The following is a 176,437-nucleotide window of genomic DNA, read 5'->3' as shown; positions in this document are numbered from 1 at the left end:
ACGGCGGCATAAACTCCCAGCCGCCTATCAGCAGACTCGGTTTAACCGAGGACAACCTCCTGAGGCTCCACAGCTAGCCTCGTCCCACGAACGGCATCTTGGTCGCCATCACCGTGATGAACAGGACGTTGGCGTCGAGCGGCAGGCCGGCCATGTAGGCGACGGCGTCGCCGACGGCCTTCACGTCCATGCGCGGCTCCGGCATCATGCGGCCGTCGGGCTGCAGTACGCCGCCGACCATGCGCTCGGTCATCGGCGTTTCGGCGTTGCCGATATCGATCTGGCCGACCGCGATGTCATAGGCGCGGCCGTCGAGATTCGACGCTTTCGTCAGACCCGTGATCGCGTGCTTGGTCGAGGTGTAGGGCGAGGAGAACGGCCGCGGTGCATGCGCCGAGATCGAGCCGTTGTTGATGATGCGGCCGCCACGCGGCGACTGATCCTTCATGATGCGGAAGGCGTGCTGCGTGCACAGGAACGGCGCGGTGAGGTTGGTTGCCACCACCGACTGCCACTGCTGCAAAGTGAGGTCCTCGAACGGCACCGGCGGCGCACCCATGCCGGCGTTGTTGAACAGCACGTCGAGTCGGCCGTAGGTCGACTTCACGGTGTCGAACAGTGCCGCGATCGAGGCGGGATCGGTCATGTCGGCGGGGACGGGCAGGCTCATGCCCGGCTCGCCGAGCTTCGCGGTTTCCTCCAGCATCTCCTTGCGGCGGCCGACCAGCACCACGGTGAAGCCGCCCTTCATCAGCGCCAGCGATGCGGCGCGGCCGACCCCCGTGCCTGCGCCCGTCACCAGGGCGATCTTCTTTGCCGCTTCAGCCATGTTTCCTCACCTTCAATTCAAGTGTCTTGCAGTGTTCTGCAGTTTCAGTGTTTCGACTCGCTCTGAGTCTTGTAGGGCGGCCTTGGAATGTTGTTGTGCGCCGCGCGCAGGGCCGCCGACCAGCGCGAGCGGAGATCGTGGAAATAGGGCTCGCCGGCCTCGATGCGGTGGTTGAGGTCGGCCTCGCAGGCCTCCGCGCGCACCACCAGCACGTCGATCGGAAGGCCGACGCCGAGATTGGAGCGCATCGTCGAGTCCATCGAGATCAGGCCCGTCTTCAACGCCTCGTAGAGCTCGACGTCGTAATGCATGGCGCGGTCCAGCACCGGCTTGCCGTATTTGTGCTCGCCGATCTGCAGATAGGGCGTGTCGGTGGTGCATTCGATGAAGTTGCCGGCGGTGTAGACCATGAACAGCCGCATCCGCGAGCCCTTGATCTGGCCGCCGAACAGGAAGGAGACATCGAACGAGATGTCTTCGGCCTTCAGCGCCGGGCCTTCGGTGGCGTGCACCATGCGGATCGCCTTGCCGATGCGCTGCGCGGCCTGAAACATGGTCGGCGCGTTCATCAGGGTCTCGACCTCGCCGGTCTCTGGATCCTCCATGCCTTCGGTGAGCGTCGACAGCACGGACTGGCTGACGGCGAGATTGCCGGCGCTGGCGATCGCGAGAATGCGCTCGCCCGGATTGGAGAAGATGTGCAGCTTGCGGAAGGTCGAGACGTTGTCGAGACCGGCGTTGGTTCGGGTGTCCGCGATCATGACCAAGCCGTCACGCACCAGAATTCCGCAGCAATAGGTCATCTCAGTCCCCTCGAGCCATTGCGCGAATTACTAGCGAAAATCGCCCCTTCGTCCAACCCCGCACTTCCGTAGCCCGGATGAGCGGAGCGACATCCGGGATCTCACGCGCTGTCTCGGTGAACCCGGATGTCGCTTCCGCCTTCGCCCTTGCGGGCTTCGGCGGACAAGTCGCTCATGCGGGCTACGGGAAGGCCGGCGGTTCCGGAATTCAGGACTGCCGCTGCGACTGCGATTGCGACGGACCGCCGCGGCCGACCTGCTCGACCTTCACCTTCACGGTGAGCGTCTCGGTGCCGCCGCCATAGCGAGTGCCGCGCACCGGGGCGGCGCCGAGATAATCGAGCCCGATGGCGACCCGGACATGGGCGTCGGTGGTGCAGATGCAGTTGGCGGCGTCGAAACCGACCCAGCCGAGATTCGGCACATAGGCTTCCGCCCAGGCATGGCCGGCTTCCTGGTGCACTGCACCATCGGAGCGCAGGAAGTGGCCGGACACGAAACGCGCGGGGATGCCGGCGGCGCGCGCACAGGCGATGAAGATGTGCGCATAGTCCTGGCAGACGCCGCGCTTCAGCACGAAGGCTTCCGCCGCCGAGGTGCCGCTGTGGGTCGGATCCTCGTCGAAGGTCATGTGCTCGTAGACCTGCACCATCAGGGTGTGCAGAAGACCGAGCACGTCGCTGTCCGATTCCGCGCGCAGATCGCGCACGACGGCGGCCATGGCGGCATTGGCGGCTGTGAGGGGTGTCTGCCGGAGGAAGAAGCTGGGCGGGAAGCGCTCGTCCGCTCCCTTCAACACGCCGCCGGTGTCGTGCGTCTCGACCAGGCCTTCGGCCGTGATCGTGAGGTCCTCGAGTGCGCCATGGGTGATCACATGGGTGACGTTGCCGAATGCGTCTTCATGCATGTCGAGGCGGGCATCGGTCGACACGTCGATCTGCCACTCCGCCACATATTGGCCGTCATTGCTGCCGGGCGTCATGCGAATGATCTGGATGGCGCCGGTCGCCGCCGGCTCGTAGCGGTAGGTGGTGGAATGGGAGATACGCAGGCGCATGGCGGTCGACCAGTCTTCGTCAGATGTGCTGTCCGCGGTAGCTCGTTTCACCTCCCCCTGAAAGGGGGAAGGAGGACCCCTCGGGCGAAGGGGAGGGCGCCCGGCGCCGGACGTGGTCTCGCAGACACAGTCCGACGGCCGCCCATCGCTGTTTCCGCTGCGCTCCGGCGCTCAGATCAGATACTGCTTGGTGATGATCTCTCCAAGTCGCGAATTGTCGGCGATGAACTCCTGGATGAACTCGTGCACGCCGCGCTGGAAGATATCGTCCATGTTGGAGTGGTCGAGCCGATTGCGGACGCCGCGGGCATGGCGCTGCGCCGCCCCCTGGCGGCCATAGGCGACGCCAATCTGGTCGAGATTGCGGACGAGGTTGCCGTAGCAGCTCGCCAGCGAGCGCGGCAGCGTGTCGTTGAGGATCAGGAGGTCCGCGATCAGCCAGGGCTTCAGCGTCTCGCGATAGACCCAGTGATAGGCCGTGAGCGCCGACACCGAACGCAGGATCGAGGTCCATTGATAATAGTCCAGCGGGCCGCCGACATGCTCGTCCTCGGGCAGCAGCACGTGATATTTGACGTCGAGAATACGCGCGGTGTTGTCGGCGCGCTCCAGATGCAGGCCGAGCCGCGAGAACCAGTAGGCGTCGTTGCGCAACATCGTCCGGTAGGCCGAGCCGTCGAAGCGCAGCGAGGTCTCCTGCACGAAGCGCAGAAAGCGCGCGAGATCCTCGCGGGTCTTGGTGCCCTTGCTCCAGACTTCCTGCAGCTCGATCCAGGAACCGTTGAGCGTGTCCCACATCTCCGAGGTCAGCGCCGTGCGCACCGAGCGGGCATTGAGACGGGCGGCCTCGATGCAGTTCTTGATCGAGGACGGGTTCGACGGATTGAACGAGAGATACTCGACGACGTTCTGCTCGTTGGCCTCGGAGTAGTGCTCGTAGAAGCTGGCATTGACGCCGGCGGTCATCAGCGCCGACTCCCACTCGTTGGTCTTGCCGATATAGGCCGCGGGAAGAGCGGTGACGCGCAAGGTGGCGTCGATGGTGCGGGCGAGATATTCGGCGCGCTCGACGTAGCGGGCCAGCCAGTACAGGTTTTCGGCGGTGCGCGACAGCATGGGCAATCTACAAGCTGCGGAGTGATCCCGCCTCGGTGGCGGGAAAGGCAAGTATGGATCGAAGGTTTGTGAGGCGAGGCTTACTCATCCAGCACCCATGTATCCTTGGTGCCGCCGCCCTGGCTGGAATTGACCACCAGCGAGCCTTCCTTCAGTGCCACGCGGGTGAGGCCGCCCGGCACGATGGTGGTGCGGTCGCGTCCGGTGAGCACGAACGGGCGCAAATCGACATGGCGCGGCGCCAGCCCTGACGTGACGCAGGTCGGGCAGGTCGACAGCGCCAAGGTCGGCTGGGCGATGAAGCCCTCCGGCTCGCGCTTCAGCTTGTCGCGGAACGCCTCGATGGTCGCCTTGGTGGCGGCCGGGCCGATCAGCATGCCGTAGCCACCCGAGCCGTGCACCTCCTTGACCACGAGTTCGCCGAGATGGTCGAGCACGTAGGACAGATCCTGCGGCTCGCGGCAGCGCCAGGTCTGCACGTTCTTCAGGATCGGCTCCTCGCCGAGATAGAACTTCACGACGTCCGGCATGTAGGAGTAGATCGCCTTGTCGTCGGCGATGCCGGTGCCGACCGCGTTGGCGAGCGTGACATTGCCGGCGACGTAGGCCGACATCAGGCCGGGCACGCCGAGCGCCGAGTCGGGGCGGAAGGTGAGGGGGTCGAGGAAGTCGTCGTCGACGCGGCGGTAGATCACGTCGACCCGCTTCAGCCCCTCGGTGGTGCGCATGAACACCTCATCGTTCTTGACGATGAGGTCGCGGCCCTCGACCAGCTCGATGCCGAGCTTGTCGGCGAGAAAGGAGTGCTCGTAGTAGGCGGAGTTGTAGATGCCGGGCGTCATCAGCGCCACCGTCGGCTCGGCCGAGGCGCTGAGCGGCGCGACCGAGCGCAGCGCCGACAGCAACTCGTCCGGATATCGCTCGACCGGCGCGACGCGGTGGCGCGCGAACAGGTCTGGAAACAGCCGCATCATGATCTCGCGGTTTTCCAGCATGTAGGACACGCCGGACGGCGTGCGCGCGTTGTCCTCGAGCACGATGAAGTCGTTGGCGTCGACGCGGACGATGTCGATGCCGGCAATGTGGACGTAGACGTCGTGCGGCACGTCCTGCCCGTTCATCTCCGGGCGGAACACGGGATTCTGAAAGATCAGGTCATCCGGCACGACGTTGGCGCGCAGGATGTCCCGGCCGTGATAGATGTCGCGCAGGAACATGTTCAGCGCCTTGACGCGCTGCTTCAGCCCCTTTTCCAGTAGCGCCCATTCCTTGCCCGACAGGATGCGCGGAATGACGTCGAACGGGATCAGCCGCTCCTGCGCCTCCGCCTCGCCATAGACCGCGAAGGTGATGCCGATTCGCCGGAACAGCAGCTCCGCCTCGTGGCGGCGATACTCCAGCGCCTCCGGCGGCGTTTCCTTCAGCCACCGCGACAGCTCCTGATAAGCCTGACGGACCTCGCCGCCCGGCTCGTTCATTTCGTCGAACGCAACTGCCATAGATGCCCGTGTGTCCCAGCCTCGCCATACACTGCATGACTCTGCATGACGGTAGCAAGGGCCGGGCCAGCGCGATATGCATTCTCCTGCGGCATTTCGTGGGGGTTGCTGAAGCCGTGCCCGAAAAACCGGCTGCGTCGTGCTCAAATCCGCGGCATAGACTGCGACGTTCCGGATGACATTGGCGCCGTGGCGGGCCAAAAGAGACGGCAGATGCGAGGAGAAACCATGAGCGAGATCGTCACCGCGGGGTTGCTGGTCATCGGCGACGAGATCCTGTCCGGCCGGACCAAGGACAAGAACATCGGCTTCATCGCCGAATACCTCACCAATCTCGGCATCGACCTCAAGGAGGTCCGGGTGGTCTCGGACGACGAGCCGGACATCATCGCGGCGCTCGACGCGCTGCGGCATCGCTACACCTATGTGTTCACCACCGGCGGCATCGGTCCGACCCATGACGATATCACCGCGGATGCGATCGCGAAGGCGTTCGGCGTCGGCATCGACCATCACCCCGAGGTGGTGGCGCGCTTCCGAGAGCGCTGGAGCGAGCAGGAGCTCAACGAGGCGCGGCTGCGCATGGCGCGCATCCCCGACGGCGCCGAGCTGATCCAGAGCGCGACCATCCTGGCGCCGGGCTTCAAGCTCGGCAACGTCATCGTCATGGCCGGCGTGCCCTCGATCATGCAGGCGATGATGGACATCGTGGCGCCGAAGCTGAAATCGGGCGTGCGGATGCTGTCCGAAACGGTGCGCGCCAATGCGCGCGAGGGCGACATCGGCGGTCCCTTGCGCGAGATCGCCAAGGCGCACCCGGACACCATCATCGGCAGCTATCCCTTCATCGACGAGGACCAGAAGCCGAATACGCATCTGGTGGTGCGCTCGCGCGACCAGGACAAGCTGTCGGCCGCGATGGCAGCCGTGAAGGAGATGCTCGCCGGGCTCAACGTGACGCGCTAAAGCAGGTGCAGCTTTCGAGAACTCACGGACGAGATGAGATGCCAGACAAGACTTTGAGTGCAGAGGAGCGCGCGGGCCGGGCCTTCCCGGTGTCCTGGGACCAGTTTCATCGCGATTGCCGGGCGCTGACCTGGCGGCTGAACGAGATCGGGCCGTTTCATGCCGTGGTGGCCATCACCCGCGGCGGACTGGTGCCGGCGGCGATCGTGGCGCGCGAGCTTGGCGTGCGGGTCATCGATACGATCTGCATCGCGAGCTACGACCACACCAAGCAGGGCGAGCTCCAGGTCCTCAAGGGGATTTCAAACGACACCGCGGAGCTCGGCGGCGGCACCGGCAAGGGGCTCTTGATCGTCGACGACCTCGTCGACACCGGCAAGACCGGACGCATGGTCCGCGAGATTCTCCCCGACGCGCATTTCGCCACCGTCTACGCCAAGCCGAAGGGCCGGCCGCTGGTCGACACCTTCATCACCGAGGTGTCGCAGGACACCTGGATCTTCTTCCCCTGGGACACCGCGCTGTCCTTCGCGCCACCGCTGCGCGACGGGGCAGCGTGAGGAGGGCGCGAATGGCGGATAAGGGAGTAGCGAATAGGGAATAGGGGCTGGTGGTTGCCCTATTCGCTATTCGCCACGCGCTATTCGCCTGCTCCGGAGCCGAAGGCGGAGGAGACGGATGCCTCTGCAGAATCGCGTCACGCCGACCGGCGACATCGTCGCCACGCCGCATCGCGGCCTGTTCACCGGCAATCGCGGCATCATCCATGATCCCGCGACGAAGACGCTGCTGCGGAAGCGCTGGTCGAGCCCCGCTTGGCTGGTCTGCCTGTGCGACTTCCGCGGCCGCCGCCGGGAGGTGATGGCACGGCGCAGCTGGACCGAGCTGTTCTTTCTCGACGAGGCCACCGCCTTCGCCGCCGGCCATCGCCCCTGCTTCTACTGCCGCCGCGACGACGCCAACCGGTTTCGCGCGGCGTGGCAGCGGGGGAATGGCGTTAGCGATGTTCGTGCGTCCGACATCGACGCGGTGCTGCATCGTGAGCGGCTGGACCGCGGTAGGAAGCGGCTGCATCCGCTGCCGATGCCGTGGAGCGAGCTGCCCGACGGCGCGATGGTGCAGGTCGACGAAGAATGCTTCCTGGTCGTGCAGGGCAGGGCGCTGCCCTGGTGCTTTACCGGCTACGGTGCTGCGCGCGACGATCTCACGGCGCCGCGGCTGCTGACGCCACCGTCCACATTGCGCACGTTGGAGGCCGGCTTTCGGCCCGTGCTGCATCCGAGCGCACAAGCCTCGTAGCCCGGATGGGCGAAGCGATATCCGGGGTCTCGTGCGGTGCTGCGTTGAACCCGCATGTCGCTGCGCTCATGCGGGCTACGAATTACGCAAACCTTTGCCGTGCCAGCTTGGCTCCGGTGCCGAGCGCCATCAGCTTGGCCTCGGCGATCTCGCGCCGCATCGGCGCCATGCCGCAATTGGTGGTGGCGATGATGTTCTCCTTCGGCACCACCTTCATGACGTCCTCGAGGGTCTTGCAGACGTCCTCGGCGGTCTCGATCGCGTCACTGGCGACGTCGATGACGCCGGCCTGCACGATCTTGTTCTTGAGCAGGCCGAGCAGCTCGATCGGCACCTTCGAATTGCGGCATTCGACCGCGACCTGCTGGATGGTGCTGGCGTCGATGACCGGGAACGTCTCCTCATACTGCCGCCACTCGCCGCCGAGCGTCTCCTTCCAGTCGGTGTTGGCCTTGATGCCGTAGCCGTAGCAGATGTGCACGGCCGTCGGGCAGGTCAGCCCCTCGGCGGCGCGCTCCAGCGCCTTGATGCCCCAATCGCGCACCTCGTCCATGTAGACGTTGAAGGCGGGCTCGTCGAATTGGATCATGTCGATGCCGTCGTCGTGCAGCGCCTTCGCTTCCTGGTTCAACAGCTCGGCAAACGCGAATGCCATCTTGACGCGGTCGCCATAGTAGTTGTCGGCGATGGTGTCGATGATCGTCATCGGCCCCGGCAGGGTGAACTTAACGGCGCGCGTGGTGTGCGTGCGCGCGATCCGCGCCTCGTCACCGTGGACGCGGCCCTTCAGCGCCAACGGCGCCACGACCTGCGGCACCATCGCCTTGTAGCGGTCCTTGCGGATGCCCATCTCGACCTTGTGCGCGAAGTCGATGCCCTCGACCCGCTCGAGGAAGCCGTGCACGAAATGCTGGCGCGACTGCTCGCCCTCGGTGAGGATGTCGATGCCGGAATCCTCCTGCAGCTTCAGCGCGAGAATGGTCGCGTCGCGCTTGGCGCGCGCAAGCTCATCGCCCTTCGACTTCCACGGGGCCCACAGCACGTTCGGCTCGGCCAGCCATTCCGGCTTCGGCAGCGAGCCTGCGATGGTCGATGGAAACAGCATGGTCGAACTCTCCGTCGGCGTATGGGGCGGTCAGGCTTGAGCGCCTGTCTGCCATGGCTTACCCTTCAGGTACAGAAGAACGAAGTCGCCTCGCGTGTTCCGCAGCGCGGCATAATGGTCCGGGGAAGGAATCGGGGAAGGATGATCGATCTCCATTATGCGCCGACGCCGAACGGCTGGAAGATCTCGATCATGCTCGAGGAACTCGGGCTGCCCTATACCGTCATTCCCGTCGACATCCGCGCCGGCGACCAGTTCAAGCCGGAGTTCCTGGCGATCAGCCCGAACAACCGGATTCCCGCGATCGTCGATCACGCGCCGGCCGACGGCGGCGCGCCGTTCCCGGTGTTCGAGACCGGCGCCATCCTGATCTATCTCGCCGAGAAGACCGGCCGTTTTCTCTCCTCGGAGATGCGGGCGCGCTCGCGCGTGATCCAATGGGTGATGTGGCAGATGGCGGGGCTCGGGCCGATGATGGGCCAGCACGGCCATTTCGCGCTGTATGCTGCCGAGACGATTCCCTATGCGATCCAGCGCTACCGCGACGAGGTCGCACGGTTGTTCCACGTGCTCGACGTGCAGCTCGGCAAGACCGGCGCCTATGTCGCCGGCGACGACTATTCGATCGCCGACATCGCCTGCTTTCCCTGGATGATGACGCACAAGGCCCAGGGCTTCACGCTCGACGACTATCCCGACATCAAGCGCTGGTACGCGACGTTGCGCGCGCGGCCGCAGCTGCAGGCCGGGCTTGCGATCGGCAAGTTCGTCAAGGAGCCGTTCAACGAGCAGTCGCGTCATGTGATGTTCGGCGCGCGCGCAAAGGAGATGACGGGGAGAGGCTGAAGACGACCCTCATGGTGAGGAGCGCCGTAGGCGCGTCTCGAACCATGAGGCCGCCGCACAGGCCTCATCCTTCGAGACGCGCGCGATGCGCGCTCCTCAGGATGAGGAGTGACAGCAAGAACGGGACCACTCAATGATCGAATTCTTCTTCGACTGCTCCAGCCCCTGGACCTATCTCGCCTTCCACAACATCCAGCCGCTCGCGAAAGAATTCGGCGTCGACATCGTCTGGCGGCCCATTCTCGTCGGCGGCATCTTCAACACCGTCAATCCCAGCGTCTATGCGCAACGCGAGAAGCCGGTGCCGGCCAAAGCGGCCTACATGCTGAAGGACCTCGACGACTGGGCGCGCTCGGCCGGGCTCAGGATCAAGATGCCGCCGACGGTGTTCCCGGTGAACAGCGTCAAGGCGATGCGCGGCTGCATCTGGCTTGGGCAGGACATGGTGCCGTTCGCGCGGACCGTGTTCGAGATCTACTGGGGCGAGGACCAGGACATCTCGCAGGATGCGGTGCTGACGGAGGTGTGCCGGCGTGTCGGCATCGACCCGAAGGATTTCTTCGCGGGCATCGCCCAGCAGGGCATCAAGGACCAGCTGCGCATCAACACCGAGGAGGTCGTCAAGCGCGGCGGCTTCGGCTCGCCGACCATCTTCGTCAATGCAACCGACATGTATTTCGGCAACGATCGGCTGCCGCTGATCCGCGAAGCGCTGGCAAGGGCGAAGGGGCGCGACGGCTGATGGCGCGGGCGATCGTTTGCCGCGAGCTCGGCCCGCCGGAGAAGCTGAGGCTCGAAAGCTTGCCGTCTCGTGTGCTGGCTGACGGCGAGGTGCGGGTGAGGATCCGCGCCGCCGGCATCAATTTCCCGGACATCCTGATGGCGGCGGGTGAGTATCAGCTCAAGCCGGAGCTGCCGTTCACGCCCGGCGTGGAGGCGGCCGGCGATGTCATCGCGATCGGCGCCGCCGTGACCGGCCATGCCGTCGGCGACAAGGTCATCGTCCGCATGCGCTTCGGTGCTTACGCCGAGGAGGCGGTGGTGGCGGGGAGCCAGCTCACGCCGCTGCCGTCGACCTTCGACTACGCGGAAGGCGCGACCTATCTCGCCGGCCATGGCACCGCCCATCACGCGCTGGTCGATCGCGGCCAGCTCAAGCCCGGCGAGACTCTGCTGGTGCACGGCGCCGGTGGCGGCGTCGGCCTCGCCGCCGTCGAGATCGGCAAGCTCTTGGGCGCGACGGTCATTGCAGCAGCGTCCTCGGAGGAGAAACTCGCGGTGGCACGCGCGCGTGGCGCCGATCATCTCGTGCTGTATGCGCGCGAGCCGTTCCGCGACGCCGTCAAGCGCATCACGAACGGGCGGGGCGTCGACGTCGTGTTCGACCCGGTCGGCGGCGAGGTGTTCGAGCACAGCGTCCGCTGCATCGCCTGGGGCGCGCGGCTGCTGGTGATCGGCTTCACCGGCGGCATCGGGCTCGCACGCACCAATTTGATCCTGATGAAAGGCGCCAGCGTGCTCGGCGTCCGCGCCGGCGAGGCGGTGCGGAAGGATCCTGAACTGGGCGAGCGACGCATGGCGGCACTGCTCGCGTTCGCCGAGCAAGGCAAGCTGCGGCCCAACGTCTCCCACCGCGTTCCGTTCGCGGACTACGCGCGGGGCATGCGGCTTCTGATCGAGCGCAAGGCGATCGGACGGGTCGCGCTGGTGATGGATTAGTTGGCAGGCGAATGCCCAAAAATGGGGCGGACCGGGCTGTGTATTTTTTTACCACTGGATTCATAGAGTGATCGGACAGGTCGAGGCCGATCATGTTGAAGACGTCGAAAATACTTCACCGCATAGCCCTGTCTGCATTGCTGCCCATCGTCACACTGGCTGCGTTGGCGGCCTACGAGATCTCCACGAAATGGGCGGTGCGCGTCGAGATGACGCGCATCCAGCCGGCGGCGGACGCCGTCGGCAGGCTCAGCCGCTTCGTTCATGAGCTGCAGCGTGAGCGCGGCATGTCGTCGGCATTTCTCAGCAGCAAGGGCACGCAGATGCGTACCGAGCTGGATCAGCAGCGCAAGCTGACCGATGGCGAGCGCGCGCACGCGGTTGCTGCGCTGGATAGGCTGCGCCGGAGCGCCGCACTGGCCGAGGCGGCGCAGGCGAGCGAACAGGCGTTGACGCAGCTCGATCGCCGCCGCGGCGACATCGATGCGCAAGCCGTCACGCCGGTGGTGGCGGTCAGCTCGCTCACCGAGATCGTCAGCCGGCTGATCAGCCTGATCAACGGCATATCGGCGCTGAGCGATGACGACGACATCTCCAAGGCGATCATTGCCTATGGCAATCTGACCGAGGGCAAGGAGCGCGCCGGCCTGGAGCGCGCGGTCGTGGCGGGAGGCCTTGCCGCCGGTCGCTTCGAGCAAGCCGCCTATGCGCGTGCCATAGGGCTGGCTGCAGCACAGGACAGTTATTTCGCGGCATTTCGCGCCGCCGCCTCGGCGAGAGGGCGCGCGGCGTTCGATGCGGCGATGACCGGACCGGCGATCGACGGCGTCGTTGCCATGCGCAAGGTGGTGGAGCAGGGCGGCGTCAGCGGTGATTTCAAAGGGCTCGCGAGCAAGGCCTGGTTCGATGCGGCCACGCTGCGGATCGATCTCCTGAAGCAGGTCGAAGACGCTCTGGCCGTCGAGCTGTCCGAGCTGATGGCCGGCAAGCAGGCCGCGGCCACGGCCAGCCTCGCCGCCGTCGGCGCGCTGCTGCTGCTCGCCTTGGCGCTGAGCCTCGCGATCGTCGTTGCGTTGGCGCGCAGCATCACCGGGCCGATCAACGCGCTTGCCGATACGATGACGCGGCTGGCGAAGGGCGATGTGAGCACCGCGATCGACGCGGTCGATGGGCGCGACGAGGTCGGTCTGATGGCGAGGGCAGTGCAGGTCTTCAAGGAGAACATGATCCATGGCGCCGAGCTCGCCGCCAGGGATGCGGAAGCGATGAGCCAGCGCGCCGAAAAAGCCAAGCGCGTCGGCGAGCTGACCGACCGTTTCAGCGGCGATATCGCGGCCGTGATCGACAGCGTGATCTCAGCCTCGGCACAGCTTGAATCGACGGCCGCCGTGATGAATCGGACGGCGAGCCGGACCTGCAGTGAAGCGAGCAGCGTCGCGCAGGCGACCGAGGCCGCATCGAGCAACATGCAGACGATGGCCGCGGCGACGGACCAACTGTCGAGCTCGGTCGCGGGCATCGGCGGTCAGGTGACGCAGTCGGCCGACATCGCGCAGAAGGCGGCTGCGGAGGGGCAGCGGACCAACGAGACCGTGCAGGGCCTTTCCAGCATGGCCGAGCGGATCGGCGACATCGTGCGGCTGATCAGCGACATTGCCGGCCAGACCAACCTTCTCGCGCTCAATGCGACCATCGAGGCCGCGCGGGCGGGAGAAGCCGGCCGCGGCTTTGCCGTCGTCGCCGGCGAGGTGAAGCTGCTCGCGGAGCAGACCGCCAAGGCGACGGGCGAGATCCGCGCGCAGATCTCCGGAATGCAGGAGGTATCGAGCGAGGCCGTCCGGGCCATCCGCGGCATCACCACCACCATCGGCGAGCTGAACGAGATCGCGTCGTCGATCGCGAATGCCGTCGAGGAGCAGGGCGCGGCCACGCGCGAGATGGCGCGCAACGTCCAGCACGCGGCCAAGGGGACCGACGAGATTTCGCAGAACATCCAGCAGGTCACGGCCGCCGCAAACGAGTCCGGCGTCACCGCCAGCCAGGTGCTCGGGGCGTCGGCGGAACTGCTCCGCCAGTCCGAGAGCATGCGCCGCCATGTCGATGAATTCATTCGCGGCATCAAGGCGGCGTGAGCGATCGCCCGCGATGGGATTGGCTGCTCATCGAACGAAAGCGGCCGGGCGCGTGGCGCTGATGATCGCGGCGCTGATGATGGAGTGACGCGGGGGCGCCACTCGCTGTCGTCCCGGCCTCTGCGCCGGCACCCATACCGCGTGATCCATCGTGCGGCACCCTGGACGTCGTTCTTCGCCAAACGGCATCCGGTGGCTATGGATCCCGGATCGGCGCGCGCGTGCCGTGCGCTTGTCCGGGATGACAGCGTTCTATTTATACTCCCGCTCGTCCCACCACGGGAAATAGTCCGGCATGTCGGCGGTGACGGTGTTCTTGAACTGCGCCGGGCGCTTCTCCAGGAACGACACCACGCCCTCCTTGACGTCGTCGGAGCGGCCGCGCGCGTAGATGCCGCGGCTGTCGACCTTGTGCGCCTCCATCGGATCGTCGGCGCCCATCATGCGCCACATCATCTGGCGGATCAGCGCGATCGACACCGGCGCGGTCTTGTCGGCGATCTCGCGCGCCAGGGCGCGGGCGGTGGGCAATAGTTCCTCCGGCGGCACCACCTTGCTGACGAGACGGCCGGCGAGCGCTTCCTGCGCCGGAAACACGCGGCCGGTGTAGCACCATTCCAGCGCCTGCGAGATGCCGACGATGCGCGGCAGGAACCAGCTCGACGCCGCCTCCGGCACGATGCCGCGCTGGGAGAACACGAAGCCGAACCGCGCGCCCTCCGAGGCGATGCGGATGTCCATCGCGAGTTGCATGGTGACACCGATGCCGACGGCCGGGCCGTTCACCGCGGCGATGACCGGCTTCAGCGACTTGAAGATGCGCAACGTCACCTGGCCGCCGCCGTCGCGCACCTGCGGATCAGAATAGTCGACGCGGCCATCGGCGTGGCGCTTCACCGGCCCGCGCTTGGCATCGCGATCGAAGGTGTCGGCGCCGGAGGAGAGGTCGGCTCCGGCGCAGAAGGCGCGGCCCGCTCCGGTCACGATGATCGCCCTGATGCCGTCATCCTTGTCGGCGCGATCGAAGGCGTCGATCAGCTCCTCCATCATGGTGCCGGTGAAGGCGTTGAGCTTCTCTGGCCGGTTCAGCGTGATGGTGAGGATCTTGTCGGCGACGTCGTAGAGAATGGTCTGGTAGGCCATGGGCGTTTCCTGATGTGTTGTTGTTCTCGTTGTTAGAAACGTCATTCCGGACCGATGCGCAAGCATCAGGCCATGCGGCAAGTGCGTATGGTATTCCGTAGGGTGGGCAAAGGCGCGGCGCGCATCGCGCGCGGCGACGTGCCTACCATTTTCACCGATGGTCCGGCGGTGGGCACGGCGCCCGTCAGCAGCGGTGAGCGTGGATAGCGCCGTGTACGCGCCTTTGCCCACCCTACGAATCCGTCAGGGCGCCACCGGCCACGGCCACGGCCGCTGCTCGCTGCGCAATCCTTCGAACGTCTTCGCCATCCCGAGCACGCCGACGTCGTCGAAGCGGCGGCCGATGATCTGCAGGCCGATCGGGAAGCCGTCGGCGTCATAGCCGGCATTGACTGAGATCGCCGGGTTCTCCGACATGTTCCACGGCACGGTGTAGGTGATGTGCTCGAACGGCTTCCGAGGATCGTTGAGCGGCGAGGCGAACTCGGCGGGAAATTTCACGCCGGGCGAGACCGGCGAGATGATGTAGTCGTAGTCGCAGAAGAGTCTTGCTGCGGCGGCGCGCAAGGTCATCGTGACGTTGAAGCCCCTGATGACCTCGACGCCCGATAGTGCCGCGCCGCGCTCGGCCCATTGCAGGATGTAGGGCAGGGTCTTCGCACGCACCTCGGGCGCCAGCCGCGCCAGATCGTCCCACAGCCGCGCACGCCAGAAATTGTCGAGACCATCGAGCATCTCGCGCGTGAGGAAGCCCTTGACCTCGCTGATGACGGCGCCGGCGTCCTCGAACGCTTCGGCTGCCGCCAGCGTCGTCGTACGCACCGGCTCCTCGAGCGCCTGGCCGACGTCGCCGAGATCGAGCATCAGGCCGATGCGCAGCTTGCGCACCGGCTTCTCCGCGACCTTCCAGTGCAGGTCCGAGGGCGGCAGGCTGGTGCCGTCGCGCCTGTCCGGCTTCGACAGCACGCTCATCATCAGCGCAGCGTCGTCGACGATGCGCGTCATCGGCCCGGCGACGCGGCCGACATAGGGCGGATCGATCGGCACGCGGCCGAAACTCGGCTTGAGGCCGACGAGACCGCACCACGACGCGGGCAGTCGGATCGAGCCGCCGATGTCGGTGCCGACATGCAGCGGGCCATAGCCGGCTGCGGCCGCGGCACCCGCGCCGGCGCTGGAGCCGCCGGGGTTCATCCGCTGGTCCCACGGATTGCGCGTCAGCGGATGGAAGCTCGACAGGCCCGACGACAGCATGCCGTAGTCGGGCATCGTGGTCTTGGCGAAGATGATCGCACCGGCCTCGCGCAGCCGCGCCACCGGAGGCGCATCGGCGGCGAGCGGCGTGCGCGTGACGCTGGCTGCGCCGAGCGGCATCGGCTGGCCCTTGGTGGCGATGTTGTCCTTCACCGTCGCCGGCACGCCGTCGAGGACGCCTGCCGGCTCGTCCTTGGCCCAACGCTCGGTCGAGGCCTTCGCTTCCGCCCGCGCCCCGTCGACATCGAGCAGATACAGCGCCTTGATATGCGGCTCCCACACTGCGACATGCGCCAGCACGTCGTCCATCACCTCGGACGGCGAGAACTGGCGCGCGCGATAGCCCGCGATCAGGTCGACCGCAGAGAGATCGTGCAGCGACGTGATGTCGTCAGAGGCGGGCTTGTGCATGCTGGTGCTCCGTTGCCGAAGTTCATATCAATTCGCGCCCGCTCATTGACGTAGATCAGCGCTAAGCTGCCGGCAGACGAGTCTCGATGATGCGGGCGAACATGCTGGCGCCGATCGGCAGGATCTTGTCGTCGAGCACGTAGCCGGGATTGTGCACCGGCACCGAGCCGTTATGGCCGACCCAGAAATAGGCGCCCGGAATCGTCTGCAGCATGTCGGCGAAATCCTCGCTGCCCATCTTCGGCGTCGAGCGGGTCAGCACCTTGGACGGCTCGACCACGGTGCGCGCGACCTGCTCGACGACCTTGGACTGCTCCTCCTGGTTCACCAGCACGCTGAACGTGTCGCGGATGTCGACATCGATCTCGCAATTGAACGCCGCCGCCATGCCGGCGCAGATCGCGCGCATGCGCTCGCGCACCAGCGCGCGCACGGGGTCCGAGAACGCGCGCACGGTGCCGCACAGCCAGGCATCGCCGGGAATGACGTTGTAGGCCGAGCCGGCATGGATCTGCGTGATCGAGACAACGGCCGCCTGCAGCGGTTCGACATTGCGGCTGACGATGGTCTGGATCGCCTGCGCCACGCTGGTCGCGATCACCACCGCGTCCTTGGAGCGCTCGGGCATCGCGCCATGGGCGCCGTAACCGGAGATGCGGATGTCGAAGAAATCGGCGCCGGCCATGGCCGGACCGGGCAGGATCGCGATCTCGCCATGCTCCAGGTCGGGCGCGTTGTGCAGGCCGTATAGTTCGTCGCACGGGAACTTCTGGAACAGGCCGTCCTTGATCATCGCCCGCGCGCCGCCGAGGCCTTCCTCTGCCGGCTGGAAGATGAAGTGCACGGTGCCGTCGAAATTGCGGGTCTCGGCGAGATAGCGCGCGGTGCCGAGCAGCATCGTGGTGTGGCCGTCATGGCCGCAGCCGTGGAAACGGCCGGGGATGGTCGAGCGCCACGGCAGGTTCGTGTTCTCCTCCATCGGCAGCGCATCCATGTCGGCGCGCAAGCCGATCCTCTTGCCGCTATCGCCTTTGCCCTTGAGCACGCCGATCACGCCGGTGCCGCCGAGGCCGCGATGCACCTCGATGCCCCATTGCGCAAGCTTCTCGGCGACGATGCCGGAGGTCCGCGTCTCCTCGAAGCCGATCTCGGGATGGGCGTGCAGGTCGCGGCGGATGGCGGTGAGTTCGTCGGCGTAAGCCTGGATGCGATCGATGGTGGGCATGGGTGCGTTTCCCTGGAGAGGTTTAAGCCTTGAACGCCGGGCCGTTCGGCTTGAGGCGGACGCCCGGACGCAGGCTGGTCCAGGGCAAAGTGGAGGGATCGGCGGGCATCGCGCCGGGCGCGGCGCAGATCAGGAGATGTTCCGCGATCGGCTCGAAATCGGCGCGGAAATGCACTGAGCTCTTGTTGACCAGAATCGCCTGCGCGGTCGGCTCGATGCCGACGAAGCGATACATTTCCTGGTCGGCGAGCTGGGCCTTGTGCGAGCAGACCACGACTCTCACGTCGCCGATGCGGAGTGCGGCCGAGAGGCCCATCTCCATCCTGCGGCCGCCGTAGAACGGACCCGGTGCGACGAAGCGGCCATCGGACAGCTTCTCGACGATGAAGCTCTCCTCGAACGGTGCATCGCCGGGAATGCCGCTCTTGCCGCCGAGCGACAGCGTCACGGTGGCCTTTTCGCCGGCCGCATGCGCGGCGAGCGCCGCTTGCGGATCGTAGATCATGCCGATCGCGGCGCGGCTGGCGCGGTTGCGCACCAGCGCGCGCAGCATGCCGGTCGTATCGGAATCGCCGCCCGCGCCGGGATTGTCCTGGGTGTCGGCGATCACGATCGGGCGTGTCGCCGTCTGCGCCAGCGTCATCGCATGGCGCACGCCGTCATCGGGCGTGTAGATGCGGCCGTCGAAATCATCCTCGTGGCCCGCGACGATCGCCGCGATCGCATCCGTCGCGGCGTCCGCGTCGGCCTGCGTCCGGCCATAGGCGAACACGCTCGGGCCGCAATGCGCGAAATCGGCGGCGGGAAAGCCGGGCGCGAACGACAGCGTCGGCACGGCCTCGCTCTGCAGCGCCGCAAGCTTCTCGTAGATGCCCTTGGTCGGCTGGTCGTTGGTGCACTGCCAGCTGATCGGGATCAGGAAAGGCAATTGCCGGAATGCCTTCGCGAGCGGCTCCTTCGCGCGCAGCAGCAGCGCGAGGTGCTCCGCGCAGGCGCGGCCGGTGTCGGCCATGTCGGTGTGCGGATATTTCCGGTAGGCGATCAGCGCATCGGCATGTGCCATCATCTCGGGCGTGACGTTGGCATGCAGATCGAGGCTCGCGACCAGCGGCACGTTCGGGCCGATCACCTTGCGCACGCGCGCCAGGATCTCGCCTTCGCCGTCGTCAAGATGCTCGGCCACCATCGCGCCGTGCAGATCGAGATAGACGCCGTCGAGCGGGCCGGCGGCCTTGATGCGCTCGACCATCACGGTCGTGATGCGCTCGAACGCGTCCCTGGTGACATGCGCCGAGGGACTCGCCGCGCAGGCGATGGTGGGCACGACGTCCCAGCCGTAGGATTCCGCGACTGCCATGAAGCCGGCCTGACCGGCATTGATGCCGCGCATCGTCGTGAGCACGGAGGCCGCATCGGCGATCGAGGCGCGGCCGCCGCCATGCATGAACGCGTCGTAGTCCGCTTTCGTCGGTGCGAATGTATTGGTCTCGTGCAGAAAGCCGCCGATCGCGACGCGCGTCATCACTCCGCCTCAGGCTGTTGGTGGTGCGATGACGTTAGACCGCGTATCGCGGCCCACGCAAGCGATCGAGCGATGCCGTTTTGCATGCGGGCCACGATGACGGCGCGTTGGCGCGGTGGCGTCTCGTCGTGGGTCCTTGCCGGCTCAGCGACGCAGTTCAGAGTCCCCGGGCCGCCTGGATTGCCTCGCTGCGAAGCAATCCAGGATCCGTCTAGATATCCAGTCTGGATTGCTTCACCGCTTGCAGCGACGGCGGTGGTGGCGTTGCTACGCCACTGCTTCCGACACCGGCCGGAAGTTGGCGAAGTCCCAGTTCCGTCCCGGCGCCGCTTCGAGCAGCGCGCGCGTGTAGGCTTCCTTCGGATGCGTCAGGATCTCGCCGGCCGGACCCTGTTCGACGATGCGCCCCTTCTGCATCACGACGACGTCGTCGCAGATCTGCGCGGCAACGCGCAGGTCATGCGTGATGAACAGGATGGCGATGCCGAGCCGGCGCTGGATCTCGTCGAGCAGCTCCAGCACCTGCGCCTGTACCGAGACGTCGAGCGCAGACACCGCTTCATCCGCGACCAGCACGTCGGGATCGAGCGCGAGCGCGCGGGCGATGGCGATGCGCTGGCGCTGGCCGCCGGAGAACTGGTGCGGGTAGCGTGAGATCGCGTCCGCAGGCAGGCCGACCAGCTCGAGCAGCTCGCGCGCCCGCGCCATCGCCTTGTCATGCGAGGTGCCGTAGTTGACCGGTCCCTCGGCGATGCTCTCGCCGACGGTCAGCCGCGGGTTGAGCGAGCGGTAGGGATCCTGGAACACGATCTGGATCCGCTTGCGGTGCGGCTGCAGCAGCCGGCGGGTCAGGATCGAGATCTCGTGGCCGGCGAGGCGGACGCCGCCGGAGGTCGGATCGATCAGCCGGACGATGCAGCGGGCCACCGTCGACTTGCCGGAGCCACTTTCGCCGACGATGCCGAGCGTGCGGCCCTTGCGCAGGGTGAGCGTGACGTTCTGCGCGGCGACGACTTCGCGCGCCTTGCCGAGGAACGAACGCTCGCGATAGACCTTGCCGAGCTCGTTGGTCTCCAGCACCACCGGCTCGGTGCTGTCCGGCCGCGGCGGACGCGGGATCAGGCTGGGCACGGAAGCGAGCAGGTTGCGCGTGTAGTCCATCTCGGGCGCCCGCAGGATCTTGTCGAGCGGCCCGGTCTCGACCAGGCGGCCCTGGCGCATCACCGAGACGCGGTCGGCGATCTCCGCGACGACGCCCATGTCGTGGGTGATGAACAGCACGGCGGTGCCGTGATCGCGCTGCAACTCGCGGATCAGCGAGAGGATCTGCTTTTGCGTGGTGACATCGAGTGCGGTGGTCGGCTCGTCGGCGATCAGGAGTTTCGGCTCGAGCACCAGCGCCATCGCGATCATGATGCGCTGGCGCTGGCCGCCGGACAGGCGATGGGGATAGGAGCCGAAAATGCGCTCGACGTCGGGCAGGTGGACCTGCTCCATCATGTCGAGGATGCGCTTGCGCCGCGTCCGCGCGTCCAGCGAGGTATGGGCGCGCAGCACCTCGTCGATCTGGCGGCCCACCGGCACGACTGGATTGAGCGCGGTCATCGGCTCCTGGAAGATCATCGCCATCCGGGTGGCGCGCAGCTCGCGCAGCCGGCGATCGCTGGCGGTGAGCAGCTCTTCGCCGACCAGCTTGACGCTGCCGCCGACGGCATGCAGCGCGTTCTTCGGCAACAGGCCCATGGTGGTCAGCGACGTCACCGATTTGCCGGAGCCGCTTTCGCCGACGACGCAGAGCGTCTCGCCCTTTTCGACCTTGATCGAGACGCCGTCGATGATGCGCGGGCCGTTCGGGTTCTTCGTCTTGCCGACGGTGACGACGAGATTGTCGATGTCGAGGATGGTGTCGGTCATTTCAAAGCTCTCTGTGTCGTCGTTCCGGGATGGTCCGAAGGACCAGACCCGGAACCTCGAGATTCCGGGTTCGCGTCTCCGACGCGCCCCGGAATGACGTCGTCGTTTTTCGGTTCGCCCCAGGCATAGCCGTCACTTGCCGGCCTCGCGCTGCTTCATGCGCGGGTCGAGCGCGTCGCGCGCGGCATCGCCGATCAGGTTGATCGAGAGGATGGCGATCGACAGCAACAGGCCGGGCCAGAAGATCAGCGATGGCTTGATCTGGAAGTAGGAGCGGCCCTCGGCCATGATGTTGCCCCAGGTCGGCGTCTCCGGGCTGATGCCGGCGCCGAGGAACGACAGGATCGCCTCGGTGAGAATGGCGGCGGCGCAGATGTAGGTGCCCTGGACGATCAGCGGGGCGATCGTGTTCGGCATCAGATGCCGCCACATGATCTTGGGCATCGACGTGCCCAATGAAATCGCAGCTTCGACATAGGGCTCCTCGCGTGCCGTCAGCACGACCGAGCGAACCAGGCGCGCGACGCGCGGGATCTCGACGATGGTGATCGCGATCATCACGGTGCCGACGCTGGCGCCCGACAGCGAGACGACGGCGATGGCGAGCAGGATGCTCGGGATCGCCATCAGGCCGTCCATCACGCGCATCAGGATGGCGTCGACCCAGCGGAAGAAGCCGGAGACGAGGCCGATCACGAGTCCGATCGCGATCGAGATGATCGCGGCGCCGACGCCGACCAGAAGCGAGATGCGGCCGCCATAGATCGTGCGCGACAACAGGTCGCGGCCGTAAGCGTCGGTGCCGAGCAGGTGTTGCGCGCTCGACGGCTTGAGCCGCTGCGCCGGAGCGAGCAGCACGGGATCGTGCGGCGCCAGCAGCGGTGCCAGGATCGAGATCAACACGATGAGCGACAGGCAGACGGTCGCCACGGCGATGATCGGGGTCGAGGTGAGAAAGCCGAACCGGGGACCCAGTCGCGTGGTGACCGGGATCGACGGCTCAGGGGTGGTAACGATCGCCATCGGATGAGGGCCTCAGTAGCGGATGCGTGGATCGAGCAGGGTGTAGGCGAGGTCGATCAGGAGATTGACCGCGAGATAGATGAACGAGGTGAGAAGGATCATGCCCTGGATGACCGGATAGTCGCGCGCCAGCACGGCGTCGACGGTGAGGCGGCCGATGCCGGGCAGGTTGAACACGCTCTCGGTGACCACGACGCCGGAGATCAACAGCGCGAAGCCGGAGCCGATCACGGTGATGACGGGCACGGCCGCATTTCGCAACGCGTGGCGCAACAGCACCGCGGTCTCGCTGACGCCCTTGGCGCGCGCGGTGCGCACGAAGTCCTCGCCGAGCACGTCGAGCATCGCGGCGCGCGTCATGCGCGCGATTAGCGCGACGTAGATGAAGGACAATGCGCAGGTCGGCAGGATGATGCGCTCGAAGAACGGGCCGAAGCCGGCGCTGAGACTCTTGAAGCCCTGGACAGGGACCCAGCGCAGGTTGATCGCGAACAACTGGATCAGGATGTAGCCGATGACGAATACCGGCACCGAGAAGCCGATCACCGAAAGCGCCATCACGAAACGGTCGATCCAGGTGCCGTGCTTCCAGGCCGCGATGACGCCGAGCGGGACGGCGACGAGGATCGACAGGATGATGGTCGAGATCGCGACCGAGATCGACGGCTCGATGCGCTGGCCGATCATCTGCAGCACCGGCACCTTCGAGATCAGCGATACGCCGAGATCGCCATGCAGCAGCTGATTGATCCAGGTGAAGAACTGGATGTAGAGCGGCTCGTTCAGTCCGAGCGTGGTGCGGATGCGCTCGAGCTGCTCAGGGGTCGCGTTGTCGCCGGCGAGAATCGCGGCGGGATCGCCCGGCGTCAGCCGCAGCAGGAGAAAGACGAACAGCGCCACCACGCCCATCACGGGGATGGATGCGAGGATGCGGCGAAGCAGATAACCGATCATCTCGAGAGAACCGCCTTCATGGTGCTGGGGCGACGCGCGCAACGTCGTGAGAGAGTGTGCATGTCACCGATATCCATCGCTTTCAAGGTCTCCGGTGTTCGCTGGTCTGCTCGTGCGCGCAGGATGACACGGTGTTCGTGATCCGCGCGAACCGTCGCATTTGCGAACAAAGTCGCAGCACTTTGCGGCGAACCTTCGCGCGGAAACTTTGCAAGCCGCATGCCATCATGCGCGCGCCGTGGAGCCGTTGTCTACTCACCGTCATGGTCCCGGAAAATGAAACCGTGCTGCTGCGCAGCAGGCGGTGCGTAGCCGGGAGAGCGAAGCGACCCCGGGGTCTCGCGCGCTGCGGCGATGACCCCGCATGTCGCTGCGCTCATGCGGGCTACGAGATCTTGCCCGGAGGCAGTCCTACGCCAGGGTCGCGAGCAGCCCCGCCATCAGGCGGCCACGCTCGGCAAGGCTGTCGATCTCGATGTGCTCGTTCAGGGTGTGCATGTCGGTGCCGCGCACCCCGAGGCCGTCGAGGGTCGGAATGCCGAGCGCGCCGGTAAAGTTGCCATCCGAGCCGCCGCCTGCCGAGCCGTGCGGCAGCGACAGGCCGAGCTGTTCGGCGATGCCGCGCGCCTTCTCGTACAGCGCCATGGTTCCGGAATCCGGCTCCCACACCGGCCGCGTCACGCCGCGCGTCACCTTGAAGGTCACGTCGTCGGTGGTGCCGGACAGGGACAGCATGCGCTCCACGCCGCGATCGAGGTCGGCCTGCCGTTTCGCCATGCTGAGCGCTTCGCCGGTGGCGGTGGTGGCGACGCAGTTGACCCACTGGCCACCATGAACGATGCCGACGGAGAAGGTGCAGTCCTCCGTTGTCATGCCGTCGATGGCGAGGATCTGTCGCGCCATTTCCCGGATGGCGGAACGACCCGCGCCGAGCCGCGCGCCGGCATGGCTCGGGCGCCCGATCGCCTCGAGATTGAAGCGGGCGATGGCGTAGCGGCCGGTCACCACGCCGTTGTCCTGACGGCCCGGCTCGGGCACCAGCACGTATTTGTTGCGCTGCGCCTCGGCTTCGATGATGTCGCGGGTCGAAGGCGTGCCGACCTCCTCGTCCGGCGTGAACAGGATGGTGATCGGCAGCGGCGTCGCAATGGAGGCCTTGATCAGCTGGCGGATCGCTTCCAGCGTGAGATAGTTGCCGCCCTTCATGTCGCAGATGCCGGGCCCATAGCATTTGTTGCCCTCGCGGCGCCAAGGCAGCTTGGCCAGCGTGCCGACGGGGTGAACGGTATCCATGTGGCCGGCGATCAGGATGCCGGGCTCACCCTGCCGCGGGTGGGGGAATCGGGCGCGCACGCAGCCGGCGAAACCCTGGCGCCCGGCGATGCGCTCGATCGTCGCACCCAGGATCGCCATGTCGCGCGCGGCAAGATCCAGCATGCGCTCCACCGCGGCGGCGTCCCAGGTCGGACTTTCGCACTCGACCCAGCCGCGCAAGCCCTGCAGCATGATTTCGGTATCAAAGGGAAGATGGGCTGGATTCATTGGTGCTCTCTCAAGGCATTGTCGCGATCTCATGACACGAGACGCAGGCGGGCGCGCTTTGTAAAGCGAAAGCTATGCAGACGTTAACGGCATTGTCAGCCACGGGCCGCATGCGCTGAATGCGGATTGACGCGAAAGGCGACCTCTGCAACTGTCGAAAGCTTGCGACTTACAGCATGTTAGTTCGCACAAGGATTGATCTGCACGCCCAACGAATGATCTGGATCTGATCAGTTTCAGGTCAAACCATCCACTCAGGAGACCTCGTAATGTTCCACAGCCCGCGCTGGAAACGTCTGACGCTCGCGACGAGCCTCGCCGTTTCCATGCTTTCGCTCTCGACGGCGCTGAGCACCCAGGCCATCGCAGCCGGCAAGAAGACGATCACGGCGGTGATGCATTCGGATCTGCGCGTCATCGATCCCGGATTCACGACGGCCTACATCACCCGTGACCATGGCTACATGGTTTACGACACGCTGCTGGCGACCGATTCGAATTTCAAGGTCCAGCCGCAGATGGCGGACTGGAAGGTCTCCGACGACAAGCTGACCTACACCTTCACCCTGCGCGACGGCCTGAAATGGCACGACGGCACGCCGGTGACCGCCGAGGACTGCGTCGCTTCGCTGAAGCGCTGGGGCCGCAACGACGGCATGGGCCAGAAGCTGATGGACTTCACGGCGAGCCTGGAGGCACCCGATGCTAAGACCATCGTGCTCAAGTTGAAGGAGCCCTATGGACTCGTCCTGGAGTCGATCGCCAAGCCGTCCTCGCTGGTGCCGTTCATGATGCCGAAGCGTCTCGCCGAGACGCCGCAGGGCCAGCAGATTCCTGAGCAGATCGGCTCGGGCCCGTTCAAATTCGTCAAGGCGGAATTCCAGCCGGGCGTGAAGGCGGTGTACGAGAAGAACACCGACTACGTGCCGCGCAAGGAGCCGGCGAGCTGGACGTCCGGCGGCAAGGTGGTGAAGGTCGACCGCGTCGAGTGGATCACGATGCCGGACGCACAGACCGCGGTGAACGCGCTGCAATCGGGCGACATCGACTTCATGGAGAACCTCCCCTACGACATGCTGCCGGTGCTGGAGTCGAACTCCGAGCTCAAGATCGACGTGCTGAACAAGTTCGGCTACCAGACGCTCGGCCGCATGAACTTCCTCAACCCGCCGTTCGACAACGTGAAGGTGCGCCGCGCGGCCTTCCTCGCGCTGAACCAGAAGGACGTGCTCGACGCGCTCGTCGGCAACGACAAGTATCAGAAGATCTGCGGCGCCGTGTTCGTGTGCGGCACGCCGCTCGAGACCGATGTCGGCGCCGAGACGCTGATCAAGGGCAACGGCATGGCGGAAGCCAAGAAGGCACTCGCCGAGTCCGGCTATGACGGCACGCCGATCGCGATCATGGCGCCGGGCGACGTCACCACCTTGAAGGCGCAGCCCGTGGTGGCGGCGCAGTTGTTGCGCGAGGCCGGCTTCAAGGTCGACCTGCAGGCCACCGACTGGCAGACGGTGGTGACACGGCGGGCCAGCCAGAAGCCCGTGAAGGAGGGCGGCTGGAACATGTTCTTCACCAACTGGGTCGGCGCTGATGTCGCCAATCCCGTGGCGAACGTGTCGATCGGCGGCCGCGGCACCAAGGGCGGCTGGTTCGGCTGGGCCGAGGATGCCGACATCGAGAAGCTGCGCGACGCCTATGCGCGGTCGTCCTCGCTCGACGAGCAGAAGAAGATCGCCACCGAAATCCAGAAGCAGAACTACGAGAAGGTGATCTACATCCCGCTCGGACAATATCTGCTGCCGAGTGGCTGGCGCAAATCGCTGACTGGCGTGCTCGACGGCCCGGCGACACCGGTGTTCTGGAATGTCGACAAGAGCGAGTAGGCGGCGGACGCACTCGTGACGCAAACAAAGACGCGGCGAAGTGGAAACTTCGCCGCGTCTCTTTTTTGTTCCTGCATTCGCCCGTGCGTTAGCGCCCTTCAGCAGTGCGGATCGCGCACCGCTTCGAGACCCTCGACCATCAAGGGTGGGCTGATCTGATCCTGGGACGGGTTCTTATCGGTGCGAATCGGCATGGCCGGATGTCGACCGTCCCGCGGTTTGGTGACTTCATTCGGCATCATCAGGCTCCTTGCTGCTGCGCATAACGGACCAGGCGCAGCCGAGTTCCAGATGGCGGGACGCCATCGTCGCAGCCGCGCTATGTGCATCCGTGCGATGCGGTGACCCATGCGCCCATGGCGATTGACCTGCGATGGAACTGCTGCAAATCTCCTTGCCGAGACTCTTTGCTCCGCGTTTGAGACGCGACGCAAGACGCCTCATCAGGCCTTGATCGGTATCAGGGCCCTCGGATGGAAGCCACGCCAAGAGAGATCGCATGTCACATACTCCGCGCCGGACCTCATCCGCGCTCGTTTCATGGTTCGTCGCCTCGGTCATGGCCGTGTCGATGGCGGGCGTGACGACCCAGGCCCTCGCCGCCGGCAAGAAGACGATCACGGCGGTGATGCATTCGGATCTGCGCGTCATCGATCCCGTGTTCACGCCGGCCTACATCACGCGCGATCACGGCTACATGGTGTACGACACCTTGCTCGGGACCGACGCCAAGTTTCAGGTCCAGCCGCAGATGGCGGAGTGGAAGGTCTCGGACGACAAGCTGACCTACACCTTCACCTTGCGCGACGGCCTGAAGTGGCACGACGGCGCGCCGGTCACCGCCGAGGACTGCGTCGCTTCGCTGAAGCGCTGGAGCCGCAACGACAGCATGGGCCAGAAGCTGATGGAGGCCACGGCCTCGCTGGAGGCCACCGATGCCAAGACCATCACCTTGAAGCTGAAGGAGCCTTACGGCCTGGTGCTGGAGTCGATCGGCAAGCCGTCCTCCTACGTGCCGTTCATGATGCCGAAGCGTCTCGCCGAGACGCCCCCGAACCAGCAGATTTCAGAGCAGATCGGCTCCGGACCGTTCAAGTTCGTGAAGGCTGAATTCCAGCCGGGCGTGAAGGCGGTCTATGAGAAGAACACCGACTACGTGCCGCGCAAGGAGCCGCCGAGCTGGACGGCCGGCGGCAAGGTGGTGAAGGTCGACCGCGTCGAGTGGGTCTCGATGCCCGATGCGCAGACGGCGGTCAACGCGCTGCAGGCGGGCGACATCGACTTCATGGAATTCCCGCCGCTCGACCTCGAGTCGGTGCTCGCCGCCAATGCCGATCTTTCGATGAACGTGCTGAACAAGTTCGGCTACCAGACCTTGGGACGCATGAACTTCCTGTTTCCGCCGTTCGACAATGTGAAGATCCGCCGTGCGGCGTTCCTGGCGCTGAACCAGAAGGATGTGCTCGACGCGCTCGTCGGCAACACCAAGTACTACACGATCTGCGGCGCCGTGTTCGGCTGCGGCACGCCGCTCGAATCCGACATCGGCTCGGAGACGCTGGTGAAGGGCAACGGCATGGAGCAGGCCAAGAAGCTGCTGGCCGAGGCCGGCTATGACGGCACGCCCGTCGTGATCCTCGCGCCGGGCGATGCGATCACCCTGAAGGCGCAGCCGGTGGTCGCCGCGCAGCTGTTGCGCGAGGCCGGCTTCAAGGTCGATCTGCAGACGACGGACTGGCAGACCGTGGTGACGCGGCGTGCCAGCCAGAAGCCGCCCAAGGAGGGCGGCTGGAACATGTTCTTCACCAACTCGGTGATCGCCGACTCCGGCAATCCGATCGGCAGCACCTTCGTCGGCGCGCGCGGCCAGAAGAGCCCGTTCGGCTGGCCCGACGATCCCAAGATGGAGGAGCTCCGCGACGCCTTCGCCAAGGCCACGAAGCCGGAGGACCAGAAGCGGATCGCCGCCCAGATTCAGCAGGAGGTCTACGACCAGGTGATCTACGTGCCGCTCGGCCAATGGTTCATGCCGAGCGCCTGGCGCAAATCGATCACCGGCGTCCTGGAAGGGCAGGCCGTGCCGGTGTTCTGGAACGTCGACAAGAGCGAGTGACGAGATGTAGCGCTTCGTAGCCCGCATGAGCGAAGCGACATGCGGGTTCACCGCCGCAGCGCGCGAGGCCCCGGATGTCGGTCCGCTCATCCGGGCTGCGCATCTCGCTCGGTTACGACCGCCCGGTCATGCCTTGATCTCGTCCAGCGCCGCCAACACCTCGCTGGAAGCGACCTCGACCTTGCCGATCTCGTTGAGTGCTTCATCGATGCGCCCTGAGCTGAACAGGCGCGCGGCTTCCTTGCCGTGGCGATGCACCGCCTCGTGAGGGCGTTCGAGGTTGCGAAATGCCGGATCGCCGGCCAGACGCTGGCCGCCTTCGCCATAGTACCATTTGCCGAGCCGGCACGTGTGATGATCGGAGAGCTCGTCGGCGCGAAGTTGCAGCCGGCCGACCGACATGTCCACCAGCCGCTTCTTCCAGATCACGTGATCGGCCTTGGCCAATCTCACCACCTGGTTGTCGAGCGAGAGCTTGGCGATCTCGCCCAGCATCTTGCCGACCTTCGCGTCCGTCTTGCCCATGGTGTCCGCGAGCGACATCACCTCGTTGGCATTGGCGGTCGCGAGATCGGCGATGATGGTGATGCCCTGCGCGACCTCGTCGGTCGCGGCGGACTGCTCGGCGAGAATGCCGGAGATCTCGTCCATCTTGGTGCTGACCACCGCGGTCCTGCTACCGGCCTGGTCGATCGCCTGCGCCAGATCGTTCATCTCGGACATGCCGACCTCGACCGCCTTGGCGCCGCCGGCCATGGCCTCGACGATGCCGCTCATCTCGGCCTGCAGCCGCTCGATGCGACCCTTGATGTCCTCCGTCGCCTTGGTGGTCTGCTGCGACAGGTTCTTGACCTCGGCTGCGACCACCGCGAAGCCCCTGCCGAATTCGCCGGCGCGCGCCGCCTCGATGGTGGCATTGAGTGCCAGCAGGTTGGTCTGATTGGCGATTGCGTCGATGGTGCCGACGATGGATCCGATCTCGGCGGAGGCGGCGCTGAGATCGGCGATCTTCGCCGAGGTGTCGCGGACGGAGCTTGCGATGCCGTTCATCGTCTGCAGCGTCCGCCGCACCGCAGTCACGCTGTTCTCGACGGCCTGGCGGGTCGCGGCGGCCTCGGCGGCGGCTTCGGTCGACGTCGACCGGATGGAGTGTACGGAGGCCTGCATCTCGACCGATGCGGAAGCGAGACTCTGACAGCGTTCGGACTGATTGTTGGAGGCGCCGATCAGGCGCGCCGCGCTGATCGAGGCTTCGTTGCTGTTGATGCAGAGGTCGACGATGGAATCGAGATCCTGGGACGCGCGGGCCGCGAGCGCGGTGCCGAGGCGATGGATGGCCTCGATCAGCTGCGGCTTGAGCTTGGCGCGCAGCGCGGCAGCATCGACACCTGCGACATCGCGATTGAGCTTGCCGTCCGCCCAGTCGCCGAGGCACTGCGCCAGCGCGTCCTGGAAGGCGTCGTGTGCGGCGCCCTCGGACGCGGGCGCGGCATCCGACGGGTCGTTCTTTCGGCGGAATCCCAGCATCGTGCCTCTCATTGATGGCGAGCCCGGCTGGCCTGAGCGACGTCACACGCAGTGACCGGCCCGGACGCCGGCGGCCGTTGGTTCCACCCTGGTTCGGTTGTGGTTAATGGCGGGTTTCTTCCTGCAACCGGTGGTGGCGAGATCTGCAGGGATCTGGGCTCTCGCGTTCCCCCGACCTGCTGCCCTTGACCTTTATGTAAGTTGTGGCTTACCGTAAGTTATGACTTACGTAACCACGCTGAACGTGTTGGCGGACCCCACGCGGCGGGAGGTGTTCGAGCGGCTGCGCGGCGGGCCGCGCCCGGTCCATGCGATTGCGGCCGGGATGCCGGTGTCGCGGCCGGCGGTATCGCAGCATCTGAAGGTGCTGAAGGATGCCGGGCTGGTCGAGGAGCGCAGCGAAGGCGTGCGGCGCATCTATTCGTTGCGCCGTGAGGGGCTGGCCGAGCTCCGCGACTGGCTCGACAGCTTCTGGGACGACGCACTGCTCGCCTTCAAGATCGAGGCGGAGCGCACGCATCGGCAGACGAAAGGGAGGATCGATGAGTGAGGGTGCCGTGGTCGCGCCGGTTCGGAAGCTCGTCCATGTCCGGGCGCCGATCGACCATGCGTTCGACGTTTTCACGCGCGGCCTGACGCGCTGGTGGCCGCATACGCATGGGGTCGGCCGCAAGCCGATCGAGAAGGTGCTGCTGGAGCCGAAGCTCGGCGGTCGCTGGCTCGAGATCGCCGAGGACGGCACGGCGACCACGGTCGCGACCATCACGCTATGGGAGCCGCCGCATCGCTTCGTCATGCTGTGGCAGATCGATGCGCAGTGGAAGCCGAACGCGGCGATGCGCTCGGAGGTCGATGTGCAATTCGTCGTCGAAGGCGCGGACGTGACCCGCGTCGAGCTGTTGCACCACAAGTTCGAAACCATGGGCAGCGAGGCGGGCGCATCGATGCGGCGGGACGTCGAAGGCGGCTGGCCGGGGCTGCTGCAGCGTTTCGTGGCCGAGGCCGAGCGGTCGCCGACGTCATCGTGAGCAAATCATCATAAGAGTGGGGAGACCGTGATGTCCGAGTTCGTGGTCCATTCCGTGCCGGGAAGCCCGTTCGGGCGCAGCATGCTGATCGCACTGGAGGAGAAGGGCGCCCCGTATCGGCTCGCCGCGCTGGCGCCGGGGGACTCCAAGGGAGAGGCGCATCTGGCGCGTCATCCCTTCGGGCGCGTGCCGGTGCTCGAGCATGACGGCTTCGTGTTGTACGAGACCCAGGCGATCCTGCGCTATCTCGACCGCATGCTGCCCGAGCCGGCTCTGACGCCCGCGGACGTCAGGCAGGCCGCGCGTATGGACCAGGTGATGAACATCAGCGACTGGTACCTGTTCCAGGGCGTCTGCAACGTCATCATCTTCCAGGGCATCGTCGGCCCGCAATTCTTCGGCACGACCACCGACGAAGCCGCGATCGCGCGCGCGATGCCGTAGGCGAGAACCGTCATCGCCGAGTTGTCGCGGCTGCTCGGCGAGCAGCCGTTCATGGTCGGCGATCATCTGTCGCTGGCGGATCTGCAGGCCGCGCCGCAGGCGAGCTTTCTGTCGTTGACGCCGGACTGGGCGGAGCTGACCGCCGGCCATCCCAATCTCGTCGCCTGGATCGACCGGCTGGAGACGCGGCCGAGCTTCAAATCCAGCACCATGGCGGAGCTGACGGCGCGAGCGCAGGCGGCGTAGGCGCCAGCCGCGTCGATCATTGCTTGGGCGTGAGATCCGCGTCCAAACGACTGATCGCGCCGTGAAGGCCGCTGGGGCGGACGAATGCGCGACTTTCAACCACGTCATTAATCCAAGTTATATCGCTGCGGACCGGTTCCATCTTAGCTGTCAGGCATGCCGGAGGCTTCGGCATCCGCTCACTCGGAGCGGCCGCCGCTGCGTGCCGACGGCCGCGCGACGAAGCCGGCCCTGCGGACAGATTGGACACAAGCACCCCCCTTGATGCTGCGATCAGACCCCGATCTAGCCGCCCGCTGCGCCTCCTGCACTCACCTCAATTCCGGATTCTGTGCCGCGCTGTTCAATGCCTGCGGCGAGCAGTCGGCGCTGCCGCGGCTCCATCAGCAGTTCTTCACCGTCCGGGCGGGCCAGCAGATCAAATGCCAGAGCGAGGCGCGCGACGATGTGCTCGTGCTCTGCACCGGCTGGGCATTCCGTTACATCCAGCTGTCGGATGGCGGCCGCCAGATCCTGCGCTTCCTGCTGCCGGGCGACATCTTCTCGCCGGCGGCGATCTTCGCCAAAGGCATGAGCTTCTCGGCCAAGGCATTGACCCAAGTCCAGGTCAGCCGGCTCGATGGCGAGGAGGTCCGCAAGCAGTGTCGCGCCGACGAGCTGGTCATGATGGAGGTGTTCCGCTCTCTCGGCGACAACGGCCGGGCTTCCTACGAGCTCATCACCGTTCTCGGCCAGCGTCCGGCCGAGCGTCGGATCGCGCATCTGCTGCTCAGCCTGATGCGGCGCGTCGCGGCGAACGGCGTGATGCAGAATCACCGCTATCCGTTTCCCTTGAAGCAGCAGCACATCGCCGACGCCGTCGGCCTGACATCGGTCCATGTCAGCCGCGTGCTGGCGCTGTTTCGCGATCGCAAGATCCTGACGATCTCGGAGGGCAGGCTGGAGGTCACCGATCTCGCTGAGCTCGAGCGGCTGGCGGCGTTGAACTGAGCCGGGCAGGGCGGTCAAGGAAGGCGCGCATAGCGTTGGTGCGGACGGTGGGACTCGAACCCACACGACGTTGCCATCGAGGGATTTTAAGTCCCTTGCGTCTACCGATTCCGCCACGTCCGCGCTTTGATTTCGCTACCGTTTTTCGTCTGTCGGGGCAAGCGCTAGAGGAATGGGCCTCCCTTGGACGAAACGCCGCCGTCTCTCGCCAGAGATGGCCGATGATTTCGGCTCGAAGCACCGATATCTGAACGGCCTTGGTTCAGCCCAATGGCAACCCCCGCAACGGCAGCCCGCCCACAGCTCGGATCCGGAACGGCTGGCTGTGGATGCACGAGGAGCGGGGACTGATGTGAAGATTGCGCCTGCTGGCGTCGAGCTGTTCGCATGAGAAACTGCCGCAGAGCGTTCAACTCTTGCGGGTGCGGCGCTATTTTGCAGCCTTGTTTACTAACAACGACTAATCGTCATCTTTGCGGCATATGATACCTCCAGCCCACGCAAGGGCGATCGTTCGATCAGGGAGGCTACTTTGCATCGCTCTTCTATTTTGGTCCTCGTCGGTATCACTGCAAGCGCGGCCGCGTTTGCTCATGATCGCCCCAGTCGGCTCCACGGGACCTATGCGATGACGGGCGCATCGGACTGCATCCAGAACTCGGCGTCGATCGGATTCGATTCGAATTTCTTGCCAAAGGGTCCGGTCGTGTTCTTCGCCACCACCGTCGACGGCGTCATGGTGTTTCGCGCCGATGGCACCGGCACGGTGAATAGCCGGTCCTTCACGGTCGACGTCGGCGAAGGGACGACCAGCGATATCTCCTACCAGATCAACTACACGATTGACCCCGGTGGCAAGCTGTCGGTCAAGGCCGTCCCGGGCACGTACAGCTCCACGACGCTGACCGGCCCGAACGCCGGGCTGACGCAGGTCGTCGACGTTCCCGACACCGGCGGATTCATCGGCGAGGGCGCGCTGGCCATCATCCTCTCGCCGCCGGCGCCGAGCGTCCTGACGGTCAGCCGTTCCAACGGAACCCAGTATGCGCGGATCTGCAACGGATCGCTCATCATGACCCGCATCAGCGACGACGATCGCTGAGAACACGGGCGAGCCATTGTTCTGACCAGGGGAGGTAGCTCATGCACCGCTTTTTCATTCCGGTCGTCGCCGCCGCGATGGCGAGCACGACCGCGTTTGCGGATGATCATGTCCGTCTACGCGGAACCTATGCGTTGACCGGCAAATCATTGTGCATCCGGGATCCGGCCGCTCTCGGATTCAACCCGAACTTTACGCCAAAGGGCGGCCCCCTGAAGCTCTTCTCCTTCACCGTCCAAGGCGTCATGGTGCTTCACGCCGATGGCACAGGGACGATGAACGTCCAGGACTTCACGGTTGACACCGGTGGAGGTGAGACGGGTGTGACCTCATACCAGTTCACCTACACGATCTCCGCCGATGAGAGAGTATCGCTTAAGCTGGTGCCGGGTACCTACAGCCACACGATCCTCACCGGTCCGATCGCGGGGCTGACGCAAGTGTCGGACGTCGCAGACGTGAGTGGATTGATCGGCGAGGGCGCGCGGACGATCACGGTCGCCCAGCCTGCGCCGGTCGTCCTGATGGTCAGCCGTTCGGATGGCAACCAGTACGCTCAGATCTGCAATGGATCGCGCACCTTCGTTCGTATCGGCGGCGCGGACCGTTGATCTCGTCCAAGGCGGCGCTCCGTGGCTGGCGCGCCGTCCCGGACAGACTCTGTCTCACTTGCTCCCCGCAAGCATCCCGCGATGGAGCACGGGGAGGCGCGGCCGACGAGGTCAGGTGCCCGAAGCACCCCTTGTGCGATCACCGAGCGAGGGAAGGGGCTCCTGCCTGCGACACGTCCGCCTTTGGGATCAGAGACCTAGCGCATCATCCGGTGATCGGGAATGAGGTTGCGCGCAGCCCCTCAGCTCATCCTTTGCTTAAGCCAGCCGAGCTGCCTTGGTAAAGCCTCAATCCGGCCGTCACCACCTGCTTGAGATGGTGTCCAAGCCGACGTGATCGGCCACGTCCTTGATGGCACGTCTGCAGTGACAGGTCGGCGACGGCATGATGCAAGACATGGACGAGGCGGTCGTTGTAAGGCACGCAGGCACCTGGAAAAAACGATTCTGGCGGAAACCCCGCGGCGGGGGTGAGGGTGACGAAATGGGCGGCGGCGCGCTCCGGCGGTCGGTCTGCCGGTCGGATGGCGGCCTTGCTGACCGGCCCGTCTCCGGTCATCAACGGCACAAGGCTCTAAGACGGCTGCAACATCGAGGCTTCATGACGACCGACTGCCATCGCCCAGCTTACCACTGTCTCGCGCTCGCCGCAGGACTGTTCGTGTTGGGAGGGCTGCTCTCAGGCTGCGCCGGCATGAGCGACAGCGTGTCGACGGCCTTCGCGGATCCGGCCAAATACGATCTCTACGACTGCAAGCAGCTCGAAGCCGAGCGCAAGGCGCTCGCGGCGCGCGCGGCCGAGCTGCAGGGCCTGATGGCCAAGGCGGAGACCGGAGCCGGCGGCGCCATCGTCGCCGAGGTCGCGTATCGCAACGATTACGTCGCCATCAGGGGCCAGTCGCAATTCGCCGAAGAGGCCTGGCGCCGCAACAAATGCGTGGAAACGCCGCCGGCGCCGGTGGCCGCGAAGGGTGGCAAGCCGGTCAAGCCGGCGCGCAATGCGCGGCCGATGGCCTCGAGCAATTCCGGCGCACCATCGATCTTGCCGCGCGACGGCTCGGTCTACTGACCGCAGCCGCAGCGGCAACCTACAGCCGCCAGTCGTAGATCCAGCTCTGCCGCGCCGACAGCCGCTGCGGTCCGAGCGCCTTGATGCTGAGATCGCGGGCCAGCGCCAGCGGCCCGGTCATGTGATAGAGGCGGCCCTGATTGCGCGCGGTGCGCTGCACCTGGCCGACGCGCGGACGGCGCAGCTTGGCGTAGCGTTTGAGCGCAGCCGGGATCGCGCCGGGACCGTCCGGGCGTGCCTCGCTCAGGCTCTTGGCGAGCACCACCGCATCCTCGATCGCCATTCCCGCGCCTTGCGCCGCAAAGGGCAGCATGGCATGCGCGGCATCGCCCAGCAGCGCGACGCTGCCGTCGGTCCATTCGATGCCTTCGGGGACGCCGAACAGCGCCCATTTGCGCCAGCCGTCGACCGCGTTGAGCAGCAGGCGCGCCGTCGCAGGCCAGCGCGGTGGGGCGAACGCCGCCTTCAGCTCGCTCGGATCACCCTCCGTACTCCAGCCCGGCCGGTTCCAGGTCCCCGGCACCACCGCGACCACGTTGACCTGCCGGCCGGCAGAAATCGGATAGGCGACGAGATGGGCCTCGGGACCCATCCACAGCTGCACCCGCGCTGCGGTCAATTCGCGCGGCAGTTGCCGGGCGTCGAGCGTGCCGCGCCAGGCGATCAGGCCGGAAAACGCGGCGCGGACCTGCGGAAACAGATGGTGCCGCACGGCCGACCACACGCCGTCGGCGCCGATCAGCGCCAGCGCCACGTCCTGGCGGCGCTCGTTGCCGCGGCGATGCACCACGGTCAGGCCCTTGGCGTGGGCGGCGACGTCCTCGAACTGGCAGCCGAGCCGCAGCTCGACGTCCGGATGCGCCATCGCCTCCGCGGCCAGCGCCGCCTGCAGGTCGGCGCGGTGGATAACCCAATAGGGCGCGCCAGCCGCCTGGCTCGCGGCCTCGCCGAGCGGCAGGCGGGCGATCTCGCCGCCGGCCCGCGCGCTCATGATGCTGACGGCGTCGGGCACGACGGCGCGCGCGGTCAGCCGCGGCCCCAGGCCGAGATCGAGCAGGATGCGGCTGGCATTGGGCGACAGCTGCAGGCCGGCGCCGACCTCCTCGAGCCGTTCGGCCTTCTCCAGCACGACAACGCGGAAGCCCTTGGTGGCGAGCGCGAGCGCAGCCGTCAGGCCGCCAATCCCGGCTCCAGCCACATAGACGGTACGCGATGCCACGACACGCCGATCAGGCAACGTCCTTCAATACGCATTCCGGCGGCCGCGCTTCGCCCGCAGCGAGGTCCGGCGCATAGCGGTACAGGGTCGAGCAGTACGGGCAGATGATTTCCTTGTCGTTGCCGAGATCGAGGAACACGTGCGGATGATCGAACGGCGGATTGGCGCCCACGCACATGAACTCATGCGAGCCGATCTCGATGACGGGGACACCGGCATCATTGTGGAAATGCGGGACGATGTTATCGGCCATCGGTATCACCTCGCGTGGCAACGGGAGCGTATGCGGTCAGCACGACGGAGCAGGACGGGACTGAGGTCGCAGGGCCGCACGCGTCGAAAACGGCGCGACCATACTGAGCCTTAAGGCCAATTCCTAGTGTTGGGAACCCGCGTTTGGTGCAACGCACGCCGTTATGTTGTGGCCTGTGGATTCGACACAAACTCAGGCCCGCCGAGAAGCCCTTCTTTCGTCGGGGCCGTTGTGTCAGGCACGGGACATCCTATGTCTTTCGGCATCGTCCCCGCGAAAACGTGAAAGCGGCGTGATCTCGAAGCGAATCAAGCTGGGAATCAGTCTGGCGCTGGCCGGGCTTGCCGTCAGCGCCGCGGTCGGCGCTGCGATATGGCCGCACGCCTATGGGGCCGGAGCCATCATCGTGGCGCAGGATGATCCGGCGAGGCTGTCGGAGCTTCAGATCGCGTCCGTTCTGCAGAACGATCCGGCGCGGATTGCTCGCAACATCGAGGATGCGCTCGCGGCTGGCGATCCCGATCTCGCCGGGAGTTTCGTCGCGCTCGCACAGGATCATCGCGTTGCGCTCGACGAGGCGCTGATCCAGCGGGTGAGCGATGCCGTGGCCGCCGAGAAGGCGCCGGGGAGTGTCGCCAAGCGCTTCGCCAGCGGGCTCGTCACCGGCCAGGCCGATGACGTCGCGAGCCTGTCCGGCACCGTGGCCGGCGATCTCTTCGTGTTCGGCGACATCCGCGACGCGGTGCGCGAGGGCAAGCATCTGGTGATGGGCGAGGAGACCGACCGGCTGGTGCTGGGTCTCGCGACTGCGGGCCTTGCCGTCACGGCCGCGACCTATGCCTCGGCCGGCACCGCCGCGCCGGTGCGCGCCGGGCTGACGCTAGTCAAGGATGCGCGGAAAGTCGGCCGGCTCGGCGAAGGGTTGGCGGCCTGGGCCGGGCGCTCGGCGCGCGAGGTTGTCGATGCGCCGATGTTGCAGCAGGCGGTGGCCTCCGGCTCGGTGCTGCGGCCGGGCCAGACCGCGACCGCGATCCGGGCTGCGTTCCGCGCCGAGAAGGCCGGCGCGCTGGTGCGGCTCGCCAAGGATGTCGGCCGCATCACCGAAAAGGCCGGCACGCGTGGCGCGCTCGATTCGCTCAAGCTCGCCGAAGGGCCGAAGGATATTGCCCGTGCGGCCCGCCTGGCCGAGGCCAAGGGCGGGCAGACCCGCGCGATCCTGAAGCTGCTCGGCCGCGGCGCGCTGCTGCTGACCGCGGGCGCGTTCAATCTCGCGCTGTGGCTGTTCGGCGCGTTGATGACGCTGCTCAGCTTCGTTGCCTCGCTCAAGGCCATGACCGAGCGGGCCACCCAGGCCTGGCTCGACCGAAGCAAGCGGCGCCGCCTGCGCCTGATGCAGGCCGCTGCGGTCCGTCCCGAACTGGTCGCGGCCGCGCCCTGCGGTTAGACTACGGCTCCAAGATCAATCATTGCACATTCCGGGATACGCGACCGATGCCGAGCTTTCACAACGGCGCCGTTGAAATTGCCTTCATCGACGAGGGGGAGGGCGATCCGATCGTGCTCGTCCACGGCTTCGCCTCGACCAAGAACGTCAACTGGGTCTATCCGTCCTGGATCTCCGAACTGCGCAAGGACGGCCGCCGGGTGATCGCGCTCGACAATCGCGGTCATGGCGATTCGGCCAAGCTCTACGACCCCGCGCTGTATTCGATCGCGGAGATGGCGAGCGACGTCACGGCGCTGATGGATCATCTCGGCCTCGCCAGCGCCGACGTGATGGGCTACTCGCTCGGCGGCCGCATCGCCGCGCATATTGCCTTGAGCACGCCACAACGCCTGCGCTCGGCGATCTTCGGCGGCATCGGCATGGCGATGATCGAGGGCGGCGGACCCGGCGAGAACGTCGCCTCGGCACTCGAGGCGCCGTCGATCGACGACGTGACCGATCCGGTCGGACGCACCTTCCGCGCCTTCGCCGACCAGACCCGCTCGGACCGGCTGGCGCTGGCTGCCTGCATGCGCGGCTCGCGCGGCTTGATCTCGCGGGAGGAGGCGGGCCGCATCGCGGTGCCGGTGCTGGTCGCGGTCGGCACGACGGACGAAGTGTCGGGCTCGGGGCCCGCGCTCGGTGCGCTCATCCCGGGCGCAGAGGTGCTCGACATTCCCAACCGCGACCACATGCGCGCGGTCGGCGACAAGGTCTACAAGGCCGGCGTGGTGGATTTCCTGGCGCGGCGCTGAACGCGTAGCCCGGGTTCTCCGGAGCAGCGCGCGTGAACCCGCATCTCGCTTTCGCCGAAGCCTCGTGGCTTCGGCTGTCGCTCATGCGGGCTGCGGGGCCCTCATGCCGTCGGCACGTCCGCACGCTCGCCGCCGAACCAGCGCGCGGCTGCGATCAGCGCCGTGAAGGTGGCGATCCACACCAGCCGCGCGCCATAGCGGTCGTGCGGGCCGGAGATCACGCCGCAGATCACGGCGTTGCCGAGCAGCGCGAGCGTCACGGTGCTGGCGAGCAGGGCGACGTCGTCGCGCCGCCGCCGCCAGATCGCGTGAGCGGCGATCGCTGCTGCCGCGAGCATCGAGCCCAGCGCGACCGGCACGTGCAGCCAGTTCACGACGGCGAAATTGATCTCCCAATGCTGCTGGTGCGCCGCACGCATCTCCCGGACCTGCGAGGGGATGTAGCGCTCGATGATGCCATAGGTGTGCGGCACCCAGCCGCTGGTGCCTTCGCCGGTCGCGACATGAACCAGTTGCTCCGCCGTCGCGATCGCCGCCGCCTTGGCCTGCCACAGCGGGTAGGCCGTGAGCGACTGCTTCACGATGAAGCCCATCTCGTCGTTCATGCCCTCGAAGCGGCCGAGCTTGTTGAACATGCTGTTGCCCCACAGGAAGTCGTCGGCGGTGGGCGGCAGCTCGTTGCGATAGGGGCAGAGCTTCAGCTTCTGGCGGGCGCAATGGTCCTTCAGATATTGCGCCACGATACCGTCCTGGAGCATGCGGCCGAAGGCGACGCCGGTACCGCCCGGCGTCCACGCCAGCTGGCCAGACAGGGCAAAGTTGGCCGCGAGCAGCATCGCCGCCCCCGCGACGATGGTCATGCTGGCCTGGACGAGGCCCGAGAGCGCGATCTGCCGGCGCAGCCGGGGATAGGCGATCCAGCCGACGCAGCACAGGCCGAACAGGACGCCGAGCGTGGCGCTGTGGGTGGCGGAGGCGAAGGCCACGAAGCCGAACAGCGCGCATTTCTCCAGCACGGAGGTCCGGCGTGCCTGCGTGACCATGATGTACAGCGCCAGCACCGACAGCCCGGCGAAGATGTCGGTCAGCAGCATGCTGGCGAGCCAGGGCAGGGCGGTGGTCAGGACCAACAGCAGGCCGATCCAGAGCAGGCGCAGCGGCTGGGCCAGTCCCAACACGCGCAAGGTGAGCTGCAGGATCCAGAGCGTTGCCAGCGCCTGCAGACCAAGATTGAGCCAGAAGCTCGAGCCCTCGCCCCAATGCAGATAGAGCCCGAACACGGTCGAGCGGCTCGGCACCAGATAGCCTTCGTACCAGCGCGCGAGATAGCCCCCGGTGTCCCACTGCAGCAGCGGGTAGCCGTTCCACAGCGCCGGCGCGACCAGGAAGAGCGGGATGACGATGACGGGGAGCCAGGCCGATCCGGCCTCGGTCGTGCGTTCGTCCAGGATCTGAGTGTTACTGATACCCGTGTCCCCCCGATCAGGAGCACCATGGCCGAAATATGGTCAGGGCGATATTCACTAGTAGACGCAGAGCGATGGATGGTAAAGCCGATCCCGGGATTGAACGGGGGAATGGTCGGCCTTCTGTGCCCGGGTGGTTCCTTTTTGCCGCAGCCACGGTGTTCGCCGCTTCTTCCGCCACGATCGTCTTGATTTCGGGTTCCTGCTGCCCACCTTGAGCCGACGGCGGTGCCGAACCGTATGGCGGCGCAACCGGGACGTCACCGGCGGGGCGTAACGGAAATGTCTCAATCCCGTGTTCTCTGGGAGGCGGGCTGGCCGGGATGGATCGCCGGCCTCGCGCAGCCCGCGGAGGACATTGTTCCCTGCGCCGTGCTATAAGGCCCGCCCACTGAAACTGCGAGAAGCAGCCATGGCTATGCATCAGACCAATCCGCAGCAGGGCAGCAAGCTGGCGACGCTTGATCCGATCTGGGATCGGATCCGCCACGAGGCAGAAGAGATCGTGCGCCGCGAGCCTGAACTCGCGACCTTCATCTATTCAACCGTTCTGCACCACGGCCGGCTCGAGGATTCGGTCGTGCACCGGGTTGCCGATCGTCTCGATCATTCCGCGCTGTCGGGCGACCTGATCCGCCAGACCTTCGACGATGCGCTGCGCGACGAGCCGGACCTCGGCCATGCGTTTCGCGCCGATCTCGTCGCCGTCTACGATCGCGATCCCGCCACCTCGCGCTTCATCGATCCGTTGCTCTACTTCAAGGGCTTTCACGCGCTGCAGACGCACCGGCTGGCGCATTGGCTGTATCGCAAGAGTCGCAAGGATTTCGCGTTCTATCTGCAGAGCCGCTCCTCGGCCGTGTTCCAGACCGACATCAATCCGGCGGCGCGCATCGGCCGCGGCATCTTCCTCGATCACGCCACAGGCTTCGTCTGCGGCGAGACGGCCATCATCGAGGACAACGTCTCGATTCTGCATGGCGTGACGCTCGGCGGCACCGGCAAGGAGAATGAGGACCGGCATCCCAAGATTCGTCATGGTGTGCTGATCGGTGCCGGCGCCAAGGTGCTCGGCAACATCGAAGTCGGTCATTGCGCGCGCATCGCTGCCGGCTCCGTCGTCGTGAAGCCGGTACCGAACAACGTCACCGTCGCAGGCGTGCCGGCGAAGATCGTCGGCGAGGCCGGTTGTGCGGAGCCGTCGCGCACCATGGATCAGATGATCAACGCGATCGGGATCTGAGCCGCGAGCGCGTCGGCGACAGCGAAGTCAAGACCTTCTCATCCAGGGAAATTCGTGCCAACACATCAGCGTCTGTGGATTTGACGATCCGCCGTTTGTCTTGGCGGAGTGAATGTGAGATCCACGGCGTCCCTTTCAGGTCGTTCGACATCGCCGGCTCGTCTTGCCTCGATCGGTGGGCCGGAATGTCGAAATCACAATGCCGAAATCACAAGGACACGGACGTTCGCGCTGCAACGTCCTCATCATCCGCAAACCTCGCTGTCGATTGGAGATCACCGTGGACGTTCAGGAAGTCAGGAAGCTCGACGCGTATCTGAAGCGCGTGTTTGGCAATCCCAAGATCCGTGTAGTGCCGCGGCCGAAGAAGGAGGACTCCGCCGAAGTCTATATCGGCGAGGAGTTCATCGGCGTGCTGTTCGTCGACGACGAGGACGACGATCGCTCGTTCCAGTTCCAGATGGCGATCCTGGAAGACGATCTGGTGGAGTAAGTCCTAGAGCGCGTAGCCCGCATGAGCGCAAGCGACATGCGGGTTCAGCGCTGGGCGAAAGACCCCGGATATCGCTGCGCTCATCCGGGCTACGACTGACTACTTCGTCGCATGCATCTGCGCCGTCAGCCGCTCCATTGCGGCGGCGACGTCCTGCCACTGTGACAGCCAGCTGCGCGGAAACCGGAAGATCAGATCCGCGCCCTCGACGCGGTGTTCGCTGAGGCACATGCCGGGCGTGGCGGCGTCACGCGTGCAGCGGGCGACCAGCAAAGGCTGCTCGGCCGTGAACAGATCCTCCACGTCGTACGGTGTGCCCGCGCGGAAGCTTCGCAAGCTCAGCCCGTCCTGCACCGACACGGCAACTGGATTGAGGTAGCGCGGATAGATTGTCTTCAGTCGCGTCTCGGGCGACATCGCGTCGTGATGCGCCGATATCGAGACGAAGATGCGATCGATCGGGTGCGGCGCCTGATCGATCTGGTCGGCGCTGACGTGATGCGGCGCCTCGGGCGGCGTGAGCGAGGGATATTCGAAGCCGAGATCGACGCGCTCCTGCGGGCCGGTGTGGCGCTGGATCTTCACTCGGATGGCGGCCGCCGGCACGTTGAACACGGTGCTGCCGATGCTGACCGGCAGGCGCTCGGGCCCCTTGAAGGTGCTGGCGCGCCAGGTCGGCCAGAGCAGGTAGGCAACGAGGGCGATCGCCGCCGCCGCCAGCACGCAGCCCAGGATGATCGGCACGGCATGGCCATGTCCGTTCGAAGGGCGGGCACTGCGGACCGAAAACATCGTCATGATGGGTAGGGATCTCAAGGCCGAATCAGCGGCGACTATGCCACGGCGATGCGGCATTCTGCAGAAACTTACCTGCAGGGAGCCGCGCACCGGCTGCGGCCGCCGTTAACCGTTCCTTAAGGATAATGTGGCGGGCGCGAGCACTTTTTGCCAAACCAGCATCGGGCTGTTCTGCAAGTGTGTGAGTGCGTACGATGTCGGCAGAGGCGTTCAATTCCCTGTTCTCGCTCCTCATCGGTTTCGCCTTGGCCGGTGCCCTGGCGAGCGGCTATCAGGCGTATGCCGAACGTCCGCCGGGCTTCGAGCTGCTGCAGGAGGGCGTCACGCCCCGGCGCTTCGCCGCGGTGCCGTTCCTGGTGTTCGCCGCGCCCTTCATCATCATGCGCAACACGCTGCGCGGCGCCCGCATCGAGCGCCGTCGCTTCGAGTTCGTGATGCTGGCGACCGTGATCGCCGGCTTCTGGAGCATGATGTGCGGCACCTTCGTGGTGATGACGCTGCGCGCCGCGGGCGTGCTGGCCTAATTCCCGTGCCGGGCGCCGCCGCGGCGGTTGCTTGAAATCGCTCTGGCGGCTGTGCCAAGGTCACCTGCGAACGGGAGACCTCGATGGCCATCTACGAACTCGACGGGCAGGCGCCCGAGCTGCCGGCGGACGGCAACTACTACATCGCCGACAATGCCACCGTGATCGGCCGGGTGAAGCTCGCCAAGGAGGTCACCGTCTGGTTCGGCGCGGTGATCCGCGGCGACAATGACTCGATCGAGATCGGCGAAGGCTCCAACATCCAGGACAACGCCACCTGTCACGTCGATCCCGGCTTCCCGCTGCGCGTCGGCCGTAATGTCACTGTCGGCCACAACGTGATCCTGCACGGCTGCACGGTCGAGGACGACGCCCTGATCGGCATGGGCTCGATCATCATGAATGGCGCGCACATCCGCCGCGGCAGCGTCGTCGGCGCCGGCGCCATCATCACCGAGGGCAAGGATTATCCGGAATACTCGCTGATCATCGGCGCGCCCGCGCGTGTCGTGCGCACGCTGGAGCCGGTGCAGGTCGAGCGCATGGGTATCGCGGCCAAGGCCTATGTCGCCAAGGGACCGCGCTATACCAAGGGTCTGAAGAAGATCGGCTGACCTCGCCGCCGATCGAACTGTCGGGCTATCGGAGATCGCTCACGTCCCTTCCGTCCCTTCGGACTCGCCAGCCTCGGCTGCGCTGGCGACACGTTCGTGGCCGCTCGCCCACAGCGCATGCTGCTCGCTGCCGTCGTGATAGGGATTGGCCTCGGCCGGAATGTTCTCGCGCGCGGCGCGCTCGCCCTGCTCGAACGGATCGGGGTCGGTGCTCATGCTGATGTCCTGCTGCTCTGCTTCGGTTTGTGCTTCGACTGGTTTCTGGACTTGTCGTCGGTCTCGCTTTTCCGTTTGCGCGCAGGCTTGCCTGCGCCATCGCCATCCTCCGCAGCGCTCTTGCGCAGCGCGTCCTTCAGATCCGCCGGTACGCCGTGCTTTTCCAACAGGTCCATGAACGCCTCGTCGGCGAGATCCTGCAGACTCAGCATCTGATCGCGGCCCAGCTGCTTGAGCTTGCCGAACGTGTCCTCGTCGAAGGCGATCAGCTTGCGCACGGCTCCTCGGTCTCCTCGCCCCATCAATCCTCTCCGATCAACATTCGTTCCGGAACGCGGTCCGCCCGGTCGGGTTGAAGCGTAAAGGGAGACGGTCACATGGCCAGATTTTCGTTGGGCACTTTGATCGTGATTGCAGGCCTCAGCACGGCCACAGCGGTGTTCGCGCAAGGCGGTGCGGGCGGTGGAGGAGGCGCTGGCGGCGGCGCGCCGGGTGCGGGGGCCGCCGGCATCGGCACGACCGGTATCGCCGCGGGATCAGGGAGCGCCGCCGGTCTCGGCAACGCGCAGAACGAAGCCGGAAGCGGCAACAATCCCTCGCGGCTGTCGCAACCGGGGGCGGCAGGCACCAACGGGACTAACAGCCTCGGCACGGCGCAGTCGTCCGGCTCCGGCGCGAGCGGGTCGGGGTCGAGCAATTCCGGCGTCACGACCGGCACGGGTCGCGGAGCGGCGGGAGGCACCGCGGCAACGGGACCGAACCACGCCGGTGATGCGACCGATGAGCAGATTCAGCAGGAGAACAAGACGGTCGACCGGAAGGTCAAGAGCATCTGCCGCGGTTGCTGAATATTGCCCGCGGCTCCGGACGTCACGCAACGACATCGAGATCGCGCAGATGTGAGCGGGGTTGCCCCCGCGCCGTTCCAAATTCGGCTTACAGACATCCGGCTGAGAGTACCGAGTGCAATGACATTGTCATGCCGGTTGAATTTGGAGACGGATCGATGCGCAAGAGATTGATGGGATTGCTGGCGGGTGCCGTGATCGCGGCGGCGATGGTGCCCGGCATGGCATCGGCGCGCGGGCCGGGCGGCTTTCATGGCGGCGGTTTCCATCATGGATTCGGTTATCATCATGGCTTTGGTCCCGGCTTCGGAATCGGGTTCGGCTTCGGCTATCCCGGCTACTACGGTTACGGAGGCTATCCTTACTACTACCCGTACACCTACGAAGATCTCGGCGGCTGCTACGTCGCCCGCAAGCGCGTGCGCACGGCGCACGGCTGGCGCTATCGGAACGTCGAGGTGTGTGAATGAACCTTGGGCGAGGTGACCGGCCGATCCGGTCACTTCGCCTTAACGACATCTCGTCACCTTTTGTTGTCGCTCCGATCGGCAGCGCGCAACGGAGAAGTAGCTGGCGCAACGCTTGCATGGGATCCAGGCATGATGAACACACTCACATCCCCTGAACTCACGTTGGTCTTCATGGGCGTCGTCGTCAGCCTGGGCGCAGCGCTGGTCTGGATGGCCTGGGAGCTCGAGCAGGGCGGCAGGCAGCTGGCGAAGATCCGTCGCGACGATCATCGCCTGCGCTAACCGCCGACAGCCCGGAGCCCGCATGAGCGCAAGCGACATGCGGGACGTCTCGCGGGGGGGGAAGGGCAGTCTGCCCCGGTTCGCTCGCCCGGGCGGCGGCCGTCAGCTCAGCACGCCATATTTCTTGAACCACGCCTGCATCTGCACCCAGCCGTCCTCGGCGGCGTCCTTGCGATAGCTGGGGCGATAATCGGCGTGGAAGCCATGCGGCGCGCCGGGATAGATCTTGAACTCCGCGGTTTTCTTGTTGTCGGCGAGCGCGGCCTTCATGGCCTCGACGCTGGCGACGGGAATGCCGGTGTCGGCCTCGCCGTAGAGGCCGAGGACGGGCGCCTTCATCTCGGGTGCAAGCTGCGTCGGACTCTTCGGCCAGGCCGGATTGGGCGGGTCGATCAGCGGGCCGTAGAACGCGACGCCCGCCTTCAGCGCCGAACTATGCGCCGCATATTCCCATACGTTGCGGCCGCCGCGGCAGAAGCCGACGATGCCGAGGCGCGAGGTGTCGCCGCCCTGCGACTTGGCCCAGGCCACGGTCGCGTCGAGGTCCGACATCAGCTCCGCGTCGGGCTTGGTATTCACGATCGGCAGCAGGTCCTTGATCTCGGTGATCTTGGTGAGGTCGGTCCCGCTGCCGAAGTAGTAGTCCGGCGCCACGGCCAACGCGCCGAGCTTGGCGAGACGGCGGGTCACGTCCTTGATGTACTGATGCAGGCCGAAGATCTCCATCGCGACCAGCACGACGGGCGGGTTGCTGGCGCTGGCGGGGCGGGCGAAATAGGCCGGCATGTCGCGGTCGCCGACCTTGATCTTCGCATCTCCGGCATTCAGGCCATTGCTGTCGGTGGTGATGACCTCGGCCCGCACCGGGCCGGCAGCCAGTGTGTAGCCGGCCGTCACGGCAGCGGACGCGGTCATGAAGCCGCGGCGTGAGAAGGGGGCGACCGTGGTCAGCCCGATGACATCGGAGGTCAGTGCTGGATCGGCGGACATGGGGGCTCCTCTGCGTCTTGCGGGCGCATTGAGCCGAGAATTGGCTGCGAAATGCAAGTCACCAGCCGGAGAGCCGCGGCAGTCGGGTCTGTTCCGGGCGGTCGAACGCGATCCCACAAAGAACAAGGCCGTCGGCGCAGTATGGCGCCAACGACCTTGCCAGCCCCGGATATTGAAATTGGCCCTGTGCCATCCTGAAATTGGCTCGCCATCCGGTGAAGGCAGGATGGCGTGACTCCCGGTTTCAATCTGTGAAGCACTTCACAGGGGCCCGGGAAAATTCGGCGGGAAATTCTACGAGCAAGGTGTCAGGACCGGCCATATCAGGACCGGTTGCGGCGATGCCGATGGCCGCTGCGGCTGGCATGGGCGCGGGTGCGGATGCTGCGGTTGCGCGGGGCCGGCGCGGCCTGCTCCGAGCTCTGGGTGCTGGCGAAGGACTGGCGCAGGCCGTCGATGGAGTCCTTCAAGGTCGAGACCTGGTCCGAGAGCCGCTTGGTGTCGGCCTGCTGGGCGGCGAGCAGGCGGCGCATGCTCTGCATCTGCTCCTGCATCATCTGCAGCTGATCGATCGATTCCTGTTGGGTGGCTTCCAGGCCCTTGGTCTTCTCCACCAATTGCTCAGACGCCTGTACCGTGCGCGCCTGCAATTGCCGCGTCACCGCGCCGCGCTCGGCTTCCGGCGCCCCCCCATGGGCACGCCACAACATGATGCCGCCGATGCCCGCGACCAGCACCACGAGCGTCGCGGCTGCGAGCGCGATCGGCTGGGCGCCCTTGACGGGGCTCGGGCTGAGCTTCTCGGGGTAGCGTCTGGTGTCGCGCGTCACCGGATTCATCACGAAACCACCCAAATTGAAAAAGCTTCGGATGCTCCTCCCGAAAACTGGAAGAGGCGAAAACTCGAGCAGAGAACGCTGTTCGCCCAGCCCGCAAATCGAGCGTCTGACGGACGAACCAAGTCGTCAAGGTTTGATTAGGAAATCCGACAAAAGCGAGGCCTGCAAGTCCGAAAGGGCGCGGCCGCGCCATGCACCATGCCGGTTCCCTGCGGCGGCCGCGACCAGCCGAAAAATGCGGCGGGACAGATGCTTACTGCGTTGCGCTGCAGTTCCGGCAGATCGTGAGCTTCTGCTTGAGGCGGGCCTCGTCGGCGAGGTCGGCCGCCTGTTCCTCCTCCCAGCTCATCCGGCCCCGATAGCCGGAGCTCGACTGCGCGGACATCACGTCGACCCGCGAGTCGCCACGGCGCTTGGCGCCTTTGCGCGGCGTGCCGATGTCCGGCTCCGTCACCATCTCGGTGTCGGCGTCGGAGGTCGCGACACGGCCGTCCCAGTCGGCCGCAGCGCTCGTCGGCTGCGCGGCAATCACGGCGGGCGCAGCGGCCATCGCCGGCGTGGCTGCAGGTGCGCCGGCCGAGGCCAGCGGCCCCGAGCAGCCGGTGCCGGACATGCAGCAGTTCGCCAGGGTCAGGGCCGCGGCCAGCAGGGTCGCGCTTCGCAGGATCATCATCATGCCGACAACCTAAACCCGACGGTCGAGGGAAAACAAGGTTGGCCGGCCATTGCCGCGCCCCGCCTGCGACATATCGTCAAAGCAAGGCCAAAAAAAGTTGCGCATCGAGACGGCCTTACGCGAGGCGATGACGTGCCTCCCACCGTCCGCGACCCACGGCAAGACGCCGAACTACGAAGTCCGCGCCCCCCGCGCCGCGGGGCTTTTTTTTGTTCCGGCAGCTCACCACGGCTTGTCGGAAACTCGGCTTAGATGAGTATAAAAATACCGTTATTGATTGCGTAAGACTCTGAACTCAATCTTAAGTCGATTTTTTTGCGCGTGATGGCCAGCCATGTGGTATTTACTAACCGTTGTTCCGGCCGGCAGGGGGCGCGTGCGTGCGTGATGGGCACAAACTTTGGCTGTTGATCTATATTGCCATGGTCATTGTATCGGGCTGCCTGGCGGCTTCGATCGCATATAGCGGCAGGGGGATCTCGATCGCCGGATGCAAGCCGGCGCCGGAGCCTGATCAGTTCATCAGCTACTGCAGTGCGCGCCGATTTGGAGACTTCGAGCATGCTGCGTTTTGGTTCGGGATCGAGCGCAGGGCGCTTGCCAACCTCAAGGCAGCCGATGTGGTCTTTACTGGGTCGAGCCGCACGATGTTTGCTTTCAGCACGGCCGAAGTGCGGTCGTATTTTGCCGCACGCGGTCTACGGCAGTTTAATCTCGGATTCGGCTATGAGGACCAGCAGACGTTCTTCTCTGCGCTTGCGGTGAAGCACCATCTGCGTCCGCGTGTGCTGGTGATTGGCGTCGATCCCTATTTCAACGATCGGGTAAGCGAGCCCGCCTTGGCCGCGCTGCATGATGGATGGGAGCTCGGGCGGGCTCTGGTCAAGAAGGGGGAGATGTGGGCCCAGCCAGCCCTATGCAATTTACGGTTTGTCGACTGCGGAATTGCGCCGACGGCCTTCAGATCCTCAGTGGATGGCTATTTTCGTTGGCGGGATGTGCTGATGGCGGATCGCCAGCGCCCGCGAGTTCGTCGGAGCCAGTTGCGGGACTTTCAGGTCAATGTGCCGCTCTCGGCGATCGAGGCAAACAACTTCTTGAAGCGAATTGGCATGCCTGCCGACTGTGTCGTCCTGGTCCCGATGCCGACGACCGAAATCTGGCCAAAGCCGGATCCGACCAAGCAACTCGCCGAGACGATCGGGGCGATGTATATCGATGCTGATACCGGCGACGATCTCACCTTCGTCGACGAGGCTCATCTGTCATTTGACAGCTCGAAGCGGTTCTCGTCGGAGTTTGTTCGCGCGTTCGACCGACTGCCGCAGACGTGCTTGAACAATGGTCCATTGCCGGCCCAAGCCTCCGCGCTTCCTGGCGGGTGATGAAGCTAGGACGGTCGAGATCGCCGCTGGCCTCTAACGGCGGGCGCTTGCATCTCGGCCTGCTCTCAGCACGGCGTCGTGGAGAGATTCACGGTGACAGTCGATCGTGCCCGACGCGCGAGAGATCCTGGCCGCAGCCTTTGCCACGGCCTGGTCGATTGAAGGCGCGGCTGCGCCCGATGGCAGATACTGATGCAGCTACGCTTCTCTGGCATCACAATTCGAGAAACGGTAGGCCACCTTTCGCTATGGCAGCCGGACGGGCGCGCGCCCGCTCCCACGCAGCAGAGCGTAGTTCTTCTGCAGCCAGCGGGTAAGGCGGGGGCTCACCGTTCTGCCGAGTTCCGACTCAAGTGCCTCGATGCGATCCTGCAACTGGAGGAGGTCGCTGTAGCGAGCTCGCATCCTTTCGCTCAGTTGGCTGTGGGTCGTAGCGATCTCGAGCGAGGGGCGGAACGCCTGGTCGATCGTCTTCCGCAGGACGACGTGAAGATTGAGCTGGGGGACGCGATTGTTTTCGGCGAGATGGGCCGGCTCATTCAACATCGTATCGCCGCCTAGACAAGTGATGCCGAGAGCGTCGATCCGGTTTTCGCCCGCATGGGTGACTGCGAGGCACTCGATCTCGTAGCCGTTGGCCTGGGCAAGCTCCCGGAAGAACAGCGGCGTGTAGCAGAAGTATCCGTGGTCGAGATAGCCGCTCGCTGGCAGCTGATGGTAGATCACGCCGCCGACCTTCATGGCGTCATGCATCACTTCGAAACAGTTCCACTGATTGACGATGTGCTCGGTGGTGCCGAAGTTGAGAACCACGTCGAAATGGCCACGGAGCTGCGAAGGGAGTTCGTCGAAGTTGAGATCCAGGATGTTGGTGTTCTTCAGCCCGGGACAAACATCGATCGCCTCATATTCGATGTTTGCGAGATCCGTGATCTCGGAAAGCATCGTCGTTCTCTCGTCCGCTCTTGGCGTCGAGAAGTGGACGAGCCGATCAACCGTTATTGCGTCAGGACGCGGCTGTCCCAGGCGCTCGACGATTTCCGTGATCTGCTCGGCGCGCGCGAAATAGATGGTCTGCGGCCCGATATCGAGAATTCTGTTTTTGCTGCCGGTCAGATGTCCGTTCCGCTGCAAGTAGATCACGGCATCGAGGTTCATCCCCATAGCAATGCCCCGCGCTAAAGTGGAAGCACTCTAGCACCACAGTCTCAGCGTGATCAATCTTCGCGTGTTGATGCGGAACATAACTGATCTTGGATTGTATGGCGGGGCTGCAGCGGCCGCCAGTTCCTCAAAAAAACGAGTATACCGATGGACTTGCGCCTCGCGTGCGGACTGCGCGATCAGGTCAGTCGGGCCTGGCCCGAGCGGCCGAAGTGACGGGTGGATCGGCGAGCGGGACCGGAACGGTGCTGCCAAGCCGTGGAATTCAAGCGGTCTTCGTGAATTTCGGCTGGCTCAAAAAAGTTGCGGCCAGGCCTTGGGGGAGGCCTGGCCGCGCGCGAACCGGTCTGGGACGGGGAGGGGTGGGGATGTGACCGGGTCGCGTAACTCGAATTCGTGTCTCGCCTCTCTGATCAGCGTTCGCGGACGCCTTAGCGTTCTCTTGCGCTGGCGGTGGCCACTGCCGGGCGACCGTCGCCGAGCGAGACCCAGACGTTGGGATCGCCCTGCGACTGCCGCTTGACGAAGCGGTAGCCGGTCTCGGTCCAGGCGACGACGCTCTCGTTCTGATTGTCGAGCACGTATTCGCCCTTGTCGGTCTTCACGGTGAGGACGGCGTGTCCTTCACCCTTCTTGTCGCGCACCACCGTGATCAGCAGCGCCTCGCGGGGCCAGCCGGCATCGATCAGCAGCTTGCGCTTCAGCAGCACGTAATCCTCGCAGTCGCCGTAGCCGTCCGTCGGCAACGACCATTTCTCGACCACGCCCCAATGGTCCATGTCGGTGATGGGCTTGACGTTCTCGTTGACCCAGCGATTGACCTTTAGCAGATCGCGCCAGGCGGTCTGGGACAGCACGATGTCGCGGGGCTGCGACGCGCCGCCGCGGCATTCCTCGGGCGTCTCGGTGCAGAACTCGACCCAGCCGATCGGCGCCCGTGCGGTGTCGCCAAGGCTCGCATAGAGCACCCGGTCATCGCCGGCATGCGCCATCCCGCCCATCGCCATCAGGAAGGCTGCGACCGCCCACCCTTTTGCCTGTCCCGTCCGCTTGACCATTTTTGGCCCCCCGTTTTCGTTGGGACCATGTGTCTCACAAAGATTTTTCGCTGCCGCTAAATCGCCACGATGGATTTGACGCAAATCCAAGTAAAACAAAGGGCTTATTCGACTTTCACTTGAATCAAACTTAGCTAAAATTTGAATCGTTCGGGGTTGAATCGAATGCGCGGCATTAAGCCGGGAACCGCTGCCGTTGCAGGGTCTGCCGCGCTTTGCCCGCCAGCCATTAACCGCGCCGGACCACCTGTGCGCTGGCCGAACGCCACACGGCACCCGCGGTGGCGGACGCCGTGTGCTCCGTGAAGTTGCGGGATTTCAGAGGCTTGCGGCTTTACCGCGCGGTAACGCTGTCTTCGAGCGTTTCGGCGAGCTGGGCGTGCAGGAACTCGATCGCGAAGCCGCCTTCGAGATTTCGCACCACGCGCGCCTGCACGCGGCCGAGCATGACCTGCGATTTCAGCGGCGGCCGGGTCTCGGCCGCGATCGCCGCGCCCGACAGGGACATGTCGATGATGCGGCAGGTCATCTTGGTGCCGTCCTCGAGCGTCAGCACCGCGATCGGGTTGCGCGGAATGATACGGTCGTGGCGGCGATCCTCCGGCAGGTTGAGGATGTCGCGGTTGGCGAGCCAGGTCAGCTGCGCGGCGAGCTTGTCGCGCTTGCGCGCGGTGGCGCCGATCGTCATCGCAAAACCGTTGTCGATGATGCGGGTGATCTTGCCTTCGACACGGCCGATATGGTCGAGATAGGCGATCACGCGGTCGCCGACATTGCCGATGCCCGGCGCGAGCAGCGCGAGGCCGCCCGGCGACATGTTGATCACCTGGCAGGGAAACTCACGGCGGTCCGGCAGCATGTAGCGGCCGAGCAGGTGGACCTTGACCCGCTGGAAACGGCGGCGCTCCTCGGCGGCCGGAAGAGAGAGTTTTTTGTTCGGCAACGCCATGTTTCGCCACTCAAAGCCGGCTCTTAGCGTGCCGGATGATCCAGTGTTGAAACTAAGTCCTGCACGGTTAATTCAGCGTTACGTTGTGCTCCTGCCGCACGCTGCCACGGCCTTTGACGAGCTGATAGAGTGGGCAGGCGCTGCATCGCGCCAATGACACCAGTGAAGACGGGAGAGACGTTCATGCGGAGTTGGTTGGGAGCCGTGGCAGTCGTGGTCTGCGCAGCGGTTGGATCGTCGCCGGCCGCGGCGGCCGAGATGAAGGTGACCCTGCTCGGGACGGGCACGCCGACGCCGCGCCTGTCGAGCTTCAGCGCCTCCACCCTGATCGAGGCCGGGCCGGAGCGGCTGCTGTTCGACCTCGGACGCGGCTCCACGATCCGCCTGTTCCAGAAGAACATCCCACTCGGCAGCATCACCGCGCATTTCCTCACCCATCTGCATTCCGATCACGTGGTGGGGCTGCCGGACATGTGGCTGAGCGGATGGATCGGCACGCCCTGGGCCTCGCGCAAGGGGCCGATGGTCGTGTTCGGACCGAAGGGAACAGTGGCGATGACGGAGAATCTCACCAAAGCCTTCTCCGAGGACATCCGCATCCGCATCGATGACGAGCACTATCCGCCCGAAGGCGTCGCCTTCGCCGCGACCGATATCGGGCCGGGCATCGTCTACGAGCGTAACGGCGTCAGGGTCAGCGCCATCGAGGTCAATCACGGCGAGAAGATCAAGCCGGCGCTCGGCTATGTCGTCGAGTTCGACGGCAAGAAGGTCGTGCTGTCCGGAGACACCAAGCCCGATCCGCGGGTGGAGAAGGCGGCGGAGGGTGCCGATCTTCTGATCCATGAGGTCGCTGTGATCGACCCGGAGCTGCTCACATCCTATCCGAACTACCGTGCCATCCAGGACCACCACACCTCGCCCGAGGAGGCCGGCAGGATCTTCAGCGAGGCGAAGCCGAAGCTCGCAGTCTACTCGCACATCGTGTTTGCGACCGTGAAGCCGGTCCAGGACGTGCCGGAGGATGCGCTGGTCGCGCGCACGCGCACGGCCTATCAGGGCCCGCTTGTCGTCGGACGCGATCTTACTTCGTTCGTCATCTCGGATCACGTCGCCGCGTTCGCTCCCGACGGCAGTCTGCTCACCCCGCTGACCGGCTCGCGGTGAGGCGCGGGACGTAGCCCCGATCGCGTGGCCCGCATGCGATGCGACCAGAGGTCGTCGCGACAAGATCCACACTCTCCAGACCGGATCTGGCGGCCTCCGGTCCCTCCGGTGAGTTCAGCGGGAGGTTACATACCGTAAACAACGCTCTTGAAAGTAGAGCTTGAGCGCAGCACATTGTTCTATGGAGCAATGAGGGGCACCGAGACGACGAGCCCATCGGCTTCAACGAGACGTCGCGTGCCGGTCGTCGGCGGGCGGCACCTCACTTCGCGCAGGAGTTGGTGCGATGATACCGGGCATCGATTTCGGCGAGTTCCAGGAAGCGCTTGTCGCAGCGTTCAATCCTAGAGAATTGGAAATGATGGTCCGCGTTCGGTTAAACGAACGTCTGGAAGACATTGTTACACCCGGTCCGAACAACTACGTGGCGTTTCAACTGATCGACTGGGCGGAGCGAAAAGGCGCGACGATCGTCGTCGATTTGGCACGCGCTGCATATCTTACGAGGCCTGACCACGAGAAGATACGACGCCTCTACGAGAAATTCGGCATGGCGCCGACGATGTCGGTACAGAACGCGGGCAAGTCCGTCACCGCGGCACCCGAGCATGCCACCGCAAGCGGCCTCGAAGCGATCGTGCGTCCGCGACTTAAGACCTTCGATATGGGCGTGTGGCGGGGATGCATGGCACAGATCGAGGGCCAAGTCTGCCGCATTGAGTTCGACGGCAACGCGATGGGAACCGGGTTCTTGATCGGACCGGATCTCATCCTGACCAACTATCACGTGCTCGAGTCCGCGATCGAGGGGACGGCACGTCCGGCCGCGGTCGCCTGCCATTTTGACTACAAGGTTCTCACCGACGGCTCGCGCTCGGAAGGCGTTGTCGTGCCGCTACACGCTTCAGACTGGCGCATCGACTTCGCGCGTTACAGCCAGGCCGAGGCCGACGGTCAGCCGGATCGTGATCTTCCAGCGGCCGACGAACTCGATTTCGTACTCGCGCGCTTGGCGCGATCCATCGGCAACGAACCGATCGACAGGAACGCCGGCTCCGGTGCCCCGCGACGGCGCTGGATCGCAATGCCCAAGACACAGCCGCCACTTGAGACCGACATGCCGCTGCTGATAGCCCAGCATCCGGACGGGAGCCCTTTGAAGCTCGCCGTGGACACGCAAGCTGTGCTCGGCGTGAACGGCAACGGCACACGGGTTCGCTATGCCACCAACAGCGACCGAGGCTCATCGGGGTCCCCGTGCTTCAATATGGAATGGTCGCTGGTTGCGATGCATCACATGGGCGACCCTGCCTGGGGCTCGCCGAAATTCAATCAGGGCATTCCGATTGGAATGATCCGCCAGCGGCTTGCAGGCAAGATCGAGTTCGAGGCGCCATGATGCGCCGGGTCCGCTTCGCTTCGCTTCGAGTGAAAGGACGTAGAGGCCAATGGTCGAGACAGCCGCTGCCGGCTCCGCGAAAGGGTCGGAATCTCTCTTGGACAAGATGCTGCTCGATAGCATCTGCGACGCGTTCAACATGAACGATCTGAAGGTCCTGGTTCGCTTTACAATGGGTAAAGACGTTTCCGATCGACTGACCTGGGAGCAACCGAAGCAGAACGTTGTTCTCGATCTTCTGGACATGGTCGAGCGGGATGGACGGCTCCTCGACCTGCTCAATCGCATCAAGAACTGGAAGGATCAACAGTCCAACGATGCCCTTCAGAGGGTTGTCGGCGAACACCTACAGCGCATTTCTACGCTGGCCAGCGTCAAGACCCTCAACACCGGGATCAATAGCCTGCGTCGGGAAGTCGAGGAGGACGCCGGGATACGCTCCGTCGTCGCCGCCTCGCGCAAAACGCTCGACCAGGTCAGCAGCAGAATCGACGCCCTCTTTCACTACAAGGAGCTGCACGATTGCCTGCACGACATCCAATTGCGACATTACCGCGAGATCATCGATTGTGCCAAGGAACTGGGGCGCGATCCGCAAGCATCGTTCGGGCTCCAACAACACGTCATCGACCTCGCGAAAATCTGCAGCCGCGTGCGCGAGGCGGCCGAACTGCTCCCGGAGGTCGGCGCCGATCGGACGCACGTGCGGGGCTGGGTAGAGGAGCTTGAATCGGCGATTCCGAAATTGCGGAAGGCCGTTCGCGACGAGGATACGCACGATGTGATCACTGCGGTGTTCCCGTTTCGGAGCGTGATCGTCTCCGAACAGAGCAGGGTCAACGCTTCGCTCAACCGATATGCCGAAGAGCTCCCGTTGAGAGAGCTGAGCGAAATCCTCGCGAATGCTGTCGCCGCCAAGCCGGCAGGGGATGCGTCGGCTGCCGACCTTCAAGAGGCGATCGCATCTTTGAGGAACATCAAGTCGCAACTGAGTAGCCGGGTTGCGGAACACGACAAATGGCAGAGAATCGAGAAGGATTTCTGGGAGGCCGAAGACAACATCGAAAAGAACACACCGGAATCGCTCGACCTGTTCAAGGAATTCTGGCCGGCGATCAAGTCGCGCGTCGACGAGATCGCATCCACGCAGGCTGAAGCGGACTGGGCGAAGGATGCGAAGGAGTACGCCAGCCGGGTCGACGAGACGATCGCCAGTCACGTCACCAATTTCGGCACGCTGCGCAGAAATTTCAAACTATTCCGCGATACGGCGCTTCTTCACTTCTTCAATGTCGATCGAGATCTCAAGGCGCAGTGTGGAGACATCCTGAAGATCCGTGAGCCTTTGCGAGAACTGTCTGACAAGGTGTGAGCCATGTCGAAAGATCACCAAGTTGCGCCGGACGCCTCAGGATCGGTGCCGTCAACATTCACCTCGCTAACCGAATTGCGCGCCGAACACATCGCATTGATGCGCGCGGCCCGCGATCGAGAGAACGACCAAGATCTGCTTGCCGACGTCCATAAGTTCATCGATCGGGCGCAGGCGGCGGGACGATGGATAGATTCACCGGCCGACCGCGAGGCTGCCCAGAACATCATTACCTACTGGACGTCGTATCAGTTTTCGGCCGGCGATCGGGAGGCTCTCTCTGCCACGCTGCCCGCCCTCGCCCCCTTCGACCCATCGCACGCCCCGGACCTCACCAGCGCTGCCAATCCATATATTGGGTTGAATCCATTCGACGAAGACGACGCGGGACGCTTTTTCGGACGCGAGGAGGCAGTCAGAAAACTTCTGGAGCAGCTTCGCCAGCAGCGTGCCGTGCTCGTCGCCGGCCCGATGGGAAGCGGCAAGACATCGATCGTAATGGCCGGCGCCATCCCAAGGATGAAGTCGCAGCTTGCCGGGGAAGGCAAGAGCCCGCTCGTTCTGGTCGTAGTTCCGAGAGCGGATCCGTTCGCCGCGTTGCTCACGAGCATATATGAGGTCGCCGCCAATCCCGCATTACCCAAACGCGAAACATGGATCACCGAGCAGAAGCAGAAGCTCGAACGTTCGCCAGAGCTTCTTGGCGCCCTGCTCGACGGCGTATTTCCGGGGCGATCCGTTATCATGGTTGTCGACCAGCTCGAGCAGATCTTTACGATCTGCTCGGACGAGAAGACGAGGGAGGGCTTTGTTCAGGCACTGATCGGAACGCGTGGCCAGCCGGACCGGACCATCCTCATCATCGAGGAACGGTACCAGCAACCGGCGCTTCAGCTCGCTGCACTCAAGTCACTCGGGGAGAATCCGGCCGCGCGCTTCTCGCTTGCGCCGCCCAGCGCCGCCGAAGTGCAGCACATCATCGAGAGCGCGGCCACCACGGTCGGGCTCAAGTTCGACGAGGGAATCGTCGAAGACCTCGCCAAGAGCGTTGCCGGCGATGCGGGCGCGCTGGCCATGCTGCAATTTACCCTGGGAAGGCTGTGGGACCAGCGCGAGCGCAACCGCATCACCTGGGAAGCCTATCATAAGGTGGGTAAGCCGCGAGACGCTCTGATCCGTACAGCAGAAGGGATTTACGCCGGTCTAACGTCTGACGACCAGGCGGCGGCGAGGTGCGTCTTCCTGCAACTGGTGCAGCCCGACGTGGAGGGGTTCATCCGCCGCCGGGTGCGGCGGGACGTTCTGGTGCAGATCGCGCCTGCCGGTCGCGTCGACCATGTTCTGGAGCGATATGTGGATGCCGAGCTCATCCGGCGCAGCCCAGGCGTCGGCTGGGACGACGATCGTTTTGATCTGGCCCACAGCGCGCTCATCGATGGCTGGCCGCGATTGCGCGACTGGCTGCAGGACGAGCGGGACCGGTCCAAGGCGAAGCTGCAGCTCATCGCGACGGCGCAGCGCTGGCAGGCATCCGGCTTGGATGCCGGTTACCTGCTCTCTGGCGCCGCTCTGGACGACGCGGCGTCCTACATGGAGGGCGCGCCGGAGCTCAAGGAGCTCGTGGCGGCCAGTCGGACCCACAACGAGCTGCAGGCGCGACGATATTCCCGCGCCAGGAACGGCGCGCTGATTGTCATGGCGGCCTTGCTCGTTTTTGCGGTGTCGGGCTGGCTAAAGGCGTATTTGGAGGAGCAATCCGCGCTGCGGAGCGCGAAAAGTGCATTTTCCGTCGTCGGGAGCGTGCTCGATGTAATTCAGGATCAGCTCAATACCGGCGCAATCCAGGTTTCGAGTGCGGAACGGCTGCTGCACGGCGCCGAGAAGATCTTCGATGCCGTCGAGAATCGGCCGGAAGTCATGGAGTATCGCGCCAATCTGCTGACGAAGTTCTCGGATGTGTACCTACTGGTTGGAGCACATGACGCTGCCATAACACAAATCGAACAGGCGAAACACCTGGTTGACCGGCTCCTCGAGAACGACGCCGAGAACGACGAGTGGAAGAAGCTGCGTTATGCGGTTGCGTTCCGACTCGGAGATGCCTTCGAGGGCCGTGACCTGAAGCGATCCGCAGCGGAACTTGATTACGCGCTACGGATTGCGCAGCAGCTGGCTGACAAGAATCCCGTGGACAGCGCAGCGCGCCTAAGAATCGCATTCGTCGAGAACAAGATTGCGGACAGTCTCCTGAATACGGACTGGAGGGGTGCCCTGGATTGGTACCGGAAATCCCTTGCGATTGGCACCGTTCTCCTGGCTCAGGACCCGAACGATCCGGATGCGCAGAAGGCCGTGGCGGATGCTCGGACCCGGATCGGCGATGTCCTTGCTGCGCACGATCGTCTGAAGGAAGCTCTGGCCGAATACGAGCAGGCAATGACCATACGGGAGGCCCTGGTCGGCAGGGAGCCGAAAAACAACATCTATCGATCCAATTTGTCGAAGATCTACGAGCAGATCGGCCGTGTGCACAAGATGCAAGGCCAGCTCGAAGACGCGCTGAATTACTTTCAGAAGGCGCTCGACCTCTCAGCCGGCCTCGCCCGCGACGATCCCGACAAGGTCGACTGGAAAATTCGCCTCGCCCGGCAATACGTCATCATCGGCGATTCGGTGGCAGAACAGGACCCGGCGGGCGCGATCGAAAGATACCGCAGTGCTCTGGCAATTCGCGAGGAGATCACCGCAAAGGACCTCAATAAAGTGGCATGGACGCGCGACGTAGCCGACACGCACGATAGGCTTGGGAGCGTCTGGCGAAGGCAGCACGACTTCGTAAACGCGCTCAAGGAATATGATGCCGGTCTGCAAATCCGGCTGCAGCTCGCGGGAAGGTTTCCCGACGATAGCAAGCGTCAACTTGAGCTGGCGGAAGGCTACGAGCGCATCGGTGACGCCGCGCGCGAGCAGAGCGAGCCGGGAAAAGATGACCGCTCCCTGCAAGACGCCGTCGACGCCTATCGCAAGGGCCTCGTCGTCGTCAACGCACTCATAGCCAAAGACCCGAAGAGCGGGGCAGAGAAGGTGCGCGAAAGGTTCCAGGCGAAACTCTCGGCCCTTACAACAATCCGCTAGCGGTAACGCAATTGGAGTATTTGCGGTTGCTTCTGCACAGAAGTCCTAACTACGCGCGCCGCAGTCAGCGCAGGCCCTCATACACCATCAAGCCGCGGGCGAGCGCGAGCTTGCGCAGCGCGCGCGGCACGATCGGCTCGGCCGGCGGATGGATGTAGCGCCATGACACCATCTCCAGCGGTCCGAGCGCGCCTCGCGGCGTCTCGAATGGGGCAAGCAGGCCGGTCAGGCTGATCGGCTCATGCGCGCGGGGCGCGAACGGCAGCAGCAGCAGCTCGAAATGCGCCGTCGTGCGATCCGGTCCCTGCGCCTTGACGCCGGCGATCGCCGGCAGCGTCTCCTCGCACACGACCATCGTGATCTCTTCGATCTCGCGGCGGCTGGCGGGCGCGAACTGCGCCGGGAAGCTCCTGTCCTTGACGTCGCCGCCGAGCAGGGCGCACAGCCGCGTGCCGGCCATGCGGAACGGAAAGCCGCTGTCGGCGTCGCAGGACAAGACGAAGATGTCGCCGAGCAGCTCGCGCACGGCCGACGGCTCGAAGTCGCAGCGCTCCGGCGCCTTGGCATGGCCGCGCCTGTCGTTCCAATAGGCGAAGAGCTCGCGATTGGACGGATGTTTCATCTCGATGACCCCTCGCGCCCTCGACGTCACGGGGAACATTGCTGTCCCGCTTTCGTCCAGGCGCCTCCCTGGTTTGTTTTCGCAGGAGGGGCGGTGCAGCGTCCATGCCGATGGTGCGATCGTGCCGGCTTTCCCCCGGCCTTCCGCGCGTTAAGGTTAAATTAACGATGAGCTTGGCGGCCGCCGAGCGATCGTTAACAATGCGTTCATCAGATCGCGGCCGGACGGTGGAAGGTCCGCCGCGATACGGTGAGGTACACGCAGGCGGCGTCAAACAAGTCTGGTCGTCGCGACGGGGCGGGGTGGGGAAAACAACCCCGGGCGCTCCGGACGCGGCAAAGGCCGGCAAGTCTCGGAGGGAGGGTTTTCTCAGGACCCTCCCTCGTTCTTTTTGCGGATCCGCCGCCCTTTCGCCACCGCTGCCACCGCGCCGCACATCAACTCTGCCGCCGTGCGCTTGCACAGGCCGGCCAAGGCCGCCTATCTGACGGATCTGTTCCTCTCGTCGAAGGCGCGCGTTCCGTTGGATTCCTCCTCGTCAGACCTCACGCAGGATCCGCCGCTCCAGCAGGCGCGGGAGCCGATCCTCAATCTGCCGGGCGCACTGACCGCCTACATCCTGCTGATCGCGGTGATCCATCTGCGCGTCCTGTTGCCGGACGAGTGGAACGGCTGGATCATCGACCTGTTCGCCTTCGTCCCGAAACGATACGACCAGACCCTGATGGACGGGGCGTTTCCCGGCGGCACGCCGGCCAAGATCTGGACCTTCGTCAGCTATTCGCTGCTGCACGCCAATCTGGCGCATATCGGCTTCAACGTGCTGTGGCTGCTGCCATTCGGCAGCGCGCTCGCGCGCCGCTTCGGGGCGGCCCGGTTCTATCTGTTCATGGCGGTGACGGCGGCGGCCGGTGCGCTGGCGCATCTGCTCACCCATGAGCACGCGCTGGCGCCGATGATCGGCGCCTCGGCCTCGGTGTCCGGCACCATGGCGGCCGCGATGCGCTTTGCCTTCGTGAGCGGCAGCTTCCTGTCGTTCACTCGCGGCGATGCCGAGGCGGCGGCCAGGGTTCCGGCGTTGTCGCTGTCGCGTGCGCTGCGCAATCCGCGCGTCCTCGGCTTTCTGGCAGTGTGGTTCGGCGTCAACATCGTGTTCGGCATCGGCGGCATCACGCCCGGCGCCGAGGGCGCCGACGTCGCCTGGCAGGCTCATATCGGCGGCTTCATCGCCGGCCTGATCCTGTTTGCGCTGTTCGATCCCACCCCGCATGTGCGTGACGATGCTGCGCCTGCGTTACCGTCCGACGTGGTCGACCGTTAGTTGCCGCAATCCTGCGCTTGCGAGCGCAGGTGATTTCATTCATCATTTGCGTCCACTGCAACCGGAGCACGATTCCGGATGAACGAAAGCAGGCCATTTTGTGCCGCGCAGGCCAGCCTGCCGAGTGCAATGCAACCAAAGCGTGATCGGGAGGATTGGATCCGTTGCGTTGCCAGACTGTTGATTGAAGACTCGCTTGACTGACGATCGCTGGAAGCATCGGCCGCAACGACGCCTCGCTCAAGAAGGCACACCGGCCCCTGAAGGAGACGAGCAATGACAGTACGTGCGATCCTCGACATCAAGGGCCATCAGGTCGAGAGCGTCGAGTCCCAGACCACACTCGCCGAAGCCGCCAAGCGGCTCGCTGACCGCAAGATCGGCGCGGTGCTGGTGATGTCGGGCTCCCGGATGGAGGGCATCCTATCCGAGCGCGACATCGTCCGCGCGCTCGGCGAGCGCGGCGCCTCGGCGCTGACCGAGCCGGTGTCGAACGTGATGACGCGGCGGGTGGTGAGCTGCAAGCCGGCGGATACCGTCGCCTCGATCATGGAAGTGATGACGAACGGCAAGTTCCGCCATCTGCCGGTGATCGAGGGCGGCGTCGTCGTCGGCCTGATCTCGATCGGCGACGTCGTGAAGTGGCGCGTCCAGGAATACGAGACCGAGCAGGAAGCCCTGCGTCAGTACATCAAGACGGCGTAGTCGTCGCTCCGCCGCCGGTCGGCGTCACCGCGCCGGTCGCCTGGCCGATGGTCTCCTGGATCGAATCCAGCGCACGTTCGGCCGCCCTGGTGCCGAACGCGATGAGGTCGGCCGCGCGGTGGAAGTCGAACCAGCCGATCTGGCCGACGCGCGGCGAGATCAGAAGGTCCGGCGGATCGCCGGCGAGACGTGCGCGGGTGATGCGGTCCTGCATGATGTTGAAGGCATCGACCATCACCGACGAGATGCCCGGCCGGCCGCCGCCGCCGAAGAACTGCCGCTTCACCGCGCGCTCTGGCGAGAACAGCCTGCCGAAGCGGCGCTTGGGCGGCGCGCTCTCCATCACCGTCTCCGGCACCTCGACCGGCTGGCCATGCGAGTAGATCGTCGTCGAATGCGTGAACACGTCGCTGGACAGGTTGGCGGCGATCACGATCTCGGCGCCGAGCGCGCGCGCTGCCGACACCGGCACCGGGTTCACCATGGCGCCGTCGACCAGCCAGCGGTCGCCGATCAGGACCGGCGCGAAGATGCCGGGCAGGGCGTAGGAGGCGCGCATCGCATCGACCAGGCTGCCATGGGTCAGCCAGATCTCGTGACCGGTGCGGATTTCGGTCGCCACGGTTGCGACCTTCATCGGCAGCTCCTCGATGGTGACGCGGCCGAGCGAGGCTTCGAGCTGGGCGGCGAGCTTCTCGCCGCCGATCAGGCCGGAGCCATTGAGGCGAATGTCGAGATAGCCGAGGATGTTGCGCATCTGCAGGCTGCGCGCCCATTCCTCCAGGGTATCGAGCTGGCCGGCCGCATAGGCACCGCCGACCACGGCCCCGATCGAGGTGCCGACCACGACGTCGGGCACGATGCCGTGCGCCATCAGGGTTCGGAGCACGCCGATATGGGCAAAGCCGCGCGCCGCACCGCCGCCGAGTGCCAAGCCGATGACGGGCTTGCGGATCGTCCCAAGACCGACATCGGAACCTTCGGTTCCGCTCGCACGGCGTCCTTTCAGAATATCCAGCACCGAGATCTCCACGCCTACGCATACTGTGTGCAATGAGTCGGCAACGGACTCATGACGCATGACAGCCTAGCACCAGCCTACCAGAAGCATCCTTTATGCCGGGTCGACGGAAGCATCGGATGCCGCTGATGTGAACGCTCCCCTGGACGGAACTGCGCGCCCCGGCGGCTCACCGCCGGAGAATGCGACCAAGTCGCACGCCGCTCATGCGGTTCCTCGGGGACAGTTGAGTAGAGGCTTGAATTTGCCGCGTTTTCGGTCAAAAGCAGGACGATGACGACAGGTCGCGGGTTCACCAGATTCCGGCGCAGCGGGCGGCTATGGCTTGTGCTCGCCTTGTCGTGCCCGCTGGCCGGGCTCTCGATGTCGCCGGCCGCAGCGCAACTGTTCAGCGACCGGCCGCCGCCGGTTCCGCCGGCCTCGGTGCCCGATCCCGGGGCAGCGGTCAGCCTGGCACCACCTTCCGGCCCCATTCCGCCGCCGGCACCCCAGGCGCTGCCGGGACCGCCGGTCGCCGCGATTCCACCCGGCGCGCCGGCTGCGATCCCCCCGGTTGCCGCTCCGCCGGCCGCAGCCCCCAATCAGGGCGTGCTGTCGCTGTCGGCGCGGTTCGGCAAGGACCTGCCGAACATCAATGGCGGGCTGGTCTGGCGCGTGTTCGCCGACCGGCCGGACGAATCCGGCGCCTTCAAGATGCTGCGCGAGGATCGCGGCGCGACGCCGAACATCGTGCTGCCGCCCGGTACCTATGTCGTTCATGTCGCGCTCGGCCTCGTCAGCGCGGTCAGGTCCGTAAACCTGAAGACGGAGACCGATCGCGAATCCTTCGTGCTGCCGGCCGGGGGCCTGCGTCTCGAGGGCAGGGTCGGCACCAGCAAGATCCCGCAGAACCAGATCTCGTTTGCCATCTACAAGGGCAGCCAGTTCGACGGCCGCGAGCGGGCGCCGCTGGTGCCGAACGTCGCCGCCGGCGACATGCTGATGCTGCCGGAGGGGACCTATTACATCGTCTCCAACTATGGCGACGCCAACTCGGTGGTGCGCTCCGACATCCGCGTCCAGGCCGGCAAGCTCACCGATGTCACGGTGACGCATCGCGCCGCGGTCATCACCTTGAAGCTCGTCTCCGACAAGGGCGGCGAGGCGCTCGCCAACACGGCCTGGTCGGTCATCAACCCCGGCGGCGACGTGATCAAGGAATCGATCGGCGCCTTCCCCAAGGTCGTGCTGTCCGAAGGCGACTACCGCGCCATCGCCAAGAACGAAGGCAAGGTGTTCGAGCGCTCCTTCAGCGTCGTCAACGGCGTCGACGGCGAGGTCGAGGTGCTCGCGCGGTAGGACGCGCGAAAGTTCGCAGGGGCAAACCGACTCTCCCCACCATCCATGAGAGCCAATCTCCGGGGAGAGCCGCATGCAGACATCCGACATCATCCGCAATGCCATCGCCATCGGCGAGCGCAAGGGCTGGATCACGTTCGATGAACTCAACGCGCTTTGCGCGGGCAGCACGGTCGAGCCGGAGGACATTGAGCGGATCATGCGGGCGCTCAGCGACGCAGGCATCCGTCTGGAGGAGGACTGATGCAAGAACAGCGTTTTTGGCAGGAGCGCGCCTGACCACGGGTGTCGTCCCGGCGAACGCCGGGACCCATACCGCGGATGCTATCGGGGGACGTAGCTGTCAGTGGTCCGCATCACCGCGGCCGGTGGCTATGGGTCCCGGCTCAAGGCCGGGACGACAGCGGTGATTGTCGAAGCAGTGGTGCGCGACACGACTCGCTAAGTCGTGCCACATCTGCCTGTCGGGTTACTTTGTCGCAGTTATTCGTTCTTGTGTCGTCGGGCAAATCAGGTCGATCTTTCCGCGCATCCCGCCTCGAGATGAGGGGCGTATCGCGGTCGTCACGAGACGCGAGGCGGGGAGCGGTGGGCGTGGTGGATTGCAGCGCGGGTCTCTCGCGCCGACGAACAATTCGCTGCGCACGGTCAAGTCGCGCGGTCCTGATATCCCGATGCTGATATCAACTCACGTTGAGGCTTCGCTTCGCGTGGGGATGGTGGCCAGAAAGCCCGGCGCACCAGGGAGAACGCGAAGCAGCCGTTCAGCCATCGCGCAGGGAGGGCCGGGTTTCCGGCTGACCCGTGGTACCTGCCGCCTGCATTTTTTCGCAGGCGGGCCACGGACCTCAGTCGAGGTCCGGCCCTTCCTGCGCCCTCTGTTCGAAGAGGGCGGTTCGATCAGCAAAACTCGGGCAGAGATTGTCGCGAGATCGCAGGTTCACATCCGCATCTATGCCGTATCGGTATCGACCTCGCCGTTGCGACATAGGCGACGAACGTGAAGCGATGCTGTCACAGTCGCTAATGCGCGATAACCATGGAACCACTTAAAACTGTCACAATCGCTGCGCGCCACGCGCGAAGCCAATGCATTTACAGCTCGTTAAAGCCGCGTCTGCTTCAGATACCGCCGGGACCGACAGGGTGGCGATTGAGTGGGAATGATGAGTGCCGCGACGACCAAGGCGTTGACGACGATCAGCAGCGATCTGTTTGACGACATCCCGGTGCTCAGGCGCAAATGGCAGGCCGCGTTGAAGCCCGGCCAGCGCCTGCCGCGCTACGAGGACGTCATGCTGGGCAGCCTCGGCCGTCTCGCCGATCATATCGCGGTGCTCAACAACGAAGACGGCGGTCTGCAGATTTCGCGCAGCGGCCGCTACGTCCAACAATGGTTGCAGGACGAACGCTGGGGCGTCGCGGTCGAGGCCGTGTCGCCGGATTGCGCCACCGTGCTGGTGGAGGCCGCCAACTGCGCGCTCGCCAGCGGCCAGCCCTATCTCGCCCATGCGCATTGCGTGCGCGACGGCATGGTTCGCAGCTATGACGTCCTGGCGCTGCCGACCAACTCGCGGTGGGGCAGCACGCTGGTCGGGACCTATGTCAACGAGCGCGACGCGCAATATAATCTGCTCGATGCGATCTTCTCGACGACGGATGACGGCGTGGTCTCGCTCGCAACCATCCGCGACAGCGTCGGCATGCCCTGCGATTTTCAGGTCGTCCATCACAATCGCGCGGCGGCCGAGCTGCTCAGGCTGCCGTCGGCGACGCTGCAATGGCATCGGCTGAAGCAGGGCGGCAACATGCTGTGCACGCCCGAGGTGATGGCGCGGCTGTTCGACGTCGTCACGCAGGGGCGAAGCGACCAGTTCGAGCTCGACAGCGAGGCCCGCAGTCTCAGGCTCGGTGCCCACGCCTTCGGCGACATCATCTCATTGACCATTGCCGACGTGACCGCGCTGAAGCGGCGCGAGGCCTCGTTCCGGCTGCTGTTCGACGCCAATCCGGTGCCGATGTGCATTCTCGACGCGAAGACCGCGCAGATCCTCAATGTCAACGATGCGATGGTCGGCCACTACGGCTACGGCCGGGCGGACCTCCTTTGCATGAACGTCTGGGATCTCTGGCCGCCGGGCGAATGGGAAAGCCTGGATGACGCGCTGTTGCGGCTTGCCGACGGTGACTTGTTTCATCGCGACTGGCGCCATCGCAAGGCCGATGGCAGCGAGATCGAGGTGCTGACCTACGGCCGAGAGATCACCTTCGATGGCCGCGACGGCGTGCTGGTCGCGATCGTCGATATCACCGAGCGCCGTCGCGCCGAGGCGCGCATCGCCTACATGGCGCACCATGACGGGCTGACCGGCCTGCCGAACCGCGAGTTCTTCCAGCAGCGCCTCACGCAGGAGCTCGACGGCGCCGGCGCGACCGACCGGCGCATCGCGGTGATGTGCATCGACCTCGACCTGTTCAAGACCGTCAACGACTCCTTCGGTCATCCGATGGGCGACCGGCTGCTGCAGGCGGTCGCCGGCCGCCTGACGCAGCAGATGCATGGCGGCAAGCTGGCGGCGCGGCTCGGCGGCGACGAGTTCGCGGTGATCATCAGCCAGAGCAGCGGTGTTAACGACGCGAGCGAATGTGCCGCCCGCCTGATCGCGGCGCTCGGCGCGCCCTATGACATCGACGGCAATGAGCTCGTGATCGGCGCCTCCATCGGCATCGCGCTGTCGCCGGGCGACGGCGCGAGCTGCGAGGAGCTGATGAAGAACGCCGACATGGCGCTGTATCGCGCCAAGCAGGACGGCGGCCGCGTGCATCGCTTCTTCGAAAAGGAGATGGACCGCCAGGCGCAGAAGCGGCGCGACATGGAGCACGATCTGCGACGCGCCTTCGCGCATGGCGAGTTCGAGCTGCACTACCAGCCGCTGGTCGACGTCGCGACCAACGCCATCTCTGCCTTCGAATGCCTGCTGCGCTGGCGCCATCCCGACAAGGGCATGATTTCGCCGGCCGACTTCATCCCTGTGGCCGAGGACATTGGCCTGATCGTGCCGCTCGGCGAATGGGTGCTGCGCGAGGCCTGCCACGAGGCGGCACGATGGCCCGATGGCATCAAGGTGGCGGTGAACCTCTCCGCCGTGCAGTTCCGCAGCCGCAACCTGGTGCAGGTCGTGGTCCAGGCGCTGGCGCAGTCGGCGCTGGCGTCGGAGCGGCTCGAGCTGGAGATCACCGAGTCGATCCTGCTCGCGGAGACCGAGGCCAATCTGGCGACGCTGCATCAGCTGCGCCAGCTCGGCATCCGCATCTCGATGGACGATTTCGGCACCGGCTATTCCAGCCTGAGCTATCTGCGCAGCTTCCCGTTCGACAAGATCAAGATCGACCGCTCCTTCGTGAAGGATCTCGCGCAGCGCTCCGACTGCCTCGCCATCGTCCGGGCCATCTCCGGCCTCGGCAAGAGCCTCAACATCATCACCACCGCCGAGGGCGTCGAGACATCGGATCAGCTCGACTGGCTGCGCGCCGAAGGCTGCAACCAGGTCCAGGGCTTTCTGTTCAGCGCCGCAAAGCCGGCATCGGAGATCGCGGGGTTGCTGGCGCAGTTCGGCGCGCGGTCGTCGAAGGCAGCGTGATGGTTGACGAGTGCGCGGCGCGTAGCCCGGGCGAGCGGAGCGACCCCGGGAACACCGTCCCCGCATGTCGCTTCGCTCATGCGGGCTACGGACTGCGGGCTGCGTTGTCAGAACCGCGTCACGATCTCCGCCAGCGCCGGGCGTGGCCGGTCCTCGCTCGGCTTGGTCGGCTTGCCGATATGAATGAGCCCGGCGAGCTTCTCATGCGGCTTCAGGCCGAGCCCGTTCATCACATCGCGATCGAACATGAACCAGCCGGACAGCCAGCAGCCGCCATAGCCGAGCGCGGTGGCCGCGGTCAGGATGTTCATCGCGCTGGCGCCGGCGGAGAGCTCCTGCTCATAGGCCGGCACCTTGGGATGCGGCCGGGTGAAGCTGACGAGGCCGATCACCAGCGGCGCCTCCATCAGGCGGTTCTTCTCGACCTCAAGCTCGGCCGCGCTCGCCTGCGGGTTGTTCTTGGCGAAGACGGACGCGATGACCTCACCGGCGCGGCGGCGGCCGTCGCCCTCGAACACGATGAAGCGCCACGGCGCGAGCTTGCCATGGTCGGGCACGCGGGCGCCGATGGTCAGGATGGTGTCGAGCTCGGCGGGCGAGGGGCCGGGGCCGCTCATCTCGCGCGGCTTCACGGAGCGGCGGGTCTTCAGCAGTTCAATCGCATCGGTCACGTCGTGATGTCTCGTTGGTTGCACGCGGAACAGATAGCATGCGCCTTCGCCTGCAACGAGACCACGGAACGGCGTTTTGATCGGTTCTACTGCACCCGGTGCTGCAGCCTTTGCGGGTTTCGGCGAAGACTTCGCGCGGGACGATGCGGATCGGGGCACGTCCGATGCGGCCATCTGTCCGAAGCACGATATTCCCAACGAATTGTCGAACCTTGGGCGGGCCGGTAAAAACATAGTGCTAAGAGATCCGCCGGGAGTTGCCTCGAGTGCAAGATCTGACGTGCCGATGACCGCACTGATTCCGTCACCTGACGCCGTCGCGCGGCTGCGCGGGATGGCTGGTTTCGCACGGGCGATGCGGGCGTCGACGGCATCGGCGATCAGGCTGTATCGGGGCGACCGCATCCTCAATGCGCTGCTGAGCGACCGGGCGCGGGCGCTGTTTCCACATGTCGCGCTGTACCTGCACTTCGCCGAGCAGCGCGATGGCGAGCTCGGCCTCACCGTCGGCGCCATGAAGGAGATGTGCGTCAGGCTCGGCCTGTGCAGCCGCGGCCGCTGCGAGGCGATGCTGGCGCTGATGCGCGCGGCCGGGCTGGTCGCGTCCGCCTCCAATCTCGACCGACGCCGGCGTCCGCTGGTGCCGACCGACAAGCTCATCGCGCTGCATCGTGAGCGGTGGGGCGTGCAGTTCGACGCGATGAGCGCGGTGCTGCCGGCCGCCGTGGCTTATCGGGCGGCGCTGAACGATCCGGCCTTCGTGAAGACCTTCGTGCTCGAGCTCGGCCGTCGCTTCATCGCCGGTGTCCGGATCCTCGAGGGAGCGCCGGAGCTCGAGCCGTTTGCCGAACGGACCGCGGGCATGGTGATCCTGTTCAGCCTGGCCCAAGGCGCCGGGCCGGACCAGCGGTTCCCGCCCGCTGGTCCCGTGCCGCTCTCCATCAATGGACTGGCGACGCGTTTTTCGGTGTCGCGCAAGCACGTGCTGACCTTGCTGCGTGATGCGGAGGAGAAGGGCCTGCTCGTCCGCGGCACCGACGCCATCACCATCCTGCCAAGGGGACGCGAGGCGATCGAGCGGATGCTCGCGACGATGTTCCTCTACATGGCCGAATGCGCCGAGGTGGCGCGGCAGGCGGCGGGCCGGGATGGGAGTGCGACGGATGCAGCGGCCAGCCTATCGGCATAGCAGCGCCCGTAGCCCGGGTGAGCGCAAGCGACACCCGGGGAAACTGTTCCCGCATGTCGCTGTGCTCATGCGGGCTACGAACCGGGACAGCTCACGCCGCCTCGCGCTGACGGCGCCGCACGTCCGGCGGCGTCGCCTCGTCGACCAAAGCGGCGATCGCTTCCGCGGTCGGCATCACGGTCTGGCCGTCGCGCCCGAGCCGGCGGACGGAGACGGAATGCGTCTCGGCCTCCTTCTTGCCGACGACGAGCAGGGCAGGGATCTTCTGCAGCGAGTGCTCGCGGACCTTGTAGTTGATCTTCTCGTTGCGCAGATCGATCTCCGCCCGCAGACCCGCGCGCCGCAACGCCGCCAGCACCTGCTTGGCGTATTCGTCGCCTTCCGAGGTGATGGTGGTGACGACCACCTGTGTCGGCGCCAGCCACAGCGGGAAGCTGCCGGCATAGTGCTCGATCAGGATGCCGATGAAACGCTCCATCGAGCCGCAGATGGCGCGGTGGACCATGACCGGCGCCTTCTTGGCGCCGTCGGCGTCGATGTAGAACGCGCCGAACCGCTCCGGCAGGTTGAAGTCGACCTGCGTGGTGCCGCACTGCCAGTCGCGGCCGATGGCATCGCGCAGCACATATTCGAACTTCGGCCCGTAGAACGCGCCTTCGCCCGGATTGATCTCGGTGCGGATGTGGTTGCTCTGCGCCTTGATCTCGTTCAGCACGGTGGCCATCACGCGCTCGGCGTGATCCCACATCTCGTCGGTGCCGACGCGCTTGTCCGGCCGGGTCGAGAGCTTGACCGTCAATTCGCCCTCGAAGCCGAAGTCCGAGTAGGTCGACAGGATCAGGTCGTTGATCTTCAGGCACTCGTCCGCGAGCTGGTCCTCGGTGCAGAACACATGCGCATCGTCCTGGGTGAAACCGCGCACGCGCATCAGGCCGTGCATGGCGCCGGAGGCCTCATAGCGATGCACGACGCCGAACTCGGCGAGCCGCAGCGGCAGGTCGCGGTAGCTCTTCAGGCCGTGCTTGAAGATCTGCACGTGACCCGGGCAGTTCATCGGCTTGAGCGCGAACCAGCGCTTGTCCTCGGCCTCGTCGCCGGCGGACTGCGCTGCGAACATGTTCTCGCGATACCAGTTCCAGTGACCGGAGGTCTCCCACAGCGACTTGTCGAGGATCTGCGGCGCGTTGACCTCGTCATACTCGCCGGCGAGACGCCGGCGCATATAGGCGATCAGCGCCTGGAAGATGCTCCAGCCTTTGGGATGCCAGAACACGACGCCCGGACCTTCCTCCTGGAAGTGGAACAGGTCGAGCTCGCGGCCGAGCTTGCGGTGGTCGCGCTTCTCGGCCTCCTCGATCTGCTTGAGGTAGGCGTCGAGCTGCTCCTGCTTGGCGAAGGCGGTGCCGTAGATGCGGGTCAGCATCGGGTTGTCGGAATCGCCGCGCCAATACGCGCCCGCCACCTTCATCAGCTTGAAGGCGCCTCCGATCTTGCCGGTCGAGGTCATGTGCGGACCACGACAGAGGTCGAACCAGTCGCCCTGGTAGTAGATCTTGATCGGCTCGTTGCCGGGAATGGCGTCGACCAGCTCGACCTTGAAGGCCTCGCCCTTGTCGCGGAACACCTGCTTGGTCTTCTCGCGGTCCCACACCTCCTTGGTGAAGGGTTTGTCGCGGCCGATGATCTCGCGCATCTTCTTTTCGATCGCGGCGAAGTCTTCGGGCGTGAACGGCTCGTTGCGGAAGAAGTCGTAATAGAAGCCGTTCTCGATCACCGGACCGATCGTGACCTGGGTGCCCGGCCACAGCGATTGCACGGCCTCGGCGAGCACGTGCGCGCAATCGTGCCGGATCAATTCCAGCGCGCGCGGGTCGTCGCGGTCGACGAGCTCGAGCTTGGCGTCCTCGGTGATGGGATCGTCGAGGTCGACGAGGTCGCCGTTCAGCGCCATCGCGACGGTGCGCTTGGCGAGCGAGGGCGAGATGCCCTTGGCAATGTCGAGACCGGTGGTGCCCCTGGGAAATTCACGCCGGGCGCCGTCTGGGAAGCTGATGGTGATCTTCTCGACCGGGGTGGCGGGCTTCAGGTTGCTGAGGCTGTATTGGAAATTGGACTTTTGCTGGTCGGACTTGGAATCAGGCGATTTCGGATCGGACATGGGTCACTCCTTGAGCTCACTCCTGCGAACGAGCGCAGGTAAGCGGGAGCAAGGGGTATAGCAGGGGATTTTCAGGCTGCAACCGGGAGAGGGACGGGAAAACCGCCCAATTGCGGCTGGTGCGGCGATGCGGAGATTGCCGCCGCGGGCCGGTATGATACAACTTCAAGTGTTCGGGGCGTGGGGACACGTTTGGCGATGGAGTCTGCAGGGGAGGCGCCGCTCTCCGTTTGTCGGCGCGGCGGCATTCATGTTGGGGCCGCACTGATCATGTGCGTGCTGTCGAGCCTGTCGTCGCTCGCGGCCGTTCCGGCGGCAACAAGGCCCGCGGACCAGTCCAGATCCATGGTCCAGCCGAGACCTCTTTCGCAGCAAAAGGCTTTGCAGCCGAAGCCGGCGGCCCAGCCAAGGCCCCCGGCTAGGCCTGCAACGGAGTCCAGGCCGGCCGCGCGCCGCGCCCCGTCGCCGCGGATCGCAGATGGCTCGGCACCGATTGCGTTCGCGCTCGTCAAGGGCTCCTCGGACGCCTGTGGACATGGTTGTGACAGCTGGATCGCCGCCGAAGGCAAGATCGACGGCGGCGCCGCCGCACGCTTCCGCAAGTTCATGAAGCAGATCGGAGAGCGCAGATTGCCGATCTACTTCAATTCTCCAGGCGGCAATCTGCAGCAGGCGCTCGCCATCGGCGACATGCTGCGCGAGCGCAAGGCCACCGTGCGGGTGGGACGTACCACCTTGCGCGAGTGCGGCTTCGAGCCTCAGGAGGGCGAAGCTTGTAGCAAACTGAAGCTGTCCGGGCGCGAGCTGCATGGCGAGGTCTGGACGCGGGGGGCGATGTGCAATTCGGCCTGTCCCTACCTGCTGCTCGGCGCGCCCACGCGTGACATCGCAGCGGATGCGACGCTCGCGGTGCATTCGCCGCGCGTCATCCTGAACTTCACCGGCGGCGTGCCGACCCGCGAGATGCGGGCGCAGGCGATGCAGCAGGCGATGGCGCGGGCCGACAAGATGGTGCTCGACTACATCACCAAGCTCGGCGCGGATCCCGGTCTGCTGACGGTGGCGCGGTCTGTCCCGTTCGAGAGCATGCGCATCCTGACGCGGGAGGAGATCGCGCGGTTTGCGCTCGACAGGCGGCAGCGGGTCGAAAGTCCCTGGATGTTCGAGACCGCCAGCCGTGGGATTGCCTACAAGACCATTCTCGCCCGCAAGGACGGTGAGAGCACGTTCCAGACGACGCGCTTGCAGATGGTCTGCTTCGATCAGGACCGCTTCGAGCTCGACGTCGAGCGCATCGCGCCGTCCGGCTCGCCGCCAGGTCCGCTGGAGATGGCGAGCGGAGATCTGCGGCTCAATTTCCTCTCGCCGCCGCGGCGGTCGGGCGATCGCGAGACCTGGGGCGTGTTCCTCAATGCAAGCCAGGTGAAAACGCTGTCCTTGATGCCGTCGGCCGAGCTGAGCGATGCCCTGTTGAATGTCGCGCGTCGCAACGTCTCGACATTTCCGGTGAGCAGCGAAGGCCTGCAATCTGCTCTGAAGATGCTGACCGAGAGCTGCCCGCTGTCCAAGGCCATCGTCCGTCCGACGGGTACGCCGGTTCCGTGGACGCAGATTCCCTCGCCGCAGGCCTCGGCGGCGCAGCCCGTCCCCGCGCGCTGACGAGAATGGCGGCCAGGACGAAGGAGGCAGGACGAGAGAAAGTCATGGGCGGCATGAGACATTTTCATGCAAATGCATGAAATTCTCTGCTATTGAGGCGCGATGACATCCACATCCGCTCCCGGGCGCTTTGCGCCGACCGCGCTCATGCTCGGCAATCTCGTCACCGGCTGCTCGGTGCTCGCGCCCGCCGGCCTGCTGCCGGAGCTCGCCTCGGATCTTGCTGTCGGCGTTCAGACGGCGGGGCTCCTGATCACCTTCGGCGCGGTGGTGCTCTGCATCTGCTCGCCCTTGACCGCCTGGCTGACGAGCCGCTTCGATCGTCGCCGTCTGCTCGCAGCGACGCTCTTGGTGCTCACGCTCGGCAATCTCGGCTCGGCGTTTGCGCCCGACTATGCGAGCCTGCTCGCGCTGCGCCTCGTGATGCTCGCGGTCGGCGCTCTCTATACACCGCAGGCCGCCGGAACGGCGGCGCTGATCAGTCCGGTCGAGAGACGCGGCAGCACCATCGCCTATGTCTTCCTGGGCTGGTCGCTGGCGGCCGCCGTGGGGCTGCCGATGATCACCTTCATCGGCAGTCATTCCGGTTGGCGAGCCGCCTATCTCGTGGTCGGTGCGGCCGGCGCGGTCAGCTCCGTGCTGCTGACGTGGCGCCTGCCATCCGGCCTGAAGGGCGCGCCGGTCGCGTTGAAGACCTGGACCGAACTCGGCCGCAACCGCCTGGTGGTCCTGCTGCTCCTGGTCACGACCCTGCAGATGTCGGGACAGTTCGTGATCTTCACCTTCATGGGACCGCTGCTGAAGCGCCTGACTGGCGCCGACTCCAACCAGATCGGCCTGGTGTTCGCGATCTACGGCGCCTGCGGCTTTCTCGGCGTCGTCATCGCAACCCGGATCGTCGATGGCTGGGGAGCCTACCGGACGTCGCTCTTGTTCACCTGCCTGATGTTCGCCGGCGTGTCGGCCTGGACGCTGGCGGCAGGCACCTACGGCCTCATGGCGGTGGCGGTCGCAATCTGGGGGGTGGGGTTTGCGTCCACCAATTCGATGCAGCAGGTTCGGCTGGTGGCAGCCGCGCCGCCGCTCGCCTCGGCTTCGGTGTCGCTCAACACCTCGGTGCTCTATATCGGCCAGGCCATCGGCTCCGCGATCGGCGGCAGCCTGTTCGCGCGCGACCTGCTCGGCGCCACCGGCTACGTCGCACTGATGTTCCTGACCCTGGCATTGCTGGCAATCCTGGCCAGCCGCCAGCGCGCGCGGATCGCGGTTCCGGCCTGAGCAGCGGGTTGGCGCTTGGCAAAGCCGGCCCGACCGGATTAAAGGCCGATGTCGTGGGGGGCTGCTGGGGCGTGGATTCTGCCACGGCCGGCGAGTAGCATCGACGGACGTCCTCGCGTGCCCACGGGTCGGATGAGAGAGATATGGCATGAAGAAGATGATGTTGAGCCTGGCTGCAGTGCTGCTGTGCACCCCTGCGCTGGCCCAGAGCGCGCCGATGGTCGGTGACCGACCGCTGGTGCAGGTCAAGCCGAAGGGGACGAAGACCGCCGCCGCCGCGCCGGCCAAGCCGCAATCGGCGGCCGCCAAGCTCCAGGCCTGCCTGGAGATCGATGACGGAACCAAGGAGCGCCTGAACTGCTACGACGCCGTCATTCCGCCGGCCGCCAAGCCGAAGGCGATGAAGGCCAAGGCGGTCGGCGACTGCAAGTTCACCAAGGAAGAGGACGAGCGGCTCGCCTGCTTCAACGGCTTCGTCGAGAAGCTGCCGAAGTCCTGAGGCGTTGCGGCGGCCGCTCTCTCAGCGGCTCGACATGTCCTGGGCTCCGGCCGCAATCCGGATCGGCGGCTGGGCGGCCGCCATCTTGACCAGCACATCCTTGATCGGGTTGCGAGTCCAGGCCTGCGTGACGTAGTCGCGATGGGTGACGCCCTCCGCGGTCTCGATGAAAACGACGCTGCCCGGGCGCAGCGGCCGGTCCATGTCCTCGGAGACCTGGATGCCGCGATCGCGCAGCATCGTCATCAGCTCCTGATCATGCCGCGCGGTATAGCGCGTGTAGGAGCTGATGAAAAAGCCGGAGCGGTTGCGCTCGATCCAGTTGGCGAACTTGTCGAGCTGGCCGTAGACCGCATCGAGCAGCACGACGCCGCGCACGCGGTCGCTGATGCCGCCGACCTCGAGGCTCCATGCCGTGGGGAGGAAGCCGCCGCTGTAACCGACGATTACGATGGGCATGCCGGCGAAAGTCTTCGCGCTTGCTGGATCGCCGGTCAGGCGGGCGAGGCTGGCCGCGGCCTCGTCCATGAAGCGCTTGAAGCCGCCGGGCTGCCAGAACTTGCCGGCGCTCGAATCGGCGGCGTCGACGGCCATCTGCGGCGCGAGCATCACCGCGTTGACGCCGGCCGCGGTGATCTGCTGCGGCACCAACTGGCGGTCGCGCACGTCGCGCTCCAGCGTGGCGCCGTTGCCATGGAAGAACACGACGATCACGCCCGGCTTGCGCACATCGAATTGTTCGGGGACGTGCACCAGCACACGGCTGTCGTTGTAGGTCTGGTCCTGCCAGTAGACTCGGCCGGAGAAGCTGCGGTGGCCGCGGCGCTCACCGCTGCTGACGTTCAGGAACGGTGCGTCGGACGCCGGATTGTTGCCGAAATAAGGAAAGGCCGACGACTTCATGCTGACGAGGGTCGTCAGTTCCTCACGCTGCGGCCGTCCCGGCCGCTGCGGCTCCAGCGATGCGATCTGAGAGGGCGCCGGCTTCGGGGCGAAGTCGGAGGGCGTGTGAAGCCGAAAGCTCTCCTGCTCGGACGGGAAACGGTCGCTGAATTCAGGTGCCGGAAAACGATCGTCGAAGGTCAGCCCCTGGGCCGTCGACGCGTTGGCGGCCAACGCCTCGGGATTGGGGGCCTTGCCGCAATGCGTGAACGAAAGGCAGATCGTCAGCGCCAATGCCGCGCGCCACCAGAGGCACCAACCTCTGCGCACAGACCTCAAGACGTTATGGTCTTCCCCGATCATCCGTCCCCAAAGACGAGTTCGAGCCGCAACACGGCTCTTCAACCAGCGGATTTCGTTCAACCTGCGCCGCTGAAATTGAGGTCGCGTTAAGGATCGTGTCCGGCCAACCCCGGGCGCACCGGGACACACCACGCGAACGTGTCGCGATTGTGGGACGCCCGGCGGCCCAATGCAATGTCGCAGCCCAGCCTGTCCGAAATCGGTTCATAAATACCCTTGATGAAGGTCATATTTAACGCCCGTTAACGATGTTTGAATGCTTCGGCGGGAACCTGGGCTGAGGCAGAGGAAGGGGCGCCGGGCGTCCTTCGACGAGATGGCTGCATCCGAGGCGGACGATCCCGGCCGGGGCCGGACAGACGGCGACCGGGTTCCATCCGTGTCGCTTCCGGTCGCGACTGCTATCGTCATCGCCGACATGATCGGGGTGGGCGTCTTCACCAGCCTCGGCTTCCAGGTCCGGGACATCCCGTCGGGCTTCTCCATTCTGGTGCTGTGGGCGGTCGGGGGATTGGTGTCGATCTGCGGGGCACTGTCCTATGCCGAACTCGGCACGATGTTTCCGCGCTCGAGCGGCGAGTACAATTTTCTCACGCGGGCGTTCCACCCGGCGATCGGCTTCATGGCCGGGTGGGTCTCGGCGACGGTGGGCTTCGCGGCGCCGGTGGCGCTCGCGGCCATGGCGTTCGGAGAATATGGTCGTGCCGTCATCCCGGGCGCTCCGCCGCTGCTGCTCGCCAACGGCGCTGTCTGGCTCGTGACAGCAGTGCAACTCGGCGGCATCAGGCAGTCGAGCCGTTTCCAGCTGTTGTCGACCGTGCTGAAGCTCGGGCTCATCACCGCCTTCCTGATCGCCGGCTACACCATCGCCACCCCGCAACCGGTGACGTTCCTGCCAACCGCGACCGATGTCGGTCACGTGACGAGCGCGGCGTTCGCGACCGGACTGGTGTTCGTGATGTACGCGTTCTCCGGCTGGAACGCGGCGACTTACATCATCGGCGAGTTGCATGCGCCGGAGCGGACCTTGCCGCGCGCGCTGCTATTGGGCACGGTGATCGTTCTGGTGCTCTACATTGCGCTCAACGCGGTTTTCCTGCGGGCCGCACCGATGGACGCACTCGCGGGCCAACTCCAGGTCGCAAGCATCGCGGGCAGTCATATCTTCGGCGAGACCGGCGGGCGCTTCGTGGCCGCGATGATCTGCATCGGATTGGTTCCTTCCATTGCCGCGATGATGTGGATCGGCCCGCGCGTGCTGATGACAATGGGCGAGGACATTCCGGCGCTGTCGGTGTTCGCGCGGCGCTCGCGCAACGGGGCGCCGGCCTACGCCGTCCTGTTCCAGCTCACGGTGGCCACCCTGATGCTGTTCACGGAGAGCTTCGAGGCGGTGCTGGATCTCGTCCAGTTCTCGCTCTTGTCCTGCTCGTTTCTCGCTGTGCTCGGACTGTTCAAGCTGCGCATCGCGCAGCCCGAACTCACGCGACCCTACCGCGCCTGGGGCTATCCGGTCACGCCGTTGATCTTCCTCAGCGTGACCTTCTTCATGATGTACTATCTCGTCGCGACGCGGCCCTTGCAGGCAGGGCTCGGCGCAGGCGCAATGGCGTCGGGATTGCTGATCTATTGGCTGGCTCACGCGCGATCGCGCCGTATCACCGCAACGCTCGCATCGGGTTCGGATTGAAATGCTGTTGGCCTCGAGAGTCTGGTTCGCCGTCGCATGTCTGATCCTTGCCATGAGCTTCGAGGCTCGGGCTCAGACCATCACGCCGGACGATACGGCGCGGGTGCTGGCGGGCATGGCGCCAGCGGCGGGCTCGCCGCTCGTGCCCTTCGTGCAGGATCCGGCATGGCGGCGGCACGCGGCGTTCTTCGACAACGCCTTCAATCAGCTCGAGCAGCGACAATTGTCGAAGATCAGGGCCTGGGCGGATGCCAATCTGGCCGCGGCGCGGCCGGCGATGTTCTATTTCTTCTCGGGGCCGGATTTTCTCTATGCCGATGCCTTTCATCCGAAGGCAACGACCTATGTCCTGGTGGCGCTCGAGCCGACCGGCCCGATCCCGGACCTGACCAGATTGCCCCGAGGCAGCATCGGCCCGGCGCTGTCCTATGTCGAACGCTCGTTGCAATCGGTCCTGAGCTTCTCCTTCTTCATCACCAAGGACATGAAGGTCGACTTGCGCGAAGGCGAGCTCGAAGGGACCTTGCCGATCCTCTACGTGTTCCTGGCGCGCACCGGCAAGACGATCCGCGAGGTCAGTCTGGTCTGGCTGGACGAGAATGGCGGATTGCACGGCAACGACGAGGCGCCGACGCGCAATGCGACCAAGGGCGCGCGCATCCTGTTTGCCGGCGCCGACGGGGTCGCCAAGACGCTCTACTACTTCTCCAGCGATCTCTCCGATTCCGGCGTGAAGGCGAGTGGGTTGCTCAAATTCTGCGAGCCGCTGGGGCCGGGCGACAGTCTCCTGAAGAGCGCGTCCTATCTGTTGCATGAGAACGGCTTCGGGCGGGTCCGTAGCTGGCTGCTGAAGAACAGCGCCACCATCATCCAGGACGATTCCGGCATCCCGCTCGCTAGCTACGAAGCGCGGGCTTGGCGTTTCCTGCCGTTCGGACGCTACGCCGGGCCGATCGACAAGTTTCCGGACATGTATCAGAGGAGCTATGCGAAGCTGTTCGAGCGCGCACAGCCGCTGGAGTTCGGGATCGGCTATCGCTGGCGCACGCGTGAATCGAATGTCCTGCTCGCGGTGAGATCGCCTCCGGCCGACGCGACAGTCTCGGCCGAAGCGAGCGTCCTTCCAGAGACGGATTACCAGCCGCCGCCGCGTGCCCGGCGCGTGCCGCGGGCGCCGGAGCCGGTTCCTCTCTATCCGCCGCCGCGGCGCGACGATTTCATCTTCTGGCCGAGATGGTAGGGGTGAATCTCACCAGTGCACGCTCTGGCTGGGCACGATGTAGGACGTCGTCGGCGGGGGCAGGGTGGTGCTGTCGGCGAGATAGCGCCAGGCACCGACAATGACGATCAACAGGGCGATGATGCAGAGCAGGTCCACCTGGCGTGCGTCATGGTGGCCGGCATGATCGGGACCGACACTCTTGCGGGAACGGTGGCTTCTGGGGCTGATTGTCCAGCGCATCGTTGTTTCCTCCCGAAGGAAGCGTCACATCAATGCAAGTCGAGGCAGCGCGGTTCCTGATGGGAGCGCCGGCTCGTGACGTAAGAATAATTGTAGCCCGAGATTTCGCCAGGGCCATTTGCTGCAGATCAATTGACGAGCGCGACGTCTGTTGCGCTGCACATCAGCCCGGGCCGTTGACGCCGCGCCATCGCGCGTAGCGCCAAGGCAGGTACCAGCGGGCGCGCGCAGGAGCCGTCGTTGGGACGTTGTCGATGCCGGAGGTGCCAAAGGGCTGGCAGCGCAGCAGCCGGGCGAGCGTCATCCAGCCACCCGCCCAGAGCCCAAAGCGCTCGATGGCTTCATCGGCATAGACCGAGCACGTCGGCAGGTGCCGGCAATTGTAGCCGACCAGCGGCGACAATGTGTGGCGATAAAGCCAAATCAGCGCGTGAGCAGCGCGCCGCGGGAGTCGGGCCAGCAGCGACCCGATGTGCGCAGAATGGCAGCCGATGTCAGAGCATGAGTGCTTCATGAGCGCGATGCCAGATGGATGTGCGAGCTTTTGACCGGTTCCTCGGCAGGGAACCCGGCTCGCGTTCATTTGTGGTGATGTGATGCAACAATGGCCGGTTTTCAGCGGCGCCGCAGCACGCCGCAGCTGGACGGTCGGTGATTGCCCGGATACGTTTCCCGACAAGGATGTGACAGACTAATAACGGATTTGAGGCCAGGTTGTCAGGTCTTTCCGCGAGAAAACCGAGGAACTGCGTACCGAGCTTGACGAGGGGGACGGATTGCGCGTGAGATTGCTGCGGTCGCGTGAATTGCGCTGGATGCTACTTGGTGTTGCAGCGCTTGGTGCGGTGGTCGGTAGTGCGATCACCATCATGTCAAACACGGCGCGCGCCGGCGGCGCGCTCGAAGAGCGCAAACTCCCGATGCGGTTCGGTTGGGTCGCCTGCGAGCCGAATTGCGGCTGGGTCAGTGCAGTCGGGATCGTCACCGGCGATACGCCGAAGGATTTCGAGGATTTCGCGAGGGATCGCGACCTGACGGGGGCCGCCCTGGTGCTCGACTCCAGCGGCGGCTCGGTCAACGACGCCATCACCTTGGGCCGCCGGTTCCGTGGGCTGAAGATGCGCACCACCGTCGGCATGACCCAGCGTCCTAGCCGCGCGGGTGACCGGCCGCGCGTCATGCCCGAGGCCTATTGCGAGTCGATGTGTGTGTTCCTGCTGCTGGCTGGAACCACGCGTTATGTTCCGGATACGGCCCATGTCCGCGTTCACCAGATCTGGATGGGAGACCGCGCCGACGACGCCAAGGCGGCGAGCTATACGGCGCAGGACCTGATGATCGTCGAGCGCGACATCGGGCGTCTCGCCAAATACACCTTCGAGATGGGCGGAGCGGGCGATCTGCTGTCGCTGGCGCTGAACGTGCCGCCCTGGGAGGACCTGCATGAGCTGTCGCGCGCCGAGCTGCGGCTCACCAACGTCGTGACCACGGATCTGGTTGCCGAGGTGCTGCCGCCGAAGGGGGCCGTGCCAGTCGCCGAGCTCGCACCGAAGCCGCAGGCCAAGGACAAGCAGCAGGACCGCTTCTCCGTGGCGCTGGACCGCGACAAGGGGCAACTGTCGCGTACCGCCGAGGCTCTGCCGCCCGCGACGGTCGCCACGACGCCGCAGCAATAGGCATCGACGTCGCCGGGGCGAGCCGGACCTCCGCGTCCAATCATGAGCTTGCTGACGACCGCTCCCGCATGCCGGTGCGCTCATGCGGGCTATGGATGTGTCAGTCTGCACGCACGGGTGGGAAGCGGTGCAGCCTCAGCCCTGAGCCGTGGCCGGCTGCTCGCCGTTGGCCTTTGCCTCGATCTGGCCGATGGCATCCACCACGGCGTCGAACGTCAGCATCGTGGAGGCGTGGCGGGCCTTGTAGTCTCGCACCGGCTCGAGCAGGGCAATGTCGGCCCATTTGCCCTCCGGCGGCGCACCGTTCTCCTTCAGCATCCTCCGGACCGTCTCCCGCAGCTCGCGCAGCTCCGCGGCGCTGGAACCGACGACGTGGCGGGCCATGATCGAGGAGGAGGCCTGGCCGAGGGCGCAGGCCTTCACGTCATGGGCGAAGTCGGTCACCACGGGCCCGTCCATCTTGAGGTCGACCTTGACGGTCGAGCCGCACAGCTTGGAATGGGCGGTGGCAGTGGCGTCCGGGTGGTCCAGCCGTCCGAGCCGCGGAATGTTGCCGGCGAGCTCGATGATGCGCTTGTTGTAGATGTCGTTCAGCATGTGCCTGACGTCCCGGAATTACCGGCGTGGCGGCCTTGGCGGCCGGGTTTCATCGCCCTATATTGCGAGTATATGGAAACGATTGGCAGGAATTCCAGCCACATCCACAGGCGTCCGGCGCGAGAGGCGCCAAGCCTGCGTGTGGCACCTCTGCAGGTGACGCCCTCAAGGTGATGCTGTGCCGGTGACACTCCGGTCGGACCGCCGACCGGTCGAACGGAGTTGAGATGGACACTTTGATCAAGACGTTGCGTGCGAACAAGCCCGAGGGCAAGCCGTTAGACGCCAAGCTGACTGACGCTCGCGCTGCAGAGCTCGATCCCGCCGAGTTTCTCGCTGCCGCCGTGCGGCCCGACCGTGCCAGGCCGTCGCGGGCCGAGGCCGAGGCCGCGGTCTATACGCTGTTGAATTACATCGGCGAGGATCCGACCCGCGAGGGGCTGGTCGACACGCCGCGCCGGGTCGTCGAGGCCTATGACGAGCTGTACCAGGGCTATCACCAGTGCCCGGCCGAGGTGCTCGACCGCACCTTCGGCGAGACCGCCGGCTATGACGACTTCGTGCTGATTCGCGACATCGAGTTCACATCGCAATGCGAGCATCACATGATGCCCTTCTACGGCCGCGCGCATATTGCCTATACGCCGGTCGAGCGGGTGGTCGGTCTGTCCAAGCTGGCGCGCCTGACCGACATCTTCGCCCGCCGCCTGCAGACCCAGGAGCATCTCACCGCCCAGATCGCGGCTGCGATCGACGAGGTGCTGAAGCCGCGCGGCGTCGCCGTCATGATCGAGGCCGAGCACACCTGCATGTCGGTGCGGGGCGTCGCCAAGCACGGCGCCATCACCTTCACCAGCCGCTTCACCGGCATGTTCAGGGACAATCCGGCCGAGCAGTCGCGCTTCCTGTCCATGGTGCGGTCGCCGCAACGGTAAGCCTGCCAACCCGTTGAGCAGAGAGTTTCGTGTCTTCATCCTCAGTTGAGCGCGAGGAGGGCTTGGCCTTCCTGCCCAAGTTCGACGCGGCCGGCCTCGTCACCTGTGTGACGACCGATGCCGTGAGCGGCGACGTGCTGATGGTCGCCCACATGAACGAGGAGGCCCTGCGCAAGACGGTGGCGACCGGCGAAGCCTGGTATTTCAGCCGCTCGCGCAATGCGTTGTGGCGCAAGGGTGAGAGCTCGGGCCAGACCCAGCGCGTGGTCGAGATGCGCACCGATTGCGACCAGGATGCGGTCTGGTTGCGCGTCGAGCAGGCCGGCGCGGCGTGCCACACCGGCCGCCATTCCTGCTTCTATCGCAAGGTCGAGCGATCGGATGATGGCAGCGGTGCGCGGCTCGTGTTCGTCGATGCCGACCGGCTGTTCGATCCCGCCGAGGTCTATCGCAAGTAGGCCAGCGACCTGCGTCCTGACGTGCCCGGTCGTTCATTGGCCCGGTCGGGCCCCGCGAATTAACCCGCCATTAATCATACCCGCCGCATTTTGCCGGACGTTTCCGGCGCGTTCGTCTGCCAGCGAATCTGCAAACAGCGGGTCTTCCCATGTCGGTCGACGCATCCAACTCCTCGTCCACCGGTTTCCTCGATGGCGTCCGGGCGAAGGTCGCCGGCGCAATCAAGCAGGCCGCGGACAGCGTCGGCACCAGCTTCGAATATCTGCTGTCGACCGCCAAGATGGAGTCGGACTTCAATCCGACCGCCGGCGCCTCGACGTCATCAGCGCGCGGGCTCTACCAGTTCATCGACCAGACTTGGCTCGGCACCGTGAAGGAAGCCGGCTCCGATCTCGGCTATGGCCAATATGCCGACGCGATCACCCGGACATCGTCCGGCGACTACACGGTCAGCGATCCCGGAATGCGGCAGGCGATCATGAAGCTGCGCGACGACCCGCAGGCGTCGTCCGCGATGGCCGCTGCGCTCACGCAATCGAACAGCTTCCAGCTCGCCGGCAAGATCGGCCGTCGGCCGACCGATGCCGAGCTCTACATGGCGCACTTCATGGGTGTCGGCGGCGCCGCGAAGCTGATCACCAGCACCCAGGAGACGCCGAATGCGTCGGCCGCGCGGATGTTTCCCAGCGCCGCCGCGGCCAACCGGCCGATCTTCTACGATCGCGACGGACAAGCCCGCAGCGTGTCCCAGGTCTATGCGGTGCTGAACACGCGCTATGCCGGCGCCGCCAACTCCTCGGCGACACGGGGGGCGCTCGCCCTTTATGGAGGGGCATCGGCGAACGTCGCGGCCAATGCAGCCGGCGGCGGCGCGCTGCCGACGACGGACACCGCCACCTTCCTGTCGATGTTTCCGGATGCGCGCGGCTCGTCGCAAGCCGCATCTTCGACGACGGCCGACGCATCGGCCGCCAACCGGCCGGCGGACCCGATGTTTCGCTCGCTATTCCAGGTTGACGGCCAGTCGAGCCAGGCGGTCTCGCCGACAGTCCGCGAATTGTGGGGCCGCTCATCGGTCGCTAGCGCGGCCTCGCCGGAGGGCGGCGGTAACGATGGCGGCGGCAATGGCCAGCGCAGACTCGACCTGTTCAGCGATCCCCACGGCACCTTTTCGGGCTGATGTGCCGGCTAAGGCGGTCCGCACTCGTCGCTGAACCATTGATCAAAAAGAACTATTTTCGACCTCCCGCCACGGCTTGCGCTGCCGGCGGCGGCCGCATTTCGCCCGTTGGATTACGGCCAAATGAGACATTCAGAGGTAGCATAATATAGTTTTGATTTGCCTCCTTAACAAAACATCAACAAAACCAGCTACTTATGGTGAACGCTTTGTTAAGCGTCGTGGTTTATTTTCGGTGCTGTTGAGGCCCTCGTGGCCTTTGTCTGCAAGTTGCGTAAGCCGGAAAGACCATGATCGTTCGGCAGTTTCTCAGTTGGGTCAGAACCGCACCCGCCGGTGAGCGGGCAGAGGCCACCAGGGCGCTCGCGCGGGCGTGGTTGTTGTCGGATCTCTGCGATGAGGATCGCGGCGCCGCGGAGGGCGCGCTCCTCATGCTGCTGGACGATCCGTCGCCGTTGGTGCGTCAGGCCATGGCGGAGGTGTTCGCCCGCTCGGAGGAGGCGCCGGCCGCCATCGTCCAGGCGCTCGCCACGGACCAGGCTTCTGTCGCCGCCATCATCCTCGAACATTCGCCGCTGCTGATCGATGCCGACCTCGTCGACATCGTCGCGACCGGCAACTCCGACACACAATGCGCGATCGCGCGCCGCGTCGGCCTGCCGGCGCCGGTCTGCGCCGCGATCGCCGAGGTCGGCAGCGCCGCCGCCGCGCTCGAGCTGATCGAGAACGCCTATGCCGAGCTAGCGCCGTTCTCCTGGGACCGCATCGTCGAGCGCCACGGCCATCTCGCCGCCATCCGCGAAGCGATGCTGGTGCTGGACGACCTGCCGGCCGCGACGCGGGCGGCGCTGGTCGACAAGCTCTCCGAGACACTGGCGCAGTTCGTCGTCGCCAGGAATTGGCTCAGTGCCGACAAAGCAGGGCGCATCACCAATGAGGCGCGCGACCGCTCGACCATCACCATCGCGGCGCGGTCGCGCGGCGAGGAGCTGCGCGGGCTGGTCCAGCATCTGCGTGCAACTTCGCAACTCACCGCGGGCCTGATCCTGCGCGCACTTCTCTCCGGCAACGTCGAATTGTTCGAGATCGCGCTGTCGGAGCTCGCCGACATGCCGCGGGCCCGGGTGTCGGCGCTGCTCAACGATCGCGGCCGCGCCAGCCTGCAGGGGCTGCTGCGCAAGGCGGGCATTCCCGACACCACCTTCGAGGCCTTCAGCATCGCGCTCGAAGTCTGCCGCGAGAACGGATTTGCCGACACCTTGAGCGGAGCAGCGATCCTGCGCCGCAAGATGGTGGAGCGCGTGCTGACCCATTGCGCCACCGACCGTGATGCCGCCGAGCCGTTGCTGATCCTGCTGCGCCGCTTCGCCACCGAATCCGCCCGCGACGAGGCCCGCGAGTTCTGCGACGAGGTGATGGCGGAGGATTTCGTGGCCGGGCTGGAGTTCGGACTGATCGCGGCGTGAGGCGCGTCCGCTGCCGTAGGGTGGGCAAAGGCGCGTCGCAGATATCGCCACGTTCGAGCGCGCGGTGGCGCCGTGCCCACCGACTTGCCGCAGAGATTGCTGATCCATGGTGGGCACGCTGCCGCCCCTTTGCGGCGGCGGCTTTGCCCACCCTACGCGATCGCCGTCCGATTACGGCTGATCGCTCGGCACCAGGCTCGGCGCCAGGATCGCTTCGAGATGCTCCGGCCGGTTGCGGTTGACCTGGAGCAGGTAGTCGTCGGCGACGCGGCGCAGCCGGCGGCTCAATTCGGCAGCGACGGTCGGGCTGTGGTACTTCGTATGATCATGCACGATCGCCTGGATGGCGTTGACGTGATGCTCGAACAGCTCGACGGGGACCTTTTCGAGATCCGGCGCGTGCTCGATGATCCGGCACAGGCTGTCGGCAACCTCGGCAGCGGCGGGATAGCCGAAGGTTGCGGCATCGCCCTTGATGTCGTGGGCGGCGCGGAACATTTCCTCGCAGGCGTCGTCGTCGAAGCCATTGTTCAGAACGGCACCGTAAGCCTTCGTCAGGCGATCGGCCTCGGTGTCCATCCACGACTTGAACTCGCCGGACAGCCCGGCAAGCGCGGCTTCCGCGCGCGCGATCGGATCGTCGAGATCCTTCTCCTCGGCGCGGCGCAGCACCTGCTTCAGCGGATTGGGCTGGGTGATGACGTGATGCGAGGCGTAGGTCTTGACCTGGATCGCCGGGGCCTTGTCTTTCGCCATCTCGATATCCCCTGATGATGCCGACCAACGCAAATCGACTCATTGCCCCGATTCATAGCCGAGGAACTGGGCGCTCTGGGCGTCGATCCCCGGATTGCGTTAACGCGGGCTCACTGCCGCGCTCCTAAACCGCGGAGCGCGCCTTATCCAGAAGTGACGGCTGCTGGAAGATCTCGGCCTCGCCGCCGATCCGACGCTCTGGCCCGATATAAGCGGTGTTGGTGTTGCGGCGCCGGTCCGGACCGAAGTAGGTCTTGGTCTTGATGAACGGACGCGGATTGGCAACCACGTTGAGGATGCGCTGATACAGTCCCTTCGCCGAGATCGGCTTGGCGAGGAACTCCGTCACGCCGGCATCGCGTGCGACGGTGACGCGGCGCTTCTCCGAATGTCCCGTCAGCATGATGATCGGCGCGTAGGGGTTGCCCTTGGCTTCGGGCTGCCGGATCATCTGCGCAAGCTCGAGCCCGTCGAAGATCGGCATCGCCCAGTCGGTGATGACGATGTCCGGCGAGAAATGAGTATACATCTCGAGTGCGGTCGCGCCGTCCTCGGCCTCGTTGACCTCGCGGGCGCCGAACGAATGCAGCAGCGTGCGCAGGATGCGGCGCATGTGCGGATTGTCGTCGCAGACGAGAAAGCGCAGCTTGTTGAAGTCGATGCGGTACATTTGGCCGGCCTGAAAGGATCACCGGTGATGGCGGTATACCCGCATTAACCATACGGAGCCGCGGGTTAACAAAGCGTTGCCCAGGGCGGCGAAGGAGGAAAAAGGCGCGGAAAAGCGCCCGATGTCAGTAGCCGAACTGCTCGCTCAGGATCCGCTCTTCCAGGCTGTGGCCGGCGTCGAACAGCATCCGCATCGAGATCGTCTTGTCGGAGAGCACCTCGACTCGCTGGACATTGCGGACCTCGTCATGATCCGCCACCGCCGCGACTGGGCGCTTGTCGCCTTCGAGCACCTCGATGATCACATAGGCCGTGTTCGGAAGCAGGGCGCCGCGCCAGCGCCGCGGCCGGAAGGCGCTGATCGGCGTCAGCGCCAGCAGCGCGGCGTTGATCGGCAGGATCGGGCCCTGCACCGAGAGGTTATAGGCGGTGGAGCCTGCGGGCGTGGCAACGAGCACGCCGTCGGCGATCAGCTCCGGCATGCGCTCGCGCTCATCGATCAGGATGCGCAGCCGCGCCGTCTGCGCCGTCTGGCGAAACAGGTAGACCTCGTTGATGGCGTGGTGGATGTGAACGACGCCAGCGGCATCGGTCGCCCGCATCAGCAGCGGATGGATTACCGATTCCTGCGCCGCTTCGAGCCGCCCGTGCAGATCGATCGTGCTGAACTCGTTCATCAGGAAGCCGACCGTGCCGCGATGCATGCCGTAGATCGGCTTTCCCGAGCGCATGTGGTCGTGCAGCGTCTGCAGCATCAGGCCGTCGCCGCCGAGCGCGACCACGACGTCCGCCAGGTCCGGATCGGAGTTGCCGTACAGCGCGGAGAGCTGCGTCAGTGCGGCCTGGGCTTCGGCACTCGGACTCGCGACGAAGGCGATCCGCTCATATCGCTTGGACGTGGTCATGCGTCGCAGGGCTCGCTGGTCGGTTGGCCGGTGACAGGCGCCGTGTCGTCTAGCCGACCTTGCCCGTGCTTGTCCATCGCGGCCGGTATCCCGGGGCAATGGGGCCGGGATGAGGCTGATATGGCCCGGAAGTGCGCGCACGCGCGGCCGTCATCGCCGCGTCATTTTTCCTGCAGGCTGCGCACGGGGTCCCAGGCCAAGGAGCCGGTCCCAAAGGTTGCTTTCACGCGCTCCGCGAAGAAGTGGCTTGGAGCATCGCTCGGTGCGCCCCGCGCGAAGCAGTCGACCGCTTGCGGCAGTTCGCCGGCGCGCCAATGCGCGAGGCCTGCGGCGTAGCCGGTGAGGAGAGCCTGTTCCTCCGGCGTGAGCTCGGCTGCGCGGCCATGCAGCTCGTAGATCTTCAACGACTGCTCGCGCCCCTTGACCCGGATGGTGTCGAGCTCGCGCCAGGCAAACTCGCTTCCGGCGAGCGTCACCGTGCTCTCGGAGGCAATGATCGTGGTGCCGTAGAACTTGTTGGCGCCCTCGAGCCGCGAGGCCACGTTCACGGCGTCGCTCATGACGGAATAGTTGAAGCGGCGTTGGGAGCCGAAATTGCCGACCAGCGCGGCGCCGCTGTTGATGCCGATGCGCTGCGCCACCTTGATGCCCTGGAATGCCGTCGACATCAGGTTGAGCTCGGCGAGCTTCGCCTTGCAGTCGAGCGCCGCGCGCGCCGCGCTGCGCGCATGGTCGGGATCGTCGAGCGGAGCGCCGAACACGGCGACCACGGAGTCGCCGATGTATTTGTCGACATAGCCGTCGTGGCTTTCGATGACGTCGGTCATGGCCGAGAGATATTCATTGGTGAGCGCCATGAGCTGCTCCGGCGTCATCTGCTCGGCGAGGCGCGAGAAGCCCTCGATGTCGGAGAAGAATACGGTGACCTCGCGGGTCTCGCCGCCGAGCTGCGGCAGCCGGCGCGAGGCCAGCATGCGGTCGATCTCGTGCGGTGCGAGATAATAGGCAAAGCTCTTCTGCAGCAGCCTGCGGTCCTTGTCGGTGACCATGAAGCGATAGCCGGTGGTCGCAGCCAGCGCGAGCACGCCGGCCGCGAGCGGCTCCACCAAGGGCAGCGCGTAGGCATGGTCGAAGAAGGCGGTGGCGAGCGCGGTGTAGAGCAGCGCGAGCCCTGCCAGGATGGCCGCTGCAGAGGCGGGGCGCAGCAATCGCGCGAGCAGCGCAGCCAACAGGGCGATGGTTGCGGCAATGGCGAAGATCGCTGGGCGTCCGAGCTCGGTGGCTGCGTCCTGCCGCACCAGATTGTTCACCGCCGTGGCGTGGATGTAGACGCCGGCAATGGTGCTGCGGGCGAACGTCTCGGTGATCCTGCGCTCGTCCAGCACGCAGCGCGGCCGGCGCGCGCCCTCGGCGCGGGTCGCGAAGCGCTTCGAGGTGAGCCGCCGATCCTCGATCCCGACGGTGCCAAGCAGGACGACCTTGCCGGCGAACTCGCGGCGGAAATAGTCCTTGTCGCCCTTGAGCGCGCAGGCGCGCAAATCGGCGAACGAGTACGTCGGGATGTCCTGGGCGCCGCCGGCGAAATTCAGGGTCATGGTGCCCGGCACGCTGCCGGGCACCTTGTACTCACCGAGTGTGACGCCATCAGCGGCAATGACCGGCGCGGTGCCGGTTGCGCGCCCCGCCAATTCCAGCGCCATGCTCGGAACTGCCTTGCCATCGACCGACAGCGTCAGCGGATGGCGGCGGACGACATCATCGCTGTCGGTATAGGTGTTGAGCGGACGAAGGTTCTGTTGCTGGCGTATCGCGATGCGCTGGCCGGGCGCGGGCAGGATCGGCGAGTCGGCAAAAATCTCGCCCAGCACCACCTTGCCGCCGGCGGCCGCGGCGGCGAGCGCGCGCAGGAAGTCGCGATCGAAGCCACGCGTCTTCTCGCCAAGGGTGCTGTCGCCGAGCGGAATCTCCGACTGCTCGATCGATGTCTGGAACACGATGTCGAAGCCGACCACCTTGGCCCCGCCGTCGAGGACGGCCGTCAGCACGCGCCCGATCTCGCCGGTCCAGGTCAACAGCGGCGCGCCCTTGAAGGGGGGCGCTTGATAGCTCTCCTCGTCGACCGCGATCACCACGGCCGGGCTCGCTGCTGCATCGTGGCGATTGCCGAAGGTCTCGAAGTGCAGCCATGTCAGCGCGTCCAGCGACAGGCCGCGGCCGCGCTCGAAGGCCGGCGACACGAACAGGCCCGCGCACGCCAGCGCGATGGCGATGACGGCAAGCGCGTCGCGCGTCCGGCGTCCGATCGCCACCGACAAGAGCCTTCGGTCTCAGTTGAACCGGATCAATCGCCCGACCGCAGGGCCGGGGCCCGCCTTGGCCTGTGCGTCGACCTTGAACACGATGCGCAAGTTGCTGAAGCTCGCGACATAGGTGCCGCCGGGAGTGAGCGGGTGACTGGTGCCGGCGAAATCGTAGAATCGTCCCTTGTATTGCCGGCCCGAGAGCTCGACCTGCTGGCGCTCGCCGGGCTGGTCGAGGCGTTCGACGGTCAGCGTGCCGCGCCCTTTGGCCTCGAAGATGGGCGACGCGCTGTAGATGATCGCCTGCGCCACCGGCGCGCTGTCCGGTCCGACGCTGCGCACGATCGTGGCCGCGACCTCGCTGGTCTCGCGCGAGGTAGCCTGTGCATGGCTGGCGTCGCAATTGACGATGTCGCTCTTGAGCGTCGCGCCGTCGACCGTGCTTTCGCCGGGGCCGACGGTGACACTGCCGGCGCCGTTGACCGTCTCGCGCCGGCACGATTTGAGGTAGCTCATCACCACGGCGCCATCCGGGCCGAGCTTGATCACTTGGCCGGGCGCGACATAGTCCATCAGCTCGGCGCCGGCCACATCCCCCTGGACGTCCTCGACCAGCGCCGCCGGCGGACCGGCCCAGGCCGCCGGCGGTCCAATCATGGCCGGTCCGGCGAGCCCGATGAGGGCTGCGATGATGAGCGTCGGCAACTTCATGATGAACTCCGTGATCGCAATCGGCGGCGCGCCTCTTGGCCCAAACCTGGGTGTCCCAGTGGTGGGACGCCGGAGGCGATGGAGAGGTTCGAGCCCATAACACACCTGAGGGGAACAGGCACTGGTGCGGATGTGACCTGGATCACGGAAGAGTTGCTTGAGCTTGCTCCCAAGCCGCGGTTCATGCCCTTGCAGAGGTGGCGTGTTGCGCCAAGCGCCTAGGGGAGTGAGCTGATGGCAGGGATGAGATCATCCGTCGCGTGGCCGAGACTGATGGCTTTGGCCTTGACGGCACTGCTCGCCGGCCCGGCCCTGCACGCCGAGGATGCGCCACCGGCGGCGCACGACGCCGTAGCGCCGGGCTCGCATCGCACCGGCTCGTCCGGAAATCGCGCCGCGAGCCCGCCCGGCTCAGCATCGACCGCCGAGCAGCACAAGCTGCCGCCGGACTCCACCACGACACAGAGGCTCGAACTGCCCGGCCGCACGCTGTCGTTCACGGCGACTGCCGGTTCGATCCGCCTGTTTGACGACAAGAGCGAGCCGCAGGCCGACATCGCCTACACCTCCTATCAGCTCGATGGTGCCGATCGCGCCAGCCGCCCGGTAACCTTCTTCTTCAACGGCGGCCCAGGCGCCTCATCCGCCTATCTGCAACTCGGCAATGCCGGTCCGTGGCGGATCGGAATCGATGCGGCCAGCGTGACGCCCTCGTCGAAGCCGGAGCTGATGCCCAATGCCGACACCTGGCTCGACTTTACCGATCTCGTGTTCATCGATCCTGTCGGGACCGGCTACAGCCGTTTCGTCGCGACCGGCGACGAGGTGCGCAAACGGTTCTTCTCGGTCGACGGCGACGTGCGTTCGCTGTCGCTCGTGGTGCGTCGCTGGCTGGAGAAGCACGACCGGCTCGCCTCGCCCAAATTCATCACGGCCGAGAGCTATGGCGGCATTCGCGGTCCGAAGATCGTCAACAATCTTCAACATGACCAGGGGATCGGCGTCAGCGGCCTGATCCTGCTCTCACCACTGATGGACTTTCGCGATTATTCCGGCTCGAGCCTGATGCAATATGTCGCGAGCCTGCCAAGCTATGCCGCCGTCGCGAAGCAGATGAAGGGACCGGTCACCCGCGCCGATCTTGCCGATGTCGAGCGTTACGCCAGCGGCGACTTCCTGCTCGATCTCGTCAAGGGCGAGGCCGATACGGAAGCCACCAACCGGCTCGCCGACAGGGTCGCGAGCCTCACCGGCATCGACCAGGCGGTCAGCCGCAGGCTGGCCGGCCGGTTCGACGTCTCGGAGTTTCGCCGCGAGTTCGACCGCAAGAACGGCCGCATCGCCGGACGCTATGACGGCTCGGTGCTTGGCATCGATCCCTATCCGGATTCGAGTCGCTCGCGCAGCTCCGATCCATCCGGGGATGTGCTGACCGCGCCGCTGACCAGTGCCGCGGTCGAGCTGATGCGCAGGCTGAACTGGCACCCCGACGGCTCCTACGAGCTGCTGAGCGGGGCGGTGAACCGGTCATGGGATTTCGGAAAGGGCATCAGCCCGCCGGAGTCCACCGGCGAGCTCCGGCAGATCCTCGCGCTCGATCCGAAGCTCAAGCTCCTGGTCGGCCACGGCCTGTTCGATCTCGCAACGCCATATTACGGCTCCAAGATCCTGCTCGACCAATTGCCGGCCTTCGCGCGACCGCCGCGGGTCAAGCTCGTGGTCTATCCGGGCGGGCACATGTTCTATTCCCGCGACGATGCGCGGAAAGCGTTCCGCGGCGAGGCCGAGGCGTTGATGAAGGAGGGCAGGGAGGAGGCCCGATGAGTGCAGCAACACCCGGGCTATGAGTCCTTCTTGCGCCGGCCCTTCGGATACTTCCGCTCCATCTCGGCCTTCACCACGCTCTCGGGCCGTATCCGCGCGCCGGCGAGCCAGATCTCGCTCACGCCGGACTTGGTGCGCACGCGCGTGACCGCCTCGCCATGGCTGGCATAGCCGGCCGCCTGCACGATGTGCCCGATGTCGCGTCCGGTCACCTCGATGCGGGCGGCATCGAGGAACGGGTTGATGAACACCGGATTGGCGACCATGACCTGCTCGCCGAACGGGACGAGATCGACGGCGCCCCACAGCGTCCACCAGCGGCCGGTCCAATCGCGCGTCTTGCGCGACGGCGCGCCATGGGTGGCGAAGGCCTGCAGGATGAACTTGACGCCGTTGGCCCAGCCCGGCGCCCAGCCGTCGACGGCATTGGTCAGCACAGTGATCGTGATCTCGCGCGAGGGGATGACCGACGTCCGCGAGATGTAGCCCTGGAAGCCGCCGCCATGGCCGAACCAGTCGAAGCCGGCCGTCGTCCCGCTCATCAGGGCCAGGCCGTAATAGGCCTCTTCGATGTCCTGTGGGACGCGCCATTGCCTCCGGACCATCTCGCGGCGGCTCGCGACCGACAGCAGGCTCTTCTTTGCGTTCGGCGCGAGCTGGGCGAAGAAGCGGGCAGTGTCCGCGGCGGTCGCAACGATGCCGGCGGCCGCCATGATGGCGTGGGTCGGATTGTCGCCGGGAATCACGACCCGGCGGCCCACGGGCACGATGCGCGAATGCCCGCGCGCGAACGGGACACCCTTGCCGAGCAACGTCATGTCCGGCGCGCTCTCGCGCAAGGCCAGCGGCGTCATGATCTCGCGCTGCAGCCAGACCGGGTAGGGCTCGCCGGTGATCGCCTCGATGACCAGGCCGAGCAGGCCGTAGCCATGGTTGGAATATTTGAACCGGCTGTTGGGATCGATCGCCGGCGGCTGCTTCAGCTCGGCCAGCAGCTCGTCCTTGTCGAGATAGGATCGGCCGTCGGTGAACTGGCCGGAATCCTTGCCGTCGCGGATCAGGCCTGCCGTGTGCGACAGCAGCTGGTTCAATGTTGCTGCGGCGACATCCGGATGCAGATCCTTGACGTAGCCGCCGACCGGATCGTCCAGCTTCAACCGCTTCTGCTCGCGCAGGCGCATGATTCCGGCGGCGGTGAACGCCTTGGTGTGCGAGGCGATACGGAAGCGGTGCCGCGGCGTCAGCTTCTCGCCGCTGTCGAGATTGGCGTGGCCATAGGCCGCCTCCAGGACGATCTCACCGCGATGGGCAATCGCAAGGATGCAGCCGGGTTGCTCCGAAACGGCGACCTGAAAGGCCAGCCAATCCTTGATGTAATCGAGTGCTGCGCCCAGCCAGGACTCCACGAGGCAATCTCCCGTTCAAAAGACGTGATGAAAATGGACTGCACGACATCCCATCCATAGCGGACGAAGGGCAGCGGACAAAGAAAATGGCGCAACCCCTTCGGGTTGCGCCACTGTCGAGATCGGATCTGGTCCGATCGCGTCTTAGTAGACGAGGCCGGTGCCCGGCTGCTTCTCGAGCGCGTCGGCCAGCGAGCGATATTCTGCGCTGTTGGTGCCGGCGAGCTGCGCCACCTTGTCGAGGTGGTACTTGGCCTGCTCGCGGTTGCCCTGTTCGAGCTGCCACAGGCCGTAGTACTGCCAGGTGCGCACGTGGTTCGGATCATCCGCCAGGGCCTGCTCGTAGTACTGCTTGGAGGCCTGGTAGTTGCCGAGCTTGCGGTAGGAGTAGCCGATCAGATTGGCAACGTCGGCGACGTCCTCGCGGTTCAGCGCCTTGAGCTGCTGGATCGCGGTGGCGTAGTCGCCGCGATCGTAGATCGAGGTGTAGGCAGTGCGATAGGCCGCCAGGAACTTCGGATCTTCGATGCTCGAGCTCTTGTCCTTCTTCTTCTTGCCTGAATCCGACGCCGGCGGCGACGACGGGGTATCGCTGCCCGCGGCATAGGCCTTCGACAGAAGCAGCGGCCCGGAGGCCACGGCCATCGAGAACAGAGCCAGCGTGGCAATCCTGATCGCAGACTTTTTCATTCGTATCTCCCGAGTTGTCGATCCAACAGGTGACTGCGTACGGAGAAGAACTCCCGCAGCTGCGAAATATTCCCGGCCATTTGCGCGGATTTTGCGCCGCGATCGGTTCATTATACGGACGACATGATGACAGACCAGTCACCTCGATGACTATCCCTTCATGTCCATGAACTGAAAACACCGCTTTACTTCAGGGGCGGTTCAGTGCCGGTTCCCTATCGTCGCCTCCATGATCACGAGCCCATCCAGACTGGATGGTGCCTCCAGATCTTCACATCACGGAGACGACCATGCTGAAGTCAATGTCTGTTGCTCTGCTCGCCGCGTCGATCCTGGCTGCGCCCGCCTTCGCTGCTGGTCCTGCAAAAACCGATACGTCCGCGAAGTCCAGCCAGACCACTGGCACCGCGAAGACCGATGTGAGCAAGACCGATGCGGCCAAGACCGACGCCACCAAGCCGGGCGCGACGCAGGCCGGCGACAAGGCCAACGAGATGAAGCCCACCGTCGGCAAGACGAAGACCAAGCCGCATGCTTCGCTCGTCCGCCACAAGCATCGCCACGTGGCGCATCTCAGCCATCACAACAAGGTGAGCTTCAAGCGCGTGACGTCGGCGACCCGCCGCGGCTGATCCGGCCAAGGCCACGCAGAGCCGATCTGGTCGTTGACCGCCGGAGCGCGCCAGAGCGCTCCGGCGGCAGCGGCTTGACGAAGGCGTGAGCCGGGACGGATTTCCCGGCCTCTGGCTTTGAGCTAGAACGGCCGCGGGATTGGCTTTCAAGAGTTGGGCGCCTGGGGATGGGGAGAACGAGCTGGTGGCCGGCAATCGCGCTGGCGCTGCTGTTGGCGGGCTGCGCCAGCGGGGGTCCCGCCGCGTTCATGAGCGAGGACAATCGCGGCATCTCCTACACCGGCGATCGTGGCGTCGGCAGCCAGCCGTTTCCGGCCAACCACCGCAGCGAGATCCTGTCCTATCTCAGGACCTACCTGAACAATCCGGTCGGGGTGCGCGACGGCGTCATGGCGGAGCCGGTGCAACGGACGGTCGGTGGCCGGCTGCGCTATGTGAGTTGCCTCCGCTATGCGGCGCGCGAGTCCGACGGCAGCTACCGTCCGGCGCAGGAGCGCGCGGCGGTGTTCGTCGACGGCCGGTTCGATCGTCTGGTCGAGGATGCCGGCGAGCTCTGTGCCGGGTCGACCTACGCGCCATTCCCGGAGCTTGCCGGCCTCACGCGTTAGGCCGCGACGTCTTCGGCCGCCTGCCACGTCGTCGCAGCACCTTGCCAAGCGGCTTGCCCGATCACAAATCGGGGATGGCCCGAACGCTTTGCCGCCTCGCGGCGACCAAATATCGGGCGCGGCGTCAGCTTCACGAAATATTCGGGAAGCCTATGGAACAAAAGGCCTTTGTTGCCCTCTGGTGACACCGCAGCAGCAATCACAGCTGTGTCACCGCCGCCGGGCAACCCAAATGCGGCCATGATGTTCGATAGATGTCGCAGACGAATAACGGGGACGTCCCATGAAGCGGTTCTTATTCAGTGCAGTGGCTCTGACCACATTGGCTGCCCCGGCTTTCGCCGCCGACATGCCTCCGCGCACCTACACCAAGGCGCCCGTCTACACGCCGCCCCAGGCGATCTACAACTGGACCGGCTTCTATCTCGGTGGTCACCTTGGTGGCGCCTTCGCGGGCAATAACAGCCTGGAAGGCAGCAACGGCCGCTTCCTCGGCGGCGTGCAGGGCGGCTTCGACTACCAGTTTGCCCCGAACTGGGTGCTCGGCATCGAAGCCCAGTACAGCTGGATGGATCGCAATACGACCAATTTCGGCTTCCCGGGGGCTGCGGTCGTGACCTCGACCGGCGCCAACCAGCTCGGCTCGGTCACCGGCCGTCTCGGCTACACCTGGGGACCGGCCTTGCTCTATGCCAAGGGCGGCTACGCCTGGCGGGACGGCAACAATCTCGGGGTGAGCGTCGCCGGCGTGCCGACGGGCTTCACCACGTCCGGCAATACCAAGGACGGCTACACCGTCGGCGCCGGCCTCGAATACATGTTCGCACCGAACTGGTCGGCCAAGGCCGAATACCAATACTACAATTTCGGCAATACGACGTTCACGGCTGGACCGGCTCCAGTTGTGGGCAGCCGCTTCAACAGCGACGAGCACACGGTCAAGGTCGGCGTGAACTACCGCTTCGGCTGGGGCGGACCGGCCGCCAGCAAGTACTAAGCGAGGTCACCGAGCCCGCGGCCGGCGGCTTCCGGCGGGGACCGGATCACGCCTCACTTCCAACACGCCCGCGCCATCTGGTGCGGGTGTATTGCTGTCCGGCGGTTGGCCGTCGGTGGTTTCGGGATCGCTCACGCAGTGCAAAAAAATTTTCAAACCCTCGTGAAACTTTCGCCATCAGTTGATATTATCAGTCCGCTGGTTTGATGGATCATCCCACATGCGTATCTTGGTGTCCGTGCTGTTGTTGTCGGCGGCTGTTTTGCCGTGCTCCGCCCAGACCGTTCTGAAGTCCGAACCGTTGATGCTGGCCCCCTACGAGGTGGCGCTGGTGCAAACCGCGTCCTGCCCGTCGGGCAAGGTTCTGAAGGTGACCGGTGCGATCCGCGGTGTCAGCCGTAAGCGCGCCTGTGTCGCCCTTCCGGCCGAGACGGTATCGCTGGCGACGGCGACGCCCTGAGAACGGGCTTCATGGCGACCTTCCAGCGGCAGCTCCGGCTGCCCGCTGATCGCGGGTCTGTCTGTCGAAAAATCTTTGATGAAAGCAAGCCGTCCGCGGGAGCGGACGGGCATAACGGCGTGCATGTCTTCTGCCGCGTGTGACCCAAGGCGGGCTTCCGCCGCAGCCGGTCAGGATGCGAACGGGATGTTGAACTCCTGCTCGGCTTCGGCACGGTTCTGCCAGGGATCTTCCTCGGGCTCGGCGGCGCAGGGTCTGATCTCGTAATCATTGTCGAGCTGCAGATGCGCGGTCGATCGCGCATTGATCATCACGTCCACCACAAGCCCGCTCTGCCGCGCCAGCCGCCAGACATCCCCTTCGGTCGGATAGGCTTTGCTCAACTTGGCGTCGTTGCAAAATAGCGCGTAGGGCATTCCAAGCAGCTCCAGAGAAGCGAAGGATGAACCGAGAATGAACGGCACGTGTAGCGAGACACTGGCGCGCCCGGGGCAGGAAAGGGGCCTTTTCGGCGCGGCCGAGTCGTAAACGAGTCCTAAATTTTTGAAAAAAGAATCCGTGGGACTCCGGGGCTAGAATCGCCAGATGGTTAAGCCCATGGGAACCGATCTCCACATCTTTTGCGGGCGGATCCAGCTGACGCTCGCCTTTGGGCTGCTGCTCGCCTTCGTCGCCAATGTGGCGCTGCTGTGCGCCTGGCTGTGAGCGGGCGCGTCGATTGCGGGATCCGTTCTTTTGTGCACTCTCGGCCGTTGTGCACCTCTGGCGCGGCCGGCTTTAGTCCTCAGGGAGGGCGCTCCGTTCGGCCGATGCTTTCAGGCGCGCGAGTGTCGCGCTGAAATATTCCTGGCGCTCCCGGTTGAAGCGCTCTTGGTGGGCCCGGAAGCGAGCAACCCGAGCACGAATCTCTGCCTGCATGTCGCGCTGCAGATCGAGCTGCGAGGCGATGCTCGTGAAACGCTCCGGGGGGGCTGGGCTCAGGGCTGAGGACGAAGCCTCGGACGCGATGGAGTGGGGCGCACTCGGCCTTGCAGCCTCCGCGACCGCGCCGGGGATCTCGCCTTGCGCGTTGCCGCCGCGCCATGCCCCGATTTCGGCTCGGGCGGCGAGCACACGCTCCAAGGTGACATGCGTCGGTCGCTCGACCGCAGCCTGCTGCGGCGTAACGGGGGTGCCGGCTGGAACGGCAGGCAGCTCGAACTGGGCGAAGTCGGCCGGCTTTCCGGTGACCGACTGCACGAAGGCCATGGTCTGCGCGATCAGTGCATCACGCTCTTCCTTCCACGTCATGACGCTTGTCCCCCGATGCCTCAATTGCAACAAAAGCGGCTGACGAAATCAAGTTGAAGACCAGTGACTTCTGGGGATAAGCAGGAGTTCTAGATGAGATGTGACAACAATGTTGCCACAGTCTGAACTCGTTTCGTCCCTCACCCGCGGAAGGTGATAGCAGAAATTCAATCCCGCGCAGATGGTTCCTGAGGCGCGGCGGTTTTTTCCGGAGCTCTTCTTGACAGAGGAGGGTGGCTCGCCCCTATGACGGAGCCGCCTCAGTGTCGGGGCATCTTCCTGCTCGCAACCTTCGTGCGCCGCCCGGGCACTTCGCAGTCTTCGATGGACAACCCTTCACGCTCCGAGCGGTCGCGCAAGGCCGCGCTCACCGCCGCCCTTACCATCATCGCCCGCGATGGTCCGGGGCGGCTGACGCTCGACGCGATCGCCCGCGAGAGCGGGCTGAGCAAGGGCGGGCTGATGCACCAGTTCCCCAACAAGGAAGCGGTGCTCAAGGCTCTGCTGGAACAGCAATTCCTGCATTTCGACGAATTCGCCAGCAGGTACAGGGCTGAAGCCGGCAAAGCGGCTGATCAGCCCGAGCTCGCGACGCAGATCGCGATCTCGCGGGAGCTGATCGCCCAGCAATATTCGGTGGCGCAGGCCATGCTCGGCGCGCTCGCCCAGGAGCCGGGATTGCTGGCTGATGCCCGTGCCAAGGATGCCGAGAGAGTAGCTGAGATCCGCGGCGAGGCCGAGGACGCCGATCTCGCGGTCCTAAGATGGGCGGCGGCCCGTGGGCTTGCGTTGATGACGATGCTGCGCGTCTCGCCGCTGGAGCAGCCGGACCTGGACCGCCTGTTTGCCCGCCTGCTCGACGACCGCCAATGGATGGGGTTCGAGCACCGCGTCCCGTCCGACCGCTGATCTGCCTCGAAAGCCGCTTCTTCGGCAGGCGCGGGCCGCATCCCACCGAGACATTAACGCAATCTTCATCGAGCTTCTTTACAAACCGTCTAGTCGGTTTTAATGGTTGAGCGCTGGTTGTGCTTCGCAACAAGCCGCGCAGGTGAGGAGAAAGGGAATGACGGTTCGACTCCGGGTGTCCGGCTTTGCGGCGATTGCCGCGGCGGGTCTTTGCGCCGGCTGCAATACGGCGACGCCGGTGGCCTATTCCGAGGTGGCCTCGGCGCGTTATCTGGCGCCGAATTCCGCCGACCCGTCGGGGCGGGTGCCCTACCGCTACGCAGCTGCCGCGGACTGGCGCAGCTATGACAAGGTGATGCTCGATCCGGTCGTGATCTATCGCGGCAGGGATCACCAGTTCGGCGACATGTCCGAGCAGGACAAGGCGAGGCTCGCCGCCTACATGCGGTCGCGCTTCCTGGAAAGTCTGTCGGCGCGCTTCCGGGTCGTGAGCCAGCGAGGGCCGGCCACGTTGCGCGTGCGGCTCACCCTGACCGGCGCCGTCGCCAACACGCCGGTGCTCGGCACCGCCTCGCGCTTTGATCTCGCCGGCGCCGTCTACAACGGTGTGCAGAGCGCCCGCGACGGCGAGGGGCTGCTGACCGGCTCGGTGTTCTACTCGGCCGAGATCTTCGATGCCGCGAGCGGGCGGCTGCTGAACGCTTTCGTCAGCAAGCAATATCCCTCTCCCTATGACATCAAGGCCAGCGTCGGCGCGCTCGCGGCCGCAGAAGCCGGGATCGACAAGGGGGCCGATGCCCTGGTCGCGCAGCTCCAGTGAGCGGGCGGTGCAGACGCGCGGGCCGGCGCCCCAGAAGGCGGCCCGCCGCGCAGCCGTCTTTCTCGCGCCTTCGCATCGAGGGCACCGGCAAATGTCCGGCAGCCATTGGCGACGTCAATCTCGCCGCACGAGCGCGTGGCTCGAGGCCGTGGAGACAACGGGGTCCCTGGACATGACATTGAGATTCGTTCTGCGCGTCGGCCTGCGCATCGTCGTCAGCCTGCTGCTGTCGATGGCGGAGGGCCGCGGTCACGCCGCCCCCGTCAGCGATCCGCTCGGCACATGGTTGACCGAGGACGGCCGCGCCCGCGTCCGCGTCGAGCGTTGTGGCGCCATGGCCGATCGCGTCTGCGGCTACATCGTCTGGATGAAGGAGACGGCGGATGCCAAGGAGCAGCCGTTCCGCGACCGGCTGAATCCAGATCCGGCCAGGCGCGGCCGTCTGCTGCTCGGCCACCAGATGCTGCTCGGCCTGAAGCTGAACGCCGACGGCCGCCACAGCGGCGAGGTCTACAACGCCGAGGACGGCAAGACCTATGCCGTCTCGATCTGGCGCGAGGGCACGAAGATGCTGGCGGTCAAGGGCTGTCTGCTCGGGCTGTTCTGCGCGACGCAAGGCTGGGTGCTGGTGACGGATCAGGTGCCCGGCCAACTCATCGGAGCGACCGGCGAGGGCGGCGGGCCGTTGCCGGATCCAGAGTGGACTGCGCCCAAGCCGCCGTCGGCGACCGGTATCGCCAAGCCAGCGGTCAGGACGAGGGCGAATTGACGCCTAAGGCCGGTGATAGCGATTGCCGCAGCAAATCCCAACTTCACGGAAGCTGGTGCCGGCTGAGGGGATTGAACCCCCGACCTTCGGTTTACAAAACCGCTGCTCTACCGCTGAGCTAAGCCGGCGAATGCACATTGGTGGCGAAGATCTCGTCCTCAGATTGCGACGAGGTCTCGCGAAGCGCGGTGTTCCTACCAGAGTTGATGCAGTCCGGCTACTCCCCGCGTGAGGGCCGCCTCTCCCATCAACCCAGCAAAAAGGGCGGCCGTTGGGCCGCCCCTGTCGGAGCCGATCATCGAAGCCGCTCCGGCGCGATCTTTACTGGCAGATGTGCATCAGCCCGTCGCTGCCCTTGAACATGGTGCCGGGGCGGCAGACCAGGCCGTTGCGGGTCGCGTAGCTGTTCCAGTCGCCATAGTAGCCGTTCGGGCCGCGATCATAGCTCGGTTGGCCGTAAGAGGGGCCGGGACTGTAGGCATAGGCATCCGCGGTCCGGAACGGCGCCGTGGCGATGGCGCCGGCGGTTCCGATGGCTGCGCCTGCGATGCCAGCAGCGGTGCCGACCGCTCCAGCGGCGACGTCAGCCGGCCAGAAGCCGCTGTTGCGGCGATCCCAGCCGTTGTTGTTCCATCCGGTACTCCACCCGGCATCGGTGCGCTGCTGCATCATCGCCCCGTCCTGGCGGGCCATGTGCCGATGCTGCATCATTCCTTCCTGCTGGTGGTTCATATGCCGGTGGTGCATGTCGCGCGCCATGGCCGGGCCGGCGAGCGCCGTTGCGAGTACAGCAGCCCCAAGAATAGCAAATCGTGTCATGGAATACTCCGTCGTTGCGCCCCACCTGCTAAGCGCAAGCCGGCCCTGTCGTTCCCGCCGCGCCGGGAATGTTTTGGAACGACATGAGGCCATTGCTTTGCGAGGCCGGAGCAGCGGTTGCGGTCCGGCTTGCTCCGACCCGAAGGCTGTTAGTCCCGCGGACAGGGCAGGCGGGGTTGATGCTGGCAGTATTGTCGCTCTCGGCTGATGATCAGCCATTAACCCTCGCGCTCGAACCCCACCGGGGCTTTAACCCGGAATGGTGGCTCGCGCGTTAGTCTTACCAGCAGATTGATGTGCGCGTTTAACCCATCGGGGCGCGCGTTGCGGTATTGGTAGGATGGCAACCGGGGCGTGAATTCATGCGTATTACAACGGCTCTTGTGATTCTGATTGGAGCATCTTCCGCCGCGCTCGCCAGCGAAGGCTTCGAGATCGTCATTCCGCAGCGGCCCGGCGTGCCCGTCGTCATCAACGGCATCGATGCGTCCTACGCCGTCGTCGAAGGCCAGTACGGTCTTGGCAGGGGCAATTACATGCAGCCGACGATCTATGGCGGCCGGCCGGTCGAGCCCGAGCCCCATGTCGGCCATTACTATCCGACTCTCGGAGCGAGGCCTGGCTATGGCCGCATGGAGATCGAGCCGCCGGCCGATCGCAAGCTGCCGAAGCCGGCCGAGAGCTATTCGCGCTCATGGGGTGCCCAGTCGCAGATGCAGCCGCCGGAGCCGGCGGTGCCGATGTATCCGCCTGCCGTCATCCTGGCTCCGCCTGATGGCGGCCCGCGCGGCTATTCCGATTCACCGCCGGCCTACCGCCGCTAGCGAGCAGCTCGCCATCAACAGTCAAATCAAGCAAAAACAGATCAACAGGAGAGAGTTATGCGTGGAATAATTTCAGGAGTAGTCGCCATTGCCGGTCTGGCCGTCGCTGGCAGCGCGCCGGCCGCCGCCTGCGGCGCCTCCGCCTGCGCGCCGTGCGGCTACGCCACGCCGTGCGCGCCGCAGGTCGCGTATCAGCCGACGGTCACTTATCAGCCGACCGTGACCTACCAGCCCACGGTGACGTATCAGCCGCAATACTTCTATCAGCCCGGCTACACCTATGGTCACGGCTGCGGCGCCTGCGGCGCGAGCTATGAGCGGCTGCCCGAGCCGACGCGGCAGTACTACTATGTCAACCAGGGCCCGACCTACAGCGGTCCCGGCGCCTTCGCGCCGTATCCGGCCTATGAGGAGCAGGCGCTCCCGGTCTATCGCTATCACCACCGCCGGCATGCTTATGAGGCGACCCGCGTCGCCCCCGAAGTGGTATATGCCCAGCCCCGCCACGCCTATCGCTGGGGCGCCTCGCCTTATTATCACGGCCAGCGCGTGCTGCGCCGCTACTACTGACCAGCCGCACCTTCGTTCACGCCAGCGCCCGCGCGCCGCATGCGCGCGGGCGCTTCGTCATTTCGGCATCAATCCGATGCGGGTCGCGCCGACATAGAGTGCGAGCACGGCGGCATTGGAGACGTTGAGGCTCTTGATGGCGCCGGGCATGTCGAGCCGTGCCACGACGCTGCAGGTCTCGCGCGTCAACTGCCGCAGGCCCTTGCCCTCGGCGCCGAGCACCAGCGCGAGCGGCTCGCGCAAGGCGACCGCCGCGATGTCCTCCTCGCCCGCGCTGTCCAGCCCCACTGTCTGAAAGCCGCGTTCGTTCAGCCGCGTCAGCGCGCGGGCGAGGTTCTGGACCGTGACGATCGGCACCAGCTCCAGCGCGCCGGAGGCGGACTTGGCCAGCACGCCGGTGGCCTCGGGGCTGTGCCGCGCGGTGGTGACGACGGCCTTCACGCCGAACGCCGCCGCCGAGCGCAGGATGGCGCCGACATTGTGCGGATCGGTGATCTGGTCGAGCACCAGGATCAGCCCCTCGGCCGCGAGCGTGTCGATGTCCGGCGAGGGCAGGGGATCGGCCTCCGCCAACAGGCCCTGGTGCACGGCGTCCGGACCGAGTCGCTGGTCGATCTGGCTGGGACGCACGATCTCGGGCGTCACCCTTGTCTCGATCCGCTCGTCGGCGAGCCGACGGGCAGCGTTCTCGGTCAGGTAAAGCTTGCGAATCCTCCGCTTCGGATTGGCCAGCGCCAGGGTCACGGTGTGCCAGCCATAGAGAATGACGGGGCCATCCGAGTCCTGACCGCGCTCCCGCCACGGCTGGGGGCGCTCGAATCCGCGCGGTTTGCCGGAGAATTTACCGCCCGGACGGCGAAAAGGTGGCTTTCGGTCGCGTTCGCTCATGGCCCGAGCTTCTGTCACGGCCTGCGGATTCTGGCAATTTGGCACCGCTGAGACGGGAAAATTCGTCGTCCCTTGGTTGACTTCGAGGGGCGGGTTCGATCATAACGACCCCGGCCGCGCGCGCCCACTCATCCGGGCCCCGCGGTCTTACCGTCTCCATGGCGCTGATGGTCCCGACGCTGCTGTTCCGCGGCCGGCCCGAATTGCCGTCGATACGGGGGAGTGTCCCGAGTGGCAAAGGGAGCTGACTGTAAATCAGCCGCCTCATGGCTTCGCAGGTTCGAGTCCTGCCTCCCCCACCAATTTACTGCCTTTCAGCTCCATGAGATTTTTCAAGGATCGGGGACCCCCTGGGCATTCCCTGCAGACGGAGCGCCGAAATCAATGAGTCGCATTTGGGTCGTGGCGAGATCCGGAAATCCAACGACCGATCGTGACCTCCATTGTATCCTTGGTTGTTCCTCGATCTCTCCGCGGCAATCGCTCACGGCTGCCATGACGACGCGCCAGAACCCAGGCCCCGGACAAGCCGGCTTGGCAACGGTGGGCTACTGATCGCTTGTTGCCGGTCCACCCTCTCGGGTGAGGTTCCGGCTGCCACAGCCGAGTTAATGCCGCGAAAGCGATCGATATATTGAAGCAACCACGGAAAACGCGACATTCTCTGTCGCGAGATTTTCTTTATGAAAGAAAAATAGTTGGCTTTAAATCAACCGCGTCGGCTTCGCGTCATCGCCATCGCATTGATTTTGCTTCAGAATCCTGAATCCTTCGCCTCGAAGAATGTGGCGGAGCGTAGCTATTCTGCCACAACCGGGCGGTTTTTCGTCGCAACTGTGGCGAGTCGCGTTGCGAGCTGATCTCGCGTTTGTTATCGGTTCCATATGTTCAAGAGCATATATACACCGATTTTGATATGTGTTGTGGGAATGAGCTTTAGCCCGGCATTGGGCGCTGAGCCATTCACCATCCAGGACGCCATCAACCAGGCGGTGAAGACCAATCCCGGTGTCGGGGAGGCCGCCGCCAACCGGCGGGCCACCGAGGCCGAGCTTCGCCAGTCTCAGGGGACGCTGCTGCCGCAGGTCCGGCTCGATGCGAGCGCCGGGCCCGAGATGCTCAAGCAGTATGTTTCACCGGCGCCGGCCAACAATGGCCGCTACCTGCGCGGCCGCGAGGCCGGCGTGGTGGTCCGTCAGCTGCTGTTCGATGGCTTTTCCTCGATCAATGAAGTGTGGCGCCAGGCCGCGCGGGTCGATGCCGCCGCGTACCGCGTGCTGGAGCGAACCGAGCTGATCGGTCTCGATGCCGCCGAGGCCTATGTCGACGTGGTGCGCTACTCCAGGCTGGTCGCTCTGGCCGAGAAGAACCTCAAGGTTCATCTCGAGCTGCGTAGGAACGTGCTGGCCCGTTTCCAGGGCGGCCGGGCCGGCGAGGGCGACACCCAGCAGGCCGAGGAGCGGGTCGCTGCAGCGCAGGCCGTGCTCGAAGAATTCCGTCTCAGCCTGGAAGTGGCGCGGGCGAAGTACCGCAAGGTCGTCGGCGTCGAGCCCTATAACCTGCGTTTCCCCGGCCGGCTGTCCGACATGCCGAGAGACAAGGCGGAATCGCTCGACGTCGCCTACAAGTTCAATCCGACCCTGCGCGCCGCCGCGGCGGATGTGACGGCTGCCAAGCGGGGCTTCGATGCCACGACCGGCACCTTCCTGCCGACGCTTTCGCTCGAAGGCCGCGCGACGACCGGCAAGGAATCGATCACCTACAACAATCGCTACGACGAGGTCAGCGGCAAGGTCGTTGCGTCCTGGGATATCTTCAACGGCGGTCAGAACAGCTGGCGCCGTGAGGAAGCCGCGCAGCGGATGATCCAGGAGCAGCAGAAGCACGCTCGGCTGCAGCGCGATGCGCTGGAGTCGATCGACAAGGCCTGGGCGGCCCGGATCATCACCGCCGATCGCGTCGCCGCCCTCGTGCGCGATGTCGAAGCAGCCCGTCGCACCTTCGTCGCCTACAACAAGGAATACGAACTCGGCCAGCGCACACTGATCGATCTCCTGAACTCGCAGAACCAGTACTTCAATGCCAACGTGTCGCTGGTGTCGGCGCGCGGTGTGGTTGTGTTCGCTGACTATCAGCTGCTCGCCGCGATGGGCCAGATGCTCAACTACCTGAAGACCGGGCATCCTCCGGAGACCGAGCCGGTGGACACGCCGAGCGGCTTCATCGGCTATAGCCTGGCGCCTGTTCGGCTGAGCGCGCCTGCGCCCGGACCGCAGCCGCTGAGCTCCGCCGGTCCGGTGCCGATGTTCGGCCTGCATGATGGTACGCCGAAGCATCCTGCGCCGATTACCTTTGGCGATCGGTGGGCCTCGAGCGATCCTGAGGATACGACGCTGTTCGTCGCGTCCGGAAAGTACGGCGGATTCGCTCAGAGCCCCAACGGGCGCGCGCCGAAATAGGTGAGACTAACAAAGCCGGTGCATGTCGCGCCGGCTTTTCACCATACGCATTTACTTTGCGCTGAGATTGTCGAGAAGCACCTGTAAAAATCTTGAAAAAGCCAGGTGCGAGCCAAAGAATTGGGCTAAGGCAAATTATTAGCAAGAAGCAATGGGTGCAGGTCCGCGCTGCTCGGTGGGCCAGATGGGTTTTCGAGGCGTCGTTGAATATTCGTCCGACAAGGTTCGAGCTCGAAGAGACGGCCCACGTGATGCCGCAGATGAGCGCAGCCGCAGCAGCAACTGATCCTCTCAGCGACAGTCTGCTTTACCTCGCAGCTCATCATGGCCGCGCCTTGAGCCGCAGCGCGCTGCTATCCGGACTGCCGCTCGACAGCGGCGTGCTCAGCATCGCGCTCTACGAGCGCGCCGCGCAGCGGGCCGGGCTCGAGGCGCAACTGGTCGAACGGCCGCTGAGCGAGATCCCCGCGCTGGTGCTGCCTTGCGTGCTGATGTTTCACGACGGCACCACGCGCATCCTGCTGACGATCGACGAGGCCGCCGGCCGCCTCACCATCGTCGATCCCTCGCGTCGTGAACAGCCGGCGATCGAGCGCTTCGAGGCGGTCGCGGCGCGATATGTCGGCTTCGCCTATCTGGTGCGGCCCGCCACAGTCGCCGATCCGCGCGTGGCGGCAGCCGGCGAGGTGCCGAAGACGCACTGGTTCTGGTCGGTGGTCAGCCGCTTCGGCGCCAATTACGGCCATGTCGCGATCGCCGCGTTCATCGTCAACATCCTGGCGCTGGCCGCGCCGTTGTTCACGATGAGCGTCTACGACCGCGTGATCCCGAACGGCGCGATCCCCTCATTGGTCGCACTCGGCATCGGCCTTCTCCTCGCCATCGGATTCGACTTCCTGCTCAAGGTGGTGCGCAGCCGCATCATCGACATGACAGGCAAGAAGATCGACGTGGTGCTCGCCGCCAACATCTTCGAGCACGTGATGTCGCTGAAGATGGACAAGCGGCCGCCATCGGTCGGCATTCTCGCCAACCAGCTGCGCGACTTTGATTCGGTTCGCGAGTTCTTCACCTCCGGCACCGTGGTGTCGGCGACCGACATGCTGTTCGCGGTCGTGTTCATCATCGTGCTGTTCATCATCGCCGGTCCCATCGCATGGATTCCGCTGCTGATGCTGCCGGTGATGATCGCCGTCGGGCTGCTGATCCAGCGGCCGCTCGAACGCGCGATGCGGCAGATGCAGGCGCAGTCCGCCGCGCGTCACGGCATTCTGGTGGAATCGCTGAACGGAATGGAGACGGTCCGCGCGGTGGCCGGCGAGAGCCGGGTGCAGACGGTGTGGGAGCGCTCGGTGGCGGCGCAGGCGCGCTCCAGCGAGGACGTCCAGTTCTGGGCGTCGATGGCCATGACCGCGGCGAGCGTCGCCAGCCAGTTCTGCAGCCTGCTGCTGGTCGTGGTCGGCGTGTTCCTGATCCTCGACGGCAAGCTCTCGGTCGGCGCGCTGGTGGCGGCCAACATGCTGTCGGGTCGCGTGCTCGGTCCGATCGCAGGCATCGCCGGCCTGATGACGCGCTTCACCCAGACGACGTCGGCGCTGCGCTCGATCGACCGGCTGATGTCCCTGGACCGTGAGCGTCCGCCGGAAAAGATCTACGTCGCGCGTGAGATCAACCAGGGCCGCATCCAGTTCAAGAACGTCAGCTTCTCCTATCCGGGAAGCCAGACCAAGGCGCTCGACAACGTCTCCTTCGACATCAGGCCGGGCGAGAAGATCGGCATCATCGGTCGGGTCGGCTCGGGCAAGACCACCGTCGGCCGCCTCGCCACTGCGTTCTATCCGCCGACCGAAGGCAGCATCCTGATCGACGGGATCGACATCCAGCAGTACGACCCGGCCGATCTGCGCGCCGGCATCGGCTTCGTGCTGCAGGACACCGACCTGTTCTACGGCAAGCTGCGCGACAACATCACGCTCGGCCGTCCGGCGGCGACCGATGAGGAGGTGCTCGAGGCAGCGCGGCTCGCCGGCGTCGAAACCTTCATCGCCGGCCACCCGCAGGGCTATGAGATGATGATCGCCGAAGGCGGCCGCAGCCTGTCGGGCGGGCAGAAGCAGGCGATCGGGCTGGCGCGCGTCCTGATCCGCAAGCCGCGCGTGCTGTTCCTCGACGAGCCGACTGCGCATTTCGACGTCCGCAGCGAGGGCGAATTCCTCGAGCGCCTGAAGGTCCTGGCCAAGGGCGACAAGGCGGGCGAGATGTCCATCATCGTCTCGACCCACCGGCCTTCGTTGTTGTCGCTGGTCGACCGCATCCTGGTGTTCGACTCCGGCAAGATCGTCGCCGACGGTCCGACCGCGCAGATCCTCACCATGCTGCGTCCGCAGCAGCCCGCGGCGGCGCCGGCCGCGAGCCACGCGGTGAAGCCGGTCCAGGGGACGCGGTGACATGGCGCTCAGCGATTTCGCGTTCTCCAACGACATCAGGGCTGCCGTCGAACTGCGCACGCCGAAGACGGCGCGGATGCTGCTGCTGGCCTCGCTCGGCCTGTTCTTCACCTTCCTGATCTGGGCGCATTTCGCCGTGCTCGACGAGGTCAAGCGCGGCAATGGCAAGGTCGTGCCGTCGCGCCAGACCCAGGTGGTTCAATCGCTGGAAGGCGGCATCATCGCTGATCTCCTGGTGCAGGAAGGCGCGATCGTCGAAAAGGATCAGCCGCTGGCGCGGATCGAGGACACCAATTTTGCGTCGCAGTTCGGCGAGATCCGCGAGCGCCGCGGCGCGATGGCGGCGCGGGTGATCCGGCTGGCGGCGGAAACCGAGGGCCGCAGCCCGGTCGAGTTTCCCGAGGAGCTCGTCGCGGACGCCCCGCGCGCGGTGCAGAGCGAACGCGCCGTGTTCGACGCCCATGCGCGCAAGCTCGCGCAGGACATCGACGTCGTGCAGCAGCAGGAGCAGCAGAAGAGCAAGGAGATCGACGAGCTCAGGGCAACCGAGAAGCGCTTCTCGGAGACGTTGGCGCTGCTCAATCGCGAATTGGGGCTGACCCGCAAGCTGTTTGACCAGAAGGTGGTGCCGGAGATCGAGATGCTCCGCGCCGACCGCCAGGCCACCGACATGCGGGGGCAGCTCGCGGTGGTACAGGCGAGCATCGTGAAGACCGAGGCCGCAGTGCAGGAGGCGCGCGCGCGCCGGCTCAACATCGTCACGGCGTTTCGCGCCCAGGCCGAGGACGATCTCGCCAAGTCGCGCGGCGATCTCGCCGTGCTCGAAGAGAACATCAAGTCGGCCCAGGACCGGGTGCGGCGGACCGAGCTGCGCTCGCCCGTGCGCGGCATCGTCAACAGGCTCAACGTCACCACCATCGGCGCCGTGGTCGCGCCAGGCGCCAGCCTGATGGAGATCACGCCGCTCGATGACACGCTGCTGGTCGAAGGCCGCATCCGTCCGCAGGACATCGCCTTCATCCGTCCCAACCACGAGGCGGTGGTCAAGCTCAGCGCCTATGATTCCTCGGTGTACGGCTCCTTGTACGGGCGCGTCGAGCGCATCAGCGCCGATACCATCACCGACGAGAAGGGCGACAAGAACGAGCGTGGCGAGACCTTCTATCGGGTGATGGTGCGCACCGAGAAGAACCATCTCGGGACCGCCCAGCAGCCGCTTCCGATCATCCCGGGCATGGTCGCGACCGTCGAGATCCTGACGGGCAAGAAATCGGTGCTGGACTATCTGGTCAAGCCTGCCCGCATGCTGCGCGACGAGGCGCTGCGCGAGCGCTGAGCGCAGGCGCGGGCAGCTCGTGTGAGTGCAGCGATACCCGGTTCTCCGCGAAAAATATGTGAGATCCCAGAAGTCGCTGCGCTGATCCGCGGCTGAGCGAGCCGGCCTGCGTTACCAAATTCTGAATCGTTCAAATGCGACGCGATTTGGTCGGCCGCGATTAGTCGCGTTCGCAGCTTGGCCGCGAACATCACCGCGGTTTAACCGGCCCGAAGCCGCGCCGGCCCTATCCCTGATCCGACAACAACCGGGACAGGGATCGACGCGATGACGTCGGCCGATGCCCCGGAGCATACGGGGCGTCACTGATGTTGCGGATCGATCGGCCGCGGGCTCTCCCGCGCGCGCTGGAGCTTGCGCTTGTGTTGTCGGTCGTGGCCGGTTGTGCCGGCGCTGCGTTTGCCGAGACTTCAAATCGTAGATCTCCGCAGGGCACTGCGGATAGCGCGCTGCCGGTGCCGCCGCCCGTCCGTTTCTTCACCATCAATGCCGTGCTCGCCAAGCACGACGGCCTGCGTCGTGCGGCCTCCGGGCCTGTGGAAGTGGCATCGACCGACCCGGCCGGCCGCGCCGGATCAGTCAGCGACGCCTCGCAGGGGCCGGCGGTCGCTAATCCCAGCGACGAGCCGTTCGGCCTGATGACGTTCCGCGCACCCGAAGGCGTGCTGTGGGTGAAATGGCGCGGCATCCAGGCTGCGATGGCGAGCGAGTGGATGTCGACCGAGCGCTGCAACGGCGATGACGCGCGCTGCTCGGCGTCGGAGCGCTTCTTCGTCGCGCTGATGCGGTCGGCGGCTGCCGCCAGCGAAGGTCGTGCACGCGCGGAAATCATCAATCGCGGCGTCAACCAGGCGGTGCGCTACGTCAGCGACGATCAGCAACACGGCCTGCCGGACGTCTGGAGTTCGCCACTGCAGACCTTGCGCAGCGGCCTCGGTGACTGCGAGGACTACGCGATCGCGAAATACGCGTTGTTGCTGGCGGCGGGAACGCCGGAATCCGATCTCAAGCTGCTGCTGGTCCGGGACCTCGCCGTGCGGCAGGATCACGCCGTCGTCGCAGTCCGGCTCGAGGGCAAGTGGTTCGTGCTCGACAATCGGCGGGCCGCTCTGATGGAAGGACGAGATCTGCAGTCCTTCATGCCGCTGTTTGCAATCGATCACCGCGGCGTCAGCCTGTTCGCGGCGCCCTATGCCGAGCGGCCGCACCACGAAAGCGAGAGCGACGTGACGCCGGCGGCGGAGGCCGACATCGGCGGCGGCCGGGATCCGGGGCGGCCGTTGCTGCTCTGAATGTCGCAGCCGAACGACTTGTAGCCGGCGCCGTTTGCGGTCTTAATGCACGCTGGGAAGCTGGCGAGCAGGGGGCCGCGGTGAATATCAAGCAAGTCATGGTTTGCGGGGCAGTGGTCCTGTCGGCGATCGGTGGGATGATCGGCAGCGCGCGGGCCGACGCCGTGGTGCTGCCGGGCGCGGCGTTTGCGATCGCCTGCGAGAATGGCGGCAGTTACGTGCTGCGCTCTCGTCCCGTGCTCGCGCCGGGCGAGATCGTCACCGCGCAACTCTACCTCCATCCTCGCCACGCGATTCCGGTCCGTCTCGTTCCGATGGGCGACGGCTATCGCTACGCGGGCCGCGGCGTGTGGCTCGATGGCATCGGTGACCAGGCGCTGTTGTATTTTCGCAAATATGAACCGGTCGCCTGCGTGGTCAGCCGCATCTGAGGCATTCTGCCGCTGCACAACCTCTTTCAAGAATAGTTCCCACCTTTCGCAAATAATTCGCGAGAGGCGGAGTTCCATTTCGGCCATTTCATGGCGCTCAGCTCATATTCACGACAGCGTGCGTGCTGTTCCGCAAGTATTGCGCGCGGAACAACTGCAGATCAGTAGTAATTCTCCAGGCCAAAACCCGATTTAATCTTGTCTTTCCGGCTGCGCCATGCGTAGCGCGGAAGCATAGGCGCGGACTAATTTACCTTCATAAATGCCGCTGCACTTGACTGCATTTACCCAAAGTCCCTAAAGTCTGATTAACAAGAACCGGTAATATTGACCCGTATTCTCGTTTAATAATAGTTTAACGATAGAAATGGGAGCGCCACCAAAGCGCCCCATATTTGGAGGTTTTGGCGCATGAATGCTCCTGTCCTGCTGGCCCAGTTGACCGGCACGTCCTCGCAGCCATCCAGCGCCTCTGCAAAGCACCTCAAGATCGGCAAACCGCCGGGCAACCAAGCCATTACGGTTCATCTCGACGGTCAGAGCCAGATCGATTTCAGCGACATCGCCAGCGAGCGGCTGACCTTCGTCAAGATAGGCAACCGCCTCATCATCCTGTTCGACAATCAGTCGACGGTGTCCATCGACCCGGTTTTCGATACCAACGGCGCCCCGCTGAAGGACGTCAGCTTCGAGGTCGGCCCCGACCGAATCATCAATGGCGATCAGTTCGCCGAGCTGTTTCCCATCACCACCGACCAGTCGGTGCTGCCCGCCGCGGGAACGCCCGGTGCGCCGGGCGTGCCTGCCGGAGCGAACTTCGGGACTTTCAAGATCGATGCGCTGATCGGCGGCACGCCGCTTGGGCTGCTGGGAGCCGAGGACACCACCACCAAATTCGGCGACAATCCGGTCACGCCGAATCCGACGCCGATTGCCGGCGTCGCCGACAGCGTGGTGCTCAATGAGGACGGCCTGTCCGAAGGCCGGCCCGGCGGCAGCGGCGACATCGGCGGCGTGGCGACGAGCTTTACCGGTTCGCTGAACGTCGACTTCGGCACCGACGTGATCGGCCGCGCCTTTGCGTTTGCGGCGTCACAGCCTGGTCTTGCCGGGCTGACGTCCGGCGGCCAGGAGGTGCATTTTGCGATCACCACCGTCAACGGCCAGCCGGAGCTGATCGGCTATATCGGCAGTGATCCCTCGATCGTCGCCAACCAGGTCTTCACCGTCACGCTCGACGCCAACTCGACGATCGCGGGGACCTATACGGTCACGCTGCTGCAGCCGCTCGATCATCCGGTCTTCGGCACCGAAGACACGCTGAACCTCACCATCAACGTCATCGCCATCGACGGCAGCGGCGACACCGCGCCGGTGACGATCGTGATCGGCGTCAACGACGATTCGCCGGTCGCCGGCACCGTCGAGGCGATCAATGTCGCCGAGCACACCGGCGGCGCCAGTGAAGGCGGCGGCGAGAGCGAGCTCGTCGCCAAGGTCGTGGGCGGCGACGGCTTCGAGCCGACCACGGCGAGCGTGGATCTCCACATCGGCTGGGGCGCCGACAACGGCAACAGCAAGGTCGATGGCGGCTCCAACGGAACCGTGGTCGACGGCGACCGCTCGCTGGTGTTCGACGCGTCCGAGATCGCGACCTTGCAGGCGCTGGGCCTGACCTCGAACGGCGAGGCCATCTCCTACACGCTGTCGGCCAACGGCACCGAGATCATCGCGACCGCAGGTGAGGGTGAGGGCGCGCGCACCATCTTCACCGTGTCGCTGTCCGACACCGGCTCCGGCAGCGCCACCTTCACCCTGTCCGACAATATCGACCACAACGGCGCCAACGACGCGTCGCTGCCGCTGACCTTCAAGGTGGTCGCGACCGACGCCGACGGCGACCCCGTCAACAGCGCCTTCACCGTCAATGTCGCCGATGACGGCCCGAGCTTCGGCGAGAAGCCGAGCTATTCGGTGGTCGACGAAGACGGTCTCGGCAATGCCGGCAACAGCTACGCCGATGGCAGCGACGCCTATGGCGAAGACCTGACGGTCACCGATACGCTCGGAATCCGCTGGGGCTCCGACGACGCCAACAACAATGTCGACGGCGGCATCAACGCAACGCCGGTCAACGGCGACCGCGCCGTCACCTTCGCCGCAAACGTGGTGGCCTCGCTCGAGGCGCAGGATCTGACCTCCGACGGCTTTGCCCTGCGCTACGAAGTGTCGGGGAACGGCACCGTACTGACCGCCTATCGCTATGATGCCGCGCACGAGACCTATGTCGATGCCAACGGCAAGCCGCTGGAAGGCGAGGGGCTGTCGGGCGCCGTGGTGTTCACGGTGTCGCTGTCCGACCAGGGTCATGGCTCCTATACCTTCGCGCTGTCGGGCAACCTGGATCACCCGGTGCACGGCACCGAGGATGACATCACCCTCAACATCGGTTTCGTCGCCACCGATTCCGATGGCGATGCGATCACCGACACCTTCACGGTGAAGGTCAATGACGACGCCCCGAGCTTCGGCGAGAAGCCGAGCTATTCGGTGGTCGACGAGGACGGCCTCGGCAACGCCGGCAACAGCTACAAGGATGACGGCGACGCCTATGGCGAAGACCTGAAGGTCACCGATACGCTCGGCATTCGCTGGGGCGCCGACAGCGCCAACAGCCATGTCGATGGCGGCATCGATGGCACGCCGGTCAATGGCGACCGCGCCGTGACCTTCGCGGCCGACGTGGTCGCGACGCTCGACGCCCAGAATCTCACCTCGAACGGCTTCGGTCTCACCTACCTCGTGTCCGACAACGGAACGCTGCTCACGGCCTATCGCTACGACGCCGAGCATGAGACCTATGTCGGCGCCGACGGCAAGCCGGCGGACTCGGCCGGCGCGACGGTGTTCACGGTGTCGCTGTCCGATCAGGACCGCGGCTCATACACGTTCGAGCTGAAGGGCAATCTCGATCACCCGGTGCACGGCACCGAGGACGACATCACGCTCAACATCGGCTTCGTCGCCACGGATTCCGACGGTGACGCGGTGACCGACAGCTTCACCCTGAAAGTCAACGACGACGCGCCGGTGTTCGGCGATGCGCCGAGCGCCGGTGTGGTCGACGAGGACGGTCTCGGCAATGCCGGCGACAGCTACGTGGAAGGCAGCGACGTCGCCGGCGCCGATCTGACGGTGACCAAGACGCTCGCCATCCTGTGGGGCGCCGATAGCGCCAACAGCCATGTCGACGGCGGCATTGATGGCGCGTCGGTCAAGGGCGATCGCGCCGTCACTTTCGCCGCGGACACGGTTCCCTCGCTCGAGGAGCTGGGGCTGACGTCGAACGGGATTGCGCTGAGCTATCACGTCTCCGAGAACGGCACGCTGCTGACGGCCTATCGCTACGACGCCGCCCACGAGACCTATGTCGACGCGAACGGTAAGCCGACGGAGGACCTCGCCAGCGCCACGGTGTTCACCGTTTCGCTGTCGGATCAGGACAACGGCTCCTACACCTTCAACCTCACCGGCAATCTCGACCACTCGGTCCGCGGCAGCGAGGATAATCAAGGGCTGTATTTCGGCTTTGTCGCCACCGATTCCGACGGCGACGCAATCCACGGCAGCTTCAATGTCGAGGTCAACGACGACGCCCCGGTGTTTGGCGAGCGCGTCAGCTACTCCGTGGTCGACGAGGATGGTCTCGGCAATCCCGGCAATTCCTACGCGGATGGCAACGACGCTGCGGGCGCCAATCTGACGGTGACCGACTTCCTCGGCATCCGTTGGGGCGTCGACAGCGCCAACAGCCATGTCGACGGCGGCATCAACGGTGCGCCGGTCAACGGCGACCGCGCCGTCACCTTCGCCTCCGACGTGATCTCGACGCTCACCGGCCAGCATCTGACCTCGAACGGCGTCGCGCTGACCTACACCGTGTCCGCCGGCGGCACGATGCTGACCGCCTACCGCTACGATGAAGCGCATCAGACCTACGTCGACGGCGAGGGCCATGCCACCGGTGATCCGGCCACGGCTGCGGTGTTCACGGTGTCGCTGTCCGACCAGGGGCAGGGGTCCTACAGCTTCACGCTGATCGACAATATCGATCATCCGGCCCACAACACCGAGGACGACGTCACGCTCACCCTCGGCTTCGTCGCCACGGATTCGGATGGCGATGCGGTCTCCGACACCTTCAAGGTCAAGATCAACGACGACGCGCCGGTGCTGAACCGGGAGATTGCGACCGGCGTGGTCGATGAGGACGGGCTAGCCACCGGGCTCGCCGGCGGACCTAGCGACGTTCCCGGCCAGAATACGGTTGCAACGGGCGATCTCGGCATCTCCTGGGGCAGCGACAGCGCCAACAATCTCGGCAATGTTGGGATCACCGGTGCGTCATCGGTGAACGGCGACCGCGCCGTCACCTTCGCATCCGACGCCACCACCACGCTCGCCGCGCAGCACCTGACCTCGAACGGCGTCGCGTTGACCTACGGCGTCAGCGAAGGCGGCACGTTGATCACGGCCTACCGCTTCGACGGACAGCACTACATCGACGGCAACGGCAACTGGACCAGCAACAAGGCCAATGCCGCCGTGTTCACTGTGAAGCTGTCCGACCTCGATTCCGGTTCCTACAGCTTCACGCTGCTCGACAATCTCGATCACCCGGTGCCCAACACCGAGGACAGCATCGCCCTGACGCTGAAATACGTCGCCACCGATTCCGACGGCGATCAGGTCAGCGGCACGTTCAAGGTCAGCGTCAACGACGACAGCCCGGAGGCGCATACCGGGACGGCCAAGAGCATCAACGAAGCTAATCTCAACGCTGGCGGTGGCGATTGCGGCCCCGATTTCGGCGGTCACGATTTCGGCGGCCACGATGGCAGCAGCCGCGATCCTCAGGTGACCGGCGCGCTCAACATCAAATGGGGTGCCGACAACAACGACGGCGGCGCCGCCGATCGCTCGGTCCGCTTCGCCAACACGTCCAACGCTGCCGCCGACGTCCATGTGACCAACGGCAGCGATGTCGGCCTCAGCGGCCTGACCTCGGACGGTCAGCAGGTGAAATACGCCCTCGATCATGGCGTGCTGGTCGGCTACACCGGCAACAGCCTCAATTTCGGGCAGCGCGTGTTCGAAGTCTCGCTCGATGACGACGGCACCGGCACCTACACCTTCAAGCTGCTCGGCAATCTCGATCATCCGGCCGGGCAGGGCAGCAACGTCGTCAAGCTGACGTTCGACTACACCGCGACCGATTCCGACGGCGATTCGAGCAGCAGCACGTTCACCGTCACCGTGGTCGACGACGTCCCGACGATCGGGCACGCCGAGAGCGAGACCGTCAGCGAAGCCAACCTTCCGACCGATCTCTACGACGTCCTGTTCCCGGATTCGCCGTACTCCACCGTGCAGACCGGCCGCCTCGCGATTTCCTGGGGCGCCGACGACAATGATTCCGGCGCGACCAACAACCGCTCGGTGGCGTTCTTCGACACGACCGCACCGGAAGGGCTGACGTCCAACGGCTATACGGTGAGCTATGTGGTCTCGACCGACGGCACCACGCTGAGCGCGGTCACCACCGATCACCGCACCGTTTTCATCGTCACGCTGAGCGATGACGGCGACGGCAGCTACAAGTTCACGCTGCTCGACAACCTCGACCATGGCAAGTCGGGCACCGACAGCCTGGCGCTGAGCTTCGGCTTCAAGGCCACCGATTCCGACGGCGACAGCGCCGCGAGCAGCTTCACGGTGGCGGTGACGGACGACGTGCCGACCGTCGGCTGCGCCGAGGACGAGACCGTCAGCGAGGCCAACCTGCCGACCGACGGCTACGACACCAGCCATCCGGATGCATCGAACTCGACGGTCCAGACCGGCAGCCTCGACATCTCCTGGGGGGCCGACGACAACAATGCGGGTGTCGGGCACAACCGCGCGGTGGCCTTCACGACCGCCGCCGGCGCCACGGGCCTGACCTCCGACGGCTCGGCGATCAGCTACACCATCTCCGGCGACGGCACCTTGCTGACGGCGGTCACCGCGGATCACCGCACCGTCTTCACCATCCAGCTGTCCGACAGCGGCGATGGCAGCTACAAGTTCACGCTGTACGACAACATCGACCACCCGGCGTCCGGCCAGAACGACGACAGCCTGCCGCTGACGTTCGGCTTCAAGGCCACGGATTCCGACGGCGACAGCGTCACCAGCAGCTTCAAGGTCACGGTGCTCGACACCACGCCGGTCGCTGCGGCCGGCGACGCCAAGACCGTCGATGAGGACGATCTGCCGAGCGGTACCGATTCCTCCAAGGAGTCGACCGCGGTCAGCGGCGACCTCAACATCAGCTGGGGCTCCGACGACAACAACAAGACCTCGGGCGGCGGGCTCGGCGACCGCTCGGTCACCTTCCGCTACACGAGCGCAGGGGCGAATGTCGACGCCGAGGACAGCGCAGGCCGCAACCTGGCGCTGACGTCGGACGGCCAGACGGTGAAGTACAGCTTCGAGAATGGCGTGCTGGTCGGCTACACCGGCAGCGATCTCGCCCACGGCACCCGCGTGTTCGAAGTGTCGCTGAGCGACCAGAACGACGGCTCCTACAGCTTCAAGCTGCTCGGCACTCTGGACCATCCCGCCGGCAGCGGCGAGAACATCGTCAAGCTGTCGTTCAGCTTCACGGCGACCGATGGCGACGGCGACACGTCCAGCAACAGCTTCACCGTCTCGGTCAAGGACGACGTGCCGGTGCTCGGTTCGCCGACCACCGCGACGCTGACCGAGAACACCACCGGCTCTGCTGGCGCGGAGGTGTTTCAGACCCAGACCGCGGCCGATGTCGCGCTCAACATCAATTGGGGTGCCGACGACAACAATTCGGGCGCGGCCAATCGCAGCGTCGCATTCGATAGCGCGATCCATACCGGCGACGTGGTCAAGACCACCGGCGCAGGCAGCCCGACGCTGACGTCGAACGGCACGGCGGTGCAGTTCATCCGCGTGTCGGACACCGAGATCTGGGGCGTCGCCAACGACAATGGTGGCCAGCTCACGACGAATGACCGCAAGGTGTTCCACATCACGCTGTCCGACGACGGCTCCGGCAGCTACACCTTCGAGCTCCTGGACAATGTCGATCACGTCGGCTCGGGCCAGACCAATGCACTGTCGCTGAAGCTCGGCTTCACCGCGACCGATGCCGATGGCGATACCGCCTCCGGCGGCAACTTCACCGTCACCATCAATGACGACAACGGCCGGCCCGCCATCGGCACGGCTGATGCCGGGACCGTCGACGAGGATGGGCTTTCCGGCGGCAACACCGGAGCGGCCACCGGCGACGTCGCCGGTGCCAATGTCACGGCCAACGGCTCGCTGGCGATCTCCTGGGGCGCCGACGACAACAACAGCGGCAGCGTGAACCGCGCGGTCGCGTTCAGTGGCATCACCAACGGCCAGAACGCCACTTCGGACGCGGGCTCGCTGACGGTCGAGGGCGTCCAGGTCAAGCTCTGGGTCGTCGGCAATACGGTCTATGGCTACACCGGCAGCAATCCGACCAACGGCAACCCGCCGTCGGCGGCCAGCCAGGTGTTCAAGGTCTCGCTCGATGATTCCGGTGCAGGCAGCTACAGCTTCACGCTGCTGAAGCACGTCGATCATCCGGCCGGCCAGAACGAGAACGACGTCAAGCTGACCTTCGGCTTCACCGCCACCGATGCGGATGGCGACAGCGCCAGCTCGTCATTCGCCGTGACGATCGACGACGACACCCCCGTCGCGACCGCGACGGTGTTGAGAGCGGCAGTCTACGAGAGCGAGCTGCCAAACGGAACGGTGGTGACCGCGACCGGCAACCATGGCGGCGACCTCAACGGCGACGGCAACGGCAACGATTCCTACTTCACCGGCAATCTGAGCTCGCTGGTGTCGTTCGGCGCCGACAGGCCCGGCACCTATACGGTCGAGAAGACCAACCTCGCGCCCGAGCTGCTGTCGCTGACGTCGGGCGGCGTGGCGCTGACCTACAGCATGGGGGTCGACAACACGCTGATCGCCAAGGCGGGCAGCGTCACGATCTTCGAGTTCCAGGTCGATGCCAACACCGGCCAGTATTCGTTCCGTCTGAAGGGCGCGCTGGACCACGTCGGCACCGGCCATGACAACACGCTGACGCTCGACCTGTCGACGGCGGTGACCGCCACCGATTCCGACGGCGACTCCGTTGCGCTGCACGATCAGATCATCATCACCGTCAACGATGACAGCCCGCAGTCGCAGGACGTCGACACCGTCGCGATCTCGGAGGCAGCCGGCAGCGTCTCGACCGGCGCGGTCGATCTGCGCATCACCTATGGAGCCGATGGCGACAGCTCCGGTCCGTCGGTGACCTTCCTCGGCGCGTCGCCGGTGCGCGCCTACGATGCGGCCAACCACCAGCTCTCCGGGCTGACCTCGCTCGGCTTCGGTCTGACCTACGTCATGTCGGCCGATCACACCACGCTGACCGCCTATCGCATGAGCGGTGGCAGCTACATCGGCCAGAATGGCTTGGTGACCGGCAACGCGGCTGATGCCGCGGTCTTCACGGTGACGCTGTCGGAGGCCGGCACCGGTTCCTACAATTTCACCTTGCTGCAGCCGCTCGATCACCCCGCGCCGATCGGGACCTCGAGCGCCGCCGACCAGTATCTCGACATCAATTTCGCCTTCGCGGTCGAGGACCGCGACCATGACGTCTTCACCAACAATTTCACCGTCCGGGTCGATGCTGCCGGCACGGTGACGACGACTCGCTATGACGCGCCGAACTCGCCTGTGTTCATCAATCTCGGCGACAGCTCGGCGACGGTCCTCGGCGAGACGGTCGGGGCTCACAGCGTGACCGACCGCGCCGCGGTGACCGACAAGGTGGTCGGCACCGACAAGCTCGGCGGCGTGACCGAGGCCCACGGCTCAAATGCCGACGACATTCTGGTCGGCGGCAACGGCGTGGGCGGCGATGCCCTGTTTGGCGGCGCCGGCAACGACATCATCATCGGCGGAGGAGGTGGCGACCGGCTGTTCGGCGGCGCCGGCAACGACACCTTCCTCTACACGGTGGGCGACGGCAGCGACGTCATCGACGGCGGCTCGGAGTCTGGCACGACCTTTCCGAACTACGACGTGCTCGCGATCACGGGCGATGGAAATGCGCGCAATTTCACCATCGGCAAGACCTCGACCGGTACCGAGATCAATCCGACGCTGAACGATCCGTCCGCCAGCAACGCCACCGACATTCTGGTGCGCTATGACGGTCCGAACGGCGCGACCATCCGCGTCGACGAGATCGAGCGCATCACGATCACCGGCGGCACTGCCAGCGACACGGTGACGATCACCGATATCAGCGGCACCGCGATCGCGCCGTCGACCATCGTGTTCAACGGTGGCTCCGGCAACGACACGCTCGATCTCGCCCGGTTCGCGGGCAACACCAGCGTGGTGTCGGACGGCGGATCTGACACCGACACCGTGAAGTTCGGCTTCAAGTTCGCCGATGCGACCTACACCAAGGTGTTCGCGACGGACGGCGTGACGCTGATCGGCGTGCAGGTCACCCACAACGGCCTGACCGATACGTTCACGAATTACGAGAGCTTTGCCTTCACCGACGGCACCCGTTCGCTCACGGGCGTCTTCAACACGCCGCCGGTGGCTCGTGACGACGCGGTCCAGGCGAGTGAGGATAGCCCGCTCACCGTCAACGCGCTGCTCAGCCTGCTCAACAACGACACCGACGTCGACAACAATACCTTGACCGTCAGCGGCGTGTCGAACGCGACGCACGGCACCGTTTCGCTCTCCAACGGCAATCCGGTGTTCACGCCGGACAAGAACTTCTCGGGCGTTGCCGGCTTCGACTACACGGTCAGCGACGGCGATGGCGGCACTGCGACCGCGCATGTCACGGTCGACGTCGCACCGAAGGCGGACGCGCTGACGCTGGGCTTCATGGATCTCGGCCCGGCCTCGGGTGCCGAGGACACCACGATCAACCTGAAGCTCATCAGTGCCGCCGTCACCGACACCGACGGCTCCGAAAGCCTGCGGCTGCTTATTACAGGTTATCCGGCCGGCGCGACCTTCTCGGTCGGCCATGCCGGAACCGGCGCTGACGTCGGCAAGTGGGTGATCGATAGCGCCGCCGCGATCGCCGCGTTCGACAGCCATCCGCTGCAGGTCACGCCGCCCGCGAATTACAACGGCACGTTCTCGCTGTCGGTGGTCGCGGAGGTTACCGACCAGGCTACGTTGTCGGACGGCAACGTCCACACCGACGTCGTCAACACCGCACTGCAGACGATCGATGTCACGGTGACCCCGGTCAACGACGCGCCGCAGATCCATGCGCCGACGCACGTGACGACGAACGAGGATACGCCATTCGCCTTCACCGGCGCGAACGCGTTCTCCTTCTCCGATGCGGACGGCGATGTCGTCGAGTCCGTGAGGTTCGACATCTCCGGCGGCACGTTCGCGATCCCGTCTCTCGGCGTCTACAACGCCAGCCAGACGCTCTCGATGAGCGGATTCAAGATCAGCGACCTGAACACCTATCTGGCGTCGGCGGTGTTCACACCATCAGCCGACAACGACGCGACGGGATCGGTCACGATCACCATCAACGACAACGGCAATGTCGGCGGCGGCAATCTGAGCGCGACGCAGACGATCACGATCAACATCAACCCGATCGAGGATGCTCCCACGGCCGTGGATGACACGGCCAGTGTGAACGAGGACACGACGTTGACCGTGTCCGATCCGACGCAGGGCGTTCTGCACAACGACCGCGACCCGGACACCGGCGACACGCTGAGCGTGGTGGCGGGCGACTTCACGACGGCCAAGGGCGGCACGATTCACTTCAATGCCGACGGCACCTATGTCTACAAGCCCAAGGCCGACTTCTATGGCGCGGATACCGTGGATTACACGGTGCGTGATGCGGCCGGACAGACGGACATCGGCACGCTGACGATCAACGTGGTGCCGGTCAACGATGCACCGGAGATCCATGCCCCGACGCACGTGACCGCCGATGAAGGCGCGTCGTTCGCTTTCACTGGCGCGAACGCGATCACCTTCTCCGACGCGGACGGCAATGTCGTCGAGTCCCTGAGGTTCGACATCTCCGGCGGCACGCTGTCCATTCCGTCGCTCGGCGTCTTCAACGCCGAGCAGACGCTGGCGATGAGCGGGTTCAAGATCAACGATCTGAATACCTATCTGGCATCGGCGGTGTTCACGCCGAACAGCGACCACCCGGGGTCGGTCACGATCACCATCAACGACAACGGCAATGTCGGCGGCGGCAATCTGAGCGCCACCCAGACGGTCAGCGTCGAGGTCATCCCCGCCAACCACCCGCCGGTGGCGAACTCCGACACCCATGCGGTGCTCGAGGATGACACGCTCAACATCTCAGTTGCGAATGGCGTCATCCGCGGCTCGACCGGCGGCTCGGTGGCCGACAGCGACGTCGACAACCCCGTCAGCTCGCTCGTCGTGTCCGGCGTCGTGGCCGGCACCGGCAGCGTGACGCAGGGGGCGGGCGTCGGCACCTCGATCGAGGGCGCCTACGGCCATCTGACGTTGAATTCGGACGGCTCCTACACCTATGTCGCCGACAAGGCCGATGCGCTGGCGGCGGGCGTGCCCGCGGTGGACACCTTCACCTATACCGACAAGGATCCGTCGGGCGCGGTGTCGAACACGGCGACGCTCAAGATCACGGTCACCGGCGTCAACGACGCGGCCGTGATCAGCGGCGACGCCACCGGCACCATCGCCGAGGAGGGCGGCATCGCCAACAGCCAGAGCAGCCCGCTCTACGGCATCGCCCGCGGCGACCTCAATGCGACCGACGTCGACGGGCACAACGATGTGTGGCAGGCGACGTCCTCGAACACGGCCAACGGCTACGGCTGGTACGACATCGGCAGCGATGGCAGGTGGACCTACGGCATCTATAACAACGACCCGAGAATCCAGGCGCTGAAGGAAGGCGAGACCACGCTGACCGACAGCTTCACGGTCTACACGGAGGACGGCACCGCCAAGACGGTGACGATCCAGATCCTCGGCAACAATGACGCGCCGGTCCTGCAGAACGCGCTGACCGACCGCAGCTCGGCGGAAGATCAGCCGCTCAGCTTCACCATCCCGTCGAACACGTTTGCCGATGTCGATGGCCGCTTCGATGGCACCGCGAACCCGCTGACGCTGTCGGCGAACCTCAGCGACGGCAGCAACCTGCCGACGTGGTTGCACTTCGACGCCACGACCGGCACCTTCAGCGGCACCCCGCCGGCGAATTTCGCGGGCACGGTCAACGTCACGGTCTACGCCAGCGACGGCGAATATGCTGTCTCGGACGCCTTCACGCTGACCATCACGCCGGTCAATGACGGCGCTGCGAGCGTGACGGTGTCGGGCACGGCGACGCAGGGCCAGACGCTGACCGCCGATCTCGGCAGCGATCCGGATGGCGCCGCGTCGAACGTCGTCTATCACTGGCTGCGGGACGGCGCCGTTATCAACGGCGCAACGGGCTCGACCTACACGCTGGGGTCCAACGACGTCGGCCACAAGATCTCGGCCAACGTCAGCTATACCGACGGCCAGGGCTTTGCCGAGAACGTGACCAGCGGCCAGACCGGCTCGGTCACGGCGCCGAACCACGCGCCGACCTTCGGAGCCGGAACGACCACTGCAAGCGTCACCGAGGACGCCTCCTATGCGGCGCCGAGCGGCAACCTGATCCAGAACGGCTCGTTCGGCTACTACAACGGCAACTTCTACACGCTGGATGCGTGGACGGTCGGGGGCGCCCATGCCGTCACCGTCGTGGGCGGCCGCACCGACGGCGGCTCGGCCGACTTCTACGGCGCATCGAGCTCGATGAGTCAGACCATCAGCACCGTCGTCGGCATGACCTATACCGTCGACTTCTACGTGATGACCTACGGTACGGCCGTGACATCGGGTGTCGACGGAACGACCCTTCTGACGACGAGCGCCTGGAACTTTGGCTGGACGGAGCAGACCTACCAGTTCATGGCGACCTCGACGTCGACGACGATCAAGTTCGCGAGCGCAGGTGGTGCCGTCATCGACGACATCTCGGTGCAACCCAGCACGGTCGTGACACCGGGAGTGGAGCGGGCGTCCGGCGCGATCGCCTTCACCGACGTAGACGGCGATGCCCAGACCGTGACCTACACGACACCGGCCGGCAGCAACTACTACGGCTCGTTCAACGCCACGGTCGACAATACCGGCCACAAGGTGAACTGGACGTTCACCGTCAATGACGCCGACATCCAGTCGCTGCGCGCCAGCGACCATATCGATCAGACCTACACGGTGAAGATTGACGACGGTCACGGCGGGACGACGACGCAGACCGTCACCGTCACGGTGAACGGCGTCAACGATGCGGCGTCGATCGCGGGCGCGGCAAGCGGGGCGGTCAAGGAGGACGGCACGCTGACGGCCGGCGGGACCCTGACGGTTACCGACGTCGATAGCGGGGAAGCCCAGTTCCAGACGCCCGCTTCACTGGCGGGGACGTATGGCACCTTCACCTTCAACGCGGTGACCGGGGCCTGGGGCTATACGCTGAACAATTCGGCGGCCAACGTCCAGGCGCTCAACAATGGCGACGTCAAGCACGACACGCTGACCGTGAAGTCGGTCGACGGCACGGCCAGCCAGGTCATCGACGTGACCATCAACGGCACGAACGAGCCGGCGCCGTTGGCCGTCGTGGACACCACGAGCGCCGACGGACGCTACGCGCTGTCGCAGAACACCGACTCGCCGAACGTGATCAGCCTGAATGCGGCAACGCTGTTCTCAGGCGGAACGGGGACGGTCACCTACACCTACAGCCTCGTCTACAGCTCGACCGGCGACGACAGCTGGATCCATCGGACCGGAAACCAGTTCACCGGCGATCCGAGCAACAACGACGCGGGCCTGTACGTCTACAAGGTGACGGCGACCGATTCGGTGTCGTCTGTGTCGACCTATCTCGCCTTCAACGCGCTCGACAATGGTGCGCTCAATCTCACCATCAACTCGCTGTCGGACAAGTCGTGGGTGGTCGGCTCGGCCCCGTGGCTGTCCGGCTACAGTGCCAACGACGGCGACGCGATCACCGCCACTGTCGACAACCCGCTCGAGGCCAATGCCAACAACGGCTACGACGTGATGATCGGGTCGAGCGGCGGCAACAACTTCAACGGCGGCGCCGACGACGACGGCATCTACGGCCTCGGCGGCAACGACACGCTGCTCGGCGGCGCCGGCAACGACTATATCAACGGCGGCGCCGGCAATGACTCCATCCGGGGCGGCAGCGGCAACGACGTCGCCATCGGCGGCTCCGGCAACGACACCTTCTATTGGGGCGTCAACGACGGCGTCGACATCGTCGACGGCGGCATCGGCACCGACACGTTCGTCATCGAGGGGACGTCGTCGCAGGATCTGATCTATGTCACGGTTGCCGGCGGCGTGATCACCGACGTCAACGGAACCAAGCTCAGCAATATCGAGGCCGTGACCGCCGATCTCGGCAGCAGCAGCAGCGATACGCTGACCTACCTCACCAGCGAGGACGTGACGGTCAATCTCGGCGCCGGCACGGCCACCGGCTTCGGCTCGATCGCCAATATCGAGCGCGTGACCGGTGGCTCGGGCGACGACATCCTGATCGGCAGCAGTGCTGCCAACACGATCAATGGCGGCGACGGCGACGACATCATCCGCGGCGGTGGCGGCAACGACGCCATCGATGGCGGCGTCGGCATCGACCTGCTCGACTTCTCCGATGCGATGGCCGGCATCACCTTCACGCTGACGCAGAGCAGCAGCAACACCACCGGCCCGACCTTGTCCGGGATCGGCCAGGACACCTACAAGAACATGGAAGGCGTCATCGGCTCGGCCTATGACGACGTCATCAACGGTTCCTCGAGCAACGACGTCCTGATCGGCGGCGCCGGCTCGGATAAGCTGACCGGCAACGGCGGGTCCGACACGTTCAAGTGGAACGCCGGTGATCTCGCCGGCGGCGGGCTCGACACCATCCTGGATTTCCAGACCGGGACCTCCGGCGACGTCATCGACATCTCGGGCCTCTTGGCCAGCGTGTCCGGCAACCATGCCGACGCGGTGCGCTTCGTCGACAGCGGCGGGCACACCAGCCTGGCCTCGGCCAACGGCAGTGGCGTGCTGAACAACGGCGACCTGACGCTGCAGATCAACGCCGGCTCCGGCTGGACCAACGTCGCGACGATCAAGGACACCGGCGGCAACCTCACGGCCGGCGACGACGTGATCAAGATGATCATCGACAACAGCCACGCCCAGACGCAGGTCCACGTCTGATCCGGTCGGCTTGGGACAAGCAGAAGAAAAGGGCCGCCCATGAGGTGGCCCTTTTCTCATGGAGGCGGCGTCGCCGATGCGCTGCGGCTCAGATCTTCTGCCCCGCCGGCCCGACGCCGACGTTGATCATGATCCGCTGCACTTCGGTGCGGCCCTGCGGGAACTTGACCTCGAGCGTCACCGTGTCGGTGCCGGCGAAGTCGGCCTTCGACTGATAGAAGGCGATGAAGCCCGGCACTTCCAGGGCGAGGCACTGCTTGTAGTTGGTCGCGCTGACCTTGCCGCGCTTGATCGTGACGGTGCCGTTGCCGGGCGGCGACACCAGGCGGATGGCAGGAAGGGGCCCGGACGAGCAGTCGGGCTGGACGTTGAGATAGATCCCGACCTGGATCGGCTTGCCGGCGACGCCCTTGGCGTTGCGCTCGACCGTGGTCTGAGGGGGACCGGGCGCGGGAGCAGGCGCCTGGGCTTGCGCCGCGGCTGAGGTGGCCGCCACCAGCATCGCCGCGACAGCTATTCCCGCGAACGCTGCCCGCCATTCTCCTCGCAACAGTCCCGTCACCACCATCAGCCCCTGCATTGCCGCTCAGCGCCGCCAGATTGCCGCATTCGAGCAGGCGGTTCAACGGATTGCCGAACTTGCGGCCGACTTCAGCAATCCTTCTTCACGTCCGCCACGCCACCGCCGGCGCGACGTCATCGGATGGGTCCGATGACGTCATGACTGTTTCCCGCTGTTGCCATCCGTGTCTGCGCAACTCGTCCGCCTCGAGGGATGCGCGGAGTGGACGACATTGGAACGCAGTCATCGGGCTGACATCGATGCCCTCCGGGCGATCGCCGTCGTCATCGTCATTCTCTTCCATCTGAGGATCACCGGCTTCGAGGCCGGCTATGCCGGCGTCGACATCTTCTTCGTCATCTCCGGCTATCTCATCACCGGGCAGATCCTGCGCGACGTCGCCGCGCGGCGCTTCTCGCTGTCGGACTTCTATCTGCGGCGGGCACGGCGCATCCTGCCGGCGCTGGTTGTGACCATTGCGGCCACGTTCGCGGTCGGCTGGTTGTTCCTGTCGCCGGAGGCCCTGCGCCAGCTCGCCAAGGAGGCGACGCACGGGCTGCTCTCCATCGCCAACATCCAATATTGGCGCGAGGCCAGTGCCTATTTCGCGCCGAGCGCGGATCAGTTGCCGCTGCTGCATTTGTGGTCGCTGTCGGCGGAGGTTCAATTCTACGCGCTGGCGCCGCTGCTGCTGATGTGGCTCGGCACGCGCCGGCATGTGTTCCGTGCCATTGCGGCGATCGGGCTGTTGTCCCTTGCCGCGGCCGCACTCTTGTCATCGCGCGATCCGGACGCCGTGTTCTTCCTGACGCCGTTCCGGGTGTTCGAATTCGCGCTCGGCGCGCTCGCCATTCCGCTCGAGGCCCGCCTGGCAGCGTCGCCGCGCGCACGCGTCCTCGCCGCCGCCTGTGGCGACGTCGTCCTGGCCGGCAGCCTCCTCGTGATCGGCCGCTATCAGTCCCTTGCGGGCGTCGCCGCGCTGCTGCCATGCATCGCCACCGCCGTCATCATTGCGGCCAACGCGCCGACATCGCTGGTGATGGTCCGCCCGGTTCGCGTCGTCGGCGCCGCCTCCTATTCGCTCTATCTCGTGCACTGGCCCGTGATCTTCTTCGTCCGCTTCATCTTCGGCGATGCGGCGCAGACCGCGGCGGGACTGGCGGCGCAGCTCGCGCTGATGGCGGTGCTGACCACGCTGATGTTCGTCATCGTCGAGCGGCCGCTGCGGCGGCTGCCGTGGCCGAGGGTCGCGCAGGTGGCGAGCTTTGCGACCGTGCTCATCGTCGGTGCCGCGCTCACCCATGTGACGTTCCGCGCCAATGGCGTCGTGTCGCGGCTGCCCGACGACCAGCTCGCGCTGTTCCAGCTGCAGGGCTTCGGCCTCAACAAATGCGGCCGCACCTTCGGCCGTCTCTGCGCGTTCGGCGATCTCGACGGCACGCGCGGCGTCGAGCTGCTCGGCGATTCCTACGTCCAGCAATATGTCGCCGCGCTCGATGCGACGCTGAAGGCGCGCGGCATGATCGGGCACGTCTCCACCATGAGCGGATGTCCCACGCTCGCGGGGCTCACCGCGGAGGGACCTCGGGCCCAGGTGTGCGCAGAGTTGCGCGACAGCGAGCTGCCGCGGATCCGGCAGTCGCAGGCCGATTTCGTCGTGATCGGGCAGGCGTGGCAGCATTATCTCGATCTCGGCGATGGGCCGGCAGCGCAGGCCCGCAACGCCGCGGTCGCCGGTCATCTTGCCGAGACGATCCGTCTGCTCGACCGGCCGGGCCGGCATTTCCTCGTCGTCGGCGGCCAGGTCCGTCCGGTGAATTGCGCCTTCGATCAGTTGCGCATGCTGCCGGGGCCGCGCTGGCACGCGCCCGCCAAGCCGTGCGATGCCGTGCCGAAGAGCGAGGCGGTGGCGACCAACCGCATCATCGATGCCGTCCTGTCGGAGGCGATCAGGCCGTTGGCCAAGGTGACGCTGCTCAGGCCCTCGGAGGTCTATTGCGACCAGGATTGCCCGGTCGTGGAGGGTGGCGTGTGGCTGTTCCAGGATGCCGGCCATTTCACCGTGGCAGGGGCCCAGCGCATGGGCGAGCGCGCCGCGCCGGTGTTCGCGAGGTTCTTGTCGGACGATTAGGTGGCGCTATTCGCTATCGGTTGCGGCGCTTGCGGCCGCGGCCAATGCCGGCGACGCCGCGACGATCCGTGCGCCTGCGAGCTCCGAGCCCTGCGCCGTGAGGTGACCATCGTCCCAGGCGAGCGGTGCGCCGTCGGAGGTCTGGAGCACGCAATCTCCTGCCGGACACAGCAGCGCGAGCAGCGAAACGTATTCGGTCTGCGCCACGTCCGTCAGCAGCGTGCGCATGAAGTCGTCGACCTCGCCGAGCAGATCCAGCATGTGCCCGTCGGTACCGACGCCGAACCGCTTCGCCGCGATCAGCAGATGCGGCAGCGGACGATCGAATTGCGGGCTCGGCCCGACCACCACCACCTTGCTGCCGGTGTCCGCAATCGCCTTGATCGTGGCGAGCAGGCTCGCCTGTGCGGCCGGCGTCGTCGCGGTGCGCGTCCAATTGCCCGAGAGCACGACGATGTCGGGCGTGAGCTCGCGCACCAGCCGAGGCAGCCGGCGGTTGAAATTCGTGCAGGCGGCGGACTGGCCCGCTTCGGCGTGAGGGACGCATTGCGCAAGGCTGGCGCGCAGTAGCGAGGCCTGGGGCATGGCTCGCGTCAGGCCATGGATGAGGTGAGCGGCGTGACTGTCGCCCCACACCAGGATGCGCGGGCGCGGGCCTTTGGCAAGGCATGACGGCTGCAGCGCCTCGAACGTCTGGCCCGGATCGAGGAAGCAGGTGCCGCTCTCATAGACGGACTTATGATCGTAGCTGATGAATTCCGCTATCGCCCGCTCCCGCGGCGAGAAGCGGGCGGGAAAGCCGGCAAGTCCGATGATCGAGAGTGAGGCCAGCAGCACGACCGATGCGCTCGCGACCAGCGCGCGCGCCGTGATCGGCGACTGCGCGCGCCTCGCCGGCTGCTCGATCAGATAGAAGCTCGTCAGCGCCAGCACGGTGCAGGCTCCGAGCAGCGCCAGCTTGTCCGCGATCGAGCTCGGCGGACCCCAGACGGCCGTCGCCAGCGAGACGACGGGCCAGTGCCAGAGATAGAGCGAGTAGGACCACAGCCCGATCGCGATCATCGGTTTGACCGCGGTCAGCACGGCCTTGCTCGGGGTCGGATTGGCCCAGATCACGGCGGCGGCGCCGAGGCACGGCAGCAGCGCGGCCGTGCCGGGATAGGGCGTGTGCGGCGAGAACAGGTTGACGGCGGCGGCGAGTGCGGTCCAGCCCAGTGCTGCCACCGCAATCCTGAGCCGTTGGCTTTGCGGTGCCGGCAGGGCTTCCACGGCCAGCAGCGCGCCGAGCGCGAGCTCCCAGACCCGGGCCGGCAACAGAAAGAACGCGGCGGCGGGTTGCAGCCGGGTCTGGATCACACAGAGCAGGAACGAGGTCGCGCAGACCGCGGCGAAGCTCGCAAGCATCAGCGACCGCCGCAGCGCGAAGGCGGCGAGCGCCAGCGTGGGGAACAGCAGATAGTACTGCTCCTCGACCCCGAGCGACCAGGTGTGCAGCAGCGGCTTGGTGATGGCGGCGGCGTCGAAATAGCCCTGCTGCGACCACTGCAGGATGTTGGAGCAGAAGACGAGGACGGCCAGCGCTTGGTGCGCCACGGACACTGCATCTCGCGGCAACAGGATCACGCTGGCGCCGAGCAGGGTGACGCACAGCATCGCGAGGGCGGCGGGCAGGATGCGCCGGGCACGGCGCCGGTAGAACGCCGCGAACGAGAACGTTCCGGTCCGCACCTCCGCATGAATGATCCGCGTGATGAGGAAGCCCGAGATGACGAAGAAGATGTCGACGCCGACATAGCCGCTGCGAAACGGCGAGATGTCGTAGTGGAACGCGATCACCGAGATCACTGCGAAGCCGCGCAGGCAGTCGATGTCGGGACGATAGTCGGTTGCGCTCAATGGGTCTGTCCGGACGCTCGCATCTGGCGGCGGCCGTCAATGCCCAACGGTCGCCGCACGCGGGTGACCCTGTTAGGCTCCGATTGCAACCGCATTGAGGGATTCCTGCGGCACGGTTGATCGTGCAAACAGGACACAATGCCATCGAATTGACATCGCAGCGGGAATCCGCGGCTTGCCTTCACAGACTTGCCTCAATGGCGTGATGGCCTTGTCGGAGTTCATGCGTCGAGCGAGCGTGTCATGCGTACATTGGGGCGGAAGGCCGGCCGGGCCGGATTGTTGTGCGGCGTTGTTCTATTTCAGATTGCAGTTGGCGGTTCGCTTGCGCGAAGCGCCGAGCCGGGTGGCTCCTCACCATCCGCAGGCGAGGTGGCCAAGGATCAGGGCAAGGACAGCGGGCCGTTCGGCGGATGCGAGCCGATCGGGTTGACGGCGTCGGGCGAGCTGGTGTTCCCGCTGGAATGCAAGAAGCTGATCAAGAAGCCGGCCGAGGCGCCCGTTGCCGAGGACAAGATCCCTGCAGACGACAAGACCGCGTCGGTCAATCCCGGGCCGTCCGTTCCGAGCCAGGCTGCCAGCGCCGACATTTCGGCCGGTGCCGAGGTCAAGCCTGTCGCGGCTGCGGAGGCGGCTGCGACGACATCCGCCGCCTCGGCTGAGCCGAAGCAGGCCGCAGTTACGGACAAGCAGGATGCGGCTCCGAAGGCCGCCGCAGCAGAGCCAGTCGCCGGCAAGCCGTCCCTGACCAAGCCGTCCGTGAAATCGCCGTCGACGGCGGCGGCAGCGACCAAGCCGTCCTCTGCCAAGCCGTCCTCCGCCAAGACGGCCGCGGCCAATCCGCCCGCGACGACGCCATCCCCAGCCAGGGCCTCATCGGGCAAGCCGTCATCCGGCAAGGCGGCCCAGGCGCAGGCCGTTGTGGTCGCCGTCAGGGATGCAGCGGTCAAGGATGGCGGCAGGACATCGCGCATGGTCGCTAGCCGGCCGATGATCGTGATGGCGAGGCCTGCGGCCGCAACCCCGACCGCGGCCCGGCAGCATCCGGAGGACAAGCCCCGGCTGCGCACAGCGGGTGTGCCGGCCTGCGTCCAGTTCCGCAGCTACAATCCGGCGACCCGCAGCTATCGCGGCTTCGATGGCCACATCTATGCGTGCCGGTGAGGGCTGACGCTCGATCGCCGGTTGTGGTCTGGAGGGTGGCGAGTGACGTGACTGCTGCCGCCCAAGGGCGGCAGCGAGGTCGGGCGGTGCGGCGCCGGAGCTGCTATAGAACGTGAGTCTTCATCTCCGTTCCCCGCCGCGGTCGCTTCCGATTCGACATGACAGAGCCTCAGTCCCACCTGTTCGAGATGCGCCGGCTGGAATCGCTGTCCAACACCATCTTCGGTGTGGCAATGACGCTTCTCGCCTACGACCTGCCGAAGCCCAATTTCGCGCATATGCCCGGCTGGATCGACTTGGCGCATACCTATTCCGGCCGTCTCGCCGGGCTGGTCCTCAGCTTCATCATCGCCGGCGTGTTCTGGATCAGCCACCACCGACGGCTGGCCCGGCAGCCGTTCGCGGGCCGGCCCGTGGTCATCCTGAATCTGTTCTTCCTGTTGTCGATCGTGCTGCTGCCGGTGACCAACGGGCTCTACGGCGGCTACAGGCTGAGCAGCGCGGTGGCCGTCCTCTATGGCTTGCATCTGACGATCATTGCGTCGCTGAACGCCGCGCTGTGGTGGCTCGCGCTTCCAAGCGGCCGCCATGCCGAGATCGCCGGCGCGATCTTTCCCGTCATCGTGTTCGTGCCGGGCATCGTGATCGCAGCGCTTGCACCGGAGTACGTGCAGTATTTCTGGATGCTCGGCTTCGGCGGCTTCCTGGCGCGGCGGTTCATCCGCAGTGAGCCGGCGCCCCCGGCACCGTCCGCCGGGGAACGGGCGGAGGTGCCATAAAAAACGCGGCGAGCCGTGAGACCCGCCGCGCTTCCGTTCTTGAACTCGCTGGTCCAGGGCCGAGACCGCCCCGTTGCCAAGCCGCGATGGCGCAATCCGCTGACGAATCACGCCCTCAAACGTCGCTCATGAAGAGCCGCTCAGCGGGCGATCCCAGCGAGGTGACAGCGCTTGGTGAAAGACACTGGATCACCTCCTTTCGTTGTTGATGGTCACGCCAATATAGGACGGTCCGGGCGGCGAGGGTAGGGGGCAGATTACGGAACCGGGCCGCCGCCGGCGTGCCGCGCCGCGGTCTCGGTGTCGTGCGCTGCCATCGCTTCGGGCCGTTCCATCAGGCCCGATCCGGGACCCATCCGCTTCGAAACCCCGCCCCGAAGAGGTTGAGACCCGCCGCGGACCATGTTAGGGAACGCCGTGATGCGGGTGTAGCTCAATGGTAGAGCAGCAGCCTTCCAAGCTGAATACGAGGGTTCGATTCCCTTCACCCGCTCCAGTATTTTCAGCCACTTAGCCAAAGGTAGGTTCTCTTTGGTGGCAAGTATGGTGGCAACCATTTTACCTGACGATTCATTTTCAAATAGAACACTGACCCATGAGAATCATGCTGGACAGTAATGTGCATGATCTGGTTGCGGCCGATCAGGTTGTGATCGGAGCGATTCAGGAGCCCATCGCGGACGGTCAATTGACGCTCGTTAGCACCCACGTTCAGCGCGATGAGCTGTCGCTGGCTCCAGAGCCGAAGCGCGCTGCTTTGCTGGAGATATACGGACTGGCTGGGAAGGTATCGACAACCGGCGCAATTTGGGACGTTTCAGAGTGGGATGAATGCAGTTGGGGCAGCAATGCAGTCAACGCCTCAATCGTGGCGCACATGGCAGGAAATACGAAGCACGCGGAAGACGCGCTGATAGCTGCAACGGCTGCGGACGAGTCTGATGTTTTGGTAACAAACGAAACCCGGCTCGCCGCAAGAATTCATCGCGCCGGGTTTGCGGTCAAGGTTTGGTCGTGGAGTGAATTCGTCGGGTGGTTGACTGTTTGCCGGCCCGAACTGTGACCTCTTACTTGTTAGCCGTCACCACCGCTGCGTCAACGCCAGCCAGCATGACGCCGCACTAGATTTGGCCTGGTCGCTACGAACTCCACGTCAGCCCTTTAGCTGGTAGCCAACCTTCCCAATCCGGAGGCAGTTGGGAATAGCTCGCTTGTTTTCTGTAGCTCCCAACGACGGGTATCAGGTTGTCGCAGGAGCAGAACTTGTCGACGACAGCTTCCTTGATGGCATGAGCGGCTCTCTTTCCCAGTCTGGCTTCTTCGCTGCGGAACCTTGTCCAAAGCAAGACTTCGATGAACTCATGGACGAGAACGCTGTTGAAATCCAATCCCTTCATTTCCGGATAGCTTACGACCAATCGCGGCGCCATCGATGCGCCATTGTGCGACCCGCCCGGACCAAACTTGGTGACATGGACGCGCACGACCTTTGGCAACTGTCGCGTAAGCTGCGCAACGAAATCGGAAGCAAATCGATCCTCCACCCGCCGCCATGACTGCACGACGCGCTCCAAACTGGCGCCCGGCAAGTCGTGACGCACGATCGCGTCGCGCAGTCTCTCATCTGAAAACTGAGCTATACCTTGCTCGATCTCCGCTTTGAGTGCATCTGGCCAGGTCACATCATATTTCTCGGTTCGAAAGAATTCGAGATTTCCAAGTTGGAAGCGGACGTGGGAGGCCTCGTCTTCGATCGTTGAAGAAAAGCGGAACTCCATGATGGCTACCTTCGTGAAACGCCGGTTGAACGACCGTCGACCGGAGCCGACGTGCCCCGATGCAAGGGTTCAATTCCCTCTATTTCAAAGATTTCCAGCTCCGAGAAGCCGTTGCAGCGTCGGTCACATTGGCCGAATCGCCTAGTCGCAAGAGACGCGGTTGCCCATCCGCCGGCACGTCCTGCCGTCGCTGAAGTAGGTCGTGTTTCCGATCGTATGCGCCGACGTGCCGTCGCTGTAGTAGGTGTGATTGCCGATCTGCTGCGAGCTGCTGCCGTCGTTGTTGTAGGTGAAGCGCCCGATCTGCTGTGACGAGGAGCCGTCGTTCCAATAGGTGTTGTTGCCGATCCGCTGCCCCGAGGTCCCGTCGTCGCACAGGATCTGGTTGCCGATGAACTGGCAGGTCTCGGCCTGGGCCGCTGTCGCCGCCCACAGGCCGAACGCGATCGCGAGAACGTTGCGCATGAGGTCGATTCCCGAAGTTGCAACATCCAATCGCAACCCACGTGCGAGCGCAACGGAAAACGATCCGCGGTGATCTGCGCGGATCAACGTCCGGCGCCGCGCGTCCTGGTCTTGCCGGCGGCTCCGCCGACCCGGAACGCCCGCATCTGGCCACTCAGGAAGCGCAGCAGGTGACCGGCGGCATGCGGCAGCTCGCGGCCGCGCCGGGTGATGACGCAGGCTTCGCTCGAGGCCAGCAGGCGGTTGTCGACCGGCACGGCAGCGAGTGAGCCGTCGGCAAGATCGGCGGCGATCGAGAAGGCGGGCAAGAGCGTCAGGCCGAGGCCGCTCTTGACGAAGTGGCGGAGCACGTTGATCGAGCTGGTGGTCAGCTTCGGCGACAGAGCGATACGTTCGGCGGCCTCCGCCATCGCCACGATCTGGCGCGTGCCGTAGCTCGGATGCATCAGTCCGAGCGGGTGGTCGGCGAGCTCGCGCAGGCGCAAGGGACGGCCGAGCCGCGCCAGCGCATGATCCGGCGGCATGATCGCGCACAGCGGCTGCCGGCTCGCGGTCGCGACGCGGATGCGCGGATCGGCGCCCGGATTGAACACCAGCCCGATGTGATGGCGATCCTCGGCAACGGCATTGACGACCTCGTTGGTGCCGGCGAGATCGAACGCCATGGTGAGGTCGGGATGGCGCTGCCAGAACCGGCCGAGCGGGCCGGACATCAGGTCGCTGACGAAACCCTCGCCGAGCACGATGTCGACATGGCCGCGCTTGAGCCCCTGCAATTCGCGCAACTTCGCGACGGTGTCGGCTTGGTCGGCCTGCCATTGCCGGAAGCGCTCGACCAGCAGCGCACCGGCCTCGGTGGCGCGGATGCCGCGGCTGAGACGCTCGAGCAGGGTCAGGCCGAGCTCCTTCTCCAGCAGTGCGATCTGCCGGCTGATCACCGACGCGTTGACGTCGAGTGCTTCGGCGGCGGCGCGCACCGAGCCGAGGCGGATCGCCTCGTGCAGATAATGCAGGCGGTGGTGATCGAGCAGGGCGGACATGGCTTCGGAAACTGTTGACCTCAGGTCAACACTAATGGCGGAGGGCGCTGATGTCTGCCTCGGAATCGTGCGGCTACGCTGCCGAGGCAAATCCTGGCAGGAGGCCTCGTGACCCCGATCGGCATCATCGGACTTGGCAAGATGGGGCGCGGCATGGCGCTGACGCTGAAGGGCGCCGGCTTTGCCGTCACCGGCTATGACGCGCTCGCCGCGACGCGAACGGCGCTGGCGGCCGAGGGCATCGCGATTGCCGACGGCATCGGCGGCGTGATCGCCGCCGCCGACATCGTGATCCTTTCACTGCCGACCGCCGGCATCGTCGCCGATGTCGTGGAGGGCGCCGGCGGCATCCTCGCGCATGCCAGGCCCGGCGTCGTCATCGTCGACACCTCGACCTCGCATCCCGAGACCTCGCGCCGGCTCGCAGCCCTTCTCAAGGCGCGCGGCATGGGCTTCGTCGATGCGCCGGTCAGCGGCGGGCCGAAGGGCGCGGCGTCGGGCACCATGACCATGGTGATCGGCGCCGACGGCGATGATCTTGCGCGCGTGCTGCCGGTGCTGGAGCGGATGAGCGCCAAGCGCGTCCATGTCGGCGGCGTCGGCGCCGGCAACGTCGCCAAGATCGTCAACAATCTCCTCTGCGCCGCGCACCTGCTCACCGCCGCGGAGGCGCTGCGCATCGCCGATGCGGCGGGCGTCGATGCCGAGCGGCTGCTGGAAGGTCTGAATGCCGGCTCGGGCCGCTCCGGCGTCACGCTCGTCAACGTGCCCAATTGGATTCTCAACGGCGCCTTCGATTCCGGCTTCACCATGCAACTGATGCGCAAGGACGTCAGGCTCGCGGCGCAGCTCATCGGTGAGCTCGGACTGTCGCTGCCGATGGCCGCCGACACCGCGCGCATCTGGGCGGACAGCGCCGCCAGCATTGCCGACACTGATGATTTCAACCGCATCGTCGAGCTGCAGCTCGGTTCGATGGCGAAGCCGTGAGCCTGCCGCCATGACCCATTTCATCGATCCCCGCCTGCGCGCCGCGACGCTGCCGTTCTGGCCTGACTTGGAGGCCGTCGGCTCCCATGTCGGCGGTGACCTCATCGTCGGCGATGGCGCGACGGTCTCGGTGAATGATCCCGCCACCGGCAGATTGCTGCTCACCTATGCCGATGCCGGTGTCGACGTGGCGGCAAAGGCGGCGGCTGCTGCTGAGGCGGGGCAGGCGGAGTGGGCGAATCTGACCGCCGCGGGCCGCGGCCGCGTGATGCAGGCGGTGGCACGGGCGATCCTCGCCGCGGCCGAGCCGCTGGCGCATTTGGAAGCACTGTCCGCCGGCAAGCCGATCCGCGACACCAGGGGCGAGGTCGCCAAGGTCGCGGAGATGTTCGAGTACTATGCCGGCTGGGCCGACAAATTCCACGGCGACGTCATCCCGGTGCCTTCAAGCCATCTCAACTACACGCGTCGCGAGCCGATGGGCGTGGTGCTGCAGATCACGCCGTGGAATGCGCCAATCTTCACCGCGGGCTGGCAGATCGCGCCCGCCATCAGCATGGGCAATGCGGTGCTGCTGAAGCCGTCGGAGCTGACGCCGCTGACGTCGCTGGCGCTGGCAAGCATCGCCGAACGCGCGGGCCTGCCGAAGGGCGTCGTCAACGTGCTCGCCGGCTTCGGCCACACCACGGGCCAGGCCGCGCTGGGCCAGCCTGCGGTCAAGAAGGTCGTGTTCGTCGGTTCGGTACCGACCGGGCGGCTGATCGGCGAGGCTGCGGCGCGCAGGCTGTTGCCGTCGGTGCTCGAGCTCGGCGGCAAGTCCGCCAACATCGTGTTCGCCGATGCCGATCTCGAACGCGCCGCCGTCGGCGCGCAGGCCGCGATCTTCGGCGGCGCCGGACAGAGCTGCGTCGCCGGCTCCAGGCTGCTGGTGCAGAGCGCGGTCTATGACCGCTTCGTCGATCTGGTCGCGAAAGGCGCGGCGAAGATCAGATGCGGCGATCCGCTGTCGGCGGACACCGAGATCGGTCCGATCAACAACGCCAAGCAATATGATCACGTGCTGTCGATGATCCGCGAAGGCGCGGCCGAGGGGGCCGAGGTCGTCGCTGGCGCAACTGGCGTGGCGCAGGACGGCGGATATTTCGTCAAGCCGACCGTGCTCAAGAACGTCACCAACGCCATGCGCATCGCGCGCAAGGAGGTGTTCGGTCCGGTCGTCGCCGCGATCCGCTTCGACACCGAGGCGGAGGCGATCGCGATGGCCAATGACAGCGAGTTCGGCCTCGCGGGCGCGGTGTGGACCAGGGATGTCGCGCGCGCGCATCGCGTCGCTGCACAGGTCAAGGCCGGGACGTTCTGGATCAACGCCTACAAGACCATCAACGTCGCCTCGCCGTTCGGCGGCTACAACAACAGCGGCCATGGCCGTTCCTCCGGCGTCGAGGCGCTCTACGAATACACGCAGGTGAAGAGCGTGTGGGTCGAGACCGCGGCCGAGCCGGCCGTGGCGTTCGGCTACGCGCCGGGCTTGCGCGATTGAGCGGGCATGGCATGATCGGTGCAAGAGCTGCGCGCCACGGAACGATCACTTAGTTCCGAAATAAGGAACGGAAACATGCCGCGCTTCGTCAACGTTGCCATTGGTCAGCTCGGCCCGATTGCCAAGAATGAAACACGCACCGCGGTGGTTGCGCGACTGATGGCGTTGATGCGGCAGGCGCACGCCAATGGCTGCGACCTGATCGTCTATCCCGAGCTGGCGCTGACGACGTTCTTCCCGCGCTGGTACATGGCCGATCAGGCCGAGATCGACCTCTATTTCGAGCGCGAGATGCCGGGGCCGGAGACGCAGGCCTTGTTCGCGCTCGCAAAGGATCTGCGCATCGGCTTCTGCCTGGGTTATGCCGAGCTGACGGTCGAAGACGACATCGTGCACCGCTACAACACGGCCATTCTCGTCGACAAGACCGGCGCGATCGTCTCGAAATACCGCAAGGTGCATCTGCCGGGACATGCCGAGCACGAGCCGTGGCGCAAGTTCCAACATCTGGAAAAGCGCTATTTCGAGCCGGGCAAGAGCTTCGGCGTCGCCAGCGCCTTTGGCGGCGTCATCGGCATGGCGATCTGCAACGATCGCCGCTGGCCCGAGACCTATCGCGTGATGGGGCTGCAGGGCGTCGAGATGGTGCTGATCGGCTACAACACGCCGGTGCACAATCCGCCCGCACCGGAGCATGACGACCTTTCGCTGTTCCACAACCGCCTGGTGATGCAGTCCGGTGCCTATCAGAACGGCACCTGGGTCATCGGCGTCGCCAAGGGTGGCATCGAGGAGGGCATCGATCACATCGCCGGCAGCTGCATCATCGCGCCCTCGGGCGAGATCGTCGCGGCCTGCGCCACCAAGGGCGACGAGATCGCGCTGGCGCGCTGTGACCTCGATTTGTGCAGATCCTATAAGCAGACGATCTTCAATTTCGACGTCCACCGCCAGCCGCAGGCTTACGGCATGATCGTCGAGCGCAAGGGCGAGCGGCTGATGGCGGATGGTTCGCCGGTGCGCAAGCCGTGATGCGGCCAGCTGGCACACTGCGTAGGGTGGGCAAAGGCGCAGCCGTGCTGTTTCCAAATGTGAGACCGCAATGGCGCCGTGCCCACCGTCTTGCGGCGGAGTGTGTGGCGCGATGGTGGGCACGGCGCTACGGTGACCTCGGACGTGGAGAGATTATCGCATCGCCTTTGCCCACCCTACGGCACCATCGGTCTTGCGCCTCATGCCTCATTTGCGTTCAAATGAATCCCCTTCGCGCGCATGGCATGGGCCTTGCTTACAATTTCGGCAATTGAACTTGGGCATGTTGCATCAGGAGAGAACATGGATCGCAGAACGGTATTGAAGGGTTTGGCGGGCGCGGGTGGCTTGGCGCTGACGGGGTTTGCGGCGCCGGCGATCGCACAAGGCGCTGCCGCACGCACCTTGCGTTTTGTTCCACAGGCCAATCTCGCCAATTTCGATCCGATCTGGGGCACGCAATATGTCGTGCGCAACGCGGCCGCGATGGTGTGGGATACGCTGTACGGCATCGACGACCAGTTCGTGCCGCAGCGCCAGATGGTGGAATCCGAGCAGGTGTCCGATGACGGCCTGACCTGGACCTTCAAGCTGCGTCCCGGCCTGAAATTCCACGACGGCGAGCCGGTGCTCGCCAAGGACGTCGTCGCCAGCCTCACGCGCTGGTCGGCGCGCGATCCGATGGGTCTGATGCTGAAGGCGCTGCAGAACGAGCTCACGGCCGTCGACGACAAGACCTTCAAATGGGTGTTGAAGCAGCCTTATCCGAAAATGCTGTTCGCGCTCGGCAAGGGCAATGCGCCCTGCGCCTTCATCATGCCCGAGCGCATTGCGCAGACCGACCCGTTCAAGCAGATGTCGGAATATGTCGGCTCTGGCCCGTTCAAGTTCGTCAAGGGCGAGTGGGTGCCGGGCGCCAAGGCCGTGTTCGAGAAGTTCACCGACTACGTGCCGCGCCAGGAGAAGCCGGTGTGGCTCGCCGGCGGCAAGCAGGTGCTGGTCGATCGCGTCGAATGGGTGATCATGCCGGATCCCGCGACCGCGGCCGCCGCGTTGCAGAACGGCGAGGTCGACTGGTGGGAGAACCCGATCACCGATCTCGTGCCGGTACTGAAGGGCAACAAGAACATCGGCGTCGACATCGGCGATCCCCTGGGCAATGTCGGCTCGTTCCGCATGAACCACCTGCATGCGCCGTTCAACAACGTGAAGGCGCGCCAGGCGATCCTGATGGCGATGAGCCAGGAAGATTATATGCGCGCGCTGGTCGGCGACGACAACGCGCTGTGGAAGCCGCTGCCCGGCTTCTTCACGCCGGACACGCCGCTCTATACCGAGGCGGGCGGCGACATCCTCAAAGGCAAACGCGATTTCGCGGCGGCCAAGAAGCTGCTCGAGGAGGCCGGCTATAAGGGTGAGCCGATCACCTGCGTCGTCGCGCAGGACCAGCCGATCACCAAGGCGTTCGGCGACGTTACCGCCGATCTCCTGAAGAAGCTCGGCATGACCGTCGACTTCGTCGCCACCGATTGGGGCACCGTCGGCGCCCGCCGCGCGCAGAAGACGCCGCCTTCGCAAGGCGGCTGGCACATGTTCCACACCTGGCATGCGGGCGCGGACTGCATCAATCCGGCGGCCTACACCGCGCTGCGCGCCAATGGCGACAAGGCCTGGTTCGGCTGGCCGACCAGCGAGCCCGTGGAAAAGGAGATCACCAACTGGTTCGCCGCCAAGTCGCTCGACGAGGAGAAGGCGGTTGCTGCGCGCATCAACAAGGCCGCGCTCGACGACGTCGTGTTCGCGCCGACCGGCTTCTTCCTCGGCTACACCGCGTGGCGCAAGAACGTCTCCGGCGTGACCAAGGGGCCGATCCCGCTGTTCTGGGGCGTGTCGAAGACGGCGTAAAGCGAAAGACGTCTCATGCTCGCTTATGCGCTCCGACGAGTCCTGTCGACGCTGCCGGTGATGGCGATCGTCGCGCTGTTCGTCTTCAGCCTGCTGTACATCGCGCCGGGCGATCCGGCCGTTGTCATCGCAGGCGACCAGGCGAGCCCGGCCGACGTCGAGCGCATCCGCGCCAATCTCGGACTGGACCAGCCATTCCTGGTCCAGTTCGGCAGTTGGGTGTGGCGTCTGCTGCACTTCGATCTGGGCACCTCGATCTTCACCAACCTGCCGGTGTCGGCCCTGATCGCCCAGCGGATCGAGCCGACCTTGTCGCTGATGATGGTGACTTTGGTCCTCACCATCATCGTCGCGGTGCCGCTCGGCGTCATCGCGGCGTGGAAGGCAGGGACGTGGATCGACCGCATCATCATGGCTTTTGCCGTGTTCGGCTTCTCGGTGCCGGTGTTCGTGGTCGGCTACATCCTGGCCTACGTGTTCGCGCTGAAGTTCGACTGGCTTCCGGTGCAGGGCTACACGCCGCTCGCGCAAGGCGTCTGGCCGTGGCTGCAGAACCTGATCCTGCCGGCGGTCGCGCTCGGCTGCGTCTACATCGCGCTGATCGCGCGCATCACCCGCGCCGCGATGCTCGAGGTGCTGCAGCAGGACTATATCCGCACCGCCCGCGCCAAGGGGCTGGGGCAGGGCGGCATCCTGTTCATTCATGCGCTGAAGAATGCCGCAGTGCCGATCGTCACCGTGGTCGGCATCGGCATCGCGCTTCTGATCGGCGGCGCCGTCGTCACCGAAAGCGTGTTTGCGATCCCTGGTCTCGGCCGGCTCACCATCGATGCAATCCTGCGCCGTGACTATCCGGTGATCCAGGGCATCGTGCTGCTGTTCAGCTTCGTCTACGTGCTCGTCAATCTCCTGATCGACATCACCTACACCCTGGTCGACCCGAGGATCCGCTATTGACCGCCACGACCTCCACATCGCCGCCGCCGGGCCTCGTCCTCGCCCCTGTTCTGCCCGACCTGATGGTTGCGCCGAAGATCCGGCGCGGCGCCATCGGCTTCCTGCGCAACCATCCGACGGTGGCGATCGGCGGCGCGCTGCTGCTGCTGCTCGTCATCATCGGCGTGTTCGCGCCATTCCTCTTCACCGTCGATCCCACCGCGATCGCGCCGGCCAAGCGCACGCGGCTGCCGTCGGCGGATTTCTGGTTCGGCACCGATGCGCTCGGCCGCGACATCTATTCGCGCGTGCTCTATGGCACCCGTGTCTCGCTCACGGTTGGCCTCGCGGTGGCGCTTGGCGCCTCCTTGATCGGGCTCACCATCGGCCTCGTCGCCGGCTTCGTGCGCTGGGCCGATGGCGTGCTGATGCGCTGCATGGACGGGCTGATGTCGATCCCGCCGATCTTGCTGGCGGTGGCGCTGATGGCGCTGACGCGCGGCAGTGTCGGCAACGTCATCCTCGCCATCACCATTGCCGAGATCCCGCGCGTCGCGCGGCTCGTGCGCGGTGTCGTCTTGAGCTTGCGAGAGCAACCCTATGTCGATGGCGCCGTCGCCTCGGGCACGCGCACGCCGATGGTCATCCTGCGCCACATCCTGCCGAACACGACCGCGCCGATGCTGGTGCAGGCGACCTACATCTGCGCCAGCGCCATGATCACCGAGGCGATCCTCTCCTTCATCGGCGCCGGCACGCCGCCGACCATCCCGTCCTGGGGCAACATCATGGCCGAAGGCCGCGCGCTGTGGCAGGTCAAGCCCTACATCGTGTTCTTCCCCGCCGCGTTCCTCTCGGTGACCGTGCTCGCCGTCAATCTCGTCGGCGACGGCCTCCGCGACGCGCTCGACCCGCGCATGGCGAAGAGCCCATGAGCAGCGCAGTCAGAGATCGCCGGGAGCTCAAATGATGCCATTGCTCGAGGTCGAGAATCTGCAGGTGCATTTCCGCACCCCCACCGGCATCAACCGCGCCGTCGACGGCGTGTCGTTCCACGTCAATCCCGGCGAGACGCTCGCCATCGTCGGTGAATCCGGCTGCGGCAAGTCGGTCACGTCGATGTCGATGATGCGCCTGATCCCGGAGCCGCCCGGCAAGATCGCCGGCTCCATCCGCCTCGAGGGCAGGGAGATCCTGACGCTCTCCGACCGCGAGATGCGCGCGCTTCGCGGCAACGACATCTCGATGATCTTCCAGGAGCCGATGACCAGCCTCAACCCGGTGCTGACGGTCGGCCGCCAGATCGGCGAGACCTTGCGGCTGCATCAGGGGCTCGACCAGGCGCAGGCGGAGGCGCGCGCGGTGGAGATGCTGACCCTGGTCGGCATCCCCGAGCCGGCACGGCGCGTGCGCGAATATCCGCATCAGCTCTCCGGCGGCATGCGCCAGCGCGTGATGATCGCGATGGCGCTGGCCTGCAATCCAAAGCTCCTGATCGCCGACGAGCCGACCACCGCGCTCGACGTCACCATCCAGGCGCAGATCCTCAAGCTGATGCTGGAACTGAAGCAGCGCGTCGGCGCGGCGATCATCCTGATCACCCATGATCTCGGCGTCGTTGCCGAGGTCGCCGAGCGGGTGATGGTGATGTATGCGGGCCGCAAGGTCGAGGAAGCGCCGGTGAGGGAACTGTTCCGCAGCCCCCGCCATCCCTACACGCAGGGCCTGCTCGGCGCGCTGCCGAAGCTCGGCTCGTCGCTGTCGGGCGAGATCAAGCGGCTCGCGGAGATTCCCGGCCAGGTGCCGGACCTCAAGCAGCGCATCGAGGGCTGCGTGTTCGCCGGCCGCTGCGCGCTCGCCACCGATGTGTGCCGGCAATATGCGCCGGGGCTGGAGCAGAAGGCACAGCATCACGTCGCCGCCTGCCACTACGCCGCCAAGGAGCAGGCCGCCGCATGAGCGCTCCCTTGCTGCAGGTCAACGACCTCAAGAAGCATTTTCCGATCCGCAGCGGCCTGTTCGGGCGGGCCAAGAGCCGCGTGCACGCTGTCGACGGCGTGTCGTTCGAGATCGCGAAGGGCGAGACGTTGTCGCTGGTCGGCGAATCCGGCTGCGGCAAGTCCACCGTCGGCCGCGCCATCCTGCGGCTATTCGACATCACCGCCGGACAGATCGTGCTCGACGGCCTGCGCATCGACGATCTCGGCCCGCACCGCCTGCGCGAGATGCGCCGCCGCGTGCAGGTCGTGTTCCAGGATCCGTTCTCCAGCCTCAATCCGCGGATGCGCATCCGCGACATCCTCGCCGAGCCGATCAACAATTTCGGCCTCGCGAAGACCGCCGCCGAGCGCGATGCGCGCATCGCCGAACTGATGGACATCGTCCGGCTGCCGCGCGACGCGGTGAGCCGCCGTCCGCACGAATTCTCCGGCGGCCAGCGCCAGCGCATCGGCATTGCGCGGGCGCTCGCCGCCAAGCCCGACCTGATCGTCTGCGACGAGGCGGTGTCGGCGCTCGACGTCTCCGTCAAGGCGCAGATCGTCAACCTGCTGCAGGATTTGCAGCGCGAGTTCGGCCTCGCGCTCCTCTTCATCAGCCACGACCTCGCCATCGTTGAGCACATGACGCACCGCGTCGCCGTGATGTATCTCGGCCGCATCGTCGAGCTCGCCCCCAGACGGCAGATCTTTGCGTCCCCCGGCCATCCCTACACCAGGGCGCTGCTCTCAGCCGTGCCGGTGCCGGAGCCGGACGCTGCGCGCAATCCCATCATCCTCAAGGGCGACGTCCCGAGCCCGGTCAACCCACCCAAGGGCTGCCGCTTCCACACTCGCTGCCCTCTCGCCTTCGACCGCTGCCGCAGCGAGGTCCCGGAGCTCAGGCTGAAGGGCGAGGACCAGTGGGTGGCGTGCCATCTGGAGAATGCGTAGTTGTAGTAGCGTGGGTGGGCAAAGGCGCTACGCGGCGAGAGCCGCGAAGCGACGTGCCCACCGCCCGGTGCGAATGACCGCTTGACGCGCGAGACCGCCGCCCCAATCGTCATTGCGAGCGCAGCTCGCAATGACGGGGGAGAGATGGTGCGTTTCTCGCGCGGATATGGGTGCAGCGCGTAGCCCGCATGAAGCGACAGCCGGCGCGCGGGACGCGCGTCGGCGCGAGCGACATGCGGGGTCTTACGTGCCGTGTCAGCGAACCCGGATGTCGCTGCGCTCGTCCGGGCTAGGTGGCGACTGAACGAAACTTCGACGGCATGCGGCATCGCTGCGCCGCGCGTCGTCGCTGCAGATCATGTCTTGAGGAATGGTACCGCAGCCGCGCGCGGTTGCGACCAGGCTTCGACTCACTGGGTGCGGCTCTCGCCCGCTTCAGACTGCAAGCGACCGATCGAATTTCGTCCAGCAGAACGTCGCAAAGCGCGATCTGCGACAACAGGGTGTCCTCTGTCGATTGGCGTGACGTCGGCCGATCGAACCGCAGCTTTGCTGTGCGGATTCTGCTTAGCGATTTCAATGCCGCCTGATTGGACAGGTTGCCGTCTCGAATATCGGTCATTTTTTTCTGCACCACGACTACACCAGACCCGCCGCATCAGGACCGATTTGGTTCAAAGCAATCGGTATGCCACGAAGGGGGCCGGGAGCGGACAACGCGACCTTGCGGGTTCCTCCGGCGTCTGCAAAGCAGCGCCCAGGGACATCAATTGGCGGTTTGCAGTCGGTTCCGAATTTAGAACCTGGCACGTTGAGTTGACGCTTTGCGTGCCTGATTGGCAACTTATCGCTTTTGGTCGAGCGATTGGCGACCTGCTGATAACGTATTGCAGTCGTGCCGGACTGGAAGATGATCGCTGTGCCCGGCGAGGGGATGACCTGGTGCACTGCCACTGAACTGGTAATCCCTACAAGATAAGTAATAGAATGCAACGTGACCGTCTTGATAAGCATGATAAGGACTCACCTCATATCGCCTCATATCGACAGGCGTGTGGACGTTGCCAGGCTCGCGTTGTGACAAGGTCATAAGTTCATCGCTTCGGTGACCTGCTTCGCAAGATCGAGTATCTCAAGCGCCCAGCGTCGACGGTTGGGCGGCGCTTGTCTTGATCACCTAATCCCCATTCCCTCAAAGCCGTCGAGCAGCACGCGAACGACGCCCGCTCAAGCTTGAGAGCCAATCATGAGGACTGTGTCCCATAGGAAACGTGAGACACTGGCGGTGTGTCAGTGGGCAGGATGATCACCGCCTCGTCCAGCACGGACCTCATGAGTTCCACGTCGTCGGGCCGAAATACTGGTCCCGTGCCGCCACATTCGTCTCCTCTCTTGCGGCCGCAGAGAAGACCTGCGGCCTGTTCATCTCAACGAGATTGAAGCGCGTCGCGCGGCGATTTTGAAGTCATTCTCAAGTCCAATCTCTGCAAACTTTGCTCAGAATTAGCTGCATCACTAGCCAATTACCCTTTCGAATTAACATGTGAGAAACGGGAACCTGATGGAACCGCGGCGCCTGCCGCCTGACGAAGGTGTTTCGGAGGTTGACTTGGATCAGCCCGGAAGACGTACGCTCCATTATTCACAAAAGCCATATAAGTGGGGACCGATCCTCCGATGAACCTCGACCGATCCGTGAGCCTGCTGAGCCGCGCTCCCGTCATTCGTACAGACGATCCGGAGGCGATGGAGCACGCGTTGCGTACGGTCTACGGGGCAACTGGCTTCGCAGTCTCCAAAGCAGATGGCTTCCAGGGGGGCAACTACCTTCAGCTTGCGAGCATCGGTCTCGGCTTTTGTGCATATGGCGGCGCAAGGTCAGTCGTCGAGTTCCCGGAGAGCGACTTCGCGCGCCTGCAAATTGGCCTCAAAGGCAGCGCTGTGACCATTCTAAATGGCACGACGATCGCGATAACCGAGCGGCAGTCCTGCATAGTTGCGCCGGGAGAGCCCAACAAGATTGTGTTCGAGCCAGGTTATGAGCAGCTCATTCTTCGAATAAGCGCGAGGGCGTTGGAGCAGACATTGACGACGCTGCTTGGTGCAAAGCCAGCCGGTGTCCTCAAGTTTGATCCCATAGCGGCTGCGGTGCAGCCGAACGCGCTGGTTTTGCGCGATCTGGCGATGTTTCTCGCTCATCAGTTGGATACGACGGCTACAGAGCTGCCACGCACTGTGCTCGTCGAACTGGAGCAGGCTCTCATCGTTTCCTTCCTGTCGGCTCGCCGCCACAATTTCAGCGAGCTGTTGGAGAGAGCCGAAAAGGACGTCGCGCCGCGCATCGTCCGGCTGACCGAAGAGTATATCGAGGCCTCTTGGGGGCGCGCCATCACGATCGAGGAGCTGGCATCGCAGACAGGCGTCAGCATCCGCGCGCTCTATGCTGCGTTTAAGAAAAGCCGAGGATACTCTCCGACGGCGTTTGCAATAACGGTGCGATTGCGACGGGCAAAGCAGATGCTCTCGGGGGCAGATCAGCGCACCTCCGTCTCTGCAGTCGCCTTCGATTGCGGCTTCGGAAATCTCGGACACTTCGCAAGAGATTATCGCAACACGTTCGGTGAGCTTCCATCCGAAACTCTGTTGCGCTCGCGACGCGCCGCCTAGCTCGCCTTACAGAAGCGTCGGTCAGGACCATTCCCAATAGCGCTGGGGCAGCGGCGAAGCAAAGCGCGGGTCGCCAACTCAAGCTGAGAGCCAATCATGATGACGCTGTCCGACTGCGGCGAGGCGCCAAGAAGCGGGTCAGGTCTTTCGAATATTCTCGTCTCGTAGAAAGCGCCGCGCTTTTCAACTTGTTCGGGTCACGTTCACCTGACGTCGCTGCTGGATACGCGTAGCGAGCTTCAGCTTCATGGCGGATATTCTCTCGAGGGTAGGCGGGAGGGTTGCCGCGTCGTCCAGCGCAGACCTCATGAGATGAGGCCAAGTAGTAATCTGGAAGGAAATTGAAGCGCATCGATGAAGAAGATGGAACCGCGACACCTCGCCGCTGACCGGTGTTTTCCCGGAGTATCAGTTCGGTCAAACCGAGGTACCATCTTCCGATGAACCTAGATCAATCCGTAAGCCTGCTGAGCCGCGCTCCCGTCATTCGTACAGACGATCCGGAGGCGATGGAGCACGCGTTGCGTACCGTCTACGGGGCAACTGGCTTCACAGTCACCAAGCCAGATGGCTTCCTGGGGGTGGGCAACTACCTTCGGCTTGCGAATATCGGCCTTGGCTTTTGTTCATATGACGGGGGAACGTCGGTCGTCAAGTTCCCGGAGGGCGACTTCGCGCGCCTGCAAATTGGCGTCAAAGGCAGAGCTTTGACCGTTCTAAATCGCACGGCGATCGCGATAACTGAGCGGCAGGCCTGTATAATTCCGCCGGGTGAACCGATCAGGATTGTGTTCGAGCCAGGTTATGCGCAGCTCATTCTTCGAATAAGTACGGGGGCGCTGGAAAGGTCGTTGACGACGCTCCTGGGCGCAAAGCCGGCTGGCGTCCTCAGGTTCGATCCCATGGCGGCTGCGGTGCAGCCGAACGCTCTGGTTTTGCGCGATCTGACGATGTTCCTCGCTCATCAGCTGGATGCGACGGCTACAGAGCTGCCACGCGCGGTGCTGGCCGAACTGGAGCAGGCTCTCATCGTTTCCTTCCTGTCGGCTCACCGCCACAATTTCAGCGAGCTGTTGGAGAGAGACGAAAAGGACGTCGCGCCGCGGATCGTTCGGCTGACCGAAGAGTATATCGAGGCCTCTTGTGGGCGCGCCATCACGATCGAGGAACTGGCATCGCAGACAGGCGTCAGCATCCGCGCGCTGTATGCGGCGTTTAAGAAGAGCCGCGGATACTCTCCGACGACGTTTGCAAAAACGGTGCGATTGCGACAGGCAAAACAGATGCTCTCGAGGCCAGATCAGCGCACCTCCGTCTCTGCAGTCGCCTTCAATTGCGGCTTCGGAAATCTCGGACACTTCGCAAGAGACTATCGCGCCATGTTCGGTGAGCTTCCATCCGATACTCTGTCGCGCTCGCGTCGCGCCGCCTAGCTCGCCTTATAGAAGCGTCGGCCAGGACCATTCCCAAGAGCGCTGGGGCAGCAGCAAAGGTCGCTCAGAAACTGGAACCTCAAGCTATATCGGCGATGAAGAAGATCGAGCTGCGGCACCTCGCCGCTGACCGGGTTTTTCCCGGTTTTGAGTTTGATCAATCTGAGATAGTATCTTTCGATGAACTTGGACAGATCCGTAAGCCTCCTGAGCCGCGCTCCCGTCATTCGTACAGACGATCCGGAGGCGATGGAGCACGCGTTGCGTACGGTCTACGGGGCAACTGGCTTCGCAGTCACCAACAAAGATGGCTTCCAGGGGGTGGGCAACTACCTTCGGCTTGCGAATATCGGCCTTGGCTATTGTGCATATGGCGGGGCGAGGGCGGTCGTCAAGTTCCCGGAGAGCGACTTCGCGCGCCTGCAAATTGGCCTCAAAGGCAGCGCTTTGACCGTTCTGAATCGCACGGCGATCGCGATAACCGAGCGGCAGTCCTGCATAGTTGCGCCTGGCGAACCCAACAGGATTGTGTTCGAGCCAGGTTATGAGCAGCTCATTCTTCGAATAGGCGCGAGGGCGTTGGAGCAGACATTGACGACGCTGCTCGGCGCAAAGCCAGCCGGTGTCCTCAAGTTTGATCCCATAGCGGCTGCGGTGCAGCCGAACGCTCTGGTTTTGCGCGATCTGGCGATGTTCCTCGCTCATCAGTTGGATGCGGCGGCGACAGAGCTGCCACGCACGGTGCTCGTCGAACTGGAGCAGGCTCTCATCGTTTCCTTCCTGTCGGCTCACCGCCACAACTTCAGCGAGCTGTTGGAGAGAGCCGAAAAGGACGTCGTGCCGCGCATCGTCCGGCTGGCCGAAGAGTACATCGAGGCATCTTGGGACCGCGCCATCACGATCGAGGAGCTGGCATCGCAGACAGGCGTCAGCGTCCGCGCGCTCTACGCTGCGTTCAAGAAGAGCCGCGGATACTCGCCGATGGCGTTTGCGAAAACGGTGCGATTGCGACGGGCAAAGCAGATGCTCTCGGGGCCAGATCAGCGCACCTCCGTCTCTGTAGTCGCCTTCAATTGCGGCTTCGGAAATCTCGGACACTTCGCAAGAGACTATCGCGACATGTTCGGTGAGCTTCCATCCGAAACTCTGTCGCGCGGGCGGCGCGCCGCCTAGCTCGCCTGACAGAAGCGTCGGCCAGGACCCATTCCCAAGAGCGCCGGGGCCGGCAACGCGCGGTGGGCAGGTTGTGCCCGGCGAAGCTTGCTGATGATGTCCAGTATTCGCAGCCAGGCTGGGCCTCCGTGCTGTGTCTGGAGGCAAAGCGACCGAACTGCGACATTATGGGCGACGTGTCATAATCATCGCGCTCGGCGGCGGACATGCTGCAGGGCGGGTCAAGGCGTGCACGCGACGATTCGCCGGATAGCGACATTCCATGGCGATTCACGCACCTCCCGCTCGGCGATGCGGGGCAGCGGCACCCCCGATTGCCCAGCCTGCGATTGAAGGCTTCGCACCCTGCGACCGGCCTGCCACACCAATACAGCCAATCGTCCATATGCCGTGCCGTCGCTGGGCGGGTGCATTGTCAGGAGCCCTTATGGCGATTAAAGATTCCGACCCAGACCGCGTCGGCACCGCAAGCCTTCCCGCGCGGTCGCGCGTTCGATGAGGCCGCCATGCATCTTGCCCATGATCCCACAGCGCCGGCGGCAGCAGGGATCAGCTTCGACCAGTTCCTGGCCGTCGACATCCGCGTCGGCACCATCGTCGCGGCCGAGCCCTATCCGGAGGCGCGCAAGCCGTCGCTGAAGCTGACCATCGATTTCGGGCCCGGCATCGGCACCAGGCGCTCCAGCGCCCAGATCGCCACGCTCTACGATCCAGCCACGCTGATCGGCCGCCAGGTCGCCGGCGTCGTCAATTTCCCGCCGCGCCAGATCGGCAAGTTCATGTCCGAGGTGCTGACGCTCGGCTTTCCCGATGAACAGGGCAACGTCGTGCTGTTCCAGCCCGACAAGAGCGTGCCGAACGGCGCGCGGCTGTTCTGACGCGCGGAGAGCCGACCGCCATGGATATGCTGCTCGAACCTGTTACGCTGCCGCCGTTCCCCGAAGGCCTCAGGATTTCGCTCAGGCAGATGCATCTTCTCCAGGCTCCCATGGGCGGCACCCTGGTGACCGGCGGCGCTACCTTCCGCGTGTTCGCGCCGCATGCCAAGGCGGTCTACGTCTCCGGCCCGTTCAACGACTGGGCGCAGGACGCGAGCTGCCGCCTGGCGCCGATCGGCAACGGCCATTGGGCGATCTTCATCCCCGGCCTGAAGGACGGCGACGCCTACATGTACTTCGTCGAAGGCGAGGGCACCTCGGGCTACAAGCGCGATCCGCATGCGCGGCTCTTGACCGTCGATCCGCCGTTCCCGCAATCGCATTCGGTGCTGCGTAATCCCAACGCGTTTCCCTGGCACGACACCGCGTTCACACCGCCGCCTTATAGCGAGCTCGTGATCTACCAGCTCCACGTCGGCACCTTCGACATGAAGGCGGGCAATCCCGACGGCTGCTTCTTCGACGTGATCGAGCGCGTGCCGCACCTGGCGAAGCTCGGCATCAACGCCGTCGAGCTGCTGCCGGTGCAGGAATTCCCGACCATGTTCAGCATGGGCTACAACGGCACCGACCTGTTCAGCCCGGAAACCGACTATGGCGAGGCCGAGGAGGCGCATCTCGCCGCCTATGTCGCCCGCACCAATGAGATCCTGGTCGCGGCTGGCGCGGCGCCTTACGCCGGCGTCGACACCGTGCGTCATTGCGACGACCAACTGCGCGCCTTGATCGACGTCTGTCATGTCCATGGCATCGCGGTGCTGTTCGACGTCGTCTACAACCACGCCGGCGGCGGCTTTGACGAGAACAGCATCTGGTTCTTCGACCGTCAGGCCTATGGCGATCCCAACCGCAGCCTGTACTTCACCGACCAGGGCTGGGCCGGCGGCCAGGTGTTCGCCTATTGGAACGCCGACGTGCGGCAGTACCTCGTCGACAATGCCGTGATGCTGTACCGCGAGTACCACGCCGACGGCCTGCGCTTCGACGAGGTCAGCGTGATGGACCGCTTCGGCGGCTGGGCGACCTGCCAGCAGCTCACCGAGGCGCTGCGCGCCGAGAAGCCCGACGCGTTTCAGATCGCCGAATACTGGCCGGTGAACCCGTGGGTGGTCAGGGACATCGCACAAGGTGGCGCCGGCTTCGACGCGACCTGGAGCGACGGCCTGCGCCTTGCCGTGCGCGGCGCCATCGCCAGTGCGGCCGGAGGCGCCGGCGCTGCCGTTGCGATGCAGCCGATCGCCGCGGCGATCGCCGATCTCAGCCTCGACAAGCGCTGGTGCGCGGTGAACTCGATCGAGAACCACGACATCGTCTATGCCGGCCGCGAGCCGCGCATCCCGCGCCTCGCCGATCCTATCGACAGCCGCTGCTGGTATGCGCGCAGCCGCAGCCGGGTCGCCACGGGCCTGTTGCTGACCGCGCCGGGCATCCCGATGCTGTTCATGGGCCAGGAACTGTTCGAGGACAGACCATGGAGCGACACGCCGAACCCCGACACGACGATCAGTTGGGCGCTGCTCGACGGCGAGGACAAGATCACCGCCGATGCGATGCGCTTTACCAGCGAACTGATCGCGATCCGCCGCACCCATCCGGCGCTGACCGCCGAAGGCTGCGCCATCGTCCACGTCCATGACGGCAACCGCGTGCTCGCCTTTCACCGCTGGGATGGCCAGGGCGACGACGTCGTCGTGATCGTGAGCCTGAGCGAGACGCCATGGCGCGACTACGCCATCGGCTTTCCGGCGGCCGGGCAGTGGAAAGAGGTGTTCAACAGCGACGTCTACGACAATTGGGTCAATCCGGGCGTCGTCGGCAACAATGGCGCTGTGATCGCAGGCGGCCCGGCGCTGCACGGCCAGCCGTGCTCGGCGATGGTGACGATCCCGGCGAACGGCGTGCTGGTGTTTGCGCGGGCGTGACGGCCGTAGGGTGGGCAAAGGCGCAGCCGTGCTCTGTCCACGACCGGGATCGGGATTGCGCCCTGCGCACCATCTTCGCCGTCGAGCTCGCCGATCCACGATGGGCACGCTGCCGCCTTCGGCGGCCGCTTTGCTCACCCTACGGCCGCGCGCCCGCAGCGACGACATGTGGAAGATGGACGCTTGGTCTTTCTCCGTCATTGCGAGCGCAGCGAAGCAATCCAGAATCTTTCCGCAGAGACAGTCTGGATTGCGTCGCTGCGCTCGCAATGACGCGGCAAGAGCACGTTACGCTGCCAACGACGCGACCTGCGGGACCGAACTACACGATCAACCGTCCTTGTCGCTCCGCAATCCCGATCACGGCCTCCGTGCCGGCGTTGAAGTCGAGATGGTCGGCCTCGATGCCGTCGGAGAAGATGACGCCGTTCTCGGGCATCAGCGAGCGCAGCCGCAAGGTCTCCGCGCCCATGAGGCCGCCGCAGACCAGGGAGGCCTGCGAGGTCTTGCTCGGGAACGGCTCGCGCACGGCGAAACGAAGCGCGCGGGCGTCCCAGGGCAGGGGAGTGTAGTCGCCGCCTGTCCTGCGGCTGCCGAAGCTGCCGGCGATGGCGAGCGCGCCGGTGACGATGCTCTTGAACCAGGCGGTCGAGCCGAGCCCCGTTGCCACGATCAGGCCGCTGGAGGATTGTCGCTCATGGCTGTCGCGCATCGTGATCTCGTAACGGGCCGAGACATGGGTGCGCGCGCCGATGAAGAGGTCGTTGACGGCGTGCAGCACCTGGCCGTCGGCCAGACTCGCTCTTGCCATGGTCACCGCCTTGGCGGCGCGCTTGTCGGCCGCGACCTCGGGCAGGACGCTCGCGAGATCGGCCGGCTTGAACGGCAGCAACACGCCGTCATGCCGGGCCGCGTCCGGGTTGAGGCCGAGCAACGGCTGGCCGTCGAGATATTTCATCGTGTTGGCGACGAGGCCGTCCGGGCCGAGCGCCGCGACGATGTCGGCCGGGCCGAACAGGAAGTTCGGCAGGAAGCTGCGGTCGACGATCTGGTAGCGGCCCCAGCGTTCCAGCGTCTGGACGCTGGTCAAGCGCGCGGCCTGGTAGGCCGCGTGCTCGCGCTCATAGTCGGAGAAGTCGGCGCCGAGATGCTCGACATAGAAGCGGGCCTGGTCCGCGGTGAGGAACCTTGCGATCAGCTCCTCGAGCCGCGTTCTTCGCGTGACCAGCACCACCTTGCGGTCATTGCCGGACACGGGCGGCCTCCGCGGGCTTCTGCATCAGGCTGTTCAGGAGCTCCGGCGAGACGTTCAACTGCCCGATCTTCTCGGCCTTCTCGGCGAGCCCCGAGAACGCCTGCGCGATCAATTGCCCCGGCTGCATGCCGGTGGCGGCCAGCGCCTGGATCACGCGGGTGTCGACACCCTCGAAGATCTTCATCAGCGCGCCGACACGATAGGCTTCGGCATCGGCCAGCGTGCGGGTGTTCGACGCATTCAGCGCGACGAAGTCCTTTCGCTTGGCCTCCAGCCCGATGTCGGCGACCATGCCGGCCTCGCGCAGCTCGTTCTTCTTCGCCGCGACGCTGGCCTCCGCGTCCATCTGCGTCTCGCGGATCGAGCGCTTCTTCTGTTCGACCGCAATCTCGGTGTCGAGTTCGCTCTCGCGGATCGCCCGCTCGCGCTCCACGGCAAAGTTGCGCCGTGCGAAGATGGCTTCATCGGCCGTCTTCAGGATCGCCTCGCGCGCCTCTGCTTCGAGCGCCTTGGCGGTCTCCGGCGTCGGCTTCACCGCCCGCACGGCGACGCCGAGGATCTCCAGGCCCAGCGCCTCGATGTCGGCGCGCCGCTTCAATCCGGCCGCAATCGTCTCGGCGATACGGTCGGAGGCGCGCAGCGCTTCCTTCAAGGTCATGTCCTTAACCGCCTGCTGCGCTAGCACCTCGACCGCGCCGAGCACGCGCTGCGGCAGCTCCTCCGGGTCATCGGACTCGTAGGTCTTGCCGTCGCGCTTGAGCGTGAAGTTGAGCATCGCCGCCGCCTTCCTCGGCTCGCCGATGCGGTAGGTGACCTGGCCCTGGATCGTCAGCGTCTGAAAGTCGCGGGCGATCTGCTGGAAGATGAAGGCGGCGTCGCGGCTGCCGATGGGGATCGCGACCAGCGAGGTCGCGGGCCCGTAATAGAAGGTGGAGAGCCCGGCGCCTTCCTCGACCACGGCGCCGGCGCGGTATTTGAGGAGGTAGGTGGTGGGTTGGGCCTTGATGAAGCGAATGCCGAACATGGCGGCCTCCTGACGTCTGATGGCATAAGTGTGTTACGCCAACTAAGTAAGTTGGACAGTACAACTAAGCGTGCTAGTGTCAAGGGGCAAAATTCGGCAAGGCGGTCAGGGGGCGGCATGGCGGGACGGCAAGAACCAGGCGGCGGCGCGGGCGAGATCGGGCGAGGCGGGGCCGGGCTTAATTTCCCGCGCCCGTTGACGACGGTCGACGTCGTCATCTTCACGATCCGCCTGGAGGCGCTGCACGTGCTGCTGGTGCGCCGCGGTCACGGCGAGGGTGAGCCGTTCCCGGACGCTTTCGCGCTGCCGGGCGGCTTCGTCGATGTCGACACGGATCGCGATCTCGAAGCCTGCGCCCGGCGCAAGCTCGTGGAGAAGACCGGCGTCGTCAGCCCGTATCTGGAGCAACTCGGCAGTTGGGGCAGCGCGAACCGCGATCCCCGCGGCTGGTCGGCGACCCACGCGTATTTTGCGTTGGTCCCGGCGTCAGCGGCGGAGACGGCGCTCGCCGCGGACGCACAATGGTTTCCGCTCGACGGGACCGGCGTGAAGCCGAAGCTCGCTTTCGATCATGCGGAGATCCTGCGCGCTGCGGTGCAACGACTGCGCAACAAGGTCGAGTACACCTCGCTGCCGGCCTATCTGATGCCCGAGGAATTCACCTTGCCCGAACTGCAGCGGACCTACGAGGTCGTGCTGGATCGTGCGCTGGAAAAGAGCGCGTTCCGGACCCGCATGCTGTCGGCTGACCTCATCGAGCCAATCGCCAAGATGCGCAAGGGGCCGAACCGCCCGGCGCAGCTCTACCGCCTGAAAAAGACGGCTGCGCCGGTGTATTTCGCGCGGACGTTCAATGCGCCGGAGTGACGCCGCCGGTTTCTCCACGTAGCCCGCATGAGCTCTGCGATAGACCGCGGGCACAATGGCGAGACCGCCGGATCATGCCGAGAAGTCGACCACCAGCGACTTGCTGGACGGGCTCGACGAGCTGGTGCCGCTGGCGCTGTAGGACGAGGTCTTGCTGCTGTTCGAGCTCTGCAACGCCTCGAGCAGCTTCTTCAACAGCTCCTCGACCTGGGACGAAGACGACGAGGAGGAGGTGCTCGACGTGGTGTCGGTGCTGGACTCATCGCTCGTCGGGGCCGGCGGCGGACCGCCGGCGCCACCGCCGGAGAACGCGTTGGCGAACACGGTCTTCAATTCGGTCGCCTGGTCGGAGGTGAGCTTGCCGCTGTCGACCTCGCTCTGGATGAGATCGTCGATCTTCGACTGCATCTCCTCGGGCGAGGGCGGCGTGCTGGAGGTCGACGACGAGGACGAGCTGTTGCCGCCGCTCTTCAATGCGGAGTCGATGTCGTCGAGCGCCGACGACAAGGCGGTCTGGTCGGTCGAGCTGACCTTGCCGGCCGAGACTTCCTTGGTGAGCTCCTGCTTGAGCAGGTCGAGCGGCGAAAAGCCGCTCATCGAGGAGGCAGAGATCGACGTCATGGCGTGCTCCGGGTAAGACATCAAACCTGTCTCCAGCTGTGGTTGTAACGCTTAACGGCTCCTTGTTCCCTGTGTCCGGATGTGTCTGGACTCCCGTCGCACACAAAACGAAGCAAGAAGGTCGGCGCGTGCCCCGGGTGATTGCGGGTGCATTCCCATGGGAGCTACCGGTTCGGTGAGCGTCGCGAATCCGGGTGACATCCTGTGCCGGGCAAGGCCGCATGCCGCCAGCGCAGTGCTCCGGGGCACGAAATGGTGTATCCGCGGGTGACAGGCGGTGCCTCGCAGAGCAAATCCGCCACAAGGAATAAATCTCCCGGAGGAACTCCATGTCGGCCCTGCCGCTTTCTGGCATCAAGATTCTCGATCTGACGCGCGTGCTGGCCGGACCTCTGTCCGCGCAGATGCTGGCCGATCTCGGCGCCGAGGTGATCAAGATCGAGCGGCCGGGCACCGGCGACGACGCCCGCGCCTTCGGCCCGCCTTACCTCAATGACCCCGAGGGCAAGGCCAACAATAACAACTCGTTTTACATCTGCGCCAACCGCAACAAGAAGTCGGTGACCGTCAACATCGCAAGCCCGGAGGGGCAGGAGATCATCCGCGCGCTCGCCAAGGATTGCGACGTCTTCATGGAGAACTACAAGGTCGGCGATCTCAAGCGCTACGGCCTCAACTATGAGGCGATCCGCGCGGTCAACCCGGAAGTGATCTATTGTTCGGTCACCGGCTTCGGCCAGACCGGGCCGTATGCCCCGCGCGCCGGCTACGACGCGATCTTCCAGGCCATGGGCGGGCTGATGAGCGTCACCGGCCACATGGACGGCGAGCCGGGGGCGGGGCCGATGAAGGTCGGGCCGTCGATCGTCGATTACATGACCGGCATGAACACCTCGATCGGTATTCTCGCGGCGCTGTATCACCGCGACGTCAATGGCGGCGGCGGCCAGCACATCGACGTCTGCCTGTTCGACACCGTGATCGCCTCGCTGTCGCACTACGCCCAGATCTTCCTGGTCAACGGCAAGTCGCCGCCGCGCCGCGGCACCTGGGGCAATGGCGGCATGCCGGCCGGCGTGTTCCGCTGCACCGACGGCGAATTGATGCTGGTGGTCGGCAACGACGCGCAATTCGCGCGCACCTGCGCCGTGTTAGGGGCGCCGGAGCTCGCCACCGATCCGAAATTCGTCAAGAACAACGACCGCGTCGTCAATGGCAAGGAGATCATGGCGATCTTTGCCGGCCTGTTCCTGAAGAACTCGGTGGCGCACTGGCTGGAGGAGCTCGAAAAAGCGGGCGTGCCTTGCGGACCCGTCAACGATTTCGCCCACGTCTTCGCAGACCCGCATGTGCGCTCGCGCGGCATGGAGGTGAAGGTCGAGCACCCGTTCGAGCCGCAGCTGTCGCTGATCCGCAATGCGCTCACCTTCTCGGGCACGCCGATCACGGAGTACCGCGCGCCGCCGCTGCTCGGTGAGCACACCCGGGACGTGCTGGCGCAGCTCGGCTACGACGAGACGAAGATCGCGGCGTTGAAGCAGCAGGGCGTGGTGTAGCCGCGTAGCCGGCATGAGCGAAAGCGACATGCGGGATCGCCACTACCGCCGGTGAGGACCCCGGATGTCGCTGCGCTCATCCGGGCTGCAGTTTGAAGCAGAGGACGTGGTGTAGCGTACGATCAGTGGGCGTGGCGGTGATGCCGGTGCCGCTTCGCCTTCCACGGGGAATAGGAGTGCGGCGCTTCGAACAACGGGGCCCGCGGCGGCGCGCCCAGCTGCTGCCGTGATTCCTGCAGGCGGCGCTGATAGCCCGGCGAGTTCATGATGCTGGCGGCGGCGCCGCGGGCCAGCACCGGCTCGCTGGCGGTCACCATCGCGAGCGCCGCGGCGGCGACGGCCATGATCAATCGCAGGCGCTGCGTCATCAGGCGAGCTTCCTTCTCATCCAGCGGAGCACGAGGTCTAGCGCGCCTCGCGCGCTGCGACCTTGGCCTGTGACTTTGCCGCCGGTACGCGCGTCGTCAAGCCGAGCACGGCGCCGCGCACCACCCGCGCGATCACATCCTCGACATCGTCGAGGTCGCATCGGCCGTCGGAGAGCTTGGTCAGCCGCTCGCTCTCGCGGATGGTGTGATGCGCCATAGCGAGCGCAAAATGCAGGCCCCAGAACAGGTCGACCTCGGAGCTCTCCGGCAAAGCGCGCTTCATCGCCGCGGCGAACTTCCGCAGATGGTCGATTTCCTTGTTCTTGATGCGGCGGATTGGCGGCACCGATTCGATCGAGGCGCGGATCATGAATTGCGCCACCGCCGAGCGCTGGTTCTCCGGCCCCAGGCAGCCGCGCAGGATCGGGCCGACCAGCGCGCGCAGGATGTCGCTGATGTCGGCGCGGCCGCCGCCCGCATCCTCCGCTGCGCGCAATTCGCGCAGCCGCTCGCGGTTGAGCGCGATCGAGCGGGTCACGAACAGTTCGGCGATCAGCTCGTCCTTGGAGCCGAAATGATAGTTCACCGCGGCGAGATTGACGTTCGCCTCCGCCACGATGTCGCGCAAGGTCACGTCGGAGAAGCCGCGCTCGGCATAGAGCCGCTCGGCGGCGATCAGGATCGCAGTCCGGGTCTGGTCGGTCGCCATGCTGGTCCTCCCGAACGACGAAGCGGGGTGGGCAGTTGCGTTTCAAACAATTGTATGAAACTATTGTTTGAGACGGCCGGAATGTCAATCGCGGTGCTTCCGCGGGACGAGATTTCGGCGCTGCAGCGACGGTTCGCGCGGTCGTGCCGCGCAAGATCACACTTGCAAGAACGCGACGTGCGGACCGACACTGCGGTCAAAACAATCTCGAGGAAACCCTGAGGAGAGTCCCATGGACTTCACGATGTCGGCGAAGCAGCAGGAATGGCTGGAGCGCGTGCGCAGCTTCATGACCAAGCATGTCCGCCCGGCGGTGCCGATCTACAAGCAGCAGGACGCCGAGGGCGATCGCTGGAAGGTGATCCCGATCCTGGAGGACCTCAAGGCCAAGGCGAAAGCCGAAGGCCTCTGGAACATGTTCATGCCGCCGTCGGAGCACGAGGACGACGAGTTCCGTGGCGCCGGCCTGACCAATCTCGAATATGCGCTGCTGTCCGAGGAGATGGGCCGCATCTCCTGGGCCTCGGAGGTGTTCAACTGCTCGGCGCCCGACACCGGCAACATGGAGGTGTTCATCCGCTACGGCTCCAAGGAGCAGAAGCGCAAATGGCTGCGCCCGCTGATGGACGGTGAGATCCGCTCGGCCTTCCTGATGACGGAGCCCGCGGTGGCCTCGTCCGATGCCACCAACATCGAAACCCGCATTACGCGTGACGGCGATCATTACGTAATCAACGGCCGCAAATGGTGGTCGTCGGGCGTCGGCGATCCCCGCTGCAAGATCGCGATCCTGATGGGCAAGACCGATCCCGCCGCTGCCAAGCATCAGCAGCAGTCGCAGATCCTGGTGCCGCTCGACACCCCCGGCATCAAGGTCGAGAAGATGCTGCCGGTGTTCGGCTTCGACGACGCGCCGCACGGCCACGCCCAGGTGCTGCTCGAGAACGTCCGGGTGCCCAAAGAGAACATCCTGCTCGGCGAGGGCCGCGGCTTCGAGATTGCGCAAGGGAGGCTCGGTCCGGGCCGCATCCATCACTGCATGCGCACCATCGGCAAGGCCGAGGAGTCGCTGGAGAAGATGGTGCGCCGGCTGATGACGCGCCAGGCCTTCGGCAAGAAGATCATCGAGCATTCGGTGTGGGAGCAGCGCATCGGCGAGGCCCGCACCAACATCGAGATGACGCGCCTGCTGTGCCTCAAGGCCGCCGACATGATGGACAAGGTCGGCAACAAGACCGCCCAGGGCGAGATCGCGATGATCAAGGTGGCGGCGCCCAACATGGCGCTCAAGATCATCGACGACGCGATCCAGGCGTTCGGCGGCGCCGGCGTGTCGGACGATGCGGGTCTTGCCAAGGACTACGCCAACATCCGCACGCTCCGTCTTGCCGACGGCCCGGACGAGGTGCACAACCGTGCCATCGCCCGGCTCGAGATGAAGAAGTACGCCAACGAGCCGCGGCATTGACGCAGACCTTGTAGGGTGGGCAAAGCGTCGGCCCGGGCGCGAAAGCGCGCGGGCAGGCGCGTGCCCACCATTCCAGTCTCCGAGAAAAGCGGTGGGCACGCTTCGCTTTGCCCACCCTACGTTCAATATGACCCAAGGGAGTTCGTCGTGGCCGACGGCGTCAAGAAGGACGAAGAATTCTCCGGCACCAAGCCGGTCGAGGAGCGGCACCGCTTCGACGAAGCCAAGCTCGCGGCGTGGATGGCCGAGCATGTCGAGGGCTATGCCGGCCCGCTCACCGTCGAGCAGTTCAAGGGCGGCCAATCCAATCCGACCTATCGGCTCAACACGCCGGCGCGCTCCTACGTGCTCAGGCGCAAGCCGTTCGGCAAGCTCCTGCCGTCAGCGCATGCGGTCGATCGCGAATTCCGCGTCATCGCAGCGCTCGGCAAGCAGGGCTTTCCCGTCGCCAAGGCCTACGCGCTGTGCAACGACGACAGCGTCATTGGTGCTGCCTTCTACATCATGTCGATGGAGGAGGGCCGGGTGTTCTGGGATCCGACCCTGCCGCATGTCGACGCGCCGCAGCGCCGCGCGATCTTCACCAGCAAGATCGAGACGCTGGCGAAGTTGCACACCTACGATCCCGCCGCAATCGGCCTCGCCGATTTTGGCAAGCCCGGCAACTACTTTGCGCGTCAGGTCGACCGCTGGACCAAGCAGTATCGTGCGTCCGAGACCGAGCATCTGCCGGAAATGGAGAAGCTGATCGAGTGGCTGCCGCGCACCTTGCCGGCGCAGCAGCGCGTCTCGATCGTGCATGGCGACTACCGGCTCGACAACATGATCTTCCACGTGACCGAGCCGCGCGTCATCGCGGTGCTCGACTGGGAGCTGTCGACGCTCGGCGATCCCATGGCGGACTTCACCTATCTGCTGATGCAGTGGATCATGCCGGGCCTCGACGGCGTCGACCTGAAGGCCAAGAACATCCCGACCATGGAGGAGGCGGCCGCGATCTATCGCGGCGTCACCGGCACCGAGCTGCCGGACCTCAACTGGTACTTCGCCTACAATCTGTTCCGGCTCGCCGGCATTCTGCAGGGCATCATCGGCCGCATCCGCGACGGCACCGCCGCCAACGACAAGGCGATCGAATCCGTCAAGCGCATGGTGCCGATGACCAAGCAGGCCTGGGCCTACGCGCAGAAGGCGGGCGCGGCGTAGTCGCGTCGTAGCCCGCATGAGCGCAGCGACATGCGGGGCCAGCGCTCCTGCCGGTGAAGACCCCGGATGTCGCTTCCGCCTTCGCCGGTTGGGCTTCGGCGGACGAGCCGCTCATCCAGGCTACGCAGCGACCACCCACCAGCTTCGGGGCTCAGCGGCCGCCGCCGCCACCACCGCCCCCGCCGCCGCCGCCTCCGGCCGCGGTCATGGCGCTGCTGTAGCGCGGGTCGGTCTGCTTCATGTAGGTCGGCGAGGTGTCGGAGGTGCGATGCCGCGAGGGCTGCGGCAGCAGCTCATAGGTTCCGCAGGAGCCCCAAGAGCTCAGCTCGCAAGGCGACAAATTGAGCTGACGTGCATGGGCGCCGGTCGCCCCCGCGCCGGCCGCAATGGCCCCGATCGTGGTGAGCAGCCGCAGTTTCGACATCCTCGACATCTGATCCATCCTTCGGTTTGGCGAAGCCGAAATGGTCCGCTTGCGAGGTTCGACGGCGCCTCGGAGCAGCCGGTTCGAAGATGCGACCGGAAAAAGCGCGGCTAGCGCTGACATCCTCGTTTGAACCCGATCGCCGCTCGCGGCGACGTCACGCTTTCCGTAGCCCGCATGAGCGCGAGCGACATGCGGGGACACACGAGCTGCACGCGAGCCCCCGGATGTCGCTTGCGCTCATGTGGGGCTACGCCTTCGTACCCGCGACGATGGCGCCGACCGCCGCGCGACCGTGATGTGATGCGCCTTGCTGCTTGGCGTGCAACGCCCATATCCACGTGGAGAGCCGTCATGATCCATCAACTCCGCATCTACGAGATCTTCGAGCACAACAAGGCGGCGTTTCACGCCCGCTTCCGCGATCACGCCGCCCGCATCATGCGCACGCGCCATGGCTTCCAGATCGTCGCGATGTGGGAGAGCCGGTTCGGCGAGCGGACCGAGTTCGTCTACGTTCTGGAATGGCCGGACGAGGCCACCAAGATGGCGGGGTGGGCAGCCTTCATGGCGGATGCGGAATGGGCCGAGATCAAGCGCATCACCCATGCCGAGCATGGTCTGATGGTCGGCCAGATTGAGGACCGCCTGCTGACGTCGGTCGACTACTCGCCGGCTGTCGGGCGAAGCCTGTTGCCGCCGGATCGATGATCCCAGGTAGGCGCCGGCGGTGCCCGCCGGGCAACTCGGATGCGCGACGTCAGGGCGGAGCGATGATGAGTGCGATCCGACGATGTGAAAAGGCTGCGCCTACAAGGAAAGTTTGTGTGGTTCTTCAGCGCGATGAGCGCCGTCGTAGGCCCATGCTCAAATTTTTAACTTTCGCTTTTTCGGAATTTGTGATTTGATTGCCGCCATCCCGCCTCAACGAGAGGGGCGTTGCGCGCGATCGTCACGACACGCGAGGCGGGGAGGCGGTGGCCGCGGAGATGCCGCAGCGTAGTTTGCTACGCGGACGAACGGCAGCTCGCGGACGTGAAGTCGCAGGGTGCTGACACCCCGATGCTGGTGTCACGTTCGCGACGGCGCTAACGCGCCGCGCGGATCATGGTGGCCAACAAGCCCGGTGCACCAGGCAGACTGCGTATAAGCGTGAAGACCATCGCGCAGGGAAGGCCGGGTGTTCTCGGCTGCACCTGTGGTACCTGCCGCCTGCATTTTTTTCGCAGGCGGGCCGCAGGCGTCAGCCGACGCCTGGCCTTCCCTGCGCCCTCGATGCGAGAGGGCGGTGAAATTCGGGATCACTCGGGCGCGAAGGCGTCGCGGGAAGAATTTTGCATGATTGCACGCGGTCATCATGATTGAACTCCGTCGCTGCGCTCGCAATGACGGCTGCAGAAAGGAACGTCGCCTGACGGACAGCCGGCAGCCACGTTGCTCGCGCGATTCCGCGGTATGGGTTCCCGCGTTCGCGGGAACGACAGCGGAGTGTGTTGCGCGCAGCTGTGCCGAACGGGCCGCAGTGGCGCGGCAACAACAGCTGCCGTCCCGGCGGACGCCGGGACCCATACCGCGTGATCTGGCGAGGGACGTCGCTGTCAGTTGCGGGCTTCATTCCGGCCAGGGGATATGGGTCCCGGCGTCCGCCGGGACGACACCGGTGTTTGGCGCGGCAACCCGGCTAAATCGGTTTTCCCGCGTATGGCATCGACGCCGTGAGGCCGCCGTCGACCGGGAAAGCCTGGCCGTTGACGTAGGAGGCCTCGTCGCTGGCGAGGAACAGGCCCATGGCGGCGATCTCGTGCGGCTGGCCGGCACGCTTCAGCGGATTGAGCTGGCCGATCTTGCCTTCGGTGCCGCGCTCCTTGGCGCCGTCGAAGATCGGCTTGGTCATGCCGGTCTCGATCAGGCCGGGACAGACCGCGTTGATGCGCACGCCGGTGCCGGACAGCGAATAGGCGGTGGTCTGCACCAGGCTGATGACGCCGGCCTTGCTTGCGGCATAGGGATGGCCCGAGGCGCCCGACTTCAGGCCCGCAACGGAGGCCGTGCAGACGATGGCGCCGCGCTGCTGCCGCACCATGTGCGGCATCGCGTATTTGACCGCGAGGAACGGCCCGATCAGGTTGATGCGCAGGATCTCCTGCCAGTGCTCGACGGTCTGCTCGGCGATCGGGATCAGCCCGCCGGAGATGCCGGCATTGGCCCAGATCACGTCGAGCTTGCCATAGGTCGCGACGGCGCGATCGATGAAGCCGCTGACATCGGCCTCGGAGCCGGCGTCGGCGATCACGGCCTCCGCAATGCCGCCCTGCTGCTTGACCATTTCGGCCGTCTCCTTGACGCCCTCGCTGCGGTCGACCGCGATCAGCCGCGCGCCTTCCTTCGTGAACATCAGCGATGCGGCGCGGCCGATACCGCTGCCGGCGCCGGTGATGATGACGGATTTGCCTTCGAGGCGGCCCATGTTTCCTCCTGCTTCAATTGTAATCAGTTGCGTGCCGCGCAACGGAATTCAAACGCCGTTTCAAACGTGCTGAGATCGCCAAGCGGCTTGAGACGATCTAGGCCTTCACGTACAGCGAGAGACGAGCGGAGGGAAGGGTTTGAGCGATGTCGGCTGATGGAACGAAACCTTCTGTCGTCACCACGCGCTGGTGGTGGGTGCGTCACGCGCCGGTGCGCAGCGATGGCGGCAACATCTACGGCCAGTCCGACATCGCCTGCGATACCTCCGATCGCGAGGTGTTCGAGGCGGTCGCGAAAATCCTGCCGCGCAGCGCGGTGTGGTATGCGAGCAATCTGATGCGCACGCATCAGACTGCGGAGGCGATCTGGGCCGCCGGATTCCCGCGTCCCGCAGCGATGATCAGGGAGACCGCTTTTGCCGAGCAGCATCTCGGGCAATGGCAGGGCATGAACCGCGCCGCGTTCCTGGCGAGCCGGCCGGCGGGCAGCCACTGGTTCGCCGACATCGATGAGCCGGCGCCGGGCGGCGAGAGCTACATGGATCTGTACACCCGCGCGACAGCGGCGATTGCGCGTATCACGGTTTCGGAAGCCGGCCGCGACGTCATCGCCGTCGGCCATGGCGGCACCATCAAGGCGGCTGTTGGCCTGGCGCTCGGCGGTCTGGTCGAGAAGGGGCTGGCCTTCGACATCGACAATTGCTCGGTGACCCGGCTCGACCACATCGTGGCCGGCGAGACCAGCACATGGCGCCTGCCAATGGTCAATCAGCAGCCGTGGATCGCGGATGCAAGGCACAAGGCGATGCATCAGCCGGCCGGGCCGGAGCTGACGACGAGCAAGCTGGCGTGAGGCGTCCCGTAGCCCGGATGAGCGAAGCGACATGCGGGTTCACCGGGACAGCACGTGAGACCCCGGATGTCGCTGCGCTCATCCGGGCTACGGGACTTACAATGAGCCGTCGCAGCCGACGACATTCCAACAAGCCAAGGAGGACTCCCAATGACCCTGTTCGACATGACCGGCAAGGTCGCCGTCATCACCGGATCCACGCGCGGCATCGGGCTCGCCATTGCCGAGCGCATGGCCGAGCACGGCGCCAAGGTGGTGATCTCCTCGCGCAAGGCGGATGTCTGCGATGCTGTCGCCAAGGAGCTCAATGAGCGATTTGGAGCGGGTACCGCGGCCGCGGTGGCCGCCAACATCTCCAGCAAAGAGAACCTGCAGAACCTCGTCGACGAGGCCAACCGCATCTACGGCAGGATCGACGTGCTGGTCTGCAACGCGGCGTCGAACCCGTATTACGGGCCGCTCGCGGGCATCTCCGACGATCAATTCCGCAAGATCCTCGACAACAACATCGTCGCCAACAACTGGCTGATCAGCATGGTCGTGCCGCAGATGATCGCGCGCAAGGACGGTTCGATCATCATCGTCTCCTCGATCGGCGGCCTGAAGGGCTCGACCATTCTCGGCGCCTATGCGATCTCCAAGGCCGCCGACATGCAGCTCGCGCGCAACCTCGCTTGCGAATACGGCCCGCACAATGTCCGCGTGAACTGCATCGCGCCCGGCCTGATCAAGACCGATTTTGCCAAGGCGCTGTGGGACAATCCGGAGAACCTGAAGGCCTCCACCGCGCGCTCGCCGCTGCTCCGCATCGGCATCCCCGACGAGATCGCGGGGGCCGCGGTGTTCCTGGGCTCGGCGGCCGGCAACTTCATGACGGGGCAAACGATGGTGATCGACGGCGGCGCGACGATCAGTTGAGGGGGACATACGGGTGTGGTGCGCGATGACGCCGCCACACTCTCAACTGTCGTCCCGGCGAACGCCGGGACCTATAACCACCGGCCGCCATGAGGCAGGCAACTGGCAGTGATGACCTTCGACAGATCACGCGATATGGGTCCCGGCGTTCGCCGGGACGAGAGCATTTGCTGCGCGCCGCCCTCACTCCACCGCCGCGTACACCACGTCGCGCACCAGCGTGCGCAGATAGTCGCGCTGTCCGGGAGCCTGGGCCATGAACACGCAGAACAGATCCTCCTTCGGATCGATCCAGAAGAACGTCCCGGCGATGCCGCTCCAGAAGAAGGTGCCGGCCGAGCCGGGGAAGGGGGCGATGCCGGCCTCGCGGCGCACCGCGAAGCCGAGGCCGAAGCCGTGACCGGGCGACAGCAGCGTGCCCTGCGTCTTCACATGTGGACCGAGATGGTCGGAGGCCATCAGCTCGAGCGTCTTGCGGCCGACCAGCCGGGTGCCGTCGAGGCTGCCCTTGCCGAGCAGCATCGCGCAGAACCGGGCGTAGTCCATGGTGGTCGCGACCAGGCCGCCGCCGCCGGATTCCATCAGCGGCTGCTCGGTCATCTTGAACAGGTTGACGGCCTCGCCGGTCCACGGGTCCTTCGCGAACGGCTCGGCGAGCCGGTGCGCATTGGCCTCGCTCGTGAAGAAGCCGGTCTCATTCATGCCGAGCGGCTTGAGGATGCGCTCGGACAGGAAGCCGCCGAGCGATGTGCCTGCGACGACCTCGATGATCCGTCCGAGGATGTCGGTCGAGCGGCTGTAGTTGAACTCAGCGCCCGGCTGGCAGATCAGCGGCAGGCCGGCGACGATGGCCGCGTGCTCGGCATTGGTGATCTTGCGGCTGCGCACCCGCGATTGTTGGTAGAGCTGGTGCACCGGCCCGGTGCCGGTGTGCTCATACGCCAAGCCCGAGGTGTGGCGCAGCAGGTCCTGCACCGTCATCGGCTGGGCGACCGGTACAAGCTCCAGCTTGCCGCCGGTCTCGACGCCCACTTTCTGCTCGCCGAATTCCGGGATGAACTTGGCGACCGGGTCGGACAGCAACAGCTCGCCGTCCTCGACCAGCATCATGATCCCGAGCGAGACGATTGGCTTGGTCATCGAGAAGATGCGGAAGATCGAATCCGGCCGCATCGGCGTGTCGGCGTCGGGCGCTTGCCGGCCGATGGCGTCGAACCAGCCGATCCGGCCGCGGCGGCCGACCAGCAGGGTGGCGCCGGGGATGGTTCCCTTGTCGGCCTCGCGCTTGAACGCATCCGAAGCTCGCTGCAGCCGCGCCTGGGACAGGCCCAGCGCCTCGGGGCGGTCATCCGGCAGCGGCGGCGTCAGCGAGCGGAGCGCGGAAAGGTGCGCGCTGGATGCGGCAGTCGGCGGGGTCATGGGCTCTCCCTGAAGTCCTGTTGTCGGTTTGCATCAAGTCTGGCGCGGAAGTTGTGGTCTGACCAGTCGATTTGCCCCATTGCACCCTTGCATTCGGGGGGAGGTCTATGCTTCAAAGCGCGCGAACCGGCGACACTGTCCCGGCTCGCTAGGAGTGTAGCTCAATTGGTAGAGCACCGGTCTCCAAAACCGGGGGTTGGGAGTTCGAGCCTCTCCACTCCTGCCAGCTAAGTGCTTGAAATCCTTAAATTCTGGGCTATTTGATCGAAAACCGGTACACAAAACCGGTGTACATCGACCATGAGCCTCAGAAAGACCTACGTGACCAAGCGCAAGGATTCTACCCAAGCTCAATTTCGGATGCGGGTGCCAACACGTGTTCTAAATCGTGTCCGAGGGAGGCGCGTGATCCTGCCCCTTGGCGACCTGACGGTCACCACGACTTTCGGCAATGTCGTCAGCTTCTCGCTCCGCACGAACGATCAGAAACTGGCCCAGCGCCGCGAGCGGGCCGCACGCGAAGCGCTCCAGAACATCTTCGACGCCGCGGAGCAGGGGCCTCAGCAACTTGATCATCGGCAACTCGTCGCTCTCTCGGGCGACGTTTACAGGCTGTACGTTGAGATCTACGAGCGGGACCCGGGGACCACGTTCCAGTGGGCGGCCCACAAGGCATTCGCTCGTGCCGCGATGGAGGGGCGGCTCAAGGCCTCCGCCATCGTTCCCGGCCAGATTGCCCGTGACGAGGTCGACCAGGCTTCCAATATCTTCGGCGATGATCTCACGGCCGGCGTGAATGCCCTGCCGCCTGGTGAACCATACGAGGCGCTCGAAGCGCGTTTTGGTCTCTTGGCGGATTGGGCCCTGTCCCAGCGCGGCATCGAGCTGGATCCGGATACGCGGCGGAAATTCATGGTCCAGGTTGCGTCGGCGTCCATCGATGCTGGTTGGCGTCTCAAGCGCGCCGCGGCGGGCGATTACACGCCCGATCCGAGGGCGGCTCGCTTTCCTCCATTCGAGACGAAGGACTCCTCCGTAACCCTGCAATCGCTGCTGGAGGGCTGGTGGACGGAAGCTGCTGCCGTCGGGCGGAAGCAGTCGACCTACGAGGCCTATTCCGGCACGATCGAGACGCTGTCTGCGTTCCTCAAGCACGATGACGCTCGCCGGATCACCGAGGCCGATATCCTGAGGTTCAAGACACACCGCCTCACAGAAGTGAGCCCCAAGACGGTGAGAGACAAGGACCTCGCCGGGCTCAAGAGCCTGTTCCGGTGGGGTGTCTCGAATCGTAAGCTGACATCCAACCCGGTTGAAAACGTCACGGTACTCCGGGGCAAACGGCGCCGCACACGTTCCCCGGGCTTCACTGACCATGAAGCAGCCGAAATCCTGAGCCGGTCGTTCAACTATCGTCCCGAGGGAAATGAAGGTGCACACTCAGTGGCCGCCAAGCGTTGGTTGCCCTGGCTCTGCGCTTACACCGGCGCCCGAATCGGCGAACTGGCCCAGCTTCGAACGCAGGACGTATTTCTAGACGCTGAAACTTGGTGCCTCCGAATCACTCCAGAAGCGGGGACAGTGAAGACGGATCAGGCTCGCGTCGTGCCAATCCACCAGCACATGATCGACCAGGGTTTCCTTGATTTCGTAAGAGGGCGTCGCGATGGTCCTCTGTTCGCGGACGGGACCCGTGTCGACGGAAAGCCGGTCGGTTCGGAGAGTCTTGTCAACCGCTTGAGGGACTGGGTTCGCGCGATTGTCCCGGACCCGAACGTTCAACCCAATCATGCCTGGCGTCATCGGCTGAAAACGCAGTTCCGCGATCTCCGCATTGAGCAACGGGTCGCGGATGTGATCCAGGGCTGGTCGGAAGAGGACTCAAACAACGCAGGAAGTGGGTACGGCGAGGTCAGCCTGAAAGCAAAGGCAGACGCGATCAAGGCTATCCCACGTTATCAAGTCGAACAGACGGTTCGGAACGCTGTTCGTCGGGACGCCGCTTGTCCGACGGTATCTTAGGCCCGAGCGCGCAATCCAGTTTGGTCCACCCGAGCAGGCTCACCCCTTCGCTGCTCGTTCACGAGCCTTCATGGCTTTCCATTCTTCCCATGCACTCACTGGCTCCGCGAGAGGCCTGATACCCGAAGCGCGATCCAACCACAGATCGATAGCTTTTCGATCCCATCGCTGCGTGCCGGGAATCGGACCCGGTACAATGCCTTTCTGTATCCAGGAATCAAACGCGGCCTTCGTTTCGCATCCGCAATACTCAGCCGCTTCTTCCTTTGTCATGCCTCTCGGTGCAACGCTCGCCCAACGAGAAGATCGCCGCTCCGCTTGAGTTTTCTGGTTCGGATCTGGTTCGTCACGCATGGCACGAGTCTCTTCCGGTGCAGGGATACTTTCCGTGTGTCGATAGATAGGTATTTCATATGTGCTTACTGAATGGAGCGCGGACACGTCGGGCTGAGCGTTGTCTCAGCTCATTTGTTCTTGGAGGAAGAAGGGCTGGGTTTCTCTTTCGTCTTCCGTTCAGACCTATGAATCTGCATCAAACGTCTCAATTTTTCTTGCGGGGAACGACCACCATCTTCCGCGGGTGACCGTGATCTCAGCGAGGCATATGAAATATTCCAATGCGCTTGTGGCTGAGCCTGGCGTCGACACAGCTGTCTCATAGCCTCTATGTCGGCGAAAGTCGTATAGTGCTTGTTCGCGATCATCTCGTAAGCTAATCGGCCTCGCGATATTTCTCTTCGCAGGCTCGCCAGCTTTATCGATCCGTCCGGGAATGCGAGCCGAGCGGCGATATCCAACCGTAGGGGAGTGTTGGGGCCGACGCTATTTGCATCGGGTAGATGTAGCTCTTTTTTCGGCATTGTTTCCTCTCACGTCGGTTCAATCGCAAAACCACCGATGCGTCATGCCAGGTGATTGTCGGTTCTACCGCTATTTTACGAGAGATCAGGCCGTATGGCCATTTGCATTGATGCAAATCGGAAACAGACGACCCTCGTTAGAATCCTCGGTGGTTCAGGTGTATTCTGTTTCGCTGTCGTGGGCGCGCCAGTTCATCGACTCGTCAATGCGACGCTGAACCAGCAGCGCCAGCGCTTCTGGGTCGTGCGAACCGCCGTTGATATGAATCGCGACATTTCCGTAAGTGCTACGACCGAGTCCGAGACCGGCGTCCGGAATCGATGGAGCCGGAACATTCCTTACGGCGTTCGTAGGCGCGGGCACGTTCTGGATTGGAGACGATCTGCGTCGAAGCTGATACTTGCCGGGGCGTTCCCAACTGTAGCCGACCGCATCCCCGTGGTTGCCAGATATCATCTGGATGGCGCCATCCTCGCGGACTTTGCCGGTTGCCATGCCGACGTGATGCGGCGCGACCATGACGTCACCGCGCTTCACCGCGCCTTCGACGGCAGAGCCCCATCGATAGAAGCTTGCCGCCGCCGCGCTGCCGGTGCCCTTGATGCCATTCTCACTGAGTGCGGCATTGACGAAACGAGCGCACCATGCGTTGACGTTCCCGCGCGGATCAGCCTTGATGAAGTCACCAATTTCCCGGGTATTGGTCCACTCGTTCTTGCCGACGAACCGCTCTGCCGTCTTCACGGGGTCGCCGAGATCAGACGGAGTTGCCTGAGAGTCGGCCATTTGACCCATGAACTTCCCGACACCAGTGGACCAGTATCTGTTCAAGCCGCTCGGATCGCTAGCGGCTCCAACCGGAGCATAGATTTTGCCCATGCGGCCAAGATCGCCGCCGGCACGCTGCCAGTTCTTTGCGACAGTGGACGCTGTTTTACTAATTCCGGCATCGAGGCTACCGAACTGCATCTTGCGAGCCATGCCGGTTGCAGGATCCATGATCCCGCCCGGGTTATTTCCGCTCAGGTTTCGACCTTGCCCCGTCTCATGGGCCATGATGGCTGCGAGCAGCGCGGGGCTGATTCCATTGGCCTTCGCGGCTGCCACTACCTGATCGCACTTGCCTGCCATCGCAGTGCCAGCGAACATCCGGTCGAATGCCGACCTGTTTAGGCCGCTCGCCATGCTGCCTCCCGTTCCGGAAAACGAAGGCATCCGATCGCGGCGGATGATGCCACCGGACCCAATACCAAAGTTCGGAAGGATGCTGCCGGGCGTGCTCTTAAACAGAGCGGTCGGGCTGGCGCTACCAAGTGCCGGTTGGATTGGAACGAGCGATACACCAGAACCGCCGGCGACGAATGAAGAATGCTCGACGATCGCGCCATATTTTGCAAGCTGATCCTTCAGCTCATCGACGGCCGAGGACGTTCTGCGGCGGCCGGAGAAGTCCGTAGGCGCGCCCTCTTTGCCTTGACCCTGCTCTTTCTTGAGGCGCTTCTCTCGCTCCTTTTTGAACTCCTCTTGCAGCGCCTTGAAATCTTCGGGGCTGTTGTCCGGCCTGCCATCGCCGTAGAGCAGCATGCCGAGCCACCCGGTCAATGGGGCCGCTACACGTCCGGCCACCTTTGGGGCTGCCTTCTTGATGAATTCCTTACCAGGAACCAAGCTGGCGATCCATTCGACCCACTTGCCAATGCGCCATAGGAACGCGGTAACGGCTCCGAGCACCGTAACGAGCGGCGTAAGGAAGCGAAGCACCAACGTGAAGCCGAGTAGTTCGGTGGCGAACTTCGCCATGGCCTTCGTGTCACCTACGTTAACGCCGGCAAAGTTTGCGATGCCGGTA

151 protein-coding genes and 5 tRNA genes (1 of these 156 only partly in view) are annotated in these 176,437 nt (G+C 65.2%); 92 read left to right on the top strand and 64 right to left on the bottom strand.

Annotation, left to right across the window (positions count from 1 at the left end):
- Positions 1 to 73: 73 nt before the first annotated feature.
- From QW881_RS07510 to QW881_RS07490, 5 genes are all read right to left on the bottom strand, one after another.
- Complete coding sequence (locus QW881_RS07510; RefSeq protein WP_315759535.1) at positions 74 to 829, bottom strand: SDR family oxidoreductase; 756 nt, start codon at positions 827 to 829, stop codon at positions 74 to 76.
- Between the two features lie 44 nt (positions 830 to 873).
- Positions 874 to 1,632, bottom strand: coding sequence for a peptidase (locus QW881_RS07505; RefSeq protein ID WP_315759534.1), 759 nt, complete (start codon positions 1,630 to 1,632; stop codon positions 874 to 876).
- A gap of 208 nt (positions 1,633 to 1,840) precedes the next feature.
- Positions 1,841 to 2,689: a transglutaminase family protein gene (locus QW881_RS07500; RefSeq protein ID WP_315737452.1), complete on the bottom strand. Its 849-nt coding sequence runs from the start codon at positions 2,687 to 2,689 to the stop codon at positions 1,841 to 1,843.
- A gap of 171 nt (positions 2,690 to 2,860) precedes the next feature.
- Complete coding sequence (locus tag QW881_RS07495) at positions 2,861 to 3,805, bottom strand: alpha-E domain-containing protein (protein ID WP_315759533.1); 945 nt, start codon at positions 3,803 to 3,805, stop codon at positions 2,861 to 2,863.
- Between the two features lie 80 nt (positions 3,806 to 3,885).
- A complete protein-coding gene (locus QW881_RS07490) occupies positions 3,886 to 5,304 on the bottom strand; it encodes a circularly permuted type 2 ATP-grasp protein (protein WP_315759532.1) in 1,419 nt (472 codons plus the stop codon).
- A gap of 228 nt (positions 5,305 to 5,532) precedes the next feature.
- On the opposite strand from QW881_RS07490, the gene QW881_RS07485 reads away from it, so the two are divergent.
- From QW881_RS07485 to QW881_RS07475, 3 genes are all read left to right on the top strand, one after another.
- The gene (locus QW881_RS07485; RefSeq protein ID WP_315759531.1) at positions 5,533 to 6,270 is read left to right on the top strand and encodes a competence/damage-inducible protein A; all 738 of its coding nucleotides are present in this window, start codon (positions 5,533 to 5,535) and stop codon (positions 6,268 to 6,270) included.
- Between the two features lie 38 nt (positions 6,271 to 6,308).
- Positions 6,309 to 6,830, top strand: a complete 522-nt coding sequence (gpt, locus tag QW881_RS07480) for a xanthine phosphoribosyltransferase (protein WP_315759530.1) — start codon at positions 6,309 to 6,311, stop codon at positions 6,828 to 6,830.
- Positions 6,831 to 6,948: 118 nt separating this feature from the next.
- Positions 6,949 to 7,569: a hypothetical protein gene (locus QW881_RS07475; protein WP_315759529.1), complete on the top strand. Its 621-nt coding sequence runs from the start codon at positions 6,949 to 6,951 to the stop codon at positions 7,567 to 7,569.
- Positions 7,570 to 7,651: 82 nt separating this feature from the next.
- Here the strand turns inward: QW881_RS07475 and QW881_RS07470 are convergent, their stop codons facing one another.
- Positions 7,652 to 8,674, bottom strand: coding sequence for a methionine synthase (locus QW881_RS07470; RefSeq protein ID WP_315759528.1), 1,023 nt, complete (start codon positions 8,672 to 8,674; stop codon positions 7,652 to 7,654).
- A 141-nt stretch (positions 8,675 to 8,815) separates the two neighbouring features.
- Here QW881_RS07470 and QW881_RS07465 point away from each other — a divergent pair, with 141 nt between their 5' ends.
- The 4 genes from QW881_RS07465 (at position 8,816) to QW881_RS07450 (ending at position 13,371) form a co-directional block, all read left to right on the top strand.
- Positions 8,816 to 9,520, top strand: a complete 705-nt coding sequence (locus tag QW881_RS07465) for a glutathione binding-like protein (protein WP_315759527.1) — start codon at positions 8,816 to 8,818, stop codon at positions 9,518 to 9,520.
- Positions 9,521 to 9,653: 133 nt separating this feature from the next.
- Positions 9,654 to 10,262 carry a 2-hydroxychromene-2-carboxylate isomerase gene (locus QW881_RS07460; protein WP_315759526.1) on the top strand — a complete coding sequence of 203 codons (609 nt, stop codon included), beginning with the start codon at positions 9,654 to 9,656 and terminating at the stop codon, positions 10,260 to 10,262.
- Positions 10,262 to 11,239: an NADPH:quinone oxidoreductase family protein gene (locus QW881_RS07455; RefSeq protein WP_315759525.1), complete on the top strand. Its 978-nt coding sequence runs from the start codon at positions 10,262 to 10,264 to the stop codon at positions 11,237 to 11,239. Before QW881_RS07460 ends, QW881_RS07455 begins: the two co-directional genes overlap by 1 nt.
- 92 nt (positions 11,240 to 11,331) lie before the next feature.
- Positions 11,332 to 13,371, top strand: a complete 2,040-nt coding sequence (locus QW881_RS07450; protein ID WP_315759524.1) for a methyl-accepting chemotaxis protein — start codon at positions 11,332 to 11,334, stop codon at positions 13,369 to 13,371.
- Positions 13,372 to 13,623: 252 nt separating this feature from the next.
- Here QW881_RS07450 and QW881_RS07445 read toward each other — a convergent pair whose 3' ends face one another.
- The 8 genes from QW881_RS07445 to QW881_RS07410 all read right to left on the bottom strand — a co-directional run bounded on the left by QW881_RS07445 (position 13,624) and on the right by QW881_RS07410 (position 24,359).
- Complete coding sequence (locus QW881_RS07445) at positions 13,624 to 14,514, bottom strand: crotonase/enoyl-CoA hydratase family protein (protein ID WP_315759523.1); 891 nt, start codon at positions 14,512 to 14,514, stop codon at positions 13,624 to 13,626.
- 243 nt (positions 14,515 to 14,757) lie between these two features.
- Positions 14,758 to 16,179 carry an amidase gene (locus tag QW881_RS07440; RefSeq protein WP_315759522.1) on the bottom strand — a complete coding sequence of 474 codons (1,422 nt, stop codon included), beginning with the start codon at positions 16,177 to 16,179 and terminating at the stop codon, positions 14,758 to 14,760.
- Positions 16,180 to 16,240: 61 nt separating this feature from the next.
- On the bottom strand, positions 16,241 to 17,404 hold the full coding sequence (locus QW881_RS07435; protein WP_316158561.1) for a M20 aminoacylase family protein: 1,164 nt from the start codon (positions 17,402 to 17,404) through the stop codon (positions 16,241 to 16,243).
- Positions 17,405 to 17,426: 22 nt separating this feature from the next.
- Positions 17,427 to 18,926 carry a M81 family metallopeptidase gene (locus QW881_RS07430; RefSeq protein ID WP_315759520.1) on the bottom strand — a complete coding sequence of 500 codons (1,500 nt, stop codon included), beginning with the start codon at positions 18,924 to 18,926 and terminating at the stop codon, positions 17,427 to 17,429.
- Positions 18,927 to 19,193: 267 nt separating this feature from the next.
- Positions 19,194 to 20,840 (bottom strand): ABC transporter ATP-binding protein, encoded by a 1,647-nt coding sequence (locus tag QW881_RS07425; RefSeq protein ID WP_315759519.1) that lies wholly within the window; start codon positions 20,838 to 20,840, stop codon positions 19,194 to 19,196.
- A gap of 132 nt (positions 20,841 to 20,972) precedes the next feature.
- The gene (locus QW881_RS07420; protein ID WP_315714711.1) at positions 20,973 to 21,863 is read right to left on the bottom strand and encodes an ABC transporter permease; all 891 of its coding nucleotides are present in this window, start codon (positions 21,861 to 21,863) and stop codon (positions 20,973 to 20,975) included.
- A 12-nt stretch (positions 21,864 to 21,875) separates the two neighbouring features.
- Positions 21,876 to 22,817, bottom strand: a complete 942-nt coding sequence (locus tag QW881_RS07415; RefSeq protein ID WP_315759518.1) for an ABC transporter permease — start codon at positions 22,815 to 22,817, stop codon at positions 21,876 to 21,878.
- 411 nt (positions 22,818 to 23,228) lie between these two features.
- Positions 23,229 to 24,359: a M20/M25/M40 family metallo-hydrolase gene (locus tag QW881_RS07410; protein ID WP_315759517.1), complete on the bottom strand. Its 1,131-nt coding sequence runs from the start codon at positions 24,357 to 24,359 to the stop codon at positions 23,229 to 23,231.
- A gap of 269 nt (positions 24,360 to 24,628) precedes the next feature.
- Between QW881_RS07410 and QW881_RS07405 the strand changes: the two genes are divergently transcribed.
- Positions 24,629 to 26,242 (top strand): ABC transporter substrate-binding protein, encoded by a 1,614-nt coding sequence (locus QW881_RS07405; protein ID WP_315759516.1) that lies wholly within the window; start codon positions 24,629 to 24,631, stop codon positions 26,240 to 26,242.
- A 98-nt stretch (positions 26,243 to 26,340) separates the two neighbouring features.
- Here the strand turns inward: QW881_RS07405 and QW881_RS07400 are convergent, their stop codons facing one another.
- Positions 26,341 to 26,481: a hypothetical protein gene (locus QW881_RS07400; RefSeq protein ID WP_315759515.1), complete on the bottom strand. Its 141-nt coding sequence runs from the start codon at positions 26,479 to 26,481 to the stop codon at positions 26,341 to 26,343.
- A 260-nt stretch (positions 26,482 to 26,741) separates the two neighbouring features.
- Here QW881_RS07400 and QW881_RS07395 point away from each other — a divergent pair, with 260 nt between their 5' ends.
- Positions 26,742 to 28,355 (top strand): ABC transporter substrate-binding protein, encoded by a 1,614-nt coding sequence (locus tag QW881_RS07395; protein WP_315759514.1) that lies wholly within the window; start codon positions 26,742 to 26,744, stop codon positions 28,353 to 28,355.
- A 126-nt stretch (positions 28,356 to 28,481) separates the two neighbouring features.
- Here the strand turns inward: QW881_RS07395 and QW881_RS07390 are convergent, their stop codons facing one another.
- On the bottom strand, positions 28,482 to 29,882 hold the full coding sequence (locus QW881_RS07390; protein ID WP_315759513.1) for a methyl-accepting chemotaxis protein: 1,401 nt from the start codon (positions 29,880 to 29,882) through the stop codon (positions 28,482 to 28,484).
- A 220-nt stretch (positions 29,883 to 30,102) separates the two neighbouring features.
- Between QW881_RS07390 and QW881_RS07385 the strand changes: the two genes are divergently transcribed.
- From QW881_RS07385 to QW881_RS07365, 5 genes are all read left to right on the top strand, one after another.
- Positions 30,103 to 30,432, top strand: coding sequence for a metalloregulator ArsR/SmtB family transcription factor (locus QW881_RS07385; RefSeq protein WP_315759512.1), 330 nt, complete (start codon positions 30,103 to 30,105; stop codon positions 30,430 to 30,432).
- Positions 30,425 to 30,910 carry an SRPBCC family protein gene (locus tag QW881_RS07380; protein ID WP_315759511.1) on the top strand — a complete coding sequence of 162 codons (486 nt, stop codon included), beginning with the start codon at positions 30,425 to 30,427 and terminating at the stop codon, positions 30,908 to 30,910. The genes QW881_RS07385 and QW881_RS07380 overlap by 8 nt, the downstream gene beginning before the upstream one ends.
- Positions 30,911 to 30,940: 30 nt before the next feature.
- The gene (locus QW881_RS07375; RefSeq protein WP_315759510.1) at positions 30,941 to 31,354 is read left to right on the top strand and encodes a glutathione S-transferase N-terminal domain-containing protein; all 414 of its coding nucleotides are present in this window, start codon (positions 30,941 to 30,943) and stop codon (positions 31,352 to 31,354) included.
- Between the two features lie 12 nt (positions 31,355 to 31,366).
- Positions 31,367 to 31,600 carry a glutathione S-transferase family protein gene (locus QW881_RS07370; protein ID WP_315759538.1) on the top strand — a complete coding sequence of 78 codons (234 nt, stop codon included), beginning with the start codon at positions 31,367 to 31,369 and terminating at the stop codon, positions 31,598 to 31,600.
- 264 nt (positions 31,601 to 31,864) lie between these two features.
- Entirely contained in the window at positions 31,865 to 32,590 is a 726-nt protein-coding gene (locus QW881_RS07365; RefSeq protein WP_315759509.1) for a Crp/Fnr family transcriptional regulator, read from the top strand.
- A 36-nt stretch (positions 32,591 to 32,626) separates the two neighbouring features.
- On the opposite strand, the gene QW881_RS07360 is transcribed toward QW881_RS07365, so the two are convergent.
- Positions 32,627 to 32,713 (bottom strand) — tRNA-Leu (locus tag QW881_RS07360).
- A 583-nt stretch (positions 32,714 to 33,296) separates the two neighbouring features.
- Here QW881_RS07360 and QW881_RS07355 point away from each other — a divergent pair.
- The 3 genes from QW881_RS07355 (at position 33,297) to QW881_RS07345 (ending at position 35,372) form a co-directional block, all read left to right on the top strand.
- Positions 33,297 to 33,692, top strand: coding sequence for a hypothetical protein (locus QW881_RS07355; protein WP_315759508.1), 396 nt, complete (start codon positions 33,297 to 33,299; stop codon positions 33,690 to 33,692).
- 41 nt (positions 33,693 to 33,733) lie between these two features.
- Positions 33,734 to 34,303, top strand: coding sequence for a hypothetical protein (locus tag QW881_RS07350; RefSeq protein WP_315759507.1), 570 nt, complete (start codon positions 33,734 to 33,736; stop codon positions 34,301 to 34,303).
- 601 nt (positions 34,304 to 34,904) lie between these two features.
- The gene (locus QW881_RS07345; protein ID WP_315759537.1) at positions 34,905 to 35,372 is read left to right on the top strand and encodes a hypothetical protein; all 468 of its coding nucleotides are present in this window, start codon (positions 34,905 to 34,907) and stop codon (positions 35,370 to 35,372) included.
- 19 nt (positions 35,373 to 35,391) lie between these two features.
- On the opposite strand, the gene QW881_RS07340 is transcribed toward QW881_RS07345, so the two are convergent.
- Together QW881_RS07340 and QW881_RS07335 are read right to left on the bottom strand one after the other, a co-directional pair.
- Positions 35,392 to 36,591, bottom strand: coding sequence for an FAD-dependent monooxygenase (locus QW881_RS07340; RefSeq protein ID WP_316158562.1), 1,200 nt, complete (start codon positions 36,589 to 36,591; stop codon positions 35,392 to 35,394).
- 10 nt (positions 36,592 to 36,601) lie between these two features.
- Complete coding sequence (locus QW881_RS07335; protein WP_006611181.1) at positions 36,602 to 36,844, bottom strand: zinc-finger domain-containing protein; 243 nt, start codon at positions 36,842 to 36,844, stop codon at positions 36,602 to 36,604.
- A 292-nt stretch (positions 36,845 to 37,136) separates the two neighbouring features.
- On the opposite strand from QW881_RS07335, the gene QW881_RS07330 reads away from it, so the two are divergent.
- Together QW881_RS07330 and QW881_RS07325 are read left to right on the top strand one after the other, a co-directional pair.
- Complete coding sequence (locus tag QW881_RS07330) at positions 37,137 to 38,288, top strand: hypothetical protein (RefSeq protein ID WP_409999052.1); 1,152 nt, start codon at positions 37,137 to 37,139, stop codon at positions 38,286 to 38,288.
- Positions 38,289 to 38,335: 47 nt separating this feature from the next.
- Positions 38,336 to 39,085, top strand: a complete 750-nt coding sequence (locus QW881_RS07325) for an alpha/beta hydrolase (protein WP_315759506.1) — start codon at positions 38,336 to 38,338, stop codon at positions 39,083 to 39,085.
- Positions 39,086 to 39,186: 101 nt separating this feature from the next.
- Here the strand turns inward: QW881_RS07325 and QW881_RS07320 are convergent, their stop codons facing one another.
- On the bottom strand, positions 39,187 to 40,383 hold the full coding sequence (locus QW881_RS07320; RefSeq protein WP_315759505.1) for a hypothetical protein: 1,197 nt from the start codon (positions 40,381 to 40,383) through the stop codon (positions 39,187 to 39,189).
- A 580-nt stretch (positions 40,384 to 40,963) separates the two neighbouring features.
- Between QW881_RS07320 and cysE the strand changes: the two genes are divergently transcribed.
- Together cysE and QW881_RS07310 are read left to right on the top strand one after the other, a co-directional pair.
- Positions 40,964 to 41,794, top strand: coding sequence for a serine O-acetyltransferase (gene cysE / locus QW881_RS07315; protein ID WP_315737485.1), 831 nt, complete (start codon positions 40,964 to 40,966; stop codon positions 41,792 to 41,794).
- Between the two features lie 280 nt (positions 41,795 to 42,074).
- Positions 42,075 to 42,287, top strand: a complete 213-nt coding sequence (locus tag QW881_RS07310; RefSeq protein ID WP_006611186.1) for a DUF3126 family protein — start codon at positions 42,075 to 42,077, stop codon at positions 42,285 to 42,287.
- Positions 42,288 to 42,386: 99 nt separating this feature from the next.
- Here QW881_RS07310 and QW881_RS07305 read toward each other — a convergent pair whose 3' ends face one another.
- Positions 42,387 to 43,085 carry a hypothetical protein gene (locus QW881_RS07305; RefSeq protein ID WP_316158563.1) on the bottom strand — a complete coding sequence of 233 codons (699 nt, stop codon included), beginning with the start codon at positions 43,083 to 43,085 and terminating at the stop codon, positions 42,387 to 42,389.
- Positions 43,086 to 43,279: 194 nt separating this feature from the next.
- Here QW881_RS07305 and QW881_RS07300 point away from each other — a divergent pair, with 194 nt between their 5' ends.
- Together QW881_RS07300 and QW881_RS07295 are read left to right on the top strand one after the other, a co-directional pair.
- Positions 43,280 to 43,609, top strand: a complete 330-nt coding sequence (locus QW881_RS07300) for a DUF6949 family protein (RefSeq protein WP_009027540.1) — start codon at positions 43,280 to 43,282, stop codon at positions 43,607 to 43,609.
- 83 nt (positions 43,610 to 43,692) lie between these two features.
- A complete protein-coding gene (locus tag QW881_RS07295) occupies positions 43,693 to 44,223 on the top strand; it encodes a gamma carbonic anhydrase family protein (protein WP_315754008.1) in 531 nt (176 codons plus the stop codon).
- Positions 44,224 to 44,262: 39 nt separating this feature from the next.
- On the opposite strand, the gene QW881_RS07290 is transcribed toward QW881_RS07295, so the two are convergent.
- Together QW881_RS07290 and QW881_RS07285 are read right to left on the bottom strand one after the other, a co-directional pair.
- Entirely contained in the window at positions 44,263 to 44,439 is a 177-nt protein-coding gene (locus QW881_RS07290; RefSeq protein WP_315754010.1) for a hypothetical protein, read from the bottom strand.
- Positions 44,436 to 44,717, bottom strand: a complete 282-nt coding sequence (locus tag QW881_RS07285) for a hypothetical protein (RefSeq protein ID WP_409998947.1) — start codon at positions 44,715 to 44,717, stop codon at positions 44,436 to 44,438. Before QW881_RS07285 ends, QW881_RS07290 begins: the two co-directional genes overlap by 4 nt.
- A gap of 99 nt (positions 44,718 to 44,816) precedes the next feature.
- Between QW881_RS07285 and QW881_RS07280 the strand changes: the two genes are divergently transcribed.
- The 3 genes from QW881_RS07280 to QW881_RS07270 all read left to right on the top strand — a co-directional run bounded on the left by QW881_RS07280 (position 44,817) and on the right by QW881_RS07270 (position 46,039).
- Positions 44,817 to 45,287 carry a hypothetical protein gene (locus QW881_RS07280; RefSeq protein WP_315754012.1) on the top strand — a complete coding sequence of 157 codons (471 nt, stop codon included), beginning with the start codon at positions 44,817 to 44,819 and terminating at the stop codon, positions 45,285 to 45,287.
- Positions 45,288 to 45,445: 158 nt separating this feature from the next.
- Positions 45,446 to 45,757: a hypothetical protein gene (locus tag QW881_RS07275; protein ID WP_315754014.1), complete on the top strand. Its 312-nt coding sequence runs from the start codon at positions 45,446 to 45,448 to the stop codon at positions 45,755 to 45,757.
- A 129-nt stretch (positions 45,758 to 45,886) separates the two neighbouring features.
- Positions 45,887 to 46,039 carry a hypothetical protein gene (locus tag QW881_RS07270; protein ID WP_315754571.1) on the top strand — a complete coding sequence of 51 codons (153 nt, stop codon included), beginning with the start codon at positions 45,887 to 45,889 and terminating at the stop codon, positions 46,037 to 46,039.
- Between the two features lie 102 nt (positions 46,040 to 46,141).
- Here QW881_RS07270 and QW881_RS07265 read toward each other — a convergent pair whose 3' ends face one another.
- The 3 genes from QW881_RS07265 to QW881_RS07255 all read right to left on the bottom strand — a co-directional run bounded on the left by QW881_RS07265 (position 46,142) and on the right by QW881_RS07255 (position 48,544).
- Positions 46,142 to 46,954, bottom strand: coding sequence for a dienelactone hydrolase family protein (locus QW881_RS07265; RefSeq protein ID WP_409998954.1), 813 nt, complete (start codon positions 46,952 to 46,954; stop codon positions 46,142 to 46,144).
- A 398-nt stretch (positions 46,955 to 47,352) separates the two neighbouring features.
- Positions 47,353 to 47,868, bottom strand: coding sequence for a hypothetical protein (locus QW881_RS07260; RefSeq protein ID WP_315754017.1), 516 nt, complete (start codon positions 47,866 to 47,868; stop codon positions 47,353 to 47,355).
- 253 nt (positions 47,869 to 48,121) lie between these two features.
- Complete coding sequence (locus tag QW881_RS07255) at positions 48,122 to 48,544, bottom strand: hypothetical protein (protein WP_315754019.1); 423 nt, start codon at positions 48,542 to 48,544, stop codon at positions 48,122 to 48,124.
- A gap of 380 nt (positions 48,545 to 48,924) precedes the next feature.
- Here QW881_RS07255 and QW881_RS07250 point away from each other — a divergent pair, with 380 nt between their 5' ends.
- Positions 48,925 to 49,929, top strand: a complete 1,005-nt coding sequence (locus QW881_RS07250; RefSeq protein ID WP_315754021.1) for a hypothetical protein — start codon at positions 48,925 to 48,927, stop codon at positions 49,927 to 49,929.
- Between the two features lie 246 nt (positions 49,930 to 50,175).
- Here the strand turns inward: QW881_RS07250 and QW881_RS07245 are convergent, their stop codons facing one another.
- The 3 genes from QW881_RS07245 to QW881_RS07235 all read right to left on the bottom strand — a co-directional run bounded on the left by QW881_RS07245 (position 50,176) and on the right by QW881_RS07235 (position 53,100).
- Positions 50,176 to 51,087 (bottom strand): methyltransferase domain-containing protein, encoded by a 912-nt coding sequence (locus QW881_RS07245; RefSeq protein ID WP_315754023.1) that lies wholly within the window; start codon positions 51,085 to 51,087, stop codon positions 50,176 to 50,178.
- A gap of 437 nt (positions 51,088 to 51,524) precedes the next feature.
- Positions 51,525 to 52,151: a transglutaminase-like cysteine peptidase gene (locus QW881_RS07240; RefSeq protein ID WP_315737496.1), complete on the bottom strand. Its 627-nt coding sequence runs from the start codon at positions 52,149 to 52,151 to the stop codon at positions 51,525 to 51,527.
- Positions 52,152 to 52,485: 334 nt separating this feature from the next.
- Positions 52,486 to 53,100 carry a PilZ domain-containing protein gene (locus QW881_RS07235; protein ID WP_315754025.1) on the bottom strand — a complete coding sequence of 205 codons (615 nt, stop codon included), beginning with the start codon at positions 53,098 to 53,100 and terminating at the stop codon, positions 52,486 to 52,488.
- A gap of 183 nt (positions 53,101 to 53,283) precedes the next feature.
- Here QW881_RS07235 and QW881_RS07230 point away from each other — a divergent pair, with 183 nt between their 5' ends.
- The 4 genes from QW881_RS07230 to QW881_RS07215 all read left to right on the top strand — a co-directional run bounded on the left by QW881_RS07230 (position 53,284) and on the right by QW881_RS07215 (position 60,173).
- Positions 53,284 to 54,267, top strand: coding sequence for an MBL fold metallo-hydrolase (locus QW881_RS07230; protein ID WP_315754027.1), 984 nt, complete (start codon positions 53,284 to 53,286; stop codon positions 54,265 to 54,267).
- A gap of 286 nt (positions 54,268 to 54,553) precedes the next feature.
- The gene (locus tag QW881_RS07225; protein WP_315754029.1) at positions 54,554 to 55,666 is read left to right on the top strand and encodes a trypsin-like peptidase domain-containing protein; all 1,113 of its coding nucleotides are present in this window, start codon (positions 54,554 to 54,556) and stop codon (positions 55,664 to 55,666) included.
- A gap of 97 nt (positions 55,667 to 55,763) precedes the next feature.
- Positions 55,764 to 57,038, top strand: a complete 1,275-nt coding sequence (locus tag QW881_RS07220) for a hypothetical protein (protein WP_315754032.1) — start codon at positions 55,764 to 55,766, stop codon at positions 57,036 to 57,038.
- A 3-nt stretch (positions 57,039 to 57,041) separates the two neighbouring features.
- Complete coding sequence (locus QW881_RS07215; RefSeq protein ID WP_315754034.1) at positions 57,042 to 60,173, top strand: tetratricopeptide repeat protein; 3,132 nt, start codon at positions 57,042 to 57,044, stop codon at positions 60,171 to 60,173.
- A gap of 64 nt (positions 60,174 to 60,237) precedes the next feature.
- Here the strand turns inward: QW881_RS07215 and QW881_RS07210 are convergent, their stop codons facing one another.
- Positions 60,238 to 60,795, bottom strand: coding sequence for a PAS domain-containing protein (locus tag QW881_RS07210; RefSeq protein ID WP_315754036.1), 558 nt, complete (start codon positions 60,793 to 60,795; stop codon positions 60,238 to 60,240).
- 523 nt (positions 60,796 to 61,318) lie between these two features.
- Between QW881_RS07210 and QW881_RS07205 the strand changes: the two genes are divergently transcribed.
- On the top strand, positions 61,319 to 62,116 hold the full coding sequence (locus tag QW881_RS07205; protein ID WP_315737726.1) for a rhomboid family intramembrane serine protease: 798 nt from the start codon (positions 61,319 to 61,321) through the stop codon (positions 62,114 to 62,116).
- Between the two features lie 276 nt (positions 62,117 to 62,392).
- Positions 62,393 to 62,821, top strand: a complete 429-nt coding sequence (locus QW881_RS07200; RefSeq protein WP_315737503.1) for a CBS domain-containing protein — start codon at positions 62,393 to 62,395, stop codon at positions 62,819 to 62,821.
- On the opposite strand, the gene QW881_RS07195 is transcribed toward QW881_RS07200, so the two are convergent.
- Positions 62,808 to 63,842 (bottom strand): patatin-like phospholipase family protein, encoded by a 1,035-nt coding sequence (locus QW881_RS07195; RefSeq protein WP_315737504.1) that lies wholly within the window; start codon positions 63,840 to 63,842, stop codon positions 62,808 to 62,810. The two genes, QW881_RS07200 and QW881_RS07195, sit on opposite strands and share 14 nt — an antisense overlap.
- Positions 63,843 to 64,115: 273 nt before the next feature.
- Between QW881_RS07195 and QW881_RS07190 the strand changes: the two genes are divergently transcribed.
- The 3 genes from QW881_RS07190 (at position 64,116) to QW881_RS07180 (ending at position 68,821) form a co-directional block, all read left to right on the top strand.
- Positions 64,116 to 65,180, top strand: coding sequence for a hypothetical protein (locus tag QW881_RS07190; protein WP_315754038.1), 1,065 nt, complete (start codon positions 64,116 to 64,118; stop codon positions 65,178 to 65,180).
- Positions 65,181 to 65,253: 73 nt separating this feature from the next.
- Positions 65,254 to 65,424 carry an RNA polymerase sigma factor region1.1 domain-containing protein gene (locus tag QW881_RS07185; RefSeq protein ID WP_315754040.1) on the top strand — a complete coding sequence of 57 codons (171 nt, stop codon included), beginning with the start codon at positions 65,254 to 65,256 and terminating at the stop codon, positions 65,422 to 65,424.
- Between the two features lie 922 nt (positions 65,425 to 66,346).
- Entirely contained in the window at positions 66,347 to 68,821 is a 2,475-nt protein-coding gene (locus QW881_RS07180; protein WP_315754537.1) for a putative bifunctional diguanylate cyclase/phosphodiesterase, read from the top strand.
- Between the two features lie 107 nt (positions 68,822 to 68,928).
- On the opposite strand, the gene QW881_RS07175 is transcribed toward QW881_RS07180, so the two are convergent.
- Complete coding sequence (locus tag QW881_RS07175; protein ID WP_315754042.1) at positions 68,929 to 69,492, bottom strand: nitroreductase; 564 nt, start codon at positions 69,490 to 69,492, stop codon at positions 68,929 to 68,931.
- A 286-nt stretch (positions 69,493 to 69,778) separates the two neighbouring features.
- Here QW881_RS07175 and QW881_RS07170 point away from each other — a divergent pair, with 286 nt between their 5' ends.
- Entirely contained in the window at positions 69,779 to 70,681 is a 903-nt protein-coding gene (locus QW881_RS07170) for a hypothetical protein (protein WP_409998948.1), read from the top strand.
- Between the two features lie 91 nt (positions 70,682 to 70,772).
- On the opposite strand, the gene thrS is transcribed toward QW881_RS07170, so the two are convergent.
- The gene (gene thrS, locus QW881_RS07165) at positions 70,773 to 72,839 is read right to left on the bottom strand and encodes a threonine--tRNA ligase (protein ID WP_315754047.1); all 2,067 of its coding nucleotides are present in this window, start codon (positions 72,837 to 72,839) and stop codon (positions 70,773 to 70,775) included.
- Positions 72,840 to 73,469: 630 nt separating this feature from the next.
- On the opposite strand from thrS, the gene QW881_RS07160 reads away from it, so the two are divergent.
- The 3 genes from QW881_RS07160 to QW881_RS07150 all read left to right on the top strand — a co-directional run bounded on the left by QW881_RS07160 (position 73,470) and on the right by QW881_RS07150 (position 76,275).
- Positions 73,470 to 74,498 carry a hypothetical protein gene (locus QW881_RS07160; RefSeq protein ID WP_315754049.1) on the top strand — a complete coding sequence of 343 codons (1,029 nt, stop codon included), beginning with the start codon at positions 73,470 to 73,472 and terminating at the stop codon, positions 74,496 to 74,498.
- Positions 74,499 to 74,600: 102 nt separating this feature from the next.
- Positions 74,601 to 75,776 (top strand): MFS transporter, encoded by a 1,176-nt coding sequence (locus QW881_RS07155; protein ID WP_316158564.1) that lies wholly within the window; start codon positions 74,601 to 74,603, stop codon positions 75,774 to 75,776.
- Between the two features lie 148 nt (positions 75,777 to 75,924).
- Entirely contained in the window at positions 75,925 to 76,275 is a 351-nt protein-coding gene (locus QW881_RS07150; protein WP_315737513.1) for a hypothetical protein, read from the top strand.
- A 21-nt stretch (positions 76,276 to 76,296) separates the two neighbouring features.
- On the opposite strand, the gene QW881_RS07145 is transcribed toward QW881_RS07150, so the two are convergent.
- Positions 76,297 to 77,520 carry an alpha/beta hydrolase gene (locus QW881_RS07145; protein WP_409998949.1) on the bottom strand — a complete coding sequence of 408 codons (1,224 nt, stop codon included), beginning with the start codon at positions 77,518 to 77,520 and terminating at the stop codon, positions 76,297 to 76,299.
- 316 nt (positions 77,521 to 77,836) lie between these two features.
- Here QW881_RS07145 and QW881_RS07140 point away from each other — a divergent pair, with 316 nt between their 5' ends.
- Complete coding sequence (locus tag QW881_RS07140; protein WP_315754056.1) at positions 77,837 to 79,210, top strand: APC family permease; 1,374 nt, start codon at positions 77,837 to 77,839, stop codon at positions 79,208 to 79,210.
- Position 79,211: 1 nt separating this feature from the next.
- Positions 79,212 to 80,450, top strand: coding sequence for a hypothetical protein (locus QW881_RS07135; RefSeq protein WP_409998950.1), 1,239 nt, complete (start codon positions 79,212 to 79,214; stop codon positions 80,448 to 80,450).
- A 9-nt stretch (positions 80,451 to 80,459) separates the two neighbouring features.
- Here the strand turns inward: QW881_RS07135 and QW881_RS07130 are convergent, their stop codons facing one another.
- Entirely contained in the window at positions 80,460 to 80,672 is a 213-nt protein-coding gene (locus QW881_RS07130; RefSeq protein WP_315754060.1) for a hypothetical protein, read from the bottom strand.
- Between the two features lie 163 nt (positions 80,673 to 80,835).
- Positions 80,836 to 81,186 carry a membrane protein insertion efficiency factor YidD gene (yidD, locus tag QW881_RS07125; protein ID WP_315754062.1) on the bottom strand — a complete coding sequence of 117 codons (351 nt, stop codon included), beginning with the start codon at positions 81,184 to 81,186 and terminating at the stop codon, positions 80,836 to 80,838.
- Positions 81,187 to 81,448: 262 nt separating this feature from the next.
- Here yidD and QW881_RS07120 point away from each other — a divergent pair, with 262 nt between their 5' ends.
- Entirely contained in the window at positions 81,449 to 82,348 is a 900-nt protein-coding gene (locus tag QW881_RS07120) for a hypothetical protein (protein WP_315754064.1), read from the top strand.
- A gap of 135 nt (positions 82,349 to 82,483) precedes the next feature.
- On the opposite strand, the gene QW881_RS07115 is transcribed toward QW881_RS07120, so the two are convergent.
- A complete protein-coding gene (locus QW881_RS07115; RefSeq protein ID WP_315754066.1) occupies positions 82,484 to 82,945 on the bottom strand; it encodes an iron-sulfur cluster assembly scaffold protein in 462 nt (153 codons plus the stop codon).
- A 227-nt stretch (positions 82,946 to 83,172) separates the two neighbouring features.
- Between QW881_RS07115 and folE the strand changes: the two genes are divergently transcribed.
- From folE to QW881_RS07095, 4 genes are all read left to right on the top strand, one after another.
- Positions 83,173 to 83,880, top strand: coding sequence for a GTP cyclohydrolase I FolE (gene folE, locus QW881_RS07110; RefSeq protein ID WP_315737519.1), 708 nt, complete (start codon positions 83,173 to 83,175; stop codon positions 83,878 to 83,880).
- Positions 83,881 to 83,909: 29 nt separating this feature from the next.
- Positions 83,910 to 84,338 (top strand): phosphoribosyl-AMP cyclohydrolase, encoded by a 429-nt coding sequence (gene hisI, locus QW881_RS07105; protein WP_315749472.1) that lies wholly within the window; start codon positions 83,910 to 83,912, stop codon positions 84,336 to 84,338.
- Positions 84,339 to 84,487: 149 nt separating this feature from the next.
- Positions 84,488 to 85,519, top strand: a complete 1,032-nt coding sequence (locus QW881_RS07100) for a lytic transglycosylase domain-containing protein (protein ID WP_315754068.1) — start codon at positions 84,488 to 84,490, stop codon at positions 85,517 to 85,519.
- Positions 85,520 to 85,809: 290 nt separating this feature from the next.
- Positions 85,810 to 86,985, top strand: a complete 1,176-nt coding sequence (locus QW881_RS07095) for a DUF2336 domain-containing protein (RefSeq protein WP_315754071.1) — start codon at positions 85,810 to 85,812, stop codon at positions 86,983 to 86,985.
- A 171-nt stretch (positions 86,986 to 87,156) separates the two neighbouring features.
- On the opposite strand, the gene QW881_RS07090 is transcribed toward QW881_RS07095, so the two are convergent.
- The 5 genes from QW881_RS07090 to QW881_RS07070 all read right to left on the bottom strand — a co-directional run bounded on the left by QW881_RS07090 (position 87,157) and on the right by QW881_RS07070 (position 92,326).
- Positions 87,157 to 87,741 (bottom strand): Hpt domain-containing protein, encoded by a 585-nt coding sequence (locus QW881_RS07090; protein WP_315754073.1) that lies wholly within the window; start codon positions 87,739 to 87,741, stop codon positions 87,157 to 87,159.
- A gap of 124 nt (positions 87,742 to 87,865) precedes the next feature.
- Positions 87,866 to 88,411 carry a response regulator gene (locus QW881_RS07085; RefSeq protein WP_172107934.1) on the bottom strand — a complete coding sequence of 182 codons (546 nt, stop codon included), beginning with the start codon at positions 88,409 to 88,411 and terminating at the stop codon, positions 87,866 to 87,868.
- A gap of 124 nt (positions 88,412 to 88,535) precedes the next feature.
- On the bottom strand, positions 88,536 to 89,315 hold the full coding sequence (locus QW881_RS07080) for an NAD kinase (protein WP_315714654.1): 780 nt from the start codon (positions 89,313 to 89,315) through the stop codon (positions 88,536 to 88,538).
- 161 nt (positions 89,316 to 89,476) lie between these two features.
- Positions 89,477 to 91,624 (bottom strand): adenylate/guanylate cyclase domain-containing protein, encoded by a 2,148-nt coding sequence (locus tag QW881_RS07075; RefSeq protein WP_315754075.1) that lies wholly within the window; start codon positions 91,622 to 91,624, stop codon positions 89,477 to 89,479.
- An 18-nt stretch (positions 91,625 to 91,642) separates the two neighbouring features.
- Entirely contained in the window at positions 91,643 to 92,326 is a 684-nt protein-coding gene (locus QW881_RS07070) for a hypothetical protein (protein ID WP_315754077.1), read from the bottom strand.
- 234 nt (positions 92,327 to 92,560) lie between these two features.
- On the opposite strand from QW881_RS07070, the gene QW881_RS07065 reads away from it, so the two are divergent.
- The gene (locus QW881_RS07065) at positions 92,561 to 94,150 is read left to right on the top strand and encodes a S10 family serine carboxypeptidase-like protein (RefSeq protein WP_315754079.1); all 1,590 of its coding nucleotides are present in this window, start codon (positions 92,561 to 92,563) and stop codon (positions 94,148 to 94,150) included.
- Between the two features lie 17 nt (positions 94,151 to 94,167).
- On the opposite strand, the gene QW881_RS07060 is transcribed toward QW881_RS07065, so the two are convergent.
- A complete protein-coding gene (locus QW881_RS07060) occupies positions 94,168 to 95,556 on the bottom strand; it encodes a serine hydrolase domain-containing protein (protein ID WP_315754081.1) in 1,389 nt (462 codons plus the stop codon).
- A 144-nt stretch (positions 95,557 to 95,700) separates the two neighbouring features.
- Positions 95,701 to 96,246 (bottom strand): tetratricopeptide repeat protein, encoded by a 546-nt coding sequence (locus tag QW881_RS07055; protein WP_315737528.1) that lies wholly within the window; start codon positions 96,244 to 96,246, stop codon positions 95,701 to 95,703.
- A gap of 290 nt (positions 96,247 to 96,536) precedes the next feature.
- On the opposite strand from QW881_RS07055, the gene QW881_RS07050 reads away from it, so the two are divergent.
- The 4 genes from QW881_RS07050 (at position 96,537) to QW881_RS07035 (ending at position 98,943) form a co-directional block, all read left to right on the top strand.
- Complete coding sequence (locus QW881_RS07050) at positions 96,537 to 96,878, top strand: hypothetical protein (protein ID WP_315754083.1); 342 nt, start codon at positions 96,537 to 96,539, stop codon at positions 96,876 to 96,878.
- A 161-nt stretch (positions 96,879 to 97,039) separates the two neighbouring features.
- Entirely contained in the window at positions 97,040 to 97,486 is a 447-nt protein-coding gene (locus QW881_RS07045) for a hypothetical protein (protein WP_315754540.1), read from the top strand.
- 283 nt (positions 97,487 to 97,769) lie between these two features.
- A complete protein-coding gene (locus tag QW881_RS07040) occupies positions 97,770 to 98,483 on the top strand; it encodes a porin family protein (protein WP_315754085.1) in 714 nt (237 codons plus the stop codon).
- Positions 98,484 to 98,703: 220 nt separating this feature from the next.
- Complete coding sequence (locus QW881_RS07035; RefSeq protein ID WP_315737532.1) at positions 98,704 to 98,943, top strand: DUF6719 family protein; 240 nt, start codon at positions 98,704 to 98,706, stop codon at positions 98,941 to 98,943.
- A gap of 170 nt (positions 98,944 to 99,113) precedes the next feature.
- Here the strand turns inward: QW881_RS07035 and QW881_RS07030 are convergent, their stop codons facing one another.
- Entirely contained in the window at positions 99,114 to 99,359 is a 246-nt protein-coding gene (locus QW881_RS07030; RefSeq protein WP_315714645.1) for a hypothetical protein, read from the bottom strand.
- 181 nt (positions 99,360 to 99,540) lie between these two features.
- Between QW881_RS07030 and QW881_RS07025 the strand changes: the two genes are divergently transcribed.
- Positions 99,541 to 99,648 (top strand): hypothetical protein, encoded by a 108-nt coding sequence (locus QW881_RS07025; protein WP_041750859.1) that lies wholly within the window; start codon positions 99,541 to 99,543, stop codon positions 99,646 to 99,648.
- A 72-nt stretch (positions 99,649 to 99,720) separates the two neighbouring features.
- Here QW881_RS07025 and QW881_RS07020 read toward each other — a convergent pair whose 3' ends face one another.
- Positions 99,721 to 100,233, bottom strand: a complete 513-nt coding sequence (locus tag QW881_RS07020; RefSeq protein ID WP_315754087.1) for a hypothetical protein — start codon at positions 100,231 to 100,233, stop codon at positions 99,721 to 99,723.
- Positions 100,234 to 100,557: 324 nt separating this feature from the next.
- Here QW881_RS07020 and QW881_RS07015 point away from each other — a divergent pair, with 324 nt between their 5' ends.
- From QW881_RS07015 to QW881_RS07005, 3 genes are all read left to right on the top strand, one after another.
- Positions 100,558 to 101,142, top strand: a complete 585-nt coding sequence (locus QW881_RS07015) for a TetR/AcrR family transcriptional regulator (RefSeq protein ID WP_315754089.1) — start codon at positions 100,558 to 100,560, stop codon at positions 101,140 to 101,142.
- Between the two features lie 157 nt (positions 101,143 to 101,299).
- Positions 101,300 to 101,962: a DUF3313 domain-containing protein gene (locus tag QW881_RS07010; RefSeq protein ID WP_315754091.1), complete on the top strand. Its 663-nt coding sequence runs from the start codon at positions 101,300 to 101,302 to the stop codon at positions 101,960 to 101,962.
- Positions 101,963 to 102,134: 172 nt separating this feature from the next.
- Positions 102,135 to 102,731 carry a DUF2147 domain-containing protein gene (locus tag QW881_RS07005; protein WP_315754093.1) on the top strand — a complete coding sequence of 199 codons (597 nt, stop codon included), beginning with the start codon at positions 102,135 to 102,137 and terminating at the stop codon, positions 102,729 to 102,731.
- 53 nt (positions 102,732 to 102,784) lie between these two features.
- On the opposite strand, the gene QW881_RS07000 is transcribed toward QW881_RS07005, so the two are convergent.
- Positions 102,785 to 102,859: transfer RNA gene (locus QW881_RS07000), tRNA-Thr, on the bottom strand.
- 193 nt (positions 102,860 to 103,052) lie between these two features.
- Positions 103,053 to 103,550, bottom strand: coding sequence for a hypothetical protein (locus QW881_RS06995; protein WP_315737537.1), 498 nt, complete (start codon positions 103,548 to 103,550; stop codon positions 103,053 to 103,055).
- Positions 103,551 to 103,912: 362 nt separating this feature from the next.
- Here QW881_RS06995 and QW881_RS06990 point away from each other — a divergent pair, with 362 nt between their 5' ends.
- Positions 103,913 to 104,374, top strand: a complete 462-nt coding sequence (locus QW881_RS06990; protein ID WP_315754095.1) for a hypothetical protein — start codon at positions 103,913 to 103,915, stop codon at positions 104,372 to 104,374.
- Between the two features lie 57 nt (positions 104,375 to 104,431).
- A complete protein-coding gene (locus QW881_RS06985) occupies positions 104,432 to 104,944 on the top strand; it encodes a hypothetical protein (RefSeq protein ID WP_315754097.1) in 513 nt (170 codons plus the stop codon).
- 57 nt (positions 104,945 to 105,001) lie between these two features.
- Here the strand turns inward: QW881_RS06985 and rlmB are convergent, their stop codons facing one another.
- Entirely contained in the window at positions 105,002 to 105,832 is an 831-nt protein-coding gene (gene rlmB / locus QW881_RS06980; protein WP_315754099.1) for a 23S rRNA (guanosine(2251)-2'-O)-methyltransferase RlmB, read from the bottom strand.
- Between the two features lie 216 nt (positions 105,833 to 106,048).
- Here rlmB and QW881_RS06975 point away from each other — a divergent pair.
- The 7 genes from QW881_RS06975 (at position 106,049) to QW881_RS06945 (ending at position 129,268) form a co-directional block, all read left to right on the top strand.
- Positions 106,049 to 106,134: transfer RNA gene (locus QW881_RS06975), tRNA-Tyr, on the top strand.
- Between the two features lie 627 nt (positions 106,135 to 106,761).
- On the top strand, positions 106,762 to 108,291 hold the full coding sequence (locus tag QW881_RS06970; protein WP_315754101.1) for a TolC family outer membrane protein: 1,530 nt from the start codon (positions 106,762 to 106,764) through the stop codon (positions 108,289 to 108,291).
- A 251-nt stretch (positions 108,292 to 108,542) separates the two neighbouring features.
- The gene (locus tag QW881_RS06965) at positions 108,543 to 110,738 is read left to right on the top strand and encodes a type I secretion system permease/ATPase (protein ID WP_315754542.1); all 2,196 of its coding nucleotides are present in this window, start codon (positions 108,543 to 108,545) and stop codon (positions 110,736 to 110,738) included.
- A gap of 1 nt (position 110,739) precedes the next feature.
- Positions 110,740 to 112,074: an HlyD family type I secretion periplasmic adaptor subunit gene (locus QW881_RS06960; protein ID WP_315754103.1), complete on the top strand. Its 1,335-nt coding sequence runs from the start codon at positions 110,740 to 110,742 to the stop codon at positions 112,072 to 112,074.
- A 455-nt stretch (positions 112,075 to 112,529) separates the two neighbouring features.
- Positions 112,530 to 113,366, top strand: a complete 837-nt coding sequence (locus tag QW881_RS06955) for a transglutaminase-like cysteine peptidase (protein WP_316158568.1) — start codon at positions 112,530 to 112,532, stop codon at positions 113,364 to 113,366.
- Between the two features lie 80 nt (positions 113,367 to 113,446).
- Positions 113,447 to 113,797 (top strand): hypothetical protein, encoded by a 351-nt coding sequence (locus QW881_RS06950; protein ID WP_315754107.1) that lies wholly within the window; start codon positions 113,447 to 113,449, stop codon positions 113,795 to 113,797.
- Positions 113,798 to 114,208: 411 nt separating this feature from the next.
- On the top strand, positions 114,209 to 129,268 hold the full coding sequence (locus tag QW881_RS06945) for a VCBS domain-containing protein (protein WP_315754110.1): 15,060 nt from the start codon (positions 114,209 to 114,211) through the stop codon (positions 129,266 to 129,268).
- Between the two features lie 88 nt (positions 129,269 to 129,356).
- Here QW881_RS06945 and QW881_RS06940 read toward each other — a convergent pair whose 3' ends face one another.
- Positions 129,357 to 129,848 (bottom strand): hypothetical protein, encoded by a 492-nt coding sequence (locus QW881_RS06940; RefSeq protein ID WP_409998951.1) that lies wholly within the window; start codon positions 129,846 to 129,848, stop codon positions 129,357 to 129,359.
- A 214-nt stretch (positions 129,849 to 130,062) separates the two neighbouring features.
- Between QW881_RS06940 and QW881_RS06935 the strand changes: the two genes are divergently transcribed.
- The gene (locus tag QW881_RS06935; protein ID WP_315754113.1) at positions 130,063 to 131,961 is read left to right on the top strand and encodes an acyltransferase family protein; all 1,899 of its coding nucleotides are present in this window, start codon (positions 130,063 to 130,065) and stop codon (positions 131,959 to 131,961) included.
- A 6-nt stretch (positions 131,962 to 131,967) separates the two neighbouring features.
- On the opposite strand, the gene QW881_RS06930 is transcribed toward QW881_RS06935, so the two are convergent.
- On the bottom strand, positions 131,968 to 133,857 hold the full coding sequence (locus QW881_RS06930; protein WP_315754115.1) for an acyltransferase family protein: 1,890 nt from the start codon (positions 133,855 to 133,857) through the stop codon (positions 131,968 to 131,970).
- A gap of 372 nt (positions 133,858 to 134,229) precedes the next feature.
- Here QW881_RS06930 and QW881_RS06925 point away from each other — a divergent pair, with 372 nt between their 5' ends.
- From QW881_RS06925 to QW881_RS06910, 4 genes are all read left to right on the top strand, one after another.
- Complete coding sequence (locus QW881_RS06925; RefSeq protein ID WP_315754118.1) at positions 134,230 to 135,021, top strand: hypothetical protein; 792 nt, start codon at positions 134,230 to 134,232, stop codon at positions 135,019 to 135,021.
- A 158-nt stretch (positions 135,022 to 135,179) separates the two neighbouring features.
- Positions 135,180 to 135,800 (top strand): TMEM175 family protein, encoded by a 621-nt coding sequence (locus tag QW881_RS06920; RefSeq protein ID WP_315754120.1) that lies wholly within the window; start codon positions 135,180 to 135,182, stop codon positions 135,798 to 135,800.
- Between the two features lie 422 nt (positions 135,801 to 136,222).
- Positions 136,223 to 136,296: transfer RNA gene (locus QW881_RS06915), tRNA-Gly, on the top strand.
- 99 nt (positions 136,297 to 136,395) lie between these two features.
- Positions 136,396 to 136,863, top strand: coding sequence for a hypothetical protein (locus tag QW881_RS06910; RefSeq protein ID WP_315754122.1), 468 nt, complete (start codon positions 136,396 to 136,398; stop codon positions 136,861 to 136,863).
- 76 nt (positions 136,864 to 136,939) lie between these two features.
- On the opposite strand, the gene QW881_RS06905 is transcribed toward QW881_RS06910, so the two are convergent.
- The 3 genes from QW881_RS06905 to QW881_RS06895 all read right to left on the bottom strand — a co-directional run bounded on the left by QW881_RS06905 (position 136,940) and on the right by QW881_RS06895 (position 139,083).
- Positions 136,940 to 137,578 carry a hypothetical protein gene (locus tag QW881_RS06905; RefSeq protein ID WP_315754123.1) on the bottom strand — a complete coding sequence of 213 codons (639 nt, stop codon included), beginning with the start codon at positions 137,576 to 137,578 and terminating at the stop codon, positions 136,940 to 136,942.
- 141 nt (positions 137,579 to 137,719) lie between these two features.
- Complete coding sequence (locus QW881_RS06900; protein WP_315754125.1) at positions 137,720 to 138,043, bottom strand: hypothetical protein; 324 nt, start codon at positions 138,041 to 138,043, stop codon at positions 137,720 to 137,722.
- 83 nt (positions 138,044 to 138,126) lie between these two features.
- The gene (locus tag QW881_RS06895) at positions 138,127 to 139,083 is read right to left on the bottom strand and encodes a LysR family transcriptional regulator (protein ID WP_315754128.1); all 957 of its coding nucleotides are present in this window, start codon (positions 139,081 to 139,083) and stop codon (positions 138,127 to 138,129) included.
- Between the two features lie 108 nt (positions 139,084 to 139,191).
- On the opposite strand from QW881_RS06895, the gene QW881_RS06890 reads away from it, so the two are divergent.
- The 8 genes from QW881_RS06890 to QW881_RS06855 all read left to right on the top strand — a co-directional run bounded on the left by QW881_RS06890 (position 139,192) and on the right by QW881_RS06855 (position 148,416).
- Positions 139,192 to 140,073, top strand: a complete 882-nt coding sequence (locus QW881_RS06890; RefSeq protein ID WP_315754130.1) for an NAD(P)-dependent oxidoreductase — start codon at positions 139,192 to 139,194, stop codon at positions 140,071 to 140,073.
- A gap of 10 nt (positions 140,074 to 140,083) precedes the next feature.
- Complete coding sequence (locus QW881_RS06885; RefSeq protein ID WP_315754132.1) at positions 140,084 to 141,613, top strand: aldehyde dehydrogenase family protein; 1,530 nt, start codon at positions 140,084 to 140,086, stop codon at positions 141,611 to 141,613.
- A gap of 75 nt (positions 141,614 to 141,688) precedes the next feature.
- Positions 141,689 to 142,645 carry an N-carbamoyl-D-amino-acid hydrolase gene (locus QW881_RS06880; protein WP_315737556.1) on the top strand — a complete coding sequence of 319 codons (957 nt, stop codon included), beginning with the start codon at positions 141,689 to 141,691 and terminating at the stop codon, positions 142,643 to 142,645.
- Between the two features lie 303 nt (positions 142,646 to 142,948).
- A complete protein-coding gene (locus QW881_RS06875) occupies positions 142,949 to 144,550 on the top strand; it encodes an ABC transporter substrate-binding protein (protein WP_315754134.1) in 1,602 nt (533 codons plus the stop codon).
- A 15-nt stretch (positions 144,551 to 144,565) separates the two neighbouring features.
- On the top strand, positions 144,566 to 145,507 hold the full coding sequence (locus tag QW881_RS06870) for an ABC transporter permease (RefSeq protein WP_315754136.1): 942 nt from the start codon (positions 144,566 to 144,568) through the stop codon (positions 145,505 to 145,507).
- Positions 145,504 to 146,421 carry an ABC transporter permease gene (locus QW881_RS06865; protein ID WP_315754138.1) on the top strand — a complete coding sequence of 306 codons (918 nt, stop codon included), beginning with the start codon at positions 145,504 to 145,506 and terminating at the stop codon, positions 146,419 to 146,421. The genes QW881_RS06870 and QW881_RS06865 overlap by 4 nt, the downstream gene beginning before the upstream one ends.
- A gap of 34 nt (positions 146,422 to 146,455) precedes the next feature.
- Positions 146,456 to 147,445: an ABC transporter ATP-binding protein gene (locus tag QW881_RS06860; protein WP_315754546.1), complete on the top strand. Its 990-nt coding sequence runs from the start codon at positions 146,456 to 146,458 to the stop codon at positions 147,443 to 147,445.
- Positions 147,442 to 148,416 (top strand): oligopeptide/dipeptide ABC transporter ATP-binding protein, encoded by a 975-nt coding sequence (locus QW881_RS06855; protein ID WP_315754141.1) that lies wholly within the window; start codon positions 147,442 to 147,444, stop codon positions 148,414 to 148,416. The genes QW881_RS06860 and QW881_RS06855 overlap by 4 nt, the downstream gene beginning before the upstream one ends.
- Positions 148,417 to 149,055: 639 nt before the next feature.
- On the opposite strand, the gene QW881_RS06850 is transcribed toward QW881_RS06855, so the two are convergent.
- Complete coding sequence (locus QW881_RS06850; RefSeq protein WP_315754143.1) at positions 149,056 to 149,430, bottom strand: hypothetical protein; 375 nt, start codon at positions 149,428 to 149,430, stop codon at positions 149,056 to 149,058.
- Between the two features lie 663 nt (positions 149,431 to 150,093).
- On the opposite strand from QW881_RS06850, the gene QW881_RS06845 reads away from it, so the two are divergent.
- The 5 genes from QW881_RS06845 to QW881_RS06825 all read left to right on the top strand — a co-directional run bounded on the left by QW881_RS06845 (position 150,094) and on the right by QW881_RS06825 (position 156,549).
- Positions 150,094 to 151,083, top strand: coding sequence for an AraC family transcriptional regulator (locus QW881_RS06845; RefSeq protein ID WP_315754145.1), 990 nt, complete (start codon positions 150,094 to 150,096; stop codon positions 151,081 to 151,083).
- A 440-nt stretch (positions 151,084 to 151,523) separates the two neighbouring features.
- Complete coding sequence (locus tag QW881_RS06840) at positions 151,524 to 152,516, top strand: AraC family transcriptional regulator (RefSeq protein WP_315754147.1); 993 nt, start codon at positions 151,524 to 151,526, stop codon at positions 152,514 to 152,516.
- A 261-nt stretch (positions 152,517 to 152,777) separates the two neighbouring features.
- Positions 152,778 to 153,689: an AraC family transcriptional regulator gene (locus QW881_RS06835; protein ID WP_315754149.1), complete on the top strand. Its 912-nt coding sequence runs from the start codon at positions 152,778 to 152,780 to the stop codon at positions 153,687 to 153,689.
- Between the two features lie 506 nt (positions 153,690 to 154,195).
- A complete protein-coding gene (locus tag QW881_RS06830; RefSeq protein ID WP_315754151.1) occupies positions 154,196 to 154,567 on the top strand; it encodes a tRNA-binding protein in 372 nt (123 codons plus the stop codon).
- 20 nt (positions 154,568 to 154,587) lie between these two features.
- Positions 154,588 to 156,549: an alpha amylase C-terminal domain-containing protein gene (locus tag QW881_RS06825; protein ID WP_315754153.1), complete on the top strand. Its 1,962-nt coding sequence runs from the start codon at positions 154,588 to 154,590 to the stop codon at positions 156,547 to 156,549.
- Between the two features lie 322 nt (positions 156,550 to 156,871).
- On the opposite strand, the gene QW881_RS06820 is transcribed toward QW881_RS06825, so the two are convergent.
- Positions 156,872 to 157,804, bottom strand: coding sequence for a sugar kinase (locus tag QW881_RS06820; protein ID WP_315754155.1), 933 nt, complete (start codon positions 157,802 to 157,804; stop codon positions 156,872 to 156,874).
- A complete protein-coding gene (locus tag QW881_RS06815; protein WP_316158571.1) occupies positions 157,791 to 158,828 on the bottom strand; it encodes an SPFH domain-containing protein in 1,038 nt (345 codons plus the stop codon). Before QW881_RS06815 ends, QW881_RS06820 begins: the two co-directional genes overlap by 14 nt.
- A gap of 117 nt (positions 158,829 to 158,945) precedes the next feature.
- Between QW881_RS06815 and QW881_RS06810 the strand changes: the two genes are divergently transcribed.
- On the top strand, positions 158,946 to 159,695 hold the full coding sequence (locus tag QW881_RS06810) for an NUDIX hydrolase (RefSeq protein ID WP_315737568.1): 750 nt from the start codon (positions 158,946 to 158,948) through the stop codon (positions 159,693 to 159,695).
- 72 nt (positions 159,696 to 159,767) lie between these two features.
- Here the strand turns inward: QW881_RS06810 and QW881_RS06805 are convergent, their stop codons facing one another.
- Positions 159,768 to 160,316, bottom strand: a complete 549-nt coding sequence (locus QW881_RS06805; RefSeq protein ID WP_315754157.1) for a hypothetical protein — start codon at positions 160,314 to 160,316, stop codon at positions 159,768 to 159,770.
- A gap of 329 nt (positions 160,317 to 160,645) precedes the next feature.
- Here QW881_RS06805 and QW881_RS06800 point away from each other — a divergent pair, with 329 nt between their 5' ends.
- Entirely contained in the window at positions 160,646 to 161,872 is a 1,227-nt protein-coding gene (locus tag QW881_RS06800; RefSeq protein WP_315754158.1) for a CaiB/BaiF CoA-transferase family protein, read from the top strand.
- 122 nt (positions 161,873 to 161,994) lie between these two features.
- Here QW881_RS06800 and QW881_RS06795 read toward each other — a convergent pair whose 3' ends face one another.
- Positions 161,995 to 162,240 carry a hypothetical protein gene (locus QW881_RS06795; RefSeq protein WP_316158572.1) on the bottom strand — a complete coding sequence of 82 codons (246 nt, stop codon included), beginning with the start codon at positions 162,238 to 162,240 and terminating at the stop codon, positions 161,995 to 161,997.
- A gap of 37 nt (positions 162,241 to 162,277) precedes the next feature.
- Positions 162,278 to 162,949, bottom strand: a complete 672-nt coding sequence (locus QW881_RS06790) for a TetR/AcrR family transcriptional regulator (RefSeq protein WP_315754162.1) — start codon at positions 162,947 to 162,949, stop codon at positions 162,278 to 162,280.
- Positions 162,950 to 163,181: 232 nt separating this feature from the next.
- On the opposite strand from QW881_RS06790, the gene QW881_RS06785 reads away from it, so the two are divergent.
- On the top strand, positions 163,182 to 164,417 hold the full coding sequence (locus QW881_RS06785; RefSeq protein WP_315754165.1) for an acyl-CoA dehydrogenase family protein: 1,236 nt from the start codon (positions 163,182 to 163,184) through the stop codon (positions 164,415 to 164,417).
- Positions 164,418 to 164,564: 147 nt separating this feature from the next.
- Positions 164,565 to 165,623, top strand: coding sequence for a phosphotransferase family protein (locus QW881_RS06780; RefSeq protein WP_315754167.1), 1,059 nt, complete (start codon positions 164,565 to 164,567; stop codon positions 165,621 to 165,623).
- Between the two features lie 151 nt (positions 165,624 to 165,774).
- Here QW881_RS06780 and QW881_RS06775 read toward each other — a convergent pair whose 3' ends face one another.
- Entirely contained in the window at positions 165,775 to 166,056 is a 282-nt protein-coding gene (locus QW881_RS06775; RefSeq protein ID WP_316158574.1) for a hypothetical protein, read from the bottom strand.
- Positions 166,057 to 166,401: 345 nt separating this feature from the next.
- Here QW881_RS06775 and QW881_RS06770 point away from each other — a divergent pair, with 345 nt between their 5' ends.
- Positions 166,402 to 166,758 carry an NIPSNAP family protein gene (locus QW881_RS06770; RefSeq protein ID WP_315754171.1) on the top strand — a complete coding sequence of 119 codons (357 nt, stop codon included), beginning with the start codon at positions 166,402 to 166,404 and terminating at the stop codon, positions 166,756 to 166,758.
- A gap of 970 nt (positions 166,759 to 167,728) precedes the next feature.
- Here the strand turns inward: QW881_RS06770 and QW881_RS06765 are convergent.
- A complete protein-coding gene (locus tag QW881_RS06765) occupies positions 167,729 to 168,514 on the bottom strand; it encodes an SDR family oxidoreductase (protein WP_315754173.1) in 786 nt (261 codons plus the stop codon).
- Between the two features lie 146 nt (positions 168,515 to 168,660).
- Between QW881_RS06765 and QW881_RS06760 the strand changes: the two genes are divergently transcribed.
- Positions 168,661 to 169,368 (top strand): histidine phosphatase family protein, encoded by a 708-nt coding sequence (locus tag QW881_RS06760; protein ID WP_316158576.1) that lies wholly within the window; start codon positions 168,661 to 168,663, stop codon positions 169,366 to 169,368.
- Positions 169,369 to 169,518: 150 nt separating this feature from the next.
- On the top strand, positions 169,519 to 170,286 hold the full coding sequence (locus QW881_RS06755; protein WP_315737581.1) for an SDR family oxidoreductase: 768 nt from the start codon (positions 169,519 to 169,521) through the stop codon (positions 170,284 to 170,286).
- Positions 170,287 to 170,469: 183 nt separating this feature from the next.
- Here QW881_RS06755 and QW881_RS06750 read toward each other — a convergent pair whose 3' ends face one another.
- The gene (locus tag QW881_RS06750; protein ID WP_316158577.1) at positions 170,470 to 171,705 is read right to left on the bottom strand and encodes a serine hydrolase domain-containing protein; all 1,236 of its coding nucleotides are present in this window, start codon (positions 171,703 to 171,705) and stop codon (positions 170,470 to 170,472) included.
- 150 nt (positions 171,706 to 171,855) lie between these two features.
- Between QW881_RS06750 and QW881_RS06745 the strand changes: the two genes are divergently transcribed.
- Positions 171,856 to 171,931 (top strand) — tRNA-Trp (locus tag QW881_RS06745).
- A gap of 74 nt (positions 171,932 to 172,005) precedes the next feature.
- A complete protein-coding gene (locus QW881_RS06740) occupies positions 172,006 to 173,727 on the top strand; it encodes a phage integrase N-terminal SAM-like domain-containing protein (protein WP_316158578.1) in 1,722 nt (573 codons plus the stop codon).
- A 1,014-nt stretch (positions 173,728 to 174,741) separates the two neighbouring features.
- On the opposite strand, the gene QW881_RS06735 is transcribed toward QW881_RS06740, so the two are convergent.
- On the bottom strand, positions 174,742 to 176,437 hold the 3' portion of the coding sequence (locus tag QW881_RS06735; protein ID WP_316158580.1) for a phage tail tape measure protein. Its footprint extends 1,667 nt past the window's final position; the window shows 1,696 of its 3,363 coding nt (coding positions 1,668-3,363); the start codon falls outside the window, past its right edge; it ends in the stop codon at positions 174,742 to 174,744.

Source organism: Bradyrhizobium sp. SZCCHNS3016 (genome assembly GCF_032484535.1).
Classification (GTDB): Bacteria; Pseudomonadota; Alphaproteobacteria; order Rhizobiales; family Xanthobacteraceae; genus Bradyrhizobium.
Note: the sequence above shows the minus strand (reverse complement) of the source record. Positions and strands in the feature narration are given on the sequence as shown.

Bases quoted from the DNA above. Each gene is read 5' to 3' on its own strand.
- QW881_RS07510 (WP_315759535.1), bottom strand. From the start codon at position 829: ATGGCTGAAGCGGCAAAGAAGATCGCCCTGGTGACGGGCGCAGGCACG.
- QW881_RS07505 (WP_315759534.1), bottom strand. From the start codon at position 1,632: ATGACCTATTGCTGCGGAATTCTGGTGCGTGACGGCTTGGTCATGATC.
- QW881_RS07500 (WP_315737452.1), bottom strand. From the start codon at position 2,689: ATGCGCCTGCGTATCTCCCATTCCACCACCTACCGCTACGAGCCGGCG.
- QW881_RS07495 (WP_315759533.1), bottom strand. From the start codon at position 3,805: ATGCTGTCGCGCACCGCCGAAAACCTGTACTGGCTGGCCCGCTACGTC.
- QW881_RS07490 (WP_315759532.1), bottom strand. From the start codon at position 5,304: ATGGCAGTTGCGTTCGACGAAATGAACGAGCCGGGCGGCGAGGTCCGT.
- QW881_RS07485 (WP_315759531.1), top strand. From the start codon at position 5,533: ATGAGCGAGATCGTCACCGCGGGGTTGCTGGTCATCGGCGACGAGATC.
- gpt (WP_315759530.1), top strand. From the start codon at position 6,309: ATGCCAGACAAGACTTTGAGTGCAGAGGAGCGCGCGGGCCGGGCCTTC.
- QW881_RS07475 (WP_315759529.1), top strand. From the start codon at position 6,949: ATGCCTCTGCAGAATCGCGTCACGCCGACCGGCGACATCGTCGCCACG.
- QW881_RS07470 (WP_315759528.1), bottom strand. From the start codon at position 8,674: ATGCTGTTTCCATCGACCATCGCAGGCTCGCTGCCGAAGCCGGAATGG.
- QW881_RS07465 (WP_315759527.1), top strand. From the start codon at position 8,816: ATGATCGATCTCCATTATGCGCCGACGCCGAACGGCTGGAAGATCTCG.
- QW881_RS07460 (WP_315759526.1), top strand. From the start codon at position 9,654: ATGATCGAATTCTTCTTCGACTGCTCCAGCCCCTGGACCTATCTCGCC.
- QW881_RS07455 (WP_315759525.1), top strand. From the start codon at position 10,262: ATGGCGCGGGCGATCGTTTGCCGCGAGCTCGGCCCGCCGGAGAAGCTG.
- QW881_RS07450 (WP_315759524.1), top strand. From the start codon at position 11,332: ATGTTGAAGACGTCGAAAATACTTCACCGCATAGCCCTGTCTGCATTG.
- QW881_RS07445 (WP_315759523.1), bottom strand. From the start codon at position 14,514: ATGGCCTACCAGACCATTCTCTACGACGTCGCCGACAAGATCCTCACC.
- QW881_RS07440 (WP_315759522.1), bottom strand. From the start codon at position 16,179: ATGCACAAGCCCGCCTCTGACGACATCACGTCGCTGCACGATCTCTCT.
- QW881_RS07435 (WP_316158561.1), bottom strand. From the start codon at position 17,404: ATGCCCACCATCGATCGCATCCAGGCTTACGCCGACGAACTCACCGCC.
- QW881_RS07430 (WP_315759520.1), bottom strand. From the start codon at position 18,926: ATGACGCGCGTCGCGATCGGCGGCTTTCTGCACGAGACCAATACATTC.
- QW881_RS07425 (WP_315759519.1), bottom strand. From the start codon at position 20,840: ATGACCGACACCATCCTCGACATCGACAATCTCGTCGTCACCGTCGGC.
- QW881_RS07420 (WP_315714711.1), bottom strand. From the start codon at position 21,863: ATGGCGATCGTTACCACCCCTGAGCCGTCGATCCCGGTCACCACGCGA.
- QW881_RS07415 (WP_315759518.1), bottom strand. From the start codon at position 22,817: ATGATCGGTTATCTGCTTCGCCGCATCCTCGCATCCATCCCCGTGATG.
- QW881_RS07410 (WP_315759517.1), bottom strand. From the start codon at position 24,359: ATGAATCCAGCCCATCTTCCCTTTGATACCGAAATCATGCTGCAGGGC.
- QW881_RS07405 (WP_315759516.1), top strand. From the start codon at position 24,629: ATGTTCCACAGCCCGCGCTGGAAACGTCTGACGCTCGCGACGAGCCTC.
- QW881_RS07400 (WP_315759515.1), bottom strand. From the start codon at position 26,481: ATGCCGAATGAAGTCACCAAACCGCGGGACGGTCGACATCCGGCCATG.
- QW881_RS07395 (WP_315759514.1), top strand. From the start codon at position 26,742: ATGTCACATACTCCGCGCCGGACCTCATCCGCGCTCGTTTCATGGTTC.
- QW881_RS07390 (WP_315759513.1), bottom strand. From the start codon at position 29,882: ATGCTGGGATTCCGCCGAAAGAACGACCCGTCGGATGCCGCGCCCGCG.
- QW881_RS07385 (WP_315759512.1), top strand. From the start codon at position 30,103: ATGACTTACGTAACCACGCTGAACGTGTTGGCGGACCCCACGCGGCGG.
- QW881_RS07380 (WP_315759511.1), top strand. From the start codon at position 30,425: ATGAGTGAGGGTGCCGTGGTCGCGCCGGTTCGGAAGCTCGTCCATGTC.
- QW881_RS07375 (WP_315759510.1), top strand. From the start codon at position 30,941: ATGTCCGAGTTCGTGGTCCATTCCGTGCCGGGAAGCCCGTTCGGGCGC.
- QW881_RS07365 (WP_315759509.1), top strand. From the start codon at position 31,865: ATGCTGCGATCAGACCCCGATCTAGCCGCCCGCTGCGCCTCCTGCACT.
- QW881_RS07350 (WP_315759507.1), top strand. From the start codon at position 33,734: ATGCACCGCTTTTTCATTCCGGTCGTCGCCGCCGCGATGGCGAGCACG.
- QW881_RS07345 (WP_315759537.1), top strand. From the start codon at position 34,905: ATGACGACCGACTGCCATCGCCCAGCTTACCACTGTCTCGCGCTCGCC.
- QW881_RS07335 (WP_006611181.1), bottom strand. From the start codon at position 36,844: ATGGCCGATAACATCGTCCCGCATTTCCACAATGATGCCGGTGTCCCC.
- QW881_RS07325 (WP_315759506.1), top strand. From the start codon at position 38,336: ATGCCGAGCTTTCACAACGGCGCCGTTGAAATTGCCTTCATCGACGAG.
- cysE (WP_315737485.1), top strand. From the start codon at position 40,964: ATGGCTATGCATCAGACCAATCCGCAGCAGGGCAGCAAGCTGGCGACG.
- QW881_RS07305 (WP_316158563.1), bottom strand. From the start codon at position 43,085: ATGACGATGTTTTCGGTCCGCAGTGCCCGCCCTTCGAACGGACATGGC.
- QW881_RS07300 (WP_009027540.1), top strand. From the start codon at position 43,280: ATGTCGGCAGAGGCGTTCAATTCCCTGTTCTCGCTCCTCATCGGTTTC.
- QW881_RS07295 (WP_315754008.1), top strand. From the start codon at position 43,693: ATGGCCATCTACGAACTCGACGGGCAGGCGCCCGAGCTGCCGGCGGAC.
- QW881_RS07290 (WP_315754010.1), bottom strand. From the start codon at position 44,439: ATGAGCACCGACCCCGATCCGTTCGAGCAGGGCGAGCGCGCCGCGCGC.
- QW881_RS07280 (WP_315754012.1), top strand. From the start codon at position 44,817: ATGGCCAGATTTTCGTTGGGCACTTTGATCGTGATTGCAGGCCTCAGC.
- QW881_RS07275 (WP_315754014.1), top strand. From the start codon at position 45,446: ATGCGCAAGAGATTGATGGGATTGCTGGCGGGTGCCGTGATCGCGGCG.
- QW881_RS07270 (WP_315754571.1), top strand. From the start codon at position 45,887: ATGATGAACACACTCACATCCCCTGAACTCACGTTGGTCTTCATGGGC.
- QW881_RS07265 (WP_409998954.1), bottom strand. From the start codon at position 46,954: ATGACCGCGTCCGCTGCCGTGACGGCCGGCTACACACTGGCTGCCGGC.
- QW881_RS07260 (WP_315754017.1), bottom strand. From the start codon at position 47,868: ATGAATCCGGTGACGCGCGACACCAGACGCTACCCCGAGAAGCTCAGC.
- QW881_RS07255 (WP_315754019.1), bottom strand. From the start codon at position 48,544: ATGATGATGATCCTGCGAAGCGCGACCCTGCTGGCCGCGGCCCTGACC.
- QW881_RS07245 (WP_315754023.1), bottom strand. From the start codon at position 51,087: ATGAACCTCGATGCCGTGATCTACTTGCAGCGGAACGGACATCTGACC.
- QW881_RS07240 (WP_315737496.1), bottom strand. From the start codon at position 52,151: ATGGTCAAGCGGACGGGACAGGCAAAAGGGTGGGCGGTCGCAGCCTTC.
- QW881_RS07235 (WP_315754025.1), bottom strand. From the start codon at position 53,100: ATGGCGTTGCCGAACAAAAAACTCTCTCTTCCGGCCGCCGAGGAGCGC.
- QW881_RS07230 (WP_315754027.1), top strand. From the start codon at position 53,284: ATGCGGAGTTGGTTGGGAGCCGTGGCAGTCGTGGTCTGCGCAGCGGTT.
- QW881_RS07225 (WP_315754029.1), top strand. From the start codon at position 54,554: ATGATACCGGGCATCGATTTCGGCGAGTTCCAGGAAGCGCTTGTCGCA.
- QW881_RS07215 (WP_315754034.1), top strand. From the start codon at position 57,042: ATGTCGAAAGATCACCAAGTTGCGCCGGACGCCTCAGGATCGGTGCCG.
- QW881_RS07210 (WP_315754036.1), bottom strand. From the start codon at position 60,795: ATGAAACATCCGTCCAATCGCGAGCTCTTCGCCTATTGGAACGACAGG.
- QW881_RS07200 (WP_315737503.1), top strand. From the start codon at position 62,393: ATGACAGTACGTGCGATCCTCGACATCAAGGGCCATCAGGTCGAGAGC.
- QW881_RS07190 (WP_315754038.1), top strand. From the start codon at position 64,116: ATGACGACAGGTCGCGGGTTCACCAGATTCCGGCGCAGCGGGCGGCTA.
- QW881_RS07185 (WP_315754040.1), top strand. From the start codon at position 65,254: ATGCAGACATCCGACATCATCCGCAATGCCATCGCCATCGGCGAGCGC.
- QW881_RS07180 (WP_315754537.1), top strand. From the start codon at position 66,347: ATGAGTGCCGCGACGACCAAGGCGTTGACGACGATCAGCAGCGATCTG.
- QW881_RS07170 (WP_409998948.1), top strand. From the start codon at position 69,779: ATGACCGCACTGATTCCGTCACCTGACGCCGTCGCGCGGCTGCGCGGG.
- thrS (WP_315754047.1), bottom strand. From the start codon at position 72,839: ATGTCCGATCCGAAATCGCCTGATTCCAAGTCCGACCAGCAAAAGTCC.
- QW881_RS07155 (WP_316158564.1), top strand. From the start codon at position 74,601: ATGACATCCACATCCGCTCCCGGGCGCTTTGCGCCGACCGCGCTCATG.
- QW881_RS07150 (WP_315737513.1), top strand. From the start codon at position 75,925: ATGAAGAAGATGATGTTGAGCCTGGCTGCAGTGCTGCTGTGCACCCCT.
- QW881_RS07145 (WP_409998949.1), bottom strand. From the start codon at position 77,520: ATGATCGGGGAAGACCATAACGTCTTGAGGTCTGTGCGCAGAGGTTGG.
- QW881_RS07140 (WP_315754056.1), top strand. From the start codon at position 77,837: ATGGCTGCATCCGAGGCGGACGATCCCGGCCGGGGCCGGACAGACGGC.
- QW881_RS07135 (WP_409998950.1), top strand. From the start codon at position 79,212: ATGCTGTTGGCCTCGAGAGTCTGGTTCGCCGTCGCATGTCTGATCCTT.
- QW881_RS07130 (WP_315754060.1), bottom strand. From the start codon at position 80,672: ATGCGCTGGACAATCAGCCCCAGAAGCCACCGTTCCCGCAAGAGTGTC.
- yidD (WP_315754062.1), bottom strand. From the start codon at position 81,186: ATGAAGCACTCATGCTCTGACATCGGCTGCCATTCTGCGCACATCGGG.
- QW881_RS07115 (WP_315754066.1), bottom strand. From the start codon at position 82,945: ATGCTGAACGACATCTACAACAAGCGCATCATCGAGCTCGCCGGCAAC.
- folE (WP_315737519.1), top strand. From the start codon at position 83,173: ATGGACACTTTGATCAAGACGTTGCGTGCGAACAAGCCCGAGGGCAAG.
- QW881_RS07100 (WP_315754068.1), top strand. From the start codon at position 84,488: ATGTCGGTCGACGCATCCAACTCCTCGTCCACCGGTTTCCTCGATGGC.
- QW881_RS07095 (WP_315754071.1), top strand. From the start codon at position 85,810: ATGATCGTTCGGCAGTTTCTCAGTTGGGTCAGAACCGCACCCGCCGGT.
- QW881_RS07090 (WP_315754073.1), bottom strand. From the start codon at position 87,741: ATGGCGAAAGACAAGGCCCCGGCGATCCAGGTCAAGACCTACGCCTCG.
- QW881_RS07085 (WP_172107934.1), bottom strand. From the start codon at position 88,411: ATGTACCGCATCGACTTCAACAAGCTGCGCTTTCTCGTCTGCGACGAC.
- QW881_RS07080 (WP_315714654.1), bottom strand. From the start codon at position 89,315: ATGACCACGTCCAAGCGATATGAGCGGATCGCCTTCGTCGCGAGTCCG.
- QW881_RS07070 (WP_315754077.1), bottom strand. From the start codon at position 92,326: ATGAAGTTGCCGACGCTCATCATCGCAGCCCTCATCGGGCTCGCCGGA.
- QW881_RS07065 (WP_315754079.1), top strand. From the start codon at position 92,561: ATGGCAGGGATGAGATCATCCGTCGCGTGGCCGAGACTGATGGCTTTG.
- QW881_RS07055 (WP_315737528.1), bottom strand. From the start codon at position 96,246: ATGAAAAAGTCTGCGATCAGGATTGCCACGCTGGCTCTGTTCTCGATG.
- QW881_RS07050 (WP_315754083.1), top strand. From the start codon at position 96,537: ATGCTGAAGTCAATGTCTGTTGCTCTGCTCGCCGCGTCGATCCTGGCT.
- QW881_RS07040 (WP_315754085.1), top strand. From the start codon at position 97,770: ATGAAGCGGTTCTTATTCAGTGCAGTGGCTCTGACCACATTGGCTGCC.
- QW881_RS07035 (WP_315737532.1), top strand. From the start codon at position 98,704: ATGCGTATCTTGGTGTCCGTGCTGTTGTTGTCGGCGGCTGTTTTGCCG.
- QW881_RS07030 (WP_315714645.1), bottom strand. From the start codon at position 99,359: ATGCCCTACGCGCTATTTTGCAACGACGCCAAGTTGAGCAAAGCCTAT.
- QW881_RS07025 (WP_041750859.1), top strand. From the start codon at position 99,541: ATGGGAACCGATCTCCACATCTTTTGCGGGCGGATCCAGCTGACGCTC.
- QW881_RS07020 (WP_315754087.1), bottom strand. From the start codon at position 100,233: ATGACGTGGAAGGAAGAGCGTGATGCACTGATCGCGCAGACCATGGCC.
- QW881_RS07015 (WP_315754089.1), top strand. From the start codon at position 100,558: ATGGACAACCCTTCACGCTCCGAGCGGTCGCGCAAGGCCGCGCTCACC.
- QW881_RS07010 (WP_315754091.1), top strand. From the start codon at position 101,300: ATGACGGTTCGACTCCGGGTGTCCGGCTTTGCGGCGATTGCCGCGGCG.
- QW881_RS07005 (WP_315754093.1), top strand. From the start codon at position 102,135: ATGACATTGAGATTCGTTCTGCGCGTCGGCCTGCGCATCGTCGTCAGC.
- QW881_RS06995 (WP_315737537.1), bottom strand. From the start codon at position 103,550: ATGACACGATTTGCTATTCTTGGGGCTGCTGTACTCGCAACGGCGCTC.
- QW881_RS06990 (WP_315754095.1), top strand. From the start codon at position 103,913: ATGCGTATTACAACGGCTCTTGTGATTCTGATTGGAGCATCTTCCGCC.
- QW881_RS06985 (WP_315754097.1), top strand. From the start codon at position 104,432: ATGCGTGGAATAATTTCAGGAGTAGTCGCCATTGCCGGTCTGGCCGTC.
- rlmB (WP_315754099.1), bottom strand. From the start codon at position 105,832: ATGAGCGAACGCGACCGAAAGCCACCTTTTCGCCGTCCGGGCGGTAAA.
- QW881_RS06970 (WP_315754101.1), top strand. From the start codon at position 106,762: ATGAGCTTTAGCCCGGCATTGGGCGCTGAGCCATTCACCATCCAGGAC.
- QW881_RS06965 (WP_315754542.1), top strand. From the start codon at position 108,543: ATGCCGCAGATGAGCGCAGCCGCAGCAGCAACTGATCCTCTCAGCGAC.
- QW881_RS06960 (WP_315754103.1), top strand. From the start codon at position 110,740: ATGGCGCTCAGCGATTTCGCGTTCTCCAACGACATCAGGGCTGCCGTC.
- QW881_RS06945 (WP_315754110.1), top strand. From the start codon at position 114,209: ATGAATGCTCCTGTCCTGCTGGCCCAGTTGACCGGCACGTCCTCGCAG.
- QW881_RS06940 (WP_409998951.1), bottom strand. From the start codon at position 129,848: ATGCAGGGGCTGATGGTGGTGACGGGACTGTTGCGAGGAGAATGGCGG.
- QW881_RS06920 (WP_315754120.1), top strand. From the start codon at position 135,180: ATGACAGAGCCTCAGTCCCACCTGTTCGAGATGCGCCGGCTGGAATCG.
- QW881_RS06910 (WP_315754122.1), top strand. From the start codon at position 136,396: ATGAGAATCATGCTGGACAGTAATGTGCATGATCTGGTTGCGGCCGAT.
- QW881_RS06905 (WP_315754123.1), bottom strand. From the start codon at position 137,578: ATGGAGTTCCGCTTTTCTTCAACGATCGAAGACGAGGCCTCCCACGTC.
- QW881_RS06900 (WP_315754125.1), bottom strand. From the start codon at position 138,043: ATGCGCAACGTTCTCGCGATCGCGTTCGGCCTGTGGGCGGCGACAGCG.
- QW881_RS06895 (WP_315754128.1), bottom strand. From the start codon at position 139,083: ATGTCCGCCCTGCTCGATCACCACCGCCTGCATTATCTGCACGAGGCG.
- QW881_RS06885 (WP_315754132.1), top strand. From the start codon at position 140,084: ATGACCCATTTCATCGATCCCCGCCTGCGCGCCGCGACGCTGCCGTTC.
- QW881_RS06880 (WP_315737556.1), top strand. From the start codon at position 141,689: ATGCCGCGCTTCGTCAACGTTGCCATTGGTCAGCTCGGCCCGATTGCC.
- QW881_RS06875 (WP_315754134.1), top strand. From the start codon at position 142,949: ATGGATCGCAGAACGGTATTGAAGGGTTTGGCGGGCGCGGGTGGCTTG.
- QW881_RS06870 (WP_315754136.1), top strand. From the start codon at position 144,566: ATGCTCGCTTATGCGCTCCGACGAGTCCTGTCGACGCTGCCGGTGATG.
- QW881_RS06860 (WP_315754546.1), top strand. From the start codon at position 146,456: ATGCCATTGCTCGAGGTCGAGAATCTGCAGGTGCATTTCCGCACCCCC.
- QW881_RS06855 (WP_315754141.1), top strand. From the start codon at position 147,442: ATGAGCGCTCCCTTGCTGCAGGTCAACGACCTCAAGAAGCATTTTCCG.
- QW881_RS06850 (WP_315754143.1), bottom strand. From the start codon at position 149,430: ATGCTTATCAAGACGGTCACGTTGCATTCTATTACTTATCTTGTAGGG.
- QW881_RS06845 (WP_315754145.1), top strand. From the start codon at position 150,094: ATGAACCTCGACCGATCCGTGAGCCTGCTGAGCCGCGCTCCCGTCATT.
- QW881_RS06840 (WP_315754147.1), top strand. From the start codon at position 151,524: ATGAACCTAGATCAATCCGTAAGCCTGCTGAGCCGCGCTCCCGTCATT.
- QW881_RS06830 (WP_315754151.1), top strand. From the start codon at position 154,196: ATGCATCTTGCCCATGATCCCACAGCGCCGGCGGCAGCAGGGATCAGC.
- QW881_RS06825 (WP_315754153.1), top strand. From the start codon at position 154,588: ATGGATATGCTGCTCGAACCTGTTACGCTGCCGCCGTTCCCCGAAGGC.
- QW881_RS06815 (WP_316158571.1), bottom strand. From the start codon at position 158,828: ATGTTCGGCATTCGCTTCATCAAGGCCCAACCCACCACCTACCTCCTC.
- QW881_RS06810 (WP_315737568.1), top strand. From the start codon at position 158,946: ATGGCGGGACGGCAAGAACCAGGCGGCGGCGCGGGCGAGATCGGGCGA.
- QW881_RS06805 (WP_315754157.1), bottom strand. From the start codon at position 160,316: ATGACGTCGATCTCTGCCTCCTCGATGAGCGGCTTTTCGCCGCTCGAC.
- QW881_RS06800 (WP_315754158.1), top strand. From the start codon at position 160,646: ATGTCGGCCCTGCCGCTTTCTGGCATCAAGATTCTCGATCTGACGCGC.
- QW881_RS06795 (WP_316158572.1), bottom strand. From the start codon at position 162,240: ATGACGCAGCGCCTGCGATTGATCATGGCCGTCGCCGCCGCGGCGCTC.
- QW881_RS06790 (WP_315754162.1), bottom strand. From the start codon at position 162,949: ATGGCGACCGACCAGACCCGGACTGCGATCCTGATCGCCGCCGAGCGG.
- QW881_RS06785 (WP_315754165.1), top strand. From the start codon at position 163,182: ATGGACTTCACGATGTCGGCGAAGCAGCAGGAATGGCTGGAGCGCGTG.
- QW881_RS06775 (WP_316158574.1), bottom strand. From the start codon at position 166,056: ATGTCGAGGATGTCGAAACTGCGGCTGCTCACCACGATCGGGGCCATT.
- QW881_RS06770 (WP_315754171.1), top strand. From the start codon at position 166,402: ATGATCCATCAACTCCGCATCTACGAGATCTTCGAGCACAACAAGGCG.
- QW881_RS06765 (WP_315754173.1), bottom strand. From the start codon at position 168,514: ATGGGCCGCCTCGAAGGCAAATCCGTCATCATCACCGGCGCCGGCAGC.
- QW881_RS06760 (WP_316158576.1), top strand. From the start codon at position 168,661: ATGTCGGCTGATGGAACGAAACCTTCTGTCGTCACCACGCGCTGGTGG.
- QW881_RS06755 (WP_315737581.1), top strand. From the start codon at position 169,519: ATGACCCTGTTCGACATGACCGGCAAGGTCGCCGTCATCACCGGATCC.
- QW881_RS06750 (WP_316158577.1), bottom strand. From the start codon at position 171,705: ATGACCCCGCCGACTGCCGCATCCAGCGCGCACCTTTCCGCGCTCCGC.
- QW881_RS06740 (WP_316158578.1), top strand. From the start codon at position 172,006: ATGAGCCTCAGAAAGACCTACGTGACCAAGCGCAAGGATTCTACCCAA.